We start from the raw sequence: 224,845 nt of genomic DNA, 5'->3' as shown, positions 1-224,845 counted from the left end.
CGCCCGAGTCCCCGACAGCTCACGACATGGAACCTGTTTGATGATGACGACACGGCGGCAAGGAACCCTGCCTAACGCGGCGGTTGAGGACTACCTCAAGACCATTTATCAGCACACGGAGTGGCAGGACGAGCCCATCACTCCTTCGGTGTTGGCATTGAAGCTGGCGGTCGCTCCGGCGTCGGTGACGGGCATGGTGAAGAAGCTTGCTGCTCTTGGGTTCGTTGATCATGTTCCGTATGGGCCTTTGAACCTCACTGAGGAAGGGGCCGCCCGCGCGATTGCTGTCGTGCGGCGGCATCGGCTTATCGAGACCTGGCTTGTCCGGGATCTCGGTTATGCCTGGGACGAGGTTCATGATGAAGCCGAGCTCCTTGAGCATTCCGTCTCGGACCGCCTTCTGGAGGCGATCGATGAACGTCTGGGTCACCCCACTCATGATCCTCACGGGGATCCCATCCCTGACGCCTCCGGCGCGGTACCGGTGTCCGCGTTCGTTCTCCTCGAAGACCTCGGACCCGCCCGGCAGGGCACCGTGCTGCGTGTTGACGACAGGAAACCGGAATTGCTGCGGCTTCTGGCCGTGAACGACATCCGCCCTGGCAGCACCATCACCGTGCATGAGCGGAGCGAATATGACCTGACCATTTCAGCCGAATCGTCCGGCACGGGTCCTGCGGTGCGTCTGAGCATCCCGGACGCGCAGCGAATCTGGGTTCAAAAACCCTCGGATGCGACCCTCCGTTAAGTGCGGCCTTCGTTAGAGGAGCCCGCGTCCTGCAGTGTGCCTAGCAGTGGTCGTGGCGGCCTGTGGCTGGTTCGAGTTGCAGGGTGGAGTGCCGAATATCGAAATGTTCGCTGATGCAGGCGTTGAGCTCGGCGAGAATCCGTTCGGCGCGGCCGCTGGTAAACGCTTCAGTGTCGATCTGCACGTGGGCGGTTAGTGCCGGCAGGCCTGAGGTGATCGTCCAGGCATGCAGGTCATCCACCAGGACGACGCCGGGTACTTCCTCCATGTGTCGGCGCACCTCGGCGAGGTCCGTCTCCTCCGGTGTCGCCTCCAGGAGCACCAGGACTACAGCCTTGAGCAGGCTGTAGGCGCGGGGGAGAATCAGGATGCCGATGGCAATACTTGCCAGGCCGTCAGCCCGCGCGAATCCAGTGAGCCCGATGACGAGGGCCGCGACGATGACAGCAATGGATCCGAGCATGTCACCCAGGACCTCGAGGTAAGCGCCACGGACGTTGAGGCTTTCCTTCTGCCCTCCCATGAGCAACCGTAGGGCGAAGAAGTTCGCGATCAGTCCCAGCGCCGCCGCGATCAACATGACGGGGGCGTCGACCTCCACGGGCGCCAGGAAACGCTTCGTGCCTTCAATGAGCATCAGTACGCCGATGACACCGACGATGAGGCCGTTGACAAGGGCCGCGAGGACTTCCACCCGCTTCCACCCGAAAGTTCGTCGTTCCGTCGCCGGGCGGGCCGCAAGCCAGGTCGCGAAAATGGCGATAGCCAAACCAAAGGAGTCACTGAGCATGTGCCCGGCATCAGCCAACAGGGCCAAAGACCCGGACACGACAGCGCCCACCACCTCGATCAGCATGACCGAGAGCGTGATAGCCAAGGCAGCGACGAGCCGGCCCCGATGAGCCCCTCCCGCTGTCAGCCCATGGGAATGTCCATGCCCGCCACTCTTCCCGCCACTTTTGCCGTCACTCCCGCCAGTACCACCGCCAGCACTCCCGCCAGCACCGCGGTCATCATGTCCGGCATGTCCGGAGTGAGCGCCATGCCCGGTACTCATGCCGGCACCACGGGATTCGGGAGAACAGCTTCTCCTATGCGTTGGCGCCCCGTAGACGCCGTGTCCACCGCAGTTACCAGCGGATTATCGTCGTCGTGGTGACCCTGATGGGAGACGTCCTGAGTTCCCGGGGTGACAAGACGTTCACCGGCGTGCAGAAGATCATCGAGGCCAGGGGTGGCCAGCCGGTACACGGTCGCTCGCCCGTCGGGGGTTGCCGCAACCAGCCCAGCATCTCTAAGTAGCGCCAAATGCGCCGAGACCGTCGATTGCGCCAGGCCGAGGTGCGCCGAGAGTTCACCGACCCGGTGAGGCCCGTCGGCAAGGCAGTGGATGAGCGTCAGCCGGGAAGGCTCGGACAGTGCCCGGAAGATACGGGCTACATCCTCGTGCTGGTGCAGATCATAATTCATCGCCATGTACCGTTTATATCGCTAAGCGACGATGAGATCAAGGTCGGGTGCCGCATCACCCTTCCGGTGTGGTTCCGGATTGGTCGGTCACTTGCCGCAGCAGTCGATTTTTGAGCTGCTGTCGTAGACGCCGGCGTGCCAGAAGCGCGGTGAGGGCGGCCGCCCAGGCCAGACATAGGCATATCAGCGCGGCGTAGAAGAGGGCGGAGGCGGGAGGCTCTGCGGAGTCTGTGCCGCTGAAGAGCAGCGGCCCGAAGTAGACCAGGAGCAGGACAGCGCTGGCAAATGCGGCCATGGCCGCTAAGAGCATGAGTGGTTGTCGGCGGGACCGCGTGCCATTGGTCGCTAATCCGACGGGCAGCAGAAGCAGCCCGGTGAAGGTGAGCACCGGACCGATCGCTAGGAACTGTGAGGACAATGCGCCCGCGAGCATGAGCAGCAGCGCGATGGCCACGATCCTGCGGTGCACCAGGGGCAACCTGATCGCTCCCGGCCCGGCGGTGAGCAGTGCCTGGGCGAGATGTGCGGTGATCTGCCGCTGGCTCGGGATCGGATGCTCGGGGATGGATGAGCTGCGGACAGGCGAGCTTGTCCCACCAGTCGGGGCGGTGGTGGCCGGGGTGGTGTAATCAGGCGCATCTGGGGGATCAGCCGGAACGATCGTGTTATCGATGAGCAGTGCCGGCAGGTGCTCGGGTGCAAGTCGGTATGGGCCTTTCCGGGCGCCTGTTCGTACAAGGGTGATATTGGCATAGGGCGCAAGATCCGCCAGGGATCGTTCGGTCCGTTGCCGGAGTTCAACCAACTCAGAGTCGGTCTGGGTGAAGAGTAGTTCGATGTTCACGGGCGAATGACCTTTAGGCAGTGATACGGGTGGGGAAATGCTGGGCACCGACAGTCCGGGCGAATGTGCTTACGAAAGCTGTCCCAGTCGGAGAAGCCTGCTCCCGCTGTTTTCGCCCGGAAATGTACGGGAGATGTAGGCGATGTAGACGGTAAACCGGGGGAGCAGGCACCAGTGGCCGGATGCGCGGACGTTCTACTGTTTGTTCAGAAGGCGACGTGTGATGAACGCCAGAATGACTCCGAGGATGAGGCCGCCGATGGCCAGGTAGATGACGAAGTCCGGCAGCCCGGTGGAGCTGGCAGGGTCATTGGCCACCGGTGGCGCGGACGCGGCTTCTTCGGTTTCTGTGCTCGGGGTGCTTGGCTGTCCCGTTGGGGATTCGGCACTGCCTGCGGACCCTGTTTGGGCGGTGGTGCTCGTGAAGGAGTAGGTCCCTTCAATGGGGTGGTCGTCGGAGGAGACTGCCCGCCATTGCGCTGTGTAGGTACCGGCCGGGGCACCTGATTTCAGGGCCTGAATTGCCGTGTTGTTCACCACCCGGGTGGAGCCTTCTGACCAGATAGTGCCCGTGCTGTCAGAGACGATGATGTCCGCTCCGATACCGGAGGGCGGGTTGGTGAAGGTGAGAACGACTTCAGCGGGAGCCACGTCAACGGTCGCGTCGGCTGCGGGGGAACTGTCGGCAAGCTCATCGTGTGCGGTCGCCGCACCGACCGGCCCCAGCAGCAACAGGGCAGAGGCCACAATCAGGGCTGCTATCTGCGCGAAAAGCCTCCGCGAACGCTGAGATGTGGAGTGGAACTCAGAGGTGAAGCGGGACCTCGAGGTCAAGGCGGAGACAAAGGGGAAAGGGGTGGTGCGTGCCTGTGCTGTCATAACTGTTCCTTTCAGGCGACACCAGGGTGGGGCGACGTGGGAGCGGCACCCCACCCTGGTGGCTCGCGTCGTTAGTTCTGGCGCTGACCGCGGGTACGGGCCAGTGCCAGCGCGCCAACCAGGAGCCCCAGAACACCGGCGCCCAGACCGACCCAACCGAGTACGGTGCCCGAGGTGTCGGTCGTGGTGGAGGCCTGTTCGGTGTCGACCTCGCTGGTGCCCGCTGCAGCTTCGTCGGTCGCTTCGGTGCTGGCCGCTCCGTGGGAGTCCGTGCCGTCGGATGGGGTCGTGACGAAAGAGGGAGCCGGGTTTTCTGGTTCCTCCTCGCCCTCGATGGCCGGTTCGCCCCAAGCACGGACGGTCCCATCCGCGTAGGACTGCGTGACGGGAAGTTCTACCGTGGTGCCGGCCTCCGGCAGTGTCCCCACAGAGAGCGAGAACGTCTGGTACTGCTGGGCGTTGAGCTGGTGCTCCTCGTCGTTGGCCGTCCAGATTACGGTCAGCGGCGCCTCGGTCAGCGTCGCCCCGTCAACTTCGACCGGTTCGGGCAGGTCGCCCCGAACCACTTCGGAGGTCCATCCCTCGACGGGCTTCACCCTCACGGAAGTAAAGGGCGTTTCAGTGGGAAGTGCGACCTCGATCTTGTTCGTGGTGGTGTCGGTCGATTCACTGGGGACACTAAAGGTCAACTGGGAGTACCCGCCTTCCGTGGTGGAGGCAGGGTCGACGCTTACATGGGCGGAAGCGGTGCTGGCACCGGCGAGCAGCAGGCCCGACGTGGCAGCGAAGGCGGCGATACCGCGTACAGTCCGGCGGGCAGTGCGGGCAGGAGCGGCGCCGTCATATGACGAGCCGACGGGCAGGGAAGTGGTGTGTGCAGCAAGCATTTAGGTGTGCCTTTCGTGGGCCTCTGCGACAGGTGGGTCGCGGGCGCTGAGCAGTGATGGTCTAAAGAGGTCGCGCAGGCGTCCGACCCATCACATGCGTGTACGAAGGATCAGCCGAGCGCTATTTTCGGGAGCGTGAATTCCGGAGGTCCTCGTCGCACATCGCCAGGCACATTGCGTCGGGCAGGGGGAGCGACGGTTCGCTCGGCGTATTCGGGCAGCTGTAGCCGGCCAGTCACCGGTATCGGTGAGGACAATTTGATCAGGGGGCGCAGCCAAGCCATGAGGGACCAGAAAGCGTCCTCACCGCGGGAGAGGATCCACACCATCACGACGGCGGCCAGCAGGTGTCCGATCACCATGATCGGTGCCGCGCCACTGTCGACCAGATGCGGGACAAGATGCTCGGACGCGGACCCGATGGGAGCACACTGCGTTCCGACGGCCGCGTGATCCGCCCCCGCACCATGCATGCGCTGAGGTGTGCAGGTTGCAGGACTGGAGAGCATCTCGAAAATATGGTGCAGAAGGACCTGGCCGCCTACGAGCAGGCCGCTCAGGACGGGAAGAGAGAGCCGTCGTCCGGCCAGGGAAGCAATTGGCATCAGGGCGAGCATTGCCAGCCCGACGAGCAGGGGCCACGCGGGGAGGGAACTTCCACCCATCACGTGCGCGCCGAGCGCGAGGGACATCATGCAGGACGTCACGATGATCGACCGGACAAGGCGCGCTGGAGCAGTAACCTGCATGCCGCCGTCCTTTCCCGTCACCATCACCTGTGCTTGCCCTGCTGACATTACCGCCACCGCCTTGACGGGCCGATGCAGTCTCTTCGTTCCGGAACGCACTGCGGACCGCCCGCACGACGGCGCATTCACAGCCAGCCCCGTCCGGCCATGTACCCCGGCATGGAGGCGCACCGGGGCGACCTGCCTGCCCGACCCACGCCATTCCCTATCCTTCATCAATACACACGACAGTGTATTATCAGGGTGTGAAGACCTTACTGCAGCCAGCCGTGCTCGCGAAGTTCGGGTACGCCCTGTCGGATCCGACCAGGGCGCAGGTTCTCCTGACCCTGAGGGAGGGGCCGGCGTATCCCAGTGACCTGGCCGAGTTGGCTGGAGTGAGCAGGCAGAGCCTGTCGAATCATCTGACCTGCCTGCGGGGCTGCGGGCTGGTTGTCGCTGTTCCTGAAGGTCGTCGGGTCCGGTACGAGCTGGCCGATCAGAAGCTAGGTGTGGCGTTGAATGCTCTTTTGGACGTCGTCGCCGTGGCGGATGTCGAATGCTGCTGCACCACCACAGCGAATCACGTCGACGGGAAAGTTTGCTGCTGATGAGTACCCACACGTCAGCAGCGTCCGTGCAGTCAGCACCTTCGGCCCCCTCCGTGGAGAGGCGTGCGATCCTGTCCCGGCGAATCCGGCTCTTTGTTGCAGCGACGATTACCTACAACGTGATCGAAGCGGTCATCGCGATCAGTGCCGGCACGATCGCGTCCTCGAGCGCATTGATCGGCTTCGGACTGGACTCGATCGTCGAGGTCCTCTCCGCCGCGGCCGTTGCCTGGCAGTTCGCCGGTCGCGACCCGGAAGCCCGTGAGAAGACCGCTTTGCGCCTGATCGCGTTCTCGTTCTTTGGCCTTGCAGCGTTCGTGACCTTCGATGCCGTCCGCACCCTGCTCGGCGCGTCCGAGCCCCAGCACTCGCCAGTGGGCATCGTTCTCGCCGCCGTGAGCCTGGCTGTCATGCCATTCCTGTCCTGGGCTCAGCGCCGGGCCGGCCGTGAACTGGGGTCGCGTTCCGCTGTTGCGGACTCCAAGCAGACACTGCTGTGTACGTACCTGTCGGCGGTTTTGGTGGTGGGCTTGCTGCTTAACAGCATGCTCGGCTGGTCCTGGGCTGACCCGATCGCCGCCCTAATCATCGCCGCAGTCGCGATCAAGGAAGGCCGTGAGGCATGGAAGGGTGACTCCTGCTGCGCCCCGACCTTTGGAAACCTCGACGTCGATGGAAGCGTTGACACCGGTGAGAGCACGCCTGCCGGCGGTGCGGACTCGTGCTGCAGCCCCGGCACGCCGACACGCTCAACCGCTGCTATAACGTCAACCGCTTCAGTGATGAGCACTCCTGCGGGAAGTACGCCCTTGACGTTGACGGCCCAACCAAAAGGACCGGGTGGTGCAGCAAGCACCACAGCAGGTCCGGTAGCAGACGCGACATCGACGCCCGCCAAGGCGTCCTGTGCCTGCTGCGCACACGACTAGAACGCCCAAGTAAGCCGACTCAACCCAGATCCACCTGATTCACCACTAGTTCCCTGCACTCGGCGGGGAACGAGCACGACGACGCAGTTCCATGACGAGGAGACACCACCGTGCCGACCCCCGCCCCCGCTCCAACCACCACCCCTGACGCGAAGAAGAGCCTGAGCCTGCAGAACCGGATCATGATCGGCCTGCTCGCCGCTGTCGCACTCGTCATCGGCTTGGTGATCCTCTTCAACGCGCTCGGTGAAGACAAGGGCCAGGCCGCCGGCACACCCAGCTCCGCGGCTGACATTGTTCGCGAGGACAGCCACCGCCTGTCCCAGGCACCGGACGAGAAAGCCGTCCTGGTCGAATTCCTCGACTTCGAATGCGAAGCGTGCCTCGCCGCGTACCCGGTCGTGGAGGACCTCTCCGAGGAATACGGGGAAAACCTGACCGTCGTCTCCCGGTACTTCCCGCTGCCCGGGCACCGGAACTCAGAAACCGCGGCCGCCGCCGTCGAGGCCGCAGCGCAGCAGGGCAAGTTCAAGGACATGCACGCCCGCATGTATGAGACACAGACCGAGTGGGGCGAGGCCGATGAGGACCGGTCATCGGTATTCAGGGGTTACGCCGAAGACCTCGGCCTGGACATGGCAGCCTACGACGCGGCGATCGCCGATCCCGCAACCATGGAGCGGGTCAACGTCGACAAGGCGGACGGCATGGCACTGAACGTCGAGGGAACCCCCACGTTCTTCCTCGATGGCGAGAAAATCCAGCCGTCCACGCTTGAGGAATTTCGCAGTCTCATCGAAACCGCCATCGCGGACTGATCACCACTCCCGGCGAAAGACCCCTCACCATGTCGCACCCAACCACAAATGATGTTTCCTCGATCCAGGAGCCTGCACAGCATGACGGGCCCACGATGCCCGGGTTCGCACGCAGGATTCCCTTCGGTGTCATGCTCGTGGTCACGGGCGTCATCGGCTGGGTTGCCGCCGGAATCCTGATCCTCGAAAAGCTCGAGCTCTACCGGAACCCGGACCACGTCACCAGCTGCGACATCAACCCGTGGGTATCCTGCGGGCAGGTCATGGAGACCTGGCAATCCGAACTCTTCGGCTTCCCCAACCCCTTCATCGGACTCGTCGGATTCACAATCATCATCACCACCGGCATGGCCCTGCTCGCCGGTGCTCAATTTCGCCGCTGGTACTGGGCCGGCCTGCAGGCAGGTGTCACCCTCGGAGCCGTGTTCGCGACCTGGTTGTGGAGCCAGGCCCTGTTCGACATCTACATCCTTTGCCTCTACTGCATGATCGTCTGGGCAGCCATGATCCCGCTGTTCATCCTCACCACCGTCCGCAACATGGTTCACGGCGTCATCCCCGCACCCGCTGGCCTCACACGATGGCTTGCAGCATGGGTCGGACCGATCATTGTCCTCACCTACATCGCCGTCGCCGCCTCAGTGTTCTTCCGCTTCCTCCACGTCTTCACCTAAGGCTCCTGTAACAGTCCCGGCGTCTTTCCAAGACCCTCCTAACCCTTGTGTTCGACGGAATTGAGGCTAATCGTGTCAGTGCACACCACGTCGCTCGTAGCCTTAGGTCTGTACACCGTCGGTGTCATCACCACCTTCGGCGTCAGGTCCTGGATCCACCGGCGCAAAACCGGCTCCACCGGCTTCCACGGCATTAGCGGGAAACCCGGGTCCGTCGAGTGGTGGGGCGGTGTTCTCTTCGTCGCAGCCATGGTGCTTGGCACTGCCGGTCCCGCACTGGCCCTCGCCGGCGTCGCCATCCCGCCCCGACTGCCCGGCCTCGCCTGGGTCGGGCTCATCACCGCCATCATCGGTTTCCTGAGCACACTAGCTGCGCAAAGCGGCATGGGCGCTTCCTGGCGCATCGGCGTCGACGCCACCGAACGCACCGACCTTGTCACGACCGGCTTGTTCGCCGTGGTCCGCAACCCCATCTTCTCCGCGATGCTCATGGCCATGACTGGAATCGTGCTCATGGTCCCTACGGCGGTCAGCGCAGCGGCCTTGGCCTGCCTGTTCGTTGCGGTGGAGATACAGGTCCGATTCGTCGAAGAGCCCTACCTGAACCGCACCCACCGGCGCTCCTACGTCGACTACACCGCGAAGGTCGGCCGCTTCCTGCCAGGCATCGGCCGTTCACAGGCAACAGCCACCGCGCGGCACTAACCACCCTTCAAAACGCCAGAGGTACAAGGGCTGCTGGGGGCTCATCGTGCCACCGACCTATCGAGGTCTCGGCAAGCACCGTTCCGCGCCCATTGAAGAAGAGCAGGGACCGGGCGGCGGCGTTCTGCTTACCAATGCCACTTCTTCGAAGTCGACGGACCGATGCCGGTGCTGGGGTCTCGCTCCGTCGCCCATAAGGTCCTTCTCTAGCAGTGTCGTGGTGGGTCCAATTACTGGTGCCTCATATACACATGCAAACGAGCACCAAATGATACTTGTTCCGACCATAGAACGACCAGTTGCGCACACAGGTGTTCCTTGATGACGGAGTAGTTGGCAGTGCCATCAAGGCCTGCTCCCGTATCGCCGATAACCGCGATTATGTCAACTTATGTTGACGAACGTCGGGTGTAATTTCTCTTACTTGCTGATCGGGCTGAAGCTCGCACCGCGACGCCGACAAGAACAATGGCCTCCCGTTCCGCTCGTGACGGGATCGCAGCGCAAGGACCTCGGAACCAGCTCTTGATACATCAATCACGCATCACTGGGTGTTTACCTGGAAGCCATTTTAGTGATCCCTGACTGAGTTCGAGGGTGCACTTTTGCGATTTACCGTGTGGGCAGTGCTACGCGGGGGCGGCGCTCATCACTCAGGGAAGTATCTTCGGAGGAACACATGCGCAGGACAATTCCAACGCTCGCTTCGGTAGCAATCGCTGGTGCACTGATCGCCACCACTGCTTTGGGCGGTGTAGCGAGCCCGGCTCTGGCCGACGGAGCGGACAAGTTCAACAAGTCGGACAAGGGGCGAGCCCAGAACGTCATCCTGCTCGTCGGCGATGGTATGGGACGCACCCACGTCACTGCCGGACGGGAGCGGTTCGAAGGCGCTGCCGGACTGCTGAGAATGGAGACGCTACCGTCCCAGGGGTATGTGAAGACCTACGCGGTCGAGGAGAACTCAGGACAGCCGGGCGAGGCGGACTTTGTGCCGAACCTCGTCACAGATTCCGCATCCTCTGCTACCGCCTGGTCCTCGGGTGTGAAGAGCTACAACGCAGCCCTCGGGGTTGATGCCAAGGGCACAGTCGTTCCAACTGCCATGGAACTGGCCAAGCAGGCCGGGTACCGGACCGGGAACGTATCCACCGCTGAGATCACCGACGCCACCCCGGCAGGGCAGATGAGCCACGTTCTGGCCCGCGGCTGCCAGGGGCCGGTCTACTCCGCTGCATCCTGCCAGAACACCGAGGTATCCGGTGCCCCTTTGGGAACCGATGACATCCGGGTGACGCCCGTCGCGAAGCAGATCGCCCGTAACGGGACCGCCGATGTGATCTTCGGCGGCGGGCTCGGCCGGTTCGATGCCGCCGACGAGCAGGCTCTTGAAGCTCAGGGATACTCGGTCCTCGGCTCCATCGCCGACAAGGTTCCGGCCACCAGGGCTGACTTGCAGGCAGCCACGGGTGAGAAGGTGTTCGGTCTGTTCAACACCGGTAACCTCACCGTGGAGAAAACCAAGCGCGAGAACCCCTCCGCCGTACAGGCAGCCGAGCCTTCCCTGCCGGAAATGACGGGCAAAGCCATCGAGGTCCTTGCCCAAGACAAGAAGCAGGGCAAAGGAAAGGGCCAGGGCAAGAGCGAGGGATTCTTCCTCCAGATCGAGGGGGCCCTGATCGATAAGCGTTCTCACGCCAACGACGCCGCCCAGACCCTCAAGGAGATCAAGGCTTTCGACGACGCTGTAGCCGTGGCCATGGACTTCGCTGAGCGTGATGGCAACACTCTGGTCATCGTCACCGCCGACCACGAGTGTGCCGGCTTCAACATCATCGAGAAGGGTTCCTTCACCAACGCCGAAGCCTTGACCCCGCCCACAAACGTGGACAGTGGCAACACCGCCAACAACTCCACCCCGACCCGACCCGGACGCAGCACCCTCGACCCGACACGCTCCACCGGGCCGATCAATGGTGCAGGCTCGGCGAACCCGAACAACTTCGCCCCAGCGACCTTCCGGACCGCCGATGACTCCACGGATATCCAGGACGGCTCACCCGAGGCAAGCCTCTGGCTCACCTACCTCTCCGGTAACCACACCGGCGCCGATGTGCCGATCTACTCCTACGGCCCCGGCAGCAACGCGATGAACGGGACATTGGACAACACCGACCTGTTCGGCATCATGACCGACGCACTACGTCTGCGCCGCTAACACCTCCACCAAACCAGGGGCGGGACACCACACAGGTGGTGTCCCGCCCCTCCTCAATTTTCACCAGGACCCGCCATGAAAAACTCAGCCCCCCGCAAAACACCTCTCCGTGTTCCTGCCATCCTCAGTGGTATCGCCCTCGCCTTCATGCTCACCGCCTGCACCACAACCATGCCCGCTGCCGATACACAGACCACCACCCAGACAACACAAGCGGCCGAAGCAACCGGAGTAGCAGAAGTGGAGGGCGCGGCGGAAGCAACGGATGTAGCAGAGCCGGCTGAAGAGCCCGGTACAGCCGTTCAGACCGCATTTCCAGACCTGGAAGCACCCGACGGCGAACCCGAACTGGACAGCATCACCGATGCCCGCCCGACCGTAGGTGAGGTCGTCCAAGCAGCAGGGCCCTTCGATCAGCGCTTCGTCCTCGACGACCTGACCTTCGACGGATCCTCCGTCTCGGGAAAAATTACCATCACCAGTGACATCAGCACGCTCCTGGCACTCCAGGTCATCGCAGGGTTCTACGACGAGCAAGGCAACCTGCTCGGCACCAACCGTTTCGACCACGAGCCAGAGTCCGAATACACTCACGGCGGCCTACCCGAGCCGGAGACCTTCGATATAACGGTTCCTGCCGAGTTCGCGGACCGAGCAGCGTCGGCCGCCGTCGGCGTCCCGATCCTCGTCAACGAATAAGGAGTGATTCGGCGGTTGCACTCGGGCCACGATCTTCTGCCGCCCACTGGTCACGAGCTAAGCGGCGCACAGGCGGGCATGGCACGCTCCGCCCTATCAACGTAAGTATCAGCATCATGTGATCGTGATGGTTGCATCCTGACTGACTGTGACAGGTTGTAGTGGCCCCAGTGTGACGGTTTGAAGTGGCCCCACCCCAACGTTGGACTCATCATTTTGTTTCCAATGGTGGAGGGCAAGGATGAGGGCACGCGTGGAGGTTTTTGCAGCGATTCGTAGAGACGCCCGGGTGGAGGGCTTATCCATCCGCGGGCTGGCTGCCCGGCACGGAGTGCATCGGCGCACGGTGCGGGCGGCGTTGGAAGCGGCGGAGCCCCCGGAGCGGAAGAACCCGGTGCGGGTGGCACTGAAGCTCGAAGCGTTCAAACCTCTGATCGACGCGATGCTCTTGGAGGATGTGACGGCGCCGTGGAAGCAGCGTCACACGGCCCGCCGGGTCTTTGCCCGGCTGGTCGATGAACACGGCCTGAACGATGTGTCGTATTCGACCGTCCGGGATTACGTGCGAAATCGGCGGGCGGAGATCGACGTCGAGGCGGGCAGGCACCGTGAGGTGTTCGTCCCGCAGGATCACGCCCCAGGCGCCGAGGCGGAGGTCGACTTCGGGGACGTGTGGGTGATGCTTGGCGGGGTGAAGACCAAGTGTCAGCTGTTCGTCTTCCGGCTTTCGCACTCCGGAAAGGCCGTGCATCGGGTTTACCCGTCCTGCGGGCAGGAGGCGTTCCTCGAGGGCCATATCGAGGCGTTCACTACGATCGGTGGGATCCCAACCCGGCATATCAGATATGACAACCTCACCAGTGCAATCAAGAGCGTCCTCTATGGCAAGGGCCGGAACCGGGTGGAAAACGACCGGTGGACACTGTTCCGCTCTCACTACGGCTTCGATGCCTTCTACTGCCAGCCCGGAATCGATGGTGCGCACGAGAAGGGCGGGGTGGAAGGAGAAGTCGGCCGGTTCCGCCGCAATCATCTGAGCCCGATGCCGGTCGTGAGATCCCTGGCGGAACTCAACGAGAAGATCAGGGCGTGGGATGAGGCTGATGATCGGCGCAGGATCAGCAACCGACTGCGCACGGTCGGCGCGGACTTCCTCACCGAACAACCCCTGCTCGCCCCGTTGCCGGCCGAAGTCTTCGATCCCGGGCTGGTGCTCACCCCGCGCGTGGATCGCTCCTCGATGATCACAGTGAGAATGGTGAAGTACTCGGTGCCGGCCCGATTCATCAACCAGAAAGTACGGGTCTCGTTGCGGGCCTCGGAGCTGGCGGTCTTCGATGGCCGGACCCTGATCGCGGTTCATCCCTGCGTCGTCGCCTCGGGCGGGCAGAGCGTCGACCTGGACCACTACCTTGAAGTCTTGAAGACGAAACCGGGCGCCCTGCCCGGGTCGACCGCCCTAGCCCGCGCCCGTGTGGTCGGGACGTTCACGGCCGCGCACGAGGCGTTCTGGGTGGCGGCCCGCAAAACGGACCGAGACGCGGCGGGCACCCGTGAATTGATCGACGTCCTGCTGCTGCACCGGTCGATGGACGCCGAGGACATAGTTGCCGGGCTCACGGCCGCGTTGACGGTCGGGGCGGTGACCGCCGATGTGGTGGCCGTAGAGGCAAGGATGGCCGCCGCCGGCCGGGTCCAGCCCGATTGTCGTCATGCCGCTCACCCTGAGCAGGACGTGCGGCGAGTTGTCAGTCTTACTCAGCGCCGGTTGATGGAACCCGCAGCGGTCATCGCAGGCCTCCCCGCCGACACCCGACCCACCCCATCTGTTGGCGTGTATGACGAGCTGCTGGCCAAACGCCCGCAACTAAGCCCGGCCACTCTTCAAAGGACAGCGTCGAAAGAGAACATCTCATGACCCCCACAACCTCCACCAGCACGGTGACCCCGACCCTGCGCCGACGCCGCGGGCTCACCGAGCAGGCCGCCGTCGCGGCCGTGGACCAGGCCTGCCGCCGGCTGCGCCTGCCCACCATCCGGGCGGTCCTCGACGAAGCCCTGACCGTCGCCGGGAAGGAGCAGCTCTCCTATCAAGGGTTCCTGGCCGAGCTGCTGCTGGCCGAGTGCGACGACCGGGACCGCAGATCCTCCCTGCGCCGGGTGAAGGCCGCGAACTTCCCCCGGAACAAGTGGCTGGGAGACTTTGATTTCGACGCTAACCCGAACATCAACCCCGCCACCATCCACACCCTCGCCACCGGGGACTGGATCCCCAAGAGCCGGCCCCTGTGCCTGATCGGGGACTCTGGAACCGGCAAATCCCACCTGCTCATCGGGCTTGCTACCGCTGCCGCGGAGAAGGGGTACCGGGTCAGATACACGCTCGCCACCCGGCTCGTGAACGAACTCGTGGAAGCCGCGGACGAGAAGATGCTAGCTAAAACCATCGCCCGCTACGGGCGGGTGGATCTGCTCTGCATCGACGAGCTCGGCTATATGGAACTAGACCGCCGCGGCGCTGAACTGCTTTTCCAAGTCCTCACCGAACGCGAGGAGAAGAACTCGATCGCGATCGCCAGCAACGAATCCTTCTCCGGCTGGACCAAAACCTTCACCGACCCCAGGCTCTGCGCCGCCATCGTCGACCGGCTCACCTTCAACGGCACCATCATCGAAACCGGCACCGACTCCTACCGCCTCGCCCACACCCTCGCGCAGAATACGACTAGTTGAATCAAGAGGAATCAAATACTAGACAGGACTATCACCTCTTATAGGACCTAAGTGAATGGAACGTATGGTTCTTACCGTTCTCACAGAGTACGTTGTACTTACGTTCCACAGGGGGTGGAGCGGTTCTGCATTCTAAGGGGCACTCTGTGACCACTAAAATCACCCGAAAACTAGCTGCGGTAGGACTCGCAGCGGTGATCAGCGTTTCCTCATTCACGCCAGCTGCGTTCGCGGGTTCGAATGATTCGTCCACCGCTAATGCAACCATCACCACTACCTCAACAAAGGGCGATGTTGCTAGCACGATGGACCACGACCTGATGTGGCGTCTGTGGGACGACACAATCTACGCAAGCAAAAGCCTCTGCCTGAGTAGAGGAGCGACGTTGGCGAATATTTATACAGACATCGTGTCCTACCAGTGCCGCAACCGATACACACAATGGGTGATTCCCCAGAAGTACGGCATGATGCTGGAAGTGAAGCGCCCCTAGCCAGCACTGAGGAACCACCGTGAGTGAAACACCGAACAGCAGGAAATTCGAACACCTTTCGGTGAGCGACGGGCAACCAGTCACTGCTGCTGGGCGGCTTGTCGAGCTAGCCGACGGAGCGATTGGCCTGTTGTGGTGGCGGGACGAGCCATGGCCGGCAGCGGCAATACTGCCTGCTGGCTCTTCCGTAGTCAGACTCTCTCACGGTGGTTCCGACAGGGGGATCCTGGCGCCCCACTGGATGGGGCGGCGCGTGACGGTGACCGGGATATGGGACGCGGGAGTCTTGAGTATCTCCAAGGCTGTTGATCACGAACCATCGGCCTTGACGGTGGAACCATCAACCAGAGGAACAGCAGCGCCAGGGCAACTAGCCGAAGCAGATGCTGTTCGAATCGAGAAAGAGCTTTTTGCGTCGGGCGCTATCCTCTGGAGGTTTCACAGAGTATTGTCCAACGGCGAAGAGGAAGTTGTGGTCTCGGCCGTAGATGCCCGTCAGGCAAGAACAGCACTTGAGCCCCTGTACGGCGCGCGACTGCGAATCTATCAAAGCCCATGGTCTGCCGCCGACCTTGCCGCGCTGGATGCTGTAATTGATGCTATCGACCCTGCCAGACAGGACAGCCGTGGTGCAGGAATCAGCTCGGACGGACTAGTTTTCCGGAGTCTGAAACTGACCTACTTGGATGAGGATTTAGCCAAGAGCCTAAGCCAATTTCCCGCCCGGATGCTTCTCCTAGAAACCCAAGTCACACCCCTTTGCTAGACAGCCGAACTTAGAGGCAGGCTGCAATTCAACGCAGCCAGGGCGGACATCTGCGCCTGCTTCTCTTGGCTAAGCCTCCCACTAACTGAACGCCTCACCATCGCTGACAACAACGTGCTTACAACCCGCTTCGTCATCTGACTCGAGACGCTTACCCCGTACTTAACGGCATTCGGGGCTAGCTCGCTGAGTTCCGATACCGCCACGCGAGAAACTGACCGATGACCCCTCGGGGCCACTTATAGCCGTCCTAGTGGGGCCAGTTTAGGTTGACACAGCCACCTGACCGCAGGGGCGTGCACACGGCCCCTGCGATGAGTGTCGTACACATGGTGCTCCTGGCTGCTGTGAGGTGCGTAACCGTAGGGTTCGCTGACCACACCTAGGGACAGTTCTTGAGGAGTTATCCACCGCTACGGCCGCTAAGGGAGCTACCCGCAGGGCTCCCTGGTTAGCCGTGGACAACCCCAGGACAGCCGTGTGGTGAGTTCAGGTGACGCTGACAGGAGTGCCCGGGATGAGCTTGGGGAGGGCTTTGACGTAGGTAACCATGCCGATGAGCTCTACGAGAGTTTGTGTCACAACGACCAAGGCAACCAGCGCCAGGGGCTCGGGTAACGCGAGGGCCAGGGGCAGGACGACGAGAGAGTTCCTGGTCGCACCACTGAAGACCACTGCGGTGGTGCTGCCCGCGTCGAGCCGCATAGTGCGGGCAGCGAGTACGCCGACCGGAACCATGATGATCAGGAACGCGATGTAGATCGGGATGACCGCAAGCAGTGAGCGTAGTTGCTGACCGACGCCGACGATCTGAGAACCAATGACGATCGCGAGGGTCAGCATCATGAGGGGCACCATAAGGTTCTGCATCAGCCCGATGAGATGTCGTGCCGCCTGAGCACGGCTGGCCCACCGCTGGGTAAGCGCGGCCGCGACAAGGGGAAGGACGATCAGCACGATCAGGGCTTCGATGAACGGGCCAGGTTCGATAGCTGAAACGAGGTCCGGGCCAACGAAGATCAGCAGGTAAACCGGCAACAGCAACATCTGCGTAAGCATCAGCAGCGGGGCGGCGGCGAGGATCCGATCACTGGCTCCCCCGGCAAGTCCGGAAAAGGCGATCACGTAGTCGATACACGGGGTGAGCAGGACCATCATCACCCCGATGAGCAGCGCCTGATCGTAAGCAACGAAGCGTGAGAGCCCGAAAACAATGACGGGCACGATGAGGAAGTTCAGGACCATCACCGTTGCCATGAACCGTCCATCGCGCAGTGCCACCCCGATCTTAGCGAACGGGATCCCCAAGAACGTGGCGAACAACAGCAGACCCAGGACTGGATTGATCGAGTGTTCCAGAGGCCCCGCGACCGCCGGCACCAGCCACCCGAACAGTCCACCGACAACGATCGCCACCAGGTAGAAAAGTATCTGGTGTCGTTCCATCGTTTCGATGAGGCGCGCTGTCGTCATGCTTCCAGCCTAGGAGGCACCATACCGTCGTAAGCACGAGTATCAGAACGGATGGATACGAGTGTCGGAACCTGTATCGTTTGGTGCTCGTTTACATGTATATATGAAGCACCAGTAATTGGACCCACCACGACACGGCGATAGAAGGACCATCATGGGCGACGGAGTAACCACCAGGACACGGCATGGCCGCGGCAGTGCTACAGGATCGCCGGGGAATGACTTTGAAACCAGCTTCAGCGACATGGTCACAGTCCTCAACGACAACCTCGGCCCTGCTTTGACGCAGCTTATTGCGGGAAAAGATCGACAGACCGTCACCCGCTGGATGGCTGCCAAGCAGCTCCCGAAGTCCCTGGAAGTTGAACGCCGCATCAGGGCTGCCTATCAGATCTTCGTATTCCTTGCCCAAGACTCACGTGCGCCGCAGTCGCCGCACACTGTCAGGGCCTGGTTCATGGGTATGAACGGCCAACTCGATGACATGTCACCGGCCGAAGCGATTGCAGAGAACCGGACCCGCGAAGCGATGGCCGCCGCACGCGCGTACCGGGCAGGAGGATAAAGCGTGGATCGGGGCGACTCGCTCACTGCCGAACTGGAACCCGAACTGGAACCCAGATCGGGGCCAAGGTTGGCACCCAGAACGGTTGAGATCCCCGACAGGGTTTGGCGAGTCGCCCTCATCCCCTCGGGGGAACGTTTCTCAAAAATCTCACCCGATGACGCTCTGCTTCCGGACGCCGGCAACCGATTCGACGTACCAGGCGGAGGCGTCCTGTACTGCGCGACCACCCCGCGCGGGTCCTACTTGGAGACCCTTGCCGGTAAGAGAGTAACGCCGAAGATGGCGGCCCTTGTCCGAGATGACCCGACCGGGTTCATGCCCCCGAACAGCATTCCGGCGTCCTGGCGGGATGAACGCCGCCTCTTCACCGTCGGAACGACGAACCCAGCGTCGTTCATCGACGTCGAAGACCTCGAAACTCGCCAGTACATCCTCGAGCAGATTGGTGAGCAGCTCGAACCCTTGGGTGTTGAAGCACTTGACGTCCCCGACGTGCGCGGCATGAACCGGCTCTTGACGAGAGAAATCGCACGCTGGGCCTACTCTTCCCTGGACGACGAAGGAGTCTACGACTACTCGGGTATCCGATACGTGTCCAAGCTCGACAACGAAGAGTGCTGGGCGGTTTTCGCCGGTACGGAGACCTTCATCCATGAGCAGTCCACCATCGATAAAACCGATCCGAACCTGATCGACGTCGCCCGCCTGTTCGGTCTGACCATTCACTAGGCGCTGTCCGCTGCGATCGTGATCGCAGGTATCTCATATGAGGACCGTGGAGCACACCAGCGAATGCAGCACACTGGGTGCCACCACGATGGGACAAGTTGGTGCCAAAGACGTGAGCCGGCAGTGAGTGATCAAACTGTAATTCCGCCAGGGTCGGGTTGGGGGCAGGCTCAGCGCCGACCCCTGAACAGTTCGTTAGCTGGAGGGCGTTGGTGGAACCGCTTCGTCAAGGGTCAGGGGTCGGGTGACTCGGTGGTGCTGCCGCGCGATGTGAGCAGAGTCCCGAGGACGAACAGCCCGACACCGACGGAGACGAAAACATCAGCCAAGTTGAAGGTGGAGAACCACGCGACGTGTAGGTAGTCGACCACACCATCACCAGCGAGCCGATCAAGGAAGTTTCCCAGCGCCCCGCCAAGCAGCAGGGATCCCCCTATTCGACCCGTACGGCCTAAGGTGTGAGCTGATGCCAGCAGGAACCATGCCAGCCCCACGATAATCGCACCAGTGCCGAGCACGATGACGATCGGCGGCAGATCGGCTCCGAAGCTGAAAGCGACACCCGGGTTGAAGTGCAGCCGCAAGTCCACGAGTCCGCCTTCGATGGTTTGGCCCTCACGCAGCTGTAGCTCGATGACGGCCTTCACCGCGAGATCAGTACCAACCAGGATCAAAGACCCGACCAGCAGCCACACCCGGGCTTTATTGTGTGCTCTCGACGCAGCGGACGCAGCAAGCTTGTCCTCACTCATCACGTTTTCCCGTTGTTGCCGCTTGGCGCGGTGTTGACAATCTGGGGGGAACCTCGGCGCCGCTTGGACGGAGGTAGGTGCATGTCGTCACAGGCCGAACGCTCCACCACTGATGAGGATGAACAGGCCAAGAGCGATGAGGACGACGGGGAACAGGATGTGCTCCCAGCGTTCGAGAGCTTCCGCGATGGGGCGTCGTGTAGCCACGAACTTAGCGAGCCACACAAGGACGATCACGAGGGCGAGGAAGACCGCGCAGTAGGCGACGACGGCGGTCGGCCCGACATTCAGGAATACCGGGACATAGACCCCGATATTGTCGCCACCGTTGGCGAAGGTCACGGCAGCGACAGTCAGGACACTAACCTTTTTACCGGCGACTTTCGCCTCGTCGTCGTCATCGTCGTCGTCTCGGTTGCGCCATACCTGCCATGCAACCCGAAGACCCAACAGCAGGGGTATGAGACCGAAGTACGGAATGGCCTCCTCGGGGAGGAAGGCACCTGCGCCGAGGGAGACGAGTACCGCAGCGCCGAGGATCCCGATGAAACCGAGGTACTGCCCACCGATGATGCGGGCGGTGGTGCCTCGTTGTCCCGTTCCGCGGGCGAAGAACAGGGCGAGGACGATGATGTCATCGATGTTGGTAAGAAAGAACAGCCCGATGGCTGGAAAAACTGAAGACAGAATCACGCGGTGACCACCGAATCCTGGCAACCCGGCAGGGAACATTCAGCATCCATGCACGGTGCTCCCTCATTGACCGCGAGGCTCACTTCAACCAGGGACGTCAGGACTTTAGCCAGGTGTGGATCAGCGATCTGGTAGCGCGTCTGCCGACCTTCGGAGCGAGCAATGACGATTCCGCAATCCCGAAGGCACGCAAGATGATTGGAGACATTTGACCGGGTGAGCTCCAACTCACGGGCAAGGTCCGCCGGATAGGCGGGATGGTCGAGCAGTGTCATGAGGAGACGGGACCGGGTCGGATCGGCCATCGCCCGTCCTAGCCTGTTCATCACATCGAGGTATCGTTCATTGGTCAGCATGCGCTGTACTATACATGAATGGCTGAATCGGCAAGGAAGGCCGATTTCATCACCAGATGTAGCCGTCCGGTTTTAATGAGATCGGCCGCGGCCCTAGCCGCAGTACTCAAGGCAAGCCTGCTGGATCAGGTCCGTCCCTGTCCGCCGGTAGAATGAGGCAAGGTCAGACCGTTGAAAACAAACGATGCAGCAGGAGCGTTGGGAGAGTCATGCATCAGATGATGCTCTTGAATCCCTCTGCCGTTCCCTCGCCCGCACGGTGGCACCTGCGGGTGCTCGTGCTCCTGCTGGGCATCACCATCCTGCACGTATGGGCCGGGCCTGCGTTCTCCAACAGCAGCAGTGCACCCGGACAGCCCACTTCGATGACGACCATCACGCAGCAGGTAGCCGCCTCCCCCGCCGCCCTGATATCTGCCGATGTCCTTCACCAGACCCCGTCCCCCCTTATCGGACCAGACTTCGGTCAGGACGTCCTCCTGGGAGATGTGTGTGCTGCCGCCTGTCCTGATGGGCATCTAATGGCGACTGCATTGTGCTCGATGGTGCTGGTCGTTGCCGGCCTCATTGGCTTTTATTGTCTGCGCGCCATGGTCTTCCTGCCCGGGGCTAACAGGACGCACGAGTTACGACCGTCGGTTGCGGCCCCCCTGCGCTCAAGCGGCGTTTCCCTGCTGCAACTGTCGATCAGCCGCATCTAGGATCCAGCGCCTTCCCCGAGACCGCCTCACTCCTTCGCCAGGTTCAACAACTGCCGGACGAGCCCTGCCTACTCTCCGCGCGGCGCCTTCACGCTCTCTTGCTGCGTGCCGCCGCGTTCCAAGGACTCCACCCATGACTTCCCCGCATCACCCTCAAACCCATCACTACCCAGCGACCACCACAGCCCGGCCGGTAGGTCACTAATGACTATTGGTGAATACTTCGCAGACAGCGTTCAATCCGGGGCGCTGCTGGCCGCAATACCCCTGGCGATGATCGCAGGGCTCGTGTCCTTCCTCTCCCCCTGCATCCTGCCGCTCATCCCCGGCTATCTGGGCTACGTTTCCGGACTGGCAGAACCCGGCCGCCCGGACAACCGGCGCAGACTGCTGACCGGCGTCGCCCTGTTCATCCTCGGCTTCGCCCTCGTATTCACCCTCTACGGTGCCGCGTTCGGTGTCATCGGTTCCTGGCTTCTACGCTGGCAAGACCCCCTGATCCGGGTCCTCGGCGTGTTCGTCATCGTCATGGGACTGGCACTGGTCGGCCGGCTTCCGTTCCTGCAGCGAACCGCGAAAATGTCCTGGCGGCCCCGCACCGGCGTCGCCGGCGCACCCCTGCTCGGTGTGGTCTTCGGTCTGGGCTGGACGCCCTGCATGGGTCCCACCCTCAGCGCCGTCCTGGCACTGAGCACCACCACCGGCACAGCGTGGCGTGGAGCGCTCCTCGGGTTCGTCTACTGCCTCGGCCTGGGCATCCCGTTCATCCTCGTCGCGCTCGGAGTGCAGTGGGTCACCACCGCCCTTTCCTTCGTTCGCCGTCATATCCGTGTCTTCAACCTCATCGGCGGAGCCCTGCTCGTCCTGGTCGGAGTCCTCATGGTCACCGGCGTCTGGATGCTGTGGATCTACCAGCTCCAAAACCTCGCAGGAACCTTCCTCACCCCCGTCTGATGCTTCCCCTGAACGCACCCCCTTCCCCGCGCACACCACGATCGAGAAGAGATCGCCCCATGAGTGCCCCCACCCGCACCAACCAAAACCCACCCCACGCACCAGGAACTCCGCCCGCGCCCTGTACGCCCCGACAGGATCCGATGGCGCCCGGTAGTTCGCGCCCCCGCTCCCGCGCGTGGACATTCGTAGCTTTGCTAGCGACGGTGACACTGCTCATCACCGGATGCTCGGCGCAGAACAACTCCCTTGCCGAGCAGGCCAACGCCGGCGACAACAAAAACTACATCGCCGGTGACGGGTCGGTCGCCGAATACGCTCCCGACACCCGAAGCGAACCAGTGGACGTCAAGGGCGAGCTTTACGACGGAACGACCGTCGATTCCAGCCAATGGGTCGGCGACGTCGTCGTCCTGAACGTCTGGTACGCCGCCTGCGCCCCCTGCCGAGTCGAAGCGCCCATGCTGCAGACATTGAGCTCCTCCTTCGCACCCGAGGGCGTCAGGTTCTACGGCATCAACGTCCGCGACGAAAAGCCCACGGCTGAGGCGTTCGAACGGAACTTCGGCATCACCTATCCCAGCTTCGGGGACCGCGACGGGAAGCTGCTCCTGAGCCTCACCAGCTATGTGCCGCCGCAGGCCGTGCCCACAACACTGGTCCTCGACCGGCAGGGCCGCGTCAGCGCCCGCATCCTCGGCATCGCCGACGAAAGCACCTTGAAAACCCTGATCGCAGACGCACTGGCTGAAGACAACCCTGCGACGCCCCTCCCGTCCACGACGGCGGGAAACGACGATGCCAGCTGACCCCGCACCCGGACAAACACCCCTCCAAACACCCAGCCAAACCCCGGAGGACGCTCCCGGCCAGGCACCTGACCAAGGTCTCGATTCGAGGCCAGAGCAGACACCCGATATCTCGGTATCCAGTCTGAGCGCCAGCGAAATGCTCCGTTGGGTATGGCGGCAGCTCACCAGCATGAGGACAGCCCTGCAGCTATTGCTACTGCTGGCCGTGGCCGCCGTCCCCGGGTCCCTGTTCCCGCAACGCCGAGCCAATCCTGCTGTCGTCACCCAGTACCTAAAGGACAACCCCGACACGGGTCCCTGGCTTGACCGCCTGCAAATGTTCGACGTCTTCTCCTCGGTGTGGTTCTCGGCGATCTACCTCCTTCTCTTCACGTCCCTCGTCGGATGCGTCCTCCCCCGCACCAAAGCCCACCTCAAGGCACTGCGATCAGCACCGCCGCGCACCCCCCGCCGGTTCGCGAGACTCCCCCAACACGGAACCATCGTCCTGAACGAAGGCGACGCGGGAACGCCCGCCCCCGACCCATCCGCGGCGGTCAAGGACGCAGCGGCGCTCCTGCGGAAGCTCCGATACAGGGTTGACATCCGCGACGCAGACACGGCCACACCGTCCGTGGGTGCTGAGCGGGGTTTCATGAAGGAAGCAGGGAACCTGCTATTCCACACCGCGCTGATCGGCGTACTGGTATCCGTCGCCATCGGCGGCATGTTCGGCTACAGAGGACAGAAACTCATCGTCGAAGGGGAAGGGTTTACCAACGCCCTCATCGGCTACGACTCCTTCTCCCCTGGCACCAACTTCAACCCCGACACCCTGACCCCCTTCGCGCTGACCCTGGACGACTTCGATGTCCGCTTCAACCGGGACGAACAAGCCACCTACGGTCAGCCCCTGGACTTCACCGCGCGGATGACCGTGCAGGAAAGCCCTGACCAGCCCGCCGAGGACCGGGTCCTAAAGGTCAACTCCCCCATCGGCATCGGCGGCACCAACGTATATCTCGTCGGGAACGGATACGCTCCCGTCGTCGAAGTTCGCGACGGGGAAGGGAACATCGCCTTCTCCGGTCCCGTGCCGTCACAACCCACGGACTCGGCCTACACATCGACGATCGTCATCAAGGCCCCAGATGCTAATCCTGACCAGCTCGGATTCGTCGGTTTCTTCCTGCCGACGGCCGTCGTAAACAGCGAAGGTCTCGCCTTTGGTTCCGACCCGGACCCGTTCAACCCCCGACTGAACCTCAACTCCTACTATGGGGATCTCGGCTTGGACGATGGAACACCGCGGTCCGTGTACCAACTGGACACCACGAACCTGACTCAACTCAACGGACGGGACCAGGACGCGGGTGGCATCGTGCTCGAGCCCGGGCAAACCTACGAGCTGCCCAACGGACGAGGGTCCATCACGTTCGACAGTCTGAAACGCTTCGTCGCCCTCGACATCACCTATGACCCAGGCAAAATCGGCGCCCTGATCTTCTCCACCCTCGCCCTGACCGGACTCATCCTCTCGCTCATCACCGCGCGTCGGCGCGTATGGATCAAAGCCCGTGCAACACCAGAGGGAGGCACCACCCTTGAGTACGGACTCCTCGCGCGAGGAGAAGACTCGGGCCTGCGAAACGAGGCCGTCAGACTCGAGCAAGCACTGTCGTCCCACTGGGGTGTCACCCCGAGCAACAACGAGCACAAAAAGTCCGTGCCATCACCTGACACACCGCAGCACATATGACCGCCAAAAAATTCATCGCCACGAGAACGCGACGATTCGTCGGGCCGATCCTGATGACACTCGGGCTTCTGACCGGCGTCGGGCATCTCCTCGCCAGTACGCCACAACGCCAACCCCACATGTCCGCTCTCTGGGACGTAGTGACTGGTTACCCCGCCGCCGCACTCCTGTTTATCGTCGGAATCATCCTCACCAAACAACCTCACTGGAAACCCTCCAAGGCACCGCACACCGCCATCCACCAAATAGACCGGACCACGCTCATGTACCAGCCACACGAAATGCCCGGCCTCACCCCACAACACACGAAATTTGCAGGGCAGGAGGGCGAAGTCCTATACGGGGAGCGTCTCTACCCGAGCTTCTGGATTTGGGTTATCACAGTAGGCCTAGCTTTTGTTCCTGCCATCGTTTTCGCGCCCATCGATATGCTGATCGGCGTCGCCGCATCGGTACTGACCTTGGTCGGCCTCATCTTCGCGCTGCTCACCTCAACACCCACGATCCGCGTCACACCCACCGAACTACATGTAGGACGAGCTCGCATCGAGCGTCAATATGTGGGTAGGGCTCAAAGTTTCGCTGGCGCGAACGCTACGGCGCAACGGGGCACGCACCTGCACGGCCTGGCTTTTCTCTGCATCCGCGGATGGATCGACGGCGTTGTCCGAATCGAACTGTCGGACAAAGAAGACCGCACACCGTACTGGCTCGTTTCATCACGTCACGCCAAGGAACTTAGCCACGTGCTCAACGGAACTGAGGCATAGCCCTTCAGATTTTCTTTTTAGCCAGAGCATTTGAACTTGCTTCACGTATTTGAAGGGAAACCGATAACGAGCCTCATGTAAACCTATGTTGACGCATGACTCATTGGACGCTTCTCAGTTGCACCAAATCCTCTACCCACGAGAGGCCTGGCTCAGGGGCGAATCAGGCGACGGCAGCAGCCTGCTCCTCACCGATCTGCGCGAGGATGCTTTCGAGGGTACGGGTATGAAGTTGCGGCTCCTTCTTGCCGAGGTACTTCCGATTGATCAGCTTGCGCAGTTCGAGGGCTCGGGCCAACCGATCTGTCTCTGACTTCATACGCCACGCAGCAGGTTGTGCCATGAGCTGTTGCATTTCTGCTGCTCGCGCGTGGAGATAGTGACCCCTGTTGTCATCCAGCGGTCCTTTGATGGAGCTGGCACACGCCCCTATACGGCAGCCGATGCGCGTTCGGATATCAGTGTGCCCAAGCAGCGCAGCGCCAGTCGCTCGACTGACGGTGAGAGCCAGTCCCGGAAGGTACACACCCTCCTGGGATGGGCGAGCCTTTTTCTTGCCGTTTTCATCAAACTCTGGCGGCTTCGACTGCTGATTGATGGTGCGCGCATAGTTCACCGACTCCAGCTGACCAACTCCCACGGAGTAGTGGTCTGCGTGACCAAGGGCAACTGCCGCCTGGCCAATATTGCCCGACTGGCCTAGGGTCACCTCCAGGCCGTATCCCTTGAATACGTCGAGGTTCTTGAAAACCGCTCGGATCTTACGGATGCTCTCCTTCTCGCCGCCCAGCGGGGAGAAGCGCACATCTACAGAGGTGAAGCCGGCTCGTGCATACTCTTCGGCGACGTCGCGTATAAGGCCGGTGGAACACCGCGGCCCGAAGGTCATGATTGGGCGAGTTGGGAGATCGGTTTCCGATCGGGTCAACTCGGCCAACCCGAGGTTGAGCAAAGCGGTCTCGGGCGACGCTACGAAGAAGCTTGGTGGCGTAACCAGAGTGGCGGCTGCGGGATGTGCTTCGAGGACTGCGGACACCAGCTTGGCACGGGCATCCGGGTCAGCAGCGAGAGCAGAAAGATTGTAGGGAGTTCCGGTGAAACCCGGGATCTTTTCCAACGCGTACCCCGGGCTGGCGAGTCGCTCAGTCCTTGGATCGAAGGTGACCGGAATCCCTGCTTCGCGAGCAGCTTCAGCAACAGCGTTCTGGTGCCCGGCCCCGGACACATGGAGAGCGATTGCACCGATCGCTCCTGCGTCTCGTGTCAGGAAATCCTCAACCTTCAAGTGGTTGTTGTACCCCAACCGGAACTCGATACCCATGCCCGCCGCCTCTCGTTTCGTGCCAGTATACGTGACATACTAGGTGACATAAGCAAGACACAACGGAAGACACGCAATGACCGCCACCGCCGGAAACAACGCCCTCGCCATCAAAGTCAACGACATCATCGATAACCTCGGACTAACCCAGGACGAAGTTGGGCAAATAGTTGATGCCTCTGCTCGCACCATCTCGCGATGGACTCAAGGTGTCGTCGTACCTCAGCGCCTCAACAAACAGCGGCTGCTCGAATTGGCCTACGTGGCACAGGCCGTTACCGAAGTCATTCCCCGAGAACAGGCCAACCTCTGGATGCTTTCACCGAATCGCATGCTCGGACACGACAGCCCCGCTGACCGTATCCACGCCGGCCAGTTTCGTGACGTACTTGACCTCATCGAAGCCTTGGCTGAAGGCGTCGTTCTGTGAGTTCACCCGCCAACGATGAGGTCGTCGCACAGGTCGACCGCATCGGAGCGACGCCATTCTCCGGACAGACATATCGCTATACCGCCGCCCGCCGCGATCCGCTATCGGGAGCGGGAGCCAGACTCTTCGGAGGTCGGTGGAATCCCAGGGGCATCTACGCCACTACCTACCTCGCACTTCCAGAAAGCGCCTGCATTGGTGAGCTTGACAGGGCAGCAACGTCACAGGGGATGACATCAGAGACATTCTTGGCCGCCCCAAAGGTGTTTCACTCCCTCGCAGTCACCCGCCTGCCCGTCCTGGATCTCAGGGCACCTGAAACGCTGGAGCAGGTGGGCCTGACCATTGACGATATCGCCGGCGACGATTGGGATGCCTGCCAGAGCGTGGGCCACGCCGCATGGTTCCTTGAATTCGGTGGTGTACTAGCTCCATCGGCAACCGGAAACGGTTACGTGCTCGCCGCCTTTGAGGACCGTATCGACCCAGGCAGTATTACCGTCACTTCAAGCACCCCCCTGTCTCCCACCCTGTGCAAGCAGCTGCGCGAACATACATAGGACGAGCTAAGCAGCGGATACGACCAAGTCCAGCAAGTGGTCTAGCGGACCGTTACGTTCGAAACCTCTTGCTGACGTCGCAGGGCATCGTCGTAGAACGCCAAGCGGGCTGACGCGCGTGCCAAGTCTCGTTGCTCAAGCATGAACGAGTACGCGATCCACATGCCGAGGAGCAGGGTGGCGGCGACGGTAATATACGGGGCGGCCACACCATATGGGCCGCTGCCGTCGATGATGCTCCCCAGAAGCATTGGCAGCACCACCAATACGATGCTGAGGTAAAGGGCCGTGAACGCCGCGAGGCTACCGCCACCAAGGTGCGCGACACGGGTGCGAAGTTCTCTGAGATCCTCAAACTGTTGCGTCTTGCTAAGGGAAAGAAAGAGGTCAAGATCTGACTGTTGAACCACGGGGAACGATCGCGACCGCCTGCCCATACGGTTGAATGAGTGCCTCCGCGAAGCTTACGAAGGCGCCCCGACAAAAACGTCCTTCTCCTCGGTCTCGTGCCCTTCGGATGCAGTCCCCCGAGGCTCGAACCAGCAACTTGTAAGACCGCGTATCGTGCCATGGCGTAGATACTTGATGCATCTAGGACAAGGATGGGTCTGATGGGGAAAGCAAGTCGGTTGAAGGCTGCACGTCAAGAGGTGAAAGTGATCCGCGAACCGATCACCGAAACGCACGAACCAGATGTGCCGCAGAACTGGCCTCATGGCCATGTAGGAGTAACCCTGACGGACGACGACCAAGATGAGTGTATCGAGGTAACCATCCACGGGGTCCGGCACTACCTTCACTCCTCAACGGCGCAAGAACTCAGCACAATGCTCAGCTCGCGGATTGAGGAGTGGAATGAAAGGCCGCAAGCGTTGGGGCTCCCAACAGTGTGAAGACAGCGCTCCCGTGCTTGATCCGGGATCGCAACGGATGCGCTTAAACATGCTGGCCACTTATTCGGCTCATGAGGTGGCAACGCGTTTACAGGGAGCGGCCGTTGTCCTTTGTCGCCTGGTCCGCTCGACGGCTTGCTGCTGCTGTGTCCTTCTTTGACGATGCCGCTTCGCGCGCCTGACGCTCGGCGGCAGTAGCCTTCCGACTTTCGATAAGCTCGGCCTGCCGCTGGCTGAATCCTCCACCAGAATTGGTACGACGAGCAGTAGTGCTGTTTTTCTCACCCACACTTGTCTCCTTTTGGCCCTGGTTCTTCGCATCCGTCGCCGGTTCGCCTGCAGCCGCTGCCGCTTGTGCGCGGTGTCTAGCGAGCACACGGGCGACGGCAGCTGACATATCGTCACCCTGCTGCGGTACCGGCTCGGCCTGCACGGCATTCACAATGCGTGCCTCGCGCTGCTGCGGTGCCGGCAGCGGGTCGCTGGCGGCGCCGCGTTCTTCACGCATCCGGTCGACGACCCGGCGGGCGGCTGCCTGCTCGGTCGCCATGCGGTCCACGATCGCTGCCTCGTCCGCTCCCTGCTGGATCTGCGTGGCCGTCCTCGGTGCGACGGTCGTGAGTTCGTTGTGCTTGTGCAGGGCTGTGGCGCGCTCGATGAGGCGCTGCGCGGTGGGATCATCCCGGTACTGCTTGGGGATCAACACTGTTTCGTGGGCGCCGATGTTGTACCGGTTCCGGTATGCCTCGGTCTCGGCCGCGATGCTGTACCACTCGGCTGCCTTCGCTTGCCTACCGGGCACGGGCCCGAGCGCGTTGGTCCACGCTGGCTTCTCTTCCGCGAGCTGCGCGCCACGGACCATGACCCTCTGCCCGAGGTGCGCTCGGAGACGGTCAAGCTCGTTCCGGTAGGAGGCAGGCACCAGCTGATCGCGCAGGAGCACGGACGGTGCGAGGTCCTCACTGACCGCCTCGGCGGCGACCCTCGGAATGCTTGCATTACTTGTCTTCCTTGCATTACCAGCATTGCTTGTATTGCTTGTATTGCTTGCCTGTGGCAGTGCGAGGGCGCGGAGTTGCTGCTCGTACCGGATGGTCTCGCCAATGGTGACCTGGTGGGCGGTGCGGGGATCCTCCCCGCGTGCGGTGCGCTCGATCGCGGCCTGCGTCGGGGAAAGGTCCTGGCGGCGTTCCAACTCGACCGTCATCGCCTGCACAGTCCACTGTGCCTTCCGGGTTGTGGCGTCGACGGGCTGGGTCGGGTCAATTGCCTGCACCCTCTGCCGGGCATCGGTGCGAGCGTCGATGAGCTTGTCGGTCCGCATGAGCGCGAACGGGCGTGCCGCCCACTGCGTGTCCATCGGCATCTCACCGGGTGCGCGGCGGGGCAGCTCCGTTCCTGCTGCGTGCTTCGTGGCCTGGTCGGCGAGGCGGGCCAAATGCTCATCGGACACGGCGCCGAGGGGACGCTTGTCGGCGTTGGCGAGGAGGCTGCGGGCGGCGTCGATGCGCTGCTCGAGCCGGTAGGCGAGGACGGCTGCCGGGTCCTGCGCTCCGTCGAACCCGCGAAGGTGCCCGGTGTCGGCGTGTTGTCCGCGCCCGCTGCTGTCACGGCTGACGCCGGAGGCCTGGGCGAGGAGTGCTGCAGGGTCAAGTCCCTGGGCTTCGGCCGCGCGCAGGTGGGTTGCCACCGCTCCCCATGCCTCGTGCGAGGTGAACTGCACGGCGGTCCGCGGCCCCAGAACGTCGGCTGCGATGGTCCTAGTCTTGGCCTCCCATGCGGCGTTTTCGACCTCGGTGTAAACGCCGGCGAGGGTGGCGACGTCACCGGATCGGACGGCTTCGGTCCTTACTGCTTCATGCGCGGACAGGGTTCGGTCGTAGTTCGCGGTGATCGTTGACAGGACACTGTCGCGGGTCACGGCCTGGTCGTTGTCGTCGCCGAGGGCGACGTAAAGACGGTTCGTCTCGCGTCCTCGGGTGGCGGCGACGTAGGCGCCGGCGCGGTCGGTCCGCTCGTCCAGAATCGCGTGCGCGGTGTCCACGGTCGCGCCCTGGGCGCGGTGCACGGTCGCAGCGTAGCCGAGCTGTCCGTGCTCATGGAGGTACTCGGCGTCGACGGTGATCCGTCCACGGTGGCCTGCGTGCCGGAGCGTGATGCGCTGCCTCTCCTCACCTGCAGCTGCGTCGGGAGCTGCGTCGGTGGCGGGGTCGGCGGTGACCTTTTCGACGGTCCAGACGTCGTTGTTCTTGACGAAGTCCTTGCCCTGATTGACCTGCAGGGTGCGGTCGTTCTTACGGGTGACGACAGTGTCGCCGGCATAGGCGCGCAGTCCATCGCGCAGGACGACGGAGGGGGTTGCCTCAGTGATCGGGCCGGCGCCATCGGTGAGGTCGCCGGTGGCGATGCGGGCTGCCTGGGCGCGTGCGTTGAGGTCGGTGACGGTCGCGTTGTCGGTGGCGACCAGCAGCGAAGTCTTGCCGGCCTGAGTGTCGGCCATCCACGCGCCAAGGGCGTCCTGCGTCATGGCTTCGGTGGTGCCGGCGGTGATGCGCTTGTTCTCGAGGTACCAGTGGAACGGGGTGTCCACGCCGGCTGCGGGCGGCTCGCGCAACGCCAGGGACGCCTCCGCCTCGCCTTCCATGCGGAAGCGGTGGACTTCCTCGAGGCGGACGGCTCCGACCTCGTTGTTGAGCAGGCGCAGCGCCCCGCCGGAGCCGATAGCTCCGAGCTGGCGGTCATCTCCGATGGCCCTGACGACGGCACCATGACGGGCGGCAACGGCGACGACGTCGGCGAGCTTCGGGGTGGTGACCATGCCGGCCTCGTCGACGATGATCACGTCCCCAGACCCAAGGGCGAAGGCTCCTGCGCTGGCGCTCGTACCGGCTTGCTGGTTGCGGTGGGTGGCCAGGAACGCGTCGATGGTCGTCGCTTCTGCTCCGAGGTCTGCGCTCATGACGGCGGCCGCGGCGGCGGTGGGGGCGAGCCCGATGACCCGGCCGCCGGTGTCCCGGACGGCGTCGGCGGCCAGGGAAAGGCTCGTGGTCTTACCTGTTCCTGCCGGTCCGATGCCGAGGTTAAGCAGCTTCTCGTCAGTGGCGAACGCGCGCGCGAGGTCGATTTGCCCTGGGGACAGGGCTGGCTTGCCCGCCTTCGCTGCCGCTTCGGTGTGCTTCGCCAGAACGACGTCGAAGCGTTCCATGGACACGGCCGGGATGACGATCTTCTGTCCAGCTGCGAGGATCCTGTGCTCGGCATTCAGTACCTCGTGGGAGGTGAACAGGGCAGTATCGGCCTGCTGGAACTGGCTCGATCCATCGGCCCGCAGGAACTCGCGCAGACGCGGGGTGATGGCATCGGGCGTGACCTGGAGACTGTGCGTGCCGGTGACGGACCGGGTGACCTTCTCTACGGTCTCATCGGCGATCACTTGCCCGGGGAAAGCGTCTTTGAGGTGGCGGCGGGTCTGGGCGATGACGTGGTTCCGACCCCATGAAGCGCGCTTGCCTGACAACTCGTGCACGATCTCGCGGGCGTGCTCGTGCACGTTCAGCTCCGCGATACTGGGGCCGGCGGGCGTGCCAGTAGTTGCTGAGATGCCGGCGCTGCGGACGTGCTCGAGGAGTGCCGGTCCGACCGGCATGCCCATCCCTCCGTCCAGTCCGGTGCTGTAGTCCTTCTGCCATTCCTCGACCAGATCGGAGAGCCGGCGGGCACTCTTCTTCTCCGGCCGGGTCTCCAGCGTGGCCTGCTGCGCCAGGGCGATCTTCTGCTTATCGCTGGGCGCGTACCCGTGCTTGTCGCTGAACTCGGACTCCAACCGGTTGATCGCCCCGGCGATGTTCGTGCGCCTCGAGGACGCTCGGTGAATAGCGTCCAGGTCAATGCCGGCGACCTCGTACACGGGCTCTCCGCCACCGGTTGTCCGGGCTACAGTGCTGACGCCGAGGGCCGCGCAGACCTTCTCAATCACCTTCGCGTTGTACGTCTCGGACGCGGCGACGTTCATCTTGTAGAGGGTCCGCCCGTCGAGGGAAGACCACTTCCCGTCGGCTCCCTGGACCTTGTTGGCGATGACCACGTGGTCGTGCAGTTGCGGGTCCCCGGCGCGGGAGTCGTAGTGCCGGAACTGGGTAGCGGCCAGTCCGTGCTTCACGTCGATCTGCCGCACGCCCTGCGGTCCACGGCGGGTGTAGACGGCGTTCTTCTCGAGGAAGGTGATCGTCTCGGCGATAGCTTCGTTGTGGGCAGCCTCGACGGCTTTGCGGGCTTCGTCTCCGCCGAGCGCCCACAGCAGGGATACCGATTTGGCGGGAGAGAACACCAAGTCATACCCAGCCACTGTCTGCTGCTTGGGCGCTGTCTGCGCCGTAACGTAGCGAGCCAGCTCTTCGTTGCTGCGGGCGTTCCGGCCGTGCGACTCCCGGAATAGCTCACCACCTACACGGAACCGGATCTCGTGCATGGCCTCTGTGGGAAGCACCTTGTCGGCATTCTCGGGGCCGCTCCACGCGGGTCCACTGGTGCGCCGGAAGCGGGCGACTTCCTCGTCGATGCGGCGGGTCATGTCTGTATTGGCAGCGCCGAACTGAAGATATTTCCGACCCAAAGCAACGTCAGCCTGTGTGCCTCCATCAGCGAGTATCTGAGCTGCGTTGGGCTTGATTCCTTCGCCAAAGAGAGCTTTCATCTGCGCCTCGGTGACTTCGCCCTCAACCTCCAAAAGCTCCTTGGAGTGTCCGACCCACTGCCCCGGAGGCATGCCGTCGACGGTGTAGTAGTCCCCCAGCTCGCGGCCGCCTGCGCGCAGCTCATCACCGCTGGCGACTTCGGAGGTGTAGTAGGCGTAACCGTCCCCAGCACTGAGCTTATGGACGGTCATCACAGCCCTATTCTCGCGGGCTGGGCCGCGATTGTCGACCTCACTTACATGAGTGCATGAGGTGTGACGGATTGTGGTGGTTGGAACGGGGTGAAATCGTGAGGTGACGACGGAGGAGGAAACGCGATGGAACCACGTGGAGGCCACTACGATTGGTCCATCGCGAACGTGATGCGGTTGTGCACATGAGAATGGGCTGTGGGTAACACGATTTACCGTTATCCACAGTTCGTTCGATTGTGTGGAACCGCGGACGGACGTTATCCACCAGGTGGGCAGCATAGAGACGTTGGGTTATCTCGGAGCTGTCCACGTGTGGTCAACGTCCGTTAGATCCAGTCCGAGCGTCAGCGAGGTCCGCATGAGTAGTTGTGAGTGCCGGCCTCGAGGACGAACGGTGTCCGGGATTGGCTGGTTTTCGGTAGGGGTCGACCCGTAGTGGTCGGGCGCTACCCGTTAGGTTTGACAGGGAAAATGCGTCGGACCGCAAGTCGCGGCTGGAGCGGGATCAGGTACACGTTTTGAACGCAGGATGAGTGAAGGGGACGAGTCATCATGGCAGCACCGAGGAAGTCAGCGCAGCAGGTAGCGGCACGGGAGAAGGCGAGGGCGAAAGCTCAGGAACTGACCGAGCGGCACGAGCGGTTGATTGACCTGGCGGCGGAGTTCTTCGAGCAGGAGCAGCAGGCCGAGCAGATTCGCGCCGAGGCGCAGGAGCGTGCGGACGCGATCCTGGCGAAAGCCGAGCAGGACGCCGAGGCGGCCGCGAAGGAGGCTGGCGCGAAGGTGCAGCAGATGCTCGACACCGGCGAGAGCCGAGCAGCGGTCGCCGCCCGGCTTGGACTCAGCACTGCCGAGATGAAGCGGGCTCTGGATGGGGTCGGCACCAGCTCGCCCTCCGGGGAAGGGCGTACCGAGCCGGCGCTGGCGGCAACAGCGGACGACGTCGCGGAGCAGGTTGCCGCCGAGACAAAGGCCGCGTAGCGGGTGAGGCTCCGACGGCATGAATCCGGGCTGGGATTTCTGGTCCTTGGTAGTGCCATCGCTTGTTTGACTCTTGCCCTCATCGTCTTCGGTACAGCCGCTGTGACGTGGCAGCCTTTCGCAGCTCTCGTTGCTGCTGCGGGTTTGGGGATCTGGCTTTTCCGCTTCGGCTCGCGTCATGCGTGGGTAGCACTGCTGGTTCTGGCCGGAACACTGGCCGTGCTGTTCTTACTCGCGGGCAACTCCGAGGTCATCCGGTCGGTGCCGGTCGCGTGGATTTTCGGTTTCGCTGTCGGGTCAAACTTCGGTGTGGCGTGGAGGATGACGGCTCGCAAGCCGGCGGCGTTGTCGGCCGCGAGGTAAGTCGGATCGTGTCGGTGTGCAGCGCGGCCAAGGTGCGCGTGCCTGGTGCGCGGCACCGGAGCCGTGTCGAGGTTGAGTGCGAGGACGGCGGTTCGTCGCCGGTGACCACAGCTCGAGGTTCCTACAGTGGCGGCGAACCGCCCCGCCCACCTGTGGTGAGCTGACCGCCCGATCCTTCCCGTGGCCGAGGCCGGTGGTGCAGGGCCGTCTAGCTCCCTGCACCACCGGTGTCCGGTGCTACTCGGCCGCGGCCAACTCTTCCGCGATCATTTCCTCTTCCATGTTGCGAATGTCCTCGAAGGCTTCGGCCTCCTCCGCTTCGTCGGCGGTTTCGGCAACCTCGGTATCTGCCCCGTCCTCAGCAACGTCCTCTGGAGCCTGCGTCTCCGGCGCGGATTCTGCTGCGGGTGCCGGTGCTAGCTTCGGGGCTGGTGCGGGGTGGGTGATGAGCCGTTCCACATCACTGAGGTTGTATCCCCACGCCGCAAGTGCCATAAGGTAGTGCTTCGCGTCGGGGTCGAAACCGCGCCATGACTGGCGGGTCATGCGCTTCTCAAAACCGGCGAAGATCATGGCGAGGGCGTTGACCTCGTGTCGAGCGTTCGGACGGCTGGCGATCTTCACCAGTTCCCGGTTCGCACCGAACCCGCTCCCGGTGCCAGCCTTCCCGGTAAGCAGTTCTGCGGCGAAATCGCTCTCCTCGTTCAGTCCTTTTCCCACGGTGTAGGAGTGGGAAGCCATGGCCTGCACGATGAACCGGAGTGCGTTCTTCGGCGCGGTCTTGCCTTTGAGTAGTCCCTTCACGAACTCGATGCGGACCACCGTAGCTTCTCTGCACTTTGCAAGTGCCTCAGATCGGCCGGGCCCGGTAAGAGTTGTGCGGTTCCCTGAACTCTTTCGAACTTTGTTTCCAGCGTGCTGATGCGGTCAGCCCCTCCCGAGAGCCAGAGCGAGAACCGCTTGTTGCACGGGTAGTAGCGATGCTTTGAAGTTGTGTCCTACGAAGGCGGGGCTGTCGATTGCTTCGGCTGACACTTCCCGTCCACGTTGAAAGGGCGGGCACGGCGCAAGTTGTACGCTCTCCGGGGCCTGTTTCAGCAACGAGGCTGTGATGATGAACGGTGCCAGCTCGTCCGTGTGAGTGCCGGGAGCATCCGTGATAATGACGTCGGCTGAGGCAACCGCCGCATCGAGGTCATCGGTCCACCGAGTACCTGGTGTCGCCAGCGCTGCTGGGCAGCATTGAACTAGATTCAACCCGAATGCTTTGGCCCCCTCAGACCACGCTCTCGCGATATTTCCATCGGCGCCCACGAAAAGGAAACGGAGCTGGTCGAGATCGCGGGTGCGAGAAATCGCGTAGAGATCAGAGAGGACTTCGCAGGGATGGTTATCTGCCGTCATGGCATTGACGACTGGAAGGGCATTAGATGCGGCTAGCCCTTCGAGGATGCTGATGTTCTGGTGCCTAACAACGAGCACATCGACCCACGACGCCAAGTAGCCCGCAACATCTTCGAGTGCTTCAGGCTTATCGAGTGTCTCAGGCGGAATGGTGATCGGCTGTAGCCCCATGAGCGTGGCGCCTCGTTCGAATGACACCCTAGTCCGGAGGCTCGATGGAGGGAAGAAGAGCGCTGCGCATCCGTTGAAACGAGGGCCGTTTCCGGCACTGTATTCATCGGCCAGGCGGAAGACATCTCGCAGTTCGGTCGTGGTCCAGTCGTCGAGTCGAAGAAGGTGGCGCATACCTAAACGATAGAGCGATCACCGGCAATTGTTCGGCGCCCACGCGTGGTCTTGAAGCAGGTGGTTAGCGTGAAAACCGGGCCTATTCGGAGCTCAGCAGGGGATGAACCAATCAATCTCCCGGAGTACGCACGACTGGGATGCCTAGGTCGGTTGCGCCGAATCGGGCCATCCGTTGTGCATCTTGCCGCTTGCCTTGTAGGAACTGGAGGGTGAGGTCGATGCCTTCGAGTTCGCCGAGCCAGCCCTTGGTTTGGGCGAGTTCGCGCCGGGTGATGAGGTCTTCGTTGATTTCGTCGAGGCGGCTGATCATCTTAGGGTCGACCTGTAGCAGGGGGCAGCGGATGCAGGCATGTTCATGTTCGCAGGGGGTGGCGTAGGGGCGCCCGCAGTTGCCGAGCTCGACTTTGCGTTTGTCGAAGTGTTCTTCGAATTCGGTCCATTCTTCCGCGGTCGGGGGTCGGTATTCCTGGGCTGCTCGGGTAGCTCGGGCGGTTCGGCGTCCGGCGAGGTGGGTCTGGTAGTGGCGGATGACGTCTTCCTGAAAGACGGTGACGTAGCCGTGGGTGGTCTGCACGTCGAGGTGTCCGAGGAGGGCTGCTCCGATGTGGATGGGTAGGCCGTGGTTGACGAGGTCGGTGGCAAACAGGCGGCGGAAGTCGTGCGGGGTGAACCTGCAGCCAGCCAGTGACGGGTGTTCGACCGCGAGGGCATCACTGAGCTTATTCAGTTCTGCGCGCAGTGTTTCAGGGCTGATGACTTCGGTGCGCTGCCCGATGGTGCGTTGGAACAGGAACGGTTGCGGTTCGCTGGTGATTCGTTCGTGCTTGTCATAGCGCGTTGCTAGCGGCACGCTGCGGCGGTTTCGGGTGAGTCGGCGGATGATCGTCGCGATCACATGGAACAGTTCGGGGGTCATCGGGATCACACGCTCACGGTCGGTCTTTGACGGGGCGACCACGAGCAGGGCCACAACTTCCCCGTTGGGCCGGGCGTACTGGCGGATGCTCAATTGCGACAACTCCAGGAGTTCCTCGCACCGCAGTCCGGTATGCCGCAATGTTTCCACGGCAGCCCACTGCCAGAACGAAGCATCCTCGGTGAACGTGACATTGACCGCCCGCCCGGTCAACTCATCGAGCACCCGGATGTTGGGCCGCCCATGAATCTCGGCGTGCCGGGCATCACCGACGGTCCACAACCGCCTGTAGTGCTTTGCTCCGACGGTGAGTTCCTGGTCCGGTTCGGCAATAGTCGCGGCTTCCAAGAGTTCATGCAGGTGGTCCCGGCGGGCGGTGACGGCGGCGACGAAGGCAGGAAGGACTGGTTGAAGCAGGCGTATGCGGCCATCCATACGTTCTTTAGCTCTGCGTTTCGCTTTCGCCTGTGACCTAATCTCCCTGCTGCCGACGGGGCTGGGCGCAACCCACCTGGCCCATCGTTCTGGTTCCTGAGCTGCCCAGCCTTGAATGTCGAGGTAGAACGCGCGAACGTTCGTCAGGATCGCGTCTGTGCTCAGGCGCGGTCGTCCGTCGAGGCGAACCTCTAGGAGTGCCCGCCAACTCTCGTAATCTTCCGGCGTGAGGGCGAGATCCGCCTGGGCTGGATTGATTTTCAGGAGTCCGGTCCAGAACTTCCCGCAAAGGTCCGCGGCTAGATCCCGCAACGACGAGTAGTCGATGTCGTGGCTGCGCCGGGTCAGGTACGCCACAAACAGGGCGTTGATGTCACGGTCGACGATGTTGTGGCGGTCGACGAGTTCGGCGGGCGTCATCGCCGGGGACCGCATCGCTCCGCGCAGCGTTGCAGGAACATGCGCAGGGAAATGCCCGGATTCCGCCAGGACCCGCCAGGCGAGGTGGCCGACATAGGCCTCGTAGCCGGCGCCCCAACCTCCGTCGCGTGTGGCTATCGCGTAGTGCAGCAACGCTTCCGCGCTCAGATCGGCGAACGCGATGCCCTGGGTCGTCAACGCGGCGGCAACATCGAAGCGGGCGCACCTCTTGAAATGCCCTGAGGTTTCGCTCCGGTCGAGCAATGCCAGAAACCGCTCCAGCTCCGGATCATTCTGCGCATGTTCAAACTGTTCGTGGTAGCGGACGAAGCTGCTAATCCGGAAAGCTGCGAGGGACGGCCGGATCACGCGCAAGCAACACAGCAGCATCAGTGAATGCCCCAGTTCCCCGTCCAGACGAAGGTTGCCCGTGGTCAGATCCCGGACGCGGCGGTGCCCATCATTGAGTCCAGAAGCCACCCATCGTTCTTGCCACGTCCGGCCCGGGTGCCCCTCGAGGTAGCCCAGCAACCAACCCAAACCCGCGCGCCGAAGTGAGCACCTCGGTTGCGATCGCGGCCAAATCGCATCCACCAAACCGTTGATCGTCTCCAGAGAAGCAGTGTCCAGGTCTCCTTGCGGACGCGGCGGGACGCTCGGTGGGGTCGCCGGCGCGGGCATGATGACGCTGCGGACCGGTCTCCTCACAGCCGATGCCGGCTCGATACGCCGCTGCTCGGGGCGCCTAAGGGGCCTAACCACCGAACACGACCGTGAAGTCATCCGCGTCATATCCCGGTGTCAGTGTGGGTTCCGGTCGCGGAGCGGCAAAGTGCTCCTGCACCTTCTCGAACACCTCATCAATGCGTGGTCGCAGGTACGGCGCCATCGATGACACCCTCCGATGTCGGGTCACCGCCATCACCTCGGGCACGGTCAGATTCGGGTCCGACACCATCCGATTGATCGTTGTATGCCGCAGATCATGCAGAGACCAGTCCGTGCCCAGCACGGTATTCGCGCGCTGAAGGACCCGCCGAGCCGCGTGATAGTTCAACGGTCGCGTCTTCCCGTGCAGAGCCCGCCAAATCAGTTCGTCTGGTCTCGGAGTGCCGTGCTCATGGAAGTACGCCGCTAAATGCTGCAAGGATTCTGGAGACGCTGGAACCGGCTCCAACGCCCTGGACCCCTTGGACACGACCCAGACCCGCTGTCCTGCCCAGTCCACCTGATCACCCCGGACCCCGAGAAGTTCGCTCGCCCGGGCACCCGATGACAAATACAAGCTCACGAGTGCCTTATCGCGGCTCGTCCGTAACGCGCCCATCAGCTCATCAACAAGATCATCCGTCATTGACCTCGGCGCCAGCACGGCCGCCTTCTGCCTCAACGGCGCACGACGCACGCCCGGGATCTCTTCCATCGGGCTGCGATGCGCAAGCCGGGCTCGACGGCCAGGGCTCTCCGGCACCGGGTTCATCACGGGCCCCCGGCTAAAACGAGCGTGGAAGACATAGAAGGAAGCAAGAACAGCCAGCGCATGATTGATCGTCGCCGGCGCATACCCCGCAGCCAGTGACCGCTTTCCCGTCCGCGGATTCATCAACCGGTCCGCGCTCCCCCGCCGCTGGGGATTAACAGCCGAACGCATCCAACCCACCAGGACCTCAACCTCCAAGCGGCCCGCCCGGTCCCACGGAACGCCGATCAGTTGCAGCACCCGCCACCAGCGCAGCAAGTCATTTCCATACGACCGCACCGTCAACGGGCTCATATCCGTCAACACGAGATCACGCAGGAACACCGAAAACGGCTCGATCTCCAGCCCTGCCTCATCAACCACGACATACGGCAGCAAACCTGCTGCGGTTCGCTGGACTGCGCCAATGCCAGGCAACCCAATCTGACCCTCGAGCAACTTGAGCCGCATATCGTCCACGATGACCACCTCTCCGGAGTGCTGGGCCTCAGTCTCCCCGAAGTTCAGTCAACAGGACGGCGTCCCATGCCTTGTTGTTCTCGATCACGGTCCGGCGCTCGGCTTTTTCCTCCTCGGTCATCTTCCCGGCGCGGGGTGCTCCGGGCTTCGTGAAGCCTGCGGCCTTCCAATCGGTGTTGACGTAGGCCGTCGCAACTCCTGAGTAGGTCCACCGGACGTAGGCGGCGTTCGCGTCCTCCACCGTCAGCCGCTCGCCCGTGGCGGTGCGAAGGTCGGTGATGTCAGCAATCGGGCCTTTGTAGTCGTAGTGCGTGAACGCTGATTCCTCGATGATCGCCAACCCTGCGGCTTCGGCTTCGGCCTTGGCGGCCGCGACTGCGGCTTCCCGCTTCCGGTCGTCGCGGAGGCGCTGGGCGGTGTGGTCGAAACTCTGCGGGGCCTGCTTCGCGGTGGTTTCCAGCTTCACGATTGCTTCGGTGTCTCCCGAAAATTCTTCGATCACTGCGGCCATGTCCAGCGTCATGCCTGCGGCGAGGAACGCGGTCGCGGTGTCGTCGGCGCGCACTTTCAGGGCCACGTCCACGGTGGCCTTCTTCGCTCCGGTCTTACGGGCGATCTGCGTCGCTGATACACCGAGCAGTGACAGCTGGTGGAAGGCCTCGGCGCGGTCGTTGTCCGTCAGCTCGCGGCGCTGGTCGTTCTCCACGATCTGCTTGGCGAGCCGGTCGGCTTCGGTGAGGGAATCGACCACGTACACCGGGATGGTGTCGAGGTTGTTCTCCACGGCGGCGAGGGTGCGCCGCTGCCCGTAGAGGACATGCACGGTGCCGTCCTCGATGCGGTGAGCAACGACGGGCTGAATGACTCCGTGCTCCTTGATGGAGGACAGGAAAGCCTTGTCGAGCTGCGCTTCGGCGCGCACGTTCGCGTCGATGGTCAGGGTGGCGGGATTGATCTGTTCCAGAACGGACATGGTTGTGTTCCTTCTTGGTAGGTGTGGGTCCGGGCCTGTGGTGTGCCAGCGGGACTGTGGTGGCCCTTCCCCCCGTTGTTTTTTGCCTGCTGGCGAGCTCGCTCGCTCGTCCCCGACGGAGCAGTGCTCAACGCCGTAGGTGCGAGGGTGCGACGATCCTGGGAGGAAATAAGCGACGCAGGAGCGCCGGACAGGATCGGTGTGCCCGAAGCCGGCGGAGCCGGTTGACGCTGTGGAGCGGGGGCGCATAATCCGAAGGACAGCAGCAAAAAACGTCAGGGTCGGGTGCGACGAAGGAGCGCCCGGACCTCATCAGGCCGCAGCGAAGCGAAGGACCATTGCCCTGCTCGGAGCCCTGGCGGAGAGCAGGGAAGCACTACAGGCCAGAACAGCGACGGCCGCCGGCCACCCACGGACGCCTGGGCGCATCGTTGGGGTATGGGAAAGGGCGGCAGGGCTGGTGTGCCCGTGCCGCCCTCCGTGCCCGGCTAGGTTCTCTCAGCCGCTGGTGTGTCTAGGCGAGGAGATCCTTGTCGGCTTCGGGTGTCCACACGATGTCAACGTGCGAGAAGTGAACGGGCCCGGCCGTTATCTGGTCCTCGAGCAGTTCTTCCACTGTCGGCGCTGTCAGCTGCGGAAAGTGCACGGCCAGACTCTCGCTGAACGGGGTTGTCATGGTGATGCTCGGGGTGGTTCGCGCGATGTAGTCCGTGGTTCCCATGCGTGTGTCTTCCTTACTCGGTGGAGTGATTTCACTGTACGTGGTGGCGCAGCCGGAACCCGGGGGTCGCCTGGCGGACCAACCCTGTAGGTGCAGCTCGTGGCTGGTAGGTGTGGTCGCGTCAGCGTGTGAAGCGGCGGCCGGGGGAGATGTTCCTATAGACAAGCCCTACTCCCCCAGCGCTGAATTATTACTCTGCATGGGTTGCGTGCCGCTTCAAATCCAGAAAGGACCCCCGCCTTCGGGCGAGGGTCCTTGCTGTGGCTGTGGTCTACCTGGTGCTCAGGTTGATTGCTCCTGTGGCTTGGAGAGGCGTGCGAGGGCTTTGTGCAGACGGGTGTCTGCGTCGTCGGCCACGTCCCGGACGGCGGGACTGTCGCTGAGTTGAACCATGGTCTGCGGATCGATGGCTTCAATAGTCGTTTCGTGCTCGTCGGGGCCTCGTCGAACGACGACATTGCAGGGCAGCAAAGCGCCCATGGATGGTTCTGCGGCCAGGGCCCGGCTCGCAAGGGACGGGTTGCAGGCGCCGAGGATGATGTAGTCCCCGACGGCGTCCGCGGCTTCTGCCCCGAGCTTTTCTTCGAAGGTGGCCCGGACGTCGATTTCGGTGAGGATCCCGAAGCCCTGCTCACCAAGTGCTTCCCGCGTGCTCTGCACTGCTTCGTCCCAGGACAGGGGAACGGTAATGGAGTGGGTGTACGTCATGGAAAACTCCTTCGCGTGGGTCGTGCAATGGCGGGCGGCAGGACCATCTCAACAGGTCAGGGCCAGGTTTTTTCCGGACTGAATCGAGCCAGGGTCAGGCGAGGGTGAGGAACAGTTTCTCGAGCTCCTTCTTGTCGAGGGTGGTGTCCTCGCGGACGATGCACTGCTCCAGGCCGCTGGCGATGATGGCGAATCCGGCCCGGTCCAGTGCTTTGGAGACTGCGGCGAGCTGGGTGACGACGTCCTTGCAGTCCTTGCCCTCCTCGAGCATCCGGGTTACCGCGGCCAGCTGGCCTTGGGCTCGCTTCATGCGGTTGATCACGGGGGTCAGTTCGGTCGGGTCCAGCTGCATGGTGTTCTCCAAAGGTCGTTTCTACTCCCTCAAGCTTATACCCCCATGGGTATTTTGACTACCCCGGGGGGTATGCGGAATACTCCTGGGGGTATTCGTTTCCACACCCCCGAGAGGTTCCCATGAGCGCCCCCACCCCCGTCACGTCCCCCGCTGCACCGACGACCCCCACCGCATCCGCCACGACTTCCACCATGTCTTCGCCCGCGGCTCCCACTGCCGTAGCGGCTGAAACCCTGCGCTCCTGGATGAATGAGCAGGAGGACCTCGTAGTGATCGATGTGCGGTCCGCGGCTGAGTTTGAGTCCGCGCACATCCCGGGCTCCTACAACATCCCGCTGCCGCTTCTGTCCGAACACACCGATGAACTCGCGTCCCGCCTGGGCAGCAAGGTCGTGCTGGCATGCCAGTCCGGCGTGCGGGCCGAACAGGCACGTCAGCGCCTGGCTTCCTCCGGCATCAGTGCAGCCCACGTCCTGACCGGCGGAGTTCCCGGGTACACCGCAGCCGGTGGTGACGTCGTGCGAGGTAAGGCCCGGTGGGACCTTGAGCGTCAGGTCCGCATGGTCGCCGGGTCCCTCGTCCTCACCGGGTTGATCGGTGGCCGGTTCGTCTCCCCCAAGGTCCGGGCCATGGCGGGTGTGATCGGGACCGGGCTTACGTTCTCGGCGGCGACGAACACCTGTGCCATGGGCCGGGCCCTGTCCGCGATGCCGTGGAACAAGGCAGCCCAGGAACCCACCCGCGAATCCGCGATCCTCTCCCTGCCCACCACATCAGGCCAGAGAAATCAGGCAGACCAGGGAAACCAAGCAACCCAGGGTGGCCAGGAGGATCAGTCCGGTCGACGGGCTGATGCGGCGTGAGCGCGACCCTGATCCTCGTCCTGGCCCTGTCGATACTGATCGGCTTGTCCCTGGGTGTCCTGGGCGGCGGCGGATCGATCCTGACCGTCCCGATCCTGGTGTACGTGGCCGGATTCGAGGCCAAGGAAGCAATCGCCGCGTCCCTGTTCGTCGTCGGCGTCACCTCGGCGGTGAGCGTCATCAGCCACGCCCGTAACGGGCGGGTGATGTGGCGGACAGGCCTGATCTTCGGCGCAGCCGGCATGGCCGGCGCGTTCATCGGCGGGCTCCTCGGCGGGTTCATCCCCGGACAGATCCTGCTCATCGCGTTCGCCCTCATGATGGTCGCCACTTCCATTGCGATGATCCGCGGACGCAAAAAAACCCCCAACACCAACACTGGCACTTCAGGAAGCGCGTCGGAGGGCGTCAAGCGTGAGCTTCCCCTGGGCCGGGTCATCCTCGATGGTGTGGTCGTCGGTCTGGTCACCGGGCTCGTCGGTGCTGGGGGTGGTTTCCTCGTCGTTCCCGCCCTGGCCCTCCTCGGTGGCCTGCCGATGTCCGTGGCCGTCGGAACGTCCCTGGTCGTGATTTCCATGAAGTCCTTCGCAGGCCTCGCCGGATACCTCACCACCGTCCAGATCGACTGGTCACTGACCCTCGCTGTCACGGCAGCGGCGATCGTCGGATCCCTGATCGGCGCCCAACTTGCCGGCCGGATCCCCGAAGCGGCGCTGCGCAAAGCGTTCGGCTGGTTCGTCCTGATCATGGGAGCCTTCGTCCTCATCCAGCAGGCACCAGCGGACACCCGCCTCGTCCTGGCAGCAGCCATCACAGGAGCCACCCTCATCACACTTGCCGCCTGCCGGTTCATCATCCCGACCTGCCCCCTAAACACCCGACACCGCACCCGACAAGCCGATCAGGGCCGACACCGCAGCACACCCACACCCGCCTGACCCGCCTAACCCCACCTGCCCCGGCAGCCCCTATCAGCACCCTCCACCAGCGCCCTGTGTACCAGCAAGGAAAGGACACCCGATGGCCGAGATCACCGTCAACGACACCCATGCCCGCCGCCAGTCAGCGCAGATCCTTGACGTCCGGGAGAACCCGGAAGTCGGATCAGGGATGATTCCCGGCGCCCTGCACATGCCCATGAGTGAGCTACCAGCTCGCGTGGATGAGCTTGAGTTGAACACGCCACTTATCGTCGTCTGCCGTAGCGGCAACCGCTCCGCCCATGTCGCGGACGCCCTCACCGCAGCAGGCTTCACTGCCGACACCATGACCGGCGGCATGATCGCCTAGGCCAGGGCCGGACTCCCCACCACCTGACACTCCCCCCACCCGACGCCACCGTTTTCGGACCCGCTGTTTCCGGAGCCGCTGTTTCCGGTACGGGCGATGAGGGGTGTCACCCACACCAATACCCCGCGCCCCATCAGCGCCCAGCCGCGCCAACACAGGGGCCCCCAATAGACCGGGTGCGTGCCCGGACCTGCCCCGTTTCAGGTCCGGTCACGCACCCTTCCCTCACCCCCTCACCCATAGCCCCTTGCACCCGAAGGCCAGGACTCCACCCGCCTTGCGGGATACCCCTGGGGGTATTAGACTGGAGCTCACCAGATACCCCCAGGGGTATTACGAGGGTCGATTGTCCTCCGCTTACAGAGCCGTCCACATCCCCTCGAATCCCCATACTTCTTTCCTCCCGACCTGACTTGAAGGAGATCACCAAATGCTGATCGAACGGATTTACGACGAAGACCTCGCCCAGGCCAGCTACCTCATCGGCTGCCAGGCCAACGGCACCGCTGTTGTCGTCGATGGCCGCCGCGATATCGCCGTCTACCAGGACCTCGCCGCGAAGAACAACATGAGGATCGTGGCCGTCACCGAGACCCACATCCACGCCGACTACCTCTCCGGCACCCGAGAACTCGCTGCGGCGACAGGGGCAGAAATCTACGTCTCCGGGGAAGGCGGAGAAGACTGGCAGTACGAGTTCGAGGGAACCCGCCTCTACGACGGCGACGCGATCACCGTCGGCAACATCAGCATCCAGGCTGTCCACACCCCCGGACACACCCCCGAACACCTGTCCTTCCTGGTCACCGACGGCGCGTTCAGCGACAAGCCTGGTTACCTGCTCTCGGGTGACTTCGTGTTCTCCGGCGACCTCGGCCGCCCGGACCTCCTCGATGAGGCAGCAGGTGGTGTTGATACCCGTTTCGAGGGTGCGAAGCAGCTGTTCAAGAGTCTGCAGGAGAAGTTCCTGACCCTGCCCGACCACGTCCAGGTCCACCCCGCCCACGGTGCCGGCAGTGCCTGCGGCAAAGCTCTCGGCGCCATCCCCTCCTCCACTGTCGGGTACGAGCGGCTCTACTCCTGGTGGGGCCCCTACCTCGCGGCGAACGACGAGCAGGGCTTCATCAACGAACTCCTTGATGGCCAGCCCGACGCGCACGCCTATTTCAGCCGGATGAAGCGCGAGAACCGTGAAGGCCCCGCCGTCATAGGAGAACGCGCTCCCCTGGCCGAGCTCGACAAGGGCCAGGTCGCCAAGGATCTCGCCGCGGACACGGTGACGTTCATCGACACCCGCACCGCGAACGAGGTCCACACCGGAACCGTGGAAAGGTCCCTGAACATCCCCGCCGGCGCTGCGATCGCCACCTACGGTGCCTGGGTCGTGAACCCCGAGAAGGATAAGAACCCGCTGGTCCTGCTCGCCTCCGGACAGGAGCAGGCGCAGGAAATCTGGGATCATCTCGTCCGGGTCGGTATCGACCGTGTCGCCGGGTACGTCACCAGCATCGATGGGCTCCCCACGACAACACCCGCTCTCGTCCAGCCGGCAGACCTTGCAGAGGTGAATGCGGCGATGATCCTCGACGTGCGTAACCGCACCGAACACACCAGCGGGCACGTCCCCGGAGCTCACCAGCTCAACGGCGGACGGGTGATGTGGCACCTCGACGAACTCCCCACCGACGGGACCATCGTCACCTACTGCCAGAGCGGACTCCGCAACTCCGTCGCCGCCAGCGCGCTGCGCCGGGCAGGGTACGACGTCGTCGAACTCGACGGCAGCTACACCGCCTGGAACACCTGGCAGCAGACACAGGCACGGGAGAACGCGCCCACCAGCTAACCGGTCCTACGACCCGCTAGGGGTGGGAACCTCCCGGAGCTGATACTGCCCCAGACCCTGTGGGACGGCACATTGATGATGTGTCGTCCCACGGGCGTCTCCTCTGAGAGGCCTCTAACGGCCGCCACCCCGGTCCGAACCCCTGAGGGGCGGTCGAGGCTAGCCCATAGGCTAGGGCGGACGGGAGGCGCTGCCCCGCGCCTTCGCCGTATCCCGGAAGTCGGCTGTAAGGAGTCAGCGGTTCCTATACACGACGCAGGACACAGGATGTAGGAGGACGGTTCTTGATGAAGCTTTCCGCGGGTGCCCGGGTCGGCGTGGCCGGTGCTGCGGTGGTCGGGGTCGCCTTCGGTATGGCCCGGTACGGCTACGGCCTGACACTGCCCGACATCCGGAACGATCTGGGGCTCTCGGAGCTGGTGCTCGGCCTGATCGCCAGCGCAACCTTCGCAGGCTACCTCGCCGGCCTGCTGCTCGCAGGGCCCCTCGCAACCCGCTACGGGTCACGCGCCCCGACAACCGTGGGCGGACTATCTGGTGCCCTGGGAGCGGTGATCGTGACAGTCGCGCAATCCCCCGGGTTGCTCGCGGTCGGTGTCATCCTGGCAGGCAGCGCCGGCGGGTGGGTGTGGACTCCCTACTCCGACATCGTGACCCGTACGGTGCCCTCACGACAACAACCCCGGACGCTGGCGATCATCACGACCGGCACCAGCGGCGGACTGGTACTCCTCGGCGCCCTGGCCGTCCTGGCGATGTCCGGTTCGTGGCGTCTGGTCTGGGCCGGCATCGCCCTTGCCGCGGTGGCCGCCGCGGCCGTGAACCTCCGCCTGATCCCGCGAACCAAACTCAACACGCAGCCGGACCCGGCCTCGAACACACCGCACGATACCTCCTCGCTGGCCAGGGCGCTGCGAGTCCCGGCCGCCTACTCCGTGGTCTACTTCGCCGTCGTCGTCATCTACTTCACCTACGCCGCGGACATCGTGGCCAGCGGTGACCTCCCCGCGGTTGCTATCCCGGCACTCTACGCAGCAATCGGTGTGACCGGCATGGTAGGCATACTGACCGGAGCCGCAGCGCAGCGGATGGGTGCCTCACGGGTCGCCGCCCTGTGCCTCGTGACGGTCGCTGCGGCGCTGGCACTTCTCGGCCTGGCCAGTGACTCCCTGATCGCCACGGCGGCCTCAGCGTGCATCTTCGGTGCAGGGTACATGGCAGGATCGGCCGTCCTCGCGGTCTGGACCGCCGAGCTTGTACCCGACCACGCAGGTGCCGCGTTCACCGGATGCCTGGTCATCGGAGCCCTCAGCTCGGTCGCAGCGCCGGCCATCGCCGGCGCCGTGATCCCGGGCCTGGGACTCGGGGCATTGCTCGTCCTCACCGCCGCCGTATCACTACTCAGCGGAACAGCGCTGATGTTCCATAAGCCATCGTGAGCGAAGACCATTGGCGGAACCGGACTGTAAGCACAACAGCCCTGCTCGTTGCCGACGCTCCGCGTCCACCTACCCCGTAACGGCTGAGTTCCTTTCCTGAGCCAGATCCTGTTTCAAGGCGTAGTAGAGCTCTCGTGCGACGTAGCGTTTAAGGCTCCTGATGGCATCAGCGGTGGAGTGGCCGAGCGCTCTCTTACGGTCGCGGTAGGCCTGGGATCGCGGGTCGTAGCGGAGCCGGCAAATGACGATCAGGTAGATGATTTTGTTGGCCTGTCTGTTTCCGCCTCGATGTAGGCGCATGCGGCTGGTCTTTCCCGACGAAATGGGAATCGGGGCAACACCGCAGAGCCTGGCAAAGGCTGCCTCGCTTGGAAAGCGGTCGATGTTCTGCCCTGCCGTGACGAGGAGCTGGGCTGCACTCACTGGACCGACCTGAGGTAGCGCCATGAGCGTCGGAGCAACGTCGTTCGTGAGCCTGGTGAGGTGCTTGCCCGTTGCGTTGATTTCGGCCGTCAAGTCAAAGATCCTGCGGCCGAGATCCCGCAGCGCGTACTTCACTGCCTGCTCCGGCTCGTGCAGCCGAGCCATGTCCGGACGAAGCGACTTCGCCTGCATGGCCTTGGCCTGCAACGTCTTCGCATCTAGACGATTACGCAGCTCATCCGGCGCTGTCACCAGTACGTCGCGCAGCTGTACCAGGGCCGCTGTCCTGGACTTCACGGCAGAATCCCGCACGAGGTGCAGGTTTCGGATAGCTTCCACCGCCCCGCTTGTGTCCTTTGCCGGAGATGAACACTCCCCCGACATAACCTTCCGCGCTGCAGCCTCGGCATCGATCGCGTCGCTCTTGCCCGACCTGCTGCGTATCAGGGCATGGCCGCGGTTTATCTCGACGACGTCGACACCTGCCGCCAGAAGGTGGCGGGTGAGACCGGCCCCGTAGGAGCCGGTGCACTCGACGCCCACGGCGTTGATGATTCCGAAGGCCGCGGCCCAGTCCAGCAACGCCTGGTAACCACGGGCGTCCGTTGTGAAGCGCCGCTCTCCCAGCATCGCCCCACGCTCATCGAGCACTGCAGCGTGATGGACTTTCGAATGAGTGTCGACCCCAACGGTGATAGTCCTGACCGACTGATGCACTGCTCTTGTCATTGCTGTTTTCGTCATCCCTGCTCCTAACGGTTACGCATCAGCGGAGGGCAACCACGGTTGACCGGGCCGGGCGGACAAAGCACTGAACAGCGAAAGGCGCACGTTCCTATCAAGTCACAACCCCATCCGGCCCGGTCGCCCACGGTAAGCGGCAGGAGACGGAATACCGACAAATCTCCCCGTGGACCGAACCAGCATTTACTGGCCGTCAGCTAGCGGCCAAGTCAGGAATCCCATCCCCTGCCATGCGCCTATTCTCCTCAGTGCTGGCGGCGGAGGCCGCCGCCCGCGTACCCAACGAAACTGGCGGCACTGTCCCCGTGGAGCTCCTGCTGTCCGGTGAACTGGAAGAGGGCCGGACTCCCGTGGGGGTGGGTGTCCGGCCCTCGGCCTGTGGTCCAGCTGGCTCCGTTTCCGGGTGTCTGGCTAGTGGCGCCTACCCTGCGGGTACGCGGTGGCCTCGCTCTGCGCGGGCAGTGCGACGTAGCTGCGGCCGACCATTTCGCGGAGCAGGCGGGACAGTCGGTGCTGCCCGTCGATGTTCACAGCTTTCGTGAAGTAGGCGATGGCTACCGACGATGATCCTCGGTACCAGCACAGCCATCCGAGAATGCAGAACAGCGGGGCGCGGTCCTCGATAGGCGTGTACTCGAGGACCTTGATCAGCAGGTCCTCGGTCGCGTCCACGCGGGACCAATCCGGCCGCCCCTCGTACCGGCCCGTCAGGATCTTCCCGAACGTCAGCTCGTCATCGGCCGCGCTGATCGCGTCGGCCATCAGCCGGTCCCGAATGGACTTGATGTGCAGGTAACCGACCAGCTCGCACGCGGCCGCCTCGCCGACGTCCTCCCCCAGTGCTTCGTTCCACTCGGCGCGGGCGTCGCGCATCTTCTGGTGGTCAAACTCCAGATCATCCGGGGCTCCCAGCCTGTTGATCCAGTACGTCGCGTCACTGATCGTCGCGTGAGCATCGCCCGACCCAATGAACGCCGGGTCTACGGCCATGGCTTCCACGCTCGGGCGCGTGCTGTACCCGCGGTAAACCAATTCGGCGTTCACCGCGCTGTCACGGACCTCGTCCGGCGGGTTCAGTGTGCAGCACCCGGCGTCCTCGCAGAAGTAGGTCGTGTATCCCTTGTCGGTGACCAGCCACCCGTTCCGCAGGGACCATCCGGCCCGCTCCATTTCGGTCTCGATGGCCTTCGCATAGTCCATGTAGGGCTTCGCGTGCTCGTTCTCGCCCGACAGGGCGGCGTCGGCCACCTCGTTCGTGTAGGCGATCAGCAGGGCGCCGTCGGCGGCGGTGTCTGCGAGCAGGTACTCCATGACGGTCCGCGCATAATCGACCGGGCGGACCCCTTCGCCGGGAGCGTCGGTCCGAAGGGTCGCGCCCGCCATCTTGCCGCGCATGGTGATGACCACGAAGGACTCGCGCGGCTGGAAGCCGAGCACGGTCGGGACGTAGGCGAGCAGGTCAGCGGCCGTCGACGCGGTCACGGTGGCGTTGTGCTGGGTGTTCTCGTTCATGGTTGTGTTCCTTCTTGGTAGGTGTGGGTCCGGGCCTGTGGTGTGCCAGCGGGACTGTGGTGGCCCTTCCCCGTTGTTTTTTGCCTGCTGGCGAGCTCGCTCGCTCGTTCCCGACGGAGCACTGTCAACCCGAAGGGCAGGGCCTGCCAGAAACCTCGAAGGAAATAAGCGACGCAGGAGCGCCGTAAAGGTTTGTGGCCGGCCCCGTCGCGTGAGCGATTGACGGTGTGGAGCGGGGACGCACAATCCGTAGGAATCTCAATGATGTTGTCAACGTCCGCGCCGTGCTCCAAGGCACTTCTTCAAGAGACATGGCGAGAGGGATCTGCACTCAGATGGGGCGCTCATTAAGCCCATGCACCGAGGTAAGTGACCTGACTCAGGGGTCGACCGTGAGTCACTCCATACTTCGCACTGCGCTAGAAAGGTTTCAGCCGTCGTGTCTGGCGAATGACGGTGACTAGGGTGCGGGTGGTGTGTCGATCGCTTTCAAGTGCCTGTTCGCGGCGTAAGCGGCGAACGTGACTAGCAAAGGGAAAGCGATGAGGACGATGGGCCTGGGATCGTTAAGCGCGACGTATGCCACACCCACCCATGCAAGTGTCGCCGCGTAGTAGACGGGAACCATCAGGCTCGCACCCAGCGTCAACGTGGTTCCGTGTGGGAGCAAACCATCCACGCGTGCTCCAGTCGCAGCCTTGATGGTTGCCCTACCCTGCCGCCGTGTCGGCATGCTCGTCCTGGATGTGCGGCTCGCCCAGATAGCCGCAGCTGCGACGACTAATGGCACCCCCAGCAGCACGAAGACGAGCCCGTTCGGACTCACGACTAACATCGCCAGGACCCCGATCCACGTGACGACGGCTAGGAACCTCGTGACCACGGCGAGTTGATGGGCGACCTGTACTCGGTCTGGCAGGGCGATGGCGAGTTCATCGGTGTCTGGCATGACGGCTCCTAGCCCTGCGAGTAGCGACGGAGATACTGCTGGTGGGGATATCAGAGCACGTATTTCCTTATTCCGCCACGGATTCTCCCCTCAGCGCTCCTTCCACCTGAGCGAAACGATCAAGTTCCATACGCGATCGTCCTCAGAGTGCAGACGACAGTCTCGGGTGCAGCTCGTGCTGAGCTTCGTATTGCACGTTGTCGCGGAGCATGGCCCAAAGGACGTTGAGGCGGCGACGTGCCAGGCAGATGAGGGCCTGGGTATGCGATTTACCTTCGGCTCGCTTGCGGTCGTAGTACGTCCTGGAGGGTGGGTTGCTTTTCAGGCTGGACATTGCTGATAGGTAAAAGACCCGCATGAGCCGGCGATCGTAGCGTCGGGGACGGTGATTATTGCCGGAGATCCGGCCCGAATCTCTCGGGACCGGGGCGAGGCCCGCGACGCCGGCGAGGCGATCCGCGCCGTCAAACGCTGCCATGTCCCCGCCGGTCGCCCCGAGGAACTCGGCGCTCAGGACGGGCCCAAAACCCGGCATGCTCAGCAGGATGCTGGTGTGCCGGTGATCGAGAACCCGGGCACTGATCAGCGCATCAAGGTCCGCGAGCTCGCGTTCCAAATCAAGGACATCCTGGGCCAAGGCCGCGACCATCATTTCCCCGACCCGTTGTGCTGGCACCACGGTGTACTGGGACTTCGCTGCGGTCAGGGCCTTTTCAGCGACCAGGGCGCTGCTACGGGCACCGTGCTTCTTCAACCAGGCGTGTACCCGAGCCTCACCAGCTCGGCGCAGGGCCTCGGGTGTCCGGTACCGGGTCAGAAGCATCAGCGCGGCTTTGGACCGGCTGTAGTCAAAGGCCTGCTCGAGAGCGGGAAAGTACTCCAGCAACTGGGCGCGCAGCCGGTTGATAGCCCGCACACGATCGATTGCCTTGTCGGCTCGGCGGGAGGTCAGGATCCGCAAATCGACGCTCACCTCATCCCCCACCCGCAGGGGCTGTAGATCCCTGCGCATCCGCGCCTGGTCAGCGATCACCAGTGCGTCCTTCGCATCGGTCTTCCCATCACCGCGGTACGTCTTGGACGCGTGATGAACCGTGCGACCCGGGATGTAGAGCAGCCGCTGATCATGAACAGCCAGCAGGGCGATCAGCAATGCCGCTCCCCCATGGTTCAAGTCCGTCGCCCACACCACTTCACCCCCACCAGGATTACCGGTGAGGCCGGCGACGTCGGCGATCAGGTTCAGCAGGGCACTCTCGTCATTGGCGACCCGCTGCGAATACAGGCGGGTCCCGTCCGTGTCGATCACTACGCAATGGTGATGGGTCTTACCAGCATCTACACCAGCCCACAGCTGCGCCATCGCAGCCTCCAATCATCTCGGCATCCAGTAAAGCCCAGCAGATAACCGCGCCGTCGTGTCCTTATCCAGCGAGCTTCAGTCGCGTCTCTCAATCAGCGGTCGGGCCATCACGGGAACGGCAGGCGGCCAATCCTACGAAGCCGTCACGACAAGCGCCCGGCACAGCAGACAAAGCCATACCCACCACCCCTGGGTAGCCGAAACACTACAACTGCCCCGGAAACCACCCGCTCAACAACATAAGGACAGCAGCAAAAAAGACCCGGACGGGATGCGACGAAGGAGCAGCCTGACCGGTGACAGGCCGGAGCGAAGCGCAGGACCATTGCCCTGGTTGGAGCGCCAGCGGAAACCGGGGAAGCACTACAGGTGATACACCCGCGGCCGCCGGCCCCGCATCGTTTGTCCCTCGGCCGCAGCGGCAGCCAGGAACGTGCTCACCGTAGGGTGAGCTGCATGCGTGACCTCGCCAATCTCCTCGTACAGCTCGCCCTGATCGTCGGCATCTTGTTGATCGCCCGGCTGGTCTTTGGTCTGAGCTTGGGAGGGGTGCTGGCTGGCTGTGGCGCGGGACTGGGCATCGCAGTCACTCAATACGTGAGATCCCGGAGGGCTGCGCGGGCGACCGTTCACGGTGACGGCCGCCGGCCATAGGAGGGTTAAAAGGTGGAAGCGGGCCCCGCACCACACGGGTCCCGCTTCCGTTCTTGCTTTCCCTACCAAGGGAAATTTATTGGACCCGGTTCTTCTCTTCGTCGAGTGTCCGTCGGCCTGGCCGGAGGGCTCCCGGTGCGACCGGTTCCCACTTCCTGCCGTTGTTGTGCTTGCGCTGCAGGCGCTTCACTTCACGCATTACAGCTGCTTCGATCAAGTCTGTCACAGACCGGTACCCCTCGGCCTGCCCTGCGGCGAGGAACGCTGCCCGCACCTGGTCGGCGTCGGTCTGCGTGAAGTACGGCGTGAAAGACGCCGGTTTGCGCTTGCTCACCTGCTACTCCTCGTCGTCGAAAGCTCCTGCTGGCGGTGGCGGTTTGGGGTCGCCGGCCAACTCGTCCATCTCGCCCTTCTTGTAGATCCTGATGACGTCCTGCCAGCCCTCGGGCATCCGCGGCCGGTGCAGCGGGCAGAGCGTGATCCCCGCGTCCGCTACGTATGCCCAACCCTGTGGCGTCCCGTCCCCGGTGAACGTCAGCGGGGACGTCCGCCCGCATTCGGCGCACTTGGCCACTTGGCCACTTGGCCACTTGCTGGTCGATTCGCGGGCATCCGTCCAGTCTCTCAGTCCCCCGCGTCAATCATGTGCTGGTGTGCCGCGCAGCGGCTCTAGATGATGTTGCCGTTAGGCCAGTCGTAGAGCCGGGCGAGGCGGACGGTGGACGTCGGGGTGCCGTCTTCGGTGAACTCGAACCCTGAGTGTTCGTGGCTTCCGCCGGCGTGAGCGACTGCGGCGAGCACGAGGGCCAGCACGTCCCGGTCCAAGCCCGGGATGACGTCGCCGAGGTCGACCAGCGCTCCCCCGTCGCCGAGGGACGCAACCAGCAGCATGAACCGGCGCTCCCCTCCGGAGAGTCCTTCGAGGTTGTCCTCGATCGCCTCGAAGTCGACGTAGGGCCAGCGGCTGCCCTGGCCGATCCATGGCTGTCCCGGCTTGGCGAAGCGGCCTTCGTGGGCGCGGATCAGCAGCTCGGTGGCGGCCTCGATCGTGTAGGTGCCTTTCGCCCAGGACCTCAGCCCGCAGTGATGCTCGTTGGTGAGCGCTTGCGTCTCGGGGGTGCTGGTCATGGGTTTCTCTCTCCTACTCGGGCGGCCCGCCGGGCCGGCTGCTGTGACTGGTGGGTGGTGGAAGGGGTGCGTTGGTGGCCAGCGTAGGGCCGGCCACCGACGATTGTCCCGCGACGCTGTGCAAAGCTGCGGGCTAGAACGGCGGCTCGCTCTCGGGTCCGTTGCCCCATCCACCGGCACCGCCGGCACCGCCTGCGCGATCTGCTGCGGGGGCTCCCCATGGATCATCCGCGGGCTGCTGCTGCCATGTGTTGCCCGGCTGAGCTCCTCCCTGGAATCCTCCCCCGCCCTGGGCGTTACCTCCACCGTTGCCACCGGATCCGCTGCGCTGGGCGCGGGCGACTTTCGCGGAGGCGTAGCGCAGGCTCGGTCCGACCTCGTCGACCTCGAGTTCCATGACGGTGCGCTTCTCGCCTTCCTTGGTGTCGTAGCTGCGGGACTTCAACCGGCCCTGGGCAATGACGCGGGTTCCCTTGGTCAGGGTCTCGGCAACGTTCTCGGCCGATTCGCGCCAGACGTTGCAGCGCAGGAACAGGGTTTCCCCGTCCTTCCAGTCGTTGCTCTGCCGGTCGAACGTGCGCGGGGTGGAGGCGATGGTGAAGTTCGCGACCGCTGCCCCGCTGGGGGTGAAGCGGAGTTCGGGATCCGCAGTGAGGTTCCCGATGACGGTAATGACGGTTTCTCCGGCCATGATGCTCAACTGCCTTTCGTATGGGGTGCTGGTGTTGTCGTTGAATGTCGGTGCTGCTGGTAGCTACTTGGGTGTTCCCGTACTGCCGGACAAGGCTTGTTATGCAAGGCTTGTAATGCAAGGCTTGTTTTGCAGGCCTTGTCCGCGGCTTCTTACTTGGCGCCGTCGAGGGCGATGACCTGGCTGATCTTGGTGGGGTTCAGGCCGGACCAGTGGTCCTCACTGCCGTCCTTCTCGTAGACCACGACGGGTGCCTGGCTGTAGCCGAGCTCGTCGGTGACGTAGGCCAGCGCTTGGTCGTTGGTGGTGATGTCCACGGTGACGAACTGGACGCCGGCGGCGTCGAACAGTTCCTTCGTCTTCTTGCATCCGAAGCACCCGGATGGCTTCTCGAAGATGGTGATGGTCATAGCGCTCAGTCCTTGGTTACGTGTGGGTTTTAGTGAGAGTCAACTGCTGTGCTGCTGCTACTAATTCTAGCATTTATTCATCTGAAAAACAGCACTTCTACCGCATGAATCCAGCTAACTTTAGTTCAAGTTCTCGTCTGTCGAGCCGATGATTTCCAGCTGGGACCAGCTCTCGCGCGGTTCTCCGGCGGCTTCGTGGAAGTGGCGGTGGTCGCGTAGCTCGGGGTGGGCTTCGATGTAGCGGCGGACGTCTTCGGCGCATATGTCGTCCTTGGCGCTGACGGGCTGGATCCACTCATTTTCTTTAGGGTTCTCCTGCAGCCAGGCGAGCATTGCGTCTTCGTCGACGGCGATTCGGACGTAGTCGGCCTGGGTGGTGACACGGTTCATGGAGAACAGCATTTCGACCATCAGTGCTTGCCTGCTTTCGAGGTAGTGAGATGAGGTGGAGGGCCGGGCCGGGCCGGGCCGGGCCGCACCCCGCCCGCTGGGGCGGGGTGCGGTTGCTGGTCGCTTACTCGACGGTGTCGCGTCCCTGCGTCCATCCGAAGAAGGGCTTGCGGTAGCGGCTGGGAAGCTCGGCCGCCGCCACGGGCAGGTCCTCCGGGCCGTCTGACTGGCCGGACTTCCAGAACCAGAACACCGATTCGGTGATCGCTTCGTGGCAGGCGGGCTGGGAGCGGAACCAGTGCGTTTCGGTGTCCCCCTCGAGGTACTGGCCGTACCCGAACAGCTCCCCTGCGTCGTCCTTGCTCTTGGCCACGGCAAGGATGATGTAGGGCCACGATCCGGCGTCCCAACCTTCGGAACCCCAGTTGGGCAGAACAGCCCATGCCGTACCGGTGAGGGTTTCCATCCAGTCGTACCCGTCCCCGCTCCGATCGTCGACCGGCAGGGCAGGCACCGACACAGTCTCGGCGGTGTCCTTGGTCGTCTTGTTCTCGTTCATGGTTGTGTTCCTTCTTGGTAGGTGTGGGTCCGGGCCTGTGGTGTGCCAGCGGGACTGTGGTGGCCCTTCCCCCCGTTGTTTTTTGCCTGCTGGCGAGCTCGCTCGCTCGTCCCCGACGGAGCAGTGCTCAACGCCGTAGGTGCGAGGGTGCGACGATCCTGGGAGGAAATAAGCGACGCAGGAGCGCCGGACAGGATCGGTGTGCCCGAAGCCGGCGGAGCCGGTTGACGCTGTGGAGCGGGGGCGCACAATCCGAAGGAATCTCAATGATGTTGTCAACGTCCGCGCCGTGCTCCAAGGCACTTCTTCAAGAGACATGGCGAGAGGGACCCGCACTCAGATGGGGCGCTCATTAAGCCCATGCACCGAGGTAAGTGACCTGACTCAGGGGTCGACCGTGAGTCACTCCATACTTCGCACTGCGCTAGAAAGGTTTCACCCGTCGTGCCTGGCGAATGACGATGACTAGGGTGCGGGTGGTGTGTCGATCGCTTTCAAGTGCCTGTTCGCGGCGTAAGCGGCGAACGTGACTAGCAACGGGAAAGCGATGAGGACGATGGGCCTGGGATCGTTAAGCGCGACGTACGCCACACCCACCCATGCAAGTGTCGCCGCGTAGTAGACAGGAACCATCAGGCTCGCACCCAGCGTCAACGTGGTTCCGTGTGGGAGCAAACCATCCACGCGTGCTCCAGTCGCAGCCTTGATGGTTGCCCTACCCTGCCGCCGTGTCGGCATGCTCGTCCTGGATGTGCGGCTCGCCCAGATAGCCGCAGCTGCGACGACTAACGGCACCCCCAGCAGCACGAAAACAAGCCCGTTCGGACTCACGACTAACATCGCCAGGACCCCGATCCACGTGACGACGGCTAGGAACCTCGTGACCACGGCGAGTTGATGGGCGACCTGTACTCGGTCTGGCAGGGCGATAGCGAGTTCATCGGTGTCTGACATGACGGCTCCTAGCCCTGCGAGTAGCGACGGAGATACTACTGGTGGGGATATCAGAGCACGTATTTCCTTATTCCGCCACGGATTCTCCCCTCAGCGCTCCTTCCACCTGAGCGAAACGATCAAGTTCCATACGCGATCGTCCTCAGAGTGCAGACGACAGTCTCGGGTGCAGCTCGTGCTGAGCTTCGTATTGCACGTTGTCGCGGAGCATGGCCCAAAGGACGTTGAGGCGGCGACGTGCCAGGCAGATGAGGGCCTGGGTATGCGATTTACCTTCGGCTCGCTTGCGGTCGTAGTACGTCCTGGAAGGTGGATTGCTTTTCAGGCTGGACATTGCTGATAGGTAAAAGACACGCATGAGCCGGCGATCGTAGCGTCGGGGACGGTGATTATTGCCGGAGATCCGGCCCGAATCTCTCGGGACCGGGGCGAGGCCCGCGACGCCGGCGAGGCGATCCGCGCCGTCAAACGCTGCCATGTCCCCGCCGGTCGCCCCGAGGAACTCGGCGCTCAGGACGGGCCCAAAACCCGGCATGCTCAGCAGGATGCTGGTGTGCCGGTGATCGAGAACCCGGGCACTGATCAGCGCATCAAGGTCCGCGAGCTCGCGTTCCAAATCAAGGACATCCTGGGCCAAGGCCGCGACCATCATTTCCCCGACCCGTTGTGCTGGCACCACGGTGTACTGGGACTTCGCTGCGGTCAGGGCCTTTTCAGCGACCAGGGCGCTGCTACGGGCACCGTGCTTCTTCAACCAGGCGTGTACCCGAGCCTCACCAGCTCGGCGCAGGGCCTCGGGTGTCCGGTACCGGGTCAGAAGCATCAGCGCGGCTTTGGACCGGCTGTAGTCAAAGGCCTGCTCGAGAGCGGGAAAGTACTCCAGCAACTGGGCGCGCAGCCGGTTGATAGCCCGCACACGATCGATTGCCTTGTCGGCTCGGCGGGAGGTCAGGATCCGCAAATCGACGCTCACCTCATCCCCCACCCGCAGGGGCTGTAGATCCCTGCGCATCCGCGCCTGGTCAGCGATCACCAGTGCGTCCTTCGCATCGGTCTTCCCATCACCGCGGTACGTCTTGGACGCGTGATGAACCGTGCGACCCGGGATGTAGAGCAGCCGCTGATCATGAACAGCCAGCAGGGCGATCAGCAATGCCGCTCCCCCATGGTTCAAGTCCGTCGCCCACACCACTTCACCCCCACCAGGATTACCGGTGAGGCCGGCGACGTCGGCGATCAGGTTCAGCAGGGCACTCTCGTCATTGGCGACCCGCTGCGAATACAGGCGGGTCCCGTCCGTGTCGATCACTACGCAATGGTGATGGGTCTTACCAGCATCTACACCAGCCCACAGCTGCGCCATCGCAGCCTCCAATCATCTCGGCATCCAGTAAAGCCCAGCAGATAACCGCGCCGTCGTGTCCTTATCCAGCGAGCTTCAGTCGCGTCTCTCAATCAGCGGTCGGGCCATCACGGGAACGGCAGGCGGCCAATCCTACGAAGCCGTCACGACAAGCGCCCGGCACAGCAGACAAAGCCATACCCACCACCCCTGGGTAGCCGAAACACTACAACTGCCCCGGAAACCACCCGCTCAACAACATAAGGACAGCAGCAAAAAAGACCCGGACGGGATGCGACGAAGGAGCAGCCTGGCCGGTGACAGGCCGGAGCGAAGCGAGAGGACCGTTCAGGGATTGAACAGCTAAGATCTCGCCCTACTTCATAGTTGAACAAGGACAGGAATCCATACTGGCTCGGACCCTATGCAGCCAAGGAAAATTTCATGATGATCGAATACAACATCAGTGACCATTGGTCGGACGACGATCCTGACTGGCCCAAATCGCTCGTATCCTCACTCGACCGTCGGCGGGGATTGAGTGCAATCCCTCCGCTCACTACTGTCCTGAGTGAGATCTCCGCATGGGTCCAACTAGCGAGTGGGATCGAGGCTTGGAAGCCACGTCCGAACCGGGCTTCATTACAGCTCGACCTGACCGAGTCCGTCGAAGCGGTAGGCCCAGCACTCAAGGCTCGCATTGCTGTGCCACTGGAGGCCTTTCGGGAATGTTTTGACCGTCTGACCGAGGGCGCGCGAGCGGTCCTTGAGCAGCCTCCTGGTACTCGTACTGGGCCCGTCTGGACTGATGTAGAGAGGACCGCAACTATCCTTCGGGAAGCGCTTCTTGAAGACGATGCAGTGCGCGCCAGTTGGGATGACCTCGTTGCAGCATCCAAGGATCGAAACCTGGTGCGACGGGAGTATCGCCCGATGGCTGAACTCCTGTTCGATCAAGTGCAACGACGCGGCGTGAATGCAGAGGAGGTCGCTAGCACCCTAGTTTCAGTAGTCGCGTTTGGACGTGATCCCGGTGATCTTCCATGGGTCGAGAACGACACCCCTTTCGATGACCGAGTCTCAAAGGCGCGCATCTATGTGGGGACGCCAGCTGACATTGAACCCACCGTGGTTTGGTTGGGTTATAAGGGAAAAATGCACGTGCATCTATCCGCCGGACGGGTCTCGTTCTATTCGGCCCAGTGGGCGATCCCGAACGCCGAGCCAGCGCCACACCGATGGGATTTTGCCCACAAAGAGGAACTTTGGGAGCTGATAAAGCACAGTCACATTTTCCGCATCTCGGATCGAATGGACGAAGAAGACGACATTGGCACCATTGTGCGCGTGGACCTGGGCGCGACCACCGGTGCGGGCGCGCTGGAGCGAGCCATAGAGATGGTTGACATCATCCTCAGCGTCTCGATACACCGCTCGGGAGGAATTCGTCCGCAGTTCGCGGAGCACGCGGTGCTCCGCTCAGGACAGCCCGCCACTGCGGGGCGGCGGGCTGTCCGCAACCACACTGGGTTCACTAATGACACCTGGGGAGCGAGTATGACTGCTGAAGCCATCACGGAACATGGCCCGCGGATAGCGGAGGCTCTTGCTCGCGAGAATCTACCCCGATTTCTGGTTGCGGCGATTCAAGTGCAGGCTGCAGCCGATCAACCATTCAGTCGAGACATGGCACTACGGAAGCCGTCAGAGGCGGACATCAGCAGCTTGATCCCACTCTCGGACCGCATCGTTCAGCACGTGGCTGCACATGCTGCAATGAGTCCAGACACCTTGTTCGTGCTCCTCGGTGAGCGGTGGGCTCACGCTCAATGGCTCACCGACCTTCATCGGGCTGTCAATATGTGCCTACTCGGTCTAAGCGGCGATCAGGACCTGCTCAATGAGCTGACAGGTAAGTGGATGTCTGATCATTCAGAGCAGCCTTGGATCTTACTTGTCGCTGATCGGTCTCAAGATTTCCTATCTCTCTGCCGCTTAGAGCACGAGCGCGCCTGGATAGGACGCATGTTCGCCAGCGTTAGTGATCACGCAATTTATGCACTCCTCATCGAGGACTACACCCGAGAGGGAACTGCGTTAGAAGCTCGTCGGCGTCGCGTCCGAAACGCGTTGGTTCATGGAAACCCTGCAAGCTTCGACATGGTGCAATCGGTTCGTGAGTATGCAGAGTTCCTAAGCGGCAGCGCACTCCACTTGGCGCTGGAGGCCTACGTAGATGGCATAGATCCCGCCACTGCTCTTGCGACTAGGACGGACGAACTGATCGCGATGCGAAGCGGAGAAGACGCGGCTAGCTATTGGCGGGAACGAGCTTCCGCACAGGAATAACATCACCACCGCGCCATCTGATGCACTCACTACATCCAGTCGGGTAGCACTGCAAAGGTGTTAGGTGACGAGTTGTGAGACGAGCGCTTCGACGCGGGTCCGCAAGGTGTCTCGGACGTCTCGGACTCCGTCGAGGTCCATGGTTGCCGGGTCGGAGATGCGCCAGTCCTCGTACTTCTTGCCCGGGTAGATGGGGCAGGTGTCTCCGCAGCCCTCACCGATGACGACGTCGGCTGCGCGGACGACGTCATCGGTGAGGGGTTTGGGGAATTCCTCGCCGAGGCTGAGCCCGATTTCGTTCATGGCGGTGACTACGTTCTCGTCGAGGTGCTCGGCGGGCATGGAGCCTGCTGAGCGGACGTTCACGGCGCCCTGGGTGAGGTCCTTAAGGAGGGCTGCGGCCATCTGGGATCGGCCGGCGTTCTGGACGCAGACGAAGAGGACTTCGGGGACTCCGCTGGGGCGTTTGCCTTGCGCGTGTGCGAGGGCGTTGAGCCGGTCGCGGGCGAATCGGCGGGTGATGATCGGCAGGTGGGTTTTGATCTTCGCTGTGCGGGCGAGGGCCGTGTAGGACTCGAAGACGTACCGTTCGACCATGTCGGGGCCGAACACGCCATCGAAGGAGGCGGCGAGCTCGTCGCAGATGCGGTGCAGGACGTGCTCGTGGGTGCCGGTGGGATCATCAGCTGGCGAGAGCGTGCTCATGGTGCTGTCCTTCCTGGTGCCTTGACCGGCAGGCGGATCCACCTGCCGGGTCCTGCCTCGCTTTTTCTGCCGGTATCGGTCCTTGGTAGGTCAGTAGTCGGGGTCGCCGGAGCGGCCGTGCGCGGTGCCGGTGGGGAATCCGATCATGACCAGTTGTGGCTCGGGCGCCGAGCAGCACCCGCCCGCATCAGCCTCAGTTGATTCGTCACTCATCGTCGTGGTTCCGCAGGACGCACCACCACTTTCACCGGTTCCACCGATTCCATCGGGCGTGATTGCGGCAGGAGTGTCGCAGGAGCCGCCGAGGTCGGTGCTGCAGACCCCGGTTTCGGGCAGGTCGAGCTGCAGGCGGGATGCGGCTTCGAGGTCGCCGGCGATTGCGGCGGTCACGGAGCGGACCTGCTCGTATCCGGTGGCGAGCAGGAACGTAGGTGCTCGACCGTAGGACTTCATCCCGACGAGATAAAAGTCCTTTTCCGGGTGAGCCAGCACGTCCGCGCCATGGGCGGGAACTGTTCCGCAGGAATGGAACTCCGGGTCGATCAGCGGTCCGAGGGCACGCGGTGCCTCCACGGCAGAGTCCAGTTCCAGGCGGAGTTCGCGCAGGATGTCGAGGTCCGGCCGGAACCCGGTCGCCGGCACGAGGACGTCGACGTCGATGGTGCGGGGCCCGTCCGGCATCGACGCGGTCACGGCCAGACCAGCATCGGTCGTCTCGAAGCTGGTGATGGTGAAGTTCGTGATGAGCTCGATGACACCGTCACCGACGAGGGTACGCAGGCGGCTGCCGAGCTGCCCGCGTGCAGGCAGGCCGTCGAGGTCCCCGCCACCGTAGAGCTTCTGCGCGGATCCACTCCCGCGCACGGCCCAGAGGATGCGGGTACCGGGCTCGTTCTTGGCGACCTGGCCGAGGTTGATGAGGGTGTTCGCCGCCGAGTGGCCGGCGCCGACAACCATGACGGTCTTACCCGCGAACCGGTCGCGTTCGGTTCCGACGACATCCGGCAGCGCTGTGGTGATGAACGCAGAGGCTTCGTTCTCACCGGGGGCAGCCAGTCCTGCCTGTCCGAGGGGGTTGGGCTGGTTCCAGGTGCCGGAGGCGTCGATGACGGCGCGGACCAGGTGATCCGTAGTGCCCTCGGGGCTGCTGACGCGGACGAGGAAGGGTGTGGTGTCGCGGTCCTTGGTGCGGGTCTTGTCCATACCGAGACGGGTGACCGCGGTAACGGTGCTCTTGAAGTGCAGAGTGTCCCTGATGGCGGGGATGGCGGCGAGAGGTTCGAGGTAGGCATCCACCAGTTCCCGCCCGTACGGGAGGGCGGTCTGACGGGGCTCGACCCAACCGGTGGGTTCCAGGAGGCGCCGGGCTGCGGGGTCGATGTTGTACTGCCAGGGCGAGAACAGGCGGATGTGTGCCCACTGACGGACCGCCGCCCCGACAGTGCCGCCCTGCTCGAACACGATCGGGGTCAGCCCCTGCTCGAGGAGGTTCGCGGCCGCGGAGAGCCCGGTCGGCCCGGCGCCGATGACGGCTACCGGTAGGTCGGTGAGCTCGGTGGAGCCGGTAGTGGCAGCTGAGGTGGCAGTTGATGGGGTGGGGGTGGTGTCAGACATGGGCGTTCTCCTCGATGAGAGCGGTGGCGATGCTGGGTGCGTCTTCGAGTGCTGCGAGGTAGCGTTCTGCGTCCAGGGCTGCGGCGCAGCCGGAGCCTGCTGCGGTGATTGCTTGCCGGTAGCGGTGGTCAACGGCGTCGCCGCAGGCGAAGACACCGGAAAGGTTCGTCAAGGTGGTGGGCGCGTCGACGACGATGTAGCCCTCGTCGTCGAGGGTGACCTGGCCTTGGACGAGGTCGGTGCGGGGCAGATGCCCGATGGCCACGAAGATCCCTGTCGCGCCCATTTCCCGGGTGTCGCCGGTGATGGTGTCGGTGAGGGTGACCCCGGTGACTTTCGCATCCCCGTGGATCGCGGTGATCGCACTGGTGTACGCGAAGCGGATCTTGTCGTTGTCCATAGCCCGCTGCGCCATGATCTTCGACGCCCGCAGCGCTGAGCCGCGGACGACGACGGTGACGGTGGCCGCGAAGCGGGTGAGGAACAGTGCTTCCTCCATCGCCGAGTCCCCGCCGCCGACAACGATGATGTCCTGGTTGCGGAAGAAGAACCCGTCACAGGTCGCGCACCACGACACTCCCCGGCCGGACAGGCGCTTCTCATCGGGTAGGCCGAGTTCCTTGTAGGCGGAGCCGGTGGCGAGGATCACCGCCGGCGTCTGATAGGTGTGACCGCTCAGGGTGGTGACGGTTTTCAGGTTCCCGGTGAGTTCAACGGTGGCGGCGTCGTCGTATTCGATGACGGCACCGAAGCGCTCGGCCTGCTGGCGGAGGTTCTCCATCAGCTCGGGTCCCTGGATACCGTCGGTGAACCCGGGGAAGTTCTCGACCTCCGTCGTATTCATCAGCGCACCTCCCGCCGTCACCGCGCCGGCGATGACCCTCGGGGCTAGACCCGCCCGGGCAGCGTAAATCGCCGCCGTGTACCCGGCAGGACCGGAGCCGACAATGATGATCTTTTCCTGCTGCAAGTCCTGCTGTGGGCCTGTCATAACGGTGCCTTTCGAATCCTGGAAACGCGGAGCGACGAGTGAAGCGAATGCGCGGGTCAGGCGCTCGGCGTACCGGTGCTGGCGCTGGTAGCGGGCAGGAGTTCGCTGATGAGCTGCTGGATGCGGCCCTTAATTTCGTCGCGGATCGGGCGGACGGACTCGACGCCCTTGCCGGCGGGGTCCTCGAGGACCCAGTCCTCGTACCTCTTGCCCGGGAAGTACGGGCACTCGTCTCCACAGCCCATCGTGACGACGACGTCGGAGGCCTCCACGGCTTCGGAGGTGAGGATCTTCGGGGTCTCGGCGGTGATGTCGATACCCTCCTCCTTCATGGCCTCGACAGCTGCAGGATTCACCTGGGCCGCGGGCTGGGAACCGGCGGACAGAACCTCGATACGTCCCTCGGACAGGTGGTTCAGGTACGCGGCGGCCATCTGCGAACGACCGGCATTATGGACGCAAACGAACAGGACCGACGGCTTCTTCTGATCGGTGGTCGCTACAGCTGCAAGTTCGGTGGTCATGGTGATCCTTCGGTCCTCGCTCTGTCCCGGCACTCCGGGCAGGCGTATTAGATGGTGACTAGGAGTCGAACGGCTCTCCGGCACTCGCTTATGCAGGCACCGGGGAGAGATTGACTGTCTTCGATATTGAGTATGCGGAGCTATATCGAAGATTGTCAATGTGCGGGTATGCTGAGTGGCATGACGACGATTTCCGAGCCTCGAACCGCGGCTGCAACCACGGAGCTCGCACCCAACAACAGGGTCGATTCCGTGGTTGATGAGGGTCCGTGCTGCGTGCCGTCCGGGGCGCCGGCGATGAGCGCGGAGCGGGCTGAGGCGTTGTCCAAGCAGTTCAAGGCGATTGCCGACCCGAACCGGTTGCGTCTGGTCTCTTTGATCTCGTCCAGCGCCGAGAACGAAGCCTGTGTGTGTGACCTCACCGAGCCGTTGAATCTCGGGCAGCCGACGGTGTCGCATCACCTGAAGATCCTCGTCGACGCCGGGATCCTGCACCGTGAGAAGCGCGGCGTGTGGGCGTACTTTTCCATCGTGCCCGGAGCCCTGGACGCCCTCGCCGGCGTCCTCACCGAACCCAAGTAGAACCCCCAGCCTCCCGGGTCCGCCTGGTTCCTGCTCGGTTCCTGCCTGGCCCCTGTCTGATTCCTGCTTTCCTCCCGTCCACTCAGAAGAAGTGAGTACCCCTGTGAGTTTCAAGGCCGACAAGCCCTCTGTCCTGTTCGTGTGCGTGAAGAACGGCGGCAAGTCCCAGATGGCCGCCGGCCTCATGGACAAGGTCGCCGGGGACTCCGTGACCACCGCTTCCGCCGGGTCGAAGCCCGGGTCTGCGGTCAACGACCTCTCCGCCCAGGTCCTGGCCGAGGTAGGGGTAGACATCACCCAGAACGTGCCCCGCCAGATCACCCGCGAGGACCAGGCGCAGGCGGACCTCGTAGTCATCCTCGGCCCTGAAGCGCAGGTCGACGAGGTCGAAGGCACCCTCTACGAGCGGTGGGAAACCGACGAGCCCAGCGAACGCGGCATCGCCGGCCTGGAGCGCATGCGTCTGGTCCGCGACGACATCCTCGACCGTGTCACCGCCCTCCACACCACCCTCACCACCCGCTAACCCACACCCCCACCTCTTCCCGCCCGGACGACAACGATCATGTTCGACTGCCGTCTTCGCCCAGCGCTCACCCCCAAGCCCGTCACGACCTCACCACGCACTCACAGGGTGAGCTCGTCCGCGCGATTCATCCTGCCCTCCTGTTAGGAGCCCCGCTGCTATGACTGCCATGACCGTGGTCGCTGTACTGATCTTCCTCGCCACCCTGACCCTGGTTATCTGGCAACCCAAAGGCCTCGGCATTGGCTGGTCCGCCCTGGGAGGTGCGGTCCTCGCGCTCCTCACAACTGTCGTGAGTCTCTCCGACATCCCGGTCGTGTGGGACATCGTCTGGAACGCGACGTTCGCGTTCGTCGCGATCGTCATCATCTCCCTCATCCTCGACGAATCAGGGTTCTTCAAATGGGCGGCCCTGCACGTCGCCCGATGGGGCAGGGGCAACGGACGTTTGCTGTTCACGCTCATCGTCCTGCTCGGAGCCGCGATCGCGGCGGTCTTCGCCAACGACGGGGCCGCGCTGATCCTCACCCCGATCGTCATCCAGATGCTCCTGGCCCTAAAATTCCCCGCCAAGGCATCTCTCGGGTTCGTCATCGCCTGCGGCTTCATCGCCGACGCCGGCAGCCTCCCCCTGGTCGTCTCCAACCTCGTCAACATCGTCACCGCAGACTTCTTCGACATCAGCTTCGCCCGCTACGCCGCCGTCATGGTCCCCGTCGGCATCGTCTCCGTCGCAGCGAGCCTCGGCGTCCTGCTCCTGTTCTTCCGCAAGGTCATCCCCCGCCACTACGACGTCGGCGTCCTCCAGGCACCCAAATCAGCTATTGCGGACCCCCTGACCTTCAAGACCGGCTGGATCATCCTCGGCGTCCTGCTCATCGGCTACTTCGCCGCCGAACCACTGCACATCCCACTGTCCGCCGTCGCCTGCCTCGGCGCACTGGTCCTCATGCTCGTCGCATCCCGCAAGCCAGCTTTCCTCTTTTCCCGCACCACAGCCCCTATGCCGGCTTCAGCAGTGCAGGCGGCGACGTCCGGAGCTGATGCTGCCGGTCGGGCGGCGAACCTCGACTACGAATCAGTCGGTGCAGCTCACCGCTCTACTGGTGGCACCGCGAACAGTGCTCACCCAGCCTTTGACATGAGCAGCTCGGACGTGAACCATGACGTGTCCCTCTCCTCAGCAGGTGGCGGCGCAGTAGCGCTCCCGAACGGACGGATCTCAGTCCCGCGGATCCTCCGTGAAGCGCCCTGGCAGATCGTCCTGTTCTCCATCGGCATGTACCTCGTCGTCTACGGTCTGCGAAACCAGGGCCTCACCGACGAACTCGCCGGCGTCTTCTCCGCCATCAGCAACAACGGTGTCCTCATCACCGCCCTCGGCGTCGGGGTCATCGTCGCAGTCCTCGCGTCCCTGATGAACAACATGCCCACCGTCCTCATCGCCTCCCTCGCCATCGGAGCCGCAGGAGCCACCGGCCTGACGCAGGAAGCGATGATCTACGCCAACGTCATCGGCTCCGACCTCGGCCCCAAGATCACACCCATCGGCAGCCTCGCCACCCTACTCTGGCTGCACGTCCTGGACCGCAAGGGAATCCACATCGGCTGGGGCCAGTACTTCCGCACCGGCATCGTCCTGACCATCCCCGTCCTCATCATCACCCTCCTCGCCCTCGCCGGCTGGCTCACCATCATCGGCGTCTGAACACCTTCACGCCTTTGGTAGCCGCTCTCCTGTACCGGTGCACTACCGAAGGCGTTCGAAGACGCGATGCAAGCCAGTGAGGTTCAGCTCCGGCTTTCCAGCCAAGCCCTAAGTTCGTTGCGAACCGCATTCACGTCTTTTTCGGCTGGCGCTGTGGGTTGGGAGCTACCGACATTTGAGCCCGGGCTGATACGGCGGCCCCCGGTCAGCACGGTCGCATCGGAATCGACCTTACGGCTGTCTATACCTACGAAAGCGGCGTCTGGTCTTCGCTGGGCGAGTATGGCGCTGAGGATTGGTGCTGCAGCGTTTGCAAGACAGTTAGTCACGCTGACCTCATCGGGTGCTTCCATTCTCCAATCCGCCTCGACAAACGGTGGGATCATGTCGCGCCGGGTTCCTGGAGGGATCTTGCCCGACCGTGACTGCGCCCCGTGCATCACGAGGTGAACCACGTCGTACAAGGAACGCGTCTCCGTCGACCAGTCGGGAGGGGAGAACTGTTGCGGATGATTCAGGAGTGCTCGAAATAGACGGGCAGACTCAAGTTCATGGAACGTCAATGCGCCAGCACTCAGATGCGCTGGGAGATCGGCGTGATACCTCTCCAACCAAGCCAGGAACGGCTTGTTGTCGGTGTAAGCGACACCGCCAAAAACCTTTGAGAAACGTCCTACTACCGACGAGAGGTGGGAAAGCGCACTGTAGTACGTGTCGAAGTAGATCTTTGTCGAGGAATAGAGCCGACGCCTCTGCAGATCATTCGGGCGCTGTCGGCCGGTCTGCGGGTCAGTGTCGAAGCCCGACCGCAGTTGGTCTACGTCATCGCGCCGTTCGATCAGGTGCTCAATCTCCTCGAAAAATCCGCGAAGGGCCTGGCCTTCATACCGGTTGAAATGGAGCTTCCCGAACGCATCACTCCACGCTGCAACGGTTGCTAAATCAAGTACGCGCTCAATGCGTTTTCTGTGCTCCATGTCTCGAGATTAGGCTCCATCTCCATCGATAGGACCGAGAAGGGCTGCAGCACGGTCTGCGCCAGCACTAACGACATCAGGTGGAGCGGAGAGGTTGTTCTTCGAACGACCGACCATAGGACATCCAGAAGTAGATGCATCCGGAGCGGTAGTCGCGTCACATGAACCGTGTCCGGAAGCTGTGTACGGCGAGCAACCTTGATAGCGCAGATCAGGTAAGCCCTAGAACAGGGTTGGGGCTTCGGGGTCGATGCCGGTGAGCAGGGGTCGGATGATCGGTTCGTTCCATCCGTGCTCGAGGAGGGCTGTGCGCAGTTCAACGGATTGGGCTCGGAACTGGGCGCGGCCGACACCGCGCCACCGGAAGGTCGAGGCGTTGGCATGCCGGCCCTTCTGGGACCGGTCAAGCATGTTCAACGCCTGAGTACCGGGCAGCAGGTGAGTTTCCGTCCCGGTGCTGACATGCACGCACAGCGGCACGTTGCAGACATGCATGAGCGTGATTCCGGGGTGCAGGGTCTCTCCGGTGAGGTGTTCGTAGGCGTAGCGTTGCGGCCGCAGGGCGCGTTGCTCACCGTCCCTCGTCACCCAAAACCGTCCGTAGCCGTCGTCGGCCACGGCGCCGGTCCAGATCCAGCAGTCATGCGGCCGCGGGCCTTTGACGACTTTCTCCCAGAACCGGTCAGCCTCTCCCCTGCGCTGCCCCATCGCCGGCTACCCCTGCCAGGACGTCATCGGACGCGGGCGAGTCGGCGGACGATCGGCCGGCGGCCTTCCATCCGCACCACACCGGCGATCACCAGCACAGCTGCGGCGGTGATCATCAGCTGTCCCCACCACGGTGCGCCGGCCGCGGTGGCAACGAACCACGATGAGAAGAACCACAGGCCGACGGCCAACGCGCCAGCGACCTGGTTGCGCATGCGCGCAGGGATCGGCAACAACAGCAGGGGAAGTCGGATGAGTGCACGGACGAACAGGTAGCTGTAGCGGATGCTTGAGGTGAGCAACCAGCGGATGATTCTGATCATCATGTTCTCCTGGTCACTGTTGGCCTTGTCGTGCTGATGCCGTTGCCTCCGAGATCACAGCGACAACCTCTCCCCCAGCTGCCTTCACTCTCGGCCTTCGGCCCTTCGCTGGAGTTGCGTCATCGCGTCTCAGCGTCCGATAGATGGTGGTTCTGCTGACACCGAGGATTTGACCGATCTGTTCAACCGTCATGTCCTGCTGCTCGTACATTCGCCTGGCGGCGGTGGCCTGCTGAGAACTGAGTCGAGGTGGCCGTCCACCGGTGCGGCCTCGAGCGCGCGCTGCCGCAAGGCCGGCGTTGGTGCGCTCTCTAATGAGGTCTCGTTCGAACTCGGCGAGGGCGGCGAAGACGTGGAAGACCAAGCGTCCGCCGGGCGATGTTGTGTCGATGGTTTCCTGCAGGGACTTGAACCCGATGTCCCTATTCTGCAGCGCTGTGAGCTGGTCGATGAGGTGGCGGATGGAGCGGCCGAGCCGGTCGAGCCGCCATACGACGAGAGTGTCCCCCGGTCGTAGCTGATCCAGAAGCTTGGTGAGCTCCGGCCTCTGGTTCAGAGATCCCGAAATGGTGTCGACGAAGACCCGATAACAACCGGCAGCGTTCAGCGCGTCGACCTGTAGCGAGGCGTCCTGATCAGTTGTCGACACTCGCGCGTAGCCCAAAAGGTGTCCCATGCCCTCCAATGTAGCGGAACTCACCGCACACGCGTCGAATCGATACATAGATACTGGCACTGAGTATCGCTACATGAATTGGGGCTTTAGAGCTGCTTCGATGTGAATCGCAGCGGTAAGTGGCGTTGTTTGCGCGGAATTCAGTGGCCGATGAGGAGTGCTTCGCGGGCGGCGTCGACAACCTCGGGGGTGAGTGTGTCGAGGTTGTTGAGGGCCTGGATGCGTTGGATTTGGGTGATGAGTCGATCAACGAGGCGGAAGTTCCCGGCGGTGATGCGGACGATGGTCGCGATCGCGGTGGTTTGTGCGAGGGGGTCGGTTGTTGTGGTGCTGGCGGGGAGTCGTTGGGTGAGGACGGCGGTGAGCTCCTCTGGGGTGAGTGGTCGGTATTCGTGGGCGAATCCGATGCGGCTGTAGAGCTGGGGGTAGCGGGCGAGTCTTTTCTCGATGCCGGGCATCCCGATGAGGATGACGCCCATGTGGTGGCGGTCGAAGTAGTCGCGGACTTGTTCGAGGCCAGTGGCCTTGAGCCGGTCAGCTTCATCGATGATGAGGAGTTCGGTGCGGCCACTCGATCGGGATTCGGTGTGGACGTAGGGGTCGACGACGCCGTGTTCGGCGTAGTCGACTGCGAAGGAGATCTGTTGGCAGGCTTTCGGGAGGCCGGTGTCGATTTGCCGGACGGTGGCGGCGACGGTGGGGGTGAAGAACGCTGTGCGCGCTTGGAGGACCGCGGGCGGCACGGGGCCGAGCTGGTCGGCGAACAGGGTGTGCCATTGTTCCCAGTCGTCGGCGGCTGCGTAGTGCCGGGCGGAAAGGGTTTTGCCGATGCCGGGCGGTCCCCAGCACAGCCCGATGTAGCGGTGGGTTCGGACGGCGTCGGCGAACTCGGTGAAGCGGCGGTGCTCCCTGGTACTGAGGAAAGGGGGACGGGTCGGTAGTGGTGGGGCGTCGTCGTTGACCTCGGCGAAGTCGCCGGTCAGGAAGCGGCGGCCGTCGTCATCTTTGCCGAAGAGGACTGTGTGCTTGGCGTTAGTCGGTCGCATAGAGACGCAATCTGTTCTGTCGGGGAGCTACCTCTACGGGCGGCGGCGCTGGAGTGGATTCCGCGTCGCTCGAGTCGGTCAGCCCGGTCAGGTGTGATGGATCGATCGGTGTGTAGCGGGTGTCGGTAGGGAGCGCGTCAGCGAGACTGCGGCGTTGCTGGAGTTGCTGTTTGAGCTCACGCCGGCGCGTGGCGCGGGCAGCCCGGAGCTCCTCTAGGGAGACGTGTTCGGCGGCGAGCTCGGGGGCGATAGCGCGGCAGAGGTACTCGTTGTTGAAGTAGACGCGGATTTCGCCGACGTCGCGGGGGGTGAAGCGCACGGTGACATGCTCACCGACATAGGCGGCGAGGATGGGTGAGATGTATCGGGTGGAGGCGAACTGCACGCCGTCGCGCTGCACTTTCCGGGTGGCAGCTGCAGTGAGGAGGAGCAGGTCTAGGTCTTCGGGCCGGGCGGGGCTGCGCGGGATGAAACCGGAGGAGGCCCAACGGTGTGCGGGTGTGTCGCCGGTCTGGGAGTGATTGCGCTGGTTGTACTCGGTGACGATGAAGCGTTCAAGGATCCCGTCGAGTTGCTCGAGATTCAGCGACGGCGGTGAGACGGGTTTCCCGTTCGTGCCGTGGGGGATGTACCCGGGCAGGTGGGGCAGCAACTCGGTGGTGATCGTGCCGTAGAAGCGTTCGATCTTCCCGCGGCCCTGCGGGACGCCGACCTGTGAGTGGATGAGCTGAATGTGGGTGTCGAGGCACACCTGTTCGAGTCGGGCGGAGGTGAAGTCGGAGCCGTGGTCGCTGTAGAGGACATCGGGCAGACCGGACACAGGCCAGGCGGGATGCGTCTTGCGGTTCACGGCCTGATGCAGTGCCAGGGCGGTCTGCTCGGCAGTCGGGGCACCGAGGAACACGGTATAGCCGGCGACAGCACGCGAGTAGTCATCGAGTACGACGGTCAGCCACGGCCGCGCCGGGTCGCCGGCCTTGTCGAGGATCATGACGTCCAGCAGCGTGTGATCGGCCTGCCACTGCTCGTTCGGGTGGTCCGCGGTGCGACGGAAGGCCAGTTCGAACCTGTCCCGGTATGCGGCGTCCCCGTGATGGGCGAGGGTCCGCAGGCCCGGGTCGATGCCGGCGATGATCGCCCGGACGGTGGAATAGCTGGGCGCCGGGAGCCCGCGGTCGCGGGCGATGTCGGCTACCCGCCGGTGGATGAAGGCTTTGCTGGGTTCGGGCCGGCGAAGCGCCAAACCCTCGATAGTTTCCACGAGCTCTGCGGGAAGCCGCCTTCTACCGCGGTCACGCCGACGGGCTGGCCGGAGGCTGGTCGACGATGGATCGGTCCGGTACGTGCTGGCCCAACGGCTCAATGTCCGTAACGGAACCCCCGACTCCGCGGCGACACGGGTCCACGGAACGCCCTGGTCGTGCTGGCGCAGCAGGTCGATCTTGTCATGGACGCTGCGCCGCACCTCGGTCGTCCGCCTCTATGCCCTGACGTCTTCGCCGAGATGGCGGTAGATCGTCCCACGCGAGACCCCGAACGTCTCCGCGATCTGCTGCACCGTGTATGTCTTCTCGTCATACATGGCCCGCGCCTGACGGATCTTCGTCGTACTCATCTTGATCCGCCCACCACCTTTACGCCCGCGAGCCCGCGCTGCAGCCAGGCCGTCCTTCGTACGCTCCACGATGAGATCGTGCTCGAACTCCGCGATCGCCGCGAGCATATGGAAAAACAACCGCCCGCCCGGAGTCGTCGTATCAATACCCTGCGAAAGCGCCTTCAACCCGACGCCCCGCTTCTCGAGCCCATCCACGACTTCCTTCAGATTCCGTACCGACCTGCCAAGTCGGTCGAGCTTCGTCACGACCAGGGTGTCACCGGCACGCAGATAGTCCAGCGCGTCATCGAGGGCTGGCCGCTTCGCAAGAACGCCGGAGGCGTGTTCGATGAAGACCTTTTTGCACCCGGCAGCTTCGAGCACATCGGTCTGACCGTCGAGATTCTGCTCCCGGGTCGACACGCGCGCATAACCAACAGCTGCCATAGCCCGAAACTGTACCGCGAACGTCGGTGACAGTACATAGGTCTCGGACACGGCCCATGGAACACGACGCACCGTTCCGAGTCCTCTTGCTGTTAAGTGTCTTATGGACGGTCGTTCGCGGACGCTGGCCGCGAATTGCTCCGTATGAGCGTAAAGATCTGGATCCGCGGCTCAGGATGAATGAATTCCTCGGTGCCTCAACAGGGACGCCCTTCGCGTGGCTCTGTGCGCAGCAGTTTCGATGGCTTCGCCACTATCCGGTGACCAGAGCTTTGAGGAGGGCGGCTGCCAGGCATAGTGCGGCCAGGGCCAAGCCCAGGATGAAGGTCTGAGGAACTACCCGTTCGCTTCGAAGATGTGCTACTACCCATCCCAGGCTGCCCAGTCGGACGACTGTGATGAGGATTGCCAGTTGCAGCGCAAACTCCGGGTCAATCCAGCCCACCAGTGCGGCGGTCATGAGAAGTGCGGGGCCGACCGCGGCTGATGCTATCGGTACTGCATGCCACGCCTCACGTTTGAGGTGCGACGTGGTTGCTTGGTCGGGTGCCGCTACCCGGATTCCGACGTGTTCGGCCAGCACGTGTGCGATGAAGGTTGAAGCGCCAGTGCCGATGATGTAGGTCAGAGCTTTGAAGGTGAGTAGGTCCTGTGGGTACAACGCGATAAGCGCAGCAAGGATCAGAATGTCCCCGTACACGAAAGCTGTGATCCTGCCCGAGGCGTCTTCCCTGCTGAGCGGCCGCTTCGAACGCAGGTGGAAAAGCTGATAGACCGAATCCCGGACAAAACGATATGTAGACCTCTTCAGGTGGTCCTGGTTCACAAACTGCTTCGCTCTCTCGTGTGTGGTGTCACGCGTGTGTCGACGCGATCGCCGAACGTCAGTGCACCGGAACCCGCCCTGCGTCGTCTGCCGTGCAGAAAGGGTTGTGGAAGACGCGATGGACGCATATCGCGTGGTCTCGCTGTTGATCTCCAGAATCCTGCCAAAGGCAGTGATGTAGAAGCGCAGCGGGTGCGACAGGTCTGAGGACAGATGAGTTAGGGCATATAGGGAGCGTAGTACGGTAGGGAGTCATCAAGGACAGGCACCAGTACGGTGAAGGAACCGCCCGCGTGAGTGACGGTCATTGGCACTACTGACCCTGCATCAGCGCCGGCTCGCTCAAAGATAAGCGGACCCGCACTCTCGAGACGAACCGAGTTCCTGCCGCGGACTAACATCCTTTCGGCTTCTCCCGCCACGGTGATCTCGAGCATAAGGTCCTTATTACCATCGTTGATGATGGTGCCCAGAACACGCCCAGGCTCCTCGGCGGACTCGCCAACAATCAGAATGTTCTGCAATCGGACGTTTCCGCTTGATTCGTGCACTCCGTTACTGGAGGAGTCTTTCATCCCTGTACCAATTGGGTTCGTGAACGAGCACCCACACAACGTCATTCCGAGCACTACAACACCGCCGATCGTTACAGCAGACTTAGCTCTTGTTCTCACCTGGGCTTGGAAGGCTCCTACACGCCGCGCTACGACCAAGGCATGATTGTGAGCTCGATTCCAAGGGCCAGGTAAAGGTGAACGCGGGTGCTGGGCCCTTGAGGTGGCGGCGGTCCATGTGCGGTCAGAACTGTTCACGCGAGCCTACTTCCAGTCAATTACTGCACCCGCTGGAGGTCTATCCCAGCCGCAGCATGCAGTCCTGTCCGCCGAAGAGTGCAGGGACTCTCGTTGCGACAACGAACTGGATATGGGGATGCTTCCCTCCATTACAATAAGTAAAGCAAACTTCACCTATTGTGGCTAGGGCCGCCGGCCAAGCTCACTCCAGGCCGTGGCCGTGGCAGTGCAGGTGCTGCGTTTCGCCTGTCTACTGTTCGTGCGTCGGACCCTGTGTTCTGAGTCGCTCCCAGCAGTACGGACGGCGACGGATCAGGCAGCGTACTGACATGAAGGTATCGTCCAGCTCGACCTTCTTAAAGGGGCTTCGTACTCGACTGCGGACCCGACGGACGTGTCGGACCCGGCGGTGATGTGTCCCTTTGTTCTGGTGGAGGCGGTGGTGTTCCTACGATGCCGCCGGCGACCATGATGACGAAACCGGCGACACCTATAGCTGGGGCGGACAGTGCTATGGAGGTGATCACGGTGAGCATCCCTACGACGATCATGATGAACGCTGCTTTGCGACGTCGTGGGGGGTGCGGGAAATTTGGGTGTTGCAGGCGCGGGGCGCGCTCAGAATCCTCGATCGCGAAACGCAGTTCGAGCTCCTCGAACCGGGAGCGTTCTTCGTCCGATAGTGCCATGACAGATTTCTCCTTACAGGTGTATTGGACCGGTCGTTGTTGGCCTCAGCATCGAGTTGGGTGAGAAGTCGACCGGTGTTGGCGGCACGAGCGGTCACTTGGTTGCCGATCGGCTGCCTTCGGCGGTTTCCGTGATCGTTTACGGCTTCGTGACATGCACGGCCAGACCTTGTGCCGGTGAGAGTTCTAGGGTGGTCCGGCCGAGCACAGCGCGGGAAGCGTGCTCGGGGAAGCTCCGACGGGGCAGGGGTCGAAGGTGAAGATGACCAGGGAACCGAGTGCGATGATGACCGCGGTGCAGGTGTAGAGCACGGCTTTGAGCATCATGCGTGTCCGGGCGGTGTCGGTGTAGTCGTTGATGATGACGCGAAGCCCGTTGGTGCCGTGGAGCATGGCCAGCCAGAGCATGATCAGGTCGAACCATTGCCAGAAGGGGTGTGCCCATTTGCCGGCGACGAAGGCGAAGTCGATTTGGTTGATCCCGTCGCCGAGCACGAGGTTCACGAAGAGGTGCACGAAGATCAGCACGACCAGGAGGGCGCCGGACCAGCGCATGAAAAGCCATGCGATCAGCTCGAAGTTGCTTCCTGTCATCGATCGGCTGCGGGGTGCCCTGATGGGGGCCCTTGTGCCGTCGTTTCGGGGCGTGCTCATGAGGGGAGCCCCAGACCGCACACACCGAGTTCCTGCAGCATGGCCTCGACGAGTTGCCCGGCAGGGTTGCTGGCGTCGATGGTGATGAAGGACGGAAATTCTACGAGCTCCCGGTAGGCCTCGTCGAAGGCGTGGAGGTGCTCGAGGGTCTCGGTGTCCGCGGCCCGCCGTCGGATCCTGCTGTAGGCGATGTCGGGTGGCACGTCGAAGTAGAAGACGATGTCGGGGGTAGGCAGGGCCTTGGACAGGAAGGGCAGGAACCAGCCTGATTTCAGGCCCCTCGCTTGCCTCAATGCCGCCTGGCAGTACAGGTATCGGTCCATGATGACGACCCTGCTACCTGGCCGGGCGCGCAGGTGAGAGATGAGCACGTTAATGCAGCGGATACTCGTCTCGACAGTATCGAGCAGGCGCACCGGGGGCTTGATTTTCCGCCTACCACACCAGGCCGTGATGCTCCGCCGCCCAGAACTGTTCTTGGTGAAGACCGCAGGATACTCGGCCGCGCTAAGCTGCTGCGCGAGCATCTGCCCGGCCGTCGTCTTGCCCGCCCCGTCGATTCCGGTCAGAACGATGATCATGGTCCGCCACCGCCGCGCGGGTAGCGGAAGAGCGTAGGGACGGTAGAAACCAAAGCATTGATGCGCTGTTCCATGACCTGCAATGCGGCGTCCGCAGCGGTGTCAACAGTCTCGTCGATGCTCTCAGCGTTGCCCTGGCCTGCTTCACCCAGCCCTGATTCTCGTTCTGGTGATCGGTGATCAGACTGGAACAGGCGGCCCCCGTCGATCATGGCCTCTTTCCAATCCTCGTGTCCGCCGCTTCCTGCCCCTCGGAGACAAGGATCTCCCGACGATGCATGGCATTGCGGTGAGGTCGGGCCAGGACACCGGCCGGCAGTGACCTGATGCTGGTGGGGGTACGGGTGGGCGCTCTCACGTTCTGTCCTTCCGTGTCGTTGTAGCGGTTGATCCGAAGATCGATAGGAGTGCGTCGACTTCCTGATGAGCGATCGCTGGGTGGCGAAAGTGCTGGTGCGCGTTGATGACATAGCGTGTGCGCCGTCCTTCCTTGATGCGCTGCAGGTATCCCGTGTCCTCCAGGTCCTTCAGGATGTGCAAGGTGGCCCTGCCGGTGATCCCGACCCGTGCGGCTATGTCATCGACCAGGGCGCTCGGGTCCCCAGCGACCACGATGAGGACATGCCCGTGGTTCGTCAGGAAAGTCCACGAATGGGCGTGGGCACCTCGTTGCTCTGGTGGCGTCATTAACGGTTGCTCTTCTGCTGGTGTCGGCCTCGCGCGCGCCAGAGGTACTGCGCCGCTTCTGATCTCAGAGCTATTCGTCACTGTCCTCGTCCTGCCCGTCGTCTTGTCCGTCGTCTTGTCCGTCGGGGCTGCCGTCTTGGTTTTCGGCGTCTTCCTGCTCCTCGACTCCCGGTCCTTGCGGCACTTGCGTGTCGTCGCATCCGGTGATCAGCAACGCCCCTGTAAGGAGGAGCCCGGACCCGAGGAGGGCTGTTCTGCGGTGTTTCATGAGGAGTTTCCTTCTGGTCGTAGCCCGGGGTCCTAATAGCGTGTATCGGCTGGCGATTGAGTGAAGATCGCCAGGAGCGCACCGATCTCCTTGTGCGAGGTCGCCGGGTGGCGGAAGTGCTTGTGTGGGTCGATGGTGTAGCGGGTGCGCCGTCCCTCCCGCATCCGGTACAGGTACCCGGTGTCCTCCAGATCCTTCAGGATCTGCAGTGTCTTGCGTGGGCTGATGCCGACCGTGGCGGCGATGTTCTCGACCAGGGGGTGCGGGTCCGTCGCGACGACCAGCAGCACATGCCCGTGCTGGGTGAGAAACGTCCACGGGTGTCGTCGGGCGGTGCGGCGGCTGGTGTACAGGTCGACTGGTGTGGTGGGTCGATTGGTGGGCGCTGATGGCATTGTGATTCCTTTCCTGGACAGGTTTTGTTACGAGTGAGGGATGACGACAGCTCGGTGGCTAGTGGCGCGGTGCGTCGAAGTGGTCACCGCTGGAGGAGCGACCCGGTGTGCTTTGATCACCGCTGTGTGCGGCATCGTCCACCGGATCCTGATCAGCGTCAGGTGCCGGCGCAGCATCGACTGATGCGGCACGCGAGGCGCCAGGTGATGGGGCCTTGGCTGTGGTTTCCCGGCGGGTTCGCTTCCACAGGGGCTCGAGTTCTGCCAGTTCCTCGGGTTCCGCGGTGCGGAAGGGCGCTTCGGCGGGCGCAGGTGGTTCATGGCGTCCCTGGCCGCGGGTCTTGATGAGGCTGGCCGCGATGGAGACGGTGAGGATGGTGGTGATGACGGCGAGGGAGATCGTGGTGGGGATGTAGTAGAGGTCGATCTTCAGGGCCATCTTGATGCCCACCCAGATCAGGACGATCGCGAGTCCGATCTTGAGGTACACGAAGCGGTGGATGAGGTCGGCCAGGAGGAAGTACATGGCGCGCAGACCCAGGATCGCGAAGGCGTTGGCGGTGAAGACGAGGAACACCTCGTCGGTGACGGCGAAGATCGCAGGAATGGAGTCCACGGCGAAAACGATGTCGGTGACTTCGACCAGGACCAGGACCGCTAGAAGCGGGGTGGCGAGCAGGATCCCGTTCTTGCGGATGAGGAACCGCTGGCCATGGAAGGCATCGGTCATGGGCACGTAGCGGCGGAAGAGTTTCAGGGCACGGGATTTTGAGGGGTCGATGTGTTCGTTACGCTGGATGAGCATCCGGTACCCGGTGAAGAGCAGGAACGCGGCGAACAGGTAGAGGACCCAGCCGGCGCTGGCGATGATCGCGGATCCGGCGGCGATGAAGATCGCCCGGAAGACCAGGGCGCCGAGGACCCCGAAGAACAGGACCCGGTGCTGGTACTCGCGGGGGACGGCGAAGAACGTAAAGATGATGGCCCAGACGAAGACGTTGTCCACGGCCAGGGACTTCTCGATGAGGTAGCCGGCGAAGTACTGCTGACCGAACTCGGCCCCCCAGAACCGCCACACGATGGCGCCGAACGCGACGCCGAAGAACACCCAAACAGCCGACCAGGCCGCGGCCTCACGGACGCTGATCACATGGGCTTTACGGTGGGCAACGAGATCGACGACGAGCATAATCAGGATGAAGCCGATGACGGCGAACCAGACCCACAACGGGACGTCCATGAATAAGCACCTTCCAGTTAGTTGTTGAACCAAATGGAGGTCTCTCCCGGCCGAGCGGAATCGGCCCTGTCCGCCGGAGGATGCTGGGATCCTCGTAGTGACGACGAACGGACAGGGGATACTCCCCTCCATGTACTGACAAGTGAAGAACAGTTCACCCATTATGGGAAGGGTTCTATCGACGACGTTCGCGTCCTGCTGTGCCGACTGCCTTGACGACGCTGGAGAGGAACCGCTCTTCGCCACGCTCTCTTACTGGAGGACTCAGATGAACCACTCGCCCTGGCGACCACCGGGAGCATGCTGCAACTGGCCGGAGGTGGGCGGTCGATCCGATGCGATGCTGCGGTTGGACCTGGACCTGGACCTGGACCTGGGCCTAGAGCAACAGAACTGCTGAAAGACTAATTGCTGAGAGACGAAGCATTCCTAGGCACACTGAATGGTCAATGTTAGCTTGATGGCCCCGGACGATTTAGGTTCGCTCTTATCAGGAGTGCCATGACCCGTGCAGCCCGCTCAAACTCAGACATCAGTCCGGCTGACGTGAGCGATGTGAGCCCTCATAGCTTCCGTCGACTGCGACGCATCAACGTCGTAGCCGGCTCGCTGCACCTCCTGCAGGCCGTGATCTTCACGATCATCCTGGCGATGCTCGACAACCAGGTCACGTTTCCCGTCACCGCGGACTACCTGGCAGGACCGCCCGGATTCCCGCTCCCGCCCGAGCGCGTGGAACTCTTCGCGGTCAACGTGGGCGCCGGCGTCGTGGTGTTCGTGGCACTGTCCGCCCTCTTCCACTTCGCGGTTGCCTCACCGGCATTCTTTCCGCGCTACGAAGCCGGCCTGAGGGTCCAACACAACTACTTCCGCTGGGTCGAGTACTCGCTAAGCTCGTCCGTGATGATCTGGCTCATCGCGCAAACCACCGGAATCACCGACATCGCAGCCCTCATCTGCCTGTTCGCCGTCAATGCGGCGATGATCGGCTTCGGCGCCCTTCAAGAGAAGTATGAGAGGCCCGGTAGCGGCAATTTCTTACCCTTCATCCTCGGATCACTGGCGGGGATCGTGCCCTGGATCGCCATTTTGATCTACTTCCTGTCCATCGGATCTACGAGCGCGGCGGAACCGCCCGCCTTCGTCTACGGGATCATCATCTCGCTGTTCCTGTTCTTCAACATTTTCGCCATCAACCAGCTGCTCCAGTACCGGCAGGTCGGTCCCTGGCGTGACTACCTGTACGGCGAACGCGCGTACATAATCCTCAGCCTCATCGCCAAGACCGCCCTAGCCTGGCAGGTGTTCTCCGGCGCGATCATCCCTGCCCTGACTAACTGAGCGGCACACCGGCGCTGGTGGGCCACCGAACGCTGCAAGAACCACGCCACTTATCGCTGCGATCCACAGGAGTAGCGCAACCACGTGGCTCATTTTGTAACGGTTCCCGTGTACGAGGCTATGTAACGCCTAACCCGGTTAGTGATACGTTTTGGTGATGCGAGTCGGATACGGACGGGTCTCCACCCGCGATCAGCACCCCGAAGCCCAGCACGACGCCCTGACCGCGGCCGGCTGCGAACAGATCTTCCTCGATATGGCCTCAGGGAAACTGGCACGCCGGCCCGAACTGGACAAGGCCCTGCTCTCGGCCAACAGGGCAGGGGATCAGCTTGTCGTCACCAAGCTCGACCGGCTCGGCCGGTCGCTGGAAAACCTCATCGATTTATCCAAGACGCTGCAGGAACGCGGAGTGGACCTGGTCGTCCTGGACCAGGGCATCGATACCTCCACAGCCATCGGTCGGATGTTCTTCCAGATCCTCGGCTCGATCGCCGAGTTCGAACACGCCCTCATGTCCGAACGGACCCGCGACGGGCTGACCGCGGCCCGTGCGCGGGGACGGACCGGCGGGCAGAAACCAAAACTCGGTCCGCGCCAAGTCAAGCTGGCCCGCGAAATGTATGAAGAGAAGGGCCCCGACGGGAAACGGACCCACACTGTAGAGCACATTGCCCAGGAATTCGGCGTCACCCGACCCACCATCTACCGGCATCTGGCGAAACCATGAGCGGTGCCCGTGCGCTGCAGGTAAATCCGCTGCAGGTAGAGATGGTGGCCCCGTGGGGCGGCAACGTAGCGGCACAGGAAATCTGAGGTGGCCTTGCGTTCCCTGCTCACGGTGGCCGAGCGCGGCCAGATCCTGGCAACGCCCACCGAACCCCAGGACCTCGAAGCCCACTACACCCCCAGCCATGGGGACATGTCGTTGATCCGGCAACGCCGCGGGGACGCGAACAGGTTGGGCTTTGCCATCCAACTGTGCCTGCTGCGCCACCCGGGAATCGCGCTGGCCCAAGACACTGAGGTGGCTCCTGAGCTGGTCTCATGGATGGCCTCCCGTCTGGCCGTTCCCATTGATGCGTGGGACGAGTACGGAACACGTGAGGAAACGCGGCAGGAACACGGACGGGAGATCCGCGCGTATCTGGGCATATCCACGTTCGGCATCGCGGACTTTCGCCAGCTCGTGGAGCACGTCAGTAAGGTGGCCGCACACACGGACAAGGGCCTGCTCCTGGTGAAGAGCGCCATGGACTTCCTCCAAACACAGAAAATTGCATTGCCGAGGATCGGGATTATTGAAAGGGCCTGCGCCCAGGCGCTGACCCGGGCGAACCGGCGAATCTACGCCACCTTGGGTGAGCAACTGTCCGTGGGCCACCGGCAACGGCTCGACGGGCTGCTGCGCCGCCGCCCCGATCGTTCCGGAACGGAAATCGGCTGGCTGCGCCAGGCGCCACTGCGACCGAACGCACGGGCAATGAATGAGCACATCGACCGGCTCACCACCTGGCGTGCGCTGGACCTGCCCTGGGCGGCGGGCCGGCTGGTCCACCGGAACAGGCTGTTGAAGCTTGCCCGCGAGGGTGCCTCCATGACCGCGGCCGACCTGGCCAAATTTGAACCCGCACGCCGGTACGCGACCCTCTTCGCCATGGCCACCGAAAGCATGGCAACCGTCACCGACGAAATCATCGAGCTGCACGACCGGATCATTGGCCGGCTCATCCGGACCGCGCAGAACAAGCAAAACCAAGCCACCCTGGCGTCCCGTTCCACCGTCGCCGCCATGATGCGCCTGCACTCCAGGCTCGGTGATGCCCTCTTTGAGGCCAAGGAAAACGGCGAAGATCCCTTCATCGCGATCGAAACGGCCATCGGCTGGGAATCCCTGGCGACAAGCATCGCCCACGCCAAGGAACTGACCCGGCCAGGCCTTGAAGACCATTTGGCTCTCGTCAGCACCCACTTCACCACCCTGCGCCGCTACACGCCGGCGTTTCTTGCCGTTCTTGACCTCCACGCAGCGCCCGCAGCACAAGACCTGCTAGACGCAATCAATGTCATCCGATCCCTGAACAGCACCGGCGCCAGAAGGCTCCCGGACGATGCACCCACCTCGTTCATCCGGCCCCGGTGGAAACCTCTGGTCTTCACCGACACCGGCCTGAACCGGGGCTTCTACGAGTTCTGTGCCCTCGCAGAACTCAAAAACGCGCTGCGCTCCGGAGACATGTGGGTCACCGGATCCCGCCAGTTCCGCGACTTCGATGACTACCTTCTCGCCGGCCCCGCCTACACCGGCATGAAAACCACCGAAAAACTTCCCCTGGTCACGGTCGACGGAAACCCCCGATACCTCCAGGACCGGCTGGCCCTCCTTCAGGAACGACTGAAGGAAGTCAACGAGCTGGCCTCCCGCGATGAACTACCCGGGGTGCTGATCACCGGCAAGGGCGTGAAAATTACCCCGCTGGAGACAATCGTCCCCGCGCACGCCCAGCCCCTGATAGACCAGGCCAGTGCCATGTTCCCACGCATCCGGATCACCGACCTGCTGATGGAAGTCGATAGCTGGACCGGATTCACCCGCCACTTCACCAACCTCAAATCCGGCCAACCGTCCAAGGACAAACAACTTCTCCTCACCGCCATCCTGGCCGACGGAATCAACCTGGGCCTGACGAAAATGTCCGAGTCCTGCACCGGCGTCACCTATGCCCAACTGGACCGCCACCAAGCCTCCTACATACGGGATGAAACCTACAGTGCCGCCCTGGCGGAGCTGGTGAACACTCAGCACGTCCACCCCTTCGCCACGCACTGGGGTGATGGCAGCACCTCGTCCTCGGACGGGCAGCGCTTTCGTGCCGGCAGCAAAGCTGAATCCACCGGGCACGTGAACCCGAAGTACGGCGCCGAACCCGGACGGCTGGTCTACACGCACGTCTCGGACCAGTACTCGCCCTTCCACAGCAAACTCATCAACGTCGGAGACCGCGACGCGACCTACGTCCTGGACGGACTGCTCTACCACGAGTCCGACCTCGCGATTCAAGAGCACTACACCGACACGGCCGGATACACCGATCACCTCTTCGCTCTCATGCACCTGCTCGGATACCGGTTCGCACCCCGAATCCGCAACATCGGCGATACCCGCCTCTACACACCCACCAACGACCCGGGGCACGCCACGTTGGCACCGCTGATCGGCGGGAGCCTCAACACCAAAACGATCACCGCACACTGGGACGAGATCCTCCGCCTCGCCGCGTCCATCAAAACCGGCACCGTGACCGCGTCCCTGATGATGCGAAAACTCGGCGCCTACCCCCGCCAAAACGGGCTCGCCACCGCCCTGCGGGAACTAGGCAGACTGGAACGGACCCTCTTCCTGCTCGACTGGCTCCAAGACCCCAGCCTGCGCCGCAAAGTCACCGCCGGCCTGAACAAAGGCGAAGCCCGGAACACCCTAGCCCGAGCGGTCTTCTTCAACCGACTCGGCGAAATCCGCGACCGGTCCTTCGAGCAGCAGCGCTACCGCGCCAGCGGGCTGAACCTCCTCACCGCCGCCATCGTTCTCTGGAACACGGTCTACCTCGACCGCACCATCACCACCCTCAACAAAGACAAGAACACCACAGACCTTGAGCTACTGCGGTTCCTCTCACCACTGGGATGGGAACACATCAACCTCACCGGCGACTACACCTGGCCCCGCGCCAACCACATCAAACCCGGCAAATACAGGCCGCTACGGCGCCCAGCAAAACCTTAGCGTCGGATAATTCACTTTTTCACAAGCCACCCCCTGATGCGTCAGGTGTCGGCAGTTCTGTCGAGGAACACTCGGCTTGATGCCACCGTAGCCACGGAGGAAGTACTGGACCACGTGCGCGGGCTGCCCAACCCGGTCACCGACCTGTCGGAAGGACTCACCGTCCCGCCAGCCCTCCCAAATCGCCTGCTGCTGCTCCATCGTGAACTCCACACACACCTCCACCACTCATCCTGCCCGGGTGGTGGGGACTGTCCGATAAACGGTGTGTGGGGTCCGGCGGTTTTCATCAGTAAGTGGTCTTCTCGAACCGGCCCGCGAAGGTAATCGCGAACGCGTTGAGCGCCGGCTTCCACCTGATCACCCAGCGTGCTTTGCCGCCGCCAGTGGGGTCAAGGGACCGGGTCACGAGATACAGGCATTTCAGCGCCGCGGCCTCGTTCGGGAAGTGGCCCCTGGCGCGCACCGCTCGGCGGTAGCGGGCGTTGATCGACTCGATCGCATTCGTCGTGCAGATGACCCGTCGGATCTCCACGTCGTATTCGAGGAACGGCACGAATTCCGCCCAGGAGGATTCCCAGAGGTTTACGATCGCCGGATACCGCTGGCCCCACTCGGCTGCGAACTCCGCGAACCGGTCCTTCGCCGCCGCTTCGGACGGCGCGGTGTAGACGGGTTTGAGGGCTTTCACGATTCCGTCCCGGTGTTGCCGGCCGGCGTAGCGGAAGCTGTTGCGGATCAGGTGCACGACGCATTGCTGCACGACGGTCCGCTCCCAGGTCGTGTTGATCGCCTCGGGCAGGCCTTTGAGCCCGTCGCAGACGGCGATGAGCACGTCCTCGACGCCTCGGTTTTTCAGCTCGGAAAAGACCTGCAGCCAGAACCTCGCTCCTTCACCTCCGTCGCCGGCCCAGATGCCCAGGATGTCGCGTTCCCCGTTCGTGGTGACGCCCATGACGACGTAGAACGGGGTGTTGCGGACCTGCCCGTCCCGGACCTTGACCACGATCGCATCAACGAAGAGGACCGGGTAGAGCGGGTCCAGCGGACGGGAAGCCCACTCGCCCAACTCGCCGGCGACCTTCTCCGTGATCCTCGAGATCGTGTCTTTGGAGACCTTGGCCCCGTAGACCTCCTCGAAATGCGCGGCTATTTCACCCGTGGTCAGTCCGCGGGCGGAGAGGGAGAGGACGATCTCGTCGATGCCGTCCAGGCGTCGTTTCCGTTTGGGTACGATCACCGGCTCGAACGAACCGTCCCGGTCCCTTGGCACTTCGATTTCGACCGGGCCGATCTCGGTCAACACCGTCTTCGGCCTCGTACCGTTGCGCATGTTCTCTGCGATCGGTGTCTGCCCGTGCTCGTGCCCGAGGTGCTCGGTCAGCTCCGCTTCCAGAGCGGTTTCCAGCACGTTCTTCGTGAGCTGGCTCAACAAGCCACCAGGGCCAACCAGGCTCACGCCCTGCTCCTTCGCCTGGGCGAGCAGGCGTTCAGCAAGGTCCTTCTGATCGATGGTTTCTCCCGTCACAGGATCGATCATCGCCTCTGATACTTCGGTCGTGAAGTCGTTCACGGCCATCTCCTCTCGGATCAGGCCGAACCCTCACACACCGTTTTTCTGACAGTCCCGGGTGGTGGTGCGTTGACCGGTTGAGACCGCCATCCTTTGGTGCGACAGGTCAAATGAGGACGTTCCGGGGCCGGGGCCCCTTGTGGTCAGGCAGCGTGAGGTCCGGTTGCAGCGGAGGTTTAAACACCTCAAGGCGATGGTCGTTGAGGCTATAGTGCTTGCTTCCATTAGATAAGAGAGGTCTTGGCGGTTCTGTAAAACACACCACTGTCTCTCAAGGGAGGATGCTCTCCTTTAGGAGGAGGAACCCTTAAGTCAGGAGCAGGTGGTCCTGTCGATCGTGATGTTCAGGTCATGAGGCACGGAGAATTCTCGGCCCGGTGATGAGAACCCGACGACGACATCGTCGGCTGTGCCGCGCTGTGCGTTATCTTCAAGCGCCACGGACACCACGATGTTGATGTGCTTGTCCGGTTCGAATTGGTACCCCACTGCAGGTACTGGTTCCACCGTGAACGTACTTGGTTCGGAGGCGGTGGGAGTGGGCGCCGGGGTGTCATGGGCCGCTGGCGCGTGCTCGCTTGGTCCGACAGCGGGCGCACCGTGATTTCCGTGGCCCTCGCGGTTGGCCGGGGTAATCATGGCGCTGACCTGAGTCAGCCCCTGAGCATCGCCGAGGCTGATGTCGTCAAAGGTGAAGGTCTCGAGGGTCGGATTGTGCAGCATGATCGTGTACCGGAGGAAGCTATCCTTTGGCTGCACACCGCAAAGTCTGGCGCCGTCCACCCCGATGTTCAGCGGATCATCGTCGAGATCCTCGGTGATGAAGGATGCCGCGGACTCTCCAGCAGGATCGCTTGGTGTGTCTTCCGTGCCTGAAGCATCAACGACCCCCTGATCCTTTGACTGACCACTGTTGACGTTCAGGGGATCCTGTTCCACGGCACCGCACCCGGTGAGTCCGGCAGCCAGGACGAGCCCTGCAGCGAACCAACGCAAGCGAATGTGCTGTGCTTCCATGATGCGTCACACGCCTTGAGGGGTAGCCGGGGCCCATGGTGGTGCCATGGGCGCTTTCTCGTGTGATTCGGAGCACTTCAGCTGGAGGTTTGGTCTGACTCATAACTGCTACGGCGGTTAGTGCTCTGAGGATCGTCGACAAGACAGCGGCAGCGAGATCATTGATGCAAAGGAAGCGCCGGACGTCGGTGGCGGAGGAGGCCGCGTACCGTCGTCCGGCGCCATAGATTGTGTGTTTTGCACGCAATCCACATCACTCGCACATGAGGATGATGCTGACAGTACAGCCTCTGTCTAGGTGAGGGCTGTGAATCCCAGCGCCTCCCGGCGTCGACGGTAATCTCCCACTAGTCCGCGGATATTTGAGCTGCCAAAGGCAGACAGTGCTCGCCATGCGCGGGCCCATACTCAGCGAAACGGGCGGTCAGTCGGGCGGGTCACGATTGGTCCATCAAGAATACTGAAAAAGCACACCCGCGACAGGAGGCACGCCATCAGCTCGAGCGCCCGTGACGCCGGTGATCCCAGCGACGCCGGTGATGTGGCTTCGTCCTCGTTTCGCCGACGAATGGGCGAGCTGCTCATCAAGATTGCAGAACGCGATGAGGTCGCCTTCGCGGACCTTCTGACGTCCATGGGGCCCAGGGTGTATACCCTGTGCACCCGGATGGTGCTCGATGAGCAGGTCGGTCTCGAGATCATTCAGGACGTCTTCCTCGAGGTCTGGCGGAAGGCACACACCTATGATGCGGCGCTGGGGAACGCGGATACCTGGGTCACGATGATCGCGGTCCATCGTGCAACGGACCGCTTCCGGTCCGAAGACCGGGCCAAAAGGCACGAAGCTGATTACCTCACCCGCATGTACACCAGGGAATACGACCACACATCGGAAACAGCCCTCGACATGGTCGAGCAACAGTGGATTCGAGCATCGTTGAAGTACCTTTCCCCCGTCCAGGCCCGTGCGGTCACCCTGGCGTTCTATGACGGATTCACCTACGAACAGGTTGCGGCCCACCTCGGGATCCCCCTACCCACGGTGAAAAGCCGGATCAGGGACGCCCTCATTCGGCTTCGCAAAGCCCCTACGCGATAGGTACTCCTCCTGTGCTTTTGGAGGGATTAGAAAAATGATCAGCCATCACACCAATCCAAGGACTTAAGTGCCTCGAATCACAGCTAGACGTGCCCGCATGGGTACGCGCTCACCGCACAGTGAAGGATTCATCTCATGAACAAGAAAATGCGGCTTCTCGCAGTACCGACCCTCGCCCTTGGCGTCGTCGCCATGGCCGGGGCCCCAGCTATGGCCGCCCACGCGTCCGGCTCCTACTCCTCCACCCTCGGCCAGCTCAACGGCACCACGGGTACCGGAACCGTCACCGTTGACGTCGAAGGCACCACCGCAACCGTGAACCTGCAGGTCAACGGCCTTGCCGAGACCTTCATGGATGGCCCCTACCCCCACGTCCAGCACATCCACGGCCTCGCCCTGGGCACCTGCCCGACCGACGCCGATGACGCCAACAGCGACGGCATTGTCAGCGTCACCGAAGGTGCCGGCAAGTACGGTGGAATCCAGACTACGCTGACCACCAGCGGCGCCACCGGACCCGAAGAGGGCCTGAACCTTGCCCTCGGTGGCCAGGGTGGAAGCTACAACATCCAGCGCAGCTTCGAGATCAACCAGGGCACCCAGGACGCCCTCGACGCCGGCACCGCCGTCGTCGTCGTCCACGGCCTGGATCCCGCAACGGCCGGCGTCTCCGAGGAAGTCTTCAACTCCCCGAGTGACCTCGACCCCAAGCTCCCCCTCGGCGCCACCTCACCGGCACTGTGTGGAAACCTCGCCGCAACCCAGATGGGCGATATGCCTTCCGGTGGCGCTGACACCGGTGTCGCACAGGAGACCGGCAGCAACGTGGGCATGCTCGCCCTCGGTGGCGGCCTCGTCCTCGCCGTTGCAGCCGGCGGAACCTACGTCGTTCGTCGTCGCGTAGCCGACCAGGCGTAATCCACCAAGAACAACGAACTGATCGGACAGCATTCACACCATGATTAGTTCACCCAGCGACCGCCGCAGAAACTTTCTCGTTTCTGCGGCGGTCGCCGCTTTAATACTGACCGGATGCGGAAACAGCACCGCCTCCGACGGATCTCCTGCCGCGCCACCCACAGCCACGGCAACCTCCTCCGCCGCTGGACCCGCGCCGTCTGCAGCACCCAGCACCGCACCCTCTGCAACGGCCACGCCGGCAGAGGCCGCGCCTGCCACCGCCGCCCCGGTCCCAGCGCAACCGCCGGTACTACCAGCGTCCACTCCCACCTCCTTCTCGATCCCGGCTATCGGTGCCGGATCTGACCTCCTCGCGTTGGGGCTGCGAGACAACGGCTCCCTCGAGGTGCCGCCGGACGGGCCCGGCGCGCCCGCCAGCTGGTACAACCAATCCCCCACCCCCGGAGAACGCGGACCGGCCGTCCTGCTCGGACACGTCAATGCCACCGATGGAGGACCTGGCGTATTCGCGGACCTGCGCGCTCTCAAGCCCGGTGACATCATCGAGATCGCCAGAGAAGATGGCACGACGGCGCGCTTCGCCGTCGACCGCGGAGAGCAATACCCCAAGGACAACTTCCCGACCCTGAAGGTCTACGGAAACACCGAAGGCTCAGAACTCCGTCTGATCACATGCGACGGCTACGACCCTGACACCGGAGAATTCGACGACAACTACGTCGTCTACGCCAAACGCGTCTGACAAGAAGCACCTCTGGACGAGGCGGTCGTGCGATGAAGCACCTCACGTCCCTCACCGCTCGTCCTCGCTGCATGCACCTTGCCCGTACCGCCCTCGCCCTGACCGCTTGTCGTGCCCGGCCAGCCACGGTGAATACGGCCATAGCTCGGGCACTGCCACGACCGGCAGGACAATCCGAGCGGGATAGTTCACGGTACGATGTATTTGATGTGCCGCGGTGGCACCATCTCGGGCGGCACGTTCCGACAGACGACCCACCCGACGCCAGCGAACAGGAACATCTGTTCAAAACCGTCGGACGTGACAGGATCGGCACCTTCTTCATGAACCCCTGGTTTGCAGCCATGATCCCCCTGGCCATCATCGTGGTGCTGGGTTCCATTGCCTTTTTCATCGGCATCAAGGGGTACCTGTCCAACGATCGAGACGAGACCGATCGGGCCCCCGAGCCGCCGTCCACTGCAAGGAACTCCCCCGCACCCCAGGCAGCGCCCAACACGAGCTCGACCGAACGAGCGACACAACTTAATACCTTGCGGGGGACTATCGTCGCCAGTGATCGATTGGTGTCGCGTGCTTCCCACGAACGGGCTGTCCTGGTGCAATTCATCGACCTGTACGCGCCGGGCACCATCTCCATCCAAGAGTTTCTCTCCAACCTCCGGGCGGACTACTCCCGACGCGTCACCTTCGTCGCACGTCACCTGCCCACGAATGACCAAGCGCACCTGGGGGCCACAGCCCTGGAAGCCGCCGACCGTCAGGGATGCTTCCTTCCCTTCCTGGAAGCCATCACGCTGGGCCCGGACGCTCAGGAACTCCCCCGCCTGCACACCAGCGTCACCACGGACACCTATCTGGCCGTTGCCCGTGAGCTCGGACTCGACAGCGGACAGTTCGAAGCTGATATGCGAAGCTCCGACGTGCAGGCACTCATCGAGGCCGACCGGGCCGAAGCCGCAGGCGTCGGCATGACCCGGGCCCCCGCACTGATCCTCCTCGATGACCAGAACCACAGCGCTTTGACGTCACTCGATGACTTCCGTGAAGCGGTTCGACTCGTCGCAAGCTAGCCATCCCGGGCGCTTACCTCGAACCACCGCGTACTGAACTCGAGGGTCAGACGAGCTGGAGGGCACTGAACGACGAGGATGCTGCGCCAGGCGTACTGCTCGCGGGTCGACGTCTGGTTATCGTTGCCGATCCTGGCGTTCCGAGCGTTGCCTGAGCTGCTCGAGGTAGGCGTTGTATGCGTCGAGCTCCGGGGTTCCCTCCCTGTTGTGCTTCCGCTCGGTAGCGCGCGAGGTCACTGTTTCGTCGCGTTGCCAGCGCACCATGATGATCAGCAGCATCAGCACCGACGGCAACTCCCCATAGGACCAGGCCAACCCGCCGGCGATACCCTGATCGGTCATCGGATCAACGTCCCATCCCACGGGCAGAGTGCCGAAGAAGTCGACGACAGGTGTGGTGGCCATCATCAGGACGACGCCGAAGAACGCATGCAGCGGCATTTCGGCGAAGATGTCGAGGAACCGGCCAAAGTGGGACTGCTTCACCGGCAGTGGGTCCGTCGATAGCACGGGGACGGTGAAGAGCACACCGGAAATCAGGAACAGCAGTTCCAGGGTGATGTGCCCGTACCAGGACGGCAGCATCGCGTCGGCGATACCGCTGAGGTAGACACCATAGAAGCTGACCAGGAACACCGGGATCATGAACGCCGGATGGAGAACAAGCCGGGCGGACCTCGAGCGCAGTCCTGCGTGGGCGAGCCGGAGGATCGGGCGCCCGAGCCCACGGTGCGGGGTTGCCCGTAGCAATAGGGTGCCGGGCCTGCCTAGTACCAGAAGAGGGGGAACGGCCATCATGAGAGTCAGCTGCTGGAACATGAACACCGAGAACATGCGGAGCCCGTAGCCCTCGACTCCTGCGCCCATGGTGATCATGATGATGATGCAGCCCGCCAGGAAGATTGCCGTCCGCCATACCGGCCAGGAACGCCCCATCGACCACAGGCGGATGGCGCCGGCCAGGTACAGCACACCCAGAACCAGGGCGATTCCGGGAATCAGCGGGATGGGTTGCAGTGTCGGCGCCAGGTAGGTCTCCCACGACGGCGCGGCCTCCGGTATCCAAACTGGTCCACTAACCCACGGATCATTCACTAATTCACAACCATCCCAACGTCACGGTCTCACCACGGTCTAGCTCATCAATATTTAGGGACGGTGTCCGGCGGTCGACTTCCACAGCAGCCCCCGAAAGCAAAGAAATGCGGGCAATGAAATAGCGGTGAGCACCCCCGTCCAGGGCACTCACCGCTATCTCAGCTTGAGGGCAACCACTTCACCAGAGGGTGAAGTTAACCTGCGACACGCACGAAGGACGAACCGGCGAGGTCCGACAGCGGGTGCTCCATCGTGGCGTTGATGCCGTTCATGCCGCTGCTGATGACCTTGCCGCCACCGACATAGATGGCGATGTGGCCGGGGCGGATCACGAGGTCACCCGGTGCCGGGGTCGCAACGACGGTTCCGTACTGGTAGAACTGCGTGGGGCCGAGGTCTCCGACGTTCTTGCCGATGGAGCGCAGGGCCCGCTCGACGAGGATGGTGCAGTCCTGGGTGGACCCGAGCTGACCGTAGGCCGAGGCGACAAGGGCTGCACCGACGCCGCTGGCGGGGACCGCAGGAGCCGCGGGGGCCGCCGGGGCGATCGGGGCGATGGTGGCGGAGGTCAGCTGGATGCCGGCCGGTGCGGCTGCGGGTGCCACTGCGGCAGCTGCGGGGGCGGGTGCCACTGCGGCAGCTGCGGGGGCGGGTGCTGCGTAGAAGACCTGGCTGGCAGGTGCTGCAGCGGGGACAGCTGCGGGGCTGACAGCGGCGCTGGCTCCACCGGAAAGCTTGATCTGCTGTCCGGGGTAGATGACCGACGCGTAGGAGAGGCCGTTCTGGGCCAGGAGCGTGTTGAGGTTCAGGCCGTGCTTGGCAGCGATGGCGCCCATGGTGTCGCCGGCGACGACGGTGTGGATTCCGGCTGCAGCGGCAGGAGCTGCAACAACTGCGGGAGCGACGGGTGCGGCTGCGACGGGGGCCTGGGCTACGGTGCCCGTGGTGGCTTCCTGGGTGTAGGTGCCGGCCTGTGCGGGGGCGCCGACGGCGAAGACGAGGCCGCCGGTTGCTGCTGCGATGATGGCCGGCTTACCCAGTGCTACTGCACCGGTCTTCGCGGAGTGCGACAGGCCTTCGAGGGCGATGGAGTGGGTGACGACGGCGCGGTGGCGCGCCGGAATGGACGTACGTGACATGGTGATTGCCTCTCCCATGCCTGCGGGGTGAGCTGTCGGGTTCGGATGGGAGTCACCCGGCCGTCCTCAAACCAGTCCTATGACAGCCGCAGTAACGCAGTGCAGGAATGAGCTGATGGATCGACTTAACCCCGAGGGTCAACGCACGCAGGGAATCTAGGGCGCGTGCGGTGGCCCGGTGGAAACTTGGTTCCCCCGTCCCTGCCAACTGGATTGTACGAACGGATCCCGGGAGCAGCGGCAGGGCTCGGCATTCTGCGCGGGAAAGCGATCTCGGCGGGTGCCGGGATCACCTGAGGAGAATACCCCAGGGCGGTATGAGAAGTCACGTTCGTATAACGAGGCTCGGCGTGTCGCCACCACACGCGGCTTAATGGCCTGTTACCAAGCACCAGCGGAACTTCTAGCACCGCTATTCGTTCACCCCGCCCCTCATCGTTGACGGATACTAGTGGGGGCCATGTATCTCGCATGGCCGAGGACCGCATCAACGGCTACCTGCGCCGGGCAGCAGCGCGCCGACGATGATGAGGGGAACGACCATGACCACCCACACCGCGCCGAAGCTCAGCCTCAGCACTGACACCGCAGTACAGCCAGCCGACCAGACGGACCCGCCCAACGAGGCAGCACCTCATCAGCACGGATATGCGACCGACAAGAGCGCCTACTTGCGCCGGCTCAAGCGCATCGAAGGTCAGGTCCGCGGAATCTCACGCATGGTCGAGGACGATAAGTACTGCATCGACATCCTCACCCAGGTCGCTGCGGTCAACAGCGCCATGCATGCCGTCAGCCTGGGACTGCTGGAAAGCCACCTGCAGCACTGTGTCGTTGACGTAGCCCACGAAGCTGCAACACCTGGTTCCTCCGACATCGTCGACGCCAAAGTCAAGGAAGCGACCCAGGCCATTAGCCGCCTCCTGCGCTGAAAGTACCCCACCAAGACACGCAGAGCACTGGACGGGCCCCGCACGCCTACCTGACGCGCGCCCTGATCCTGCCCTGCCTGCCGCCAGGGCAGCTGCACCAGAAGGGTGCCGGAGCGTGATTCAACACATCACGTCAGAAGGGCTAAGGGGACTGAAACAAGGCTTGTATAACAAGCCTTGTTTCAGTCCTCTAAAGCGAATACGCCGTGGTGGCAGCGCTAGCCTTTAGAGGCGACTCACCAAGACCATCCGCTTGGGGGTTGCTCCGCAGCCAAGATCCGCCGGGTGGTTTTGGCCACATGGGTAGTCCCACATTCACCAAAAGGACCGCGCTTGGCGAACAGGATGCTTGCGTGGTTGTCGAAGTGATCAACCCACCAACTCGACATCGCACCGTCTGCCTGTGCTTCCAGCCACCGCTCGTGCAGGGCACGGAGACGGTCGACTGCCTCCGCATGATTCCACCACTGGGAGCACCAGTGCTGCCCACTTGAGCGATCTACAGACTCCAGCCTGGAGACAATGTGTTCAACCCACTCCACGAGATCAGCAGGAGTAACTGCCTCAGCTTCCCGGCCGGAGTCTTCTCCGGTTGTTAGCTCATCACTCACGAGGTTTGCCTTGCCTTGATGCGCTCAACGGTGTCCCCGATGCGGGCGCTGATGGTTTTGTCCCGGAACCAGGGCACGGTACGCACGATGGTTCCACCCCCGTTGGAGGTTTTTACCCACGCCTGGTTAGCCGGAAGCTCGGAGAGTTGGGAGACGGACATGATGTCCCGCCTCTGGGTCTGCACGGACCGGGAGGACCCGTTCCTCGAGGTCGAACTGCTGCGGACCTTCGCGTCGTACTGACCGATCGTCTTGGACAGCGATTCGAGGAACTGTGTGTCGTCGGATCCACCGCCGTAGACCTTGATCGCGGCCGCCGACCAGAGCGTGTCCCACCCCGTCCGCTCGAGCATGGCCATCCCCTGCCCGCGTGTCTGGAAGTACGCGCTGACGACGATGCCCATCGACCCGAAAAACGAATACCACTCAGGCAGCTGCTTGAGCTTGACCACGTTCCCAACCTCATCCAGGTCAGCGACCAGCGGCACCGGCAGGCGACCGCCTGCACGCCGGGCGGCCTGCTGCGCTGCAGTGAACACCGCGTAGACGAGGGTCGACACGAATGCGGCACCAGAACCGCCAGCGTCCTGCGAGAGCAGGATCAGGGTGTCCTTGCCGGTCACGAACCGTGCCGGGTCAAACACCGGCACACCGGGGGTCGGCATCGACCATGCCACCAGCTCGTCATGCACCAGCGCTGAAGCCATGCGCTGCGCACTGGCTGCCACGGATCCGCGAGTGTCCTCCGGCTGGTCTCCCATGCCCTTCAACGCCGACGCCGGACCTGCATGCCCGGCCCGTTCAAGCAGGCCCGCCGGCTCCATGAAATCAGCACCGGCCACCCACAGCAGGACGTTCTTCATAGTGCCGCCGCTTTTCGCGGCAGCCAAAAGACACCAAGACAGGAAATCGCGTCCCTGCGAGTCAAACTGCGCATCACCGCGGCCGGATCCCGCACTGGGAGACGAGGATGATTCAAAGATTGAGGCGACCTCGCCGGCGCTCACCGTATCGGTGACGATCGTGAGCGGGTTGAAGATCATGGCCGGCCGGTGGCTGTCACGCCAGATCCGCTGCGGATCGAACAGCCACACAGTCCCGGTCTCGGAACGGGCCGCCAGGACCTCGGCGACGCCGTCGACCTTGTTGCTGGTCATCATGTAGGCGCCAGGTGCCTCCGTTGCGTGGCGGACGACCTGGGTCGTCGTCTTGCCGCGCCCGGTCCCCCACACATGGGTCGAACACTCCCGCCAGCCCTGCATAACCGCCTTGGTGCCGGTGTCGCCGGTGTACCCGATCGTCAGGCCCGGGCCGATACCCTCCGCCTCGGGGTGGAGGCGGGTGGCTTCGGTGAGGCGGGCATCGAGCATCGCCGGGCGCATCTTCCCGCCAGGACTCATCCGCCGGGACGCCTCCGCGGTCCGGGACATTGGGCGGGTGCTCCACCACGCAAAGGCAGCAATGACCACGACCGCTTCCGCGCCGAGCAACCAGCTCGCGGCCGCCGGCCACGGATCCCCGGTGGCAAGACCGATCACCAATGTGATCGGGTTCCATGACAGGTCGGTGTGAACCGGTGTGAACGCCTCCCCGAGGTGAATCAGGGTGACCGCGACGAATGCAGCCAGGACAACGCTCGAGAACGCAATGGCAGGGCCGTTCTCCTCGTTCCTCATCGGTTCACCTTCGCCTGCGCAGCAGCCCATGCCTGGTTCGTGTTGTGGGCCCTGAGTTCGCCGGCGGTGAGGTTCACCCGGAACGGCACACCGGGTTCGGACCCGGTTTTCAGCATGAACCGTCCCCGCCCGGGAGGAGGTGAGACCTGATTGGTGTTGGGGTTCATCGACCCTTCGGCTGACCAGCCGACCAGCATTGCCTTTTCCCGCTCTGAGATGGGGAACACCGTTTCGAGCAGGTCCATCTCGTTCTGCGCCAGCCCGCCGAGGATCTTCACGCTGGAGCGTTCCACGAAGCCGGTAGCGATTTTCGTCAGCTCGTCCGTGGACAGCTGCAGGTCCTTCATCGAGTGAGTGATCATCAGCTGCCCCAGACCCTTGGTTCGGTTCAGGCGGGTGATGGAGTCGATCTGGTGGACCAGCAGCTCAGATGCGCGCAGGGACTGCCACAGCTCGTCCATGATCATCAGGTGATGGCGTTCCTCCATCAGACCCGCGTCGGCGAGGGTTTTCGCGGCCGAGATGCCGGCCTGACCGTAGGACCAGCACACCGTCTGCACTGCGGCGCGGAGCGTCAGCTGGGATTCGTCGATGAGGGAAATGTCGAAGTCGACGGAGGTGTCGATCTTCATTTCCTTCGTGGTCTGCTGGCAGAACACGTCCCCGAACGGTCCGTGCTCGCCGAGGGCGTTGAGGCCCGCCAGGAGGTTCTTGACCTGCGGCAGGTACTCCGTGGACTCCTCGATGAGCAGCGCCGACTGGATCTGGGGAGGCGCGGACTTGATGGCGTCGACGACGTCGCCGACCAAAGGTTGCCGGTCCTCGCCTTCTGCCCTCTCGGCTGCCATGGCGATCGCCATGGACAGCACCGTCTGTTCCTGCTTCTTCGCGTCCAGCGGTTCCTTGAACACCAGTTCGATGAGCCCGGTGAGGGTCATCAGGCGCCGGGCGTGGATCTCAGCGCGCATCTGCCGCTGCAACGGGGCCGGAAGGCGTTCGAGTTCTCGCCAGAGCGGGCCTGCGTCGAGTGGGTTGATGGCCCCGACGCCGGGGGCGACCTGCACGACCTGCCCGTTGGTTTCCAGGACGACGCCGGCGAAGTCGGGTTTGAGGTCCCCTGCCACGAGGATCAGGAACCCCTGGTCGATCAGCGCCAACGCCATGCGGACGGCGACCGAGGACTTCCCCCGACCGTTCAGGCCCAGGATGAACCCGGACGGCGAGGAGATGATGCCGTGCAGGAACAGGCTGATCGGATCCCCGCACACCACAGAGCTGTTGAGCAGGTTCCGGCCCAGGACCGCACCGACCAGTGGGGAGGAGGTGCCGACGCAGAACGGCCAGAGGCCGGCGGTCTGGTTCGACGTGGCCGTGAACTCCGGCGGAGGTTCCACCCACGTCACCATGCCACCCTCGCGGACCCGCATGCCCTTCTCCGTGAGCTGCGGGAACGATGCAGCACTGACGGCGGCCGCCGCTTCGGAGCGGCCCAGGAACCGGTCCATGACCTTGTCGACGAGCTGGTCAAAGGCGGACATTAGAGGGCCTTCCTGACGTCGGAGGAGATGGTGGCCAGATGCTCTGGCACGAGCCCGAGCCCAAGGTTGAAGGAGAACGCGGCGTCGTCGTTGTAATCGCACGACCGCATGCGGATCTGGATGCCGGTGGCGGCGTTCCGCATGATCTTCGCTTCCACAGCCTGCAGCTGCTCAGGGCTCTCGACCGTCGCGGTGACACCGATGGCGAAGCGCACCAGTGCCGCCCCCTCGGCTTGCTCCCGCTCGGCCTTGCGTGCCTTCTCGAGGGCTATGATCTGCGAACTGGTCGGACGGCGACCCTTCTGGTTCGTGGCGAACTGCGCATTGGTGAGCGCCTGCGCGACCTGCTGCGCTGACTTCTCCGGCGGCTGAGGGCGGTAGAACACGGTGACGCGCTTCTGCAGCATGCTCGCATCCGGGCCCAGCAGTGCCACCAGGGCGTTCTCGCGGAACGTCCCGGCCGGTGGCTTGAACATCTGCCACGACTTGCTCGTCACCCCGGCGTGGTCGTACCGGCCCGGGTATCCGATCGTCCGGGCGGCCGAAGGCCCTACCTCGTGCCAAGTGAGGCCCGTCCCGTCGCCGGAGAGGCGGGCGCGCTCGACCGCGGCCGCGGCGCGCGGGTTGAACGCGACGTAGGTCTGGTCGGTCAGGTCAGCGGCCCGCATGAGAGACACGCTGCCCGCGCCGACGTCCTCGAGTTCTTCCTTGAAGCCCTGCAGGAGGGACTTCACATCGGCCACCAGCTCCTCGGCGGACCGTTCCGGCGCACGGTCCCCGTCATTGGCCTTGCCGCTGAACGTCAGTGCCACCCACTGCTCGAGCTTGGGCACGTCGAGGTTGAGGTCATTCACCACGTCATCCATCACCTGCCGGGCAAAGGCGGGCACCTCGTGGGACCCGGCCTGCTGCCGGGCCACCGCGATAGCGTCCGGCAGGCGTTCACCCGGATCGGTCGTCGACTGCGTCGTCACCGAAATCTGCTCGACCCGGGCGTTGGAACCGGCATCACGCTGGAACGCCGCCCATGACCCGACGAGCCGGTTGACGCGGTCCTGATCCAGCAGGCCCAGGCCGGAGGAGTTGGTGGAGAAGAACACGGTGCCGGTCTTCAGCTTCGGGTGCCACAGCATGACGCCCTCGTTGCCGAAGAGGTCCTGGAAGTCGATCAGCTCCGTCGCGGCCAGCAGGCCCGGTGCACGGAATGATCCGTCCGGGATCTGCGAGACGGGACCGGACTTGTAGACGGTTTTCCCGGCTTTCTTGGCCTTGGCGTGCATGCTGCGCGCCAGCCACCGCTCAGGCTTGGACCGACCATGACGGTCCTTCGAGCCAAGGATCGTGGCCGCGATGAACGCGACCAGCGCGATACCGACGGCCACCCAGATCTGCGAGGCCATGATCGCGATGAACACCCCGACTGCTCCCGCGCCCAGGACAACGGTCGAAGCCATCGAGAACCCCATCAGACCCGCCGTCCGGTCCTCTGCGATGTTGCCGTACTGCCTGACGATTGTCTGTTCCGTACTCAACTGTCATCCCCACTTTCCACTGCGCGTTCCATGTCCCTGACTGCGTTCTGCACCGCGTACTCGATGCGTTGCTGGTTCTGGGCTGACTTATCCGCCCCGGACGGCGCACCGGCCCGGAACCCCTCAGCCGTCGGTGACATCGCGGGTGCTGCCCCAGGAGCTTCCGTCGGAGGCCTGTCACCTGCTGCTGCGGGCTCGGCCCCGTTCGGTCCTCCAGCTGACGAGCCGCCATCACCGGCACCGGAACTGGTACCAGCTGGTGCTCCCGTCGGTGATTCCGTAGGTGCGCAGGTGCGCTCCGCCTGAGGTTGTGCGCCTGTCGGTCCAGGCGAACCTGATCCACCAGCACCGGCATCACTGACAGGGGACGTCTCTGCCCCTGATCGTTCCAGGCGCGGCTCCGCACCCGAAGGACCACCAGAACCGCTACCGGGACCGCCAGCACTTCCTCCAAGTGCCCCGCCACCTGCGTCCGAGGCCGGCGCGGCAGGTTGCTCCGGCCTCTGCTGCGCCCCGGACGGGCTGGCCCCACCAGTTCCGCCGCCGGTGCTACCTGCACCACCAGGCGTTGCAGTACCGGTGGCTCCGCTTCCGCCCCCACTGGCAGCGGCAGCACTGCTGCTGGTGCCTGCGGTCGCAGATGTTTCTGCGGCAGTGGCCGCACCAGTTGCAGCGGCACCTCCACCCGTTGCGGCCGCTTCCCCGGCCGTTGCTGCGGCCCCTCCACCAGTGACGGCGGCTGCGCCCCCGCCACCACCGCCTGCAGCTGCGGCGCCGGCTGCAGCGCCAATCCCTCCGGTGAGTGCTCCGATGGCGACGGCACCGCCGACCATTGCCAGGCCGGAGGCTCCCATACCCTGCGGTCCCGCGCTAACGGCAGGCACGAGGACCTTCGCCAAGGCCGGCATCGCAACACAGGCGCTGCTGATGATGACGAGACCGGTGATCAGGCCAATCGTGGTGTTCCCGAGCTCGTTGTCTGCGCTGCCGTTGATGCCTTTCAGGAGCGCGAGTCCTGCCCCGTACAGGATCGCTGCGGCGGGCTTGAAGAGGACGACGGCGGCGAGCCAGCCCACGGCCTTGTCGAAGGACTTCCGGCCACGCTCGGTCTGTGACGCGGCCGCGAAGATCGGGAGAACCCCGCACAATGCGATCGCCGCACCGTAGGAGAAGATCACGATGACCGCGTTGATGATCGCTCCGAGTAGGGCCAGGGGCACGATGAATAGGACGATGCCAGCGAGCTGCATGGTCATCGTGGTTCCTGCGAGGGCTTCCAAGCCCATCGCGGTTCCGAGCCCGTCTTCCTGCGCGGACCCGGAGATGGTGGTCACCAGCCACGGGGCGAGGACGTCGGTGACGCCGAACAGCAGACCCACCATCGGAACCGCGATCGCGGTCGTCAGAATGGTGCGCACCATGCCCATGATCAGGTTCTCGGTCGAGGCACGGTCCTGGTCGCGGGCGAGCTTGATGAGCGCAAACGCGGTCCCGATGACACCGGCCATGCCGACGAAGATCAGCGTCGACTGCTGGATGCGGTCGGTCGCGGATCCTGCACCCATGTCAGGTGCGCCGATTTTCAACCACCAGGTACCGACGAAGTTGATCATTTCCGTCAGGACCTGCACGACCCAGCTTGCGAGGAACTGGATCAGCTTTTCGATGGCGCTACCGGCAACGCCTTCAAGGAAGTCTCCGAAAAAGTCCATCAGCTGTCGGGCCCCCACTGAATGTAGGGCTGGCCCTGATACTGGCTTCCGGAAATCAGTTCGGTGCCGGAAGCCGGGTCAAGCTTCCAGTCTCCGTCCTCCCACACCAGATCGACCTGGCCGACGATCTTCTGCTCCAGCCCGTTCGGCGGAGTGAGGGTGTAGACGAGCTGGTAGGAAGCAGCGTTCTCGCTGTACTCGTTCTGTACATAACCAATAAGCGTCGAGAGCGACGCGGCAACGCCGTCACTACCCTCTTCGAGTCCATCACGGATACGCTGCGCTCTTTCGCCCAACAGCTCGCGGTTCGGTCCCTCTGCTACCGCTACTTCGAGGTCCTCAGCAGCCTCAACGCTCCTCGACGGATCCAAAGCGACTGCGAACGTCGCGGCCGCCATGAGCGATCCGGCCTCAGTATGTGCGTAGCCAACCCTCAATCCAGAGGGCTGCTTCTGGCATCCGCCGAACTCCGAAAACGGAACCACGCCATACCCGGCTGCTACCCATTCGTCGACTACCGGAGCACTGTCAGCCACAGATACCTCGTCGTTGTCGAGGTCCGCTTGGCAGTTCCACGCGACGTCCGCGTCCTCAACGGGTGTTGCCGTCGCGGACGCGGATGCTGGGGCGGATGATGGTGCTGTCTGCGTTGCGGCGGTGGTTGGGTCTGCTGCCGGTTCGTCGTTGCTGGGGAAGAGGAATACCCGCAGGCCCCATGCGAGGAGGCCGACCAGCACCAGGGCCAGCAGCATCACGGCGGCGCCGAACCACTTCGGGCGGGCCTTCGGTTCCTGGGTGGTGTCCTGTGTGCTCATCGTGTGTCCTTCTCTCGATCAGTTGGGTGGGCGTTGTTGCTCAGGTGATTGCAGTCCACACTGCACCCGAAGCGCCCAGCAGGCAGGCAGCGACCATAGGCCAGATGGGTGCCTCGATCTCGTTGCCCTGCCGGCGGTTCCTGCCGGCGGAGACCAGGCCGAAGATGAAGAACACGAACAGGACCAGGCCCGCGCCCCACAGGATCCACCCGATGACCTGCGTCAGGCCCTCGGTGCCGGGAGGCTGCGTCGGTGTGAAGGTCTGCGCCGAGAGCGATCCTTCACGAGTTGGGGTGAGCGCGTTGATGGTGGTCAGGGTGTGTGCTGCCAGAGTGTTTCCGAACATGGGAGTTTGCCTTTCTCAGTGCCCGGAGCGGGCGATCTTTTCGATTTTCCGGAGCACGCTTTTCAGTCGCGTCCCGGAAGCTTGTGGAGTGACGCCAACCTCGCGCCACGAGGGTTCATACGGTGCCGTCATAGCCACCGGGAACATCCGCGCGACCCCGCGCGCGAAGTCCAGGGTCGGCTTCGTCAGCCGGTTCTTCGGCCGGTCATGGACGATCACCAGGCCGACCAGTTCATAGGGCAGCTGACCGGACGCGGACTTACGGGCCAGCTGCTGTGCGGCCTCGAGCGAGGACGCACTGGTCGAGCAGACCAACAGGGCCCGGCCAGCGTAGGTCGGCTTCCGCTCGGATTCATCGACGACGTTCTCCGAGCACAAGCCCGCGAGGGTGCTGGTGCCGACGCCACCGGAGGCGCCGACCAGCCACAGGGTCACGCTGGTCACCGCCACGGGGGCTGCTGGTTCCGCTTCCTGAACAGGCTCTGCGGCGAGGGTTTGCTGAATGTTCCGCGGGCCCCGCAGCGATTCGCGCTGCCCGAGGATCGGGTCATCGTCGATCGGGTCTTCCTGCGGCTCGACCTCCGGCTCGTTGACGAACGGGTTGCGGTGCGGGGTCACGGTCACAGTCCCTCCGCGATCTGCGCTGCTGCCCGGAGCCAGGCGCGGCGGGTCTGCGGGAGCATCGAGGAGAACCGGATCCTGCCCTCGATCAGCGACGGATCGTAGGGCACAGTGACGACCGACTTCACGAACGGGCGGAAGGACTCAGCGAGCTCGTTCAGCTTCGCCGGACCGTGGGACGGGGTGCAGCCCAGGACGATCACCACGGCGCGGTCCGCCAGGGACTGCGCGTGCTCGTTACCCGCCCGCAGGGCGCTCAGGACCCGGGACGCGCCTTCGGCGGCGTCGTCGACGGACTTGACCGGGATCACGACCTGGTCGGAGTGCCCGATCATCGCCTCCCAGTTGTCCCCGCGTTCGGTGTTGCCCGAGTCCATGAGGATCAGCCGGTAATACTTCGCGGCCACCGAGTAGAGACGGTGGACCTCGTCGCCGGTGACCTCGTGCCGCTTCTTCGCACCCGACCGGTCATCGGAGCGAAGTACGTCGTACTGGTCCGAGGGCTGGTGGTGGACGTAGGACGCCAGATCCCCGGCCCGGGCACCGGCGGTCATGAAGTAGTCGGTCTGCTCGAGGAGGTCGACGACCGTCGCCTCGTGGCCGGCGTCGAAGGTCCGCCAGCCCAGCGACCCGAGCGAGTTGTTGTTGTCCCATGCCAGGACACCGGAGCCACCGAGGCGGGCGAATACAGCGGACAGGCAGATCACCGTCGGCGTCTTACCTGCCCCGCCCTTGGGGTTCAGGACCGTGATCGTGCGGGGCCCGGCCCAGGGCTGAGAGACAGTCTTTTCATCCCGGCGCTGCTCCAGTTCCGCCGGCGAGGCCGCGAGCTTCAACCCGAACTGATTCAGTACACCACGGACCCCGACCTGTGCCGGTGAGTCGGCGTCCGGCCGGTCGACGAACGACGGCATTGCTGTCCGGCGGGTCGGCAACGGCTCCACGGCCGGCTCGACTACCCGTGAGGCCGTCGCTGCCGATGCGGTTGTCTTGGGGACTACCGAAGCCTCAACCGAAACGGGAGTGGGAGCGGCAACGGAAGCGGTAACGGGTGCTGCTTCCACTGTGGCCGCCGGTACGGTCGGTTCTTCTGGCGTGACCGGGGACCCTGCAGGCTCGGCTGCTGCGGCGGGCTGGACTGCCGCGTCTTCTGTCGGTTCAGTATCGGTGTCCTGCTCGATGACGGCGCCGTCGGTTTGTACGAGGATCGTGCGGGAGCCGGAGGGGTCCTCGATGTGCAGTTCGGTGGCGGTGCTCGTCTCGGCCGCGAGGTCGGTCGCGGTGTTCATGACGGAGCGGCGGGCTTCCATGACCGAGGGGTAGGGGGCGGTGGTTTTCTCGCCTCCCAGGTCGAGTTCGAGGGTGCCGGCCGGGTCGATGACAGCGGTCATTCTCATCAGGGGTTCTCCTTCGGGGGAACAGTCGAGGTGGGGCTCGCAGTAGAAGTAGGGGCAGAAGCCGAGTCAGAGGTGGGAGCTGAGGTGGTGGTGGGTGTTGCTGTGGGTCGGGGTGCGACCTGCGTGAGCGCATACAGCAGACCGGTGGAGGATCCTCCGGCCCGGGTGATTGCCTTGCCGTTGTCGGTGATGACGTCGGGGATCGCCGCGCGCGCTGCGTCGGTCGTGGTCTCGGTGACGCCCTGTGCGTTGATCCGCAGCTGCTCGGTGTTGGTGGTGATCCAGGCGTAGCCGGCGGAAAGCTTCCCTGCCCCGGGCAGGCGGTGGGCCTGCTTCTGGTCGACGTCGACCAGAAGGGTGCCGGCCATCAGCAGTCCGTTCTCCCGGTCCACCTGGATTCCGGAGGTGGCGACGTCGGTTCCTTCGACGTCGACGATGCCGACTTGCGTTGCCTCCGTGGCGTCGGTCGCGTCCCCGAGAGAGTAGAAGCCGATGGTGGTGGTGCCGTCGGTCTTCCAGGCTGCGATGACTGTTCCGTTCACGCATCCGAGGACCGTAACCAGTTCCGCCCCGGCCACTGGTGCAGGCAGCTTCGCCGGGGCGGGTAGGGCTGCCGAGTCCTGCGTGACACGCCAGATCCTGCCCGAACGCGAATCAGCTGCCACCAGGTCATCGCCGAGGGCTTCGATGGGTTCCGCGGCCGCCGGGACCACCCGCGCCGCGGTGCTGCCGTCAGCTGCGACAATCAGGGTCCGCTTGTTCGGCAGGTCCACCCGAGGTGCCGTACCGCCGTCCAGGACGATCGTTCCGTCCTTGGGGACGTCGACGCGGATGGGGTCCGCTCCGTCGCCGAACAGCACGAGTTCCCGGGCGGCGGCCGCCGCGACCCGGGATTGCCCGTCGAGGGTGAACACCGCCAGCTGCTCGACCGTGAACGGCGCTGTGCGCGTCCACCGTTCCACGCCCGTCCGGGGGTCATGGCCGATCAGCTTCGAGCCGTCCACGCTCACCGGCTGCCCCGAGGGATCCAGGATCGCCTTCACGGTCGAGCCGGTCATCGGCGTCGTCCAGTCACCGTAGGTGTCCCACCCGGCAGGAGCCGGGACCGGCAGCTGCGCCGGAGGCGGTGTGTAGATCGTCGCGACCGGCTCGGCCGTGTTGTCCTGCAGCGTGTAGAAGGCACTGAAACCGACCGTGACCGCCAGGACGCCCGCGCTCCCCCACAGCACAGCCTTCCGGCGTGCAGGAGTACGACGGCGTGCAGCCTTCGACCCAGTACGGGCTGAACCCGAACCGCGGCCAGCACCGGTGCCGCCGGTAGTGCCGGTGGTGGTGTCTTCACGTTCCTCGAGGGTGCCCAGCTCGGCGTCGACGACCATTTCGTAGACCTCGCCGTCCTCGGTGAGTCCCTGCACCCGGCAAGCGGTCAGGCCCAGACGCCGACATGCTTCCGCTGCCGCATCGGCTGCCACGTCAGCTGCAGATGCCTCGTCGAGCACCGGGTAGGTCAGGACGTCACCGTTGGCGTCCGCGACGATCTCGCCCTCACCGATGGTGAGGCGGATGATCGGCCAGGAATGAACTGCCGGAGTCACTTGCCCTCCCCCGTCCTCGAGCCGGGCATCGCAGCGGTCATGTCGCGGGTCTGATGCCCGACGACGTCCCACCGGCCGTCCACCTTCTCGAGGTAGAGAGTCATCTGCCGCTGGCCGGTGCCCTCGAGCTGTGTCTCGTCCCGCGCAACCCACCGCCAGGTCACGTCAAGGACTCGGATCGCCTTGTCCGGGGCGACGTCCTGCGCGGCGTCACCGATCGCCGGAACCGCCCGGGGAACGCTGTAGGCGCGGTGTTCGGCTGGTTCCAGCCAGTCACCGTTGCTCGCGTTCCGCTCGGGTTCGATCTGGTTCGCCGCCCATGCCTCGCTCATCAGCGGCTTCGCGCGGACCGCGGCCGCTGTCTCCGTGCGGTCCACCGTCGTGTCCCAGGAGTGCAGGATCAGGGCAGCGACCCGGGCGGTCGACTCGACGTCGGAACGGTCAGCATCGTGAGGGGATGCGAACGTATCGCCACCCAGAACCTCCTCGGCGGCAGCGGAGGTGGAGGAGCCTTCGGAGATGGTCGTCGGCGCGGAGATAGGCGCGACGTCGTCCTCAGCTGCCGGAGCGTCAACGCCGCAGCTGGTCAGGGCGACCATCGAGACCGCGAGAGCTGCTGTGCGGTACAGGTGTGTGCGTGAGCGGTGGGTCATTGCACCCACGCTCCTTTCTCTTTCAGGATTGGCTCCGGGTCGAGGTTCCAGCCCTGGTACGGGTAGACGACCTCCGGTGCTTCCGGCTTGTAAATCTCGAAGTGCAGGTGTGTGGCGACCAGCCCGAGGCCGGCCTTATGGCCCTCGGTTCCGACGACGTCGCCGCGCTTCAACCTGTCCCCCACGGCCACGCTGTAGGCGTTGAGGTGGCAGAACGCGAACCCGAAATCGGGATCGTCGCCGTCCTCCTTGGCGATCACGCAGCCGTCTTTGTCGTTGAAGCCCGTGATGCGCAGGTCAGTTGGTGCGATGACCGGTCTGCCGTTACCGGTGCCGGCGCCCGGGGTTGAGAGGTCAACCCCGACGTGGTCCTGTGCCCAGGCGGGCAGGTTCGGTATGTTGCGGTGGCCGTAGCCGGACGTGAAGACGCCGCCCGGGAGCGGGTTGGTCCATTGGCCATCGCCGAGGTCGCCGTCCCATGCGACGGTGCCCGCCGGAGCGGTGCAGTCGGCTGAGAACTCGCCCTGCCCGGCGGAGAGGATCTTCTCGACGTACTGCTGGGTTTCCGTGAACGCCGGGATGCCTTTGGCTGCCTGCACAGCACCCGGGCCGGCGTTGTAGGCGGCGAGGGTCAGGCGCACCAGTAGGTCGGCGTCGTCGCCGGCCAGCGGCTGCACCTGCCCTTTCAGGGCCGCCATGTAGCGGCCGTAGGCAGGGATAGCATCCTCAGCCGAGAACGGGTCCCCGCCCTCCCCGTACGAGGTCCACGTGCCGGGCATGAACTGAGCGACACCCTGAGCCCCTGCAGGACTCCGAGCGCCTTCATTCCAGCCCGATTCCTGCTTCAACTGCGCCGCCACCACACTCACCGGCAGGCCCGCAGTCTTCGCGGCAGCGTCGACCAGGTCGCCCCAACCGTTCGGGATCGCCGGCGTCGAAGTGATGTCACCGGCCGTCTCACCGATTGCCGAGACGACGCACGCAGCGGGCTTCTCCTCGGTCTGCGTGAGGATCGCAGCTCCCGCGACACCCACAACGGGCAGGCCAGCCAGCAGAGGTACAAGGAGTGCCAGGGCCAGCAGCGGTGACGCTCCACGCTTCTCGTCCTCGTCCACTGCTACCTCCCAGCGGCGTGAGGGCACAGACTGGTTAGGGTATGCCCGGTAAAATTTGAGACGTAAAGAAGAGGGATGGAACCAATTCCTCATTTCGTAGCATAGCTTAGATTTTGACATCCTCGCTACATGAGCGTGCCGTACCCATCTAGTGCTCTCTTGAAGGAGGTGCCGTGGCTGTTTCTGGTTCTGACTTCAAGCAATGGCTCGAACGACGCGGCATCACCACATCAGCGAGCGAGTTGGGCCGCCTGACCGGACTGCATCGAGTCACCGTCGGCAACCAGATCCGGCGAGGCAGCGTCCCCGAGACGACCGTCGTCGGCGTGGCCCGAGGCATCGGTATCGACCCAATCGCAGCATTGGCGGACTTCAAGGACTACGAAGACCTCGACAGCCGGCCCCGCACACCAACGGCCGCGGAAGTCCTCAGCCAGGTCCACCACGCCGACCTCATGGTCGAGCTACAGCACCGCTTCCACGAAGACCTGTTCCCCCGAAACGACAAAGTCAAAATCGACTTCCCCCACGACGGCTCCCATCGCGCGTGGATCGACGCCATCGACACCGGCGACGTCCGGCACGACGTGGCCGAGAAGACGGGAACGGCGATCACCTACCTGTTCAGCCAGCTCTCCGACAACAAGCTCACCCCCATCCAGGCAGTCACCGCTGCCCGGGTCAGCGGGACGTCGCTGGTCGCGGGGCTTGTCGTCGTCGGACTCATCACCATGAAAGAGGGCGACTGGCCCGAGGACGTTCGGGAGACGGCCCTGATGGTGATAAAAAACGAGGACCTGGTCGAACTCATCCAACAACGGCTCAACCTCCTCCAGCGCCGCCTCAGGCAGCGCAAGGAAGCCCTCGAATACGCGGAGAAACTTACGGACCTGATCGGATGAACGACAGCATCTACGCCATTTCAGTCAGCTTCATGCTGATCTTCCTCGGTGGACTAACGCTCCACCGCATGACCTCCAGGCACACACCCGAAGGGGCGCGAGCACTGCTGCGACCCAGCGGCCGGCTGGCCCTCATGGGGATCCTACTCACCGCGGCCTACGTCTTCTCCATGCCCGGTGTCTACCAGTTCATGGAAGCCATCGTGCCTATCTCCAACGGCACCGACTTCATCGCCAAATGCTGCGCTATGACAGCTGTAGCGGTCCTCGGCCCTCACCTCGCCATCGCCTACGGCTCAGAGACGGCCACCAACTGGATCATTGGAAAGCGCGGCGCCCTGGCGGGTGTGATTGCGGCGTCCGCGGTGCTCATCACACTGATCGCGGCGGACACCCCCGAGGCATCACCCCGCTTAGAGATATACCAAGAGCAGCCCGCGGTGGAAGTGAACGAATGGATTGTCCTCGCCTACACCGCCTACGTGCTGGGGCCCCTCCTGCCACCGGTCTTCCGCGACAGCCGCAGGAACCCTTTGCGCTTCGGACGCCTGGCCTCGAGGCTGATCTTCGTCGGCTTCGCCCTCTCCATCGCACGCGCCATCACCTACCCGCTGGAACTACAGGCGGGGGCCGAAGCGTTCTACATCTTCGAGCTGGTCACACACGTATCGACAGCCTGCGTCGTCCTCGGACTGTGGGCCTTCGCCTACGCCAAGACACGCCAGCTGGCACGCAAGACCTTCGACACCGGCCTGTCGATCAAATAAGGAGTGGAACGTGAGTCAGACACCACCAGAGGCAAAGCAGGCTGTAGAGCGGATCCTGACCAAGGCGAACCCGGAGAACGAGGCCGCCTACGCCGTCATCTTCCGCGCCGTCAGAATCTGCATCGAAGCCGGAATGAACCGCCGACAGACGGCCCGCTACCTCGGCGTCTCCGCCCGCCGCATCGACAAGCACGGCCAATACTTCCGCACCGCGAAGTCAGTCAGGACCATGTTCGGAGAAGCCTTCCGCTCCAGATCGATCGACGTCCCAGCAGAAGACGCCAAGGCGAAGCTGATCCAGTGGGCATGGAAGAGCTGATTGCGCTCTAATTGCGATGGATTGAAGGACTGTGCCATATTGGTACAGTCCTTCAATCGTTAGGAGGCCAGATGCAGCCTACCGGCAGAAAGGAGAGTGTGTGCCAAGACACGGCCACTCACGACTCGCCCCCGCAGGGCGACCGCAAAACGACACAAAAACAGTTTTGCCGTAATGCTTCGTGGTCGCTGCCCGTGGTGTTAGGTTCGGAGTGTCCGGAAAGAAAACTGTTTTCGCTCACGCGAGAATTGAGACCGCAAGGTCGCTGGACATCTGGAACTGATCACGAAGCGAAGGCCTCTGGGGCCAGCAGATTCAAAGGACAGTGGTAATCATGGCTGTGACAGCAGACGGTCGAGTTGGACCTGGCCGCAGGCACAAGGGTGACCGCAAGCTCATTGGCTTTCGCTTGGCGACGGAGAAGGCCAACACGGTGCGGGAGATTGCATCCGCTGAGGGCTTTGAGCACGTCAGCGACTGGGTAGCCTCCGTTGTCGAAGATCGCATCCAGCACACCGACCTCACCAAGACCAACCAGCAGGAGGCTCTGCCTATCGGCCGCCTCGCCTCTTAACGAAGAGAAGGCCCGCCGTAGGCGGGCCTTCGAAGACTTCGACTCACAACCTGTGTTTGCTTGCCGGCTGATCAGGAAGTAAGTCCAACAAACGTCTTTTCCCTTGGGAGGAGCGGACCTCTGTCATTCCTTCAGGAGGAATACCATCACTTTACCCCAGCATGGCTGGGCCTTGCCAGACTTACAGAGTTCGGGCGTGTCGCTTGTCAAAGACGAGCCCTCGGTCGTATGGGCTGCACTAGCACCCCTCCTGGCAGGTCAGCCCCGTGTGAGGCTGTCGCGAGACGCCGGTAGAAGCTACCCGCAGAAGTTCGAGCGGGATCTCACCGATGCCCTGCCGACCGTGCCCGCAGCTGTCCGCGTCTTCGGCAAGGATGGCTCCTGCCGCGCGCTCTTCTTCGACTTCGACGCCTCCAAGGGAGGCCTGGCTCAGGTCACAGCTGACGTCCGGGCCCTGCAGGAGTGGCTGCACCGCCTCGGCGCCCGCTGGATCGAGGACTTCTCCCCGAATGGCGGACGCCACGTCTATGTGCCGCTGGCCGACCCGGCGACCTTCACCGATGCCCGGGAGCTCGTTGAGGCGCTGGGCAACAGGCTTCCGAGCCTCGACAGGACGCCCCACCAAAACCTCCTCCACGGGTGCATGCGCGTGCCCGGGAGCCGGCACAAGACAGGCGGCCACCAGCAACTCGCCATGAGCCTGTCGATGGCCTACGACGTCGCACGCCGGCCCAACGCCTCGACCGTCTGGGCAGCGATGCGCCGTGACCTCCGGGACGAGATCCAGGCTGCCCGGGCCCTCCGCCTCGAAGCGGTGGCCCCCGTACTCGAAACGTCGACAGTGGACACGATGGACGTCTCTTCGGCTCCCCGGATGTCCCAAGCCATGCAGAGCATCGCGCGCACAGGGCTGTACGACGCCAACCGCTATGGCAGCAACTCCGAGGCCCGCCAGGCAGTCATCACGGGAGCTGCTGCTGCCGGACTGGACGCCACCGACATCTACCGCCGCATGACCCAGGGGATCTGGCCCGGCCTTGCATCCTTCTACGCCCGCTACAGCTCGGGCAACAGAGTCCAGGCACTTCAGCGCGACCTCGCTGCTTCACATCGGCACCTCAAATCGAAGGCCACGCACACCGCAAGGCAAAGCAATGACCATAAAAACCCCACTAGCCAGCCACATACACAGCGGCCTGTACTACACCGCGGTAATTCCACGCTCATCGATTTCGCTGCCGAGCATCGATTCATCAGAACTTGGCGAAACGCCGCATCGCTGGTTGAGCAGACCATGGGTTTCTCAAGGGCTGACCTCGCACGAAGGATGGTGCTCAGGGCATTGGGAGCCGCGGCACATATGACCGGGGGATCAGTCGTTGAGTTCGGGGTTCGATCATTGGCTGTCGCGACAGGGCTCGATCACACCACTGTGGCCGGTCATCTGCGCGCGCTTCGATCGGCCGCCAACCCCCTTATCGCCCTGCTCGAGAGGGCGAAGGGGACGCGGGGAGATCAGTACGAGCTCACCATCCCGGATCCGCTCAAAGACAGTGCCGGGGACTTGGCCTGGAAGAAGGGCAAGCTGCACGCCCTCCGGCCTGCCTTCAGGGAGCTCGGCTTCCCTGCCGCGTTCGTGTACGAGGCGCTGGAGACATCGGTTACTCCCCTATCGACGGCTGAGCTCGTCCGCATCACGAGGCTTTCCCGCACCACGGTCAGCGAGTCCCTCGAGATTCTCGCAGCGTGGAACCTCGCGACTCGTGGCTGTGCAGGATGGACCATGGAGGCTTCCACCAGCCTGTCCACGATCGCTGAGTGCCTGGGCGTGCTGGAGGACGTCGCAGCACAGGTGAAGCTCTACAGGGCGCAGCGCGCAGTCTGGCGGGAATGGCTCGCTGGGCGTGCTCCGGATGCGCTGTTCCCCTCCCCCGATGATGACTACCCGTGGGAGGCGTACGAGGGACCGCCCGACGACCTATCCCTTGCGGACTTGGCGTTCAGGCCAGCGGGCTAATGCCGAAATTACAGAGTTTGGAAGGTGCGAGGTGTCAGGCGCGGGAGTGGGGTCCGAGCTTCGGAAGTTCGGTACTCCGTAGTTCTGTAGGTCAATAGCGCGGGTCGAGGCCACAAGAAGCGCGGATCTCGTTCTCCGTCACTCCCCCGAGCTCGTCCTGGTGCTGCAACAGCAGGTCGATGGCGGTACGAATCAGGGTGTTGTCCGTGATGCGTTCCGGGCCCTTCTTCCCCTTGTTGATCTTCATGCGGAGCGTCGTCAGAGCCAGCACCTGGTCCCCGTAGACACGGACCTCCTTGCGGTCCATTTCCTCCCACGACGGCTTTTTCGCGGCTTTGGGCTCCGCCGCTGTCGCCCGCTCCCCCGCAGCCTTCTCGGGCTGCGGAGCCGCCTGCTTGGGCGCCGCCGGAACAGGCTCCTGCTGAGCGCGAGGAGCTGGCCCCGGGGCGGGCTCAACGGGCTCGGGAACCGCCTGGGCCGCCGGCCGGGCTGCTGATGGCTCCTGGACCGCCGTAGCGACTGCTGACGACGGCCCGGCCGCCGCGGCTATGGGCAGAGTGGGCCCCACTTCCCTACCCGTGCTGCGATGTGCCTCGTCCTGCTGGTCGCGCTGCATGGCGGCAAGCATTTCCTGGCTGCCCTGGTTCAGCAGCCCCTTCAACCCCTTCTTGACCGCCATGATTTACCTCGTCTCCTGGTTGGCCCAGATGCTCAAGAGCTCCCGGGCAACGTCCTTGTAGTCCGCGCCGGCCTTTTCGGCCGCCCGCGTCTTGTCATAAGTGGTCACGACCTGACCGGTAAGCGGCGCACGCTCGTGCACCTTGTAGGACCGCACATACGACTTGCAGACCTTCAGGCCGGCGTCGCGCAGCTCGTCCTGGGCGTCCGTGGCATCGACCAGGGACCGCGAGTCGACCTTCGTAATGACGACCCGGTAGTCCACTCCCCCTGGCTCGACAATGCTCTTGAACGTGTTGACCAGAGGCAACATGGCCAGTGCCGTTGGCTCGGTCGGCAGGATCACGAAGTCCGAATTGGCCACGACGGCCTTCAGGACTGCCATGTTCTCCAGGTTTCCGGGAGTGTCGACGAAGATCGTGTCGTAATCCGCACCGCGTAGCTGAGCGAGGACCTCCACGTCCGTCTCCGCGACGACGTCGAAAGGCAGCCGGCGGTCATCAGGAAGTTCTTCCGCCGTGGTCGCCCACGAGGTGACGGACAGCTGCGGATCAACGTCCACGACGAGCACGCGTGAGTGCTCGGCGACCACCGACGCCAGGTTCATGACGGTCGTGGACTTACCGGCGCCGCCCTTTTGGTTGATGACAGAGACAACTCTCATGTCGCACGGATCCTTCGCTGCAATGACAAATGGCCCGGCTGCAGTAGGAATCTGCGTGCATTAGATGAAGCGGCCACAGGGCCACCCAAGGTACGGAACTTACAGAGTTCCATCTGTCAGCCGGCAAGCTAACGGACCCAACTTACCAGTGGACTCCTCCCCCATCCCGGAAGAACCGCCGGTGAGTTCCGACGTACCGGAGTCTGTAGGTTCGTACTTACGGAAGTCCGGAGTACCGAATTTGGGAACTACGGGAGTTCCGAACGTCCGAGGTCGTAGCGAGATCCTACGCGCACATGAGCCACAACCGTCAGCCCGAACTTCCGAAGTTCGGAAAGTCGGTACTTCGGCAGGTCGGTACTTCGGCTGGACCGGGCGCTGCACCATCAGGCTCCCGGGCTTCGAAGGCTGGCGGCCAAGTGTCGCGGTAAGGGCGGAAGCACTGCCGAAGTTCCGGAGTTACTGAGTCCGGAGTCTCGGAAGGACGGGCTTGGTCGACTCGTGGGTGGCTGACTGGCGAGGTGCGGAAGCTTGGACAGCTGAGCTGTGGGTGGCCTCACCACTGCCGAACTTCCGGACTCCGGAACGACCGGACTCCGGCGGGGCAGGCTCCGATGGTCGCATACTTCCGAAGTCTGGGGCTCTCTACCGATACTTGCTCGAGTGTCGAACCGCCAGACTTCGGAAGTTCGAAAGATCCGAAGCGTGGGCACGCCTGGCCTTGGTGGTGATGATTTGCTGAGCGCTGGTGTTTCGCTCGATCGGGTCTATTGTTGCCCGTGCTACCGAACTCCGGAAGTCCGAGAGTCCGGAAGGACCAAGACTCGGAACTTTCCGATTCAGGTGTTCACTGATTGCCAAGTTGAGGTCCGGGGCGGTTGCAGGTGCACATTGCCGAACTCCCGACGTTCGGAAGCACCGATCGCCGGGACATCCTGACCCTGGTGGTTACGAACGGCCGAGGGCTGGTGTCTCGTGCCGGTACAGGGTCGAGCCGCAGGTTCGGCCAAACTTCCGAAGTCCGGAAGACGCGGACCCCGAATCTCTCTGAGTCTGGAAGCTCCGAACTGCCGAGCTGCGGAAGGCTGCACGGAGACAAGAGTTGGACGTCAATACTGCCGAACTTCGGAAGTTCGTAAGGAACAAACCCCGGTGCTTCTTGACCTGGCTGACCCCAATGGGGGGGCCTGGAAGCTCGCCTCGGTGCAGACATCCGCGCCCGTACTGCCGGACTTCCGGAGTTTAGAAGACAATGGAGTCGGAGGTTACGAACTGCGGAAGTTCGGGAGCGCCTTCCAGTATCGTGCTGCCGGTGGCCGTCGGTAGTACCGAACTTCCGAGGTTCGGGAAGTGCGATGGTTCGGCTACCTCTGAGTAGATGGACCGGCCGCGTGGGGAGCGTTTGCTCGAAGCTGTGGGGGAGGGGCTGGAATGACTCGCTGTGGGCGGCCTGCGGGCGCTGCGACTTCGCAGTGGAGCGTCGGCGTGGCCATGCCGTGAGAGCGTGAGCCGGCGAAGTAGGGCAATCCCGGATACGAAGAAGCCCCGGCGGTGAGGCCGGGGTTTTGACGTGCTGGCGACTACAGGGCCGGTGAAGGCTCTGCCTCGAGCTGCTCGTCGATCATCGCGCGGATCTGCCGCAGGGTCTCTGGGGAGTGGTCTGGGTTGCCGCGTTTGGTGGTCCTGTGGTCGTGGGGGCGCATCCGCCCCGGAAGGCATTCGCGTCGGGATTCGGAGTTGTATAGGCGCTGCTGGTTAGGCTCGCACTCATGAGTCCTTGTAGCACCGGTGAGGCGACGGACCAGCTCAGCAGCTTTCTTGTCACCCGCGTTGACGAGGATAAGCAGCGAATAGTTGAGCCGGTCGGCGCAGACATATCGCTGGGGGAGGGGTTGTTCGTAGGCGGCGACGCCAAAGGGGTTCGGTTGTGAGCAGGCAGGGGGCAAGATCGTGGAGGGTTCGCTGACCGGGTTGTTCAACCTGCCCGCGGTTCTTTCGCGACACAATGCCGACTACCAACTGGGTGGGTCGAGCTGGGGCCATGAGGCCGATGAGGTTTGATGATTTGATCCTTGCCGTGGGGGAGTACCCGGCCGGAGCGTGTGAGAACAAGCAGGAATGGCTGTTCATATACTCCCGTGGCGTGTCACCGGCTGTGATTGCTGCGTGGTGCAGGGTTGATGTGCGCCGCGTCCACCGGGCGGTTGAAAAGCAGGCGGGCCTGCGTCCGGATTGGTTCGGGCAGTGCTGGATGATCCACGACCAGCCAGCACCGGGTAGGAACAAGGGTGAGTACCTGCGGAATCGGGAGCAGGTGTGGTGGGAGCGTTACAACGTCTTCGCCGCCTATGTGCGGGAGCACGGCGGGATGCCAGCCCAGAACGACAGCGATGAGGCGAAGATGCTGTACCGGTGGTTGGAAACCCAGCGCCGGCAACACCGCGCCGGCAGGCTCATTCAGGACAAGGTGGATGCCCTAGACAGGGTGGGGGAGTGGGCCGGTGTCCGGCGCGGCAACGCCGACGAGTTATGGGTGGTACGCCTGGAGGAGGTCCGGCAGTTCCGGGCTGATGCCGGCCGGTACCCGATCTATGACCCCGTGCGCCGCCCGGAGGAAAAGGTGCTGGCCATCTGGCTCGGCCGGCAGCGGACCTGGTCTCGAAAGGGAATTCTGCGCGCGGACCGATGGCAGCGCCTCGACAGTGTCCTGGCGGGCTGGAACACGACCACCGCCTGATGTCTATTGCTAGTGGACCGGGCACCGGGACCGAATGGTCCCCGTGCCGTGCTTTTAGTTGTTGGGGGCGAAGTCCAGGTCGAGGTCCTCGGGGCTGGTGAGTTCCCGCCAGGTCGAGGTGATCCTGGCCGTCGGTAGGGCGGAGGCGATGGGCATCCGGTCCACGGCGCTGAGTTGTGTGAGGTCGAGCCCTGTGAGGTCCCCGATGTCGCGGATGGGGACCTGGAAGGTGCGGAAAGGCCCCAGTGGGGGAGCATCATCACCACCGGTACCGCCACCAGGGTTGTCAGCTGTGTTCTCGTTGATGGCCCCGGGGTGGGGGATGTCGGGGAGGTCCTTGAGCTGTGGTGTCTGATCCACGATGTACCCGGTCGCGGCGAGGGACCCGTGGTTGAGGAACACGGCGACTTTGAAGAATCGCAAGGGGACGTCCACGCCCCGGTACACGGGATCACTCTCGCTGAAGACGGGCCCGGTGAACACGATCAGCCGCCGACCGTGGTCGGCGGCGTTGTCCAGTAGGTAGGTTTCCAAGCCGAGCCACAGCTCGAGGCCCTGGTTGAACTTCGCGGCCTGCGGGGCGGCGTTGGTGTAGTGGAAGGTGTCCTCGTTCGCCTGGGCTGCTTCGGCCGGGGTGTCGCCCCAGACAGCGGAGGCGCGGCGGACGAGGTGCCCGCGGTCAATATCGTTCCGCGCGTAGACCCTTTCCCCGGTCTGCTGGTCCTCGGCCAGGCGCGGGTCCAGGCGCCAATCAATCCCGGACCGGTCAAGATCCATCAGTTTCTGGCCGTCAATGCCGAGCGCGGTGATCGCGGCGAGGCGCTTATCCAGGCGCATCAGGACCGAAAAGTGCGTGTACGCCAGCAGCACGGTCTCGCCGCCATCCAGCGTTGGGATGGGAACGCGTCGGCCGAGGAACTGCTCGTCGAACCCCGCCCGATCGGACAGATCCTCGGGGCGGGCGGTGCGTAGTTCGGGCAGCAGCTCATTCATTCGGGCAAGCTATCAGTGCCAGGTGACATGTCAGTGAACGTGATCACGCTGATCTGTGTTTCTGTTTTTCCGTGGACACGCGTATCCGTGTACGTGTGGAGGCGTAGGCCGCTGTGTGCAGTGTCTGGCTAACGAGTGATGGTCTGTGTACTCCCTTGGCTTCAGCCCCGCGAGCCCGTCGGCTCCTCACCTGTGTGGGGAGGGGGCGGGCTCCGGCCGTGCTTGGTTTAATTGGATGCTTCCGCTCACGATGGGGGCACGCACGTCAAAGGAATGGGGTGGACATCGCAGATACGGGATCTCCCGCTGTCCGCTGCACCGGCCGCGGAGCCTGTGGACTGGTAGGACGTCATCAGGATCTACAAGAATGGCGAGCTCAACGAACTAGCCGGCGATTCCAAACCGCCGCCACCGTGCGGTGCTTCTGATGATGAATGAAGAAGGCCCCGGGGAGGCTACGTGAATGGGGGAAACACGTAGACGACCAGGGCCTTCACGGACAGTTGTACCGTGTGGGAGCACTTCCGGGACAGGCAGAAGGCGGAATATGACGATGCCGAGTTCGGTTCTGGCGCAATTACCTATGGGTGTGTCTGCCACGTGCAGGACGCCGTCCGGGGGTCGAGGAGGTGAGGTTCGCCGCCGGTAGGGTCGGGTGCATGCCTTTCGATCTGCCGCGCCGCTCTCACGTCTTCGTGGATGAGTCCAAGGCAGGCAGCTATTACATCGCGGCCGCGGTCATCTCACCGGCGGACGTCACCACGACGCGTTCGGCGATCAGGAGCCTTCGGTACAAGGGGAAGCTCAGCAATTCACTTCAACAGTGAAAGAGATGCGACGAGACGTGCGTTTCTCAAAGGCGCAGCCCTGACCGGTGTGAAGACCGTCGTGTATGTCGTCACGGGCCAACCCGACAAGATTGCCCGGCCTGCTTGTCTGGGAGCTCTGATTCAGGACCTGTGCGACGCCAAGGCAGAACGCCTCGTACTCGAGCAGGACGACTCCCTCGCAGTCGCGGACCGGCGGATCATTCACGCTGAACTGAAAGCCCGCGGAAACACGGACATGGAATACAGGCATATGCGCCGAACTGAGGAGCCCCTGCTCTGGGTAGGTGACGCCGTCGCCTGGTGCTTCCAGAAGGGTGGAACGTGGCGGGCCGAGGCGGAGCCTCTCATCGGCGAGGTGCGCCGGCTTTAAATGCGCGAGCCTGGCTCGTCATACCATCCGGAAGACTGCCAGGCTAACTTCGCGGGGCTAGTGCCCGTTGCGGTATCCACTGTACCGGGAGTTCCACATAGGGAACAAGAGATACTCCGGCAGCAAGATGCAGTCACCAAGGCTCACCCACAGGTGGACGGCTTTGAGCTCCACCCTTCGGGCTCCACCCGCCCACAGATGGATGACCGCTGGTACCGGCCGTTACGCCCCGCCTGGCGTTATACATCAGCCCGGCGATCACCGCGACGAGACCGACGCGAGGAAACCAAAGAGCGGCGCCGCCCTGCAGCATCAGCGACCAGTTCGGAGACCCGTAGTACAGGAGGTGGGGGTAATGATGGCCAGGGTGATGGCGTACTGGATGACGGCGGCGGGGAAGTAGCGGGTGTAGTAGATCCGCAGGGCTTCGCCCATGTCGTTGTCGCCGAAGCCGCGGGCGTACCGTTCGGCTTTCGCCCATCGCTCGTCCGCTTCCGAGGTCAGATCGTCTAGTCCCGCCACTGTCCCCGGCCAGTCGAATAACCGTTAGGTCAGGTTCTAGTGGGCTTGGTTGTAGGCGTCGATGATGGACTGGGTGATGCGTCCGCGGGAGCTGGGGTTGTGTCCGTTGTCTTGGGCCCACTGGCGGATCTTCTGGGTTTCTTCCCGCTTGGACTTACTCGGCGACGATGACGGTGAGCTCTGCCCGCCCTGTCCGCGCCGGCCAGTTTTCGCCTTCCGGGCCTTGTCGGCGTACTCGGACAGAGTTGAGCGGAGCTTTTCCGCGTTCTCCGTCGTCAGATCGATTTCGTACTCGGTGCCGTCGATACCGAAGCGCACGGTTTCGTCCGCTACTTCACCATTGAGATCGTCAACCAGTTCCACCTGAACGCGCTGCGCCATTGTCCTACTCCTGAAAATTGTGGGTGTGATTACTGATTCCCCTGTCACTAACTCTAGCGCGAATGACACTAAGCACGCTTCGCATCATCATTATCGCTATCGCTAGGGGGTGCTGAAGGTTTGGTTGACTTCTGATCTCTGAGGATTTGTACGTCCTTGGTGGAAGGATGAACACCATGTCTAAGCCCTACCCCGTCGAGTTCCGCCGTGATGTCGTGGCGGTCGCTCGGAAGCATGAGGCGCCGCTGGCTCAGATCGCGAAGGACTTCGGGATCAGCGAGGCGACGCTGCATAACTGGTTACGCAAGGCCGATGTCGAGGACGGAATCGCCGCCGGCACCACCGATGCCGAGGCCGCCGAGATTCGCACCCTGAAGAAGCGGATGCGCCTGCTCGAGCAGGAGAACGAGGTGCTGCGCCGAGCGGCGGCGTATCTGTCCCAGGCGAACCTGCCAAAAAATTGATGTACCCGCTGGTCCGTGAGTTGGCCGCCACCGATGCCCTGATCCGGGTGCCGGTGGCGGTGACCTGCCGGGTACTTGGCTTTTCAAAGCAGGCGTTCTACGCCTGGGAGAAGAACCCTGTCAGTGACCGCGTGTGGGACGAGGCGCACCTGATCAACGCCGCGGTCGATGCCCACCGCGATGACCCGGCCTTCGGCTACCGGTTCATTGCTGACGAGCTCACTGAGCAGGGCTTCACCGCGTCCGAGCGGCGCATCTGGCGGCTGTGCTCCCAGCAGCGGCTGTGGAGTGCCTTCGCCAAGAAGCGCGGCCTGAACCGCAAAGCCGGCCCGCCGGTGCACGATGACCGGGTTCAGCGCGACTTCACCGCAACAGCACCGAACCAGCTGTGGTTAACCGACATCACGGAGCACCGCACGAACGCCGGCAAGCTCTACCTGTGTGCGATCAAAGACGTCTACTCAACCGCATCGTGGGCTACTCCATCGACTCAAGGATGAAAGCGTCCCTTGCGGTCTCGGCGCTGCGGATGGCCATGGCGCGCCGTGATCCGGTCGGGACGATCGTCCATTCGGATCGAGGTAGCCAATTCCGGTCAAAGAAGTTCGTGCGGGCCTTGGCGAACAATGGTCTGGTCGGCTCGATGGGCAGGGTCGGCGCCTGCGGCGACAACGCCGCCATGGAGTCGTTCTTCTCCTTGCTCCAGAACAACGTCCTGGATACCCGCCGGTGGGTCACCCGCGAGGACCTCCGCCTCGCCATCGTGACCTGGATTGAGCGAACCTACCACCGCAGGCGACGCCAACGACGCCTCGGTAGACTCACCCCGATCGAATACGAGACGATCATGAAACCAGCCGTCGAACTCGCGGCCTAAACCCACGAGTCAACTGAACCTTCAGCACCCCCCTATCGGGTGCGGGGGTGATGGTACTCAGCCACACCCAGCCCTCGCGCTAAATCTTGGTGAGAGGTTCGAGGAATCGGATCTTCACCGCGGTTCTCGTGTACGCGATCGCATGCGCCTGAACGCGGATGGCTTTGGAGGGGTAGCGTACCCAGGCGTACACCCGTCGTGGTTCCGGGAAGTCGGTGGGCCGGCAGTTCTCGACGTCGAGCTCGGCCGCGGTGAGCATGATCAACTCCTCGCGCATGACGAACTCCTCGATCCGCTCGTCCATCAGCCTGGCGTAATGCTTGCCGTATCTTTTGGACCCACCCACGAGACGGCCATGACCCGTCTATCGCCGGCTCAGAACCCGTCGACGCCGGCGACGCGGCGCAGCCGCCAGTCCTGCCACCGCGGATCCGCGCTCATGTCGAACTCGAGCACCGGCGACGCCGGGCCGGTCTGTGCCTGGAACCGCCAGAACCTCGTCGTGAGCATGCTGCCACTACCGCCAGGGCTGCCCGGGGGAGTGGTGGAGGGTTCCCACCAGTTGCTCGAGCTGGACCACGGCGCCGGTTCCCCGATGACCTGCCACAGGCAGCCCCGCCACCGGAGCGCCAACGGCAATCCCGAGGGCAGGAACCGGACGTCAGCAACCTCGTCCAGCACATGCCAGGCCGCCGCAGCCGAGCCCGGCTCGTCCTGTTTCGGGGCCGTGGTGTGTGTCCTGTCGACTGGTTGCGTTGTCATCGTCCGTGCCGTCCTGATCCTTTGCCGTCGCTCGTGCAGCTTAAAAATAGAACACAAATTCGATTGTTAGGAAGCGGCCCGCGAGCTGCCGCGGCAGGGGAGAGGTGGCGGCACCAGACTCATTTACTCAAATACTCCGATGAGTAAATGGGTCTGATGTAGTAGGCGATACGCCGCTGCAGAACCGCAGCATGGGATCGTAGGCTCGTCGGATGGACGAGCTCGCCGCCTTCATCCTTGCCCGCGTTGCCGAAGACCACGACCTCGCCTACCAGGCACTTCACGACCCAGGCGCCGGCGGTATCCTCGGCGCTCACACTAGAAACTGTCACGCGGCCGACGCGGGCCGGTCCGTCGACGTCGCCGGAAACGAGCTGCTGCTGGATCCGCTGGCTTGCCACAACATGAATCAGAGCCCCGAGAAGGTCATTGCGGACTGTGCCGCGAAGCAGCGCCTGGTCGCCTATGTGCAGAGCGTCGACTGGGACTACGAACCGGCAGGGGAGCAGGACTGCATGCGCACGATTCTCGAGTTGCTGGCACTTCCTTGGCGGAACCACGCCGACTACTCGCTGCGCTGGGCTGCCTAAGCCTTGTTAAACAAGGATTGCAATACAAGCCTTGTTTAACAAGGCTTGTATTGGCACTAACAAGATCACTACCCCTACACCACTAAAATCACCTAGTTGAGAGGTTTGACCTCGATCTACGTGTTGCCTGACAGGCGGGTTCGAGTCCGTTTTATGAGTGCGGCGATAAGGCCCTCGAGCGGACCGTAAGCATGCGACCGGCCCCACTGCAGGGCAAAGATGATTGCGATAGCAACCTGGATAATAAGCGAACTACCGGGTTGGTTCGCGAGGAATCCAGTCGCCAAGATAATCAAATGAGCTGAGTACAAGGTCAAAGTCATGCACCCTAGGGCTGACAGTGGTTTTAGTGTCGAGGCCGCGAAGCGGGCAAAAAGAAGGACTGCCCCTAAGGCGGCCATGGAGGTACCAACAGTATTCAGCTTTTCTAGAGCCGTAGTGGAGTGAGGTGCAAGGATCAACTGCCACCAAAGGGAGGTGACAGGAAGATGTCCCTCTGGCCCCCATACCAGCGTCTGGTCGATCGACTCCATACTGAGGAACGGTGTTGACTTATACAACCTGTTCATACCGTTCAATGGGCCTAGCAGTAGTGCGGAAATCAGCCATGTGCTGACAGCTAACAAAAGCCCGGAAACAAGCATACGAACTTGTATAACGTGCGACCCGATGTCAAGACGCCCAATGGCCAGTCCAGCACAAATATACGTCATGTAGGGTAAAACGGGATAAACTCCTGTTAGCAGCAGTTGGCTTATTAACACCGCGGGCTCTGAGAGAAGCATTGTGAACGTAGGGTTGGAGCCATGTTCAGGTAGGGATTCCCGCAGTGCCTGGACCAGGATAGGGCCGGCCACTGCCATCCCCGCGGCAAAAATTGCTAGTACCCAAACCGAAAGACTGAGCAGTGGGGTTGCCAGTAGAAACATCACGCCGTAGTAGGCCAGTATTATAGATACTGGCGTCCCAACGTGGCCGAGTGAAAGCCCTAAGAGTGTGATGAGGGAAGCTCGAATGGCTATGGATACGCGGGCTGTTCTTAATGCTGCACCTTGAGCGGGAATGTGTGCTCCGGATGCGAACGCGAGTGACACGCCAGCCAGCAGCGCGAATAAGGAAGCGGAATGTCCGGCAAACACCAACCACAGGAAAGTAGGCTCGCCACTATCGTTCGCGGGAGGGAGGACGTGGACGACCATTAAGCCGATAAGTGCCAGACCTCGTGCTGCGTCCACGCCAACCAATCGTCTTTTTCCTGCAGCTTCAGCAGAGCGCATACTTTATCCTTAGAAATCGGATGGGTAACGGTGAAGTTTTGGTTGTTGAGAGAACGATGAATACGTGCGTACTGCTTTGAATTCGACAAGCCGAGCTGTGCGTTGAGTGGGGACACTTATGGCTGCAGCCGTCTTTCCTCCCCGGTCCCTGCATCTCGTGCAGGGATGTTGAGGTCTCTAATGCTTCACCCTGCTACTGTCTTAGACAGCGCACGCAGACAAGATGACGGACGTCAGCGCCCCGTCTTGCTCGTTAGACTGGTTAAAGACTGACGTCCGAATATTATGGTTCGTTTTACGCGGTGAAAGAGGCGCGGAGATGCTGCCAGTAATGACTGCTTGGCAAGTCGCTCAAAGGCACTGAAGGTACGATGAGTCCACGATGGCCTTCCATAACTCTCAATGAGACGTACATGTGTTGACAAAGGCCATTTGTAAGACTCGCCTCCTTGCAGAAAGTCGAATCTCTTGTGCCCCAAGTGAAAGCTGGATTCCAGAGTGCGCAACAGTAGCTCCTTGCCGACTCCGTACTTCCCGAAAGCAGGGTCATATGCAGGAATGAGATCTAAATACTCGCTCTGCGTTAAAAAGCCAGCCTGGACCGCAACATACTTGTCAGCCACTTCTAGAGTCGACACGACAAGATGCCCACTTTCGAATAAGCCCCGCAACATATTAACTGTCCGGGTATTCTCGAGTGTTTCGTGCCCGCCTTCGTACTGCTGAACCTTCCAAGCAAGGCAGGTATTGAGGGCGCTGATCCGCGGGTTGTTGAAGGTAAAAACAGGTTCCCCGTGTGCTTCCGCTAACCTCGCACGCCGCCGACGTTGATCCTGGATTACCCCCTTATTGCGCTTCTTGACTAGGATCAAGTACTCATCCCACGTCGAGAATCGTGACCAATCTACAAAAGGTGCAGGTTCTTGACTGGTAGGAGGCATTGGTTCAGTCGAGTGTTGGTCGCCAAGGGTGATAGTGGAAGCGACGATCTTCGGAATATAGTCGATTCTTTGTAGTCCCTCTCCCTCGAGTGGGAATGTTTCGACATAGTCGTAGAATGGGCCGGTCGTTAATGTCCTATTATTGTTTATTTTGACAAGGCGCACCTGCCTTCCCTGTGCTTCGTATAGGTTGAATTCTATTTGCCTAGCCCGGTGATAGTCCTTGGCCAGGGCCATGAGGAAGGCGTCGGATGTAAAAAAGTTCATTTCTTGTCCTACGGGTAACTAGCTACATCATGGTTTGGCATTCAAGAGACGAGTGTGTGGAAGTGTATGGACTGAACTGCTGTGTAGTCGTTAGGACGCCCCGTTGAGGCGGAACAAGGTGCTTGCCTGCGGTTCGGATCGATGCAGGAGCGATCTGCCATGAGCGAGTTGGCTTGGTTCAACATCATTGAGGTACTACCCGTACCGGTACTCACCACGGCTCAGAGTCCGAGGGGTTTGGATGTGGGTGAGTCCAGTCGTAGTGGGAGTCACAAGAAGGAGGACCTGGTGCCAAGGTCTTCGCGCATACCCGGTTGAGGGACAGGTCGTCGTCTGCTGCCGCTCCGACAGCTGTCTCGGTCATGAAACTGGCAGCGGCGGGTGCTTTTCCGGTTCGGCATCAGTGTCGTTCGTCGGCGACAGTGTGTCAGCAGAACTAGCGCAGGCATGGTTTGGTCACTGCCGGGTGGAGCTGCAGGGTCAGGTAAAGGACCCACACCTGTCTATGTGCGGCTAATGGAGAGCTGAAGTAGGGAAACCGGCTGAGGTGTGGAACTCGGGCTGAGTGTCAGCAATGAGAAACGTAGCGGAACCTCGTGGGCCTTCCGGGCCTTGAGGACGGAGCAAAGCCAAAAGAACGTCGCGGCGCCGAGAATCAGGAGAGCGATCATGCACACCGCGTCAAGCATTAAATGATGTGACGAACAGGTGGCACCACACAACGACGGATGAGAAGACTGTTGGCCGGTCTCGCTCCAATCCGGGAAGCTTGCGACCGTTGTGTCGCTACGTACCGGCGTTATATCACCGGTTGCATTGAGAAGGGTTGTGTAACTCAGCGCAGCGACCATCACTTCGGCGCGCGGAGGAGTACCGATGAACATCGGTGGTTCAGCCGCGTTCGTCGGACTGACAGGAGCATGGTACGTAACCGAGTCACTAGCAGCGATTAGGCTCGGACCAATCCCGAGGTGCATCACTAGCACTCCGCCGAGGAGAGTGAGCAGGCGGAGCGTCCAACCCAAGCACGCCAGCACCCCCGCCGTACTGGCCAACGGGGAAGGAGTTTCCATGGGATTTTTCATCAAACCACCCCTCCTTCCGCTCTTGCCGCTTCCGGCAAACATATACCCCCCCTAGGTCGGGGTGCCAGAGGTGAGCGGGTTACCAGGTATCGCGCCCGGACCACCGCGTGCACACGATTGACTGTGACAGCCTCATCTGAGACCACTAGGACGGTTTGAGTCAGTACCACCGAAGACTCACCGACTCCTTGTGACGGTTTGATTCAGGACCACCTTCACTCTTGTTCCATCTAATGGGACGAGCTCGTGGAGGTTCGGATGAGGTTGCGTATGGAACTGTTCGCCAGCATTCGCAGAGATGACCGAGTCGAGGGTGCCTCGATTCGTGAGTGGCTCGGCGGTATCAGGTTGGTCGGGACACTGTCCGTCAAGCATTGGCGAGTCCGGTTCCTCCACCGCGGAAGGTCCCGGTACGTTCCTCTCCACGATTGGATGCGTTCAAGCCTGCGATCGACGCGATGCTCGTCGAGGACACGACCGCGCCGCGGAAGCAACGCCATACCGCCCGCAGGGTTCTTGCCCGGCTGATCGACGAGCACGGGGCCACGGAGCTGTCGTATTCCACGGTGCGGGACTACGTCCAGATCCGCCGCGCGGAGACCGACGTCGAGGCCGGCCGCAGGGTGGAGGTGTTCATCCCGCAGGAACACGCACCGGGTGCGGAGGTCGAGGTGGACTTCGGTGAGGTCTGGGTCGTCCTGAACGGGGTGAAGACGAAGTGCCGCATGTTTGTCTATCGGCTCTCCCACTCCGGGAAGGCCGTTCACCGGGTGTATCCGACGCAGGCGCAGGAGGCGTTCCTCGAGGGACATATTAACGCGTTCGCTGTTCTGGGCGGGGTCCCGACCCGACACATCCGGTATGACAACCTCACTGCTGCGGTAACGTCGGTGGTGTTCGGGCAAGGACGGCAGCGGGTCGAGAACGACCGGTGGGTGCTCTTTCGCTCTCACTACGGCTGCGCTAGTCAGCGTGCTTAGTCCTTCGTTAGGGTGAATTGTGTAGCACACAGCAGGACTGGAAGGGGTCAGTAATCTCAAGGCCAGTACGAGGCATCATGGGCACCACCGCACGCACGGTGGTGCAGATTGTGCTGACCTTGTCACTGCTGGTGTCCTTCACGACCTCAGCAGCAGCAGCTATGTGCCTGCAAATGAGTCATGACAGTTCACCGGCCGGTACGCGCATGTCCGCAGACGTCACGGACCTCCCTGTCCGGGAGACTCCAGCGTCCACTAGCGAGGCTGTTACAAGTGACGCGCTCGAGAACCTGAAATCAGTGCATCCCTGTTGTGAGCAACAAGTCAGTACGCCGCAGGGAGTTATGCCTCCGCAAGGAGCGGTGCTGAGTGAGCAGGGGGCCGTCTCCGTTCTGGAGGTCACATCGTTTCCGGCGCATGCAGGCTCATTGCCCCTTTGGGTGTCCCATGCCTGGCAGGAGAGACGCGACCACCTCGCCCCGTCGCTGACTGCCCTATCGATTAGTCGGACATAAGCCCGCCCGGCCGGCACCTCACGACGGGAACACAGACCCTACCGCGGCTTCACGCCGCCCATGTCCGGCTATTTGCGCGCCCGGGCAAGAGAACGAAGCGCACCCCCTGTGGCCGACTCTTGTGCCCCGAACACTCTTGTTGCCACACCCTGAACAAGGAGAAAACCCATGACACACCACGTGACGTCCATGCTCGACACCTACCCCAAGGATTTGGGGGGAGTGGACCGGGCCAAACTCGCAGAGTGCATCCAAGCCTGCTTCGAGTGTGCCCAGACCTGTACCGCCTGTGCCGATGCCTGCCTCAGTGAGGACATGGTCGCCGAGCTCACCAAATGCATCCGAACCAATCTGGACTGCGCTGATATCTGCTCGACCACGGGCAACGTTCTGTCTCGCCACACCGGGTATGACGGGAATATCACCCGCAGCATCGTGGAGGCCTGCCGTACCGCGTGCAAAGCCTGCGCGGATGAGTGTGAACAGCACGCCGAGATGCACGAGCACTGCCGTATCTGCGCCGAAGCCTGCCGCCGCTGCGAAAAAGCCTGCGAGGAACTGTTGTCCGTCCTCGGCTAGCACCCACGTTCTGGCACTCCTACCTGCCTGAACGCATTGAAGAGCAGCTATCAGCCATTTGGTTAATCCTCGATTGACCGAATGGCGCCTGATGCGGTCCCGGGCCTCACATCGTGTGGGGTCCGGGACTGCGACGGTGACGGACCTACAAGGGAGACCGGCATGAGAAAAGAAGATACGTCGAAAGAAGATCAGAAGCTGTCATTGGTTGGATCTGTGTCCCTCGGCACGGGGGTCATGATCGGAGCCGGGATATTCGCCTTGGTCGGACAGGTTGCCGAACTTGCCGGCGGCTGGGTTTCCTGGGCGTTCCTCGCCGGTGCCGTCGTCGTCGGTTTCAGTTCGTATTCCTATGTGCGCTATTCCGCGACGAACCCGTCGTCCGGTGGTATCGCGATGCTCCTCAAAGCCGCGTACGGCCCCGGCGTCGCCGCCGGCTCGCTTTCCCTCTTCATGTATGTGTCGATGGTCATGGCCGAAAGCCTCCTCGGCCGTACCTTCGGCACGTACATCCTTCGACCTTTCGGGATGCAGTCATCGGTGCTCTGGGTGCCGGTTCTGGCGGTACTCGCCATCGCTGCTGCGGCGCTGGTGAACCTAGTCGGTAACCAGTGGGTGGAACGCTCCGCAACCGTCACCGCAGCCCTGAAGATCATCGGCATCGCGGTCCTGGCCATCGGAGGGATTCTTGCTGCCGGCATTTCTTCGCTGGGCCGGTTCTTCACCACGGCCGGACGAACCCCACCCGACTCGGGTTTGCTGGGATTCCTGGCGGGAGTGACCCTGTGCATCCTGGCCTACAAGGGCTTCACCACGATCACCAACCAGGGCGCTGACCTACGCAATCCCGAGCGCAACATCGGCCGTTCCATCATGATCTCCATCGGCCTGTGCACAGTGCTCTACCTCCTGATCACAGTCGCTGTCACTGGAAGCCTCGCTGTCCCGCAGATTGTGGAGGCCAGGGACTACGCTCTCGCCGAAGCAGCCGAACCCGCCTTCGGACCCGTGGGCGTGGTGCTGACCGTCATCATCGCCGTCGTCGCCACTCTCTCAGGGCTGATTGCCAGCCTCTTCTCCGTCTCCAAGCTCTACGACATGCTCCACGACATGGGCCAGGCGCCAGGGCTGCCCGGGCACAAGGCACACCAGTCCCTGTTCATCACGGCCGGGCTGGCCATAGTCATGGCCGCGTTCTTCGACCTCTCACAGATTGCCTCGCTCGGGGCGATCCTCTACCTCGTCATGGACATCGCTATCCACTGGGGCATCATTCGGCACCTCCGGAACGAGACTGGCGCCAACGCCTGGGTTCCAGGTGTCGCGATCGTGCTCGACTGTGCAGTCCTGATTCCCTTCCTGCTCCTCAAAGCACAATCGGATCCGACCACCTTGATCATCACCGCCGTGGTCGCCATCGTCATTGTCGCCACCCAATGGGTGATAGTGCGTCATCACGACCGAGCTTCAACTGAGTCCACCACCTGAGGTTAGGAACAAGCCCGTTGTGAGGACCTCATCAGTTCCGATGAAAGGAGTTTGATATGACGTGGATTTTCACCGTGCTGGGATTCATCATCATCGGAGTCGGGCTCTGGGACGTCTTCCACACCCTGCTCCATCCCAGCGGCCAGGGGGCGCTGACCAAAGCCGCTATGAACAGCACCTGGAAAATCTCCAAGCCGCTAGGACTGAAAGTATTATCTCTGGCCGGGCCCCTCGGTATCGTGGCAGTGATTCTGCTGTGGGCGGCTCTGCAGGTCCTTGGGTGGGCGCTGGTGTACTACCCCCACGTTCCGCAGGGTTTTACGTACGCCGACGGTATCAACCCTTCCCGATACCCCGACTTCATCGAAGCGCTCTATATCTCAACTGTCACACTGTCGACCCTCGGCTTCGGAGACGTCATCGCCACCGACCCCTGGATCAGGGCGATATCCCCTGCCGAAGCACTAATCGGTTTTGCCCTGCTCACGGCCGCGGTGTCATGGTTTCTGCAGCTTTACCCGGCCCTCGCCCGTCGTCGGGCCCTCGCACTTCGCCTCACCGTCCTCCGGGATGCGATGTACCTGCAACACCTGTCTGAGTTCACACCCGAGACGACCAGCCGCGTCCTCGACAGCATCACCGACGGCATCATCCAAACCCGGGTGGACCTCACACAAACCAGCGAGTCGTATTACTTCCGCGAGTCAACGGCCGCAGCATCGCTGGCCACGTCTCTCTCCTACGCGGTAGCACTGAGCGAACTCGCCAAGGACCTGGCTGATCCGGAGGTGCGGGCATCAGGTCTGGCACTGCACAACTCCCTTCAGGACCTCAGCACCCTCATGGGCAACTCCCTGGGAATCAAGGGATCAACAACCGACGACACGTTCCAGTCGTACGCGTCAGACCATAAGTACGACTATCACCCGTAGGAACCCTGTAGGTGAAGGGAACATCCACTCGGGGAGCGGAGCACTCACTAGATGGAATGGCATTCCTGAGAGCTGGCGGCGGAGGCTTCTCAATGGATCGTCAAGCGGAATAGGCGGGCCACATCGAGGAGGTTCGGATCAGTCTTCTCGATCGTGGTCTGCTCGTGGATGAAGGTCTCGGTGCCGGCAAAGATGGCCCAGCACTCCTCATGGTCGAGTTTGGAGACGTATCGGATGCCTGAGTAGTTGTAGAGACCTTCGTCGTCGAGGGAAGAATACGCCCAGCGCGCGATTTCACGGGTAAGGAGCCGGTTCATCCCGCGCACGTCGGGCACATCGAGGGTTTCCACGCCCAGCGGTTCGAGCTGCTCACCGATCTGACCAAGGATGTACTGGCGGGTTTCGAGGTCCTCGAGGTCAATGAATGATGCAGGATTCGTGGTGCCGACGGTGAAAAGGCGGCGTTCGTCCCGCCAGGACGCCGGGATGCTGTTGGGCGGCATGAAGCCGCTGGGGTCATCGTGCACGAGAGCCGCCATCTTGGGGGACACTCTCTTGCCCGCAAGGGTTTCCAGGTAGGAGCCTCGCGGACTGGTGGCGCAATACAGCACTCCGCCGCCTGGCACGTCGAAGCGGTTCCCGGCATCCGGAAGGAGGGCGTCGTCTGGGGCGATCTCGGAGAAGCGCTGCCCAGAGGGGATGAGGGCGACTCGCCAGACCCTGTCGGGGATCTCGACCGTTCTGGGTGCGAGCGAGGCGCCCAACGCCATGCTTTACCCTCCTGCCCGGTATGCGCGGGCGGCGGCCATCGCTTCACGGGTCCGGTTCTCGGCGATCGCTTCAGCGGGCGACATGTCGTCGAGCTGGCCGTTCATGCCCATGAACCACGCTCGGACGGTGTGCGGTGACTGCGGGGCTAGAGGGTCATGGGCGAGGAACATGAAGATTTGGTAGGCGGCTCTGATGCGCCGTTCCACGTCCAGAGACTTCGGTAGCTGCTTGGATGCCATCCATCGGGTGACGGTTTGCCGGTCTTTGCCGGCGATGAGCTGTGTCAGGGCCGGGCCCAGATTGTCATTGAGCACGGTGACCATGTCACTGAATCCGGTCTCGAACTCATTGCCGGGTGATCCTGTGGCGCTGCCGCGGCCGTGCCGTGTCCTGGTGGTTACTCCGTCGCCCATGGTGGTCCTTCTATCGCGGTGTCGTGGTGGCTCAACTACTGGTTACCTATATATACATGTAAACGAGTACCAAACGACATATGTTCCGACACTCGTATGTAGCCGTTCTGATACTTGTGTCGACGAGGACTCCCTCGTGTACCGACGATGGCTCTCTCGGAAACAGCACCGCACGGGCTTGTTGCGTAGTGTCGTTCTTTGCTCCGCGCATATAGGGAGACTGTGCAGGCCCACCGGTCACTCGAGGTGATCCACCCGCTGTCGGTGACGCAGGTGGGTGTGTGCAGGCGGGCTGCTGGTTCCTGCTGTCCATCTGGGGGCGGGACAAGCAGCGAAGAGTGGGGGAGCTTGTGCCGTGCCCCTGTGGGCAGGAAGCCGGGCCACCTTCTTCATGACTCTTCACCTCGGCGATCAACGAACGTGAGGATGAATGAGCTGGAGCCCTGGTCTTCAGATGGTTCGTCTGAAGGGTTTAAGTGACGAGCATGAAGGTTGTGACGGCGGTGATGCCGGCGAGGGCTAGCAGGATGAAGCCGAGCATGACGGCTCTGCGGTGTTGTTGTCGCCGGTACTGTCGTTCGGCTTCTGCGGCCTTCGCCGCTTGGAGGCGCTTGTCCGCTGCGTGTGTGCGGGCTGTCTTGCGCTTGTTCCGTGCCATGGTGTGGGGTTCTCCTCCGTCCGGTGGTGAGCTTCCCGCGTATGCGGACAGCCTGCTGTGTGCCTGCCTCTACACGCCAGTCGCGGTCGTCTCTGGTGTGGGTGGTGGGGTCGTGAGTAGTTCGGCGAGTTCGTGGGGGTGTCTGGAGGACACCAGCCAGTAGGGTGTGGGGTCTTCGGGGTCGGTGATCTCGATTTTGACGACGGCGTCGATCCATCCCCTGATGCAGAGGTAGGTCAGGCCGTGCAGTGCTGTACCACGTTGCCGGGTGGCTTCCTCGCGGGTGAAGGCTTCCGCCGTCCCGATGTACGTCCGGTCGATGTGCGCGGGGCCGACTCGCAGGCTGGTCCTGTTCACCAGGATCGTGGGCATCGAGGTGAGCAGCATGATGACGAGGATGATCAGGGCGATCACGGATGCCACAACCCCGATGGACATGTCGATGGGGGCGAAGATCACTGCCGGTACGAAGGCGAGCCCGACGACGATGATCCATACCCACACATTCGGGTATAGCCGTTCCTTCCAGAGGACTTCATCGGCCTGCTGCGCCGACTTACCTCCAGGTTCTATGTGGTGGCTCGAGGCGTCGGTGCTCCGAGGGGCATCTGGAGGATCGAGTGGGGGGATGTTGGTTCCTGGTTCGGGTGGTTGGTGCATGAGGTGGGTCCCGTCGGACGGATCTGGTCTGTGTGGGTTTCAGTGGGGGTCGGGGTTCGTGGAGCTGGTGTGTTGTTGCGATGACACTGCAGATGGCGATGGTGTTGCTGGGTGGGGTGGTGGTACGTCGAAGTTCGTCCGGTGGGTAGTGGAGCGGGGCTGGTTTCTGCGGATGATGAAGAAGGCCAGTGCTGCGAGGAACAGGAGTGCTGAGACCCAGGTGTTGATGCGCAGCCCGAGGATGGTGTTGGCGTAGTCGGAGCGCATGAGTTCGAAGAAGAACCTGCCGGCGGTGTAAAGGGCGACGTACAGGGCGAGGACGGAACCGGCGCCAAGGGTGGTTCTCCGATCCAGGATCAGGATCAGGGCTGCTGTGATCAGGCACCAGATCGACTCGTATAGGAAGGTTGGGTCGAAGTATCCGAGGACGACCGGTGTTCCGTCGGGGTTGAGTCGTGCCCGTCCGGTGCCTGCGTCCATGGCGTGGATCTGCAGGGCCCATGGTGCGGTGGAGGGATCCCCGTAGAGCTCGTTGTTGAACCAGTTGCCCCACCGGCCCAGGGCTTGGGCGATGAGGACTGCTGGGGCGGCGGCATCGCCGAACGCGAGGAACCCGACGTTGTTGCGTCGGCAGCCGATGTACGCGCCGAGGGCACCGAGCGCTATGGCTCCCCAGATGCCCAGTCCGCCTTCCCAGATCTTCAGCGCGTCGACGGGGTCCTTCCCGGGCCCGAAGTAGAGCTGGTAGTCGGTGATGACGTGGTAGAGCCGGCCGCCGATGATGCCGAACGGGACCGCCCACATCACGACGTCGAGGACCTGGCCGGGCTGGCCGCCGCGAGCCGTGAGTCGCCGTCCGGTCAGCCACACCGCGGCCACGATCCCGGCGAGGATGCACAGCGCGTAGAAGTTCAGGGTGATGGGTCCGAACTGGAGGGCGCTGATCGTGGGGGAGGGAATGAAGCTATCTGGTGGGGCAGGGTTCATGACTGATCCGATGGTCGGGTGGAACTGCTGGTGACAGTGCTGGTGTTGGGGATAGTTCCCGGCGTGGTCGTGCTGTGCGGGGTTTCGGGAGACTCCGGGTGCCCGGACTGGTGCTCGGGTTGCTGCTGGAAGTGGTGTTGCAGGTGTGTGCGGATCCTGGTCGCTTCCTTGCTAAGTCCGGGGTCTTCCCCTCGTGCGAGGAGCCCGTATTCGATGACCGTGTTCCCGTCTGTGGAGGTGGACGCGGCGATCCAGGCGCGGCGGCGTGGGGTGATGAGGGAGAGGATGAGTCCGGTCAGGGCCAGGGTGGAGAACACGAGGGCCCCGATCTTGCCTGGGTCGTAGGTGATGTCCAGTGCGACGAAGCGTTTGAGGCTGTCGAAGGTGATGGATCCCTTGCCGTCGGGCAGTTCGTAGGTCTGCTCCGGTTCCAGGACGATGCCGCCGGCGTCGGTGTCCCTGCCGTTGAGTTGCGTCAACTCGGTGGTGTCGAGCTGGTACACGGATCTGGGGGTGCCGTCATCGAGGCCGAGGTTGCCGTAGTAGGAGTTCAGGTTCAGTCGGGGGTTGAACGGGTCGGGATCCGAGCCGAAGGCAAGCCCTGTCTCGTCGACGACGGCGGTGGGCAGGAAGAACCCGACGAACCCGAGCTGATCGGGTTGCGCGTCGGGGGCTTTGATGACGATGGTTGAGGTGTAGGCCGAGTCCGTGGGCTGGGCGGGTACGGGCCCGGAGAACGCGATGTTGCCGTCACCGTCGCGCACGGTGATGACCGGCGCGTAACCGTTTCCGACGAGGTAGACGTTGGTTCCGTCCATGCCGATCGGTGCGTTGACTTTCAGTTCCTGCCGGACCGGGGCGGCATCGGGGTTCTCCTGCACGGTCATGGTGGCGGTGAAGTCCAGTGGCTGTCCGTAGGTGGCGGTGTCGTCCCGGTTGAAGGTGACGTCGAAGTCCTCGAGGGTGAGGGCGAAGGGTGCCAGGGCTTCCTCGTTGAAGTTCGTTCCGGGGGTGAAGGAGTCATAGCCGATCAGGGCGTTGGTGAATCCTTCACCTTCCACGATGAGTTTCTGCCCCCGGTACCCGAACATCCCGCCGATTGCGACGGCTACCAGTACCCCGATCAGGGCTGTGTGGAATAGCAGGTTTCCTGCTTCTTTCAGGAATCCTCGCTCGGCCCCGACCGAGGGTCGGTCGGTATAGGTATCCCGTACATCGACCCGGTACCCGAGCTTGCAAAGAATCACGGCCGCTTCTGTGACCGTGGCAGTGAGGCTGCGGTGTGTGGCCGAGAAAGGCTGGCTGGCCGAATCCGGGCCTGGATCAGAAACTGGATTAGAGACCGGATCAGAGACCGGATCAGGGACCGGGTCAGGTCCTTGGTGGGTTTCTGCGGGGTGGTTGGGCAGGGTGAGTGTGCCGTGTTGGGGGAGGCGGGAGAGTAGCCGCGGGGTGCGGGGCGGTGTTGCCCGTAATGCGTTCAGATACACCTTGGTGCGCGGGATGACGCAGCCGATGAGTGAGATGAATAGCAGCAGGTAGATCGCGGAGAACCAGGCGGAGGAGAAAACGTCGAAGAGCTGGAACCTGTCCAGCCAGGGACCGGTATCAGGGTTGTCCTGCAGGTACTGGGTCACGACCGCCGGGTTCGCGGGACGCTGCGGGAACAAGGATCCGGGCACTGCAGCAACCGCGAGTAGGAGTAGGAGCTGCAGTGCGGTTCGCATGCTGGTGAGCTGTCGCCACACCCAACGAAGCATCTCTACCGGCCCGAGGGCGGACACCCGGACATCATTCTTTGCCGGTCCGCCCTTCTGAGGAGGGCTGGGACGGTGGCCCTGTCCCGCGTTGGGTTCCGTTTCAGCTGACATGGTTCCGGCCCTGCTGCATATCGGCCCCGCGCGGGAATGGCATCCCTGCCACAAGCCTTGTGGCCGGGGTTGCTGGTGGAACTGGTATGCGGGGGAGGGCGCTGCTGCTGGCGGTGGGTGTGGGGGTGTTGAGGGCGTCGCTGATGAGGGTGCGGAGGGTCGTTTCGTCGGCGATGCCGAGGATGCGTGCTGCGACTCTGCCCTGCCGGTCTAGGACGAGGGTGGTGGGTACGGCCTGGGGTGGTACGTAGTCGGTGAGCTGGAGCAGGAGCTTCCCGTTGCGGTCCTCGAAGCTCGGGTAGGTGATGCCGAAGGTCCGCTCGAAGGCTTCCGCGGTCGGCTTCTCGTCGCGGACGTTCACCCCGTAGAAGCGCACACCATCGGGGCTGAATCGTTCATTGAGTTGCTGGAGGGAGGGCGCTTCCACCCGGCACGGTGCGCAGGCCGCGTACCAGACGTTTAGGACGACGACGTCTCCGGCCCAGTCGCCGGAGGTGATCGGGGTTCCGTCGAACAGAATTCCCTGCACGTCCAGGGGTTCGCTGCGTTCCTCCGGCGCATATTCGGCGACTGAGCCGTCCCCGGCGATGTAGTTCTTGTTGTCGCCGGCGCGGGCCTGTTCGGCGAGATCATCGTTGCTGGTTGCGCAGCCGGCGAGGACGAGGCAGGACGCGACCAGCATCACCGCGGCGCGACGGGGCCATGCGATGGCCCGTGCCGGGCTTGGCACGGCCGACAGTCTGGGTGGGTACGGGTGGTTCTTCACGAAGGTTCCCTCCGGTTGTAGAGGTACGGGGGTGGATGGCTCGGCGCGCCGGCGGCGTCCTTAGATGGGGGTGAGGAAAGTGCCGGCGAGGTTTTGCAGTTGGTAGATCCACAGCATCCACACACCGGTGACCATGAGCACTCCGACGAGGATCAGCAGGGACCCGCCGATGATGTTGAAGACGCGGATGTGGCGGCGGACGAAGGCCAGGGCGGTGGTGACCCATTGGACTCCCAGGGCGACGAGGACGAAGGGGATCCCGAGACCGAGGCAGTACACGAATCCCAGGACAGCTCCCCGCCACGCAGTACCCGTCGTGGTGCTCAGTGCCAGGACAGCGCTGAGGGTCGGACCCATGCACGGTGTCCAGCCGAGACCGAAAACGACACCCAGCAGGGGTGCGCCGGCGATCCCTGTTTTTGGGCGCCACGTGAGTTTCGCTGTCCGCTGGAGGAATGAGACCCTGCCAACGAGGGCCAGGCCCATCACGATCACGAACAGGCCCAGGACCCGGATGAGTGGGTCCTGCCAGCGCAGCAGCCAGGATCCCATGACCCCGAACGCCGCCCCGTACAGGGTGAACACGAGGGCGAATCCGAGGATGAACAGGGCTACCCCGGTCAACACCCGCTTGCGGTTGTCTGGCCGTCCCGGTTCGGTGAGTCCTGAGACGTAGCCGAGGTAGCCGGGGACCAGTGGCAGGATGCAGGGGGAGAGGAACGACACGATCCCGGCTGTCATCGCCAACGGAATCGCCGCGAGCAAGGCCCCGGACTGAACAGTGTCGGCGAAGAACTCACCAATGGTCATGGCAGTCTCCCCGAGCTGAGGGACGTAGGCCCGCCGCCCGTCGTTACTCCCGATGTCCTGTCCGTAGCCATGTCGGTGCTCGGACCAGATTTGCTCGTGCCGGTGCTCGCTCTCACCTGCAGATCACCCATCATCGCTGGTCACATCACTGATCGAGTGGTTGGTTGGGTGGTGGGCCTGGTGAAGCGGGTGGTTTGTGAGGTGGGTTTGAGGCAGCACGTGTCAGGCGCCGCCAGCGTCGATGACGGTGGTGAAGGTCATGCCGTTGTCGACCGACTTCTCCAATCCGTTCTCTGTCGTTACCCAGACTTCCGTGCCGCTGGCCGTCCGTTTCGTGGTGATCGCTGAGGGCTGGGCAGAGACTTTCCCGGCCTGCTCCCAGGTGATGCCAGCATCTGTACTGGTCAGGACGTCACCGGCGGGAAGGATGCCGATGATGTCCGAGCCGTCGGTGACGGCGGCTACCAGGATGACCGGGGCATCGGGTTCTTTCGTCCAGGTCTTTCCTGCGTCCTCGGAGCGGTAAATACCGTCTTCGGTGGTCGCGACCGCGAGCTCCGTGGCAGGGTTCCCGGCTAGGTTATAGGGGCTGATCTGGGTGGTCGCGTCAGTCCAGGAGCTGCCGTCCTTGCTGACCCGCAGGGTGCCGTCGAACCCGATGATTCCCTCATAGGTGGTGGTCAGGGTGTGGAAGTCAGACTCGCCGCCGCGGGCAACCTGCGACCAGGTGAGCCCATCGGTGGAGCTGATCAACCCCACTGGGTTAGGCAGGTTGACGCCGGGGCCCGGGTGGCCGGAAGCGAAGTAGGTTCCGTCGCTACTAACGGTGAAGCCCATCAGATCAATGGTCTGCCCCATGGGTTCGGCGGACTCACCGTTGACCGTGAAGAGTCCCTCGTGCGAGGCGATCAGCACCGATTGCGTGTCACGATCCACCGCCAGCCCATGAATGTGGGAGGGATACGGCTGGGCCGATGCGGTCGACCCTGCACCGTCATCACCGGCCGCTGAGCCGGCTGCCGATTCAGCTGTTGAATCGGTCGATGACGTGCACGCCACAACGCCCAACGTCAGGGCGAGGGAGACCCCGACCAGGGCGCGCCGGCGCCAGGTACGGGGCATACGCCCCGCAGCAAGGAAAGCAGCGGAGGAAGGAGTGTAGGAAGGAGTGGGAGAAGTCATGGGGTGATGTATCCGATCAAAAGGGTACGTCCCCGCTGGTGCTGCCGCCGGTGCTCGGTGTACTCGGTGTGGTTCGGGTACTCGGGCCGTCCGGGGTCTTCCAGGGGAATGCGTAGGGCGGGCAGGGCACGCGACGGGCGAGGAAGGCCCGTGAGGTGCGCAAAGGTGTGGCTGGTGTCCCGCTCGAGAGGTGGGGAGTGATATCAGGTCAGGAAGCGTAACCCCGAAAAGGGCCGCCGGAGTGAAGCAGCTCGCAAATGTCATCGAGGCCGGGCTGCCGGGACCCGCCGCCATGATGGTGGCAGCGGGCCCCAGTTCAGGATCTGGCGATCGAGGTATCAGCGAGCAGCTGGTCAATCAGCCGGTGCAGTGCATCCGTGATGGAGGGTGTGATGTCAGCGCTGCTCGAGCAGTGCCGTCATCTCATCGATCTCGGCCTGCTGGGTTTCCACGATGGTCTCGGCCATCTCGATGGCATCGGGGAACATGCCGTCCGTGATCTCGGTTTGCGCCATCTCGATGGCACCACGGTGATGGGCGGTCATCGACTCCAGGAACATGGTTTCGGCTTCAGCACCTTCAGCAGTGCCAAGCGCCGCCATGTCCTCGTCGCTCATCATGCCCTCCATTGACCCCATGGAACCCATGTCGTGGCCTTCCATGCCGCCTTCGGGCTCCTCGGGCTCGCCCCAGGCTTCCAGCCAGGTGGTGAGCTGCTCGATCTCGGGTTCCTGTGCGGCAGCGATGCGTGTCGCCAGATCGGTCACCGTAGGGTCGATGCCCTCCTTGTCGAGGAGCATATTGCTCATCTCAACGGCCTGCCGGTGGTGGGGCAACATCATCTGCGCGAACATCACGTCCGCGTCATTGTGCTCACCCATGTCCTCGGCAGATGCGCTGGAGGTGGCTTCTGAAGTGGCCCCCGCCGACGCGCTCGGGGTGGCCTCCGCCGCGGCGGAGCTGGGGGCAGCCGCGGCGGAGCTTTCTTCGCCCATGTCCATGCCCTCCATGCCGCCGCCCGAGGATGAACCACAGGCGGACAGGGTGATGAGGGCGGCGGCGGACAGGGCGGTAAGTGATGCGAAACGGTGCTTCATGAGAACAGTCCTTCGGTATGTGAATACACGGGTTCAGGAAAGAAACGATCGGTCGGTGTTCCCACGACGTCGGCTGCCTTGTGCATCCTTTGGCGCCACTCATACCGTCCGTGCGCAGAGTTCGATCTGAGCGGGAGGCAGCACCGACGGAGAGGCGGTACGTGAGTGGTGTCGAGGTGGGGGAGTCCGGTCATGACAGTGCCGGCAAGTGCACAGGCGTGTGAGGCGGGAACATGAGGAAGCCGCGAAGGGGCTTCCCGGTGTTTATGTGCGACTGATCGAGAGCTGAACCAAGGAAACTGTTTGTGCTCTGAAAGGAAGAGTGAAGGCCAGTGATGGGGGGCCGCGACGGATCAGGGTGCCGCGTAGGAGCGCGGAGCGAAGCCCCAGGAAACCTGCGAGCCCAATGATCAGCAGCGCGATCATGCACATGGCGTCCATCATGGAGTGCCCGTTCGGGCAGGTCAGCTCACACAGGGAGCCGTCGGCAGAGCCATGGCCATCGGAGGAGGCGACCATCGCCGCTGCTGAACCTGCAGCTGGGCCCGCTACTGGGCCTGCTGCCGGGACGGTCGTTTCGGCCGTCATGAGGGTTCCGTTAGATTCCGAAGCGGTGGGTGCGGAAGCGACGGTGTGGGTCGGGGCAGTGTGGGTGGAAGCCGTGTGGCCTGCTGGCTCACCGATGGTCGGGCTGATCCATAGATGCATCGCCAGTATGCCGACCAGAAGAGTCAGGAGCCGCAGGGTCCACGTCAACGACACGAGGGTTCCGGTTGTGGAGGATCGCTGGGATCGAGGAACGGTGAGCAGCAGATTTTTCACCGTGTGTTCGTCCCTCCCCTCATGCTTCAGCGATCCTTCAACTCGAAATAATACCCGGGTGGGGTACGCCCTCAGGGCCGGGATCAGGTTTGATGTTCACATCAACAGTAGGGGCCCGGTACCCGATGAGGCCAAGCGGCAGATTCCTGCCGGAGCCCAGCTCGCATGCCCTTTGGTGTCCGGAAGCTGGTCGGTGTATGCCAGTGCGGGCTGTTCTGCCCGCTACCTGCCCAACGGTCTGCGGGCTCTGGTGGTGCCCTGGGGTGAGCCCTGTAGCCACGGCCTTCCCACCGGCGTCCGCCGCTTTTCAGGGGTGCTGAGTGCGGGCGAGGACACCGGTGGGACCGGTAGCGATGGAACCGGTGGGTGCTGCTAGGCCGTGGTGCTGATCCGTTCCGGGTCGAGGTCGATCCGGCGGAGCAGTTGGGCGTTCAGTGCCACGACGATGGTGGACACGCTCATCAGGACCGCGCCGGCGGCGGGGGAGAGCAGGATCCCCGCGAACGCGAGCACACCTGCGGCCAAGGGGACGGCGAGGACGTTGTATCCGGTGGCCCAGATGAGGTTCTGGATCATCTTGCGGTAGCTGGCCCGGGATAGGTCGATCATCGCCAGCACTGCCCTCGGGTCGTTTCCGGCGAGGACGACGCCGGCGGATTCCATCGCCACGTCCGTTCCCGCCCCGATCGCGATGCCGACCTCGGCCCGGGCGAGGGCTGGGGCGTCGTTCACGCCGTCGCCGACCATCGCGACCTTCAATCCGCGGGATTGCAGTTCGGTGACCTTGGAGTCCTTGTCCTGCGGCAGGACGTCGGCGAACACCTCATCGATGCCCAGCTCCTTACCGACGACATCGGCGACCTGGCGTGCATCCCCGGTGATCATCGCGACCTTCACCCCCCGGTCCTGCAGGGCCTTCACGGCGGCCCGGGATTCCTCCCGCACCTTGTCCTCGAGCCGAACCGCACCGATCACGGCACCGTCGCGGATGACGTGCAGCACGGACGCGCCACGGCCCACCCATTCCTGCACCGTTCCAGCGATGTCGGCAGGGGTGCCCAAGCCGAGTTCCTTGAGCATGTTTGGGCCTCCCACAGCGACATCATGGCCGTGGACGGTGGCGCGCACACCGCGACCGGTCATGGACGCGAAACCCGTACCCGTGTAACCAAGGTTTGCCGTTGCCGTGTTGGATTGGGCGGCGGCAACGATGGCCCGGGCGACGGGGTGCTCACTGTCGGCCTCCGCGGCTCCGGCCAGGGCCAGGAGCTCGGCCTCGGTGACACCGTTGACCGTTGTGGTCGCGGTGACGGCGTGCTGTCCTTCGGTGAGGGTGCCGGTCTTGTCGAACAGGACGACGTCGATGGTGCGCATGCGTTCCAGGGCGATGCGGTTCTTGATCAGTACCCCGGCCTTCGCGGCGCGTTCGGTGGAGATCGCGATTACCAGGGGGATCGCCAAGCCCAGGGCGTGCGGGCAGGCAATCACGAGGACGGTGACCGTGCGGATGACAGCGTCATCCGGGCTTCCGAGGACCATCCACGCGATGAAGGTCAGGATTCCTGCGCCGAGGGCGAAGTAGAACAGCAGGGCTGCGGCCCGGTCCGCGAGGGCCTGAGCTCTCGAGGAGGAGGCCTGCGCTTCGGCGACCAGACGCTGGATCCCGGCAAGGGTGGTATCCGAGCCAACGGCGGTCACCTGCACCCTCACTGCGTTGTCGGTGGCGACGGTTCCGGCGACGACGGTCTCACCGGTGGTGCGGGATACGGTGCGGGATTCACCGGTGATCATCGACTCGTCGAACTCCGCGACCCCGTCGACAATCTGCCCGTCCGCCGGCACCCGGGCGCCGGAACGGACCAGGACGACGTCCCCGGTGACCAGGGAGCTCACCGGGACGGTCTCGACCCTTGCATTGGTTCCAGTGCCTGTGACTCTGTCGGCTTCGTCGGGCAGCAGCGCGGCCAGAGCGTCCAGGGCCCCAGCGGCGGAGCCAAGGGCCCGCATTTCCATCCAGTGGCCGAGCAGCATGATGACCACCAGCAGGGCGAGCTCCCACCAGAAGTCCAGGTCGAACCCACCGATACCGAGCGTGGTGACCCAGGAGGCGATGAACGCGACGCTGATTGCCATCGCGATCAGCAGCATCATGCCCGGCTGCCGGGACTTCAATTCCGTCACCCCGCCTTTGAGGAACGGGGCTCCGCCGTAGACGAAGATGACCGTGCCCAGGATCGGGGCGATCCACCTCGAGCCCGGGAACTCCGGCGGCATGTACCCGAAGAGCATCGTGAACATGGGACTGAACGCGACCACGGGGATCGTGAGGATCAGGCTGAGCCAGAACTTGTTCTTGAACATCGCCGTGGAATGCCCGGCATGCTCCCCATGGGAGTGAACCTGATGATCCTCATCCGCGGCCCCACCCGAGTGACCTAAATGACCGGCGTGACCTGCATGACCAGCGTGGTCGGTCGGAGCGGTGTTGCCGGTGGGGTGGTGTGTCTCGGCGAGAGCGGAGTGGGCGTCTGCCTGGGGCATGGCCTGGCCGTGGGTGGTGTGGGCATCATCGCTGCCGTTGGCTGCAGCTTCTGTGACGGTGGGTGTGGCAGTGGGGGTGACGGTGGGACTGTGGGATCCCTGGTGGTGATTGTGGTGGTGTGGGTTGTTCGTCATGATCAAGCCCTTTCCGGGGGCACCTGAGAGCAGGTATGTTCTGGTCCCTGCAGCGCTCCTACATCAAGCGCTGGAAGGCCTAGCTGGACGCCAGCTGGTATCCGGCGTCGCTGATCGCCGAGGCGACAAGCCCGGCGTCGAGGGGTGTGGCGCTGGTGACATGCAGGGTGGAAGTGCCGCCGGCGACAAGGTCCACACGTGCCTCACGGACCCCTGTGATCTTCCCGATGGCCCCGCTGACCCTGGACGCGCAGGAGCCGCACGTCAGACCAAGAACCGGGAACGCCGCGGACACGTCGTCGGACGTGGTGGGAGCAGCCGGCGCTGCAGCTTCCTGAGGGGCGCAGCAGGAACACCCGGAGGAGTTCTTCTCCGTAACGGGAAGCAAAACGGTGGATGAAGCAGTCGATGAAGTAGTGGATGAAGTGGTCGACGGAGCAGATGTGCCGCACATAGGAACCTCCAAGGAAAATGCGAATGCGTGAGGGGAACCGAAGCGCTGCAGGAGGTCACGATCAGTGAGCCTGCCCCAACACCACAACGGTTCTGGCTGTCGTGCCGAGCACCTCACAGGAGGGCCCGATAACAACGAATTTATACCCCCCGGGGGTATCTGTCAAGCAGATTCTTCATCGCTCTCACACCGACGAATTCATGGCCGGTGATGGTGGGCGGGGGCTAGCGTGACACGCGGGGCGCCGGTCCCGGATGCCCCTGAACCTTCAGTAGACCGACGGAAAAGGAGCAGAACAATGACTCACATCACCTCCATGCTCGAGACGTACCCGAAGGATCTTGGTGGCATCGACCGCGAAAAGCTGGCCGAATGCATCGCGGCCTGTTTCGAGTGTGCGCAGACCTGCACGGCGTGTGGGGACGCGTGTCTGAGCGAAGACATGGTTGCCGAACTCACCAAGTGCATCCGCACGAACGCTGACTGCGCAGACATCTGCACCACGACCGGCCGGATCCTCTCCCGGCACACCGGCTACGACGCAAACATCACCCGAGCTGTCCTGCTGGCCTGCGAAGTCGCCTGCAAGGCGTGCGCCGATGAATGTGAGCAGCACGCGCAGATGCACGAACACTGCAGGATCTGCGCCGAAGCATGCCGCCGCTGCGAGACGGCCTGCCGCGAACTCGCCGCTACCCTCAGCTGAACTCGGTCACCGGCGGCTGCCCCGCACTAAGGCCCCCAGGAGCAGCCGCCAAGAAGCCGTCGTCGGAAAACCCTCACCCCCCTCACGCCCGGCGCTCATTCTCGGCGCTCGTGTTCAGCGTCCGTGTTCAGCGCTCGGCGAGGAGGCCCGGGTTTAGCGCAGCAGCCTGCTGATCGCCTGAGTTGCTTCCTTGACCTTGGCGTCGATGACGTCGGAGGATCCGCTCGTCGCGGCTTCGTGAGCTGCGTCGACGACACAGTGCTGGAGGTGGTTCTCGAGCAATCCGAGGCTGACAGCGTGCATGGCGCTGTTGACCGCGGCGACCTGCGTGAGGATATCGATGCAGTACTTGTCCTCGTCGACCATGCGGGCGATACCGCGCACTTGACCTTCAATGCGCTTCAGGCGTCGTAGGTACGCATCCTTGTCCGCTGCGTATCCATGAACTGTGTGCCCTATCGCCTTTTGGTTCTGGCCCGCGTCGGGTCCTGTGGCCTCACCGGCTGCTGCGGAGACCGCTGCGTGAGATGTTGCAATGCTGGCATGCGTTCCGGTTCCGGAGCTCACGGTCATTCCCTTTCACCACCAATCGATGCAATCCGGTTGTACCGGCCCGAGATCGTTGGTGCCTTCCCCTGCTGCGCCCATCGCGCAGCAGCTTCCAGTATCGCTGGTCGCTAGGCCCCCTGTCCTTATATCGGCCGCGCTTTGTTGACCTCGGTAACCATCAGGTATTCGGTTTACGGCGTGTTGTGGAGACACGCCGCACTCCGTTACCTGAACGTGACTTTGATACCACCCTGGGGTATTCTCGTCGAATGTTCCCGGCACCCCGCCGAGACCATACTCCCGCGCAGAATGCCGAGCCCTGCCGCTGCATCCGGGAACCGTTCGCACCACCCAGTAGGCAGGGACGGGGGAACCACGTTTCCACCGGGCCACCGCATGTATCTGTGCGATGACCCTCGGGGTTAAGTCGATCCGACAACCTAGGCACGACCTGTACGTTGCGTCCGCGACTGCAGGAATGCACAGGATTGAACGACGGCCGGGTGCACTCCCATCCGAACCCGACAGCTCACCCCGCAGGCATGGGAGAGGCAATCACCATGTCACGTACGTCCATTCCGGCGCGCCACCGCGCCGTCGTCACCCACTCCATCGCCCTCGAAGGCCTGTCGCACTCCGCGAAGACCGGTGCAGTAGCACTGGGTAAGCCGGCCATCATCGCAGCAGCAACCGGCGGCCTCGTCTTCGCCGTCGGCGCCCCCGCACAGGCCGGCACCTACACCCAGGAAGCCACCACGGGCACCGTAGCCCAGGCCCCCGTCGCTCCCGCAGTTGTTGCAGCTCCTGCCGCTGCAGCCGGAATCCACACCGTCGTCGCCGGCGACACCCTCGGTGCCATCGCTGCCAAGCACGGCCTGAACCTCAACACGCTCCTGGCCCAGAACGGCCTGTCCTACGCATCGGTCATCTACCCCGGACAGCAGATCAACCTCACCGGAAGCGCCAGCGCTGCCGTCAGCCCCGCAGCTGTCCCCGCAGCAGCACCTGCCAGCCAGGTCTTCTACGCAGCGCCCGCCCCCGCAGCTGCCGCCGCGGCACCCGCAGCCACACCGGCCGGCATCCAGCTGACCTCGGCCACCATCGCCCCGATCGCCCCGGCAGCCCCCGCGGCTCCTGCGGTCCCCGCCAGCGGCGTCGGCGCAGCCCTTGTTGCCTCGGCCTACGGCCAGCTCGGCTCCATTCAGGACTGCACGATCCTCGTCGAGCGGGCCCTGCGCTCGATCGGCAAGAACGTCGGAGACCTCGGCCCCACGCAGTTCTACCAGTACGGCACGGTCGTCTCGACCCCCGCCCCCGGTGACTTGGTCATCCGCCCCGGCCACATCGCGATCTACGTCGGCAACGGTGAGGTCATCAGCAGCGGCATGAATGGTGCGAACCTCACGATCAAGCACCCCCTGTCGGACCTCGCCGGTTCGTCCTTCGTGCGGGTCAACGGCTAACACTAGATTCAGCGGACGCGCAGTAGTGTCCGTAAGCTGAACAAGAGTGGCAGGTGCCCTGGACGGGGGTGCCTGCCACTCTCTGCTTTGACGCTTCAACCCCTGTCAGCACCCCGATCAGTGGTTTCCCAGTGATCCGTGCAGCAGCGCATTCACGGCGACGCTTTTCAGCAGGCGGGGCCGCCTCTGCGGATTGCGCTGATACTCCTGTATGCATTGCGTGTTAGCGCCCAACCTGTGCAGTAGGTCGTACGTGTGCCCGGGATCTGTTGGACCGCTTGGTGATGCTGACGATATTTAGACCTCAGGTGCCGTGCACCCGGGCTGGCCGGTCCGCCGAGGGAAAGTGAAGTCAGATCCAGCTGTGTCGTTGGCGGTGCTCTTGGTTAGGCTGATTAGCTTTTGGTCTAGGCGCTCTTATGCCGCCTAGCCGCAGTGGTCATCTGGGGGACCCGTCAACCTACGTCATAACCGAGGAACCAGCATGTACAACTCGCCCGACCTGCCAGCCAGTCCCGTTGATACTGGGCACGGTACTGATCCTGAGGGGTCGAGGGTGCAGAAAGCCCCAAGCCCGCGGGTACTGATCGTGGCGACGGGCCGTGATCGGGGTGCCCTCGCTGCGGCTCGGGCGTTCAAGGCTGGCGGCTGGTACGTCGGTATTGGTACCCCAGAAGGTGGCGGCGTTTTGGGGTCCTCGCGGGCAAGCGACGTTGCCTACCGGGTGCCGAGGCCACGTGAGGATGGGATGCCCTTCGTGGACGGGGTGCGCCGCGCCGCCACCGACGGCGGGTTCGACATTGTCTTCGGGGGAGGCGACGACTGGATGGCCGCGCTGGCGGCCTATAGGACGCAGATCCCATTGCCGGTCGCGCACCCAGACTATGACGTCGTCGAGACGGTGTTGGACAAGGTCCGCCTCGCTCAGTACGCCGAAAAAGCAGGGTTGGCCTCCCCACATACGGAACTGGCCACAGATCAGGCTCTGGCGGTGTGGTCTGGACCTGTGGTCATCAAGTGCAAGGAGCATTGGGCGCCCAACCAGACGCACCCGCTGCGGATCGAGGCGAAACTCTTTGCGAACGCGTCCGCCGCGCGCGGGCAGGTCGAGCGGATTCGCAGCGTAGGGGCGGAACCCATCCTGCAGAAGCCTGTTGCCGGGAATCTCGGGGCGCTCATCGGGGTCTTCCACCGCGGCCGGCTGTATGGGCGCACCCAGCAGGTGTCACCGCGACTGTGGCCCACTCCGAACGGAGCATCAGCCCGCGCCTACACCGTGCCCGTGGACGAAGCGTTGGTAGAAAAAGTCGAAGCGATGCTCCTGAACCTGGGGTGGCACGGATTGGTGGAACTGCAGTTCCTCACCGGCGATGACGGGGTCCCGTACCTGATCGACTTCAACGGACGCTTTTTCGGATCACTCGCCCTGGCAGAGTCCGCCCGCCCAGGACTCGTCGCTGCTTGGGCTGAGAGCGTTTTGAAGTCCCAAACACCTGAGCTGGGGGACGCGCGTGTAGGAGCGCGCTACTCGTGGGTCGCAGGGGATCTGCGGCGGGCCCGAATTGAACGCCGAGGCGGACTCGTCCGCGACGTGATGGACACGTTGCAGTGGTCCGCGCGCGCCCGGCACAGCATCTGGGACCCCCAGGACATCCGGCCCTCGATCACCCTGGCACTGGCACGGTTCCGCCGCTCCTGAGCCCTGGGACCCCGAGGCCCTGAATGAAGCGTCTGGTTACCGACGTCTGGCTGCCCGGAGCATTTCCAGCGGCACGAGACGCTCCGGTGCGCGCAGCAGCACCAGGCCCATGATGTAGACGCCGAGGATCGCGAAACCGACGATGCTTCCTTGGAGTAGGGCTCCGCTTCCAGCGCTGAAGCGCATGATGACGATGCCGACTGCTGCGGCACAACCGCCGATGAGGGCGGCCCGACCAAGCAACTGGCTTCCTGCACGCACGTCGAGGGCGTGATGTCGGCGGGCCAACAGCCAGGCGTTGGCGATCGCGGCGAAACCCAACGATGCACTGGTAGCCAACGCGATGCCGGCCACACCCATCAGGGGTGCCAGCACGATGTCGCCCGCGACGTTGATGGTCATGGCAATCACGGAGACCACGACGGGGGCTTTGGAGTCACCGAGCGCGTAGGAGGTGCTGACCATGACCTGCCGGACACCCATCGCAACCAGGGCCGGGGCGTACCAGAGCACTGCCACGGCTGTGGCCTGGGCGTCTTCCGAGGTGAAGGCGCCTCGTCCGTAGGCGACGAGGGATAGAGGGAGCGCGGCGACCATCAGCACCACGGTTAGGGGTACGAGAATGGTGACAGTGACTGACAACCCCCGGTACACCAGACGCCGCACCTCGGCAAGATTGCCGGCTGCAGCGCCCAGCGCCGGGTACAAAGGCACCAGCAAAGACGCGATGAGTAGGGTCTCCGGCAGGTTCACCAGACGCCACCCATAAGATAAGGCGGTGATGGCCCCATCACCCAAGGTCGAGCCGACCGCGCGGTCGACGAGTGAGTTCACGTTTCCGATCGCGCTACCGACCAGCAGGGGCGGCATGAGCCGGGCTATTTCACGGAAGCCCTGATCACGAAGATCCCAGCGCGGCCTTACCCGTAGCCCCAACGAGCGAAGGGGCGGGAGCTGCAGCGCCAGGCGGGCCGCGGAACCGATGATGAAACCGACAGCCAAGGCCTGAATTCCGAAACGGGGCCCGAAAAGCCCCGCAGCACCGATCATGATGATGTTGAACGGGACCCCCTGCAACGAGGACCACACCACCCTGCCATGCGCCTGCGCGACAGCCGCCAAAAGATCGGTACCGGCGATCAGCACGGTGGCAAGCAGCATGATGCGCGTCAGGAGAACCGTGAGGTCCGCTTGGTCCCCCTCGAATCCCGGAGCCAGGACCGCCGTCACCGGACCTGCGCACAAACCCACCACGATCGCACCTATGCCGAGAACCACCATGGTGACGGTGATCGCCGTATCGAAGCTTTGATGACTTCTACAGGTAGGGCCTTCCGCAGCTACCTCCCGCGCAATCACAGGTGTCACTGACCGTGCCATCGCATAAGCGACCAGACCGAGGACCACGTTCATCAGCCCCTGCGCCACGAGATAGGCATCCAGGGAAGGCCCTGCTCCGTAGACGGCTGCGATAACCACATCCCGGACGAACCCGAAAACAGTAGACAACGCGGTCAGGCCGGTCACGACAACAGCGGCGCGCGAGACACTCATCCGACTGCCTCCCGACCCTATGCCCTTGCCCAAACCCTGCTCATCTAAGCACGGCGTCCAAAACGACCGCCAATCACGCCGGGCCGGATGTCAGATTAGCCCTTGCCGTCGTGAAATACGCACCACCGGATGGGTACTGAACTGGAGGGGCGTCGGGACCCAATCGGCATCAATGGGCTATGCCTATCCCTATGATCAGAAGTGCAAGGTTGACCGGCATCGCGTCCGTATTAATCCGAGTGGGGTACATGAACTGATCCAAGCCCGAGATGCCTCCAGACACAACAACCGAGCCCGAGCACCTATCGACAGAACTAAAGCAGCCCACTTGGCCATCCTCTAGCGGGTCAGTAGCTGCGTTTTTCGATCATCAGCTTCTGGTGCAGGAGGATGAGCGCTCGGTGGCTTAGCCCGAGTTGCAGCATTGGCGCGAGATTGATGTGAGCGTAGAGCTCGATGGACGTTTCGTTCACTTCCCACAGCGCCGACCGGTTCCCCTCGCTCTGGTCCGTTTCGTCAGTAGCTTTCCCATAGACGTTGGTGAGGCGGTCCCGCACGATGTCGAACGCGGAGCCGGCAAGTACGTGGGAATCTTCGGTGCCGGGATAGAAGAAGAACCCAAGGAAGTGCAACTGGTCCGCCAGTGCCGCCCAGGAACCACCCTCCATCGACACTCCTGGCATGAGGAGCGAAAACCGCTGGATGAGTCCGCCAAGTCATCCTGATGCTCGCCCAACGGGCCCGGGGCGCAACCAATGGCCGCGAAGTACGCGTTGAACTGGTCCGCATCCTTGGGCCACCGCCCGCTGACTACCTTGTTGATCAGGCTCAGGATCACATCGGGTTGAGGGTCGAGAGATTGAGGCGCCGTTTCAGCCATGACTGCACCCTATGCCTCGCTTGTGGTGAGCGGCGCAGGTCGAGTGCTGCGCACGCTGCGGATCACCCACCGGTGGACGGCTTTGAGCTCCACCCTTCGGGCTCCACCCGCCCACAGCGGGATGACCCTTTCCGGTGCTTATGCGATTGAACCGGAGGGCTGGGAGTTGGGTCGTGGGCACTTTTTCGGAACCGGAAGTGTTGAGCAATTGGTGGGTCATTCGTGGTGTGGTGCCTCTTGAGGGATGACCCACCGCTTTTGCGTTAGTACCCCTCAGTACGCGCGAAGGACTAGGTGAATGAAGGCTGGGTGATTGCTACGGCCTGCTGGTGGCGGTAGAGGGTTCCGCGGCTCTACCCACTAGGCTGGCTGCTTCCTCGGTTGTGCGCCCTTTAGCTCGCGCGCCGACCGCTATGGCTGTCTGTCAGGCATACCCAGTGCGCTCCTTCCGTCCGCTGACCGCCCCGAGGTTGTACCCTCGGTCGAGCGTTCCGATCATGTCCACGGGGCGTGCAGCATCAGGATGATCAATGACAGAGGATGATTCAGAGTGAAAGAGCCGGTTGCGCCCCGGTGGGTCCGCATAATCTCTTGGGTGAACCCCGTCAGCGGAGCGATCGTCTTCGGGTTCGCGGTCGCTCTTACTGGGCAGGTGCTTTTCGGCAATCCCAGCTGGACCGACGTCCAGTCCCTGACCCGGACGATCATTCTGTTTGTCCTTGGCGTGCTTGCTGTAGTCGTCTGGCTGCTCGGGAAGACGTCCCGAGTCAAGCGGTATGCCTCCCTGCATGGTGCCGACCACGATCCATTCACTGAGTAGCTGCAACAAGTAGGACTTGATCATGAACATGGTTCGCGACCAATCTCGCCAGGTTCGCTGGTCAGCGATCGGGTCTGCTGCGGGCCGAGGGCAAGGTGGTCGACCAGGATAAAGCAATCACAGCCCTCCAGAAGAAGATCGATAAGGAGGAAGACGCGGAGCAGAAGAAGCAAGTCCAGGCCGGAGTCCGGATTGAGCGGAATCGAGCCAACCGCGACCAGGCCCTTGATCGAGAGCTTAACTCGCTAGCTGAAACCACGTCCGCTCTCGACGCTCGACTCACTGCTGTCGAGGCATCCTCACTGGATACTCTGGCACGAGCCGTCGCGAGCGACCCCGTAAAGCGTCAGTATGACGTATCCCTGTCCTTCGCTACACCGAACGGAACCACGGCCGGGTGATTCTTGGAATCGGGTACGAGAAAGTCTCCTCGCAATCAGTCGCGTATCGCCATCCTTGTTCCGGAGAGCAATTCCTCATCGAACATTCTGGTGCTATTCGGTGAGCCAAGTTCCGAGCTGCTCACCCTGCTCCTCGGTCAACCAGAAAGAGATCGGCTGCTCACCCTCCGCGGTCTCGGCTCCCACGTTGATAGAAAATCCGGACTCACTGCCGATGGTCGGACTCAGGCTAAACGATTGAACTAGTGGTTCCGTGGGGAGGTCCTGCCCCATCAGTATCGTGACGGGACCTGCATACGTTCCTGCTAGGAGTGCCCTCACTGGTGTATCCGAGTTGGCCATCCACCGCGTCCCAGCATCCAACTGGTTCTTATGGCCCGAACAAACGGGCACCCCGTGGCCCGAATAAGGTGCCAACGTGAACGAACTCGTTGAAGGTTCGAGACAGCGCAGTACGGAGCAAGCATCCATGAGCGTGATCGTACCGCTAGGCAAGAACAAGCAGCCGGGCGCTTACTCGTGAACGAGAACAACGTTCGTAAGCCGATCCGATTACGGGCAGTAGGTGCGGGCACTCATCCACAAGCGAGGCATAGGGTGCAGTCATGGCTGAAACGGCGCCTCAATCTCTCGACCCTCAACCCGATGTGATCCTGAGCCTGATCAACAAGGTAGTCAGCGGGCGGTGGCCCAAGGATGCGGACCAGTTCAACGCGTACTTCGCGGCCATTGGTTGCGCCCCGGGCCCGTTGGGCGAGCATCAGGATGACTTGGCGGACTCATCCAGCGGTTTTCGCTCCTCATGCCAGGAGTGTCGATGGAGGGTGGTTCCTGGGCGGCACTGGCGGACCAGTTGCACTTCCTTGGGTTCTTCTTCTATCCCGGCACCGAAGATTCCCACGTACTTGCCGGCTCCGCGTTCGACATCGTGCGGGACCGCCTCACCAACGTCTATGGGAAAGCTACTGACGAAACGGACCAGAGCGAGGGGAACCGGTCGGCGCTGTGGGAAGTGAACGAAACGTCCATCGAGCTCTACGCTCACATCAATCTCGCGCCAATGCTGCAACTCGGGCTAAGCCACCGAGCGCTCATCCTCCTGCACCAGAAGCTGATGATCGAAAAACGCAGCTACTGACCCGCTAGAGGATCCCGCTGCGGGACCAATTCATGACCCATCGAAGGGGCCCGTATAAGCCACCAAGTTCCGGAGGAGCGAGGACCTCAGCCCAATGGGATACTTGAATTTGTGACCGGTCCTGTCGAGATGCCCGCGAAGATTACGCCACCTGAGCAAAATCTAATTGATTCAGCCCGCAGATGGATCCACGAGAGCATGAAAGCTTGGGCTGAGAATGATCACTCGAAAGTCGCCGTGGTCGCACCGATGGCTGTCGAACACTTGGGTAAGGCCGTGCTTTGGAGAACCAACCCGGTGCTCCTGGTGCCGCTACAGCAGGAGGCCGAAAGTTCCCTTCTGAACCTAGCCACTAAGCCGGATCTCTCCATGCCACGTCTGCGAACGATCGGCCTAGCAATGCTACTCAACCGACTCGAACAGCTCATTGGTTCTCTTGCCGTGGAGAAAGGTCGGCGGGCCAGGCTAGTTGCCAGCCGAAACGGGGAAGTACATGTTGGATCCTCGGACCAGTCACGGTACGTGTTGATGGACTGCCTATCGCTGTGCCGCCGCTTGGCGGATCACCTACAGCTCAACCAACGAGACTTCTTTGGTGACCACTACCAAGATGTCGAGGGGTTGCTTCAAGAGAAGCGGACTGAAGTCGGACATGTCGTGGCGGCGAAGAAAGCCAAAGCGAGGAACTCCCTCAACGACCTTGAGCAACGCCTAGGAACAGACGCCTTCGAGCGTTTCACCACCGAACTCGAAGCCGGTGCGGAGGATGCACTCAGTCCCGAAGACTTTGGGCTTAGCCTCAACTCGATCAGCCATCCTTGCCCGGAGTGCTCATCTGAAGGTCGTCTTTTCGGCCGTGTTGATGTCGAGAGTGAGCCTGATTGGGATGTTGAACCAATGGGCGACGGTCAGTATCACCAGTACATTTCGGGCACCATCTGGGTCCTAAAGTTCTACCCTCAGCTGTTTTCTTGCAACGTCTGCAAGATTCATCTGTCCGGCTCGGAGGAGCTGGTGGAGACAGGACTGCCGTCAGAAGCTGAAGTGGTGGACGAGGACGAGTTGGACGACTCCTTCGATCTTCAAAGTTTCACCGAATACATCTAGGAAAGCTGAACCCACCATCAGATTGTCTACCTCCACCACCCTCGGCACGTGTATAGCAGAGGGATCGTCGACCTTGCACGAGGAGGATCCCGTTGAAGGACGCATGCAGAGCCAGGACGGCGTCAAGTGATGTCTAGGCCCACGCACAATTCTGTTGCAAAAGGCTTAGAAGGATCCTAAAGCAACGCGATTTATGCCCATCTGCGCTGTGAAACTTGGGTGCACCTCAGTACAACACCTCCGACTGGTCTGCAGGAGTCCGCGGTATGGTTCTCGCGAGGCCTTGAGATACTCATTTACTAGCAGAGTCACTTAGGTCGCTCTGAATCTTTTACTTGTCAAGGGGGACGCCGTGTTTGAGATGAATCCAACTCTGGTTGAGGTGTTTGATGAACCGCCGCGGCCACTTACCATCCGGTTGATCGATGATTGGGCAGATCGCGTACACGCGTTGCCTTCCATGAATGCGCCCTGCTACCAGGCGGTCACCAACTACATCCAAGCGGCTGGTCGCTTGGTGCATAAAAGTGAGCAATTAGGTGAAAGAGTACGTTTCTTCTCGACGTCGTCTTCTGGCAGCACCCCTACTCCTGTAGACCAGCATGAGGTGCACGACTTGTATGAAAGATACTTCCAAGGCTTCTACAAGACTCTCTCCAGCCTCGCTGCCGTCACAGTTCTATTCCCATCTGTCTTCCATAATCCTCCTGTTCGCAGTATGAAGAAGTTCTTGGAAGCGATGGCAGTCGCCTATCCAGATGTACAAGAAGCATGCGGCCATCTAGAAGAAGCGCGACAGTACCGCACCCTCCTCGATCATCCCGCGGGAGCTGCAGTGTCGAACTGGATGACTTTCCAAACCGCTGACGGGAGAGGCTTACGAGTCATTTTCTACGGGTATAAGAGCAGGTCAGGAGGTATCCCTGAGGGAGCTGAGCGGATTACATATCCGTTCTTGACGGATGCCGATTGGCTCTTCGATTCGCCGTTTGTCCCCTACACCAATCAGGCACTCGGTGACCTCACTGCAGAGCTCTTTACGAAGTTGATGGAGGAGTCAGCGTGAAGGCATCTCACAATGAACTCTTGATAGCTGCATTGCAGTTCCGCCATCAATCATCTGCAGCACCGGATGGCCATCCTCCATCGGGCAACCCCGAGACGGGTTCCTACGGCATCGGTCGAGTCGGTTCAAGTGTCTGAGGTAGTTGTGATGGGCACGTCGATGCGGTCCCGGGCGACCACGATTCCGTCCCTGATTAAGTAGCACTCCACGGTATGCTCACCTCGAAAGGTTGAGCTCTCCTTCCGGATGCCGGGCTTTGTCGAGCCGACGATGTCGCCGCGTACCATGCGGCGACGCTCCGCCTCCGGTCCCTGATTAAGCACCTTCCACTTCAGCGTGTATGGCTCGGGGACCGTGCAGCCGGTAACCTCAAATTTCAGACGCTTACCAGCGATGAGCGGTACTCCGGCACGTCCCATCTCGCGCAGCCGCCACGGGCGCCAACCGTTCTGTGTGACTTCGCAGTCGATAGACACACTCCCGGTGATGTCGACCGGGTACCGATCCTCGATGAACTCCTCCGTGCGCTTGGGCATATTGCTGGCCGAGGCCTCGAGGACGTCGTCTGTGACCGTGAGCGGGACGTTGGTGCCAAAGATCTCCCGCCACTTTTTGATCGAGATGGTCTTGCCCTCGTTCTCGATCGCAGAGACACATCGCTTGTAGGCCTTCTTGGCCTTGGCCTGGAACTTCGCCTTAACGTAGACGCGCTGCCGGCTACCGAGCGCTAAGTAGTAGTCCTTCTCTGGCTCGTCGACTAAAAACGAAAAGAAATCCCGTGACATCAGGTCAAACGAGCTGGTCTTCGCGGAATCGTACTCGTTGGTTTGCGAAAAGAAGTTGTATACCAAAGTGTCAATGACCAGGCCGCCGAGGTTTACGCCGTTCGCGTTCTTCCAGGAACGTACCATCCGGGAGAGGTGACGCATATTCGTCGAAGTGCGGTCATTGCACTCCTTCGTCGCGATAATCTCCGCGCGCGGCTTCGTGGTCCTCCAGGACTCAGCCTTCGTGTCCGGGTAGTCGAAGCTACCGTCCGTATTGTCGAACGCTGGCTGAACCTCGAACTTGAACTTATCGGACGTGAACTGTACGCGTACGACGCATTGGTCGACGCGGATGTCTATGTTCTTATATCGCGCCTTAAGCACGTCGCGCACACGCTCAAGGATCCGACGAGAACCATTGGGGTCGTTGTAGTCGTCTCGCAGAGCCGGCGGCAGGATGAAGATCATATCGAGGTCGGAGATGGACTTAATCGCTGTGTGTCGTCCGAACGAACCGATCATCAGCCTGTAGTCAAGGCAACCATCCTTATCTCGGAAGTTCTTATTGAGGGATTTGGTGATCTCGTCCCGACGGGATCGGATCGTCGCTACCTTCTCTCCCACCTTGAGGTTCGCCAGCAGCCCGTCAAAGATCTCAGAGGTCTCCATCCTTAGCCTTCACCTTCGTTCAGTCGTAACTTTTCAGGAAGCAGGAGGTCGAGCTCACGGGAGGAGAAGGTCAACTCCTCGTTGTCCTCTAGTCCCTTTTTGGCGCGGTCATACGCCCTCGCGGTGGTGCGCGGAGAAGACAAGTAGACCTCGCGGGTGGTCTCCTGCAACTCATCTCGGCGCATCCGGGCGTCGGAGTCAGCGATGGTGGCGGACATCAGATCGGCTATAAGCGAGACGAAGGACTCGCGCACATCCCACAACCGCGAAGCGACGTCCCGGTGAGCCTCGGCTTCCTCATGGAACCGGAACGTCTTTGAGCCAAGCGTGACCCAGGTGACCAAGACAGCGATAGTCGAAGTCACCAAGCTTGTCACCGTTGTACTCGCGATCGGGCTGACAACGGCGACCAGGAACGTGCCGGAACTGATCGCTGTCAGCGCGATGAGCACGCCCTGCTGCCAGCGGTGCTTCGTGAAGCAAATATCCGCCTGCTTCTCGTGAGTCTTGTGGCTATAAGCCACTCGCCCAAATGCCTCGCGCACCTGTGCAAGCAGGTATTGGCCAGGTTCGGGCGTCTCATTCTCGTCGGTCAATTTGCTCCGATCACTCCTCGATGGTCAAAACACCCCCCCACCAGCGAGTGGACTGATCCGAGTATGGCCGAGACCTCGGACATTCTCGAAAGGGTCAGCCCGAGTTCTAGCCAGAATTGGGGTAGCGCGGTGATCGAACGGGCAGTTCTTCGTTCTCCGAGTTGCTGTTGTCTGTTAGTCGCCGTCATTGCTCGCCCATCAAGCACGGCAAATCAGTGCAGCTAGCCGCCGAAGGAGAGGTGGATGCCTGCGGAAGAGGTCGTTTGTAAGCCGGTCCTCCACCGGGACGCCTCTCACCGGCATGAGCGAGGAAGAACAGTCCCGATAAATGCTGATGTGGCCGATTCCCGTATGACCCGCCCGAAAAAGTGCCCGCTGATGGTGCCCTAACCGGGACAGGGTCTACTCGTCCGGGATGTCTTCGACGCCCTGGGCCAGAAGCGGCAAATACGAACGTATTCGCTACATTCCCGAGCCAAGGCATCGAAGCATGTGGATCGCAGCGATAAGTGGCGTGGTTCTTGCAGCGTTCGGTGGCCCACCAGCGCCGGTGTGCCGCTCAGTTAGTCAGGGCAGGGATGATCGCGCCGGAGAACACCTGCCAGGCTAGGGCGGTCTTGGCGATGAGGCTGAGGATTATGTACGCGCGTTCGCCGTACAGGTAGTCACGCCAGGGACCGACCTGCCGGTACTGGAGCAGCTGGTTGATGGCGAAAATGTTGAAGAACAGGAACAGCGAGATGATGATCCCGTAGACGAAGGCGGGCGGTTCCGCCGCGCTCGTAGATCCGATGGACAGGAAGTAGATCAAAATGGCGATCCAGGGCACGATCCCCGCCAGTGATCCGAGGATGAAGGGTAAGAAATTGCCGCTACCGGGCCTCTCATACTTCTCTTGAAGGGCGCCGAAGCCGATCATCGCCGCATTGACGGCGAACAGGCAGATGAGGGCTGCGATGTCGGTGATTCCGGTGGTTTGCGCGATGAGCCAGATCATCACGGACGAGCTTAGCGAGTACTCGACCCAGCGGAAGTAGTTGTGTTGGACCCTCAGGCCGGCTTCGTAGCGCGGAAAGAATGCCGGTGAGGCAACCGCGAAGTGGAAGAGGGCGGACAGTGCCACGAACACCACGACGCCGGCGCCCACGTTGACCGCGAAGAGTTCCACGCGCTCGGGCGGGAGCGGGAATCCGGGCGGTCCTGCCAGGTAGTCCGCGGTGACGGGAAACGTGACCTGGTTGTCGAGCATCGCCAGGATGATCGTGAAGATCACGGCCTGCAGGAGGTGCAGCGAGCCGGCTACGACGTTGATGCGTCGCAGTCGACGGAAGCTATGAGGGCTCACATCGCTCACGTCAGCCGGACTGATGTCTGAGTTTGAGCGGGCTGCACGGGTCATGGCACTCCTGATAAGAGCGAACCTAAATCGTCCGGGGCCATCAAGCTAACATTGACCATTCAGTGTGCCTAGGAATGCTTCGTCTCTCAGCAATTAGTCTTTCAGCAGTTCTGTTGCTCTAGGCCCAGGTCCAGGTCCAGGTCCAGGTCCAACCGCAGCATCGCATCGGATCGACCGCCCACCTCCGGCCAGTTGCAGCATGCTCCCGGTGGTCGCCAGGGCGAGTGGTTCATCTGAGTCCTCCAGTAAGAGAGCGTGGCGAAGAGCGGTTCCTCTCCAGCGTCGTCAAGGCAGTCGGCACAGCAGGACGCGAACGTCGTCGATAGAACCCTTCCCATAATGGGTGAACTGTGCTTCACTTGTCAGTACATGGAGGGGAGTATCCCCTGTCCGTTCGTCGTCACTACGAGGATCCCAGCATCCTCCGGCGGACAGGGCCGATTCCGCTCGGCCGGGAGAGACCTCCATTTGGTTCAACAACTAACTGGAAGGTGCTTATTCATGGACGTCCCGTTGTGGGTCTGGTTCGCCGTCATCGGCTTCATCCTGATTATGCTCGTCGTCGATCTCGTTGCCCACCGTAAAGCCCATGTGATCAGCGTCCGTGAGGCCGCGGCCTGGTCGGCTGTTTGGGTGTTCTTCGGCGTCGCGTTCGGCGCCATCGTGTGGCGGTTCTGGGGGGCCGAGTTCGGTCAGCAGTACTTCGCCGGCTACCTCATCGAGAAGTCCCTGGCCGTGGACAACGTCTTCGTCTGGGCCATCATCTTTACGTTCTTCGCCGTCCCCCGCGAGTACCAGCACCGGGTCCTGTTCTTCGGGGTCCTCGGCGCCCTGGTCTTCCGGGCGATCTTCATCGCCGCCGGATCCGCGATCATCGCCAGCGCCGGCTGGGTCCTCTACCTGTTCGCCGCGTTCCTGCTCTTCACCGGGTACCGGATGCTCATCCAGCGTAACGAACACATCGACCCCTCAAAATCCCGTGCCCTGAAACTCTTCCGCCGCTACGTGCCCATGACCGATGCCTTCCATGGCCAGCGGTTCCTCATCCGCAAGAACGGGATCCTGCTCGCCACCCCGCTTCTAGCGGTCCTGGTCCTGGTCGAAGTCACCGACATCGTTTTCGCCGTGGACTCCATTCCTGCGATCTTCGCCGTCACCGACGAGGTGTTCCTCGTCTTCACCGCCAACGCCTTCGCGATCCTGGGTCTGCGCGCCATGTACTTCCTCCTGGCCGACCTCATCCACCGCTTCGTGTACCTCAAGATCGGACTCGCGATCGTCCTGATCTGGGTGGGCATCAAGATGGCCCTGAAGATCGACCTCTACTACATCCCCACCACGATCTCCCTCGCCGTCATCACCACCATCCTCACCGTCTCCATCGCGGCCAGCCTCATCAAGACCCGCGGCCAGGGACGCCATGAACCACCTGCGCCCGCCGAAGCGCCCTTCCGCACCGCGGAACCCGAGGAACTGGCAGAACTCGAGCCCCTGTGGAAGCGAACCCGCCGGGAAACCACAGCCAAGGCCCCATCACCTGGCGCCTCGCGTGCCGCATCAGTCGATGCTGCGCCGGCACCTGACGCTGATCAGGATCCGGTGGACGATGCCGCACACAGCGGTGATCAAAGCACACCGGGTCGCTCCTCCAGCGGTGACCACTTCGACGCACCGCGCCACTAGCCACCGAGCTGTCGTCATCCCTCACTCGTAACAAAACCTGTCCAGGAAAGGAATCACAATGCCATCAGCGCCCACCAATCGACCCACCACACCAGTCGACCTGTACACCAGCCGCCGCACCGCCCGACGACACCCGTGGACGTTTCTCACCCAGCACGGGCATGTGCTGCTGGTCGTCGCGACGGACCCGCACCCCCTGGTCGAGAACATCGCCGCCACGGTCGGCATCAGCCCACGCAAGACACTGCAGATCCTGAAGGATCTGGAGGACACCGGGTACCTGTACCGGATGCGGGAGGGACGGCGCACCCGCTACACCATCGACCCACACAAGCACTTCCGCCACCCGGCGACCTCGCACAAGGAGATCGGTGCGCTCCTGGCGATCTTCACTCAATCGCCAGCCGATACACGCTATTAGGACCCCGGGCTACGACCAGAAGGAAACTCCTCATGAAACACCGCAGAACAGCCCTCCTCGGGTCCGGGCTCCTCCTTACAGGGGCGTTGCTGATCACCGGATGCGACGACACGCAAGTGCCGCAAGGACCGGGAGTCGAGGAGCAGGAAGACGCCGAAAACCAAGACGGCAGCCCCGACGGACAAGACGACGGACAAGACGACGGGCAGGACGAGGACAGTGACGAATAGCTCTGAGATCAGAAGCGGCGCAGTACCTCTGGCGCGCGCGAGGCCGACACCAGCAGAAGAGCAACCGTTAATGACGCCACCAGAGCAACGAGGTGCCCACGCCCATTCGTGGACTTTCCTGACGAACCACGGGCATGTCCTCATCGTGGTCGCTGGGGACCCGAGCGCCCTGGTCGATGACATAGCCGCACGGGTCGGGATCACCGGCAGGGCCACCTTGCACATCCTGAAGGACCTGGAGGACACGGGATACCTGCAGCGCATCAAGGAAGGACGGCGCACACGCTATGTCATCAACGCGCACCAGCACTTTCGCCACCCAGCGATCGCTCATCAGGAAGTCGACGCACTCCTATCGATCTTCGGATCAACCGCTACAACGACACGGAAGGACAGAACGTGAGAGCGCCCACCCGTACCCCCACCAGCATCAGGTCACTGCCGGCCGGTGTCCTGGCCCGACCTCACCGCAATGCCATGCATCGTCGGGAGATCCTTGTCTCCGAGGGGCAGGAAGCGGCGGACACGAGGATTGGAAAGAGGCCATGATCGACGGGGGCCGCCTGTTCCAGTCTGATCACCGATCACCAGAACGAGAATCAGGGCTGGGTGAAGCAGGCCAGGGCAACGCTGAGAGCATCGACGAGACTGTTGACACCGCTGCGGACGCCGCATTGCAGGTCATGGAACAGCGCATCAATGCTTTGGTTTCTACCGTCCCTACGCTCTTCCGCTACCCGCGCGGCGGTGGCGGACCATGATCATCGTTCTGACCGGAATCGACGGGGCGGGCAAGACGACGGCCGGGCAGATGCTCGCGCAGCAGCTTAGCGCGGCCGAGTATCCTGCGGTCTTCACCAAGAACAGTTCTGGGCGGCGGAGCATCACGGCCTGGTGTGGTAGGCGGAAAATCAAGCCCCCGGTGCGCCTGCTCGATACTGTCGAGACGAGTATCCGCTGCATTAACGTGCTCATCTCTCACCTGCGCGCCCGGCCAGGTAGCAGGGTCGTCATCATGGACCGATACCTGTACTGCCAGGCGGCATTGAGGCAAGCGAGGGGCCTGAAATCAGGCTGGTTCCTGCCCTTCCTGTCCAAGGCCCTGCCTACCCCCGACATCGTCTTCTACTTCGACGTGCCACCCGACATCGCCTACAGCAGGATCCGACGGCGGGCCGCGGACACCGAGACCCTCGAGCACCTCCACGCCTTCGACGAGGCCTACCGGGAGCTCGTAGAATTTCCGTCCTTCATCACCATCGACGCCAGCAACCCTGCCGGGCAACTCGTCGAGGCCATGCTGCAGGAACTCGGTGTGTGCGGTCTGGGGCTCCCCTCATGAGCACGCCCCGAAACGACGGCACAAGGGCCCCCATCAGGGCACCCCGCAGCCGATCGATGACAGGAAGCAACTTCGAGCTGATCGCATGGCTTTTCATGCGCTGGTCCGGCGCCCTCCTGGTCGTGCTGATCTTCGTGCACCTCTTCGTGAACCTCGTGCTCGGCGACGGGATCAACCAAATCGACTTCGCCTTCGTCGCCGGCAAATGGGCACACCCCTTCTGGCAATGGTTCGACCTGATCATGCTCTGGCTGGCCATGCTCCACGGCACCAACGGGCTTCGCGTCATCATCAACGACTACACCGACACCGCCCGGACACGCATGATGCTCAAAGCCGTGCTCTACACCTGCACCGCGGTCATCATCGCACTCGGTTCCCTGGTCATCTTCACCTTCGACCCCTGCCCCGTCGGAGCTTCCCCGAGCACGCTTCCCGCGCTGTGCTCGGCCGGACCACCCTAGAACTCTCACCGGCACAAGGTCTGGCCGTGCATGTCACGAAGCCGTAAACGATCACGGAAACCGCCGAAGGCAGCCGATCGGCAACCAAGTGACCGCTCGTGCCGCCAACACCGGTCGACTTCTCACCCAACTCGATGCTGAGGCCAACAACGACCGGTCCAATACACCTGTAAGGAGAAATCTGTCATGGCACTATCGGACGAAGAACGCTCCCGGTTCGAGGAGCTCGAACTGCGTTTCGCGATCGAGGATTCTGAGCGCGCCCCGCGCCTGCAACACCCAAATTTCCCGCACCCCCCACGACGTCGCAAAGCAGCGTTCATCATGATCGTCGTAGGGATGCTCACCGTGATCACCTCCATAGCACTGTCCGCCCCAGCTATAGGTGTCGCCGGTTTCGTCATCATGGTCGCCGGCGGCATCGTAGGAACACCACCGCCTCCACCAGAACAAAGGGACACATCACCGCCGGGTCCGACACGTCCGTCGGGTCCGCAGTCGAGTACGAAGCCCCTTTAAGAAGGTCGAGCTGGACGATACCTTCATGTCAGTACGCTGCCTGATCCGTCGCCGTCCGTACTGCTGGGAGCGACTCAGAACACAGGGTCCGACGCACGAACAGTAGACAGGCGAAACGCAGCACCTGCACTGCCACGGCCACGGCCTGGAGTGAGCTTGGCCGGCGGCCCCGTGATGCCTCACGGTCAAGTCCCCGGGAAGTGATCCCCCGTGCCTCATGTAAAAGTCCCCGCGAAACAGGTCCGGGTCAGCCGTAGAGTTTGATCCAATCGGCCTCGGGCATTGCCCGAGCGGCTTGGTCCTCGAGCTCCCGCTCCAGGCGCCGAGTCGGGATCGCGGCCAAGGCGATCAGCCGTTGCTGGATCGTGTCGATCTCAGCGGCGATCTCAACGACGTTCAGCGAGGCCTTGTAGGTGGCCAGCTCCTGCTGTTGGGCTGGGTTGAGGACTCCGGCATCGAATAGCCGCTGGTAGGGGGTGCGGGGTTTGTCGTAGACCCGGCGACGACGCCCGATGGCATCGGCGGTGTAGCCGGTGGGCTTGGTGGTGGGGGTGAAGTAGTTCAGCCGGTCACAGACCAGGTCCCAGAGTCTGTTAAGTAGTTCGCGTTGGATCGCGGTGTCGTAGCGGTAGTAGAACCCGTAGCGGCGGACCAGGTGGTTGTTCTTCGACTCGATGGTGGCCTGATCGTTCTTCTGATACGGCCGGGACCGGGTGTAGAAGATCTTCCGCTCAGCAGACCAACCCAACACCTGGTGGTTGATGAACTCGCTGCCGTTGTCGGAGTCGATGCCGGTGACCATAAACGGCACCGTGGTGATGAACTCCTCAAAGGCGGCGACGATGTTGACCATCGCGTTATTGCGGATCGCGCGGGTGAAGACCCACCCGGTATGCATATCGGTGAAGTTCACCGTCCGGGCGAACTCACCCTTCAAAGTCGGCCCGCAGTGGGCCACGGTGTCGACTTCGAAGAACCCTGGTTCGGCTTCGATTTCATCGCCTGCTTTGCGCACACTGATGGAGTTGCGCAGCAGTTTGCCCGGTTTGGTGGCGGACTTCCCTCGGATAGGGTCCCTGGCCTTCGCTGGTGCCAGGTACCGATCGATGGTGGCTGCGCTCATGGCCAGCAGTTCAGTCCGGACCTGCTGGCTATAGCGGTCTTGGCCAGGAACCAGGGCCCTGGCGGCTTCCATCGCCTGGATCCAGTCAGCCATTGAGGCGGCGAGGTATTTGCCGCAGATACCCCCGGCGGTGGCCCACACGTGCTGTAAGACTTTGATCGCGTCGTAGGAGTACTTCCGGCCCCGGCTCTTGCGCCGATCGATCACTGCCACAGTGGCGGTAGCGCGTCCTCTGGGCTGGGTCAGCCGGCGTCGTAGCTGCTGGCGGGCATGATCCCGGTTCCAGCCGGTGACCTCGACCAGTTGGTCCAGAATCTTCGACTTGTCCTTCTTCGAAGCGGCCTCGTAGGCGGCAGCGTATTTCTTGGTGATCTCGACCCTGGTGGCCAACGAGACATCCTTATCCGGCATACCCCATCGTCGCCGAACCCCACCCCGTCCTTTGCCGGGGACTTTTCTATGAGGCACGACCCCTGGCTACGCGGGGACTTTCTCTGAGTCTCGTCGGGCCCTAGCCACAATAGGTGAAGTTTGCTTTACTTATTGTAATGGAGGGAAGCATCCCCATATCCAGTTCGTTGTCGCAACGAGAGTCCCTGCACTCTTCGGCGGACAGGACTGCATGCTGCGGCTGGGATAGACCTCCAGCGGGTGCAGTAATTGACTGGAAGTAGGCTCGCGTGAACAGTTCTGACCGCACATGGACCGCCGCCACCTCAAGGGCCCAGCACCCGCGTTCACCTTTACCTGGCCCTTGGAATCGAGCTCACAATCATGCCTTGGTCGTAGCGCGGCGTGTAGGAGCCTTCCAAGCCCAGGTGAGAACAAGAGCTAAGTCTGCTGTAACGATCGGCGGTGTTGTAGTGCTCGGAATGACGTTGTGTGGGTGCTCGTTCACGAACCCAATTGGTACAGGGATGAAAGACTCCTCCAGTAACGGAGTGCACGAATCAAGCGGAAACGTCCGATTGCAGAACATTCTGATTGTTGGCGAGTCCGCCGAGGAGCCTGGGCGTGTTCTGGGCACCATCATCAACGATGGTAATAAGGACCTTATGCTCGAGATCACCGTGGCGGGAGAAGCCGAAAGGATGTTAGTCCGCGGCAGGAACTCGGTTCGTCTCGAGAGTGCGGGTCCGCTTATCTTTGAGCGAGCCGGCGCTGATGCAGGGTCAGTAGTGCCAATGACCGTCACTCACGCGGGCGGTTCCTTCACCGTACTGGTGCCTGTCCTTGATGACTCCCTACCGTACTACGCTCCCTATATGCCCTAACTCATCTGTCCTCAGACCTGTCGCACCCGCTGCGCTTCTACATCACTGCCTTTGGCAGGATTCTGGAGATCAACAGCGAGACCACGCGATATGCGTCCATCGCGTCTTCCACAACCCTTTCTGCACGGCAGACGACGCAGGGCGGGTTCCGGTGCACTGACGTTCGGCGATCGCGTCGACACACGCGTGACACCACACACGAGAGAGCGAAGCAGTTTGTGAACCAGGACCACCTGAAGAGGTCTACATATCGTTTTGTCCGGGATTCGGTCTATCAGCTTTTCCACCTGCGTTCGAAGCGGCCGCTCAGCAGGGAAGACGCCTCGGGCAGGATCACAGCTTTCGTGTACGGGGACATTCTGATCCTTGCTGCGCTTATCGCGTTGTACCCACAGGACCTACTCACCTTCAAAGCTCTGACCTACATCATCGGCACTGGCGCTTCAACCTTCATCGCACACGTGCTGGCCGAACACGTCGGAATCCGGGTAGCGGCACCCGACCAAGCAACCACGTCGCACCTCAAACGTGAGGCGTGGCATGCAGTACCGATAGCATCAGCCGCGGTCGGCCCCGCACTTCTCATGACCGCCGCACTGGTGGGCTGGATTGACCCGGAGTTTGCGCTGCAACTGGCAATCCTCATCACAGTCGTCCGACTGGGCAGCCTGGGATGGGTAGTAGCACATCTTCGAAGCGAACGGGTAGTTCCTCAGACCTTCATCCTGGGCTTGGCCCTGGCCGCACTATGCCTGGCAGCCGCCCTCCTCAAAGCTCTGGTCACCGGATAGTGGCGAAGCCATCGAAACTGCTGCGCACAGAGCCACGCGAAGGGCGTCCCTGTTGAGGCACCGAGGAATTCATTCATCCTGAGCCGCGGATCCAGATCTTTACGCTCATACGGAGCAATTCGCGGCCAGCGTCCGCGAACGACCGTCCATAAGACACTTAACAGCAAGAGGACTCGGAACGGTGCGTCGTGTTCCATGGGCCGTGTCCGAGACCTATGTACTGTCACCGACGTTCGCGGTACAGTTTCGGGCTATGGCAGCTGTTGGTTATGCGCGCGTGTCGACCCGGGAGCAGAATCTCGACGGTCAGACCGATGTGCTCGAAGCTGCCGGGTGCAAAAAGGTCTTCATCGAACACGCCTCCGGCGTTCTTGCGAAGCGGCCAGCCCTCGATGACGCGCTGGACTATCTGCGTGCCGGTGACACCCTGGTCGTGACGAAGCTCGACCGACTTGGCAGGTCGGTACGGAATCTGAAGGAAGTCGTGGATGGGCTCGAGAAGCGGGGCGTCGGGTTGAAGGCGCTTTCGCAGGGTATTGATACGACGACTCCGGGCGGGCGGTTGTTTTTCCATATGCTCGCGGCGATCGCGGAGTTCGAGCACGATCTCATCGTGGAGCGTACGAAGGACGGCCTGGCTGCAGCGCGGGCTCGCGGGCGTAAAGGTGGTGGGCGGATCAAGATGAGTACGACGAAGATCCGTCAGGCGCGGGCCATGTATGACGAGAAGACATACACGGTGCAGCAGATCGCGGAGACGTTCGGGGTCTCGCGTGGGACGATCTACCGCCATCTCGGCGAAGACGTCAGGGCATAGAGGCGGACGACCGAGGTGCGGCGCAGCGTCCATGACAAGATCGACCTGCTGCGCCAGCACGACCAGGGCGTTCCGTGGACCCGTGTCGCCGCGGAGTCGGGGGTTCCGTTACGGACATTGAGCCGTTGGGCCAGCACGTACCGGACCGATCCATCGTCGACCAGCCTCCGGCCAGCCCGTCGGCGTGACCGCGGTAGAAGGCGGCTTCCCGCAGAGCTCGTGGAAACTATCGAGGGTTTGGCGCTTCGCCGGCCCGAACCCAGCAAAGCCTTCATCCACCGGCGGGTAGCCGACATCGCCCGCGACCGCGGGCTCCCGGCGCCCAGCTATTCCACCGTCCGGGCGATCATCGCCGGCATCGACCCGGGCCTGCGGACCCTCGCCCATCACGGGGACGCCGCATACCGGGACAGGTTCGAACTGGCCTTCCGTCGCACCGCGGACCACCCGAACGAGCAGTGGCAGGCCGATCACACGCTGCTGGACGTCATGATCCTCGACAAGGCCGGCGACCCGGCGCGGCCGTGGCTGACCGTCGTACTCGATGACTACTCGCGTGCTGTCGCCGGCTATACCGTGTTCCTCGGTGCCCCGACTGCCGAGCAGACCGCCCTGGCACTGCATCAGGCCGTGAACCGCAAGACGCATCCCGCCTGGCCTGTGTCCGGTCTGCCCGATGTCCTCTACAGCGACCACGGCTCCGACTTCACCTCCGCCCGACTCGAACAGGTGTGCCTCGACACCCACATTCAGCTCATCCACTCACAGGTCGGCGTCCCGCAGGGCCGCGGGAAGATCGAACGCTTCTACGGCACGATCACCACCGAGTTGCTGCCCCACCTGCCCGGGTACATCCCCCACGGCACGAACGGGAAACCCGTCTCACCGCCGTCGCTGAATCTCGAGCAACTCGACGGGATCCTTGAACGCTTCATCGTCACCGAGTACAACCAGCGCAATCACTCCCAGACCGGCGACACACCCGCACACCGTTGGGCCTCCTCCGGTTTCATCCCGCGCAGCCCCGCCCGGCCCGAAGACCTAGACCTGCTCCTCCTCACTGCAGCTGCCACCCGGAAAGTGCAGCGCGACGGCGTGCAGTTCGCCTCCACCCGATACATCTCACCCATCCTCGCCGCCTATGTCGGTGAGCATGTCACCGTGCGCTTCACCCCCCGCGACGTCGGCGAAATCCGCGTCTACTTCAACAACGAGTACCTCTGCCGCGCTATCGCCCCCGAGCTCGCCGCCGAACACGTCTCCCTAGAGGAGCTCCGGGCTGCCCGCGCCACGCGCCGGCGTGAGCTCAAACAGCAACTCCAGCAACGCCGCAGTCTCGCTGACGCGCTCCCTACCGACACCCGCTACACACCGATCGATCCATCACACCTGACCGGGCTGACCGACTCGAGCGACGCGGAATCCACTCCAGCGCCGCCGCCCGTAGAGGTAGCTCCCCGACAGAACAGATTGCGTCTCTATGCGACCGACTAACGCCAAGCACACAGTCCTCTTCGGCAAAGATGACGACGGCCGCCGCTTCCTGACCGGCGACTTCGCCGAGGTCAACGACGACGCCCCACCACTACCGACCCGTCCCCCTTTCCTCAGTACCAGGGAGCACCGCCGCTTCACCGAGTTCGCCGACGCCGTCCGAACCCACCGCTACATCGGGCTGTGCTGGGGACCGCCCGGCATCGGCAAAACCCTTTCCGCCCGGCACTACGCAGCCGCCGACGACTGGGAACAATGGCACACCCTGTTCGCCGACCAGCTCGGCCCCGTGCCGCCCGCGGTCCTCCAAGCGCGCACAGCGTTCTTCACCCCCACCGTCGCCGCCACCGTCCGGCAAATCGACACCGGCCTCCCGAAAGCCTGCCAACAGATCTCCTTCGCAGTCGACTACGCCGAACACGGCGTCGTCGACCCCTACGTCCACACCGAATCCCGATCGAGTGGCCGCACCGAACTCCTCATCATCGATGAAGCTGACCGGCTCAAGGCCACTGGCCTCGAACAAGTCCGCGACTACTTCGACCGCCACCACATGGGCGTCATCCTCATCGGGATGCCCGGCATCGAGAAAAGACTCGCCCGCTACCCCCAGCTCTACAGCCGCATCGGATTCGCCCACGAATACCGACCACTCACCCCAGAGGAGCTCACCGCCGTCCTCACCCAACGACTCCCCGCCAGCACCACAACAACCGACCCCCTCGCACAAACCACCGCGATCGCGACCATCGTCCGCATCACCGCCGGGAACTTCCGCCTCGTTGATCGACTCATCACCCAAATCCAACGCATCCAGGCCCTCAACAACCTCGACACACTCACCCCCGAGGTTGTCGACGCCGCCCGCGAAGCACTCCTCATCGGCCACTGAATTCCGCGCAAACAACGCCACTTACCGCTGCGATTCACACGCTACTCCGCATGACCCCCTTGGGAGTGTCTCGCAAACGATTGTTCCCGTACGCCGATAACGACTGATGTGCTTGTTCCCGATGTTCGAGTGCTGGGACGCACCCCCCGCTTTCAGATACTTTGAGCCAACCAGTATCGACGATGACACCACGAATCTCCGCTATCATCGGGATGTGACGATTGAAATTGAGGTTCCAACGGACGCCTGCGGTCAACTCGATCCCGCGGCGGCACTCTTCCATTCCCTGAGCGACCCAATACGGCTGAGCATCGTGCAGCGCATGGTCAGTGGCGAGGTGCGGGTCGGTGACCTCACCAGTGAGCTGGGCCTGGCGCAGTCCACGGTCTCGGCGCACATGGCATGCCTGCGCGACTGCGGCCTCGTCGAAGGTCGGGCCCAGGGCCGCAGCGTGTACTACTCACTGTCCCGTCCGGAGCTGATGGATATGCTCGCCCAGGCCGAGGTCCTCCTCGCCGCCACCGGCAATGCGGTTAGCCTGTGCCCGATTTACGGCACCGGCAGCACCAGCGCCGCCCTGACAAAGGGAAACGCACAATGAGCGACGCCTGCGGCTGCAGCGACGAGAAAACCAGTACCGAGGAAACACAAGAAGAAGAAGCCGTAGGGTTCTGGCAAGTGAGCGAGGTCCGGGCGGCTGCGGTGTCCGGTGTGCTGCTCCTGGTGGCGTGGGTCGCGTCACTGGCCGGCGGTCCGGCGTGGCTGACACTGCCGCTGGAGATCACGGCCCTGCTGATTGCCGCCTGGACATTCGTTCCCTCGACGCTCCGGCGCCTCGCGAAGGGCAAGATCGGGGTGGGGACGCTGATGACCATCGCCGCGGCTGGCGCGGTCGCCCTGGGGCAGTTCGAGGAAGCGGCCATGCTGGCCTTTCTCTATGCGATCTCCGAAGGCCTTGAGGAATACTCACTGGCAAAAACCCGGCGGGGCCTGCGCGCACTGCTGGATCTGGTCCCCGATGAGGCCCGGGTACTGCGCCACGGCGTTGAGACCACAGTCACTCCGGCGGAGCTCGTGCCCGGGGATCGGATGGTGGTGCGCCCCGGTGAACGCCTCGCCACCGACGGCAAGATCATCACCGGCCGGACCTCTCTGGACACCTCGGCGCTGACCGGGGAGTCGGTTCCGGTCGAGGCCGGGCCAGGGACCGAGGTCTTCGCCGGGTCGATTAATGGCACCGGCCCGCTTGAGGTTGAAGTCACGAACACCGCCGAGAACAATTCCCTGGCGAGGATCGTGCACATTGTTGAGGCCGAGCAGTCCCGCAAAGGTCCCGGCCAGCGCCTGGCCGACGCAATCGCCGGGAAGCTGGTGCCGGGCATCCTGATCACCGCGGCCCTGATTGCCATTTACGGGTTCATTGTGGGGGAGCCGCTGCTGTGGATTGAGAGGGCTCTTGTCGTACTGGTTGCCGCGTCCCCCTGTGCCCTGGCGATTTCGGTGCCGGTCACCGTGGTCGCTTCCGTCGGTGCTGCCAGCAGGATCGGGGTGCTCATCAAGGGCGGAGCCGCGGTGGAAACATTGGGCAAGATTCGCACCATCGCCCTGGATAAGACCGGCACCCTGACCCGGAACAATCCGGCGGTGGTGGAGATCGCAGCCATCGCACCGGGCGGTGAGGACCGTGTCCTTGCCGTGGCAGCGGCTTTGGAGGCCCGCAGTGAGCATCCCCTCGCCCGGGCCATCCTCGCCGCCGCCGGCACACCCCTGGAAGCCTCCGATGTGAATTCTGTGCCCGGGGCCGGTGTGGAAGGCACGCTGAACGGCGTGGCCGTCCGTCTTGGCCGACCAGGCTGGATCAATCCGGGAACGCTACGCTTCAAGGTCGAACGAATGCAGCAGGCCGGAGCGACCGCGGTACTCATCGAAGAAAACGGGGCCGTCATCGGCGCCGTGGCGGTCCGCGATGAATTGCGCCCCGAGGCCCGAGAAGTCATCGGCCGACTCACCCAGGCCGGATACCGGACGGTCATGCTGACCGGAGATAACCCGATCACCGCCAACGCACTGGGCGCAGAGGCAGGTATCACTGTGGTCCACGCGGATTTGCGCCCTGAGGATAAGGCCCGGATTATCCGCGACCTGCAGGAACACCAACCGGTGGCCATGGTCGGCGACGGCGTCAACGACGCCCCAGCCCTGGCCACCGCCGACATCGGAATCGCGATGGGCGCCATGGGCACCGACGTCGCCATCGAAACAGCGGATATCGCCCTGATGGGTGAGGACCTCAACCACCTGCCCAAAGTCCTCGACCACGCCCGCCGAACCCGGCGCATCATGCTTCAGAACGTTGGAATGTCACTGCTTTTGATCGCTGTCCTGATCCCGCTGGCCCTGTTCGGGGTACTCGGCCTCGCCGCCGTCGTACTCATTCACGAACTCGCCGAAGTGCTCGTCATCGGCAACGGCATCCGCGCAGGACGGACCAGAAAAATACTTCCGACTCCTCAGACCGCACCGTCCCGCACCACCGCGGACATCAACACATGAGCCCCGATGCTGGACCAACCCACACCAAGCCACTGAGCGGGCGCTTCCGCCGTCTGTTCTGGCTAGGACTCGCCGCCGCCCTTGCCGCAGCGGACCTCGCGCTCAAGGCCCTGATAGAAAACCGGCTCGCCGACGGCCAAATCATCGACTTCGGAATCATCAACATCCGCCTCGGCTATAACACCGGAGTCGCCTTCAGCATCGGCGCGGCCCTGCCCGCATGGATCATCGTGGGTTTCACCGGAATCATCACAACCGCCCTGGCCGGCTATCTATGGCACCAGGCCTCCCGGGCCGGCATCGGCCTCCAACTGGCAGGCTTGGCGATAGTTCTCGGCGGCGCGGCAGGAAACCTGATCGACAGAATGAACGGAGCCGGCGTCATCGATTACCTCCACACCGGCTGGTTCCCCACCTTCAACCTCGCAGATGTTTTCATCACCCTCGGCGCAGCAACCATAGCGATCTCAACACTATTCGCCCCGCATGAACCCGCCGCCGAGGAAAAGGACCCAGGGAAAACCCGGAACGCTTCCCAGGTGAAGCATGGCCGGTTGGACCAAGGACAAGAACAACCCCTGACTTCTACACCCCGTAGAATTGATGGACGGTAGCAGTGACGTACCAGCAGAAGGAGGCCATCGTGCCGCACAGCACGTCCGCCCGAGCGTCGGTGAACAAGCGCGGAACTGTCATGGCCGTCGTGGTGGCCGTGAGCCTGCTGGTGTCCGGCTGTGCGGTGAATGACACGTTGGCGGACCAGGCCCAGGCTGGAGAGGGCGAGAACTATATTGCCGGCGACGGATCGGTGACTGAATACGCTCCAGAGTCCCGGGGGGAACCGATGGACCTGAGCGCCGAGCTCTACGACGGGACCGTGATTGATTCCGCCGACTGGCTGGGCCAGGTCACGGTCCTAAACGTGTGGTACGCCGCGTGCGCTCCGTGCCGGGTGGAAGCCCCGGACCTGCAGGCACTGTCGACGAAGTACCAGGACAAGGGTGTGCAGTTCTACGGGGTGAACATTCGGGACGAGGCGGCGACCGCGGAAGCGTTCGAACGCAATTTCGGCATAACGTATCCGAGTATTGCGGACAAGGACGGCCAAACGCTGCTGACCATGTCGGAGTATGTGCCACCGCAGTCGGTCCCCAGCACGCTGGTTCTGGATAAGCATGGCCGCGTGGCCGGGCGGATTATCGGTTTGGCCGAGAAGAGTACCCTCGACGCGCTGATTGAAGACGCGGTGATCGAACAGTGAGCCCGGTCCTGTCGATTCGGGCACTGCCAGCGGTAGCGGGTGAACCCGGCACTAGTAGCCGGCCGACCGTGTGCTGTGAGGGCGGGGAACTCGCCCTGACGGAACCGCTTGCGGCCGGATCAGCCACCCTGGTGAGGGGTTCCTGCTGATGGCACCGGATGTGAAGAATGACGTGGCCCCGGTTTCTCTGGGGTTGGTGGGGATGCTGCGGTGGGCGTGGCGGCGGCTGACCAGCATGCGCACCGCCTTGCAGTTACTCCTCCTGCTGGCCGTCGCGGCAGTACCTGGGTCGTTGTTCCCCCAACGCCCGGCGAACCCTGCAGTGGTCACGCAGTACCTGCAGGATAATCCCGATACCGGGCCGTGGATGGACCGCTTCCAACTCTTCGATGTGTACTCCTCCGTGTGGTTCTCGGCGATCTACCTGCTCCTTTTCATCTCGCTAATCGGCTGCGTGGTCCCGCGGGCCGGCGTGTATTGGAAGCATCTGCGGTCCCAACCCCCACGCACCCCCCGCAGGCTTTCCCGGATGCCCGAGTACGGAACGGTGGCCCTACCAGCCTCGGCGAAAGTCACGCCAGCTTCGGCGGTGCACGACGCGGCGGTTTTGCTGCGCCGGCGTGGGTACCGGGTCCGGGTACAGGACGAAGAAAGCGCAACACCGTCGGTTGCTGCCGAGCGCGGCTACCTCAAAGAGGCGGGCAACCTGCTGTTCCATGTCTCTTTGATCGGGGTGCTCATCGCCGTCGCGGTGGGAGGGCTCTTCGGATATCGGGGACAGAAACTGATCATCGAAGACGAGGGGTTCACCAACACGGAAATCGGGTACGACTTCTTCTTCCCGGGCACCAACTTCAACGCTGACTGGCTCAAACCCTTCTCCCTGACGCTCGATGACTTCGATGTGACCTTTGACCGCACCGATACCAACTACGGCAACCCGCTGGACTTCACCGCCTCCATGACGACCCGGGCGGCCCCGGACGCCGAACCGCAGGCCGAAACACTACGGGTCAATGAGCCCATCGGGTTCGGTGGAACCAACGTCTACCTCATCGGGAACGGCTACGCGCCCGTGATCACCGTGCGTGACGGCGAGGGGAACATCGCCCTGCAAGGACCCGTCCCGGCCCTGCCGCAGGACGCTACCTACAACTCGAACATCGTCATCAAAGCCCCCGACGCCCAACCAGACCAGCTGGGCTTCGTCGGTTTCTTTTTGCCTACCGCCGTCGTTGACGACAACGGCGTCGCGTTCGGCTCGGATCCTGATCCGTTCAACCCCCAGCTGAACCTGAACTCCTACTACGGAGACCTTGGGCTCGACGACGGAAACCCCGTGAACGTGTACCAGCTCGATACCACCGCCCTGACGCAGCTAAACGGGCGGGACACCCCCGACGGCGGGATCGTGCTCGGCGCGAACCAAACATATGACCTTCCCGAGGGAAAAGGTTCCATTACCTTTGACGGTCTCAAACGCTACGTCGCACTGGACATCGTCTACGACCCCGGGAAAACCGCGGCACTGATCTCCACGTCACTGGCCCTCATCGGGCTGATCATGACGCTGTGCATCGCCCGCCGTCGAGCCTGGGTCCGCGCCAGCACCGATCCGGGCGGGCAGACCATCATCGAATACGGACTCCTGGCCCGAGGAAAAGACCATGGGCTCGCCACGGAAGCCTTGAAAATCGGTGCGGCCCTGTCCGAACAATGGGTCACCGGCACCTCCCACGACAACCAGCTACAAGAGGCAGGTAGTAAACCGTGACACCCATCAACCCGATACTGGGCGACTACAGCGAACTGTTCATGCTCCTTGCTGCCCTGGCCTACACGGTCGCTTTCCTTGCCTTCACGATCGACCTCACGCGGGCAAAGAAGGTGATCACGGAATCGCTCGCCGCAGAAGAATCCCGTGAGCCGGTTTCCGTGTCCACGGTCGCGGCGTCAGGGGTCAAATGGTCCCACAGCGGTACACACTCCCGCGGCGAAGACCAACACGCCGCAGATGCCCCGAACAGCATGGCTTACACGCCGCTTCGACGGCCAGCCGCCCGAATCGGGGTCGCCGTGAGCGCCGTGGGCCTGCTGATCCACCTGGCAGGTGTCGTATCCCGTGGCATCGCCGCGAACCGGGTGCCGTGGGGCAACATGTACGAATTCACCACTACCGGCGCGATGCTGGTCATCGCCGTCTTCCTGATCATCCTCCTTTTTCGGGATCTGCGGTTCCTCGGAACACTGATCACCGGCCTCGCCCTGATCATGCTCATGACCGGCACACTCGTTTACCCGACACCCGTGGCGCCCTTGATGCCCGCACTGCAAAGCTACTGGCTCGTCATCCACGTCTCCATCGCCGTCCTCGCATCGGCGATCTTCACACTCACTTTCTGCCTATCCATCCTTCAACTCATCAAAACCCGCCAGGAACGCGCCGGAAAGAACGCCTCGTCGTCTGGTTTCCTGCGTCTGGTGCCTGCCCCGGCGGCCCTTGAACAACTGGCCTACCGGCTCAACGGCATCGGCTTCATTTTCTGGACCTTCACGCTCATGGCTGGCGCCATCTGGGCGGAAGTTGCCTGGGGACGCTACTGGGGCTGGGACACCAAAGAAGTCTGGACTTTCGTCATCTGGGTCGTCTACGCCGGATACCTCCACGCCCGGGCGACCCGCGGCTGGGAAGGCACCAGAGCAGCCTGGCTTTCCATCACCGGCTACCTCTGCGTCATCTTCAACTTCACCATTGTCAACGTCTACTTCGCAGGACTCCACTCCTACTCCGGGCTCTGACCCCGCCCTAGCCGGGGCTTTCCGGTAAATATTTCAGCCGCTCATGGTGTGCAAGTTCCGAAACCATCGTTCGCAAAACAGTAACTCGTCATGTATGTCGATCCCCTCTTGGCGTCGACTTTCTCGGCGCCGGGCGGACCTGCCTTGGTCGCGGCCGTCGCCCGGTGTCAGTTTGAAATGTTGCCCGCTTGGTTCGGCAGGGCGGCCACAATGGGGTGGTCCCGGGGTATCAGACCTACCTTCGCGGCGCCGCCAGGCGAACCTAAGTCGTCGAAGAACTCGACGTTGGTTTTGTAATACTCGGCCCACTGCTCGGGCAGGTCGTCCTCGTAATAGATCGCCTCTACCGGGCACACGGGTTCGCACGCTCCGCAGTCAATGCATTCGTCGGGGTGGATGTAAAGCATCCGCTGTCCTTCGTAAATGCAATCCACAGGACACTCATCGACACAGGCTTTGTCTTTCACATCGACACAAGGCAGTGCGATCACATACGTCATGGGACAAGACTAGACCTTCGAGTCGACTCGAAGGTCTAGTCTTGATGGATGCGCATATCAGAGGTTGCGGCGCGGTCAGGTATCCCCGCGACCACGCTGCGCTACTACGACACGATCGGGCTCATTGAGGCTCGCCGGGAATCCAACGGTTATCGCGACTACGACAGTAGGGTGCTGGAGCGCCTGGCATTCATAGACGCCGCTAAACAACTGGAGCTCTCCCTGCCGGAGATCGCCGAGCTGCTGGTTGTGGTCGAGGGGGATACCTGCACCGGTATCCGCGACGCCCTGCAGCCGAAACTGGCCGAGCGGCTGCGTGAGGTCGACGCGTACGTGGCGAAACTGATCCTGTTGAGGGGCCGGCTCGCAGCAGCGACCAGCCGTGTGGCAGCGTGCCCGGACAGTGGTGCGTCCTGCCGCAGCGAATGCATGCTGCTGGAAGAACGACGAGCATGCCCACCACAAACGAAAAAATGACTAACTAACTAAACGAATTGAACGAGGGAGCACGGTAGATATGGGTCAAGTGGTGCAGTGGTGGGACAAGTACCAGATCCCTCTGTATGTCGTCGCGATCGCGATCGGCGCGGTCGTCGGCCTGTCCGCTCCGCAGCTCGCCCCTACGCTGGAGCACTCCATCTACCCGGTGCTGGCACTGTTGCTGTTCGCTACGTTCCTCGGCGTTCCATTAGGCGAGGTAGGGCGGGCATTTCGTGACGTGAGATTCCTCGGCACCGCGTTCGTGGCGAATTTCGTCGTCGTCCCGGCGATTGCCTACGGGCTCTCTCGCTTCGTCGCGGATGACCGCGGTTTGATGCTTGGGGTGCTGCTGGTGCTGCTGACTCCCTGCATCGATTACGTTATCGTCTTCACCGGTCTGGCAGGTGGAGCCCGCGAACGGCTCCTGGCGGCCGCTCCTTTCCTGATGCTCGCGCAAATGCTCCTGCTGCCGGTCTATTTGTTTCTCTTCGCTGGATCGGATGTCCTGGCGGTTGTCGAGCTCGGACCGTTCCTTGAAGCTTTCCTCGTGCTCATCATCGCTCCACTTGGCGCTGCGGCCATCGTGCAAGCTATCGCTCGACGACATCGGGTTGGCCGGATCACGGAGGACTTTATGGCCGGTGCGATGGTGCCGCTGATGATGATTACTCTCGCCGTGGTGATCGGTTCCCAGGTTGCTGCTGTCGGGTCCGAGGTCCTTGTCCTCGCGCGCGTTCTGCCGCTCTACATCGGATTCGTCGTTATCGCTGTCATGGTCGGCAAGATCGCAGGACGCGTTGCTCGACTCGATGTGTCAGCCACGCGGGCGGTTATGTTCTCGGTATCGACCCGCAACTCGCTCGTCGTGCTGCCTCTCGCCCTAGCCCTGCCTGAGTCGCTCAGCATCGCTCCTCTAGCCGTGGTCACCCAAACACTCGTGGAGCTGATCGCCATGGTCGTACTCGTGCGCGTCGTCCCGTTACTGGCGAGGGGCGAGACTCCGCGCGATGCCACTATGGCAAGCGACGCGACGACCGCCCCGGCCCCACACTGAAGACCGCAGCCCCACCCGGCGAGCACGTCAATCACGTCCCTACGCACGCTGCGAGAAGATAGGCGATTCAGCCTGCCGTGTGCGCTTTCACAAGTGCACCCTGCCACTTAACTCCATAAAACACCGCCAAGTATCTCCAACAGTCACAACCCTTAGTCGGATATTTCACTTTTTCACAAGCCACCCCACTTGGGGGCTGTTACTGAGTTGGACCATGGTTTGCGGGTCGATGGCCTCGACCGTGGTGTTTTCCTTGTCGATGCTGCGGACCACGACGTTGCATGGCAGCAGGGCGCCGAGTTCGGGTTCAGCTGCCAGGGCTTTGCTGGCCAGGTTGGGGTTGCAGGCCCCGAGGATCACGTAGTCACCGATTGCCTCGCCAGCTTCTGCGCCCAGCTTGGTGGTGAAGGTCGCTTTGACATCGATCTCGGTCAGGATGCCGAATCCCTGGTCAGCCAGGGCCTGGCGGGTGCGTGCTAGGGCCTCTGCATAGGGCAGCGAGACGGTGATGGCGTTCGTGTAGGTCATGCTCGGCTCCTTCGATAGGTGTTCGGCGGCGTGGAGACTCCCAGCCTGTCAGGTCCGGGTCCTGGTTAGGCCAGGGAGAGGAACAACTTTTCGAGGTCCTTTTTGTTCAGGGTTTCGTCAGGGTTCGTCAGGCACTGCTGCAGTCCGCTGGCGATGATGGCGAACCCTGCCCGGTCAAGGGCTTTGGACACTGCTGAGAGCTGGGTGACGACGTCCTTGCAGTCCTGGCCCTCTTCCAGCATGCGCACCACTGCGCCTAGTTGGCCCTGGGCACGCTTGAGCCGGTTGAGAACGGGGGTCAGTTCGGTGGTTTCGAGTTGCACTGGGGTCTCCTCATGAGTTGCGATCGCTACAACCATTGTATACCCCCAGGGGTTTGTTGATTACCCCCGGGGGTATACGGCATACTGGGTGTGCCCGCACTTGAGGCACTTCCCCCGAAAGGATCCCTATGACTTCCGCTTCCACCACCATCACGACCGTTTCACCGCAGACCCTGCGCGAGTGGATCACCGAGCACGAGGACCTGGTGGTCCTGGACGTGCGTTCTGCTGCAGAGTTCGAGTCCCTGCATGTGCGGGGTTCCTACAACGTCCCACTGCCCCTGCTCTCGGAGCACACCGCCGAACTGGCCGAACGGCTGAGACAGCGGGTGGTACTGGTCTGCCAGTCCGGGGCCCGCGCGGAGCAGGCCCGACAGCGACTGGCGGGGGCCGGCCTGGACACCGCCTATGTGCTTACCGGTGGGGCGCCCGGGTTCGCCGATGCCGGCGGAGACGTCGTCCGCGGGAGCGCCCGCTGGGACATGGAGCGCCAGGTACGCATGGTGGCCGGCTCCGCTGTCGTCCTCGGACTTGCCGGCGGACGGTTCGTCTCCCCGAAGCTGCGCGCCCTGGCCGGGATCATCGGGACAGGGCTTACGTTCTCGGCGGTATCCAACAGCTGCGCGATGGGTAAGGCCCTGTCCGCGATGCCGTGGAACAAGACCGCTGACGAACCTACCCGTGAGAGCGCGATCCTTCAGATTCCTGCTGCGAACGCAGATGCCGAGCAGGCCAAGGCATCCTGATCATTCAACACCGCAGGGCAATCACCGAGAGTGGATCAACCGGTGCCTGCCCGTGGAGGACCCCGCACCCACCCTCTGCTTCCCGATGAGCGGTAGTAGAGGGCGGGCAAGCGGGCCACGACATGAATGAGAGGCACATCCGTGGGAATTTTCAGTCGGCTTAAGTCCGTCTTCGGCAAGCCCTACACACGTGTCGGGGTGACTGAGGCCAAGGCCCTGGTCGCTTCCGGGGCGACCGTGATCGATGTGCGCAGTACCGCCGAATGGCGCACCGGCCGTATCCCGGCCGCGAAGCACATCCCTTTGGACCGGCTGCAGGCCAGCAGTGCCGGAATCCGCAAGGATCGCCCGGTCATTGCGGTCTGCCAGTCCGGAGCGCGATCGGCGATCGCTGCCCGTCAGCTCGCGGAGCGCGGCTATGACGCCTACTCCCTTTCGGGAGGAATGGGAGCCTGGCGCCGCTCCGGAGAACCAACCCGCTGACACTCACCGCGCCACTACTCCACTGACCGCTATCCGCTGAACCGCTTGAAGGAGAACCTCAATGTCCGAAATCACCATCACTGATGCCGACAAGCGCCGGGCGCAGGACCAGGTCCTGGACGTGCGCGAAGATTTCGAAGTAGCCGAGGGCATGATTCCCGGCGCCCTGCACATCCCCATGGGTGAGCTGAACGCTCGCCTGCCCGAAATTGACCGCGACCGCCCGGTCATCGTGGTCTGCCGTAGCGGTAACCGCAGCGCGCAGGTGGCTGACGCCCTCACTGATGCAGGTTACGCAGCCGACACCGTGGGCGGCGGCATGATCGCCTGGCAGCGAGCCGGCCTGCCCACCACCTGACCCCAGCTCAGTGACCTGATACCGACCTGACACCGACCCAGCACCGGACAGCGTTGGGACAGTGGCGGACAGTGGCGGACAGTGGCGGACAGTGCCAAAGAAGACCGGTGCCTCATCGTGAGGCCCCGGCCTTCCTCCGTCGATGGATGCCCCACGTCCAGTGCCCCACGTCCAGCATCGAAGCTCCACTACCGAAGCTCCTGCGTCGAAGCTCGTGGAAGGACGTTTCGTACGCGTGCATCCCGCCATCGTCGAGAAGTTGTGGTGGCGGGATGCACGAGGTTGTCCGGGGAAGCTTTAGAGCGGCCGTATGAGCTGCTCGATTCCGTGGGCTTTTAGGCCCATGACCATCCGGCAGATCCGTGCTTCGGACTCGGCGGAGAACACCTCCGTATCCGCTGTATCGGCGATAGTCGGGGTGTCCGTAAGGCTTCCTGACGTGACTTCGTGCGGTTCTACCATGTCGTTTTCCCTTCGTGAAGGTTCGGGATCTTAGGCAGGCTGTGAAAGTGACGAGCTGGGTAGTAGATCATCCTCACCCCGGGTCACTCATTGGTCGCAGTCGACATAAAACGGGGCCAGATACCACCATTATATACCCCATGGGGTATTGTCGTCACTTTCTCTCTACACAGCCTGAGGTGCCACCCTGCGCTCAGGTTCAGTCGAGGACGACTCGCCCCGAGTGGGTGATTCACCACCTGGCATGTGTTGAGACCGGCCCTGAAGCCAGCCCTGATTGGCACTTGAGGCTCAGCCTGGCTCAAGGTTCGCAGACGGTGCTGAGCCTGGAGCGCGGGTGCACCCTCACGCGTGAGATAGAACATTCACAGATACCCCGGTGGGTATTTGCATACCCTAGGGGGTATCTGTAATACTCAAAGGGTTGGTTCAGCGCGTAGCACCTCATCCTTGTAGTAGGAGGTCTTCCGTCCCGTGCTGGACCAGCGCTTCGCACCTGGACCCGCAATCCCTGCCCGAGTCGACGGGGAAGACAAGGACACGAACCATGACCTTCACTCTCGTGCTGACTCTGTTGCTGTCGGTGTTGATCGGGCTTTCGCTCGGATTGCTCGGCGGCGGAGGGTCTATCCTGACCGTCCCGATCCTCACCTATGTGGCGGGATTCGAGCCGAAGGAAGCCATTGCCGCGTCCTTGTTCGTGGTGGGCGTGACCTCGGCATTCAGTGCGATCAGTCACGCCCGGGGAGGTCGGGTTCGGTGGCGTACGGGCCTGATCTTCGGGGCGGCCGGCATGGCGGGAGCATTCGGTGGTGGGCTGATCGGCGGTCACGCACCGGGAACGCTGCTGATGATCGCTTTCGCCCTGATGATGGTTGCCACGTCCCTGGCCATGATCCGGGGCCGCAAGAACGTCGTCGCCGTCGAGCACGGTGAACTGCCAACCGGCAAGGTGATCATCGAAGGACTCGTGGTGGGTCTGGTCACCGGCCTGGTGGGAGCCGGAGGCGGTTTCCTCGTCGTTCCGGCCCTGGCCCTGCTGGGCGGACTGCCCATGCCGGTAGCGGTGGGCACCTCGCTGGTGGTCATCGCCATGAAGTCCTTCGCCGGGCTGGCCGGCTATCTCACCACCGTGTCGCTGAACTGGGGTGTGGTGGGAGCAGTGACCGTTGCCGCGATCCTCGGCTCGGTCATCGGCGCCCGGCTGGCCGGGCGCATCCCGGAAGCGGCCCTGCGGAAGGGCTTCGGGATCTTCGTGCTGGTCATGGGCGTGTTCGTCCTCGTCCAGGAACTGCCCGGCGCTGCCGGGATCGCTGTCGGTATCGGTGCCGTCACCCTGGCTGCCACCGCCGCGATCTGCTGGTTCACCGTCCCCAAGTGCCCCTTGCGGGTTGCGTCAACCGCCTGACCGGACTCGCCCCCTGACACTGTCCGGCATCCAATGTGCTCACACATGTTCAGCCTGAGAAAGGACCTTCTATGGCCACCATCGACATCACCGAAATGGACTTCGACACCACGATCGAGGGAAACGACACTGTGCTCGTGGACTTCTGGGCGGCATGGTGTGGTCCCTGCCGGATGTTCGCCCCTATCTACCAGTCAGCCTCCGAAAAACACGGGGATGTGGTGTTCGCCAAGGTCGATACGGAGGCCGAACAACGCCTCTCGGCGGCGGCCAACATCAGCTCCATCCCCACCCTGATGGCCTTCCGTGAAGGGGTGCTGGTTTTCTCCCAGCCAGGAGCCCTGCCAGCAGCCGGTCTGGAGCAGCTCATCACGGCAGTCAAGGACCTGGACATGACAGCAGCCCATGCACAGGCAGCACAACAGCGCAGCGCTACCGAAGGCTGACCCGAACACCAGCAGGTTTTTGCCTTTCAGCACACTTCATCACCCCCCCCCCCCGATCCCATACCAGGTGGTGCCGAACGCACCACCCATCACAGGAGGAACACCATGGACGTTACCGTCATTGAAACCCCGCAACTGGGCGACCGCAGCTACCTTGTCCACGACGGAACGGTGGCACTGGTCATCGATGCCCAGCGCGACATCGACCGTGTGGAGGCCCTCCTTGAGGAGGCCGGGGTGAAGCTCACCCACGTGGCCGAAACCCACATCCACAACGACTACGTCACCGGCGGGCTCGTCCTGGCCCAGAAGTACCAGGCCGATTACCTGGTCAACGCCGCCGATGCCGTGTCCTTCGAGCGGACTCCGATTGCCGATGGCCAGAGTGTTCAGGTCGGTGAGCTCAGCGTCAAGGCGGTGGCCACCCCCGGGCACACGCATCACCACCTTTCCTTCGTCGTCGAGCACGACGGAGAGCAGGCCGTGTTCTCCGGAGGCAGTGTCCTCTACGGTTCCGTCGGCCGTACCGACCTGCTCGGTTCCGAACACACGGTCGGTCTGACCCACGACCAGTGGGCCTCGGCCCGGCGCTTGGCCACGGAAGCCAAGGAACAAGCAGCCCTGTACCCGACCCACGGCTTCGGTTCCTTCTGCTCCTCCGGACCCGCCACGGGGGCAGGCGAATCGACCCTGGGTGAGCAGTTCGCCACCAACCACGTTTTTACCGACGTCGACGAGGAGCACTTCGTCTCGGAGCTGATCGCGAACCTGAACGCGTACCCGAATTACTACGTGCACATGGGGCCGGCCAACGCCGCCGGCCCCACCGAACCGAACCTCGAGGTACCAAATTCCTTGGATCCTGCGGAACTGAAAGCACGCCTGGACGTCGGCGAGTGGGTGGTGGACCTGCGCAACCGTGTCGCTTACTCCTCCGAGCACCTCAAGGGCACGATCAGTTTCGAGTACGGCAACGGAGGAAGCTTCACCACCTTCCTGGGCTGGATCTTCCCCTACGAGAAGCAGCTCACCCTGGTCGGTGACCGGGAGGACGTGGAGAACGCGATCCGGGACCTCTCCCGGATCGGCATCGACTCCCCGGACGCCGCCGTGGGAGAGAACCCGGCTGAACTCGCCCCTGAGGTCCCCGTGTCGTCCTACCCGCGGGTCGGGTGGGCCGGGGTTCTCTCCGACCGCCCGGAGCAGGAACCGATCCTGGACGTGCGCCGGGCCGAGGAATACGAGGCCTCCCACATCGACGGCGCCATCCACATCCCGCTGCACGAGCTGATCACGCGCATGGATGAAGTGCCCGAGGGCCGGCTGTGGGTGCACTGCGGATCCGGCTACCGCTCCGGTGTGGCCGCCAGCCTGCTCGAGCGCGCCGGCAAGAACCCCGTGCACATCGACGCGATGTTCGACGAGGCCGCAGACGCCGGCCTGCCCATGGCCAGCTGACACCAACGCCTGATCGCTGCGCGCGGCCAGTTCCTGTGGCCGGGGGTGGACAGGAATCCTCCTGCCCACCCCCGGCCACAACACCACCTACGGCACGGCCCACCCACGGCACCGCCCACCCACTCGCCCCGGATTCTGCAGGTCAGGAGAGGCCCCTCATGGAAACCCGCACCGCACCGCCCCGCTCCCGGAAGCAGTTGCGCAGCCTGACGGGCATGACGGCCACGGTTCTCGGACTCCACCTGGCCGGGTGGGGGGCGTTGTTCGCCTGGCTGCTGCCGGCCCAGGCCGCCGCCGGAGGAAACCCCGGGGTCCTGCTCGGACTGGCCGTGAGCGCCTACGCCCTGGGCATCCGGCACGCCTTCGACGCTGACCACATCGCCGCCATCGATAACGCCACCCGCCAGTTCCTGGCCCGCAACCGGCCAACAGCCACGACCGGATTCTGGTTCGCCCTCGGGCACTCCTCCGTGGTCGTCCTCTCGGTACTGGCACTGGCCCTGGGGGTCGAAGCCTTCACCGGCGGCCTGATCGACGAGGACTCCGCACTGCGCCGATCCGCAGGAATCTGGGGCGGCACCATCTCCGGGGTGTTCCTGCTCGCCGCCGGAGCCCTGAACCTGCCGGCCCTGCGCTCACTGCACCACCTGCGCCGCGCAGCAGACAACGGAACGGACAAGGAAACGGGCAAAGGGGCGGGCAAGGGAACGGGTAAGGGGACGATCGATGAGGGCCAGCTGCACAGCCACCTGAACCGGCGTGGGGTGCTGCACCGCGTCCTGCACCCGCTCACCCGCGCGGTGGACCGGCCGGTAAAGATGTACCCGGTCGGATTCCTCTTCGGACTCGGTCTGGACACCGCCGCGTCCATCAGCCTCTTCGTTGTAGCCGGGGCGCTGGCACCAGGGTTGCCCTGGTACGCCGCGATGGTCCTGCCGGTGCTGTTCACCGCGGGAATGACGGCTTTCGACAGTGCTGACGGGCTGATGATGGCCCGCATCTACCGCACGGCCGCGACCGATGCCCGCCGTACCCTGGACTACAACCTCGTCGTCACCGCGGTCTCGGTCTTCATCGCCTTCCTCATCGGCGGCATGGGCCTACTCTCCGTCGCCGCCGACGTGCTCCAACCCTCCGGCGGGATCCTGAAAGTGGTCACCGCGATAGACCTGAACTTCCTCGGGATCACAGTGATCGCCCTCTTCGCACTGATCTGGGCGGTAACCGCAGCAACACGGCGGGTCGCCCCAGCCACCGCTCCCATGACCCGCAGGCCCGGGTCATGACCCATTCTGTGGTGCTGGACCGTTCCTTGCCTGCTTACCCGCCGCAGGATGGTGGATACCGCGAACAGTTCCTCCCGACCGTAGCGGCTCCCAGCGTGTGAGGATGCTGAGTCAAAGGACCGGACGTAGTGCGAGATCCACCACCAACCATGAAGAAGCTTGACAGGAAACAGGTGAGGAACATGAGCAGACTCAAGACCCGGCGCCCGACCGGCACCAAGGAACCCAAAGGCATCGCGTTGCCCGGGATCCTCCTGGGAATAGGCCTGGGAGGTTTCGTCGACGGAATCCTGCTGCACCAGGTCCTGCAGTGGCATCACATGCTCACCAGCGCAGCCACGGCCAACATCAGCATCGGAAACTATCCGGCCACCACCGTCGAGGGATTGGAGACCAACACCCTGTGGGACGGGTTCTTCCACACCGTCACCTGGTTGGCGGTCCTGGCCGGACTAGGGATCCTCTACTCCCGCATCACCCACCGGCGAGGCCGAATATGGGCCTCGAGAGTGTTGTGGGGCTGGGTCCTGGCCGGCTGGGGAATCTTCAACGTCGTCGAGGGCATCGTCAATCACCACATCCTGGGCATCCACCACGTGATCAGCGGCCCCTACCAGACACTGGCCGACATCGCCTTTCTCGTCTTCGGGGCCCTGCTGATCCTGGGCGGGTGGCTGCTGCAGCGGTCCACCCGACCCGTGGAGCTGGCCGTCGACACAACTGACCACCTTTAACCACGTACGACGAGAGACAAGGAGCACAATCATGATGAACGGCGGAGCTATGGGCGGTATGGGATTGATGTGGATCTTCGGGCTGCTGGTGCTCGTGGGGGTGATTGTGCTGGTGGTTGTGCTGGTCAAGGGCTTTACCGGCAGGTCCCAGAACACGGCCGGCGACCACAACCGCGGTCCCGGCGCGGGTCCTGGTCGAGGACGGGAGATCCTCGAAGAACGTTACGCCCGCGGGGAGCTAAGCATCGAGGAATACCGGGAACGGCTGCGGATCCTGGAGGAGGACGGCCGGTGAACCCGCTAACCCGCCGTCAGCTGCTGACCCTGGGCGCGGCCGGAACCGGTGTCACAGCCCTCGGCGGGACCGGGCTGTGGTGGACCACCAGCAATGGCCCCGGAAACACCGGCAGATATACCGGCAGCGAGGACCTGGTCGAACCCCTGGTACTGTCCAGCCGCGACCGCGGACTGGACCTGAATTTGGAGGCCGCCCCGGCGCAAATCCGGGTCGGCGGGCGTGAAGCGTCTGTGCAGGCTTTCAACGGCTCCCTGCCGGGCCCGACCCTGCGCGTGACACCAGGGGACACGATCCGGGTAGCGATGACGAACGGGCTGCAGACCCCGACGAATCTGCACGTACACGGGCTGCACGTCTCCCCCGAGGGCAATAGCGACAACCCATTCGTGAGCATCGCCCCGGGAGAGTCTTTCGATTACGAGTTCGTCCTGCCCGAAGACCACCCGCCGGGCACCTACTGGTACCACCCGCACCGCCACGGCCACGTGGCCGATCAGGTCGCCGCCGGCCTCTACGGTGCGATCATCATCGAGGACCCCGAACCGGTCCCGGTGACCCGGGAACGGGTCATGGTGGTCTCGGACCTGTCCCTGGATGCCTCCGGCAACCTAGCCGAAGTCGACCAAATGCAAAAGATGATGGGCCGGGAGGGCGAAGTCGTGCTGGTCAACGGCCAGGTCCGCCCACAACTTACCGCCGCACCCGGGGAACGCGAACGATGGCGGATCGTCAACGCCTGCCCCTCCCGATACCTGCGACTGCAGCTGAAGGGCCAGCAGATGCGCCTACTCAGCCGCGACCTCGGGCGCCTACCAGTCCCCGAGGAAACCACCGACGTGGTCATCGCTCCCGGCAACCGCATCGAACTACTCATCGAAGCCACTAAGGGCTCCTCAGCGCTGGTCGCAGCACCGGTGAGCCGCGGCGGCATGAACTCCATGATGGGCGGGACCATAACGGGCGGCAACAGGCCCGGCAGTGAGTCCGGCAGTGAGCCTGGCAGTGAGGAACCGATCGAGCTACTTACTTTCGAGGTGACCGGCGACCCGGCGCAGACACCGGCACCGGTGCCCGACGGTCCTGCGCTGCGGGACCTGCGTACGGAACCCATTACCGGACGCCATACCCTGGACTTCGCCATGGGCATGACCGGAAACATGGGCGCGAACACGGGCGGAAGCATGGGCGGCGGCGGCATGATGGCCTTCACCATCAACGGCCGAGAGTTCAACCCCGGCCGAACCGACACCCCGGTAGCGGCCGGGTCCGTGGAGGAATGGACCCTGATCAACTCCAGCCCCATGGACCACCCCGTGCACCTGCACGTGTGGCCCATGCAACTCATCAACGACGGGGACCGCGAGCTCTCCGAGCTGAGGTGGCAAGACGTGGTCAATGTCCCGGCCCGTAGCCAAGTGAAAGTCCTCATCGCCTTCGATGACTTCCCCGGACGCACCGTCTACCACTGCCACATCCTCGACCACGAGGACCAGGGCATGATGGGAACCGTCGAAGCCCGCTAAAGCCCGCGACCACCCAAAGTGCGATCCTCCCTGCCAGACCTCCAGTGCCTGGCAGGTGCGCCGGGGCGACACAGGACGAAAAGGAACAATCCCGGCGTTCGCGATTGACAACCGCTACCACGAACGGGGGGCCACCCAATCCGCTCCGATACCCATCATCTGACGAATGAGCCGGTCGCTTTACCCTCACCCCGCCACCAAGGCGGATAACGCCTGACTCTCCGTGCTCAGCAGTCGACAGTTATAGGAGCGTCAGGTGAACAGCACGGGCCCGGGACCGCGCTTGCCCTCAAGGCCACCAAAGCACCATTGTCATCGGTATCATCAGCTGACGCGGCCACCACAAGCGCCGACAGAACACCGCCATCTAAAACCCAAAATCCCACTCCAACGCGTGCCCAATCCGATCCTCACCGGACACCACGCTGGCCTAGCGTCGGATATTTGACTAATTCACAAGCCACCCCTTGATGAGCGGTTCGAGGAACCGGATCTTGACTGCCGTTCGCGTGTACGCGATCGCATGCGCCTGAACCCGGATGGCTTTCGAGGGGTAGCGGACCCACACGTACACCCGCCGCGGTTTCGGGAAATCGGTGGGCCGGCAGTTCTCGACGTCGAGCTCGGCCGCGGTGAGCATGATCAGCTCCTCGCGCATGACGAACTCCTCGATCCGATCGTCCATCAGCCTGGCGTAATGCTTGCCGTACCTTTTCGACCCACCCATGAGCCGGCCACGATCTACCTACCGCCGCTCAGAACCCGTCGACTCCCGCGACGCGGCGCAGCCGCCAGTCCTGCCACCGCGGATCCGCGCTTATGTCGAACTCGAGCACCGGCGACGCCGGTCCGGTCTGTGCCTGAAACCGCCAGAACCTGGTGGTGAGCATGCTGCCACTACCGCCCAGGGGAGTGGTCGAGGGCTCCCACCAGCTGCTCGAGCTGGACCACGACACCGGTTCCCCGATGACCTGCCACAGGCAGCCCCGCCAGCGCAGCGCCAACGGCAACCCCGAGGGCAGGAACCGAACGTCGGCAACCTCGTCCAGCACATGCCAGGCCGACGCCGCTGAGTCCTGCGCCTTCTGTCCAGTAGTCGTGGTGTGTGTCCTGTCGACTGGTTGTGCTGTCATCGCCCGTGCCGTCCTGATCCTCTGCCGTCCCTTGTGCAGGGTTTAAAATAGAACACACGTTCGGTTATTTGGGAAACGGCCCGCGAGCCGCCGCGGCAGGAGGGTGGTGGCAGTACCAGACTCATTTACTCATTTACTCCGATGAGTAAATGAGTGCATGTTACGAGGGGTGCTTCACCGCTAGGTTGCAGCATCGGATCGTAGGCTCGTCGGATGGACGAGCTTGCAGCCTTCATCCTTGCCCGCGTCGCGGAAGATCATGATTTCGCCTATCAAGCGCTCCATGATCCAGGGGCCGGCGGGATCCTCGGCGCGCACACTAGGAACTGCCACGCGGCCGACGCTGGCCGGTCCGTCGACGTCGCCGGCCACGAGCTGCTGCTGGATCCGCTCGCTTGCCACAACATGAACCAGAGCCCGGAGAAGGTCATCGCTAACTGCGTCGCGAAGCAGCGCCTGGTCGCTCACGTGCAGAGCATTGACTGGAACTACGAACCGGCGGGGGAGCAGGACTACATGCGCACGATCCTCGAGTTGCTGGCCCTGCCCTGGCGCGACCATCTCGACTACCAGCCGTATTGGAACCGCTAACACCTAGGATTCGGCACTATGGATGACCAGCTGACTCCCAATAACCTCGCCCGTGAACTCGGTACGACCGGCCGAGCAGTCAGGGAGGTTCTACGGAGGAAATACGGCAAGCTCCAACCACCCGAAACACGATGGCGGCTCGATGAGGAGCAGGCTCAGTATGTGCGAGCTGCTCTAACCGCAGCCAGAGCCGAATCCAAGGAAAGGGTTTCGGAGGTGCCGGAGGCTCGTCTTCCGACAGTGGTGGAGCTAGCTGACATTGAACGCGATATGTCTAGACGCGAGCGTGACGACCGGGGCAATTCAGTAGCCGTGCGAGCTGCTTCGAGAGATGTCTACAGGAACCCTGTACTGGGTAACGCATTCGGAACAGCGGTCCTCGGCGAGAACTTCGGCAAGTCGGTGCTCACTGGAGCACTCGGCGGTCCAGCGTTCACTGCTGCGTTCTCTAGAACCCTCTCACCGAGCCTGCCATCCGCTGCCTTCACCGGACTTGCGGAAGGAGTGCTCGCAAAGTTCAACGAATCAATACGCATGCCGAACCTAACCAGCTCATTCACCCGACAGATTAGGGCCCCCGGTATAGAGGCGATGGTGAGCGGGATACGGCACCAGGTCAGCGTGGGAAGCAGCTTCGCAGACGCTCTCGAACGGGCAAGCCCAGCCGTTCGGCTGCCGTTCCTCGCTGAGGGAATCCTGGCGACGTCGTCCGGCATCACAGGATGGAAAGGCTTCAGCGAACGGATCGGTGCCTCGTTCGCTAGGCAGTGGACCGCTTCGCTGTTCCAGCCGAGCTTCGAGAACGTGCTCCGCCGTTCGGTGGTCGCGGACATTCTGGCCGGCTCGCTCACTAAGGCCATCGGCGTTAGTGTGACGACCCCAGCCCTACAACGGGCACTCAACGGCATCACGCAAACCGCAGGAATCTCGGCCACAGTTGCCGGCATCCTCAGTGACGATTCAATCAGGTCAGCCTTCTCCGGTATCGGCAGGAAGGTTGTGAATGAGTGGATCGAAACCGTTCAGGACACAGACCAGGGCGACGTCGACGAGCGGTTCGAAGACCTCGCCGAACGGTGGGCGACCGAACTCACCGAGCGAGCTCCTGCAGTTGATGCACTTGCAGACAATCAGGAATTGGTCCGGCGCGGCTTCCAGCTTTCACGACTACGAAAGATGCCCACTTCCAGGGCCGCCAGACTGACGCTTGCATGGCTCGCCTTCTGGACACTATCGAATCTGCTGGTCATCGGAATGCTGGTCGATCCGACGTTCACCCTCGAAGCAGTTGGTGTCGTTACGTTCGCGGAGGAAGTAGGGCGTCGACTCTACAACTGGGCCAATACGACACCTGCGAAAGGCCGCCTATCTGACAAAGCGCGAGCACAGATCGACAAGATGAACGATGAAACCAAGGACAAGTGACCGCTTCTCGCTCCGTTCCTAGGAGCGGGATGAGACTTGTGCGTAGTGTCAGCTGGACCGGGCAGAATTACGGGCATGTGTGGACGCTTCGTAATCGCCGGGAGAACAGGCATTATTCTCCTGAGTTCGGAGTGGTCGGTAGGAATGTAACTGGTCTGCTCGGCGTCGACCGTGTGCATGTCTTCCGGTATCGCCTTGCAGGTGGTGGGAGGGCGCTTGGTGAATCAAGCCGTTGTGAACGGAGCCCCGACATCAGCGTGAGTCCCTGTAGGTGTCTTGTTGGGGTGTGGAAGTATGCGGTCATGCATTGGACTGTGGAAGCAACGCGCGGCGCATGGATTGGACCACGGATCACAGGGCCGCTGGGGTCGGTGAGTAGCACGATTCCAGCGGGTTTCGCGGCTTACGCCCGGGTGTTACATCCATGTGTTGTCACTCGTTACGACCCTCGGGGTCGGGGAGACGTGCAGGAGGACTACACCGAGGAGTGCTGGTCGTGGGCGCAGATCGCTGCTCATACTCAAACCGTCATTCACCCGCAGGTCCAATGGATCCGGGTTGCAGGCCACCAATACGATTCGATACCGCTGCCGGGCGGCAAGAGTGCTGATCCACCTCCGCTAGGCCATCTAAATCCGCAAATTTTAGCGCACATCATGACCATCGCTCGTCAGCACACGACGACCCCGGACGATATCACCGCCGCGCTCTGGGAAGGATGGGCGATCAATTCGGGGACAACATGGTTCGCGACCTTCATCCCAGATGATGAAGCGCAAGACTCCGATGAACAGATGCCGCAGCCTCCAACTCGCATGATCGACCCTGACTTATCGGAGATGCTGGTAAAGGGCCCGTTTCTTGAGCTTCCCGGACGCCGGTACGTCCTTTTGGTAGCCAGCGTTCAAGAGTTGGAGCGTCCAGCGTGGCCGCTTGAGGCTGGCATGGGTTGGGGACACGGAATGTCCGGGCCGATGCCGCAACTAATCTGGCCCGCTGATCATGCTTGGGCCACCGCCTCTGAAATCGACTTCGATTCAACTCTTGTCGGGGGCACCTTTGACTTCATCAATGAACTCGTCAGTCACCCCGCTATCGAAGCAGTGCGAGTTGGTGAATCAACCGACCTCACCTGGGACGCCGATGACATCAACCGGCCTGTCTGAGTGGCACCGTCGGATTGATTAGCTGTGATCCGCGGCGATCTCATGACCTCACACGGTAAGGACGGTGTGCAGGGCAACGCTAGTGAAAGATGCGGAACACCCTGTAACCGCGAGGAGGAGAGGCACACAAGTTGGTTGCATCATTGATGCATCAGATGCAACACTATTCGAGTGGACGATTCGAATGGGTCAAACTCCTCGATCCGGTTGCTATCGAACGTCGTGCCTCTTCACCAAGAAGCGTTCGTGTTCGACGCGATGCTGCAGGGATGGCGTAACCAGCAGTTAAGTCGCGGCCTGAACCGGCAAGGGATTGACACTCGGATTGGTTTGATTCGACGGTTCACGCTGTTTTGTGAGAGAAGTCCCTGGGAGTGGACCCCGACGGACCTGGAGGATTTCACCGTCCATCTCACGAGCCGCGGAAAGCCTTTGGCCCGGTCCACTGTAAGGAGTTACCACGGAGTGGTTCGTGCGTTCTGCGCATACCTGACCGATGGTCGGTATGAGTGGATGAGGGAGTGCGAGACGAGATTCGGGAGTGCTCCGCAGCAGATATGCCATGACTGGAACACCACCGCTCACCTACTCGAGTACGAGGGTCGGGCCCAGCGGCGCGCTTTGACCTTCGAGGAACTCGAAGCGTTCTTCTCCTGCGCGGACCAGCGGGTCGACTCGATCGTCGCTACCGGGAAAAAGGGAGGGCTGGCCGCCCTTCGGGATGCTCAGATTTTCAAGACGGTCTACGCTTTCGGCCTACGCAGGGCAGAAGTGTTGGGACTTGATACGGCTGACCTTCGTCCAAATCCGGCGGCGCCCCGGTTTGGATATTTCGGTGCCGTCCAAGTGCGGTGGGGGAAAGGATCCCGAGGGTCCGGCCCGAAAAGGCGCACGGTGTTGACCGTGCCGGAATTCGATTGGGCCATCGAGGGCCTCCAGCAGTGGGTTGAGCAGGGACGCAGCCGCTTCGCGTCCACCAAGCCGAGCTCAGATGGCCGGGCTTTATGGCCGACAGAGCGGGGCACGCGCGTCTCTGACCGCTACCTCGCGCAGCGGTTCGCCGAGATCCGCGATGAAGCAGGGCTCCCACCTGAACTGAGCTTGCACTGTCTCCGCCACACCTACGTCACCAATCTCATCGAATGGGGATACTCGGAGAAGTTCGTTCAGGACCAGGTGGGGCATCTCTATGCTTCCACCACCGCCATCTACACCTCCGTGGGGGACGACTATAAGAACCGCGTCATCGCCCAGGCCCTCTTACGCATCTACGGAAGCACCAATGCCACTTCATGAACCTCAGCAACCTTTCACCTGGCACCTCAGGGAACACATGGCAGCAGCGGGGATGTTCAAGACCACCGATTTGGTGGAACCGCTCCGCGAAGCCGGTGTTCACCTATCCCGCGAGCAGGTTTACCGCCTCGTGACCAGTCCGCCGGCCCGGCTGAACATGGAAGTCCTCGCAGCTCTGTGCCAAATCCTCCGCTGCACACCAAACGACCTCATTCATGTGCGTGCCGCTCGACGAGGTGTCCGAGAAACCCGCCGGACCGGCACGTCGAATAGCGGAGCATCCGTCGGGGAGCTCCGCCCTATCCCGGCGCGTCTCCGGCGACCACCCAGCGAGTAAGCCACCACGTACAGACGACCACACTGACGACAACACCGAATGCTTCCCCGCAACTGTCACCTATGCCAGCGGACCATCACCGCGGGTTACACCCTTCTGGGTGGGCGGATCTGCAACCGTTGCTACTCCACCCTCCGCCGGTGTCCACAACCATGTCCTACCTGCGGGAAGGTAAAGGTGCTGGCCTTCCACGACAGCAAGGGGGTCATTGTCTGCGCCTCGTGCGCAGGAGTCCCTGCACGCTTCGCCTGCAAAAGGTGCGGGACGGAGGAACAACTCACCGGCTCCCACTGCGGCACATGCCGGCTCACTGAACGCGCCCGGACGCTCCTATCCCGCCCGGATCATACGATTCACCCAGGACTTGAAAGCTTCCTGACACACCTGCTGACCGTGCCTGACAAACGCACTGCTACCCGGTGGCTACGACATCCCGAAATCTTCGGCACGTTGCAGGCCATGGCTCACGATCTGCAGGACATCAGTCACGACACGCTGGACACGCTCACCCCATCACCCCGGATCCGGTACTTCCGCCGGATCCTCATGAACGCGGGGACATTGCCCGTCATCGACATCGAACTCCACGACTTCACCGTGCACGTCGAGAGAGCACTCAGCACCCTCCCACCCGCGCAGGCACTCGTCATCGAGCAGTACTACCGCTGGGAAATACTTAGGGCCCTACACCGACAAGCAGCACAGCGCCCGTTGCGTCCCAGCGAGTCCTACCGCCGACGCCAGGAGATCGTCGTCATTCAGGACTTCCTGACGCACCTTCATGAGTGCGGGACGAACCTCCAGGACATCACCCAAATCGACCTCGACCGCTATCTAGGACAAGCATCAACAACCGGTAACAGGCTCGGTGGTTTCGTTTCATGGGCCCGCAGAGTAGGGATTGCTCCGGCCCTTGCTACGCCTAGGAAGGGCCCATCGCGACCGCGAGCAGCAATGAGCGAAGCGCAACGATGGGCTCACATCGATCGGCTGCTCGGGGACACGACACTCGACACAACAGTGCGGCTGGCAGGACTCTTCATCCTCGTTTTCGCGCAACCTCTCACGAGCTGCGCACGGCTGAGACTCGCTGACGTGACACTCACGCCTAGTGCTACGACCATCAGGTTCGCGGCCGCACCCATCAAGCTCCCACCGAGCATCGCCCAGATACTGCGGCGCCACCTTGAACAGCCGGCGGTTCGCGCCATCTATCGTCCAGCAGCCGACATGTGGCTCTTTGACGGACTCATGCCGAACACCCACATCACCGAATCGAACCTGGCCAGAATGCTGAAGGACGTCGGCATCGCACCACGCCCGGCGAAGGAAGCAGCGGCACGCCAGCTGAGCTCGGCAATGCCCGCCCGTATCGTTGTCGACACTATCGGCATCTCACTCAACACCGCCAGCAAATGGGCCCAGGAATCCGGAGCGACATGGCGGCACTACCCTCATCTCAGATAGGGAACTATTGGAACAATGCACCAGCGAACACGTACCTTTCACCGACTACAAGGCCGCCATCCGGGACGCGTTCAGCATCGACGAGACATTCCGGGACGAGGTGAAGCCGTCATGGAACGTGGCGCCGATGCAGGGGATCCCGTTCGTGTCCGAGCAGCTGCGCGAGGGCGAGCTGGTGCGCCGCCTCGAGATAGCCAGATGGGGACTCGTCCCTGTCTGGTCCAAGGACCCCAAGGGCGGGGCGAGGATTCTCTGCACTAGCGCCGGCAACTGAACGCGCTACCTATTTCGAAGCTGTCGGTATCGGGCGGGCGCAAATTGGCGCCTCCAGTTCTTCGCTCTTAGCCGCGATCGTCAGCTCCGTACCTTTGGCATGCCGAGCAGGGTGGCCCGTGGAGTCTTTGATGCTTCGGCGATCTTTTCTTGCAGCAGTCGCATCGTCAGATCGATGCCTTCAATCTCGCCTTCCCAGCCTTCGGCTTTTGCACGGGCGCGTCGTTGGTGAAGATCTTCCTCGATGTCCTGCAGCCGAGGTAGTAATTTCGGGTCGACTTGCAGGACGGGGCATCGGATGCAGGCGTGTTCGTGTTGGCACGGGGTTCCGTAGGGTCTGGCGCAGGATCCCAGTTCCACTTTGCGTTTGTCGAAGTGTTCTTCGAAGTCCGCCCATTCCTGCTCGGTGACGCCGGTGTATTCGTCGGTTGGTCGTTGTGCACGGCGTCGGGCTAGAAAGTCTTGGTAGTGACGGACTGTGTCTTCCTCGAAGACTGCGACGTATCCCTGGGTGGTTTGGAGGTTCACGTGTCCGAGTAGGCGTGCCCCGATGTGAATGGGTAGTCCGGAGTTGACCAGTTCGGTGGCGAAGATCCGGCGGAAGTCGTGCGGTGTGAAGTGCATGCCGTCGAAGGCTTCGCTGGTGGCGGATAGTTGCTTGCAACGCCTGATCAGCATCTGTCTGACGTTTGTTGCGCTCAGCACTCCTCGGCCCAGAGCCGGGCGTTGGAAGAGATACGGCAGAGGTTCTGACCAGAGTCTTTCCTGGGGGTCGTACCGGCGCACGACCGGCACTGACCGTCCCGTGCCCTGATTTCGACGGATGATCATCGCCAGGACATGCAGGAGGGCTGCGGACATGGGTATGACGCGTTCTCTGTCGCTCTTGGATGGTGCGATCACGAGCAGACCTATGACTTCACCGTTCGGTCGTTGGTACTGGCGGATACTCAGTTGCGTGAGTTCAACGAGCTCCTCGACTCGCACCCCCGTGTGCCGCATCGTCTCGATGCAGGCCCACTCCCAGAAGGTGTCGTCCTCCTCAAGGGTGATGTTGCGTATCTGTCCTGTGTCAGCGTGTTGAAGGCGTACGGCGTGGACTCCTGAGCTGCGGTTTTGGCGGTCGTGGACGGTGTCCGTCCTCCGCCACGTCTTCCCGCCATGGGTGAGGGTAGAACCGGGGGAGGTGTCCTCGCCGGCCGGCAGTAGGGCCTGAATCTCCTCGAGGTGAGTGTTGAGGTGCTCAAGTAGTGCGGGCAGGAGGGGTTGTCGTATCCGGGTTCTATCGGCCATCCTCTCCGCGACTCTATGCCGTCGTTCGCGGGCCTTCCGGACCTCCGACGCTGTGACCGGATTTGGTGCATCCCAAATGCCCCAGCGTGCAGGGTTCTCGAGTGCCATCTCGTGCAGTTCAAGGTAGAACACCCGGACAGGCCCCAGGATGTATCCCCGAGATTTCCTGTGCCCACCGGACAGGCGTTCCTCCAACCCGCCATGCCAGCTGGCAAAGGTGTCGGGCGTTAGGCGGAAGTCCGCTTGGTCAGGGTTGATGACCTCGATTTGTTTCCAGAACAGGCCGACGATCCTGTGGGAGAGCGAGAACAGGGTGGTGTAGTCGATGCCGTCCCGCCGGCGCTGTAGGTAATCGATGAGCACCTGACGGACTGATTTGTTACTGACGTGGTGGCGGTCGACCAGTTCCTCGATCGTGAGCTGCCGGTGACCACTGAGACAGGCGATCAGGGTCGGCGGTGTCGATGCCGGGAAGTGGCCTATCCGATGGAGGATCTCCCAGGCGTGGGAGCCGTCCCATCGATCCTGAGCGGGTAGATCGCCTCGATTTCTCGCTTGTCGTAGTTCCAACACGCAATGGAGGAACACCGCCGGTGTCAGGTGCTGCATGGCAATTCCTTGGCTGATAAGGAAACCGGCGACGTCCGCGGTTGCTCGCCGGTGGGCTGCTGCACCTGTGCCGCTCGTCTTGGCCGCAATGACGAATCGCTCGAAAGCAGGATCCTGTTCGGCCGTCAGTAGAGCTGCTGGTAGGTCCATGATCCTGTTTGCGCGGATGGAGGCGAGTGAGGGGCGGAAGACTCGGAGACTTATCGCTGTGCGGAAGCCTGCTGCCATAGCTTCCCGGGCAGCAGCGCGCCCCTCTCGCGGTCCGCCCGTCGCCGCGACGGTTGCCTGCGGGCTATCGAGCCCGCTGGCGACCCACCGTTCGGTCCAGGTCTCTCCTTCGAAGCGGGCCAGGTGTCGCAAGAAGACCCTGAGAAAGTGGCGTCTCTGTTTCTGCGCTTCGCGAGAACCAGGCCAGGCTTCGTCGACCAACTCGATGATCGACTCAAGTGGCGTGCTCTCGAGATCGCCGAAACGACCGGGAGGTGATTCCGGTCTGGGAGCGGCCTCTGGAAGGATTTTCGGGTGTTCAGCTGACTCAGCGAGGGCACGGGCAGCTGAAATTCTAAGCACCGAAGACCACCGACGCGTCCTGCTCGTCATAGCCCGGCGCATAGGTTCTCAGACGTTGTGGCCGGTCGTAATGGGCTTGCAGCCGATCGAAGAGGTCATCGACGCGAACCGCGGTGTAGATGGCAGTGGTGCTGATGTCCGCGTGGCGCAGAATTGCCTGCACGTCGGTAAGGGCAAAAGAAGGATCGTTGGCGAGCCGTGTCGCCGCCGTATGGCGAAGATCGTGGAGCGTCCAGTTCGTGGCGATCTTCTCGTTTGCTCGCTGAAGGACCCGCCGGGCGGCGGAGTACGTCAGTGTCCGTGGTGCACCTCGTCGAGTACGCCACAGCGGCTCGTCTGGTGCCGGAGTCCCATCCTCGGCAAGGTAAAGCGCCAGATAACGCAGCCCTTCCGGTGACACGGGAACTGACTGCTTCTCTCTACTGCCCTTGCCGATGACGTACAGGACCTGGCGGGACCAGTCGACATCCGCCAGCCGAAGGGTCAGCAGCTCACTCGCCCGCGCTCCGCTGGAAACGTAGAGGGACAAGAGGGCGCGATCACGGGTGCAGTTCATAGACAGGAACAGCTCGTCCCAGAGGTTGTCCGGTATGGCCCTGGGCAGGGTTCGGGGGACCTTCTGGCGTAATCGTCCGCGGTGAGGATATTGCCAGTTGGAACGGAAAGACTCTGAACCGTTGGTGTCCCACCAGTTCGCTGTCGTGCCGGGTACCGGATTCACGACGGGACCGTCTCCGAGGCTGGAATGGAACTCGTAGAACTGATGCACCACGCTGAGTGCGTGATTGATGGTCCGGGGTGCGAACCCGAGGGAGAGCGAAGGCTTTCCCGTCTTCGGGTTCACGCTCCCTGGTCGGCTCGTTTCCGAAGCGTTGCGGCCACGCTGGTAGTTGGAGGCGTTGCGCATCCAGCTCACGAACACCTCGGCCTCCGCCGGCGTTGACGCATTCCACGGCGTTTCAAGACACCACATCAACCTGAACCAGCGAAGCAGATCGAAGGCATAGCTTCGGCAGGTCAGCACACTCATGTCACAAAGCATGAGATGCCGTAGGTATTGTTCGATAGGAGCGACTTCACGGCCTTCGGCATCCAGGACTCTCACTCCTTGCCGAGCTGTCGCGGCTACTACGATGCCGACTCGAGGTGGATCCAACTCGCCGTCCGCTACGCTGCGTCGATCAGAAATCACGGGCTCACTCTCCCATGTGTGCAGTAAGGATTGGAACCATCACCTGCGCGGCAATTCGTTCCAGGAGGCGTCGACCAAGTGGGAGCGCTTCCTTTACATGGGTTCGCCACTAGGGTCCGTTAGGGTTCTCCGCATGACTTTCACCTTGGACGGATCTCCCGAATCGACCCAAAAAACCTGCTCCATGTGCGGTGCGACGAGCGTTGTTATCCATCACTTCATCCTGAAAGACCACAACGCGTTTGCCATTGGAGAGACCGAGCTGCACCAACACGGCGGTAATCCGGAGGCGTGGATCAACATCGTCTTCGGCTCTTTCAACGACGATGAGTACGAGGACCACGTGACTTTCGGTTGCAGGGTAGGTCTTTTCACCGAGGACGGCGAGTTGGCTTCCAGCCTCATCGACTCGAACCACACCTCACCCAGCACTCCCGTCTGGGGTCTGCGGCTGACTCGAGAACAAGCCCTTAGCCATGACTTGCTTCCGGCCTTATGGGAGGTAGTTGATTGGCTTGTACTCGAAGACCCGCAGACCCACCAACACCTTTACGGGCACTCCTTCGACCAGCCTCGTTTGTGATGGACCTGCAGACGGAGGAATTGGCGGAAGCGGCACGTCAAGTGGTCGCGAGCCTAGGTGGTAGTCCCGGAAACCTCATCCGCTCTTCGCGCCGGGTCTTAAACCAACCCCCTATTGGGTTGAATGGCAGCAGGGGTAAGTAGTGCAGTCAACACGGATGATCAACGCCCGCAGCGAGACGGTGACGGAGAAGCCGTCGTTTCGCGCCGCGGCCGCGAAGCGGCGAGCCCTGATACCCGCGAACGGGTACTACGAGTGGCAGAAGAACGAGGACGGGACGAAAACCCCGCACTACCTGCACGGCGAGGACGAGGAGCAGCTGCTGGGCTTCGCCGGCCTGTACGAGTTCTGGCCCGACCCGACGAAGGCCGAGGATGCCGAGGACAGGTGGCTGGTCACAGCGACGATCCTCACCCGGGCCGCGCATGACGCGCTCGGGCACATTCATGATCGGACGCCGGTCATCATCCCGAAGGACCTGCAGGATCAGTGGCTGGACCCGACCATGACCGAGCGGGACCAGGTGCAGCACTTCATCGACACCATCCCCGAACCCAACCTTGTTCCGCGGATCGTCGGCAAGGAAGTCGGATCCGTCCGCAACAACGGGCCAGATCTCATCTCACCACTTGCTTAGGTGAGCGTCAGCTGCCGGAAGGCAGAATGGGACCGTGGTGTGCGGCGCAAGGTGCGCCGCTCACCTCGGTGTTAAAGCCAGGAAGCGGGATCCACTGTTTGGCCGCTGACGACTACCTCGAAGTGCAGGTGGCAGCCGGTGGAGTTCCCGGTGGATCCGGCGACTCCGATGGGATTCCCGGTTCCGACGGACTGGTTCAGCTGCACCCCGATGGTTTCCAGGTGGTTGTAGGTGGTCTGAAGACCGTTTCCATGATCGACGACAATCCGGTTGCCGCCACCGTAGGCGCTGAACCCCGCTTCAATGACTGTCCCTGCGGCGGAACTGAGGACCTGGGTGCCGCATCCGGCTGCGAAATCAGTGCCGGTATGGAACTCCCCGGCACCGCGGTAACCATAGGGGGAGTTCACCGACGCGTTCGCCAGAGGCAGGCTCAGCCGGCTCACTGGCGCCGTTGCAGGTGCTGGCACGGGTGCCGATACCGCCTGAACACTTATAGCCGGCACGGCAAGTGTCGCCGGCACTGCTACAGGTGCTACTGGCGCCGCCGTTGCAGGTGCCGGTAACGTCGGGACAGCGCTAGCCGGCACGGCGGGTGCAACGGGGGCAGGGCCTCCGATGGCAACCTCACCCGTCAGAGCGATGATGTCGCCGGGGTAGATGATGGTGTTCTGGTTCATCCCGTTGAGGGTGAACACGGTGTCCAGCTCTACGCCGTACTGTCCGGCGATGTTTCCCAGGGTGTCACCGGACACGACTGTGTGAGTAGTCGGCGTCGGGGCGTTCACCTCACCCTTCACGCTGATGGTATTGCCCGGGTAGATGATGGTGTTCTGGTTCATCCCGTTGAGGGAGAACACGGTGTCCAGCTCCACGCCGTACTGTCCGGCGATGTTTCCCAGGGTGTCACCGGGAACGACCGTATGGGTAGTTGCGCCGCTCTCGCCCTGATGGGTGTCGGTGGTGGCGTTGGCTGGAAGGCCGGCACTGAGCAGTAGACCGGATGCGGCGGCAACGATGGCCGTTGAGCGGCCTATATTTCCCGCGTGCGAGCTCACCGCGTCCGACACTGCCCGCACCGGGCGGCTGCGGACAGGAATTGCGCGGTGGCGCGCCGAATGATGGTTCTTGGACAAGAAGTAGCCTTTCCCACTGCCTACGGAGTTAGCTGTCGGACTCGGATGGGATCATCCGGACGCTGAAATCCCTCAACGGATTGATCAGCGGCTTAGCCCCAAGGGCTTCAGTGAAGCCCACCGGTGGTTCCCCCGCTCCTGCCTGATGTTCACTGCAGACGGGCCCGGGGACAGCGGCAGGATTGAGCAAATTTGTTCACCGGGCGAACACCTCTGATGGTGTTACGCCAACCAGTGTTGACCTTCCCCTAGGGGGCAAGGTCAATACTGGGCGAATCCCGCCCCCGGCGGCTGCCCCAACTCTCAGCGCGTGGCCCGCCTTCAGGTGCTCACCTGCACCACGTATTTCTCGGGATCAGGGTGCACCGGCTTGACCTTCCCCCAGAGAGGAATGTCGATCATGGGGCTGAACGGAGTTGTGTGGTCCCGGTTGCGCCTGACGGCCAGTCGGGGTCGGGCGGCACGAAAGCTCGAAAGGATTAATCATGTCCACAGATGCGAAGCTAAACGAACGCTCCGGCCTGACGCTGACGGCGGGTTTTTTGCTGTCCATGGCTGGTCTTGTTCTCGTGGCACTGCTGTGCTGCGGAGTGCCGGTCTTGCTCATCGCGACCGGTGTCTTCGGGGCAACAGGTGCAGTGATCGGCAGCTCCTGGATGCTCGCCACCGCAGGAATCGTCGCAGCTGGCCTTCTGCTGTGGATGCTGCGGCGCAGTACCGGCAGGACAAGGACGGCCAGTGACTGCTGTGCCCCCGGAATTGATCAAGGTCCGCCCTCGTGCTCGGATGCTTCCCCGGCACTTACGCCACCGGCTGCCTCTGACAAGGGGGCAGGTAGATGACCGGGGCGCTGGGTCTGGCTTTTGTCACCGGGATGCTCGCGACCGTGAATCCGTGTGGGTTCGCGATGCTGCCGACCTACCTGGCGTACTTCATCAGCTCCGGCACTGAGGGTACTGGCGCCGGGCGTAGGCGGCCGCTGCTGGCGGGACTCCGGGCAGGCGTTGCGCTGAGCGGCGGGTTCGCCGTGGTTTTCGTGACCGCCGGTCTGCTCGTCGCGGTGGGACTGCGGTCCATTGCTTCCGCGCTGCCGTGGGCAGCGGTTCTCATCGGTGCCGTGATCGTCATTGCCGGGCTCGGCATGCTGTTCGGCTGGAAACTGCCCGGTACACGGGTGAACCTCCACCGGTTCCTCAGGACGGATGGGACAGGCTCGGGACTTAAAGGAGTATTCGGCTACGGTGTGGCCTACGCAGTCGCCGCCCTTTCCTGCAGTCTGGCCCTGTTGCTCGCTGTCGTGGCGCAGGCCGTGTCTACGGGAAGCCTGCTCGGGCTCCTGGCCGTCTTCGCCGCCTACGCCGCCGGGTCGTCTGTGGTGCTGATCCTTCTCTCCCTCGGCGCAGCAGTGGCCCGCGATGCCGTGGCCCGCCACGTCCGCCGGCTGCTGCCCTACATCAACCGCCTCGGTGGTGCCGCGCTGGTCCTGGCCGGGATCTATCTGCTGCTCTACTGGGTTCCGGCCCTGAGCGGCGGGAAAGCCGGCGGGATCATGAGCCCGGCAGTCACCGCGGCCAGCGTCAAACTGTCCGGTTTCATCACGGACACCTGGCCGGTCATCACGATCGCGGCTGTGCTCGCCATCCTCGCCGTGGCCGCCGTGTCCCTGCGGCACCGCAGCACCATAAAACCCCCAAGCGCCGACACCTCCACCGATTCCGGAACCGGCACGGGTTCCGGCGTCGGGCCGGAAACCGGACGCGGGATGACCACCACCAGTATTGGCACGGATTCGTGCTGCGCCCCTGACATTTCGGAACCGGTCATCGACCGCAACCCACAGCAAGGAACCCCATGACAGTCACCACCAACCGCCGGCGCACCCTCACCCTCACGGCTCTCATCGCGGCCGCGGTCATCGTGGTGGTCCTTGCCCTCACGGCGCTGAACCGGGGCGCAGAAGCCGGCACGAGTGCAGGCGGAACCGGTGGAAACGGCGTGCAGAGGATCGACATGACCTCCACGGAGGGAGAACCGGTCGCCATACCCGGGGAGCGTCCCACGGTCCTGTATTTCATGGCGAGCTGGTGCTTCACTTGTGTCCCCCAGGCAGAAGCCATGAAGGAACTCGAAGCCGAGTACGCCGACCAGGCCCAGTTCGTTGCCGTCGACGTGACACCTGAGAACACGAAAGCCGAGGTCGATGGTTTCCGTGAACTGGCAGGGTTCCCCGGGCACCCCTACGTGGTCGATGAAACCGGCCAGCTGTCCAAGAAGTACGAAATCATTTCCCTGGACTCGACCGTGGTCGTCGCTCCGGACGGTGAAGTACTGGCCCGCGCTGACGCGCAACCGATGGAAACCGAAGCCCTGCGGGCCTTTCTCGACAAGACACTGCCCTGACCACAGGGCCACCAGCCGAGAGACCCCACGCGGCGGCACGACGGCGGCACCGGGGTCTCTTGTGCTGGGTAGTCACCGGCAGTCAGCTACCCCGTCGGCGGTGCGAAAACTCCTTGACCTTCCCCCGTAGGGGAAGGTGCAAACTGAAGTAAATCATTGAAAAAAACCAGCCATCAGCTCCGTCGGCGCCTAACAACCCGGCACCTGGTGGTGATGTAGGGAGATTCTCATGAACGAGGCAGTGCCGGATTTCGACTTGGCCATTATCGGTTCCGGTGGTGGTGCGTTCGCTGCCGCGATCAGGGCGACGAATCTGGGCAAGCGGGTCGTCATGATCGAGCGCGGGACCGTAGGCGGAACGTGCGTGAACACCGGGTGCATCCCCTCAAAGGCCCTGCTCGCAGCGGCTGAGGCACGCCACACTGCCCAGGACGCCGGCAGGTTCGCGGGCATCACGGCCACCGCGGACCCTGTTGACATGGAAGCGCTGATTGCGGGCAAGCGTGCCCTGGTGGAAGTTGTCCGCTCCGATAAGTACGTGGACCTTGTCGCGGACTACGGGTGGGAGTTGCGCCAGGGCAATGCCGTGTTCACCGGCACCGCCGCGGACCCTGCACTGGAAGTCACCGCCAATGACGGGACCCGGGAAACGATCACGGCCGCCCACTACCTCGTGGCGACCGGATCCACGCCGTGGGCTGCACCGATCGATGGCCTGGACACGGTCGATTACCTGACGTCAACCACGGCCATGGAACTCGATGAGGTGCCCGAGTCGCTGCTGGTCATCGGCGGCGGGTACGTCGCCCTGGAACAGGCCCAGCTGTTCGCCCGTCTCGGCTCGAAAGTCACCATGCTGGTGCGCTCCCGCCTGGCATCCGGTGAGGAACCCGAAGCGTCCCGGGCATTGATGAGTGTTTTCGCCGATGAGGGCATCCGGGTCATCCGCCGCGCCACCGTCGCCTCCATCACCACGTCAGAGGACGGGGACATCATCGCCGAGGCGGACATCGCCGGCGGACGCGAGAGCATCCGGGCCTCCAAGGTCCTGGTTGCAACCGGACGGCGCCCGGTCACCGATGGGCTGAACTTGGCCGGGGTGGGAGTGAAAACCGGGAACAAGGGTGAGGTCGTGGTCGAGGACACCCTCGTAAGCTCCAATCCGCGGGTCTGGGCCGCCGGTGACGTGACCGGGCACCCCGAATACGTGTACGTGGCCGCAGCCCACGGCACCCTGATAGTTGACAACGCCTTCAGCGACGCCGGCCGGGCCGTGGACTACAGCCACCTGCCCCGGGTCACGTTCACCAGCCCCAACCTCGCGGCGGTCGGCATGACCGACAAGCAGGCAAGGGACGCCGGAATCAAGTGCGAATGCCGGGTCGTGCCGCTGGAATACGTACCCCGCGCCCTGGTGAACCGGGATACCCGTGGATTCATCAAAATGGTCGCAGACGCCGACACCGGCCGGATCGTTGGTATCACCGCCGTCGCGAAGGAAGCCGGTGACCTCGCCGCCACAGGCGTCTACATCCTGCAGGCCGGGATGACCGTCGATCAGGTCGCGAACCTGTGGAGCCCGTACCTGACCATGGCTGAGGGCATCAAGATCGCAGCCCAATCCTTCCGAACCGATGTCTCCAAACTCTCCTGCTGCGCGGCCTGAGCACCGGAGAATCTGCTCATCACAAGCACTGGCGCACCACGCATCGAAAGGAAACAACCGCGATGAACAGCCTCAATGAGGTCACTGACCGGCTCGCGTCCAACGAGACAGGGATGGAGCCCTGGCTGTGGATGCCTCTGCTCAAACTCCTCGCCCTGGGCGACCCGGTCGATGTGAGGGACCTCGCCGCGGCGACCGGCCGGCCCCTGGAAGAGGCCCGGACAGCGCTCGAGGCGATGGGCGACACCGAGTACGACGGGTCCGGGCGGATCATCGGGCAGGGCCTGACGCAGCGCCCCACCCAGCACCGCTTCGAGGTGGACGGCGAACAGCTCTACACCTGGTGCGCACTGGACACCCTGATCTTCCCCACCTTGCTGGGCGCATCCGCGCGCATCGAATCCGCCTACAAGGCCACCGGCACCCCGGTACGGGTGGCCGTCACAGCAACCGGTGTCACCAGCGTCGAACCGGCCACCGCCGTGGTGTCGCTCGTGAACCCGGAAGACATCAGCTCCGTCCGCTCATCCTTCTGCAACCAGGTCCACTTCTTTGCTTCACCCGAAGACGCCGCGCCTTGGCTCAAAACCCACCCCGGCGGCACCATCATGCCCGTCCAGGAGGCCTACGAGCTCGGCTCCTCCATGGCCGAGAAAATGCTCACCCAGGCACCAGCGCACAGCACCGGCCAGCCGGGAAACGGGGCGCAAAGCTGCAGCTGCTGAACCTGATGCCTGTGCGCCCTACTGACACTCCGGCCCCTGTACCGGGGCCGGTGTGTGGGTGCGGGGAATGGGCGGTACGCGAGTTGTTTGACTAACCCGAAAGATCCACCAAATCTGAAGGAGAACCATCATGAGCGAACACTTCGACGTCGCCGTCCTCGGCATGGGACCAGGCGGGGAGGTCGCCGCGGACCGCCTCCTGAAAGCCGGGAAGAAAGTCGTGGTGTTCGAGCGTGAACTTATTGGTGGGGAGTGCGGCTACTGGGCATGCATCCCCTCCAAGACGGTATTACGGCCGCCGGAAGTGCGCACAGAAGTTCAACGAGCCGCCGGTGTCGCAGGCGCTGAGCTGGACTGGGCGGAAACCGCGAAGTACCGGGACTACATGATCCGCAACCTCGATGACCAGGCCCAGGTCGAGGGGTACACCAAAGAAGGTGCCGTCGTGATCAAGGACGAAGCCCGGATCAGCGCACCGGGCGTCATTCAGGCCGGGGACCGTGAGATTACGGCCGAGCACATCATCATCGCCACCGGCTCCGACGCCGTCATCCCCCCGTTGGAAGGCATTGACCAGATCACGGCCTGGACAAACCGTGAAACCTACACGACCAGCACCCTCCCAGACCGGGCGGTCATCATCGGCGGCAGCGCGGTCGGCGTGGAAACAGCGACGTTCCTGGCCCGCTTCGGAGTCACCGTCACCCTGATCCACCGCGGCGAACGGTTGCTGGACAGGGAAGACCCCCAGGTGGGGAAACTCGCACACCAGTACCTGCAGGACGAGGGCATTGATATCCGGCTGGGCACCTCCGCCGCCCGGGCACGACGCGACGGCGCGGACAGCATCATCACCCTCGAGACACGCGACGGTCAACCAGCAGGCGAGGTCGCAGCGGATGTCGTGATCTTCGGTACCGGCCGCACACCGCGTACCGAGGGACTCGGATTTGAGAACGCCGGGGTGACACTCGGGGATCGAGGGCAGGTCCAGGTGGATGATCGCTGCCGGGCCGGCGAGAACACGTGGGCTATAGGCGACGTCACGGGCATCATGCCCTTCACCCACGTGGCGAAATACCAGGGCCGGATCGCAGCCGATGCGATCCTCGGTCGACCCCACGCGGCTACCTATGAGGGCATACCGCGCGTGGTGTTCGCCGATCCAGAAATCGCCGCCGCCGGCCTGACTCATGAGCAGGCAGCACAGCAAGGCATCCGCACTGCTTCGGCTGAGCTCGACCTGGCCAACGCTATCGCCCGACCCTGGACGTACGAACAGGACCCCCGGGGACATCTCGGTCTCCTCGCCGACGCGGACCAAAAAGTCCTCATCGGAGCCTGGGCTGTCGGGCCTATGGCGGGGGAGTGGATTCACTACGCTTCCATGGCCATCCGCACCCAGTTGCCGATTGACACACTCCTGGACCAGGTCGCCCAGTTTCCCACCTACCACGAGGCTTACCAGACAGCCCTCGAACAACTCGACCTCCACTAGCGATCCGGTCTTGGCCAGCAGCCCTTTCAGGGGTGAGAGCCGTACTAACCCTTCAGAGGAGAACGCCGTTTCGACAGGTTTATAAGGAAAGGGAATCGCGTGGTTGAACGTCTGATCGTCATTGGTGGTGACGCAGCAGGGATGAGTGCGGCGTCTGCGGCCCGCCGGCAGGTGCCGACGAACGAGCTGGAGATTATTGCCTTCGACCGCGGCAACTACACCTCTTACTCTGCGTGTGGTATCCCGTACTTCATCGGGAAGGATGTGGCTGATGTCGGGTCCCTGATTGCTCGCACTCCCGAGGAGTTTTTACGAAACCACGACATTGACGCGCGGATCAGGCATGAAGTGCTTGAGGTCGATCTGAATCGTCAGGCTGTGCTGGTCCGTGACCTCTCCAAGGGTGCCGAAGTCTGGGAAGGCTATGACCAGCTCATGGTCGCAACCGGAGCCGTTCCCGTCCGCCCTCTGCTGCCCGGAATCGACGCAAAGGGAATTTACGGTGTGCAGACGCTCGATGAGGGACTTGCGCTCCGGGCCGCACTGGAGCGGGAGCGGCCTCGGCGGGCGGTGATTGTCGGCGCCGGATATATCGGACTCGAGCTGGCCGAAGCGCTCTCTGCATGGGGTGTGGGCATAACAGTCGTCGGACGTGGACAGGCCCCGCTGCCGGGGCTGGATCCCGACATGGGAGCCCTGATCGGTGATGCCATGCGGGGCTACGGGATGAGTGTCCGGCTCAATGAGACCGTGACCGGCTTTGAGACCAGGGACGGACAGGTGTCCGCCGTCGTGACTGATCAGGCCACCCTTTCCGCCGACGTCGTGATTCTGGGTCTTGGAGTACGTCCCAACACGGCACTGGCCGCACAGGCGGGGATACCCCTGGGCGAGACAGGAGCGATAGCGGTAAACCAGAGGATGCGCACCGGAATCGACGGCGTATGGCGGCCGGTGACTGCGTGGAGAAGTTTCACCGTGTCGCGCGGCACCACGTAAAAATGGCTTTAGGTACCCACGCCAACAAGGAAGGCCGCACCGCCGGAATCAACATCGGGGGTGGTTATGCGACTTTCCCTGGAGTGATCGGTACCGCCGTCACCAAGATCTGTGATGTTGAAGCCGCCCGGACCGGGCTCGGAGAGAACGAGGCACGCCAAGCAGGTTTCGATCCCATCACCGAGGTTGTGGACTCAACCACCCGGGCCGGGTACTACCCCGGGGCGAAACCCATCCGCACCAAGCTCATCGCCGAACGTGGCACGGGCCGACTGCTCGGCGGACAGATTGTTGGTGAGGAAGGAGCAGCCAAACGCATCGACGTCCTCGCAGTCGCACTCTGGCACGAAACGACCGTCGAGGAGCTGCTCAATGTAGACCTGTCCTATGCGCCCCCGTTTTCCCCGCTGTGGGACCCGGTGCTGATTGCTGCACGCAAAACATGGCAGAAAGTGGCCGCCCAACGCGGCGGAACAAAACTTGGATGATGTGAGACCTTGGGCGGTGCGCTCATCGATTGAGCCGCTGAGGACACCGGCAGCACGTTAAAGCGAAACTAGATCACCCCTCAACGTTCCAGTAACATGGAAGGTTGAGGGATTGATTCCAAAGCGAGGTGGATCATGCGTATCGGCGAAGTTGCAGTGGCATCCGGAGTGACGACCAAGGCACTGAGGTTTTATGAGGAGCGTGGGCTGGTGCCCTACGCGGATCGCGCCACCAACGGTTATCGGGACTATCCCGAGGAAACCGTCAGCAGGATTCAATTCATCCGGCGCAGCCAGGTGGCAGGTTTGTCCCTGGCTGAAATCCGGGACATTCTCCGCGTCCGGGACGCTGGCCAGGCACCCTGCGCCCATGTGCGGGACCAGCTGTCTGAGCACCTGACCCACCTGGACCAGCAAATCGCCGAGCTCACCGCGCTCCGGGAGACCGTCGCAGGGTTCCACAAAAACGCCGCGGAAGGTGATCCCGACCAATGTAAGGCCGAACATATCTGCAGCTACCTCTAAAGCGGCCCGCTTAGGCTCGGGCTATTCCTGCTCGGCTGGGCCGGGGCGAAGTCACCTGACGCTTCTCGAGCGCTCCGTCTGGTCTCGGGCCGGGCCCTGGGGCTGAATACCCGGGGCGCAGCAGTCGTCCCCGCTCACGGAGCCATGGGAGGAGCGGCGGCGGAAGGCCCAGACCAGCACCCCTGCGACCAGTGCAATCGCGGCGGTAATTAGCCACGGATTCCCCACCAGTGATCCGGTCGCACCGAGTGCTCCGGCGGCAATCAATAACGGCAGACCGCAGCACATGACATGGAGTAGCACGAAACCTCCGACAACCAGCTTCGTCCGATTGCCCTGATCCTTCTGGGTCGTCTGCATGGCCATTCCTTCCAATATCCCCGCTGCTTTCGACCACAACGGCCGCATACGCTGTCCGCGGGGTCCCACTCTTCCAGTGTCGACCCTCCACTAGATGTACTGACCGGACACGTTGGTCAATCGTGAGAAGGGCGGCTGGTTGCTGCAGGCTGTGTGGGGCCGGTGATGGTTGTAGTAGTGCAGCCAGCCGTCGAGTTCGCCGCGACGCTCCGTCTCGGAGGTGTAGCAGCGGGCGTAGGCCCAGCCGTCGGCCAGGGTGCGGTGGAAGCGCTCGATCTTGCCGTTGGTCTGCGGGCGATACGGCCTGGTCCGTTTGTGCCTGATTCCCAGCTCGGCGCAGGTGTCGCGCCACAGGTGTGAGCGATAGGCGCCACCGTTGTCCGACAGGACCCGCTCGACGGTCACCCCGCGGGCGTTGAACCACTTGACGGCCCTGGCCAGGACCGCTGTGGCGGTGTGGGCTGTTTCGTCGTCGTGGATCTCGGCGTAGGCGACGCGGGAGTGGTCGTCGATGACGGTGTGGACGTAGGCCTTGCCCATCAACGGGTCGTAGTGCTTGTTCTTGGGCTTGTCGGGTGTGGCTGCGCGGTTCTTCTCGCCTTGTCGTCGGCCGACGTAGCGCCAGCCTCCGCCGTCTGGGATGTTGCCGAGCTTCTTCACGTCGACGTGCAGCATCGCCCCGGGGTGGTCGTGCTCGTAGCGACGAACAGGCTCTCCAGTGGCACGGTCGACGTGCGACAGGCGGTTCAAGTGGACGTCGACCAAGATCCGGTGGACTGTCGACGGAGCAACGCCAATCCGGTATGCCAACTGAACCGGACCTTCCCGCAGACGCAGCCGGAGCTGGATACAGCGCTTCGCAGTCGTGGGGCTGGTCTTGTTCGGGGAGCGGTGAGGCCGTGAGCTGCGGTCCTGCATGGACTGACCGGCCCGGTAGCGGTCAGCCCAGCGCTTCACGGTGGGCCAGGAGACCTGGAACCGGGCAGCGACCTCGCTGATCGGCCATCCGTGGTCAACAACCAGCTGGGCAACCTTGAGGCGGTGACGCGGAGTGAGGGCGGCATTGGCGTGGGACATGGTGGTCTTCCTGGTGACGAGCGGGTGGAGACAGTGATGGGGCTGCACCCTGTGGTGCAGCCCCATCGATTCGGTATGTCAGTTGCCGTCCGTGTCCTCGCTGTTCGGCGCTGAAGAGGCAGCCGTCTCGGTGGGTGTTCCCTGCTCGCTCTGGGGCTGGTCGTCATCGTCGGGCACGATCTGGGCCCCGCAGCAACTGCTGTCCTGCTTGCGTGCGGTGAAGAGGTCCTTGAGTCCCATGGTTGCTTGTTCTCCTCGTGTGGTTGGGAATGTGGTGGTTGGGTCAGGCGATCAGTGGGATGAGGTAGCCGGCGGCGATGGCCGTGCCGATGACAGTGACCACGAAAGTGACGACCAGTCGGGGCTTGAACAAGGCGGTGAGCATCGAGATCTCGGGGATCGAGGCTCCGGCGCCGCCGATCATCAGCGCGAACACTGCACCTAGCCCCATGCCGGTCGAGCTGAGGGCCAAGCCGATGGGCAGCATCGTCTCGATACGCACGTAAAACGGAACGCCAAGCACGGCGGCCAACGGCACGGCCCACGGTTTGTCGTCGCCAGCGACCGCGGCGAGTTGGTCCTGAGGCACGAAACCGTAGATAAATGCACCGACCGAGACACCCAGCACCATCGGGACGAGCAGCGGTCTCAGATCGGCCCAGGCCTCGCCGAGTGCGGGCCGGATCTCGTTGCGCAGGCCTGCCCAGGGGTGGGGGGTGCTGTCGTCGCCGACGACCTTGACTCGCTTGAGCTGGCTGGCCATGCCGAGTCGTTCCCATACTAGGGGGGCGAGCAGGGACCATGCGGCGGTGACCACCGTGTAGACCAACGCGATACGCCAGTCGAACAGCAGCACCACCCCGGCCACGATGATGGGATCCAGCAGCGGTGACGAGATCAGGAAGGTCATCGACGTCCGGAACGCCACCCCCGACTTCAACATCCCAGCCAGCACCGGCAGCGTCGAACAGGAACAGAACGGCGTGATCGCCCCCAGCAGTAGCCCCTTGAGCGGGCCGGGAAGGCGCCCATCGGCCATCCAGCTCTGGATCCGATCCGGCCCGAACCGCCGGTTCACCAGCGCAACGAGCACCGAGATCAGCGAGAACAGGACGAGCAACTCGACCAGGATCAACCCGAAGGTCTGTACCGCATGAATCACCGCGCAGCACCCTCAGTCGATGCCTGACCCTCCCCTGCTGGGGCAGTGCAGCACGCCTTCTGTCCCTCTGGAGTGAGAGTCGCCAAGTGAGCGAGCCACTGCACCGGCGCCGCCAACTGCTCACAACACAGCGCGTAGATGTTGGACCGGCCCTCGGCCCGCACACTGATCAGCTGCGCTTGCCGCAAGGCTGCCACATGGTGACTCACCAGCGCCTGGCTCAACCCGGTGGCCTCCTGCAACTTCTTGTTCGAGCACGCCCCCGCCGCAAGCGTCAGCACGATCATCAGTCTGTTCTCGTCTGACAAAGGCTTCAACAACGGAGCAAGCATCCGCGCGTGATCCCGCGCCGACAGGTCCGTGCGCGGCAGGGCAACATCCAGTGAAACTGTCATACCCACACTATAGACAAGCGTGGCCTTCTGTCACAAGTGGCCGACGAGACTCAGAGAAAGTCCCCGCGTAGCCAGGGGTCGTGCCTCATAGAAAAGTCCCCGGCAAAGGACGGGGTGGGGTTCGGCGACGATGGGGTATGCCGGATAAGGATGTCTCGTTGGCCACCAGGGTCGAGATCACCAAGAAATACGCTGCCGCCTACGAGGCCGCTTCGAAGAAGGACAAGTCGAAGATTCTGGACCAACTGGTCGAGGTCACCGGCTGGAACCGGGATCATGCCCGCCAGCAGCTACGACGCCGGCTGACCCAGCCCAGAGGACGCGCTACCGCCACTGTGGCAGTGATCGATCGGCGCAAGAGCCGGGGCCGGAAGTACTCCTACGACGCGATCAAAGTCTTACAGCACGTGTGGGCCACCGCCGGGGGTATCTGCGGCAAATACCTCGCCGCCTCAATGGCTGACTGGATCCAGGCGATGGAAGCCGCCAGGGCCCTGGTTCCTGGCCAAGACCGCTATAGCCAGCAGGTCCGGACTGAACTGCTGGCCATGAGCGCAGCCACCATCGATCGGTACCTGGCACCAGCGAAGGCCAGGGACCCTATCCGAGGGAAGTCCGCCACCAAACCGGGCAAACTGCTGCGCAACTCCATCAGTGTGCGCAAAGCAGGCGATGAAATCGAAGCCGAACCAGGGTTCTTCGAAGTCGACACCGTGGCCCACTGCGGGCCGACTTTGAAGGGTGAGTTCGCCCGGACGGTGAACTTCACCGATATGCATACCGGGTGGGTCTTCACCCGCGCGATCCGCAATAACGCGATGGTCAACATCGTCGCCGCCTTTGAGGAGTTCATCACCACGGTGCCGTTTATGGTCACCGGCATCGACTCCGACAACGGCAGCGAGTTCATCAACCACCAGGTGTTGGGTTGGTCTGCTGAGCGGAAGATCTTCTACACCCGGTCCCGGCCGTATCAGAAGAACGATCAGGCCACCATCGAGTCGAAGAACAACCACCTGGTCCGCCGCTACGGGTTCTACTACCGCTACGACACCGCGATCCAACGCGAACTACTTAACAGACTCTGGGACCTGGTCTGTGACCGGCTGAACTACTTCACCCCCACCACCAAGCCCACCGGCTACACCGCCGATGCCATCGGGCGTCGTCGCCGGGTCTACGACAAACCCCGCACCCCCTACCAGCGGCTATTCGATGCCGGAGTCCTCAACCCAGCCCAACAGCAGGAGCTGGCCACCTACAAGGCCTCGCTGAACGTCGTTGAGATCGCCGCTGAGATCGACACGATCCAGCAACGGCTGATCGCCTTGGCCGCGATCCCGACTCGGCGCCTGGAGCGGGAGCTCGAGGACCAAGCCGCTCGGGCAATGCCCGAGGCCGATTGGATCAAACTCTACGGCTGACCCGGACCTGTTTCGCGGGGACTTTTACATGAGGCACGGGGGATCACTTCCCGGGGACTTGACCGTGAGGCATCACGGTGGCGACTTGTCTATCGATCAACGTGTCCGGTCAGTACAACTAGAGGGGAAGGTCAAAAGCCGGGTTCGGGATAATCACCATCGAGCGGGGCGATTTCAACGGAGACGGACAGCAACCCACAGTCCGCACGGTCGGCAGATGTAAGCCGCGCCGTTCGCTAGTGCATGTAGTTTTTTCAGGGCCAGATGCCGACCACAACATGAACAGTCCGCACTGGCTTCACTTGTCTGGGCCATGGTTCATCCTAAAACCGCCACTTCAGACACAGGTCTTCCCGCACACCTAATCATCAAAGGGATCCCTCCCACGAGCCGGAAAGAGCGTCCGCGCTAACTCGAAGCGTTTGAGTTGCGCCCGCCTCGGGGTGTTAGTGCTAGCCGCTCCTCCCCGCCGCGCACCCGTCACTAGTTCATGGCATCAGTCGGCGCTCTGGTGTCGCAAGTGACTCGCGGTCTGTTTCATCGCACGTTCATTGCGTGCACGGGTGATCTTGTATAGCCAGTTCGGCACTTGAGGGGTGGTGCGACGGAGGTCAAAAAGACGTTCCTGCCAGACGAGAAGATCCTGCGGCTCGATGGACTGGTCTCGCCGGGAAAAGCGCCTCCCGATTGTTGCCGCGAGGTCGGCTCGGTCGCGGGCGGCTTTCCACGTGTTCATGACGTACTCGGATACATCGAGGAACGCCGGCAAAACGGGGAAGAGAGCTCCCAGGAGGAAAGTGGCGAGGGTAATTTCGCTGATGCTCGCCCAGGTAATGAGACCGGCGAGCCAGAGGATCGCAGCGGCAGCCCACACAGTGACCGTTGTGCGGATAAGCCTGTCTGTGTAGGCGGCATTGCTGCGTTGGGCGATGGCTATGGTCGTGGTTCCAGGACTGTCGGTGTCGACGGTGTACCAGTCGACGAGTTTCTCCTTTTTCGCCACGTCCTGAAGTGGCTTCTTATCGGCGGCGATGAGCGCAATGTCTTCGGGCGTTGGCCGACCTGAGCGATCGATGGTATCTGGCATGTCGAAGAGATACTGATCCAGCTCCTCCTGCACGCACGCGGCCTTGAGCATGGTGTGGTTCTCAAGCAGAGCAAGGACGGTGCGGCCGGCGAAGAGCCAGACGCCGGTGACGGCAGCGACGGAGACAGCAACTGTAGGAGCGAGGAGTGAGAAGAACGGTCCGCCGAGACCGATGACGAGGATCCCGATCCATCGAAGGCTCTGCCAACGCTTCGCCCGGTTGTAAAACCTGCGCTGCGCTAGAAGGAGTTGCAGGGCACGTTCGTCATTCTGTCGATGAGCGATCGTTGCACTGGACGGGGGCTGGTAATCGTGTGAACTCATCGCGGGTCAGAGATTGAACAGCAGCTTCAGTTGCTCGATGGCTTTTTCCTGATTGTCTGCCCGCTCGTATTCCCGGGCCTTGCCCGCGCGGGCTACGGCGGTCTCGAGCTTCGACAAGGCGTCTACCTGGCTGCCCGTTGATGATGTCGCGGTGAAGCGTGATCCGAGTCCCGTGGGATCGTTCATCGCCGCGAGGTTCGCATCGAAAATCTTTTTGAGGGCGAGATGCAGGTCCATTACCGGCAGGTAGGTCGACTCGCCATCGAGGTGCTTCGCTGCGCGCATTTCGAGGTAGCAGGAGGAAACCGGGACGTTGCGCCGGTATTTCCAGATCTTAATCTGCCGAGCCAGCTTCTTCGCGGCACCGTTGTGCTTCTTGTTCACTTCGCCGACGTATTTGTTGTGCTCCTCGGGGAAGGTCTTCATCCATCCGCCAGTCGGGTCCGGGATCAGATAGCCGCTGTCTGAGTAGAAGCCGGGAACGACCTCTACGTCGCCATCACTGAACCGGCACACGACGGCGGGCTGCCGCGTGACGACCAGTGTGTTGGGGTATCGGGCCTGCAGTGCCGCCTTCACCTTGTTGAGGGTCGTCAACTGGGACTCGGGTCGAGACCCCTTCAGGGAGACCAGGTAATCGGCGTCGCTGTGCTTCCAGATGCCGGTGCCATGGCGAAGGGATCCGATCTCAAACATTCGGAAGATCCCGAGCGATGCGTTGAGCTTGTTTTCAATTTCTGTTCGGTGAGTCCGTGCGCCCGTGAACTGGGCGGGTGATGGCACCCAGGTGTCTGTGGTCGTGTTCAGCCATGCTTCTGCGCTCTGCGTCATTTCCGCCCCATTTCGGTCGACTGGCCTGTACTAACCAATGCGTGGTTTTGGTAGCGGCTCCAAGGGCTTGACCCTGCCACTACACAGTTCCCAATCATGTCGTACGTCGCCGACGAAACAACTTTGACGCCGGACGCGTGAAGCTCCTCTTGGGTCGGGTGCTGCCACTCACTAAAAGGCGTTGCGTTTGGGTACACCCAAACGCCCACAGTGGTCCCATCCTCACAGTTGTAGAACCTGGATTGTGTGTGTGAGTTCTAGTCAGGATGGTGGGCTTTGTCGCAGTGGTTGGCGGTGTGTCCTTGGTCCGTTCCTGGGCTGGGGAGTAGATGCCGGCCTTCCTGGTTGGTTGCAGATGCTCCACCCTCCGGTGTAGTAGGTCGGTGAGTCGTAGAAGCATTTCTTCGACCAGGGAGATCGCGGTGCTGGTCCGCAGGACCCCTGGCGTCTCGAGTAGGAGGTTGGTGATGCGGTGCAGGTCCGTCGTGTCTCGGGCCACGATCCGCAGGCGGAGGTTGGCGTCACCGGTGGGGGAGTGGATTTCGATGATTCCCGGAATCTCTGGAGTGCGCCTCGCGCCTCATCGCCGCTGTCTTGACGGATGGACAATTCGACTAACGCGGTGAGGTCATAGCCCAAAGCGCAAGGGTCTACTCGGCGACTGTAGGGGCCAATACCTCGCCCTCAGTAAGGTGACGCAGGCGCGCCTACACGATGTTGCGGGCGACCCCAAGGGGCTGAGTTAGAGCCTTGGCTGCTTGTTTCATGCGCCGGTAGACAGTAGGAGCACACTGCGCAGTCATCAGTAGTGCGACTACAGAAAATAGTGATAGCCTTCAGTAGTCATACTACTGAGGAGAAAACGATGGAGCTGGCAGATGTAGCAAGAATTACATCGGGACTGACAACCCGAGAACGCCTCAGCACGAGTACCGGTGGTGTACTGGCAATTCAAATGGCGGACCTCTCTATCGACAGCAACTTGGAGGTGCGCGGCATGGCCCGGATTCCATCTCCACATCCCCGCTATCGGGTCTCCCGTGGCGACGTCCTCCTTCGCTCACGCGGCCAAGCGACTATCGCTTGGGCCGTCCCGGACGATTTGGCGGAACCAGCCGTAGCTGTTCTGCCGCTCTTCATCATCCGGCCGACCACTGACATTTACAATCCGGATTTCCTCGCATGGTGGCTGAATCAGCCGGATTCACAGACGCACCTGCGGCGTGCCGCCCAGGGGCAGTCCATCCAGATGGTGGCCAAGGCGACGCTCGAATCGGTTCCCCTGCAGCTGCCGTCGCTTGCGCAACAGCGCCTCATCGCCGACGCTGCACAACTCGCCACACGCGAAGCAAAGCTGATGCACCGCTTGACGGAGTGTCAGCACACGCTTCGGCAAACCCAGTTGACCGCTGCTGCCCTTTCGGGGCAGCCCCACACGAAAGCAGACCGCAAATGACCGAGCAGCAAAGCACCCGCCTCTCGAGCGGGGTGAAGGACCAAGTCACCCAAGACCAAATCAACAATGCCGCTTGGGCAGCCTGCGACACGTTCCGTGGCGTGGTTGATGCCACGCAGTACAAGGACTACATCCTGGTAATGCTCTTCGTGAAATACATCTCCGATGTTTGGACCGAACACGAGGAGAAATACCAGAAGCAGTTTGAGGGCAACCCTGAGCGGGTGGAGTCACTGCTGAAGCGCGAGCGGTTCCCGCTGCATAAAACGTCAACGTTCAACCACCTGTACGCCAACCGGAACGCGGACAATATCGGCGAGCTGATCAATGTAGCGCTGGAAGCCATCGAGGAGGACAACAGGGCAAAGCTGGCGGGCGTTTTCCGAAACATTGACTTCAACTCCGAGGCAAACCTGGGACAGCCCAAGGACCGCAACCGGCGCCTGAAGAACCTGTTGGAGGACTTCGCCAAGCCAGAACTGGACCTTCGCCCGTCGCGGGTGAGCGATGACATCATCGGTGAAACCTACATCTACCTCATTTCGCGGTTCGCCTCGGACGCTGGCAAGAAGGCGGGGGAGTTCTACACGCCGCGCTCCGTGTCTGAGCTGTTGGCCCGTCTTGCTGCGCCCCGCGAGGAAAGCAGCATCTACGATCCAGCATGTGGATCGGGCTCGCTGCTCATCCAGACGGCTGCCCAGGTGGGCAGCAACAACTACGAGCTCTTTGGCCAGGAGGTCAACGGCTCCACGTGGGCGCTGGCCCGCATGAATATGTTCATGCACGCCAATGACAGTGCGCACATCGAGTGGGGCGATACCCTCAACGACCCTAAGCTCTTGGAAGGCGATCAGCTCAGACAGTTCGATGTGGTGGTGGCCAATCCCCCATTCTCCCTGGACAAGTGGGGAGCCGAGGTTGCGGCGTCGGACCGGTGGGGCCGGTTCTGGCGCGGAGTCCCGCCCAAGAGCAAGGGCGATTACGCCTTTATTTCGCACATGATCGAATCAGCACGACGACAGACGGGCCGGGTTGCGGTGATCGTTCCGCACGGCGTGTTGTTCCGGGCCGGTTCCGAAGGTCGCATCAGGGAGTCGCTGATCGAAGAGAATCTTCTGGACACGGTAGTCGGACTGCCAGCGAATCTGTTCACCACGACCGGCATACCCGTGGCCATACTGATCTTCGACCGTTCGCGTGAAAAGGGCGGAGCTAACGAGGATCGCGATGACGTCCTGTTCATTGATGCCAGCCGGGACTTCACTCCGGCCAAGGCGCAGAACCTGCTAGACGAGCAACATATTGAGCGGATCATCGAGACGTACCGTGACCGGACCGAGACTGAGCGGTACTCGCGCCTGGTACTTCGCGAGGAGATCCGGGAGAACGATTTCAACCTCAACATCCCTCGCTACATCGATACCTTCGAAGCCGGGACGGAAATTGATGTAGCCGCCGTACAGCGTGAAATAGAGCAGATTGAAGCCGAACTGGTGAAAGTCCGTACCCGCATGGCCGCTTACCTGAAGGAGCTGGGCATCAATGGTTGAGTGGCCGGAGCGGTCTACCGAAATTATGGGGCACAGGGAAATTGAAGCAACACGCAGGACGGCCGAAGTGGCGGCCGGAGGCAAGGCAGGCTCTGTAGAGTCGCGTCAACTTGGGAAACGTGAAAGGTGGGGCAAATGACATACTCTCACCACTGGCCGCAAATCGAGATTGGCGAGATTCTCCGCATCGCAAGTGGTCAGGTTTCTCCGCTCCATTCAAAATATTCAGAAATGCCACATATTGGGCCGGAGAACATTCGTCAGGGCGGCGGAATTATTAAGTCGAGCATCCGGAGTGCGAAGGATCTGAAGCTTGTCTCAGGAAAGTATGCCTTTAATGAAACGTCTATCTTGTATTCGAAGATTCGACCGGCACTCAACAAAGTCGGGCTGCCGGATTTCAGTGGGATATGTAGCGCGGACATGTACCCTATGTGGGTCCGAGAGCCAGCTAGAGCTGATCGGGATTTTGTTTACCATGTACTCGCATCTGAGGCATTTGTCGATAACGCGACTAGACGATCATTCCGAACAGGAATCCCAAAAATTAATCGTGAAGATTTGGAATCTTTGACTATTCCCTTGCCTCCTATTTCCGAACAACGGAAGATTGCTGAAATCCTCCGCACCTGGGATAAGGCGATCGAGCTGATAGAGGCATACGTCTCCCGGCTTCAGACGCGTCGTAGCTGGCTTCGTATGGAGCTCCTGACTGGTCGAGTGCGCATCGGTGGGCATGCTGGGTCGTGGTCTAGGACACGATTGAGCGAAGTTCTTCGGGAGCATAAGAAGCGCTCGACTGGTTCGGAGGAGGTGTTCTCGGTTTCTGTCCACAAGGGACTCGTGAATCAGATGGAGCACCTCGGCCGATCCTTTGCCGCAGCAAATACTGATCACTACAACCTCGTCAACGCGGGCGATATCGTTTACACGAAAAGTCCGACAGGTGATTTCCCACTCGGCATTATTAAACGCAGTTCAGCCCCGGGTCCCGTTATCGTGTCGCCGCTATACGGCGTGTTTACGCCTCAAAACTATGAGCTCGGCGTGATTCTGGATGCATATTTCGAATCCCCAAGGACAGTGCAAAATTATCTCAGCCCGCTGGTGCAGAAGGGCGCAAAAAACACGATCTCCATTACCAACCAGGGATTTCTCAGCGGACACCTCAACCTGCCGGGTAACCCGGCAGAGCAGAGTGACCTGGCCGCACTCCTGACTGCATCTCGGGAAGAAATAGCTGCAGCGCAGCGCAAAACAGAGCTCCTGCGCACCCAGAAGCGCGGGCTCATGCAGAAACTACTCGCTGGGCAGGTGTCTGTAAACGTTGCTACCGAGACCTATCCAAGGGGACACGAAGATGACTAACGAGACTTTCGACGCCTCAGAGCTAAGCCAGTCTCAAGGCCCGGCTGTGCAACTGCTGGAAGCCCTTGGCTTCACCCAGCTCACGCCCACCGAGGCTCTGAAAGAGCGCGGCGGCAAGCAGAGCAATGTGCTGTTCACCGGAATCCTCACCGCGCAGCTTCTCAAAATCAACCAGTTCACCCACAAAAAACGCCAGTACCCCTTTGACGTCGCCGACGCGGAAGAGGCCGTGCGTCGTCTCGGGCCAGAGCTGGAACAGGCCAAAGGACTTCAGGCGGCCAACCTGGAGGTCTACGACCGGCTCATCCTCGGCACCACCATAACTAAGACCGTGGGCGGCGACAGTAAGAGCTACTCACTCCGCTACATAGACTGGCATACCCCCGGCAACAACGTCTTCCACGTCACAACTGAGATGCGCGTGGAACGCACCGGAAGCAGTGCAACCCAGCGGCTCGACGTCGTCGGCTATGTTAACGGCATTCCGTTCATCATCATCGAAAACAAGCGGCCCACGGAGGAACTTAAAAAGGCCGGTAGCCAGCTGATCGGGTACCAAAACAGCGACGGCATTCCGCACCTTTTTCACTATGCCCAACTGCTTATATCGGCCAATCGGCAGGAGGCTTTATATGCGACCGTTGGAACAAAGCGGAAGTTCTGGGCCAGCTGGCATGACGCCGAGGATACCGACGCGGTCATTCAGCCGCTCATAGCGGGGCGGACTGTCAGTCAACAAGACCGCCTACTGTACGCACTGTGCCGACCCGAACGGCTACTGGATCTTGTGCGCCGCTTCACCGTATTCGACGCCGGGGTCCGCAAGATTGCCAGGCACCAGCAGTACTTTGCCGTGCGCAAGACCGTGGAACGCGTACTGACGGCTGGCCATGAGGAACGCCGCAACGGTGGCGTCATCTGGCACACCCAAGGCTCGGGGAAATCACTCACGATGGTGATGCTCGGCAAAGCCCTGGCTCTGGACCCCCGCGTCACCAACCCGCAGATGATCATCGTCACGGATCGCGACGATCTGGACAAACAGATCCGCGATACCTTTCTCGCCTGCGAGTTAGAACCCGTCCGCGCCAAGAGCGGCAAACACCTCGGCGAACTCATACGCGACCATGCGCCCCTGATTACCACACTCATCAATAAATTCGACGGCGCGGCCAGCCGCGAAGGCCGGGATGAGTCCCGCGACATCTTTGTTCTTGTGGACGAGAGCCACCGCAGCCAGACCGGCCGCTACGGCGGCTACGGGCAGTTCCACGTGGCCATGCGCCGTGTTCTGCCCAACGCCTGCTATCTGGGGTTCACCGGAACACCGTTGCTGAAACGGGAGCGAAACACCGCGAACACCTTTGGCGGGATCATCCACAGCTACACCATTGACGAGGCAGTACGGGACCGCTCCGTGGTGCCCATCCTGTACGAGGGCCGCTTGGTAGAGCAGCAAATTACCGCCGGTGTGATTGACGCCTGGTTCGAGAAAATTAGCGCCGGGCTGACGGACGAGCAAAAACGCGACCTCAAGCGAAAGTTCAGCCGCGCCGACGTCCTTGGAAAGACAGCTCAGGCAGTCCGGGCCAAGGCCTTCGACATTTCCGAGCATTACCGGCAAAGCTGGCAGGGCAGTGGATTTAAGGCACAGCTAGTGGCGCCGAACAAGGCCGCAGCCATCCGCTTCAAGCACGAACTCGATGAGATCGGCCACGTCACCAGCGAGGTGATTATCTCCCCGCCCGATGAGGCGGAAGACCGCGAAGAAGTGGATGCGGAATCCAGGGGAATTGTGCAACGCTTTTGGGAGTCGCAGATGGCTCGGTACGGCAGCGAGGCCAACTACAACGAGCAACTCATCAAACAGTTCAAGGGCTCAGGCGGACCCGAGATCATCATCGTGGTGTCCAAGTTACTCACCGGATTCGATGCCCCTCGCAATACGGTTCTATATCTCTGCAAACCACTGCGGGAACATACCTTGCTCCAAGCCGTGGCCCGCGTTAACAGGCTTTTCTCCGACGAGAAGGCCGAGAAACAGTTCGGCTACGTGTTGGATTACGAGGGTCTCCTCGGCGAGCTGGATCAAGCGCTGACGGCCTACAGCGCACTCGGCGACTTTGATCCCAAGGAGATCGCAGGGGCTGTAGTGGACATCCGCGAACAGATTCGCTTGCTCCCGGGACGGTGGAGCCATGTATGGGATCTGTTTAACGCCATCGCCAGGAAAAATGACATGGAGGCGTTGGAGCAGCATCTGTTTGATGAACCGCTGCGGCACGAATTCTATGAGCGGCTCAAGACCTTCGGCCGCACCCTTCACCTAGCACTGTCCAGCGACAAGCTACTCGATGTCATG

General features: G+C 62.7%; 222 protein-coding genes, 6 pseudogenes and 3 riboswitches. Of the genes and pseudogenes, 111 read left to right on the top strand and 117 right to left on the bottom strand.

Translation table 11 applies throughout. The features are described 5' to 3' along the window. Positions 1-40: 40 nt before the first annotated feature. Entirely contained in the window at positions 41-748 is a 708-nt protein-coding gene (locus AC1MFI_RS18675) for a metal-dependent transcriptional regulator (protein WP_479821220.1), read from the top strand. Positions 749-788: 40 nt separating this feature from the next. On the opposite strand, the gene AC1MFI_RS18670 is transcribed toward AC1MFI_RS18675, so the two are convergent. The 7 genes from AC1MFI_RS18670 to AC1MFI_RS18640 form a co-directional block, all read right to left on the bottom strand. Continuing rightward, complete coding sequence (locus AC1MFI_RS18670; protein WP_420792185.1) at positions 789-1,604, bottom strand: cation diffusion facilitator family transporter; 816 nt, start codon at positions 1,602-1,604, stop codon at positions 789-791. A 59-nt stretch (positions 1,605-1,663) separates the two neighbouring features. Further along, positions 1,664-1,792, bottom strand: coding sequence for a hypothetical protein (locus AC1MFI_RS18665; protein WP_479821219.1), 129 nt, complete (start codon positions 1,790-1,792; stop codon positions 1,664-1,666). Between the two features lie 9 nt (positions 1,793-1,801). Next, on the bottom strand, positions 1,802-2,224 hold the full coding sequence (locus tag AC1MFI_RS18660) for an ArsR/SmtB family transcription factor (protein ID WP_479821218.1): 423 nt from the start codon (positions 2,222-2,224) through the stop codon (positions 1,802-1,804). 49 nt (positions 2,225-2,273) lie between these two features. After that, entirely contained in the window at positions 2,274-3,062 is a 789-nt protein-coding gene (locus tag AC1MFI_RS18655) for a hypothetical protein (protein ID WP_479821217.1), read from the bottom strand. A 195-nt stretch (positions 3,063-3,257) separates the two neighbouring features. After that, entirely contained in the window at positions 3,258-3,941 is a 684-nt protein-coding gene (locus tag AC1MFI_RS18650) for a copper resistance CopC family protein (RefSeq protein WP_479821215.1), read from the bottom strand. 71 nt (positions 3,942-4,012) lie between these two features. Continuing rightward, entirely contained in the window at positions 4,013-4,828 is an 816-nt protein-coding gene (locus AC1MFI_RS18645) for a YcnI family copper-binding membrane protein (RefSeq protein ID WP_479821214.1), read from the bottom strand. A 110-nt stretch (positions 4,829-4,938) separates the two neighbouring features. Continuing rightward, positions 4,939-5,625, bottom strand: coding sequence for a hypothetical protein (locus AC1MFI_RS18640; protein WP_479821213.1), 687 nt, complete (start codon positions 5,623-5,625; stop codon positions 4,939-4,941). Positions 5,626-5,822: 197 nt separating this feature from the next. On the opposite strand from AC1MFI_RS18640, the gene AC1MFI_RS18635 reads away from it, so the two are divergent. From AC1MFI_RS18635 to AC1MFI_RS18585, 11 genes and pseudogenes are all read left to right on the top strand, one after another. After that, the gene (locus tag AC1MFI_RS18635; protein ID WP_104119176.1) at positions 5,823-6,167 is read left to right on the top strand and encodes an ArsR/SmtB family transcription factor; all 345 of its coding nucleotides are present in this window, start codon (positions 5,823-5,825) and stop codon (positions 6,165-6,167) included. Then, a pseudogene (locus tag AC1MFI_RS18630) lies at positions 6,167-6,821 on the top strand (cation efflux transmembrane domain-containing protein); the annotation flags it as partial. The gene AC1MFI_RS18635 and the pseudogene AC1MFI_RS18630, both read left to right, overlap by 1 nt. A gap of 385 nt (positions 6,822-7,206) precedes the next feature. Next, a complete protein-coding gene (locus tag AC1MFI_RS18625; RefSeq protein ID WP_479821212.1) occupies positions 7,207-7,914 on the top strand; it encodes a DsbA family protein in 708 nt (235 codons plus the stop codon). Positions 7,915-8,009: 95 nt separating this feature from the next. Then, positions 8,010-8,588 carry a vitamin K epoxide reductase family protein gene (locus AC1MFI_RS18620; RefSeq protein WP_479821210.1) on the top strand — a complete coding sequence of 193 codons (579 nt, stop codon included), beginning with the start codon at positions 8,010-8,012 and terminating at the stop codon, positions 8,586-8,588. Between the two features lie 72 nt (positions 8,589-8,660). Continuing rightward, positions 8,661-9,293 (top strand): methyltransferase family protein, encoded by a 633-nt coding sequence (locus AC1MFI_RS18615; RefSeq protein ID WP_479821209.1) that lies wholly within the window; start codon positions 8,661-8,663, stop codon positions 9,291-9,293. Between the two features lie 679 nt (positions 9,294-9,972). After that, positions 9,973-11,511, top strand: a complete 1,539-nt coding sequence (locus tag AC1MFI_RS18610) for an alkaline phosphatase (protein ID WP_479821208.1) — start codon at positions 9,973-9,975, stop codon at positions 11,509-11,511. Positions 11,512-11,658: 147 nt separating this feature from the next. Next, positions 11,659-12,210: a hypothetical protein gene (locus AC1MFI_RS18605; RefSeq protein ID WP_479821207.1), complete on the top strand. Its 552-nt coding sequence runs from the start codon at positions 11,659-11,661 to the stop codon at positions 12,208-12,210. Positions 12,211-12,451: 241 nt separating this feature from the next. Continuing rightward, the gene (istA, locus tag AC1MFI_RS18600; protein WP_479821206.1) at positions 12,452-14,128 is read left to right on the top strand and encodes an IS21 family transposase; all 1,677 of its coding nucleotides are present in this window, start codon (positions 12,452-12,454) and stop codon (positions 14,126-14,128) included. Then, on the top strand, positions 14,125-14,943 hold the full coding sequence (istB, locus tag AC1MFI_RS18595) for an IS21-like element helper ATPase IstB (protein WP_479821205.1): 819 nt from the start codon (positions 14,125-14,127) through the stop codon (positions 14,941-14,943). The genes istA (AC1MFI_RS18600) and istB overlap by 4 nt, the downstream gene beginning before the upstream one ends. Before the next feature lie 146 nt (positions 14,944-15,089). After that, complete coding sequence (locus tag AC1MFI_RS18590; protein WP_479821204.1) at positions 15,090-15,437, top strand: hypothetical protein; 348 nt, start codon at positions 15,090-15,092, stop codon at positions 15,435-15,437. Between the two features lie 19 nt (positions 15,438-15,456). Next, positions 15,457-16,203, top strand: a complete 747-nt coding sequence (locus AC1MFI_RS18585; RefSeq protein ID WP_479821203.1) for a hypothetical protein — start codon at positions 15,457-15,459, stop codon at positions 16,201-16,203. A gap of 489 nt (positions 16,204-16,692) precedes the next feature. Here the strand turns inward: AC1MFI_RS18585 and AC1MFI_RS18580 are convergent, their stop codons facing one another. Continuing rightward, entirely contained in the window at positions 16,693-17,676 is a 984-nt protein-coding gene (locus tag AC1MFI_RS18580) for an arsenic resistance protein (protein WP_479821201.1), read from the bottom strand. A 154-nt stretch (positions 17,677-17,830) separates the two neighbouring features. On the opposite strand from AC1MFI_RS18580, the gene AC1MFI_RS18575 reads away from it, so the two are divergent. Beyond that, positions 17,831-18,241 carry a hypothetical protein gene (locus tag AC1MFI_RS18575; protein WP_479821200.1) on the top strand — a complete coding sequence of 137 codons (411 nt, stop codon included), beginning with the start codon at positions 17,831-17,833 and terminating at the stop codon, positions 18,239-18,241. A gap of 3 nt (positions 18,242-18,244) precedes the next feature. Then, positions 18,245-18,973, top strand: a complete 729-nt coding sequence (locus AC1MFI_RS18570) for an RES family NAD+ phosphorylase (RefSeq protein ID WP_479821199.1) — start codon at positions 18,245-18,247, stop codon at positions 18,971-18,973. Between the two features lie 233 nt (positions 18,974-19,206). Here AC1MFI_RS18570 and lspA (AC1MFI_RS18565) read toward each other — a convergent pair whose 3' ends face one another. From lspA (AC1MFI_RS18565) to cmtR, 3 genes are all read right to left on the bottom strand, one after another. Continuing rightward, on the bottom strand, positions 19,207-19,725 hold the full coding sequence (gene lspA, locus AC1MFI_RS18565; protein ID WP_479821197.1) for a signal peptidase II: 519 nt from the start codon (positions 19,723-19,725) through the stop codon (positions 19,207-19,209). 87 nt (positions 19,726-19,812) lie between these two features. After that, complete coding sequence (locus tag AC1MFI_RS18560) at positions 19,813-20,418, bottom strand: cadmium resistance transporter (RefSeq protein ID WP_479821196.1); 606 nt, start codon at positions 20,416-20,418, stop codon at positions 19,813-19,815. After that, positions 20,415-20,774 carry a Cd(II)/Pb(II)-sensing metalloregulatory transcriptional regulator CmtR gene (gene cmtR, locus AC1MFI_RS18555; RefSeq protein WP_479821195.1) on the bottom strand — a complete coding sequence of 120 codons (360 nt, stop codon included), beginning with the start codon at positions 20,772-20,774 and terminating at the stop codon, positions 20,415-20,417. The genes AC1MFI_RS18560 and cmtR overlap by 4 nt, the downstream gene beginning before the upstream one ends. Before the next feature lie 209 nt (positions 20,775-20,983). Between cmtR and AC1MFI_RS18550 the strand changes: the two genes are divergently transcribed. The 5 genes from AC1MFI_RS18550 (at position 20,984) to AC1MFI_RS18530 (ending at position 25,749) form a co-directional block, all read left to right on the top strand. Then, a complete protein-coding gene (locus AC1MFI_RS18550; protein ID WP_479821194.1) occupies positions 20,984-21,475 on the top strand; it encodes a hypothetical protein in 492 nt (163 codons plus the stop codon). A gap of 204 nt (positions 21,476-21,679) precedes the next feature. Further along, positions 21,680-22,429: a cytochrome c biogenesis CcdA family protein gene (locus AC1MFI_RS18545; RefSeq protein WP_479821192.1), complete on the top strand. Its 750-nt coding sequence runs from the start codon at positions 21,680-21,682 to the stop codon at positions 22,427-22,429. A gap of 143 nt (positions 22,430-22,572) precedes the next feature. Further along, the gene (locus AC1MFI_RS18540) at positions 22,573-23,238 is read left to right on the top strand and encodes a TlpA family protein disulfide reductase (RefSeq protein ID WP_479821290.1); all 666 of its coding nucleotides are present in this window, start codon (positions 22,573-22,575) and stop codon (positions 23,236-23,238) included. 172 nt (positions 23,239-23,410) lie between these two features. Next, a complete protein-coding gene (gene resB / locus AC1MFI_RS18535) occupies positions 23,411-24,979 on the top strand; it encodes a cytochrome c biogenesis protein ResB (protein ID WP_479821191.1) in 1,569 nt (522 codons plus the stop codon). After that, positions 24,976-25,749, top strand: a complete 774-nt coding sequence (locus AC1MFI_RS18530) for a DUF3093 domain-containing protein (RefSeq protein ID WP_479821190.1) — start codon at positions 24,976-24,978, stop codon at positions 25,747-25,749. Before resB (AC1MFI_RS18535) ends, AC1MFI_RS18530 begins: the two co-directional genes overlap by 4 nt. Before the next feature lie 163 nt (positions 25,750-25,912). On the opposite strand, the gene AC1MFI_RS18525 is transcribed toward AC1MFI_RS18530, so the two are convergent. Next, positions 25,913-27,070, bottom strand: coding sequence for a hypothetical protein (locus tag AC1MFI_RS18525; RefSeq protein ID WP_479821189.1), 1,158 nt, complete (start codon positions 27,068-27,070; stop codon positions 25,913-25,915). Between the two features lie 76 nt (positions 27,071-27,146). Here AC1MFI_RS18525 and AC1MFI_RS18520 point away from each other — a divergent pair, with 76 nt between their 5' ends. Continuing rightward, the gene (locus tag AC1MFI_RS18520) at positions 27,147-27,500 is read left to right on the top strand and encodes an antitoxin Xre/MbcA/ParS toxin-binding domain-containing protein (RefSeq protein ID WP_400485132.1); all 354 of its coding nucleotides are present in this window, start codon (positions 27,147-27,149) and stop codon (positions 27,498-27,500) included. Next, positions 27,497-28,060 (top strand): RES family NAD+ phosphorylase, encoded by a 564-nt coding sequence (locus AC1MFI_RS18515; protein WP_479821186.1) that lies wholly within the window; start codon positions 27,497-27,499, stop codon positions 28,058-28,060. Before AC1MFI_RS18520 ends, AC1MFI_RS18515 begins: the two co-directional genes overlap by 4 nt. A gap of 41 nt (positions 28,061-28,101) precedes the next feature. Here AC1MFI_RS18515 and AC1MFI_RS18510 read toward each other — a convergent pair whose 3' ends face one another. Continuing rightward, positions 28,102-28,470: a hypothetical protein gene (locus AC1MFI_RS18510; RefSeq protein ID WP_479821185.1), complete on the bottom strand. Its 369-nt coding sequence runs from the start codon at positions 28,468-28,470 to the stop codon at positions 28,102-28,104. A gap of 201 nt (positions 28,471-28,671) precedes the next feature. Here AC1MFI_RS18510 and AC1MFI_RS18505 point away from each other — a divergent pair, with 201 nt between their 5' ends. Next, positions 28,672-28,953 (top strand): hypothetical protein, encoded by a 282-nt coding sequence (locus AC1MFI_RS18505; RefSeq protein WP_479821184.1) that lies wholly within the window; start codon positions 28,672-28,674, stop codon positions 28,951-28,953. A gap of 88 nt (positions 28,954-29,041) precedes the next feature. Here AC1MFI_RS18505 and mobF read toward each other — a convergent pair whose 3' ends face one another. Continuing rightward, a complete protein-coding gene (gene mobF / locus AC1MFI_RS18500; protein WP_479821289.1) occupies positions 29,042-33,838 on the bottom strand; it encodes a MobF family relaxase in 4,797 nt (1,598 codons plus the stop codon). Positions 33,839-34,393: 555 nt separating this feature from the next. Between mobF and AC1MFI_RS18495 the strand changes: the two genes are divergently transcribed. Then, positions 34,394-34,822 (top strand): hypothetical protein, encoded by a 429-nt coding sequence (locus AC1MFI_RS18495; RefSeq protein WP_479821182.1) that lies wholly within the window; start codon positions 34,394-34,396, stop codon positions 34,820-34,822. 600 nt (positions 34,823-35,422) lie between these two features. On the opposite strand, the gene AC1MFI_RS18490 is transcribed toward AC1MFI_RS18495, so the two are convergent. From AC1MFI_RS18490 to AC1MFI_RS18455, 8 genes are all read right to left on the bottom strand, one after another. Next, on the bottom strand, positions 35,423-36,007 hold the full coding sequence (locus AC1MFI_RS18490; protein WP_479821180.1) for a hypothetical protein: 585 nt from the start codon (positions 36,005-36,007) through the stop codon (positions 35,423-35,425). Between the two features lie 105 nt (positions 36,008-36,112). After that, positions 36,113-36,934: an ornithine carbamoyltransferase gene (locus tag AC1MFI_RS18485; protein ID WP_479817673.1), complete on the bottom strand. Its 822-nt coding sequence runs from the start codon at positions 36,932-36,934 to the stop codon at positions 36,113-36,115. 112 nt (positions 36,935-37,046) lie between these two features. After that, a complete protein-coding gene (locus AC1MFI_RS18480; RefSeq protein ID WP_479821179.1) occupies positions 37,047-39,188 on the bottom strand; it encodes a tyrosine-type recombinase/integrase in 2,142 nt (713 codons plus the stop codon). A gap of 274 nt (positions 39,189-39,462) precedes the next feature. Next, positions 39,463-40,638 (bottom strand): tyrosine-type recombinase/integrase, encoded by a 1,176-nt coding sequence (locus AC1MFI_RS18475; protein ID WP_479820892.1) that lies wholly within the window; start codon positions 40,636-40,638, stop codon positions 39,463-39,465. Between the two features lie 37 nt (positions 40,639-40,675). Next, positions 40,676-41,620, bottom strand: coding sequence for a ParB/RepB/Spo0J family partition protein (locus AC1MFI_RS18470; protein ID WP_479821178.1), 945 nt, complete (start codon positions 41,618-41,620; stop codon positions 40,676-40,678). Between the two features lie 514 nt (positions 41,621-42,134). After that, on the bottom strand, positions 42,135-42,341 hold the full coding sequence (locus AC1MFI_RS18465) for a hypothetical protein (protein ID WP_479821176.1): 207 nt from the start codon (positions 42,339-42,341) through the stop codon (positions 42,135-42,137). A 282-nt stretch (positions 42,342-42,623) separates the two neighbouring features. Beyond that, complete coding sequence (locus AC1MFI_RS18460) at positions 42,624-43,049, bottom strand: DUF302 domain-containing protein (RefSeq protein WP_479821175.1); 426 nt, start codon at positions 43,047-43,049, stop codon at positions 42,624-42,626. A gap of 94 nt (positions 43,050-43,143) precedes the next feature. Next, on the bottom strand, positions 43,144-43,401 hold the full coding sequence (locus AC1MFI_RS18455; protein WP_104119236.1) for a metal-sensitive transcriptional regulator: 258 nt from the start codon (positions 43,399-43,401) through the stop codon (positions 43,144-43,146). A gap of 194 nt (positions 43,402-43,595) precedes the next feature. Between AC1MFI_RS18455 and AC1MFI_RS18450 the strand changes: the two genes are divergently transcribed. The 5 genes from AC1MFI_RS18450 (at position 43,596) to AC1MFI_RS18430 (ending at position 48,842) form a co-directional block, all read left to right on the top strand. Continuing rightward, positions 43,596-44,267: a rhodanese-like domain-containing protein gene (locus tag AC1MFI_RS18450; protein WP_479821174.1), complete on the top strand. Its 672-nt coding sequence runs from the start codon at positions 43,596-43,598 to the stop codon at positions 44,265-44,267. Then, positions 44,264-45,205, top strand: coding sequence for a sulfite exporter TauE/SafE family protein (locus tag AC1MFI_RS18445; protein WP_479821173.1), 942 nt, complete (start codon positions 44,264-44,266; stop codon positions 45,203-45,205). The genes AC1MFI_RS18450 and AC1MFI_RS18445 overlap by 4 nt, the downstream gene beginning before the upstream one ends. An 82-nt stretch (positions 45,206-45,287) precedes the next feature. After that, positions 45,288-45,557 carry a rhodanese-like domain-containing protein gene (locus AC1MFI_RS18440; RefSeq protein ID WP_479821172.1) on the top strand — a complete coding sequence of 90 codons (270 nt, stop codon included), beginning with the start codon at positions 45,288-45,290 and terminating at the stop codon, positions 45,555-45,557. A 430-nt stretch (positions 45,558-45,987) separates the two neighbouring features. Further along, the gene (locus tag AC1MFI_RS18435; protein WP_479821171.1) at positions 45,988-47,403 is read left to right on the top strand and encodes an MBL fold metallo-hydrolase; all 1,416 of its coding nucleotides are present in this window, start codon (positions 45,988-45,990) and stop codon (positions 47,401-47,403) included. 287 nt (positions 47,404-47,690) lie between these two features. Beyond that, positions 47,691-48,842, top strand: a complete 1,152-nt coding sequence (locus AC1MFI_RS18430; protein ID WP_479821169.1) for an MFS transporter — start codon at positions 47,691-47,693, stop codon at positions 48,840-48,842. A 69-nt stretch (positions 48,843-48,911) separates the two neighbouring features. Here AC1MFI_RS18430 and AC1MFI_RS18425 read toward each other — a convergent pair whose 3' ends face one another. From AC1MFI_RS18425 to AC1MFI_RS18365, 13 genes are all read right to left on the bottom strand, one after another. After that, complete coding sequence (locus tag AC1MFI_RS18425) at positions 48,912-50,009, bottom strand: IS110 family RNA-guided transposase (protein WP_479821167.1); 1,098 nt, start codon at positions 50,007-50,009, stop codon at positions 48,912-48,914. Positions 50,010-50,420: 411 nt separating this feature from the next. Continuing rightward, positions 50,421-51,521 (bottom strand): DUF4192 domain-containing protein, encoded by a 1,101-nt coding sequence (locus AC1MFI_RS18420; RefSeq protein WP_479821166.1) that lies wholly within the window; start codon positions 51,519-51,521, stop codon positions 50,421-50,423. A gap of 460 nt (positions 51,522-51,981) precedes the next feature. Beyond that, the gene (locus AC1MFI_RS18415; protein ID WP_479817668.1) at positions 51,982-52,470 is read right to left on the bottom strand and encodes a hypothetical protein; all 489 of its coding nucleotides are present in this window, start codon (positions 52,468-52,470) and stop codon (positions 51,982-51,984) included. 142 nt (positions 52,471-52,612) lie between these two features. Then, entirely contained in the window at positions 52,613-53,833 is a 1,221-nt protein-coding gene (locus AC1MFI_RS18410; RefSeq protein ID WP_479817666.1) for an IS110 family RNA-guided transposase, read from the bottom strand. 730 nt (positions 53,834-54,563) lie between these two features. Next, entirely contained in the window at positions 54,564-54,821 is a 258-nt protein-coding gene (locus AC1MFI_RS18405; RefSeq protein WP_479821165.1) for a ParB family protein, read from the bottom strand. A 3-nt stretch (positions 54,822-54,824) separates the two neighbouring features. After that, positions 54,825-55,061 (bottom strand): hypothetical protein, encoded by a 237-nt coding sequence (locus AC1MFI_RS18400; protein WP_479821164.1) that lies wholly within the window; start codon positions 55,059-55,061, stop codon positions 54,825-54,827. Between the two features lie 95 nt (positions 55,062-55,156). Then, positions 55,157-55,615 (bottom strand): hypothetical protein, encoded by a 459-nt coding sequence (locus tag AC1MFI_RS18395; RefSeq protein ID WP_479821163.1) that lies wholly within the window; start codon positions 55,613-55,615, stop codon positions 55,157-55,159. Positions 55,616-55,748: 133 nt separating this feature from the next. Beyond that, positions 55,749-56,306: a single-stranded DNA-binding protein gene (locus AC1MFI_RS18390; RefSeq protein ID WP_479821162.1), complete on the bottom strand. Its 558-nt coding sequence runs from the start codon at positions 56,304-56,306 to the stop codon at positions 55,749-55,751. A gap of 152 nt (positions 56,307-56,458) precedes the next feature. Then, positions 56,459-56,716 carry a glutaredoxin family protein gene (locus AC1MFI_RS18385; RefSeq protein ID WP_479821161.1) on the bottom strand — a complete coding sequence of 86 codons (258 nt, stop codon included), beginning with the start codon at positions 56,714-56,716 and terminating at the stop codon, positions 56,459-56,461. Positions 56,717-56,836: 120 nt separating this feature from the next. Further along, positions 56,837-57,127 (bottom strand): hypothetical protein, encoded by a 291-nt coding sequence (locus tag AC1MFI_RS18380; protein ID WP_479821160.1) that lies wholly within the window; start codon positions 57,125-57,127, stop codon positions 56,837-56,839. 103 nt (positions 57,128-57,230) lie between these two features. After that, positions 57,231-57,665, bottom strand: coding sequence for a hypothetical protein (locus tag AC1MFI_RS18375; RefSeq protein ID WP_479821159.1), 435 nt, complete (start codon positions 57,663-57,665; stop codon positions 57,231-57,233). Between the two features lie 465 nt (positions 57,666-58,130). Then, on the bottom strand, positions 58,131-58,619 hold the full coding sequence (locus AC1MFI_RS18370) for a hypothetical protein (protein ID WP_479821158.1): 489 nt from the start codon (positions 58,617-58,619) through the stop codon (positions 58,131-58,133). 142 nt (positions 58,620-58,761) lie between these two features. Beyond that, positions 58,762-59,982, bottom strand: coding sequence for an IS110 family RNA-guided transposase (locus AC1MFI_RS18365; RefSeq protein ID WP_479817666.1), 1,221 nt, complete (start codon positions 59,980-59,982; stop codon positions 58,762-58,764). A gap of 423 nt (positions 59,983-60,405) precedes the next feature. Between AC1MFI_RS18365 and AC1MFI_RS18360 the strand changes: the two genes are divergently transcribed. Then, positions 60,406-62,310, top strand: a complete 1,905-nt coding sequence (locus AC1MFI_RS18360; protein ID WP_479821157.1) for a hypothetical protein — start codon at positions 60,406-60,408, stop codon at positions 62,308-62,310. Positions 62,311-62,370: 60 nt separating this feature from the next. Here AC1MFI_RS18360 and AC1MFI_RS18355 read toward each other — a convergent pair whose 3' ends face one another. The 4 genes from AC1MFI_RS18355 to AC1MFI_RS18340 form a co-directional block, all read right to left on the bottom strand. Continuing rightward, complete coding sequence (locus tag AC1MFI_RS18355; protein ID WP_479821156.1) at positions 62,371-63,015, bottom strand: arsenate-mycothiol transferase ArsC; 645 nt, start codon at positions 63,013-63,015, stop codon at positions 62,371-62,373. A 90-nt stretch (positions 63,016-63,105) separates the two neighbouring features. After that, positions 63,106-64,629, bottom strand: a complete 1,524-nt coding sequence (locus AC1MFI_RS18350) for an FAD-dependent oxidoreductase (RefSeq protein WP_479821155.1) — start codon at positions 64,627-64,629, stop codon at positions 63,106-63,108. Then, positions 64,622-65,620, bottom strand: a complete 999-nt coding sequence (gene trxB, locus AC1MFI_RS18345; protein ID WP_479821154.1) for a thioredoxin-disulfide reductase — start codon at positions 65,618-65,620, stop codon at positions 64,622-64,624. Before trxB ends, AC1MFI_RS18350 begins: the two co-directional genes overlap by 8 nt. A 56-nt stretch (positions 65,621-65,676) precedes the next feature. Next, the gene (locus AC1MFI_RS18340; RefSeq protein ID WP_479821153.1) at positions 65,677-66,144 is read right to left on the bottom strand and encodes an arsenate reductase ArsC; all 468 of its coding nucleotides are present in this window, start codon (positions 66,142-66,144) and stop codon (positions 65,677-65,679) included. A 180-nt stretch (positions 66,145-66,324) separates the two neighbouring features. Between AC1MFI_RS18340 and AC1MFI_RS18335 the strand changes: the two genes are divergently transcribed. The 3 genes from AC1MFI_RS18335 (at position 66,325) to AC1MFI_RS18325 (ending at position 68,960) form a co-directional block, all read left to right on the top strand. Further along, positions 66,325-66,726, top strand: coding sequence for an ArsR/SmtB family transcription factor (locus AC1MFI_RS18335; RefSeq protein ID WP_479821151.1), 402 nt, complete (start codon positions 66,325-66,327; stop codon positions 66,724-66,726). Positions 66,727-66,829: 103 nt separating this feature from the next. Then, positions 66,830-67,252 carry an arsenate-mycothiol transferase ArsC gene (locus tag AC1MFI_RS18330; protein WP_479821149.1) on the top strand — a complete coding sequence of 141 codons (423 nt, stop codon included), beginning with the start codon at positions 66,830-66,832 and terminating at the stop codon, positions 67,250-67,252. A 169-nt stretch (positions 67,253-67,421) separates the two neighbouring features. After that, entirely contained in the window at positions 67,422-68,960 is a 1,539-nt protein-coding gene (locus AC1MFI_RS18325; protein WP_479821287.1) for an arsenic transporter, read from the top strand. Between the two features lie 83 nt (positions 68,961-69,043). On the opposite strand, the gene AC1MFI_RS18320 is transcribed toward AC1MFI_RS18325, so the two are convergent. The 16 genes from AC1MFI_RS18320 to AC1MFI_RS18245 form a co-directional block, all read right to left on the bottom strand. Beyond that, the gene (locus tag AC1MFI_RS18320; protein ID WP_479821148.1) at positions 69,044-69,937 is read right to left on the bottom strand and encodes a hypothetical protein; all 894 of its coding nucleotides are present in this window, start codon (positions 69,935-69,937) and stop codon (positions 69,044-69,046) included. Positions 69,938-70,159: 222 nt separating this feature from the next. Further along, entirely contained in the window at positions 70,160-70,555 is a 396-nt protein-coding gene (locus tag AC1MFI_RS18315; RefSeq protein WP_479821146.1) for a hypothetical protein, read from the bottom strand. A gap of 113 nt (positions 70,556-70,668) precedes the next feature. Beyond that, complete coding sequence (locus AC1MFI_RS18310; protein WP_479821144.1) at positions 70,669-70,971, bottom strand: hypothetical protein; 303 nt, start codon at positions 70,969-70,971, stop codon at positions 70,669-70,671. A 10-nt stretch (positions 70,972-70,981) separates the two neighbouring features. After that, positions 70,982-71,644 (bottom strand): recombinase family protein, encoded by a 663-nt coding sequence (locus AC1MFI_RS18305; protein ID WP_479821142.1) that lies wholly within the window; start codon positions 71,642-71,644, stop codon positions 70,982-70,984. Positions 71,645-71,784: 140 nt separating this feature from the next. Beyond that, positions 71,785-72,690: an AAA family ATPase gene (locus AC1MFI_RS18300; RefSeq protein ID WP_019483745.1), complete on the bottom strand. Its 906-nt coding sequence runs from the start codon at positions 72,688-72,690 to the stop codon at positions 71,785-71,787. Beyond that, positions 72,677-73,951, bottom strand: coding sequence for a transposase (locus tag AC1MFI_RS18295; protein ID WP_479821066.1), 1,275 nt, complete (start codon positions 73,949-73,951; stop codon positions 72,677-72,679). Before AC1MFI_RS18295 ends, AC1MFI_RS18300 begins: the two co-directional genes overlap by 14 nt. 219 nt (positions 73,952-74,170) lie before the next feature. Further along, complete coding sequence (locus AC1MFI_RS18290; RefSeq protein ID WP_024475803.1) at positions 74,171-74,734, bottom strand: recombinase family protein; 564 nt, start codon at positions 74,732-74,734, stop codon at positions 74,171-74,173. Positions 74,735-74,987: 253 nt separating this feature from the next. After that, positions 74,988-75,560, bottom strand: coding sequence for a hypothetical protein (locus tag AC1MFI_RS18285; RefSeq protein ID WP_019483742.1), 573 nt, complete (start codon positions 75,558-75,560; stop codon positions 74,988-74,990). Between the two features lie 1,150 nt (positions 75,561-76,710). Then, on the bottom strand, positions 76,711-77,043 hold the full coding sequence (locus AC1MFI_RS18280; RefSeq protein ID WP_084442800.1) for a DUF3040 domain-containing protein: 333 nt from the start codon (positions 77,041-77,043) through the stop codon (positions 76,711-76,713). Positions 77,044-77,229: 186 nt separating this feature from the next. Next, positions 77,230-77,697 carry a succinate dehydrogenase hydrophobic membrane anchor subunit gene (locus AC1MFI_RS18275; protein ID WP_019483739.1) on the bottom strand — a complete coding sequence of 156 codons (468 nt, stop codon included), beginning with the start codon at positions 77,695-77,697 and terminating at the stop codon, positions 77,230-77,232. Then, positions 77,694-78,278 carry a dTMP kinase gene (locus AC1MFI_RS18270; RefSeq protein ID WP_019483738.1) on the bottom strand — a complete coding sequence of 195 codons (585 nt, stop codon included), beginning with the start codon at positions 78,276-78,278 and terminating at the stop codon, positions 77,694-77,696. The genes AC1MFI_RS18275 and AC1MFI_RS18270 overlap by 4 nt, the downstream gene beginning before the upstream one ends. Next, entirely contained in the window at positions 78,275-78,490 is a 216-nt protein-coding gene (locus AC1MFI_RS18265; protein WP_019483737.1) for a hypothetical protein, read from the bottom strand. Before AC1MFI_RS18265 ends, AC1MFI_RS18270 begins: the two co-directional genes overlap by 4 nt. A 142-nt stretch (positions 78,491-78,632) precedes the next feature. Further along, positions 78,633-78,965: a helix-turn-helix transcriptional regulator gene (locus AC1MFI_RS18260; protein WP_019483736.1), complete on the bottom strand. Its 333-nt coding sequence runs from the start codon at positions 78,963-78,965 to the stop codon at positions 78,633-78,635. Between the two features lie 70 nt (positions 78,966-79,035). Continuing rightward, positions 79,036-79,233, bottom strand: coding sequence for a hypothetical protein (locus AC1MFI_RS18255; protein ID WP_019483735.1), 198 nt, complete (start codon positions 79,231-79,233; stop codon positions 79,036-79,038). Positions 79,234-79,265: 32 nt separating this feature from the next. Further along, the gene (locus AC1MFI_RS18250; protein ID WP_019483734.1) at positions 79,266-79,628 is read right to left on the bottom strand and encodes a helix-turn-helix transcriptional regulator; all 363 of its coding nucleotides are present in this window, start codon (positions 79,626-79,628) and stop codon (positions 79,266-79,268) included. A 58-nt stretch (positions 79,629-79,686) separates the two neighbouring features. Then, a complete protein-coding gene (locus AC1MFI_RS18245) occupies positions 79,687-80,868 on the bottom strand; it encodes a TerC family protein (RefSeq protein WP_019483733.1) in 1,182 nt (393 codons plus the stop codon). A 501-nt stretch (positions 80,869-81,369) separates the two neighbouring features. Here AC1MFI_RS18245 and heR (AC1MFI_RS18240) point away from each other — a divergent pair. The 3 genes from heR (AC1MFI_RS18240) (at position 81,370) to AC1MFI_RS18230 (ending at position 85,993) form a co-directional block, all read left to right on the top strand. Further along, positions 81,370-82,209 carry a heliorhodopsin HeR gene (heR, locus tag AC1MFI_RS18240; protein ID WP_019483732.1) on the top strand — a complete coding sequence of 280 codons (840 nt, stop codon included), beginning with the start codon at positions 81,370-81,372 and terminating at the stop codon, positions 82,207-82,209. 157 nt (positions 82,210-82,366) lie between these two features. After that, a complete protein-coding gene (locus AC1MFI_RS18235; protein ID WP_479821140.1) occupies positions 82,367-82,939 on the top strand; it encodes a recombinase family protein in 573 nt (190 codons plus the stop codon). Positions 82,940-83,026: 87 nt separating this feature from the next. After that, complete coding sequence (locus tag AC1MFI_RS18230) at positions 83,027-85,993, top strand: Tn3 family transposase (protein WP_479821138.1); 2,967 nt, start codon at positions 83,027-83,029, stop codon at positions 85,991-85,993. 33 nt (positions 85,994-86,026) lie between these two features. Here AC1MFI_RS18230 and AC1MFI_RS18225 read toward each other — a convergent pair. The 3 genes and pseudogenes from AC1MFI_RS18225 to AC1MFI_RS18215 all read right to left on the bottom strand — a co-directional run. Next, a pseudogene (locus AC1MFI_RS18225) lies at positions 86,027-86,212 on the bottom strand (IS30 family transposase); the annotation flags it as partial. A 70-nt stretch (positions 86,213-86,282) separates the two neighbouring features. After that, positions 86,283-87,533, bottom strand: coding sequence for an IS256 family transposase (locus tag AC1MFI_RS18220; protein WP_479820873.1), 1,251 nt, complete (start codon positions 87,531-87,533; stop codon positions 86,283-86,285). 345 nt (positions 87,534-87,878) lie between these two features. Continuing rightward, entirely contained in the window at positions 87,879-88,583 is a 705-nt protein-coding gene (locus tag AC1MFI_RS18215) for a hypothetical protein (protein WP_479821136.1), read from the bottom strand. Positions 88,584-89,151: 568 nt separating this feature from the next. Here AC1MFI_RS18215 and AC1MFI_RS18210 point away from each other — a divergent pair. Together AC1MFI_RS18210 and AC1MFI_RS18205 are read left to right on the top strand one after the other, a co-directional pair. Beyond that, complete coding sequence (locus AC1MFI_RS18210) at positions 89,152-89,682, top strand: sigma-70 family RNA polymerase sigma factor (RefSeq protein ID WP_479821134.1); 531 nt, start codon at positions 89,152-89,154, stop codon at positions 89,680-89,682. A 135-nt stretch (positions 89,683-89,817) separates the two neighbouring features. Beyond that, the gene (locus AC1MFI_RS18205) at positions 89,818-90,600 is read left to right on the top strand and encodes a CHRD domain-containing protein (protein ID WP_400484837.1); all 783 of its coding nucleotides are present in this window, start codon (positions 89,818-89,820) and stop codon (positions 90,598-90,600) included. Between the two features lie 33 nt (positions 90,601-90,633). On the opposite strand, the gene AC1MFI_RS18200 is transcribed toward AC1MFI_RS18205, so the two are convergent. Further along, positions 90,634-90,837: a hypothetical protein gene (locus AC1MFI_RS18200; protein ID WP_479821293.1), complete on the bottom strand. Its 204-nt coding sequence runs from the start codon at positions 90,835-90,837 to the stop codon at positions 90,634-90,636. A gap of 61 nt (positions 90,838-90,898) precedes the next feature. Between AC1MFI_RS18200 and AC1MFI_RS18195 the strand changes: the two are divergent. Both AC1MFI_RS18195 and AC1MFI_RS18190 read left to right on the top strand, forming a co-directional pair. Beyond that, positions 90,899-91,345 (top strand): annotated as a pseudogene (locus AC1MFI_RS18195) (class F sortase); the annotation flags it as partial. Between the two features lie 32 nt (positions 91,346-91,377). Next, positions 91,378-92,418, top strand: coding sequence for a DsbA family protein (locus tag AC1MFI_RS18190; RefSeq protein ID WP_479821132.1), 1,041 nt, complete (start codon positions 91,378-91,380; stop codon positions 92,416-92,418). Positions 92,419-92,535: 117 nt separating this feature from the next. Here AC1MFI_RS18190 and AC1MFI_RS18185 read toward each other — a convergent pair whose 3' ends face one another. Together AC1MFI_RS18185 and AC1MFI_RS18180 are read right to left on the bottom strand one after the other, a co-directional pair. After that, positions 92,536-93,513, bottom strand: coding sequence for a cytochrome c oxidase assembly protein (locus AC1MFI_RS18185; protein ID WP_479821131.1), 978 nt, complete (start codon positions 93,511-93,513; stop codon positions 92,536-92,538). Between the two features lie 197 nt (positions 93,514-93,710). After that, positions 93,711-94,655 carry a LysM peptidoglycan-binding domain-containing protein gene (locus AC1MFI_RS18180; RefSeq protein WP_479821129.1) on the bottom strand — a complete coding sequence of 315 codons (945 nt, stop codon included), beginning with the start codon at positions 94,653-94,655 and terminating at the stop codon, positions 93,711-93,713. A gap of 2 nt (positions 94,656-94,657) precedes the next feature. After that, positions 94,658-94,883: riboswitch (cyclic di-AMP (ydaO/yuaA leader) on the bottom strand. 314 nt (positions 94,884-95,197) lie between these two features. On the opposite strand from AC1MFI_RS18180, the gene AC1MFI_RS18175 reads away from it, so the two are divergent. Next, positions 95,198-95,587, top strand: a complete 390-nt coding sequence (locus tag AC1MFI_RS18175; RefSeq protein ID WP_479821128.1) for a metal-sensitive transcriptional regulator — start codon at positions 95,198-95,200, stop codon at positions 95,585-95,587. A 236-nt stretch (positions 95,588-95,823) separates the two neighbouring features. On the opposite strand, the gene AC1MFI_RS18170 is transcribed toward AC1MFI_RS18175, so the two are convergent. The 12 genes from AC1MFI_RS18170 to AC1MFI_RS18115 form a co-directional block, all read right to left on the bottom strand. Next, positions 95,824-96,129, bottom strand: a complete 306-nt coding sequence (locus AC1MFI_RS18170) for a DUF4913 domain-containing protein (RefSeq protein WP_479821285.1) — start codon at positions 96,127-96,129, stop codon at positions 95,824-95,826. 65 nt (positions 96,130-96,194) lie between these two features. Next, positions 96,195-97,874 (bottom strand): type IV secretory system conjugative DNA transfer family protein, encoded by a 1,680-nt coding sequence (locus AC1MFI_RS18165; RefSeq protein WP_479821126.1) that lies wholly within the window; start codon positions 97,872-97,874, stop codon positions 96,195-96,197. Next, positions 97,871-99,412, bottom strand: coding sequence for a hypothetical protein (locus AC1MFI_RS18160; RefSeq protein ID WP_479821124.1), 1,542 nt, complete (start codon positions 99,410-99,412; stop codon positions 97,871-97,873). The genes AC1MFI_RS18165 and AC1MFI_RS18160 overlap by 4 nt, the downstream gene beginning before the upstream one ends. Continuing rightward, a complete protein-coding gene (locus tag AC1MFI_RS18155; protein WP_479821123.1) occupies positions 99,412-100,944 on the bottom strand; it encodes an SCO6880 family protein in 1,533 nt (510 codons plus the stop codon). The genes AC1MFI_RS18160 and AC1MFI_RS18155 overlap by 1 nt, the downstream gene beginning before the upstream one ends. Further along, a complete protein-coding gene (locus AC1MFI_RS18150; protein ID WP_479821122.1) occupies positions 100,941-102,656 on the bottom strand; it encodes a hypothetical protein in 1,716 nt (571 codons plus the stop codon). The genes AC1MFI_RS18155 and AC1MFI_RS18150 overlap by 4 nt, the downstream gene beginning before the upstream one ends. Then, positions 102,656-103,471, bottom strand: coding sequence for a DUF8175 domain-containg protein (locus tag AC1MFI_RS18145; protein WP_479821121.1), 816 nt, complete (start codon positions 103,469-103,471; stop codon positions 102,656-102,658). Before AC1MFI_RS18145 ends, AC1MFI_RS18150 begins: the two co-directional genes overlap by 1 nt. A 40-nt stretch (positions 103,472-103,511) precedes the next feature. Further along, a complete protein-coding gene (locus tag AC1MFI_RS18140) occupies positions 103,512-103,817 on the bottom strand; it encodes a hypothetical protein (protein ID WP_479821120.1) in 306 nt (101 codons plus the stop codon). Positions 103,818-103,832: 15 nt separating this feature from the next. Continuing rightward, positions 103,833-104,435, bottom strand: coding sequence for a DUF6668 family protein (locus AC1MFI_RS18135; RefSeq protein WP_479821119.1), 603 nt, complete (start codon positions 104,433-104,435; stop codon positions 103,833-103,835). Between the two features lie 2 nt (positions 104,436-104,437). Next, positions 104,438-105,835, bottom strand: coding sequence for a MinD/ParA family ATP-binding protein (locus AC1MFI_RS18130; protein ID WP_479821118.1), 1,398 nt, complete (start codon positions 105,833-105,835; stop codon positions 104,438-104,440). Beyond that, a complete protein-coding gene (locus AC1MFI_RS18125; protein WP_479821117.1) occupies positions 105,835-107,430 on the bottom strand; it encodes a hypothetical protein in 1,596 nt (531 codons plus the stop codon). Before AC1MFI_RS18125 ends, AC1MFI_RS18130 begins: the two co-directional genes overlap by 1 nt. Continuing rightward, positions 107,427-108,083 carry a hypothetical protein gene (locus AC1MFI_RS18120; protein WP_479821116.1) on the bottom strand — a complete coding sequence of 219 codons (657 nt, stop codon included), beginning with the start codon at positions 108,081-108,083 and terminating at the stop codon, positions 107,427-107,429. The genes AC1MFI_RS18125 and AC1MFI_RS18120 overlap by 4 nt, the downstream gene beginning before the upstream one ends. Next, positions 108,080-109,198, bottom strand: a complete 1,119-nt coding sequence (locus tag AC1MFI_RS18115) for a transglycosylase SLT domain-containing protein (protein ID WP_479821115.1) — start codon at positions 109,196-109,198, stop codon at positions 108,080-108,082. Before AC1MFI_RS18115 ends, AC1MFI_RS18120 begins: the two co-directional genes overlap by 4 nt. Before the next feature lie 173 nt (positions 109,199-109,371). Here AC1MFI_RS18115 and AC1MFI_RS18110 point away from each other — a divergent pair, with 173 nt between their 5' ends. The 5 genes from AC1MFI_RS18110 (at position 109,372) to AC1MFI_RS18090 (ending at position 113,777) form a co-directional block, all read left to right on the top strand. Next, on the top strand, positions 109,372-110,100 hold the full coding sequence (locus tag AC1MFI_RS18110; protein ID WP_479821114.1) for a hypothetical protein: 729 nt from the start codon (positions 109,372-109,374) through the stop codon (positions 110,098-110,100). A gap of 68 nt (positions 110,101-110,168) precedes the next feature. Beyond that, positions 110,169-110,867 carry a hypothetical protein gene (locus AC1MFI_RS18105; protein ID WP_479821113.1) on the top strand — a complete coding sequence of 233 codons (699 nt, stop codon included), beginning with the start codon at positions 110,169-110,171 and terminating at the stop codon, positions 110,865-110,867. Positions 110,868-110,877: 10 nt separating this feature from the next. Continuing rightward, entirely contained in the window at positions 110,878-111,186 is a 309-nt protein-coding gene (locus AC1MFI_RS18100; protein WP_479821112.1) for a hypothetical protein, read from the top strand. 334 nt (positions 111,187-111,520) lie between these two features. Beyond that, on the top strand, positions 111,521-111,760 hold the full coding sequence (locus AC1MFI_RS18095) for a hypothetical protein (protein ID WP_479821111.1): 240 nt from the start codon (positions 111,521-111,523) through the stop codon (positions 111,758-111,760). Positions 111,761-111,956: 196 nt separating this feature from the next. Next, complete coding sequence (locus tag AC1MFI_RS18090) at positions 111,957-113,777, top strand: MarR family transcriptional regulator (protein ID WP_479821110.1); 1,821 nt, start codon at positions 111,957-111,959, stop codon at positions 113,775-113,777. 91 nt (positions 113,778-113,868) lie between these two features. Here AC1MFI_RS18090 and AC1MFI_RS18085 read toward each other — a convergent pair whose 3' ends face one another. Beyond that, the gene (locus tag AC1MFI_RS18085; RefSeq protein ID WP_479821109.1) at positions 113,869-114,456 is read right to left on the bottom strand and encodes a hypothetical protein; all 588 of its coding nucleotides are present in this window, start codon (positions 114,454-114,456) and stop codon (positions 113,869-113,871) included. A gap of 3 nt (positions 114,457-114,459) precedes the next feature. Then, positions 114,460-115,119, bottom strand: coding sequence for a ParA family protein (locus AC1MFI_RS18080; RefSeq protein WP_459279112.1), 660 nt, complete (start codon positions 115,117-115,119; stop codon positions 114,460-114,462). Positions 115,120-117,184: 2,065 nt separating this feature from the next. Here AC1MFI_RS18080 and AC1MFI_RS18075 point away from each other — a divergent pair. Further along, positions 117,185-117,856 (top strand): helicase associated domain-containing protein, encoded by a 672-nt coding sequence (locus AC1MFI_RS18075; RefSeq protein WP_479821108.1) that lies wholly within the window; start codon positions 117,185-117,187, stop codon positions 117,854-117,856. 54 nt (positions 117,857-117,910) lie between these two features. Here AC1MFI_RS18075 and AC1MFI_RS18070 read toward each other — a convergent pair whose 3' ends face one another. Next, a complete protein-coding gene (locus AC1MFI_RS18070; protein ID WP_479821107.1) occupies positions 117,911-118,849 on the bottom strand; it encodes a DNA/RNA non-specific endonuclease in 939 nt (312 codons plus the stop codon). A 659-nt stretch (positions 118,850-119,508) separates the two neighbouring features. On the opposite strand from AC1MFI_RS18070, the gene AC1MFI_RS18065 reads away from it, so the two are divergent. Together AC1MFI_RS18065 and AC1MFI_RS18060 are read left to right on the top strand one after the other, a co-directional pair. After that, positions 119,509-119,676: a hypothetical protein gene (locus AC1MFI_RS18065; protein ID WP_479821106.1), complete on the top strand. Its 168-nt coding sequence runs from the start codon at positions 119,509-119,511 to the stop codon at positions 119,674-119,676. Between the two features lie 49 nt (positions 119,677-119,725). Next, positions 119,726-120,049, top strand: coding sequence for a hypothetical protein (locus tag AC1MFI_RS18060; RefSeq protein WP_479821105.1), 324 nt, complete (start codon positions 119,726-119,728; stop codon positions 120,047-120,049). 312 nt (positions 120,050-120,361) lie between these two features. Here the strand turns inward: AC1MFI_RS18060 and AC1MFI_RS18055 are convergent, their stop codons facing one another. After that, the gene (locus tag AC1MFI_RS18055; RefSeq protein ID WP_479821104.1) at positions 120,362-120,571 is read right to left on the bottom strand and encodes a hypothetical protein; all 210 of its coding nucleotides are present in this window, start codon (positions 120,569-120,571) and stop codon (positions 120,362-120,364) included. A gap of 36 nt (positions 120,572-120,607) precedes the next feature. Next, positions 120,608-120,952: a histone-like nucleoid-structuring protein Lsr2 gene (locus AC1MFI_RS18050; protein WP_479821102.1), complete on the bottom strand. Its 345-nt coding sequence runs from the start codon at positions 120,950-120,952 to the stop codon at positions 120,608-120,610. Positions 120,953-121,128: 176 nt separating this feature from the next. Here AC1MFI_RS18050 and AC1MFI_RS18045 point away from each other — a divergent pair. Then, a pseudogene (locus AC1MFI_RS18045) lies at positions 121,129-122,293 on the top strand (IS3 family transposase). 79 nt (positions 122,294-122,372) lie between these two features. On the opposite strand, the gene AC1MFI_RS18040 reads toward AC1MFI_RS18045, so the two are convergent. Both AC1MFI_RS18040 and AC1MFI_RS18035 read right to left on the bottom strand, forming a co-directional pair. Beyond that, the gene (locus AC1MFI_RS18040; RefSeq protein WP_479821101.1) at positions 122,373-122,597 is read right to left on the bottom strand and encodes a hypothetical protein; all 225 of its coding nucleotides are present in this window, start codon (positions 122,595-122,597) and stop codon (positions 122,373-122,375) included. A gap of 71 nt (positions 122,598-122,668) precedes the next feature. After that, complete coding sequence (locus AC1MFI_RS18035) at positions 122,669-123,055, bottom strand: hypothetical protein (protein WP_479821100.1); 387 nt, start codon at positions 123,053-123,055, stop codon at positions 122,669-122,671. A gap of 212 nt (positions 123,056-123,267) precedes the next feature. Here AC1MFI_RS18035 and AC1MFI_RS18030 point away from each other — a divergent pair, with 212 nt between their 5' ends. Further along, on the top strand, positions 123,268-123,645 hold the full coding sequence (locus tag AC1MFI_RS18030; protein ID WP_479821099.1) for a DUF6221 family protein: 378 nt from the start codon (positions 123,268-123,270) through the stop codon (positions 123,643-123,645). A gap of 116 nt (positions 123,646-123,761) precedes the next feature. Here the strand turns inward: AC1MFI_RS18030 and AC1MFI_RS18025 are convergent, their stop codons facing one another. Then, a complete protein-coding gene (locus AC1MFI_RS18025; RefSeq protein WP_479821098.1) occupies positions 123,762-124,922 on the bottom strand; it encodes a heparan-alpha-glucosaminide N-acetyltransferase domain-containing protein in 1,161 nt (386 codons plus the stop codon). Positions 124,923-125,155: 233 nt separating this feature from the next. Beyond that, the gene (locus tag AC1MFI_RS18020; protein ID WP_479821097.1) at positions 125,156-126,130 is read right to left on the bottom strand and encodes a GNAT family N-acetyltransferase; all 975 of its coding nucleotides are present in this window, start codon (positions 126,128-126,130) and stop codon (positions 125,156-125,158) included. Between the two features lie 1,343 nt (positions 126,131-127,473). Between AC1MFI_RS18020 and istA (AC1MFI_RS18015) the strand changes: the two are divergent. From istA (AC1MFI_RS18015) to AC1MFI_RS18000, 4 genes and pseudogenes are all read left to right on the top strand, one after another. Then, positions 127,474-128,174: pseudogene (istA, locus tag AC1MFI_RS18015) on the top strand (IS21 family transposase); the annotation flags it as partial. A gap of 704 nt (positions 128,175-128,878) precedes the next feature. Further along, positions 128,879-129,289, top strand: coding sequence for a four-helix bundle copper-binding protein (locus tag AC1MFI_RS18010; protein ID WP_479821096.1), 411 nt, complete (start codon positions 128,879-128,881; stop codon positions 129,287-129,289). Between the two features lie 162 nt (positions 129,290-129,451). Next, a complete protein-coding gene (locus AC1MFI_RS18005) occupies positions 129,452-130,777 on the top strand; it encodes an APC family permease (RefSeq protein ID WP_479821095.1) in 1,326 nt (441 codons plus the stop codon). Between the two features lie 56 nt (positions 130,778-130,833). Beyond that, positions 130,834-131,709 (top strand): potassium channel family protein, encoded by an 876-nt coding sequence (locus AC1MFI_RS18000; protein ID WP_479821094.1) that lies wholly within the window; start codon positions 130,834-130,836, stop codon positions 131,707-131,709. Between the two features lie 89 nt (positions 131,710-131,798). Here AC1MFI_RS18000 and AC1MFI_RS17995 read toward each other — a convergent pair whose 3' ends face one another. The 12 genes from AC1MFI_RS17995 to AC1MFI_RS17940 form a co-directional block, all read right to left on the bottom strand. Continuing rightward, positions 131,799-132,479, bottom strand: a complete 681-nt coding sequence (locus AC1MFI_RS17995) for an RES family NAD+ phosphorylase (RefSeq protein WP_479821093.1) — start codon at positions 132,477-132,479, stop codon at positions 131,799-131,801. Positions 132,480-132,482: 3 nt separating this feature from the next. Beyond that, entirely contained in the window at positions 132,483-132,893 is a 411-nt protein-coding gene (locus tag AC1MFI_RS17990; protein ID WP_479821092.1) for a hypothetical protein, read from the bottom strand. Positions 132,894-133,365: 472 nt separating this feature from the next. Further along, positions 133,366-133,551: a hypothetical protein gene (locus AC1MFI_RS17985; protein WP_479821091.1), complete on the bottom strand. Its 186-nt coding sequence runs from the start codon at positions 133,549-133,551 to the stop codon at positions 133,366-133,368. A gap of 69 nt (positions 133,552-133,620) precedes the next feature. Continuing rightward, positions 133,621-134,211 (bottom strand): DUF3093 domain-containing protein, encoded by a 591-nt coding sequence (locus AC1MFI_RS17980; RefSeq protein ID WP_479821090.1) that lies wholly within the window; start codon positions 134,209-134,211, stop codon positions 133,621-133,623. Between the two features lie 39 nt (positions 134,212-134,250). Further along, positions 134,251-135,198 carry a prolipoprotein diacylglyceryl transferase gene (gene lgt / locus AC1MFI_RS17975; protein WP_479821089.1) on the bottom strand — a complete coding sequence of 316 codons (948 nt, stop codon included), beginning with the start codon at positions 135,196-135,198 and terminating at the stop codon, positions 134,251-134,253. After that, positions 135,195-136,958 carry a cytochrome c biogenesis protein ResB gene (gene resB / locus AC1MFI_RS17970; RefSeq protein WP_479821088.1) on the bottom strand — a complete coding sequence of 588 codons (1,764 nt, stop codon included), beginning with the start codon at positions 136,956-136,958 and terminating at the stop codon, positions 135,195-135,197. Before resB (AC1MFI_RS17970) ends, lgt begins: the two co-directional genes overlap by 4 nt. A 100-nt stretch (positions 136,959-137,058) precedes the next feature. Beyond that, positions 137,059-137,799: a TlpA family protein disulfide reductase gene (locus AC1MFI_RS17965; protein ID WP_479821087.1), complete on the bottom strand. Its 741-nt coding sequence runs from the start codon at positions 137,797-137,799 to the stop codon at positions 137,059-137,061. A gap of 96 nt (positions 137,800-137,895) precedes the next feature. Then, positions 137,896-138,645, bottom strand: coding sequence for a cytochrome c biogenesis CcdA family protein (locus AC1MFI_RS17960; RefSeq protein ID WP_479821086.1), 750 nt, complete (start codon positions 138,643-138,645; stop codon positions 137,896-137,898). Between the two features lie 222 nt (positions 138,646-138,867). Beyond that, positions 138,868-139,827, bottom strand: coding sequence for a F510_1955 family glycosylhydrolase (locus AC1MFI_RS17955; protein ID WP_479821085.1), 960 nt, complete (start codon positions 139,825-139,827; stop codon positions 138,868-138,870). Positions 139,828-140,222: 395 nt separating this feature from the next. Beyond that, a complete protein-coding gene (locus AC1MFI_RS17950) occupies positions 140,223-140,924 on the bottom strand; it encodes a DUF305 domain-containing protein (RefSeq protein WP_479821084.1) in 702 nt (233 codons plus the stop codon). Between the two features lie 1,194 nt (positions 140,925-142,118). Continuing rightward, positions 142,119-144,422, bottom strand: coding sequence for a copper-translocating P-type ATPase (locus AC1MFI_RS17945; protein ID WP_479821083.1), 2,304 nt, complete (start codon positions 144,420-144,422; stop codon positions 142,119-142,121). Between the two features lie 79 nt (positions 144,423-144,501). Further along, the gene (locus tag AC1MFI_RS17940; RefSeq protein ID WP_479821082.1) at positions 144,502-144,876 is read right to left on the bottom strand and encodes a heavy-metal-associated domain-containing protein; all 375 of its coding nucleotides are present in this window, start codon (positions 144,874-144,876) and stop codon (positions 144,502-144,504) included. A 298-nt stretch (positions 144,877-145,174) separates the two neighbouring features. Here AC1MFI_RS17940 and AC1MFI_RS17935 point away from each other — a divergent pair, with 298 nt between their 5' ends. After that, positions 145,175-145,582 carry a four-helix bundle copper-binding protein gene (locus AC1MFI_RS17935; protein WP_479821081.1) on the top strand — a complete coding sequence of 136 codons (408 nt, stop codon included), beginning with the start codon at positions 145,175-145,177 and terminating at the stop codon, positions 145,580-145,582. A gap of 153 nt (positions 145,583-145,735) precedes the next feature. Here the strand turns inward: AC1MFI_RS17935 and AC1MFI_RS17930 are convergent, their stop codons facing one another. Next, on the bottom strand, positions 145,736-146,155 hold the full coding sequence (locus AC1MFI_RS17930) for a metal-sensitive transcriptional regulator (RefSeq protein WP_479821079.1): 420 nt from the start codon (positions 146,153-146,155) through the stop codon (positions 145,736-145,738). A 309-nt stretch (positions 146,156-146,464) separates the two neighbouring features. Further along, positions 146,465-146,689, top strand: a riboswitch (cyclic di-AMP (ydaO/yuaA leader). A 2-nt stretch (positions 146,690-146,691) separates the two neighbouring features. Here AC1MFI_RS17930 and AC1MFI_RS17925 point away from each other — a divergent pair. Further along, positions 146,692-147,594 (top strand): LysM peptidoglycan-binding domain-containing protein, encoded by a 903-nt coding sequence (locus tag AC1MFI_RS17925; RefSeq protein ID WP_479821077.1) that lies wholly within the window; start codon positions 146,692-146,694, stop codon positions 147,592-147,594. 748 nt (positions 147,595-148,342) lie between these two features. Next, positions 148,343-149,293, top strand: a complete 951-nt coding sequence (locus tag AC1MFI_RS17920) for an ATP-grasp domain-containing protein (protein ID WP_479821076.1) — start codon at positions 148,343-148,345, stop codon at positions 149,291-149,293. Between the two features lie 36 nt (positions 149,294-149,329). On the opposite strand, the gene murJ is transcribed toward AC1MFI_RS17920, so the two are convergent. From murJ to AC1MFI_RS17905, 3 genes are all read right to left on the bottom strand, one after another. Further along, on the bottom strand, positions 149,330-150,847 hold the full coding sequence (gene murJ / locus AC1MFI_RS17915) for a murein biosynthesis integral membrane protein MurJ (protein ID WP_479821075.1): 1,518 nt from the start codon (positions 150,845-150,847) through the stop codon (positions 149,330-149,332). 347 nt (positions 150,848-151,194) lie between these two features. Further along, positions 151,195-151,515, bottom strand: a complete 321-nt coding sequence (locus AC1MFI_RS17910) for a hypothetical protein (RefSeq protein ID WP_479821073.1) — start codon at positions 151,513-151,515, stop codon at positions 151,195-151,197. 636 nt (positions 151,516-152,151) lie between these two features. Next, positions 152,152-152,577, bottom strand: a complete 426-nt coding sequence (locus AC1MFI_RS17905) for a hypothetical protein (protein WP_479821074.1) — start codon at positions 152,575-152,577, stop codon at positions 152,152-152,154. A 1,188-nt stretch (positions 152,578-153,765) separates the two neighbouring features. Between AC1MFI_RS17905 and AC1MFI_RS17900 the strand changes: the two genes are divergently transcribed. The 3 genes from AC1MFI_RS17900 to AC1MFI_RS17890 all read left to right on the top strand — a co-directional run bounded on the left by AC1MFI_RS17900 (position 153,766) and on the right by AC1MFI_RS17890 (position 156,259). Continuing rightward, positions 153,766-154,086: a hypothetical protein gene (locus AC1MFI_RS17900; RefSeq protein WP_479821073.1), complete on the top strand. Its 321-nt coding sequence runs from the start codon at positions 153,766-153,768 to the stop codon at positions 154,084-154,086. 111 nt (positions 154,087-154,197) lie between these two features. Then, positions 154,198-155,193, top strand: coding sequence for a hypothetical protein (locus AC1MFI_RS17895; RefSeq protein ID WP_479821071.1), 996 nt, complete (start codon positions 154,198-154,200; stop codon positions 155,191-155,193). Between the two features lie 352 nt (positions 155,194-155,545). Further along, complete coding sequence (locus AC1MFI_RS17890; protein WP_479821070.1) at positions 155,546-156,259, top strand: hypothetical protein; 714 nt, start codon at positions 155,546-155,548, stop codon at positions 156,257-156,259. Between the two features lie 125 nt (positions 156,260-156,384). On the opposite strand, the gene AC1MFI_RS17885 is transcribed toward AC1MFI_RS17890, so the two are convergent. The 3 genes from AC1MFI_RS17885 to heR (AC1MFI_RS17875) all read right to left on the bottom strand — a co-directional run bounded on the left by AC1MFI_RS17885 (position 156,385) and on the right by heR (AC1MFI_RS17875) (position 159,690). After that, positions 156,385-157,695 (bottom strand): nucleotide-binding domain-containing protein, encoded by a 1,311-nt coding sequence (locus tag AC1MFI_RS17885; RefSeq protein WP_479821069.1) that lies wholly within the window; start codon positions 157,693-157,695, stop codon positions 156,385-156,387. Between the two features lie 2 nt (positions 157,696-157,697). Then, entirely contained in the window at positions 157,698-158,291 is a 594-nt protein-coding gene (locus tag AC1MFI_RS17880) for an SLATT domain-containing protein (protein ID WP_479821068.1), read from the bottom strand. A gap of 559 nt (positions 158,292-158,850) precedes the next feature. After that, entirely contained in the window at positions 158,851-159,690 is an 840-nt protein-coding gene (gene heR / locus AC1MFI_RS17875) for a heliorhodopsin HeR (RefSeq protein ID WP_019483732.1), read from the bottom strand. A gap of 501 nt (positions 159,691-160,191) precedes the next feature. Here heR (AC1MFI_RS17875) and AC1MFI_RS17870 point away from each other — a divergent pair. From AC1MFI_RS17870 to AC1MFI_RS17835, 8 genes are all read left to right on the top strand, one after another. Beyond that, entirely contained in the window at positions 160,192-161,373 is a 1,182-nt protein-coding gene (locus tag AC1MFI_RS17870; protein WP_019483733.1) for a TerC family protein, read from the top strand. A gap of 58 nt (positions 161,374-161,431) precedes the next feature. Beyond that, positions 161,432-161,794 carry a helix-turn-helix transcriptional regulator gene (locus AC1MFI_RS17865; protein ID WP_019483734.1) on the top strand — a complete coding sequence of 121 codons (363 nt, stop codon included), beginning with the start codon at positions 161,432-161,434 and terminating at the stop codon, positions 161,792-161,794. A 32-nt stretch (positions 161,795-161,826) separates the two neighbouring features. Then, the gene (locus tag AC1MFI_RS17860; protein ID WP_019483735.1) at positions 161,827-162,024 is read left to right on the top strand and encodes a hypothetical protein; all 198 of its coding nucleotides are present in this window, start codon (positions 161,827-161,829) and stop codon (positions 162,022-162,024) included. Between the two features lie 70 nt (positions 162,025-162,094). After that, positions 162,095-162,427, top strand: coding sequence for a helix-turn-helix transcriptional regulator (locus tag AC1MFI_RS17855; RefSeq protein ID WP_019483736.1), 333 nt, complete (start codon positions 162,095-162,097; stop codon positions 162,425-162,427). Positions 162,428-162,569: 142 nt separating this feature from the next. Then, entirely contained in the window at positions 162,570-162,785 is a 216-nt protein-coding gene (locus AC1MFI_RS17850; RefSeq protein WP_019483737.1) for a hypothetical protein, read from the top strand. Next, positions 162,782-163,366, top strand: a complete 585-nt coding sequence (locus AC1MFI_RS17845) for a dTMP kinase (RefSeq protein WP_019483738.1) — start codon at positions 162,782-162,784, stop codon at positions 163,364-163,366. The genes AC1MFI_RS17850 and AC1MFI_RS17845 overlap by 4 nt, the downstream gene beginning before the upstream one ends. After that, positions 163,363-163,830, top strand: a complete 468-nt coding sequence (locus AC1MFI_RS17840; protein WP_019483739.1) for a succinate dehydrogenase hydrophobic membrane anchor subunit — start codon at positions 163,363-163,365, stop codon at positions 163,828-163,830. Before AC1MFI_RS17845 ends, AC1MFI_RS17840 begins: the two co-directional genes overlap by 4 nt. 186 nt (positions 163,831-164,016) lie before the next feature. Further along, a complete protein-coding gene (locus tag AC1MFI_RS17835) occupies positions 164,017-164,349 on the top strand; it encodes a DUF3040 domain-containing protein (protein ID WP_084442800.1) in 333 nt (110 codons plus the stop codon). A 247-nt stretch (positions 164,350-164,596) separates the two neighbouring features. On the opposite strand, the gene AC1MFI_RS17830 is transcribed toward AC1MFI_RS17835, so the two are convergent. Beyond that, positions 164,597-165,862 carry a DDE-type integrase/transposase/recombinase gene (locus AC1MFI_RS17830; RefSeq protein ID WP_479816192.1) on the bottom strand — a complete coding sequence of 422 codons (1,266 nt, stop codon included), beginning with the start codon at positions 165,860-165,862 and terminating at the stop codon, positions 164,597-164,599. A gap of 1,102 nt (positions 165,863-166,964) precedes the next feature. On the opposite strand from AC1MFI_RS17830, the gene AC1MFI_RS17825 reads away from it, so the two are divergent. The 10 genes from AC1MFI_RS17825 (at position 166,965) to ccsB (ending at position 177,353) form a co-directional block, all read left to right on the top strand. After that, positions 166,965-167,537 carry a hypothetical protein gene (locus AC1MFI_RS17825; protein WP_019483742.1) on the top strand — a complete coding sequence of 191 codons (573 nt, stop codon included), beginning with the start codon at positions 166,965-166,967 and terminating at the stop codon, positions 167,535-167,537. Positions 167,538-167,790: 253 nt separating this feature from the next. Then, positions 167,791-168,354 carry a recombinase family protein gene (locus AC1MFI_RS17820; protein ID WP_024475803.1) on the top strand — a complete coding sequence of 188 codons (564 nt, stop codon included), beginning with the start codon at positions 167,791-167,793 and terminating at the stop codon, positions 168,352-168,354. A gap of 219 nt (positions 168,355-168,573) precedes the next feature. Beyond that, positions 168,574-169,848: a transposase gene (locus tag AC1MFI_RS17815; RefSeq protein ID WP_479821066.1), complete on the top strand. Its 1,275-nt coding sequence runs from the start codon at positions 168,574-168,576 to the stop codon at positions 169,846-169,848. Next, a complete protein-coding gene (locus AC1MFI_RS17810; RefSeq protein WP_019483745.1) occupies positions 169,835-170,740 on the top strand; it encodes an AAA family ATPase in 906 nt (301 codons plus the stop codon). Before AC1MFI_RS17815 ends, AC1MFI_RS17810 begins: the two co-directional genes overlap by 14 nt. 214 nt (positions 170,741-170,954) lie before the next feature. After that, on the top strand, positions 170,955-171,341 hold the full coding sequence (locus tag AC1MFI_RS17805; protein ID WP_479821065.1) for an ArsR/SmtB family transcription factor: 387 nt from the start codon (positions 170,955-170,957) through the stop codon (positions 171,339-171,341). Further along, the gene (locus tag AC1MFI_RS17800) at positions 171,338-173,293 is read left to right on the top strand and encodes a heavy metal translocating P-type ATPase (RefSeq protein ID WP_479821064.1); all 1,956 of its coding nucleotides are present in this window, start codon (positions 171,338-171,340) and stop codon (positions 173,291-173,293) included. Before AC1MFI_RS17805 ends, AC1MFI_RS17800 begins: the two co-directional genes overlap by 4 nt. Further along, positions 173,290-173,907, top strand: coding sequence for a signal peptidase II (lspA, locus tag AC1MFI_RS17795; protein WP_479821063.1), 618 nt, complete (start codon positions 173,290-173,292; stop codon positions 173,905-173,907). The genes AC1MFI_RS17800 and lspA (AC1MFI_RS17795) overlap by 4 nt, the downstream gene beginning before the upstream one ends. Positions 173,908-173,987: 80 nt before the next feature. Beyond that, positions 173,988-174,554, top strand: a complete 567-nt coding sequence (locus AC1MFI_RS17790) for a TlpA family protein disulfide reductase (RefSeq protein ID WP_479821284.1) — start codon at positions 173,988-173,990, stop codon at positions 174,552-174,554. 148 nt (positions 174,555-174,702) lie between these two features. Continuing rightward, positions 174,703-176,328 carry a cytochrome c biogenesis protein ResB gene (gene resB / locus AC1MFI_RS17785; protein ID WP_479821062.1) on the top strand — a complete coding sequence of 542 codons (1,626 nt, stop codon included), beginning with the start codon at positions 174,703-174,705 and terminating at the stop codon, positions 176,326-176,328. Further along, positions 176,325-177,353, top strand: coding sequence for a c-type cytochrome biogenesis protein CcsB (ccsB, locus tag AC1MFI_RS17780; RefSeq protein ID WP_479821060.1), 1,029 nt, complete (start codon positions 176,325-176,327; stop codon positions 177,351-177,353). Before resB (AC1MFI_RS17785) ends, ccsB begins: the two co-directional genes overlap by 4 nt. 167 nt (positions 177,354-177,520) lie before the next feature. Here the strand turns inward: ccsB and fdxA are convergent, their stop codons facing one another. Next, positions 177,521-177,853: a ferredoxin gene (fdxA, locus tag AC1MFI_RS17775; RefSeq protein ID WP_479821059.1), complete on the bottom strand. Its 333-nt coding sequence runs from the start codon at positions 177,851-177,853 to the stop codon at positions 177,521-177,523. A 48-nt stretch (positions 177,854-177,901) separates the two neighbouring features. Here fdxA and AC1MFI_RS17770 point away from each other — a divergent pair, with 48 nt between their 5' ends. Then, entirely contained in the window at positions 177,902-178,330 is a 429-nt protein-coding gene (locus AC1MFI_RS17770) for a MerR family transcriptional regulator (protein WP_479821058.1), read from the top strand. A gap of 40 nt (positions 178,331-178,370) precedes the next feature. Continuing rightward, the gene (locus AC1MFI_RS17765; protein ID WP_479821057.1) at positions 178,371-179,387 is read left to right on the top strand and encodes an arsenic resistance protein; all 1,017 of its coding nucleotides are present in this window, start codon (positions 178,371-178,373) and stop codon (positions 179,385-179,387) included. A 165-nt stretch (positions 179,388-179,552) separates the two neighbouring features. Here AC1MFI_RS17765 and AC1MFI_RS17760 read toward each other — a convergent pair whose 3' ends face one another. Both AC1MFI_RS17760 and AC1MFI_RS17755 read right to left on the bottom strand, forming a co-directional pair. Continuing rightward, entirely contained in the window at positions 179,553-179,915 is a 363-nt protein-coding gene (locus AC1MFI_RS17760) for a DUF302 domain-containing protein (RefSeq protein ID WP_479821055.1), read from the bottom strand. A 65-nt stretch (positions 179,916-179,980) separates the two neighbouring features. Next, entirely contained in the window at positions 179,981-180,238 is a 258-nt protein-coding gene (locus AC1MFI_RS17755; protein ID WP_120149995.1) for a metal-sensitive transcriptional regulator, read from the bottom strand. 128 nt (positions 180,239-180,366) lie between these two features. Here AC1MFI_RS17755 and AC1MFI_RS17750 point away from each other — a divergent pair, with 128 nt between their 5' ends. The 10 genes from AC1MFI_RS17750 to AC1MFI_RS17705 all read left to right on the top strand — a co-directional run bounded on the left by AC1MFI_RS17750 (position 180,367) and on the right by AC1MFI_RS17705 (position 189,440). Next, on the top strand, positions 180,367-180,984 hold the full coding sequence (locus AC1MFI_RS17750) for a rhodanese-like domain-containing protein (protein WP_479821053.1): 618 nt from the start codon (positions 180,367-180,369) through the stop codon (positions 180,982-180,984). A 141-nt stretch (positions 180,985-181,125) separates the two neighbouring features. Further along, a complete protein-coding gene (locus tag AC1MFI_RS17745; protein ID WP_479821051.1) occupies positions 181,126-181,467 on the top strand; it encodes a rhodanese-like domain-containing protein in 342 nt (113 codons plus the stop codon). 61 nt (positions 181,468-181,528) lie between these two features. Next, positions 181,529-181,825, top strand: coding sequence for a rhodanese-like domain-containing protein (locus AC1MFI_RS17740; protein WP_479821050.1), 297 nt, complete (start codon positions 181,529-181,531; stop codon positions 181,823-181,825). Between the two features lie 1,009 nt (positions 181,826-182,834). Further along, positions 182,835-183,695: a sulfite exporter TauE/SafE family protein gene (locus AC1MFI_RS17735; protein WP_479821049.1), complete on the top strand. Its 861-nt coding sequence runs from the start codon at positions 182,835-182,837 to the stop codon at positions 183,693-183,695. 71 nt (positions 183,696-183,766) lie between these two features. Then, positions 183,767-184,141 carry a thioredoxin gene (trxA, locus tag AC1MFI_RS17730; protein WP_479821048.1) on the top strand — a complete coding sequence of 125 codons (375 nt, stop codon included), beginning with the start codon at positions 183,767-183,769 and terminating at the stop codon, positions 184,139-184,141. 105 nt (positions 184,142-184,246) lie between these two features. After that, entirely contained in the window at positions 184,247-185,599 is a 1,353-nt protein-coding gene (locus tag AC1MFI_RS17725; RefSeq protein WP_479821046.1) for an MBL fold metallo-hydrolase, read from the top strand. Between the two features lie 158 nt (positions 185,600-185,757). After that, entirely contained in the window at positions 185,758-186,885 is a 1,128-nt protein-coding gene (locus tag AC1MFI_RS17720; protein WP_479821045.1) for a HoxN/HupN/NixA family nickel/cobalt transporter, read from the top strand. A gap of 182 nt (positions 186,886-187,067) precedes the next feature. Continuing rightward, a complete protein-coding gene (locus AC1MFI_RS17715; RefSeq protein WP_479821044.1) occupies positions 187,068-187,619 on the top strand; it encodes a DUF2243 domain-containing protein in 552 nt (183 codons plus the stop codon). 31 nt (positions 187,620-187,650) lie between these two features. Further along, positions 187,651-187,914 carry an SHOCT domain-containing protein gene (locus AC1MFI_RS17710; RefSeq protein WP_479821043.1) on the top strand — a complete coding sequence of 88 codons (264 nt, stop codon included), beginning with the start codon at positions 187,651-187,653 and terminating at the stop codon, positions 187,912-187,914. Beyond that, positions 187,911-189,440: a multicopper oxidase family protein gene (locus tag AC1MFI_RS17705; RefSeq protein ID WP_479821042.1), complete on the top strand. Its 1,530-nt coding sequence runs from the start codon at positions 187,911-187,913 to the stop codon at positions 189,438-189,440. The genes AC1MFI_RS17710 and AC1MFI_RS17705 overlap by 4 nt, the downstream gene beginning before the upstream one ends. A gap of 448 nt (positions 189,441-189,888) precedes the next feature. Here AC1MFI_RS17705 and AC1MFI_RS17700 read toward each other — a convergent pair whose 3' ends face one another. Next, entirely contained in the window at positions 189,889-190,125 is a 237-nt protein-coding gene (locus AC1MFI_RS17700; RefSeq protein WP_479821041.1) for a hypothetical protein, read from the bottom strand. 70 nt (positions 190,126-190,195) lie between these two features. Continuing rightward, entirely contained in the window at positions 190,196-190,573 is a 378-nt protein-coding gene (locus AC1MFI_RS17695) for a hypothetical protein (protein WP_479821039.1), read from the bottom strand. 213 nt (positions 190,574-190,786) lie between these two features. On the opposite strand from AC1MFI_RS17695, the gene AC1MFI_RS17690 reads away from it, so the two are divergent. From AC1MFI_RS17690 to AC1MFI_RS17660, 7 genes are all read left to right on the top strand, one after another. Then, the gene (locus AC1MFI_RS17690) at positions 190,787-191,164 is read left to right on the top strand and encodes a DUF6221 family protein (RefSeq protein WP_479821038.1); all 378 of its coding nucleotides are present in this window, start codon (positions 190,787-190,789) and stop codon (positions 191,162-191,164) included. Positions 191,165-191,182: 18 nt separating this feature from the next. Next, positions 191,183-192,589: a hypothetical protein gene (locus AC1MFI_RS17685; RefSeq protein ID WP_479821037.1), complete on the top strand. Its 1,407-nt coding sequence runs from the start codon at positions 191,183-191,185 to the stop codon at positions 192,587-192,589. A 464-nt stretch (positions 192,590-193,053) separates the two neighbouring features. Then, on the top strand, positions 193,054-193,755 hold the full coding sequence (locus tag AC1MFI_RS17680) for a hypothetical protein (RefSeq protein WP_479821036.1): 702 nt from the start codon (positions 193,054-193,056) through the stop codon (positions 193,753-193,755). A 171-nt stretch (positions 193,756-193,926) separates the two neighbouring features. Continuing rightward, entirely contained in the window at positions 193,927-195,051 is a 1,125-nt protein-coding gene (locus AC1MFI_RS17675; RefSeq protein WP_479821035.1) for a tyrosine-type recombinase/integrase, read from the top strand. Beyond that, positions 194,945-195,388, top strand: a complete 444-nt coding sequence (locus AC1MFI_RS17670) for a helix-turn-helix domain-containing protein (RefSeq protein ID WP_479821034.1) — start codon at positions 194,945-194,947, stop codon at positions 195,386-195,388. The genes AC1MFI_RS17675 and AC1MFI_RS17670 overlap by 107 nt, the downstream gene beginning before the upstream one ends. 459 nt (positions 195,389-195,847) lie before the next feature. Continuing rightward, positions 195,848-196,855 carry a hypothetical protein gene (locus tag AC1MFI_RS17665; protein ID WP_479821033.1) on the top strand — a complete coding sequence of 336 codons (1,008 nt, stop codon included), beginning with the start codon at positions 195,848-195,850 and terminating at the stop codon, positions 196,853-196,855. Between the two features lie 7 nt (positions 196,856-196,862). Further along, positions 196,863-197,129, top strand: coding sequence for an SOS response-associated peptidase family protein (locus AC1MFI_RS17660; protein ID WP_479821032.1), 267 nt, complete (start codon positions 196,863-196,865; stop codon positions 197,127-197,129). Positions 197,130-197,209: 80 nt separating this feature from the next. Here the strand turns inward: AC1MFI_RS17660 and AC1MFI_RS17655 are convergent, their stop codons facing one another. Continuing rightward, positions 197,210-199,180: a tyrosine-type recombinase/integrase gene (locus tag AC1MFI_RS17655; protein ID WP_479821031.1), complete on the bottom strand. Its 1,971-nt coding sequence runs from the start codon at positions 199,178-199,180 to the stop codon at positions 197,210-197,212. Between the two features lie 412 nt (positions 199,181-199,592). Next, on the bottom strand, positions 199,593-200,630 hold the full coding sequence (locus tag AC1MFI_RS17650) for a tyrosine-type recombinase/integrase (protein ID WP_479821030.1): 1,038 nt from the start codon (positions 200,628-200,630) through the stop codon (positions 199,593-199,595). Between the two features lie 295 nt (positions 200,631-200,925). Between AC1MFI_RS17650 and AC1MFI_RS17645 the strand changes: the two genes are divergently transcribed. After that, on the top strand, positions 200,926-201,375 hold the full coding sequence (locus tag AC1MFI_RS17645; RefSeq protein ID WP_479821029.1) for a hypothetical protein: 450 nt from the start codon (positions 200,926-200,928) through the stop codon (positions 201,373-201,375). Positions 201,376-201,517: 142 nt separating this feature from the next. Further along, a complete protein-coding gene (locus AC1MFI_RS17640; RefSeq protein ID WP_479821028.1) occupies positions 201,518-202,012 on the top strand; it encodes an SOS response-associated peptidase in 495 nt (164 codons plus the stop codon). A gap of 71 nt (positions 202,013-202,083) precedes the next feature. On the opposite strand, the gene AC1MFI_RS17635 is transcribed toward AC1MFI_RS17640, so the two are convergent. Continuing rightward, positions 202,084-203,082, bottom strand: coding sequence for a peptidoglycan DD-metalloendopeptidase family protein (locus AC1MFI_RS17635; protein ID WP_479821026.1), 999 nt, complete (start codon positions 203,080-203,082; stop codon positions 202,084-202,086). A 69-nt stretch (positions 203,083-203,151) separates the two neighbouring features. Beyond that, a riboswitch (cyclic di-AMP (ydaO/yuaA leader) is annotated at positions 203,152-203,347 on the bottom strand. A gap of 639 nt (positions 203,348-203,986) precedes the next feature. Here AC1MFI_RS17635 and AC1MFI_RS17630 point away from each other — a divergent pair. From AC1MFI_RS17630 to AC1MFI_RS17600, 7 genes and pseudogenes are all read left to right on the top strand, one after another. Next, positions 203,987-205,003 carry a cytochrome c biogenesis CcdA family protein gene (locus tag AC1MFI_RS17630; protein ID WP_479821025.1) on the top strand — a complete coding sequence of 339 codons (1,017 nt, stop codon included), beginning with the start codon at positions 203,987-203,989 and terminating at the stop codon, positions 205,001-205,003. Next, entirely contained in the window at positions 205,000-205,548 is a 549-nt protein-coding gene (locus AC1MFI_RS17625; RefSeq protein ID WP_479821024.1) for a TlpA family protein disulfide reductase, read from the top strand. Before AC1MFI_RS17630 ends, AC1MFI_RS17625 begins: the two co-directional genes overlap by 4 nt. Positions 205,549-205,777: 229 nt before the next feature. Beyond that, complete coding sequence (merA, locus tag AC1MFI_RS17620; RefSeq protein WP_479821023.1) at positions 205,778-207,214, top strand: mercury(II) reductase; 1,437 nt, start codon at positions 205,778-205,780, stop codon at positions 207,212-207,214. Between the two features lie 62 nt (positions 207,215-207,276). Continuing rightward, the gene (gene merB, locus AC1MFI_RS17615) at positions 207,277-207,939 is read left to right on the top strand and encodes an organomercurial lyase MerB (RefSeq protein WP_479821022.1); all 663 of its coding nucleotides are present in this window, start codon (positions 207,277-207,279) and stop codon (positions 207,937-207,939) included. 130 nt (positions 207,940-208,069) lie between these two features. Further along, the gene (locus AC1MFI_RS17610; protein ID WP_479821020.1) at positions 208,070-209,437 is read left to right on the top strand and encodes a dihydrolipoyl dehydrogenase family protein; all 1,368 of its coding nucleotides are present in this window, start codon (positions 208,070-208,072) and stop codon (positions 209,435-209,437) included. Positions 209,438-209,536: 99 nt separating this feature from the next. Beyond that, a pseudogene (locus tag AC1MFI_RS17605) lies at positions 209,537-210,924 on the top strand (FAD-dependent oxidoreductase). A 135-nt stretch (positions 210,925-211,059) separates the two neighbouring features. Beyond that, positions 211,060-211,449 (top strand): heavy metal-responsive transcriptional regulator, encoded by a 390-nt coding sequence (locus tag AC1MFI_RS17600; RefSeq protein ID WP_479821019.1) that lies wholly within the window; start codon positions 211,060-211,062, stop codon positions 211,447-211,449. 450 nt (positions 211,450-211,899) lie between these two features. Here the strand turns inward: AC1MFI_RS17600 and AC1MFI_RS17595 are convergent, their stop codons facing one another. From AC1MFI_RS17595 to AC1MFI_RS17580, 4 genes are all read right to left on the bottom strand, one after another. Next, a complete protein-coding gene (locus tag AC1MFI_RS17595) occupies positions 211,900-212,886 on the bottom strand; it encodes an IS481 family transposase (protein ID WP_048896402.1) in 987 nt (328 codons plus the stop codon). Positions 212,887-212,964: 78 nt separating this feature from the next. Further along, entirely contained in the window at positions 212,965-213,126 is a 162-nt protein-coding gene (locus AC1MFI_RS17590) for a hypothetical protein (protein WP_154676754.1), read from the bottom strand. Positions 213,127-213,169: 43 nt separating this feature from the next. Continuing rightward, positions 213,170-214,048 (bottom strand): permease, encoded by an 879-nt coding sequence (locus AC1MFI_RS17585; RefSeq protein ID WP_196597475.1) that lies wholly within the window; start codon positions 214,046-214,048, stop codon positions 213,170-213,172. Further along, positions 214,045-214,443 carry an ArsR/SmtB family transcription factor gene (locus AC1MFI_RS17580; protein ID WP_048896403.1) on the bottom strand — a complete coding sequence of 133 codons (399 nt, stop codon included), beginning with the start codon at positions 214,441-214,443 and terminating at the stop codon, positions 214,045-214,047. Before AC1MFI_RS17580 ends, AC1MFI_RS17585 begins: the two co-directional genes overlap by 4 nt. Before the next feature lie 158 nt (positions 214,444-214,601). On the opposite strand from AC1MFI_RS17580, the gene AC1MFI_RS17575 reads away from it, so the two are divergent. Continuing rightward, on the top strand, positions 214,602-215,867 hold the full coding sequence (locus AC1MFI_RS17575; protein ID WP_479816192.1) for a DDE-type integrase/transposase/recombinase: 1,266 nt from the start codon (positions 214,602-214,604) through the stop codon (positions 215,865-215,867). A 496-nt stretch (positions 215,868-216,363) separates the two neighbouring features. Here AC1MFI_RS17575 and AC1MFI_RS17570 read toward each other — a convergent pair whose 3' ends face one another. The 3 genes from AC1MFI_RS17570 to AC1MFI_RS17560 form a co-directional block, all read right to left on the bottom strand. Continuing rightward, positions 216,364-217,278: an S-4TM family putative pore-forming effector gene (locus AC1MFI_RS17570; RefSeq protein WP_479821018.1), complete on the bottom strand. Its 915-nt coding sequence runs from the start codon at positions 217,276-217,278 to the stop codon at positions 216,364-216,366. 6 nt (positions 217,279-217,284) lie between these two features. Next, positions 217,285-218,109, bottom strand: coding sequence for an SMODS domain-containing nucleotidyltransferase (locus tag AC1MFI_RS17565; RefSeq protein WP_479821016.1), 825 nt, complete (start codon positions 218,107-218,109; stop codon positions 217,285-217,287). Between the two features lie 94 nt (positions 218,110-218,203). Next, positions 218,204-218,617: a hypothetical protein gene (locus AC1MFI_RS17560; RefSeq protein ID WP_479821283.1), complete on the bottom strand. Its 414-nt coding sequence runs from the start codon at positions 218,615-218,617 to the stop codon at positions 218,204-218,206. Positions 218,618-218,974: 357 nt separating this feature from the next. Between AC1MFI_RS17560 and AC1MFI_RS17555 the strand changes: the two genes are divergently transcribed. The 4 genes from AC1MFI_RS17555 to AC1MFI_RS17540 form a co-directional block, all read left to right on the top strand. Next, entirely contained in the window at positions 218,975-219,565 is a 591-nt protein-coding gene (locus AC1MFI_RS17555) for a restriction endonuclease subunit S domain-containing protein (RefSeq protein WP_479821014.1), read from the top strand. A gap of 32 nt (positions 219,566-219,597) precedes the next feature. Further along, positions 219,598-221,115, top strand: a complete 1,518-nt coding sequence (locus AC1MFI_RS17550; RefSeq protein ID WP_479821282.1) for a type I restriction-modification system subunit M — start codon at positions 219,598-219,600, stop codon at positions 221,113-221,115. A gap of 135 nt (positions 221,116-221,250) precedes the next feature. Then, positions 221,251-222,483, top strand: coding sequence for a restriction endonuclease subunit S (locus AC1MFI_RS17545; protein WP_479821012.1), 1,233 nt, complete (start codon positions 221,251-221,253; stop codon positions 222,481-222,483). Beyond that, a partial coding sequence (locus tag AC1MFI_RS17540) for a type I restriction endonuclease subunit R (RefSeq protein ID WP_479821010.1) occupies positions 222,476-224,845 on the top strand: 2,370 nt, incomplete at its 3' end. The genes AC1MFI_RS17545 and AC1MFI_RS17540, both read left to right, overlap by 8 nt.

The sequence above is a fragment of the Arthrobacter sp. BC5 genome, assembly GCF_056680255.1.
The sequence above is the reverse complement of the archived record's forward strand: the minus strand, read 5'-3'. Positions and strand labels throughout refer to the sequence as shown.

Excerpts from the sequence above, each read along its gene's own strand:
- AC1MFI_RS18675 (WP_479821220.1), top strand. The coding sequence starts at position 41 with ATGATGACGACACGGCGGCAAGGAACCCTGCCTAACGCGGCGGTTGAG.
- AC1MFI_RS18670 (WP_420792185.1), bottom strand. The coding sequence starts at position 1,604 with ATGCTGATCGAGGTGGTGGGCGCTGTCGTGTCCGGGTCTTTGGCCCTG.
- AC1MFI_RS18665 (WP_479821219.1), bottom strand. The coding sequence starts at position 1,792 with ATGGCGCTCACTCCGGACATGCCGGACATGATGACCGCGGTGCTGGCG.
- AC1MFI_RS18660 (WP_479821218.1), bottom strand. The coding sequence starts at position 2,224 with ATGGCGATGAATTATGATCTGCACCAGCACGAGGATGTAGCCCGTATC.
- AC1MFI_RS18650 (WP_479821215.1), bottom strand. The coding sequence starts at position 3,941 with ATGACAGCACAGGCACGCACCACCCCTTTCCCCTTTGTCTCCGCCTTG.
- AC1MFI_RS18645 (WP_479821214.1), bottom strand. The coding sequence starts at position 4,828 with ATGCTTGCTGCACACACCACTTCCCTGCCCGTCGGCTCGTCATATGAC.
- AC1MFI_RS18640 (WP_479821213.1), bottom strand. The coding sequence starts at position 5,625 with ATGTCAGCAGGGCAAGCACAGGTGATGGTGACGGGAAAGGACGGCGGC.
- AC1MFI_RS18620 (WP_479821210.1), top strand. The coding sequence starts at position 8,010 with ATGCCCGGGTTCGCACGCAGGATTCCCTTCGGTGTCATGCTCGTGGTC.
- AC1MFI_RS18610 (WP_479821208.1), top strand. The coding sequence starts at position 9,973 with ATGCGCAGGACAATTCCAACGCTCGCTTCGGTAGCAATCGCTGGTGCA.
- AC1MFI_RS18605 (WP_479821207.1), top strand. The coding sequence starts at position 11,659 with ATGCTCACCGCCTGCACCACAACCATGCCCGCTGCCGATACACAGACC.
- istA (WP_479821206.1), top strand. The coding sequence starts at position 12,452 with ATGAGGGCACGCGTGGAGGTTTTTGCAGCGATTCGTAGAGACGCCCGG.
- istB (WP_479821205.1), top strand. The coding sequence starts at position 14,125 with ATGACCCCCACAACCTCCACCAGCACGGTGACCCCGACCCTGCGCCGA.
- AC1MFI_RS18580 (WP_479821201.1), bottom strand. The coding sequence starts at position 17,676 with ATGACGACAGCGCGCCTCATCGAAACGATGGAACGACACCAGATACTT.
- AC1MFI_RS18575 (WP_479821200.1), top strand. The coding sequence starts at position 17,831 with ATGGGCGACGGAGTAACCACCAGGACACGGCATGGCCGCGGCAGTGCT.
- lspA (WP_479821197.1), bottom strand. The coding sequence starts at position 19,725 with ATGAGTGAGGACAAGCTTGCTGCGTCCGCTGCGTCGAGAGCACACAAT.
- cmtR (WP_479821195.1), bottom strand. The coding sequence starts at position 20,774 with ATGCTGACCAATGAACGATACCTCGATGTGATGAACAGGCTAGGACGG.
- AC1MFI_RS18550 (WP_479821194.1), top strand. The coding sequence starts at position 20,984 with ATGCATCAGATGATGCTCTTGAATCCCTCTGCCGTTCCCTCGCCCGCA.
- AC1MFI_RS18545 (WP_479821192.1), top strand. The coding sequence starts at position 21,680 with ATGACTATTGGTGAATACTTCGCAGACAGCGTTCAATCCGGGGCGCTG.
- AC1MFI_RS18540 (WP_479821290.1), top strand. The coding sequence starts at position 22,573 with ATGGCGCCCGGTAGTTCGCGCCCCCGCTCCCGCGCGTGGACATTCGTA.
- resB (WP_479821191.1), top strand. The coding sequence starts at position 23,411 with ATGAGGACAGCCCTGCAGCTATTGCTACTGCTGGCCGTGGCCGCCGTC.
- AC1MFI_RS18530 (WP_479821190.1), top strand. The coding sequence starts at position 24,976 with ATGACCGCCAAAAAATTCATCGCCACGAGAACGCGACGATTCGTCGGG.
- AC1MFI_RS18525 (WP_479821189.1), bottom strand. The coding sequence starts at position 27,070 with ATGGGTATCGAGTTCCGGTTGGGGTACAACAACCACTTGAAGGTTGAG.
- AC1MFI_RS18520 (WP_400485132.1), top strand. The coding sequence starts at position 27,147 with ATGACCGCCACCGCCGGAAACAACGCCCTCGCCATCAAAGTCAACGAC.
- AC1MFI_RS18505 (WP_479821184.1), top strand. The coding sequence starts at position 28,672 with ATGGGGAAAGCAAGTCGGTTGAAGGCTGCACGTCAAGAGGTGAAAGTG.
- mobF (WP_479821289.1), bottom strand. The coding sequence starts at position 33,838 with ATGACCGTCCATAAGCTCAGTGCTGGGGACGGTTACGCCTACTACACC.
- AC1MFI_RS18495 (WP_479821182.1), top strand. The coding sequence starts at position 34,394 with ATGGCAGCACCGAGGAAGTCAGCGCAGCAGGTAGCGGCACGGGAGAAG.
- AC1MFI_RS18485 (WP_479817673.1), bottom strand. The coding sequence starts at position 36,934 with ATGCGCCACCTTCTTCGACTCGACGACTGGACCACGACCGAACTGCGA.
- AC1MFI_RS18475 (WP_479820892.1), bottom strand. The coding sequence starts at position 40,638 with ATGCGGCTCAAGTTGCTCGAGGGTCAGATTGGGTTGCCTGGCATTGGC.
- AC1MFI_RS18470 (WP_479821178.1), bottom strand. The coding sequence starts at position 41,620 with ATGTCCGTTCTGGAACAGATCAATCCCGCCACCCTGACCATCGACGCG.
- AC1MFI_RS18465 (WP_479821176.1), bottom strand. The coding sequence starts at position 42,341 with ATGGGAACCACGGACTACATCGCGCGAACCACCCCGAGCATCACCATG.
- AC1MFI_RS18460 (WP_479821175.1), bottom strand. The coding sequence starts at position 43,049 with ATGACGTACACCCACTCCATTACCGTTCCCCTGTCCTGGGACGAAGCA.
- AC1MFI_RS18455 (WP_104119236.1), bottom strand. The coding sequence starts at position 43,401 with ATGCAGCTGGACCCGACCGAACTGACCCCCGTGATCAACCGCATGAAG.
- AC1MFI_RS18450 (WP_479821174.1), top strand. The coding sequence starts at position 43,596 with ATGTCTTCGCCCGCGGCTCCCACTGCCGTAGCGGCTGAAACCCTGCGC.
- AC1MFI_RS18440 (WP_479821172.1), top strand. The coding sequence starts at position 45,288 with ATGGCCGAGATCACCGTCAACGACACCCATGCCCGCCGCCAGTCAGCG.
- AC1MFI_RS18435 (WP_479821171.1), top strand. The coding sequence starts at position 45,988 with ATGCTGATCGAACGGATTTACGACGAAGACCTCGCCCAGGCCAGCTAC.
- AC1MFI_RS18430 (WP_479821169.1), top strand. The coding sequence starts at position 47,691 with ATGAAGCTTTCCGCGGGTGCCCGGGTCGGCGTGGCCGGTGCTGCGGTG.
- AC1MFI_RS18425 (WP_479821167.1), bottom strand. The coding sequence starts at position 50,009 with ATGACGAAAACAGCAATGACAAGAGCAGTGCATCAGTCGGTCAGGACT.
- AC1MFI_RS18420 (WP_479821166.1), bottom strand. The coding sequence starts at position 51,521 with ATGAACGAGAACACCCAGCACAACGCCACCGTGACCGCGTCGACGGCC.
- AC1MFI_RS18415 (WP_479817668.1), bottom strand. The coding sequence starts at position 52,470 with ATGCCAGACACCGATGAACTCGCCATCGCCCTGCCAGACCGAGTACAG.
- AC1MFI_RS18410 (WP_479817666.1), bottom strand. The coding sequence starts at position 53,833 with ATGGCGCAGCTGTGGGCTGGTGTAGATGCTGGTAAGACCCATCACCAT.
- AC1MFI_RS18395 (WP_479821163.1), bottom strand. The coding sequence starts at position 55,615 with ATGACCAGCACCCCCGAGACGCAAGCGCTCACCAACGAGCATCACTGC.
- AC1MFI_RS18390 (WP_479821162.1), bottom strand. The coding sequence starts at position 56,306 with ATGGCCGGAGAAACCGTCATTACCGTCATCGGGAACCTCACTGCGGAT.
- AC1MFI_RS18385 (WP_479821161.1), bottom strand. The coding sequence starts at position 56,716 with ATGACCATCACCATCTTCGAGAAGCCATCCGGGTGCTTCGGATGCAAG.
- AC1MFI_RS18380 (WP_479821160.1), bottom strand. The coding sequence starts at position 57,127 with ATGGTCGAAATGCTGTTCTCCATGAACCGTGTCACCACCCAGGCCGAC.
- AC1MFI_RS18375 (WP_479821159.1), bottom strand. The coding sequence starts at position 57,665 with ATGAACGAGAACAAGACGACCAAGGACACCGCCGAGACTGTGTCGGTG.
- AC1MFI_RS18370 (WP_479821158.1), bottom strand. The coding sequence starts at position 58,619 with ATGTCAGACACCGATGAACTCGCTATCGCCCTGCCAGACCGAGTACAG.
- AC1MFI_RS18365 (WP_479817666.1), bottom strand. The coding sequence starts at position 59,982 with ATGGCGCAGCTGTGGGCTGGTGTAGATGCTGGTAAGACCCATCACCAT.
- AC1MFI_RS18360 (WP_479821157.1), top strand. The coding sequence starts at position 60,406 with ATGATGATCGAATACAACATCAGTGACCATTGGTCGGACGACGATCCT.
- AC1MFI_RS18355 (WP_479821156.1), bottom strand. The coding sequence starts at position 63,015 with ATGAGCACGCTCTCGCCAGCTGATGATCCCACCGGCACCCACGAGCAC.
- AC1MFI_RS18350 (WP_479821155.1), bottom strand. The coding sequence starts at position 64,629 with ATGTCTGACACCACCCCCACCCCATCAACTGCCACCTCAGCTGCCACT.
- trxB (WP_479821154.1), bottom strand. The coding sequence starts at position 65,620 with ATGACAGGCCCACAGCAGGACTTGCAGCAGGAAAAGATCATCATTGTC.
- AC1MFI_RS18340 (WP_479821153.1), bottom strand. The coding sequence starts at position 66,144 with ATGACCACCGAACTTGCAGCTGTAGCGACCACCGATCAGAAGAAGCCG.
- AC1MFI_RS18335 (WP_479821151.1), top strand. The coding sequence starts at position 66,325 with ATGACGACGATTTCCGAGCCTCGAACCGCGGCTGCAACCACGGAGCTC.
- AC1MFI_RS18325 (WP_479821287.1), top strand. The coding sequence starts at position 67,422 with ATGACCGTGGTCGCTGTACTGATCTTCCTCGCCACCCTGACCCTGGTT.
- AC1MFI_RS18320 (WP_479821148.1), bottom strand. The coding sequence starts at position 69,937 with ATGGAGCACAGAAAACGCATTGAGCGCGTACTTGATTTAGCAACCGTT.
- AC1MFI_RS18310 (WP_479821144.1), bottom strand. The coding sequence starts at position 70,971 with ATGATGATCAGAATCATCCGCTGGTTGCTCACCTCAAGCATCCGCTAC.
- AC1MFI_RS18305 (WP_479821142.1), bottom strand. The coding sequence starts at position 71,644 with ATGGGACACCTTTTGGGCTACGCGCGAGTGTCGACAACTGATCAGGAC.
- AC1MFI_RS18300 (WP_019483745.1), bottom strand. The coding sequence starts at position 72,690 with ATGCGACCGACTAACGCCAAGCACACAGTCCTCTTCGGCAAAGATGAC.
- AC1MFI_RS18290 (WP_024475803.1), bottom strand. The coding sequence starts at position 74,734 with ATGGCAGCTGTTGGTTATGCGCGCGTGTCGACCCGGGAGCAGAATCTC.
- AC1MFI_RS18280 (WP_084442800.1), bottom strand. The coding sequence starts at position 77,043 with ATGGCACTATCGGACGAAGAACGCTCCCGGTTCGAGGAGCTCGAACTG.
- AC1MFI_RS18275 (WP_019483739.1), bottom strand. The coding sequence starts at position 77,697 with ATGAGCACGCCCCGAAACGACGGCACAAGGGCCCCCATCAGGGCACCC.
- AC1MFI_RS18270 (WP_019483738.1), bottom strand. The coding sequence starts at position 78,278 with ATGATCATCGTTCTGACCGGAATCGACGGGGCGGGCAAGACGACGGCC.
- AC1MFI_RS18265 (WP_019483737.1), bottom strand. The coding sequence starts at position 78,490 with ATGATCGACGGGGGCCGCCTGTTCCAGTCTGATCACCGATCACCAGAA.
- AC1MFI_RS18260 (WP_019483736.1), bottom strand. The coding sequence starts at position 78,965 with ATGACGCCACCAGAGCAACGAGGTGCCCACGCCCATTCGTGGACTTTC.
- AC1MFI_RS18255 (WP_019483735.1), bottom strand. The coding sequence starts at position 79,233 with ATGAAACACCGCAGAACAGCCCTCCTCGGGTCCGGGCTCCTCCTTACA.
- AC1MFI_RS18250 (WP_019483734.1), bottom strand. The coding sequence starts at position 79,628 with ATGCCATCAGCGCCCACCAATCGACCCACCACACCAGTCGACCTGTAC.
- AC1MFI_RS18245 (WP_019483733.1), bottom strand. The coding sequence starts at position 80,868 with ATGGACGTCCCGTTGTGGGTCTGGTTCGCCGTCATCGGCTTCATCCTG.
- heR (WP_019483732.1), top strand. The coding sequence starts at position 81,370 with ATGACCCGTGCAGCCCGCTCAAACTCAGACATCAGTCCGGCTGACGTG.
- AC1MFI_RS18235 (WP_479821140.1), top strand. The coding sequence starts at position 82,367 with ATGCGAGTCGGATACGGACGGGTCTCCACCCGCGATCAGCACCCCGAA.
- AC1MFI_RS18220 (WP_479820873.1), bottom strand. The coding sequence starts at position 87,533 with ATGATCGATCCTGTGACGGGAGAAACCATCGATCAGAAGGACCTTGCT.
- AC1MFI_RS18215 (WP_479821136.1), bottom strand. The coding sequence starts at position 88,583 with ATGGAAGCACAGCACATTCGCTTGCGTTGGTTCGCTGCAGGGCTCGTC.
- AC1MFI_RS18210 (WP_479821134.1), top strand. The coding sequence starts at position 89,152 with ATGGGCGAGCTGCTCATCAAGATTGCAGAACGCGATGAGGTCGCCTTC.
- AC1MFI_RS18205 (WP_400484837.1), top strand. The coding sequence starts at position 89,818 with ATGAACAAGAAAATGCGGCTTCTCGCAGTACCGACCCTCGCCCTTGGC.
- AC1MFI_RS18190 (WP_479821132.1), top strand. The coding sequence starts at position 91,378 with ATGAAGCACCTCACGTCCCTCACCGCTCGTCCTCGCTGCATGCACCTT.
- AC1MFI_RS18180 (WP_479821129.1), bottom strand. The coding sequence starts at position 94,655 with ATGTCACGTACGTCCATTCCGGCGCGCCACCGCGCCGTCGTCACCCAC.
- AC1MFI_RS18175 (WP_479821128.1), top strand. The coding sequence starts at position 95,198 with ATGACCACCCACACCGCGCCGAAGCTCAGCCTCAGCACTGACACCGCA.
- AC1MFI_RS18165 (WP_479821126.1), bottom strand. The coding sequence starts at position 97,874 with ATGAGGAACGAGGAGAACGGCCCTGCCATTGCGTTCTCGAGCGTTGTC.
- AC1MFI_RS18160 (WP_479821124.1), bottom strand. The coding sequence starts at position 99,412 with ATGTCCGCCTTTGACCAGCTCGTCGACAAGGTCATGGACCGGTTCCTG.
- AC1MFI_RS18150 (WP_479821122.1), bottom strand. The coding sequence starts at position 102,656 with ATGGACTTTTTCGGAGACTTCCTTGAAGGCGTTGCCGGTAGCGCCATC.
- AC1MFI_RS18145 (WP_479821121.1), bottom strand. The coding sequence starts at position 103,471 with ATGAGCACACAGGACACCACCCAGGAACCGAAGGCCCGCCCGAAGTGG.
- AC1MFI_RS18140 (WP_479821120.1), bottom strand. The coding sequence starts at position 103,817 with ATGTTCGGAAACACTCTGGCAGCACACACCCTGACCACCATCAACGCG.
- AC1MFI_RS18130 (WP_479821118.1), bottom strand. The coding sequence starts at position 105,835 with ATGAGAATGACCGCTGTCATCGACCCGGCCGGCACCCTCGAACTCGAC.
- AC1MFI_RS18120 (WP_479821116.1), bottom strand. The coding sequence starts at position 108,083 with ATGACCCACCGCTCACGCACACACCTGTACCGCACAGCAGCTCTCGCG.
- AC1MFI_RS18105 (WP_479821113.1), top strand. The coding sequence starts at position 110,169 with ATGACCTCCAGGCACACACCCGAAGGGGCGCGAGCACTGCTGCGACCC.
- AC1MFI_RS18095 (WP_479821111.1), top strand. The coding sequence starts at position 111,521 with ATGGCTGTGACAGCAGACGGTCGAGTTGGACCTGGCCGCAGGCACAAG.
- AC1MFI_RS18085 (WP_479821109.1), bottom strand. The coding sequence starts at position 114,456 with ATGGCGGTCAAGAAGGGGTTGAAGGGGCTGCTGAACCAGGGCAGCCAG.
- AC1MFI_RS18080 (WP_459279112.1), bottom strand. The coding sequence starts at position 115,119 with ATGAGAGTTGTCTCTGTCATCAACCAAAAGGGCGGCGCCGGTAAGTCC.
- AC1MFI_RS18070 (WP_479821107.1), bottom strand. The coding sequence starts at position 118,849 with ATGAATGAGCTGCTGCCCGAACTACGCACCGCCCGCCCCGAGGATCTG.
- AC1MFI_RS18065 (WP_479821106.1), top strand. The coding sequence starts at position 119,509 with ATGCCTTTCGATCTGCCGCGCCGCTCTCACGTCTTCGTGGATGAGTCC.
- AC1MFI_RS18050 (WP_479821102.1), bottom strand. The coding sequence starts at position 120,952 with ATGGCGCAGCGCGTTCAGGTGGAACTGGTTGACGATCTCAATGGTGAA.
- AC1MFI_RS18040 (WP_479821101.1), bottom strand. The coding sequence starts at position 122,597 with ATGGACGAGCGGATCGAGGAGTTCGTCATGCGCGAGGAGTTGATCATG.
- AC1MFI_RS18035 (WP_479821100.1), bottom strand. The coding sequence starts at position 123,055 with ATGACAACGCAACCAGTCGACAGGACACACACCACGGCCCCGAAACAG.
- AC1MFI_RS18030 (WP_479821099.1), top strand. The coding sequence starts at position 123,268 with ATGGACGAGCTCGCCGCCTTCATCCTTGCCCGCGTTGCCGAAGACCAC.
- AC1MFI_RS18025 (WP_479821098.1), bottom strand. The coding sequence starts at position 124,922 with ATGCGCTCTGCTGAAGCTGCAGGAAAAAGACGATTGGTTGGCGTGGAC.
- AC1MFI_RS18020 (WP_479821097.1), bottom strand. The coding sequence starts at position 126,130 with ATGAACTTTTTTACATCCGACGCCTTCCTCATGGCCCTGGCCAAGGAC.
- AC1MFI_RS18010 (WP_479821096.1), top strand. The coding sequence starts at position 128,879 with ATGACACACCACGTGACGTCCATGCTCGACACCTACCCCAAGGATTTG.
- AC1MFI_RS18005 (WP_479821095.1), top strand. The coding sequence starts at position 129,452 with ATGAGAAAAGAAGATACGTCGAAAGAAGATCAGAAGCTGTCATTGGTT.
- AC1MFI_RS18000 (WP_479821094.1), top strand. The coding sequence starts at position 130,834 with ATGACGTGGATTTTCACCGTGCTGGGATTCATCATCATCGGAGTCGGG.
- AC1MFI_RS17995 (WP_479821093.1), bottom strand. The coding sequence starts at position 132,479 with ATGGCGTTGGGCGCCTCGCTCGCACCCAGAACGGTCGAGATCCCCGAC.
- AC1MFI_RS17990 (WP_479821092.1), bottom strand. The coding sequence starts at position 132,893 with ATGGGCGACGGAGTAACCACCAGGACACGGCACGGCCGCGGCAGCGCC.
- AC1MFI_RS17985 (WP_479821091.1), bottom strand. The coding sequence starts at position 133,551 with ATGGCACGGAACAAGCGCAAGACAGCCCGCACACACGCAGCGGACAAG.
- AC1MFI_RS17980 (WP_479821090.1), bottom strand. The coding sequence starts at position 134,211 with ATGCACCAACCACCCGAACCAGGAACCAACATCCCCCCACTCGATCCT.
- lgt (WP_479821089.1), bottom strand. The coding sequence starts at position 135,198 with ATGAACCCTGCCCCACCAGATAGCTTCATTCCCTCCCCCACGATCAGC.
- resB (WP_479821088.1), bottom strand. The coding sequence starts at position 136,958 with ATGCTTCGTTGGGTGTGGCGACAGCTCACCAGCATGCGAACCGCACTG.
- AC1MFI_RS17960 (WP_479821086.1), bottom strand. The coding sequence starts at position 138,645 with ATGACCATTGGTGAGTTCTTCGCCGACACTGTTCAGTCCGGGGCCTTG.
- AC1MFI_RS17955 (WP_479821085.1), bottom strand. The coding sequence starts at position 139,827 with ATGACTTCTCCCACTCCTTCCTACACTCCTTCCTCCGCTGCTTTCCTT.
- AC1MFI_RS17950 (WP_479821084.1), bottom strand. The coding sequence starts at position 140,924 with ATGAAGCACCGTTTCGCATCACTTACCGCCCTGTCCGCCGCCGCCCTC.
- AC1MFI_RS17945 (WP_479821083.1), bottom strand. The coding sequence starts at position 144,422 with ATGACGAACAACCCACACCACCACAATCACCACCAGGGATCCCACAGT.
- AC1MFI_RS17940 (WP_479821082.1), bottom strand. The coding sequence starts at position 144,876 with ATGTGCGGCACATCTGCTCCGTCGACCACTTCATCCACTACTTCATCG.
- AC1MFI_RS17935 (WP_479821081.1), top strand. The coding sequence starts at position 145,175 with ATGACTCACATCACCTCCATGCTCGAGACGTACCCGAAGGATCTTGGT.
- AC1MFI_RS17930 (WP_479821079.1), bottom strand. The coding sequence starts at position 146,155 with ATGACCGTGAGCTCCGGAACCGGAACGCATGCCAGCATTGCAACATCT.
- AC1MFI_RS17925 (WP_479821077.1), top strand. The coding sequence starts at position 146,692 with ATGTCACGTACGTCCATTCCGGCGCGCCACCGCGCCGTCGTCACCCAC.
- AC1MFI_RS17920 (WP_479821076.1), top strand. The coding sequence starts at position 148,343 with ATGCCCTTCGTGGACGGGGTGCGCCGCGCCGCCACCGACGGCGGGTTC.
- murJ (WP_479821075.1), bottom strand. The coding sequence starts at position 150,847 with ATGAGTGTCTCGCGCGCCGCTGTTGTCGTGACCGGCCTGACCGCGTTG.
- AC1MFI_RS17910 (WP_479821073.1), bottom strand. The coding sequence starts at position 151,515 with ATGGAGGGTGGTTCCTGGGCGGCACTGGCGGACCAGTTGCACTTCCTT.
- AC1MFI_RS17905 (WP_479821074.1), bottom strand. The coding sequence starts at position 152,577 with ATGTTCATGATCAAGTCCTACTTGTTGCAGCTACTCAGTGAATGGATC.
- AC1MFI_RS17900 (WP_479821073.1), top strand. The coding sequence starts at position 153,766 with ATGGAGGGTGGTTCCTGGGCGGCACTGGCGGACCAGTTGCACTTCCTT.
- AC1MFI_RS17885 (WP_479821069.1), bottom strand. The coding sequence starts at position 157,695 with ATGGAGACCTCTGAGATCTTTGACGGGCTGCTGGCGAACCTCAAGGTG.
- heR (WP_019483732.1), bottom strand. The coding sequence starts at position 159,690 with ATGACCCGTGCAGCCCGCTCAAACTCAGACATCAGTCCGGCTGACGTG.
- AC1MFI_RS17870 (WP_019483733.1), top strand. The coding sequence starts at position 160,192 with ATGGACGTCCCGTTGTGGGTCTGGTTCGCCGTCATCGGCTTCATCCTG.
- AC1MFI_RS17865 (WP_019483734.1), top strand. The coding sequence starts at position 161,432 with ATGCCATCAGCGCCCACCAATCGACCCACCACACCAGTCGACCTGTAC.
- AC1MFI_RS17860 (WP_019483735.1), top strand. The coding sequence starts at position 161,827 with ATGAAACACCGCAGAACAGCCCTCCTCGGGTCCGGGCTCCTCCTTACA.
- AC1MFI_RS17855 (WP_019483736.1), top strand. The coding sequence starts at position 162,095 with ATGACGCCACCAGAGCAACGAGGTGCCCACGCCCATTCGTGGACTTTC.
- AC1MFI_RS17850 (WP_019483737.1), top strand. The coding sequence starts at position 162,570 with ATGATCGACGGGGGCCGCCTGTTCCAGTCTGATCACCGATCACCAGAA.
- AC1MFI_RS17845 (WP_019483738.1), top strand. The coding sequence starts at position 162,782 with ATGATCATCGTTCTGACCGGAATCGACGGGGCGGGCAAGACGACGGCC.
- AC1MFI_RS17840 (WP_019483739.1), top strand. The coding sequence starts at position 163,363 with ATGAGCACGCCCCGAAACGACGGCACAAGGGCCCCCATCAGGGCACCC.
- AC1MFI_RS17835 (WP_084442800.1), top strand. The coding sequence starts at position 164,017 with ATGGCACTATCGGACGAAGAACGCTCCCGGTTCGAGGAGCTCGAACTG.
- AC1MFI_RS17820 (WP_024475803.1), top strand. The coding sequence starts at position 167,791 with ATGGCAGCTGTTGGTTATGCGCGCGTGTCGACCCGGGAGCAGAATCTC.
- AC1MFI_RS17810 (WP_019483745.1), top strand. The coding sequence starts at position 169,835 with ATGCGACCGACTAACGCCAAGCACACAGTCCTCTTCGGCAAAGATGAC.
- AC1MFI_RS17800 (WP_479821064.1), top strand. The coding sequence starts at position 171,338 with ATGAGCGACGCCTGCGGCTGCAGCGACGAGAAAACCAGTACCGAGGAA.
- lspA (WP_479821063.1), top strand. The coding sequence starts at position 173,290 with ATGAGCCCCGATGCTGGACCAACCCACACCAAGCCACTGAGCGGGCGC.
- AC1MFI_RS17790 (WP_479821284.1), top strand. The coding sequence starts at position 173,988 with ATGGCCGTCGTGGTGGCCGTGAGCCTGCTGGTGTCCGGCTGTGCGGTG.
- resB (WP_479821062.1), top strand. The coding sequence starts at position 174,703 with ATGGCACCGGATGTGAAGAATGACGTGGCCCCGGTTTCTCTGGGGTTG.
- fdxA (WP_479821059.1), bottom strand. The coding sequence starts at position 177,853 with ATGACGTATGTGATCGCACTGCCTTGTGTCGATGTGAAAGACAAAGCC.
- AC1MFI_RS17770 (WP_479821058.1), top strand. The coding sequence starts at position 177,902 with ATGCGCATATCAGAGGTTGCGGCGCGGTCAGGTATCCCCGCGACCACG.
- AC1MFI_RS17765 (WP_479821057.1), top strand. The coding sequence starts at position 178,371 with ATGGGTCAAGTGGTGCAGTGGTGGGACAAGTACCAGATCCCTCTGTAT.
- AC1MFI_RS17760 (WP_479821055.1), bottom strand. The coding sequence starts at position 179,915 with ATGACCTACACGAACGCCATCACCGTCTCGCTGCCCTATGCAGAGGCC.
- AC1MFI_RS17750 (WP_479821053.1), top strand. The coding sequence starts at position 180,367 with ATGACTTCCGCTTCCACCACCATCACGACCGTTTCACCGCAGACCCTG.
- AC1MFI_RS17740 (WP_479821050.1), top strand. The coding sequence starts at position 181,529 with ATGTCCGAAATCACCATCACTGATGCCGACAAGCGCCGGGCGCAGGAC.
- AC1MFI_RS17735 (WP_479821049.1), top strand. The coding sequence starts at position 182,835 with ATGACCTTCACTCTCGTGCTGACTCTGTTGCTGTCGGTGTTGATCGGG.
- trxA (WP_479821048.1), top strand. The coding sequence starts at position 183,767 with ATGGCCACCATCGACATCACCGAAATGGACTTCGACACCACGATCGAG.
- AC1MFI_RS17725 (WP_479821046.1), top strand. The coding sequence starts at position 184,247 with ATGGACGTTACCGTCATTGAAACCCCGCAACTGGGCGACCGCAGCTAC.
- AC1MFI_RS17720 (WP_479821045.1), top strand. The coding sequence starts at position 185,758 with ATGGAAACCCGCACCGCACCGCCCCGCTCCCGGAAGCAGTTGCGCAGC.
- AC1MFI_RS17715 (WP_479821044.1), top strand. The coding sequence starts at position 187,068 with ATGAGCAGACTCAAGACCCGGCGCCCGACCGGCACCAAGGAACCCAAA.
- AC1MFI_RS17710 (WP_479821043.1), top strand. The coding sequence starts at position 187,651 with ATGATGAACGGCGGAGCTATGGGCGGTATGGGATTGATGTGGATCTTC.
- AC1MFI_RS17700 (WP_479821041.1), bottom strand. The coding sequence starts at position 190,125 with ATGGACGATCGGATCGAGGAGTTCGTCATGCGCGAGGAGCTGATCATG.
- AC1MFI_RS17695 (WP_479821039.1), bottom strand. The coding sequence starts at position 190,573 with ATGACAGCACAACCAGTCGACAGGACACACACCACGACTACTGGACAG.
- AC1MFI_RS17690 (WP_479821038.1), top strand. The coding sequence starts at position 190,787 with ATGGACGAGCTTGCAGCCTTCATCCTTGCCCGCGTCGCGGAAGATCAT.
- AC1MFI_RS17685 (WP_479821037.1), top strand. The coding sequence starts at position 191,183 with ATGGATGACCAGCTGACTCCCAATAACCTCGCCCGTGAACTCGGTACG.
- AC1MFI_RS17670 (WP_479821034.1), top strand. The coding sequence starts at position 194,945 with ATGCTTCCACCACCGCCATCTACACCTCCGTGGGGGACGACTATAAGA.
- AC1MFI_RS17665 (WP_479821033.1), top strand. The coding sequence starts at position 195,848 with ATGGCTCACGATCTGCAGGACATCAGTCACGACACGCTGGACACGCTC.
- AC1MFI_RS17655 (WP_479821031.1), bottom strand. The coding sequence starts at position 199,180 with ATGGACCTACCAGCAGCTCTACTGACGGCCGAACAGGATCCTGCTTTC.
- AC1MFI_RS17650 (WP_479821030.1), bottom strand. The coding sequence starts at position 200,630 with ATGAGTGTGCTGACCTGCCGAAGCTATGCCTTCGATCTGCTTCGCTGG.
- AC1MFI_RS17645 (WP_479821029.1), top strand. The coding sequence starts at position 200,926 with ATGACTTTCACCTTGGACGGATCTCCCGAATCGACCCAAAAAACCTGC.
- AC1MFI_RS17630 (WP_479821025.1), top strand. The coding sequence starts at position 203,987 with ATGACCGGGGCGCTGGGTCTGGCTTTTGTCACCGGGATGCTCGCGACC.
- AC1MFI_RS17625 (WP_479821024.1), top strand. The coding sequence starts at position 205,000 with ATGACAGTCACCACCAACCGCCGGCGCACCCTCACCCTCACGGCTCTC.
- merA (WP_479821023.1), top strand. The coding sequence starts at position 205,778 with ATGAACGAGGCAGTGCCGGATTTCGACTTGGCCATTATCGGTTCCGGT.
- merB (WP_479821022.1), top strand. The coding sequence starts at position 207,277 with ATGAACAGCCTCAATGAGGTCACTGACCGGCTCGCGTCCAACGAGACA.
- AC1MFI_RS17610 (WP_479821020.1), top strand. The coding sequence starts at position 208,070 with ATGAGCGAACACTTCGACGTCGCCGTCCTCGGCATGGGACCAGGCGGG.
- AC1MFI_RS17600 (WP_479821019.1), top strand. The coding sequence starts at position 211,060 with ATGCGTATCGGCGAAGTTGCAGTGGCATCCGGAGTGACGACCAAGGCA.
- AC1MFI_RS17595 (WP_048896402.1), bottom strand. The coding sequence starts at position 212,886 with ATGTCCCACGCCAATGCCGCCCTCACTCCGCGTCACCGCCTCAAGGTT.
- AC1MFI_RS17590 (WP_154676754.1), bottom strand. The coding sequence starts at position 213,126 with ATGGGACTCAAGGACCTCTTCACCGCACGCAAGCAGGACAGCAGTTGC.
- AC1MFI_RS17580 (WP_048896403.1), bottom strand. The coding sequence starts at position 214,443 with ATGACAGTTTCACTGGATGTTGCCCTGCCGCGCACGGACCTGTCGGCG.
- AC1MFI_RS17570 (WP_479821018.1), bottom strand. The coding sequence starts at position 217,278 with ATGAGTTCACACGATTACCAGCCCCCGTCCAGTGCAACGATCGCTCAT.
- AC1MFI_RS17565 (WP_479821016.1), bottom strand. The coding sequence starts at position 218,109 with ATGACGCAGAGCGCAGAAGCATGGCTGAACACGACCACAGACACCTGG.
- AC1MFI_RS17555 (WP_479821014.1), top strand. The coding sequence starts at position 218,975 with ATGGAGCTGGCAGATGTAGCAAGAATTACATCGGGACTGACAACCCGA.
- AC1MFI_RS17545 (WP_479821012.1), top strand. The coding sequence starts at position 221,251 with ATGACATACTCTCACCACTGGCCGCAAATCGAGATTGGCGAGATTCTC.